General features: G+C 67.3%; 208 protein-coding genes, 3 tRNA genes and 2 pseudogenes (2 of these 213 cut by a window edge). 95 read left to right on the top strand and 118 right to left on the bottom strand.

Annotation, left to right across the window (positions count from 1 at the left end; all coding sequences use genetic code 11):
• The 7 genes from panC to folK all read right to left on the bottom strand — a co-directional run.
• Positions 1–105, bottom strand: the 5' portion of a protein-coding gene (gene panC, locus IEW85_RS01305) for a pantoate--beta-alanine ligase (RefSeq protein WP_229658692.1). Its footprint begins 861 nt before the window's first position; the window shows 105 of its 966 coding nt (coding positions 1–105); it begins with the start codon at positions 103–105; its stop codon lies beyond the left edge, outside the window.
• 29 nt (positions 106–134) lie between these two features.
• Positions 135–881 (bottom strand): hypothetical protein, encoded by a 747-nt coding sequence (locus IEW85_RS01300; protein WP_188682165.1) that lies wholly within the window; start codon positions 879–881, stop codon positions 135–137.
• A gap of 154 nt (positions 882–1,035) precedes the next feature.
• Complete coding sequence (locus IEW85_RS01295) at positions 1,036–1,977, bottom strand: Rossmann-like and DUF2520 domain-containing protein (RefSeq protein WP_229658691.1); 942 nt, start codon at positions 1,975–1,977, stop codon at positions 1,036–1,038.
• A 123-nt stretch (positions 1,978–2,100) separates the two neighbouring features.
• Complete coding sequence (locus IEW85_RS01290) at positions 2,101–3,927, bottom strand: PH domain-containing protein (protein WP_188682164.1); 1,827 nt, start codon at positions 3,925–3,927, stop codon at positions 2,101–2,103.
• A gap of 8 nt (positions 3,928–3,935) precedes the next feature.
• Positions 3,936–4,469 carry a PH domain-containing protein gene (locus IEW85_RS01285; protein ID WP_188682163.1) on the bottom strand — a complete coding sequence of 178 codons (534 nt, stop codon included), beginning with the start codon at positions 4,467–4,469 and terminating at the stop codon, positions 3,936–3,938.
• The gene (locus tag IEW85_RS01280) at positions 4,450–5,040 is read right to left on the bottom strand and encodes a DUF3180 domain-containing protein (protein WP_188682162.1); all 591 of its coding nucleotides are present in this window, start codon (positions 5,038–5,040) and stop codon (positions 4,450–4,452) included. Before IEW85_RS01280 ends, IEW85_RS01285 begins: the two co-directional genes overlap by 20 nt.
• Before the next feature lie 26 nt (positions 5,041–5,066).
• Positions 5,067–6,143 carry a 2-amino-4-hydroxy-6-hydroxymethyldihydropteridine diphosphokinase gene (gene folK / locus IEW85_RS01275; RefSeq protein ID WP_188682161.1) on the bottom strand — a complete coding sequence of 359 codons (1,077 nt, stop codon included), beginning with the start codon at positions 6,141–6,143 and terminating at the stop codon, positions 5,067–5,069.
• 157 nt (positions 6,144–6,300) lie between these two features.
• Between folK and IEW85_RS01270 the strand changes: the two genes are divergently transcribed.
• Positions 6,301–7,224, top strand: coding sequence for a cation diffusion facilitator family transporter (locus tag IEW85_RS01270; protein WP_188682160.1), 924 nt, complete (start codon positions 6,301–6,303; stop codon positions 7,222–7,224).
• A gap of 56 nt (positions 7,225–7,280) precedes the next feature.
• On the opposite strand, the gene folP is transcribed toward IEW85_RS01270, so the two are convergent.
• The 7 genes from folP to IEW85_RS01235 all read right to left on the bottom strand — a co-directional run bounded on the left by folP (position 7,281) and on the right by IEW85_RS01235 (position 14,791).
• Positions 7,281–8,153 (bottom strand): dihydropteroate synthase, encoded by an 873-nt coding sequence (folP, locus tag IEW85_RS01265; protein WP_188682159.1) that lies wholly within the window; start codon positions 8,151–8,153, stop codon positions 7,281–7,283.
• A gap of 24 nt (positions 8,154–8,177) precedes the next feature.
• Entirely contained in the window at positions 8,178–8,783 is a 606-nt protein-coding gene (gene folE, locus IEW85_RS01260; RefSeq protein ID WP_188682158.1) for a GTP cyclohydrolase I FolE, read from the bottom strand.
• Positions 8,776–10,773, bottom strand: coding sequence for an ATP-dependent zinc metalloprotease FtsH (ftsH, locus tag IEW85_RS01255; protein ID WP_188682157.1), 1,998 nt, complete (start codon positions 10,771–10,773; stop codon positions 8,776–8,778). Before ftsH ends, folE begins: the two co-directional genes overlap by 8 nt.
• Positions 10,774–11,018: 245 nt before the next feature.
• Positions 11,019–11,570 carry a hypoxanthine phosphoribosyltransferase gene (gene hpt / locus IEW85_RS01250; protein WP_188682156.1) on the bottom strand — a complete coding sequence of 184 codons (552 nt, stop codon included), beginning with the start codon at positions 11,568–11,570 and terminating at the stop codon, positions 11,019–11,021.
• Positions 11,571–11,620: 50 nt separating this feature from the next.
• Positions 11,621–12,622, bottom strand: coding sequence for a tRNA lysidine(34) synthetase TilS (gene tilS, locus IEW85_RS01245; RefSeq protein ID WP_188682155.1), 1,002 nt, complete (start codon positions 12,620–12,622; stop codon positions 11,621–11,623).
• Positions 12,615–13,796: an Rv3626c family coenzyme F420 biosynthesis-associated protein gene (locus tag IEW85_RS01240; RefSeq protein WP_188682154.1), complete on the bottom strand. Its 1,182-nt coding sequence runs from the start codon at positions 13,794–13,796 to the stop codon at positions 12,615–12,617. The genes tilS and IEW85_RS01240 overlap by 8 nt, the downstream gene beginning before the upstream one ends.
• 113 nt (positions 13,797–13,909) lie before the next feature.
• Entirely contained in the window at positions 13,910–14,791 is an 882-nt protein-coding gene (locus tag IEW85_RS01235; RefSeq protein ID WP_229658690.1) for a DUF308 domain-containing protein, read from the bottom strand.
• A 211-nt stretch (positions 14,792–15,002) separates the two neighbouring features.
• Here IEW85_RS01235 and IEW85_RS01230 point away from each other — a divergent pair, with 211 nt between their 5' ends.
• Together IEW85_RS01230 and IEW85_RS01225 are read left to right on the top strand one after the other, a co-directional pair.
• On the top strand, positions 15,003–16,235 hold the full coding sequence (locus IEW85_RS01230; protein ID WP_188682153.1) for a sensor histidine kinase: 1,233 nt from the start codon (positions 15,003–15,005) through the stop codon (positions 16,233–16,235).
• 28 nt (positions 16,236–16,263) lie between these two features.
• On the top strand, positions 16,264–16,932 hold the full coding sequence (locus tag IEW85_RS01225; RefSeq protein WP_188682152.1) for a response regulator transcription factor: 669 nt from the start codon (positions 16,264–16,266) through the stop codon (positions 16,930–16,932).
• 26 nt (positions 16,933–16,958) lie between these two features.
• Here IEW85_RS01225 and IEW85_RS01220 read toward each other — a convergent pair whose 3' ends face one another.
• Positions 16,959–17,507, bottom strand: coding sequence for a MarR family winged helix-turn-helix transcriptional regulator (locus IEW85_RS01220; protein ID WP_229658689.1), 549 nt, complete (start codon positions 17,505–17,507; stop codon positions 16,959–16,961).
• A gap of 72 nt (positions 17,508–17,579) precedes the next feature.
• Between IEW85_RS01220 and IEW85_RS01215 the strand changes: the two genes are divergently transcribed.
• Positions 17,580–18,761, top strand: coding sequence for a ferrochelatase (locus IEW85_RS01215; protein WP_188682151.1), 1,182 nt, complete (start codon positions 17,580–17,582; stop codon positions 18,759–18,761).
• A gap of 111 nt (positions 18,762–18,872) precedes the next feature.
• On the opposite strand, the gene IEW85_RS01210 is transcribed toward IEW85_RS01215, so the two are convergent.
• Positions 18,873–19,352 (bottom strand): inorganic diphosphatase, encoded by a 480-nt coding sequence (locus IEW85_RS01210; protein WP_188682478.1) that lies wholly within the window; start codon positions 19,350–19,352, stop codon positions 18,873–18,875.
• 174 nt (positions 19,353–19,526) lie between these two features.
• Between IEW85_RS01210 and IEW85_RS01205 the strand changes: the two genes are divergently transcribed.
• The 3 genes from IEW85_RS01205 to IEW85_RS01195 all read left to right on the top strand — a co-directional run bounded on the left by IEW85_RS01205 (position 19,527) and on the right by IEW85_RS01195 (position 21,546).
• On the top strand, positions 19,527–20,081 hold the full coding sequence (locus IEW85_RS01205) for a GNAT family N-acetyltransferase (RefSeq protein WP_188682150.1): 555 nt from the start codon (positions 19,527–19,529) through the stop codon (positions 20,079–20,081).
• 170 nt (positions 20,082–20,251) lie between these two features.
• Positions 20,252–20,779 carry an ArsR/SmtB family transcription factor gene (locus tag IEW85_RS01200; protein WP_188682149.1) on the top strand — a complete coding sequence of 176 codons (528 nt, stop codon included), beginning with the start codon at positions 20,252–20,254 and terminating at the stop codon, positions 20,777–20,779.
• A complete protein-coding gene (locus tag IEW85_RS01195; RefSeq protein WP_188682148.1) occupies positions 20,776–21,546 on the top strand; it encodes a serine hydrolase domain-containing protein in 771 nt (256 codons plus the stop codon). The genes IEW85_RS01200 and IEW85_RS01195 overlap by 4 nt, the downstream gene beginning before the upstream one ends.
• Positions 21,547–21,579: 33 nt before the next feature.
• On the opposite strand, the gene IEW85_RS01190 is transcribed toward IEW85_RS01195, so the two are convergent.
• Positions 21,580–22,551: a helix-turn-helix transcriptional regulator gene (locus tag IEW85_RS01190; protein WP_183358715.1), complete on the bottom strand. Its 972-nt coding sequence runs from the start codon at positions 22,549–22,551 to the stop codon at positions 21,580–21,582.
• A 94-nt stretch (positions 22,552–22,645) separates the two neighbouring features.
• Between IEW85_RS01190 and IEW85_RS01185 the strand changes: the two genes are divergently transcribed.
• The 3 genes and pseudogenes from IEW85_RS01185 to IEW85_RS01175 all read left to right on the top strand — a co-directional run bounded on the left by IEW85_RS01185 (position 22,646) and on the right by IEW85_RS01175 (position 24,762).
• Positions 22,646–23,011 carry a VOC family protein gene (locus tag IEW85_RS01185; RefSeq protein ID WP_183358714.1) on the top strand — a complete coding sequence of 122 codons (366 nt, stop codon included), beginning with the start codon at positions 22,646–22,648 and terminating at the stop codon, positions 23,009–23,011.
• A gap of 87 nt (positions 23,012–23,098) precedes the next feature.
• A pseudogene (locus IEW85_RS01180) lies at positions 23,099–24,079 on the top strand (IS481 family transposase); the annotation flags it as partial.
• A gap of 332 nt (positions 24,080–24,411) precedes the next feature.
• Positions 24,412–24,762: a hypothetical protein gene (locus IEW85_RS01175; protein WP_188682147.1), complete on the top strand. Its 351-nt coding sequence runs from the start codon at positions 24,412–24,414 to the stop codon at positions 24,760–24,762.
• Positions 24,763–24,893: 131 nt separating this feature from the next.
• Here the strand turns inward: IEW85_RS01175 and IEW85_RS01170 are convergent, their stop codons facing one another.
• Entirely contained in the window at positions 24,894–26,069 is a 1,176-nt protein-coding gene (locus IEW85_RS01170; RefSeq protein WP_188682146.1) for a DNA glycosylase AlkZ-like family protein, read from the bottom strand.
• Positions 26,070–26,121: 52 nt separating this feature from the next.
• On the opposite strand from IEW85_RS01170, the gene IEW85_RS01165 reads away from it, so the two are divergent.
• Positions 26,122–26,685 carry a hypothetical protein gene (locus IEW85_RS01165; RefSeq protein ID WP_188682145.1) on the top strand — a complete coding sequence of 188 codons (564 nt, stop codon included), beginning with the start codon at positions 26,122–26,124 and terminating at the stop codon, positions 26,683–26,685.
• Positions 26,686–26,775: 90 nt separating this feature from the next.
• Here IEW85_RS01165 and IEW85_RS01160 read toward each other — a convergent pair whose 3' ends face one another.
• The 3 genes from IEW85_RS01160 to IEW85_RS01150 all read right to left on the bottom strand — a co-directional run bounded on the left by IEW85_RS01160 (position 26,776) and on the right by IEW85_RS01150 (position 30,323).
• Positions 26,776–27,849 carry a phosphatase PAP2 family protein gene (locus tag IEW85_RS01160; protein ID WP_188682144.1) on the bottom strand — a complete coding sequence of 358 codons (1,074 nt, stop codon included), beginning with the start codon at positions 27,847–27,849 and terminating at the stop codon, positions 26,776–26,778.
• Positions 27,850–27,924: 75 nt separating this feature from the next.
• Positions 27,925–28,656 (bottom strand): response regulator, encoded by a 732-nt coding sequence (locus IEW85_RS01155; RefSeq protein WP_188682143.1) that lies wholly within the window; start codon positions 28,654–28,656, stop codon positions 27,925–27,927.
• On the bottom strand, positions 28,653–30,323 hold the full coding sequence (locus IEW85_RS01150; RefSeq protein ID WP_188682142.1) for an ATP-binding protein: 1,671 nt from the start codon (positions 30,321–30,323) through the stop codon (positions 28,653–28,655). Before IEW85_RS01150 ends, IEW85_RS01155 begins: the two co-directional genes overlap by 4 nt.
• 139 nt (positions 30,324–30,462) lie before the next feature.
• Here IEW85_RS01150 and IEW85_RS01145 point away from each other — a divergent pair, with 139 nt between their 5' ends.
• Complete coding sequence (locus IEW85_RS01145) at positions 30,463–31,809, top strand: CitMHS family transporter (RefSeq protein WP_188682141.1); 1,347 nt, start codon at positions 30,463–30,465, stop codon at positions 31,807–31,809.
• A 46-nt stretch (positions 31,810–31,855) separates the two neighbouring features.
• On the opposite strand, the gene IEW85_RS01140 is transcribed toward IEW85_RS01145, so the two are convergent.
• Positions 31,856–32,596: a GNAT family N-acetyltransferase gene (locus IEW85_RS01140; protein ID WP_188682140.1), complete on the bottom strand. Its 741-nt coding sequence runs from the start codon at positions 32,594–32,596 to the stop codon at positions 31,856–31,858.
• Between the two features lie 94 nt (positions 32,597–32,690).
• Positions 32,691–34,154 (bottom strand): cytochrome P450, encoded by a 1,464-nt coding sequence (locus IEW85_RS01135; RefSeq protein WP_188682139.1) that lies wholly within the window; start codon positions 34,152–34,154, stop codon positions 32,691–32,693.
• A 328-nt stretch (positions 34,155–34,482) separates the two neighbouring features.
• On the opposite strand from IEW85_RS01135, the gene IEW85_RS01130 reads away from it, so the two are divergent.
• The 8 genes from IEW85_RS01130 (at position 34,483) to mnhG (ending at position 42,592) form a co-directional block, all read left to right on the top strand.
• A complete protein-coding gene (locus tag IEW85_RS01130; RefSeq protein ID WP_188682138.1) occupies positions 34,483–36,189 on the top strand; it encodes a carbon starvation CstA family protein in 1,707 nt (568 codons plus the stop codon).
• A gap of 66 nt (positions 36,190–36,255) precedes the next feature.
• The gene (locus IEW85_RS01125) at positions 36,256–36,510 is read left to right on the top strand and encodes a cory-CC-star protein (protein WP_188682137.1); all 255 of its coding nucleotides are present in this window, start codon (positions 36,256–36,258) and stop codon (positions 36,508–36,510) included.
• Between the two features lie 165 nt (positions 36,511–36,675).
• The gene (gene mbhE / locus IEW85_RS01120; RefSeq protein WP_188682136.1) at positions 36,676–39,510 is read left to right on the top strand and encodes a hydrogen gas-evolving membrane-bound hydrogenase subunit E; all 2,835 of its coding nucleotides are present in this window, start codon (positions 36,676–36,678) and stop codon (positions 39,508–39,510) included.
• Complete coding sequence (locus IEW85_RS01115; protein WP_188682135.1) at positions 39,507–39,956, top strand: sodium:proton antiporter; 450 nt, start codon at positions 39,507–39,509, stop codon at positions 39,954–39,956. Before mbhE ends, IEW85_RS01115 begins: the two co-directional genes overlap by 4 nt.
• Positions 39,953–41,518: a monovalent cation/H+ antiporter subunit D family protein gene (locus IEW85_RS01110; RefSeq protein WP_188682134.1), complete on the top strand. Its 1,566-nt coding sequence runs from the start codon at positions 39,953–39,955 to the stop codon at positions 41,516–41,518. The genes IEW85_RS01115 and IEW85_RS01110 overlap by 4 nt, the downstream gene beginning before the upstream one ends.
• Complete coding sequence (locus IEW85_RS01105) at positions 41,518–41,898, top strand: Na+/H+ antiporter subunit E (protein WP_188682133.1); 381 nt, start codon at positions 41,518–41,520, stop codon at positions 41,896–41,898. The genes IEW85_RS01110 and IEW85_RS01105 overlap by 1 nt, the downstream gene beginning before the upstream one ends.
• Positions 41,898–42,224, top strand: coding sequence for an MrpF/PhaF family protein (locus tag IEW85_RS01100; RefSeq protein WP_188682132.1), 327 nt, complete (start codon positions 41,898–41,900; stop codon positions 42,222–42,224). The genes IEW85_RS01105 and IEW85_RS01100 overlap by 1 nt, the downstream gene beginning before the upstream one ends.
• On the top strand, positions 42,224–42,592 hold the full coding sequence (mnhG, locus tag IEW85_RS01095) for a monovalent cation/H(+) antiporter subunit G (protein ID WP_188682131.1): 369 nt from the start codon (positions 42,224–42,226) through the stop codon (positions 42,590–42,592). Before IEW85_RS01100 ends, mnhG begins: the two co-directional genes overlap by 1 nt.
• A 60-nt stretch (positions 42,593–42,652) precedes the next feature.
• Here the strand turns inward: mnhG and IEW85_RS01090 are convergent, their stop codons facing one another.
• Positions 42,653–43,579 carry an aldose epimerase family protein gene (locus tag IEW85_RS01090; protein WP_188682130.1) on the bottom strand — a complete coding sequence of 309 codons (927 nt, stop codon included), beginning with the start codon at positions 43,577–43,579 and terminating at the stop codon, positions 42,653–42,655.
• 217 nt (positions 43,580–43,796) lie between these two features.
• Here IEW85_RS01090 and IEW85_RS01085 point away from each other — a divergent pair, with 217 nt between their 5' ends.
• Positions 43,797–44,606 (top strand): HAD family hydrolase, encoded by an 810-nt coding sequence (locus tag IEW85_RS01085; RefSeq protein ID WP_229658729.1) that lies wholly within the window; start codon positions 43,797–43,799, stop codon positions 44,604–44,606.
• A gap of 76 nt (positions 44,607–44,682) precedes the next feature.
• On the opposite strand, the gene IEW85_RS01080 is transcribed toward IEW85_RS01085, so the two are convergent.
• On the bottom strand, positions 44,683–46,098 hold the full coding sequence (locus IEW85_RS01080; protein WP_188682128.1) for an ROK family transcriptional regulator: 1,416 nt from the start codon (positions 46,096–46,098) through the stop codon (positions 44,683–44,685).
• A 115-nt stretch (positions 46,099–46,213) separates the two neighbouring features.
• Here IEW85_RS01080 and xylA point away from each other — a divergent pair, with 115 nt between their 5' ends.
• Both xylA and xylB read left to right on the top strand, forming a co-directional pair.
• Complete coding sequence (xylA, locus tag IEW85_RS01075; RefSeq protein WP_188682127.1) at positions 46,214–47,392, top strand: xylose isomerase; 1,179 nt, start codon at positions 46,214–46,216, stop codon at positions 47,390–47,392.
• A 9-nt stretch (positions 47,393–47,401) separates the two neighbouring features.
• Positions 47,402–48,853 (top strand): xylulokinase, encoded by a 1,452-nt coding sequence (xylB, locus tag IEW85_RS01070; protein WP_188682126.1) that lies wholly within the window; start codon positions 47,402–47,404, stop codon positions 48,851–48,853.
• Positions 48,854–48,908: 55 nt separating this feature from the next.
• Here xylB and IEW85_RS01065 read toward each other — a convergent pair whose 3' ends face one another.
• The gene (locus IEW85_RS01065; protein ID WP_188682125.1) at positions 48,909–50,003 is read right to left on the bottom strand and encodes a hypothetical protein; all 1,095 of its coding nucleotides are present in this window, start codon (positions 50,001–50,003) and stop codon (positions 48,909–48,911) included.
• Between the two features lie 207 nt (positions 50,004–50,210).
• On the opposite strand from IEW85_RS01065, the gene IEW85_RS01060 reads away from it, so the two are divergent.
• Positions 50,211–50,882 carry a D-lyxose/D-mannose family sugar isomerase gene (locus IEW85_RS01060; RefSeq protein ID WP_188682124.1) on the top strand — a complete coding sequence of 224 codons (672 nt, stop codon included), beginning with the start codon at positions 50,211–50,213 and terminating at the stop codon, positions 50,880–50,882.
• 146 nt (positions 50,883–51,028) lie between these two features.
• Here the strand turns inward: IEW85_RS01060 and arfA are convergent, their stop codons facing one another.
• The 21 genes from arfA to IEW85_RS00955 all read right to left on the bottom strand — a co-directional run bounded on the left by arfA (position 51,029) and on the right by IEW85_RS00955 (position 77,589).
• Positions 51,029–52,582, bottom strand: a complete 1,554-nt coding sequence (gene arfA / locus IEW85_RS01055) for an arabinosylfuranosidase ArfA (protein ID WP_188682123.1) — start codon at positions 52,580–52,582, stop codon at positions 51,029–51,031.
• 50 nt (positions 52,583–52,632) lie between these two features.
• Entirely contained in the window at positions 52,633–53,526 is an 894-nt protein-coding gene (locus IEW85_RS01050) for a carbohydrate ABC transporter permease (protein ID WP_188682122.1), read from the bottom strand.
• Complete coding sequence (locus IEW85_RS01045; RefSeq protein ID WP_188682121.1) at positions 53,523–54,422, bottom strand: carbohydrate ABC transporter permease; 900 nt, start codon at positions 54,420–54,422, stop codon at positions 53,523–53,525. The genes IEW85_RS01050 and IEW85_RS01045 overlap by 4 nt, the downstream gene beginning before the upstream one ends.
• A complete protein-coding gene (locus tag IEW85_RS01040) occupies positions 54,422–55,738 on the bottom strand; it encodes an extracellular solute-binding protein (protein WP_229658688.1) in 1,317 nt (438 codons plus the stop codon). Before IEW85_RS01040 ends, IEW85_RS01045 begins: the two co-directional genes overlap by 1 nt.
• Before the next feature lie 380 nt (positions 55,739–56,118).
• Positions 56,119–57,174 carry a LacI family DNA-binding transcriptional regulator gene (locus tag IEW85_RS01035; protein WP_188682120.1) on the bottom strand — a complete coding sequence of 352 codons (1,056 nt, stop codon included), beginning with the start codon at positions 57,172–57,174 and terminating at the stop codon, positions 56,119–56,121.
• Between the two features lie 47 nt (positions 57,175–57,221).
• A complete protein-coding gene (locus IEW85_RS01030) occupies positions 57,222–58,475 on the bottom strand; it encodes an FAD-binding protein (RefSeq protein ID WP_188682119.1) in 1,254 nt (417 codons plus the stop codon).
• Positions 58,476–58,544: 69 nt separating this feature from the next.
• Entirely contained in the window at positions 58,545–59,549 is a 1,005-nt protein-coding gene (locus tag IEW85_RS01025; RefSeq protein ID WP_188682118.1) for a LacI family DNA-binding transcriptional regulator, read from the bottom strand.
• 93 nt (positions 59,550–59,642) lie between these two features.
• Positions 59,643–60,734, bottom strand: a complete 1,092-nt coding sequence (locus tag IEW85_RS01020) for a Gfo/Idh/MocA family protein (protein WP_188682117.1) — start codon at positions 60,732–60,734, stop codon at positions 59,643–59,645.
• Positions 60,719–61,411, bottom strand: coding sequence for a ThuA domain-containing protein (locus IEW85_RS01015; RefSeq protein WP_188682116.1), 693 nt, complete (start codon positions 61,409–61,411; stop codon positions 60,719–60,721). Before IEW85_RS01015 ends, IEW85_RS01020 begins: the two co-directional genes overlap by 16 nt.
• Positions 61,404–62,591 (bottom strand): Gfo/Idh/MocA family protein, encoded by a 1,188-nt coding sequence (locus IEW85_RS01010; protein WP_188682115.1) that lies wholly within the window; start codon positions 62,589–62,591, stop codon positions 61,404–61,406. Before IEW85_RS01010 ends, IEW85_RS01015 begins: the two co-directional genes overlap by 8 nt.
• Before the next feature lie 72 nt (positions 62,592–62,663).
• Positions 62,664–65,042: a glycoside hydrolase family 3 N-terminal domain-containing protein gene (locus tag IEW85_RS01005; protein WP_188682114.1), complete on the bottom strand. Its 2,379-nt coding sequence runs from the start codon at positions 65,040–65,042 to the stop codon at positions 62,664–62,666.
• Positions 65,043–65,077: 35 nt separating this feature from the next.
• On the bottom strand, positions 65,078–65,914 hold the full coding sequence (locus IEW85_RS01000) for a carbohydrate ABC transporter permease (protein ID WP_188682113.1): 837 nt from the start codon (positions 65,912–65,914) through the stop codon (positions 65,078–65,080).
• Positions 65,914–66,864, bottom strand: coding sequence for a carbohydrate ABC transporter permease (locus IEW85_RS00995; protein ID WP_308420849.1), 951 nt, complete (start codon positions 66,862–66,864; stop codon positions 65,914–65,916). The genes IEW85_RS01000 and IEW85_RS00995 overlap by 1 nt, the downstream gene beginning before the upstream one ends.
• 22 nt (positions 66,865–66,886) lie before the next feature.
• Positions 66,887–68,176 (bottom strand): extracellular solute-binding protein, encoded by a 1,290-nt coding sequence (locus tag IEW85_RS00990; protein ID WP_188682112.1) that lies wholly within the window; start codon positions 68,174–68,176, stop codon positions 66,887–66,889.
• Between the two features lie 195 nt (positions 68,177–68,371).
• Positions 68,372–69,721, bottom strand: a complete 1,350-nt coding sequence (locus IEW85_RS00985; protein ID WP_188682111.1) for an ABC transporter substrate-binding protein — start codon at positions 69,719–69,721, stop codon at positions 68,372–68,374.
• A gap of 223 nt (positions 69,722–69,944) precedes the next feature.
• The gene (locus IEW85_RS00980) at positions 69,945–71,384 is read right to left on the bottom strand and encodes a GntP family permease (RefSeq protein WP_188682110.1); all 1,440 of its coding nucleotides are present in this window, start codon (positions 71,382–71,384) and stop codon (positions 69,945–69,947) included.
• 14 nt (positions 71,385–71,398) lie between these two features.
• Positions 71,399–72,367 (bottom strand): 3-hydroxyacyl-CoA dehydrogenase family protein, encoded by a 969-nt coding sequence (locus IEW85_RS00975; protein WP_188682109.1) that lies wholly within the window; start codon positions 72,365–72,367, stop codon positions 71,399–71,401.
• Positions 72,368–72,409: 42 nt separating this feature from the next.
• Complete coding sequence (locus IEW85_RS00970) at positions 72,410–73,372, bottom strand: sugar phosphate isomerase/epimerase family protein (RefSeq protein WP_188682108.1); 963 nt, start codon at positions 73,370–73,372, stop codon at positions 72,410–72,412.
• Positions 73,373–73,474: 102 nt separating this feature from the next.
• Complete coding sequence (madM, locus tag IEW85_RS00965) at positions 73,475–74,236, bottom strand: malonate transporter subunit MadM (protein WP_188682107.1); 762 nt, start codon at positions 74,234–74,236, stop codon at positions 73,475–73,477.
• 3 nt (positions 74,237–74,239) lie between these two features.
• A complete protein-coding gene (gene madL, locus IEW85_RS00960) occupies positions 74,240–74,641 on the bottom strand; it encodes a malonate transporter subunit MadL (protein ID WP_188682106.1) in 402 nt (133 codons plus the stop codon).
• 35 nt (positions 74,642–74,676) lie between these two features.
• Complete coding sequence (locus IEW85_RS00955) at positions 74,677–77,589, bottom strand: AMP-binding protein (RefSeq protein ID WP_188682105.1); 2,913 nt, start codon at positions 77,587–77,589, stop codon at positions 74,677–74,679.
• Positions 77,590–77,773: 184 nt separating this feature from the next.
• Here IEW85_RS00955 and IEW85_RS00950 point away from each other — a divergent pair, with 184 nt between their 5' ends.
• Positions 77,774–78,475, top strand: a complete 702-nt coding sequence (locus IEW85_RS00950; protein ID WP_188682104.1) for a GntR family transcriptional regulator — start codon at positions 77,774–77,776, stop codon at positions 78,473–78,475.
• 75 nt (positions 78,476–78,550) lie between these two features.
• Here IEW85_RS00950 and IEW85_RS00945 read toward each other — a convergent pair whose 3' ends face one another.
• The 6 genes from IEW85_RS00945 to IEW85_RS00920 all read right to left on the bottom strand — a co-directional run bounded on the left by IEW85_RS00945 (position 78,551) and on the right by IEW85_RS00920 (position 85,673).
• Positions 78,551–79,519 (bottom strand): D-ribose ABC transporter substrate-binding protein, encoded by a 969-nt coding sequence (locus tag IEW85_RS00945; RefSeq protein WP_188682103.1) that lies wholly within the window; start codon positions 79,517–79,519, stop codon positions 78,551–78,553.
• Positions 79,516–80,637, bottom strand: coding sequence for an ABC transporter permease (locus tag IEW85_RS00940; protein ID WP_188682102.1), 1,122 nt, complete (start codon positions 80,635–80,637; stop codon positions 79,516–79,518). The genes IEW85_RS00945 and IEW85_RS00940 overlap by 4 nt, the downstream gene beginning before the upstream one ends.
• Complete coding sequence (locus IEW85_RS00935; protein ID WP_188682101.1) at positions 80,634–82,256, bottom strand: sugar ABC transporter ATP-binding protein; 1,623 nt, start codon at positions 82,254–82,256, stop codon at positions 80,634–80,636. Before IEW85_RS00935 ends, IEW85_RS00940 begins: the two co-directional genes overlap by 4 nt.
• Positions 82,253–82,906 (bottom strand): DUF2291 family protein, encoded by a 654-nt coding sequence (locus tag IEW85_RS00930; protein ID WP_188682100.1) that lies wholly within the window; start codon positions 82,904–82,906, stop codon positions 82,253–82,255. Before IEW85_RS00930 ends, IEW85_RS00935 begins: the two co-directional genes overlap by 4 nt.
• 188 nt (positions 82,907–83,094) lie before the next feature.
• Positions 83,095–83,910: a triose-phosphate isomerase gene (locus tag IEW85_RS00925; RefSeq protein ID WP_188682099.1), complete on the bottom strand. Its 816-nt coding sequence runs from the start codon at positions 83,908–83,910 to the stop codon at positions 83,095–83,097.
• A gap of 29 nt (positions 83,911–83,939) precedes the next feature.
• Entirely contained in the window at positions 83,940–85,673 is a 1,734-nt protein-coding gene (locus IEW85_RS00920) for a dihydroxyacetone kinase family protein (RefSeq protein ID WP_188682098.1), read from the bottom strand.
• A 178-nt stretch (positions 85,674–85,851) separates the two neighbouring features.
• On the opposite strand from IEW85_RS00920, the gene IEW85_RS00915 reads away from it, so the two are divergent.
• From IEW85_RS00915 to IEW85_RS00890, 6 genes are all read left to right on the top strand, one after another.
• The gene (locus IEW85_RS00915) at positions 85,852–86,829 is read left to right on the top strand and encodes a sugar-binding transcriptional regulator (RefSeq protein WP_229658687.1); all 978 of its coding nucleotides are present in this window, start codon (positions 85,852–85,854) and stop codon (positions 86,827–86,829) included.
• A 96-nt stretch (positions 86,830–86,925) separates the two neighbouring features.
• A complete protein-coding gene (locus IEW85_RS00910; RefSeq protein WP_188682097.1) occupies positions 86,926–87,414 on the top strand; it encodes a Dps family protein in 489 nt (162 codons plus the stop codon).
• Between the two features lie 253 nt (positions 87,415–87,667).
• Complete coding sequence (locus tag IEW85_RS00905) at positions 87,668–88,816, top strand: zinc-binding dehydrogenase (RefSeq protein ID WP_188682096.1); 1,149 nt, start codon at positions 87,668–87,670, stop codon at positions 88,814–88,816.
• A 36-nt stretch (positions 88,817–88,852) separates the two neighbouring features.
• On the top strand, positions 88,853–89,323 hold the full coding sequence (locus IEW85_RS00900; protein WP_188682095.1) for a ribose-5-phosphate isomerase: 471 nt from the start codon (positions 88,853–88,855) through the stop codon (positions 89,321–89,323).
• Positions 89,324–89,340: 17 nt separating this feature from the next.
• Complete coding sequence (locus IEW85_RS00895; protein ID WP_188682094.1) at positions 89,341–90,090, top strand: GolD/DthD family dehydrogenase; 750 nt, start codon at positions 89,341–89,343, stop codon at positions 90,088–90,090.
• Positions 90,091–90,227: 137 nt separating this feature from the next.
• Entirely contained in the window at positions 90,228–91,256 is a 1,029-nt protein-coding gene (locus IEW85_RS00890; protein ID WP_188682093.1) for a putative endonuclease domain-containing protein, read from the top strand.
• A 107-nt stretch (positions 91,257–91,363) separates the two neighbouring features.
• Here IEW85_RS00890 and serS read toward each other — a convergent pair whose 3' ends face one another.
• On the bottom strand, positions 91,364–92,653 hold the full coding sequence (serS, locus tag IEW85_RS00885; RefSeq protein ID WP_188682092.1) for a serine--tRNA ligase: 1,290 nt from the start codon (positions 92,651–92,653) through the stop codon (positions 91,364–91,366).
• Positions 92,654–92,786: 133 nt separating this feature from the next.
• Positions 92,787–94,103, bottom strand: a complete 1,317-nt coding sequence (locus tag IEW85_RS00880) for an endo-1,4-beta-xylanase (protein ID WP_229658686.1) — start codon at positions 94,101–94,103, stop codon at positions 92,787–92,789.
• A 192-nt stretch (positions 94,104–94,295) separates the two neighbouring features.
• Here IEW85_RS00880 and IEW85_RS00875 point away from each other — a divergent pair, with 192 nt between their 5' ends.
• Positions 94,296–95,426, top strand: a complete 1,131-nt coding sequence (locus IEW85_RS00875; RefSeq protein ID WP_188682090.1) for a diacylglycerol/lipid kinase family protein — start codon at positions 94,296–94,298, stop codon at positions 95,424–95,426.
• Positions 95,427–95,458: 32 nt separating this feature from the next.
• Here IEW85_RS00875 and pheA read toward each other — a convergent pair whose 3' ends face one another.
• Both pheA and IEW85_RS00865 read right to left on the bottom strand, forming a co-directional pair.
• Positions 95,459–96,376 carry a prephenate dehydratase gene (pheA, locus tag IEW85_RS00870; RefSeq protein WP_188682089.1) on the bottom strand — a complete coding sequence of 306 codons (918 nt, stop codon included), beginning with the start codon at positions 96,374–96,376 and terminating at the stop codon, positions 95,459–95,461.
• On the bottom strand, positions 96,373–96,702 hold the full coding sequence (locus tag IEW85_RS00865) for a rhodanese-like domain-containing protein (RefSeq protein WP_188682088.1): 330 nt from the start codon (positions 96,700–96,702) through the stop codon (positions 96,373–96,375). Before IEW85_RS00865 ends, pheA begins: the two co-directional genes overlap by 4 nt.
• Positions 96,703–96,787: 85 nt before the next feature.
• Here IEW85_RS00865 and IEW85_RS00860 point away from each other — a divergent pair, with 85 nt between their 5' ends.
• Positions 96,788–98,347: an amidase gene (locus IEW85_RS00860; protein WP_188682087.1), complete on the top strand. Its 1,560-nt coding sequence runs from the start codon at positions 96,788–96,790 to the stop codon at positions 98,345–98,347.
• Between the two features lie 29 nt (positions 98,348–98,376).
• Here the strand turns inward: IEW85_RS00860 and IEW85_RS00855 are convergent, their stop codons facing one another.
• The 6 genes from IEW85_RS00855 to IEW85_RS00830 form a co-directional block, all read right to left on the bottom strand.
• On the bottom strand, positions 98,377–98,970 hold the full coding sequence (locus tag IEW85_RS00855) for a CueP family metal-binding protein (RefSeq protein ID WP_188682086.1): 594 nt from the start codon (positions 98,968–98,970) through the stop codon (positions 98,377–98,379).
• Between the two features lie 90 nt (positions 98,971–99,060).
• The gene (locus IEW85_RS00850; RefSeq protein ID WP_229658685.1) at positions 99,061–99,669 is read right to left on the bottom strand and encodes a DUF305 domain-containing protein; all 609 of its coding nucleotides are present in this window, start codon (positions 99,667–99,669) and stop codon (positions 99,061–99,063) included.
• Positions 99,670–99,832: 163 nt separating this feature from the next.
• Positions 99,833–100,969 carry a sensor histidine kinase gene (locus IEW85_RS00845; RefSeq protein ID WP_188682084.1) on the bottom strand — a complete coding sequence of 379 codons (1,137 nt, stop codon included), beginning with the start codon at positions 100,967–100,969 and terminating at the stop codon, positions 99,833–99,835.
• A complete protein-coding gene (locus tag IEW85_RS00840) occupies positions 100,966–101,676 on the bottom strand; it encodes a response regulator transcription factor (protein ID WP_188682083.1) in 711 nt (236 codons plus the stop codon). The genes IEW85_RS00845 and IEW85_RS00840 overlap by 4 nt, the downstream gene beginning before the upstream one ends.
• Before the next feature lie 243 nt (positions 101,677–101,919).
• On the bottom strand, positions 101,920–102,120 hold the full coding sequence (locus tag IEW85_RS00835; RefSeq protein WP_188682082.1) for a CsbD family protein: 201 nt from the start codon (positions 102,118–102,120) through the stop codon (positions 101,920–101,922).
• Positions 102,121–102,318: 198 nt separating this feature from the next.
• Entirely contained in the window at positions 102,319–103,719 is a 1,401-nt protein-coding gene (locus IEW85_RS00830; RefSeq protein ID WP_229658684.1) for a uracil-xanthine permease family protein, read from the bottom strand.
• 301 nt (positions 103,720–104,020) lie between these two features.
• Between IEW85_RS00830 and ectA the strand changes: the two genes are divergently transcribed.
• From ectA to IEW85_RS00815, 3 genes are all read left to right on the top strand, one after another.
• Positions 104,021–104,548 carry a diaminobutyrate acetyltransferase gene (ectA, locus tag IEW85_RS00825; RefSeq protein WP_188682081.1) on the top strand — a complete coding sequence of 176 codons (528 nt, stop codon included), beginning with the start codon at positions 104,021–104,023 and terminating at the stop codon, positions 104,546–104,548.
• 53 nt (positions 104,549–104,601) lie between these two features.
• Positions 104,602–105,888, top strand: a complete 1,287-nt coding sequence (gene ectB / locus IEW85_RS00820; protein ID WP_188682080.1) for a diaminobutyrate--2-oxoglutarate transaminase — start codon at positions 104,602–104,604, stop codon at positions 105,886–105,888.
• A gap of 66 nt (positions 105,889–105,954) precedes the next feature.
• Positions 105,955–106,347 (top strand): ectoine synthase, encoded by a 393-nt coding sequence (locus tag IEW85_RS00815; RefSeq protein ID WP_188682079.1) that lies wholly within the window; start codon positions 105,955–105,957, stop codon positions 106,345–106,347.
• 193 nt (positions 106,348–106,540) lie between these two features.
• Here IEW85_RS00815 and nagB read toward each other — a convergent pair whose 3' ends face one another.
• The 7 genes from nagB to IEW85_RS00780 are packed head-to-tail and all read right to left on the bottom strand — an operon-like array spanning position 106,541 to position 113,984.
• Positions 106,541–107,320, bottom strand: a complete 780-nt coding sequence (nagB, locus tag IEW85_RS00810) for a glucosamine-6-phosphate deaminase (RefSeq protein ID WP_188682078.1) — start codon at positions 107,318–107,320, stop codon at positions 106,541–106,543.
• Entirely contained in the window at positions 107,308–108,366 is a 1,059-nt protein-coding gene (locus IEW85_RS00805; protein WP_188682077.1) for an N-acetylglucosamine kinase, read from the bottom strand. The genes nagB and IEW85_RS00805 overlap by 13 nt, the downstream gene beginning before the upstream one ends.
• 8 nt (positions 108,367–108,374) lie before the next feature.
• Positions 108,375–109,313: an N-acetylmuramic acid 6-phosphate etherase gene (locus IEW85_RS00800; RefSeq protein ID WP_188682076.1), complete on the bottom strand. Its 939-nt coding sequence runs from the start codon at positions 109,311–109,313 to the stop codon at positions 108,375–108,377.
• Positions 109,303–110,817 carry a sodium:solute symporter gene (locus IEW85_RS00795; protein ID WP_188682075.1) on the bottom strand — a complete coding sequence of 505 codons (1,515 nt, stop codon included), beginning with the start codon at positions 110,815–110,817 and terminating at the stop codon, positions 109,303–109,305. Before IEW85_RS00795 ends, IEW85_RS00800 begins: the two co-directional genes overlap by 11 nt.
• A 1-nt stretch (position 110,818) precedes the next feature.
• Positions 110,819–112,000 carry an anhydro-N-acetylmuramic acid kinase gene (locus IEW85_RS00790; RefSeq protein WP_188682074.1) on the bottom strand — a complete coding sequence of 394 codons (1,182 nt, stop codon included), beginning with the start codon at positions 111,998–112,000 and terminating at the stop codon, positions 110,819–110,821.
• Positions 111,997–112,962, bottom strand: coding sequence for an ROK family protein (locus tag IEW85_RS00785; protein WP_229658683.1), 966 nt, complete (start codon positions 112,960–112,962; stop codon positions 111,997–111,999). Before IEW85_RS00785 ends, IEW85_RS00790 begins: the two co-directional genes overlap by 4 nt.
• Positions 112,959–113,984: an ROK family transcriptional regulator gene (locus IEW85_RS00780; RefSeq protein WP_229658682.1), complete on the bottom strand. Its 1,026-nt coding sequence runs from the start codon at positions 113,982–113,984 to the stop codon at positions 112,959–112,961. Before IEW85_RS00780 ends, IEW85_RS00785 begins: the two co-directional genes overlap by 4 nt.
• Positions 113,985–114,315: 331 nt before the next feature.
• On the opposite strand from IEW85_RS00780, the gene IEW85_RS00775 reads away from it, so the two are divergent.
• From IEW85_RS00775 to IEW85_RS00760, 4 genes are read left to right on the top strand one after another with little or no spacing between them, the layout of a single operon-like run.
• Positions 114,316–115,572 carry an extracellular solute-binding protein gene (locus IEW85_RS00775; RefSeq protein WP_188682072.1) on the top strand — a complete coding sequence of 419 codons (1,257 nt, stop codon included), beginning with the start codon at positions 114,316–114,318 and terminating at the stop codon, positions 115,570–115,572.
• On the top strand, positions 115,572–116,507 hold the full coding sequence (locus IEW85_RS00770; RefSeq protein WP_188682071.1) for a carbohydrate ABC transporter permease: 936 nt from the start codon (positions 115,572–115,574) through the stop codon (positions 116,505–116,507). Before IEW85_RS00775 ends, IEW85_RS00770 begins: the two co-directional genes overlap by 1 nt.
• On the top strand, positions 116,504–117,346 hold the full coding sequence (locus tag IEW85_RS00765) for a carbohydrate ABC transporter permease (RefSeq protein WP_188682070.1): 843 nt from the start codon (positions 116,504–116,506) through the stop codon (positions 117,344–117,346). The genes IEW85_RS00770 and IEW85_RS00765 overlap by 4 nt, the downstream gene beginning before the upstream one ends.
• 26 nt (positions 117,347–117,372) lie before the next feature.
• Entirely contained in the window at positions 117,373–119,166 is a 1,794-nt protein-coding gene (locus IEW85_RS00760) for a family 20 glycosylhydrolase (RefSeq protein ID WP_188682069.1), read from the top strand.
• A gap of 41 nt (positions 119,167–119,207) precedes the next feature.
• Here IEW85_RS00760 and nagA read toward each other — a convergent pair whose 3' ends face one another.
• On the bottom strand, positions 119,208–120,383 hold the full coding sequence (gene nagA / locus IEW85_RS00755) for an N-acetylglucosamine-6-phosphate deacetylase (protein ID WP_188682068.1): 1,176 nt from the start codon (positions 120,381–120,383) through the stop codon (positions 119,208–119,210).
• A gap of 170 nt (positions 120,384–120,553) precedes the next feature.
• Here nagA and IEW85_RS00750 point away from each other — a divergent pair, with 170 nt between their 5' ends.
• Positions 120,554–121,705, top strand: a complete 1,152-nt coding sequence (locus IEW85_RS00750) for an ABC transporter ATP-binding protein (protein ID WP_188682067.1) — start codon at positions 120,554–120,556, stop codon at positions 121,703–121,705.
• A gap of 395 nt (positions 121,706–122,100) precedes the next feature.
• Here the strand turns inward: IEW85_RS00750 and IEW85_RS00745 are convergent, their stop codons facing one another.
• Positions 122,101–122,886: a nitrilase-related carbon-nitrogen hydrolase gene (locus tag IEW85_RS00745; RefSeq protein ID WP_188682066.1), complete on the bottom strand. Its 786-nt coding sequence runs from the start codon at positions 122,884–122,886 to the stop codon at positions 122,101–122,103.
• 342 nt (positions 122,887–123,228) lie between these two features.
• Here IEW85_RS00745 and IEW85_RS00740 point away from each other — a divergent pair, with 342 nt between their 5' ends.
• Positions 123,229–124,959 (top strand): flavin monoamine oxidase family protein, encoded by a 1,731-nt coding sequence (locus tag IEW85_RS00740; RefSeq protein WP_188682065.1) that lies wholly within the window; start codon positions 123,229–123,231, stop codon positions 124,957–124,959.
• A gap of 2 nt (positions 124,960–124,961) precedes the next feature.
• Positions 124,962–126,332 carry a YjiH family protein gene (locus tag IEW85_RS00735; protein WP_188682064.1) on the top strand — a complete coding sequence of 457 codons (1,371 nt, stop codon included), beginning with the start codon at positions 124,962–124,964 and terminating at the stop codon, positions 126,330–126,332.
• A 33-nt stretch (positions 126,333–126,365) separates the two neighbouring features.
• Here IEW85_RS00735 and IEW85_RS00730 read toward each other — a convergent pair whose 3' ends face one another.
• Both IEW85_RS00730 and IEW85_RS00725 read right to left on the bottom strand, forming a co-directional pair.
• Positions 126,366–127,904 (bottom strand): mannitol dehydrogenase family protein, encoded by a 1,539-nt coding sequence (locus IEW85_RS00730; RefSeq protein ID WP_188682063.1) that lies wholly within the window; start codon positions 127,902–127,904, stop codon positions 126,366–126,368.
• A 51-nt stretch (positions 127,905–127,955) separates the two neighbouring features.
• Positions 127,956–128,891, bottom strand: coding sequence for a sugar-binding transcriptional regulator (locus tag IEW85_RS00725; RefSeq protein ID WP_188682062.1), 936 nt, complete (start codon positions 128,889–128,891; stop codon positions 127,956–127,958).
• A gap of 153 nt (positions 128,892–129,044) precedes the next feature.
• Between IEW85_RS00725 and IEW85_RS00720 the strand changes: the two genes are divergently transcribed.
• Genes IEW85_RS00720 through IEW85_RS00710 form a run of 3 tightly spaced genes read left to right on the top strand, consistent with a single transcriptional unit; the run spans position 129,045 to position 132,206 of the window.
• Entirely contained in the window at positions 129,045–130,445 is a 1,401-nt protein-coding gene (locus IEW85_RS00720; protein WP_229658681.1) for an ABC transporter substrate-binding protein, read from the top strand.
• Position 130,446: 1 nt separating this feature from the next.
• Entirely contained in the window at positions 130,447–131,409 is a 963-nt protein-coding gene (locus tag IEW85_RS00715; protein WP_188682061.1) for a carbohydrate ABC transporter permease, read from the top strand.
• Positions 131,406–132,206, top strand: a complete 801-nt coding sequence (locus IEW85_RS00710) for a carbohydrate ABC transporter permease (protein WP_188682060.1) — start codon at positions 131,406–131,408, stop codon at positions 132,204–132,206. Before IEW85_RS00715 ends, IEW85_RS00710 begins: the two co-directional genes overlap by 4 nt.
• Before the next feature lie 2 nt (positions 132,207–132,208).
• Here IEW85_RS00710 and IEW85_RS00705 read toward each other — a convergent pair whose 3' ends face one another.
• The 9 genes from IEW85_RS00705 to IEW85_RS00665 all read right to left on the bottom strand — a co-directional run bounded on the left by IEW85_RS00705 (position 132,209) and on the right by IEW85_RS00665 (position 140,094).
• Entirely contained in the window at positions 132,209–132,526 is a 318-nt protein-coding gene (locus IEW85_RS00705) for a PLD nuclease N-terminal domain-containing protein (protein WP_188682059.1), read from the bottom strand.
• Positions 132,527–132,647: 121 nt separating this feature from the next.
• Positions 132,648–133,487, bottom strand: a complete 840-nt coding sequence (locus IEW85_RS00700) for a glycerophosphodiester phosphodiesterase family protein (protein WP_188682058.1) — start codon at positions 133,485–133,487, stop codon at positions 132,648–132,650.
• Positions 133,474–134,400 (bottom strand): HAD family hydrolase, encoded by a 927-nt coding sequence (locus IEW85_RS00695; RefSeq protein WP_188682057.1) that lies wholly within the window; start codon positions 134,398–134,400, stop codon positions 133,474–133,476. The genes IEW85_RS00700 and IEW85_RS00695 overlap by 14 nt, the downstream gene beginning before the upstream one ends.
• A gap of 11 nt (positions 134,401–134,411) precedes the next feature.
• On the bottom strand, positions 134,412–135,410 hold the full coding sequence (locus IEW85_RS00690; protein ID WP_188682056.1) for a carbohydrate kinase family protein: 999 nt from the start codon (positions 135,408–135,410) through the stop codon (positions 134,412–134,414).
• A 20-nt stretch (positions 135,411–135,430) separates the two neighbouring features.
• Positions 135,431–136,717 carry a molybdopterin-synthase adenylyltransferase MoeB gene (gene moeB, locus IEW85_RS00685; protein ID WP_188682055.1) on the bottom strand — a complete coding sequence of 429 codons (1,287 nt, stop codon included), beginning with the start codon at positions 136,715–136,717 and terminating at the stop codon, positions 135,431–135,433.
• Positions 136,717–137,526, bottom strand: a complete 810-nt coding sequence (locus tag IEW85_RS00680; RefSeq protein ID WP_188682054.1) for a thiazole synthase — start codon at positions 137,524–137,526, stop codon at positions 136,717–136,719. Before IEW85_RS00680 ends, moeB begins: the two co-directional genes overlap by 1 nt.
• Before the next feature lie 3 nt (positions 137,527–137,529).
• Positions 137,530–137,769 carry a sulfur carrier protein ThiS gene (gene thiS / locus IEW85_RS00675; protein WP_188682053.1) on the bottom strand — a complete coding sequence of 80 codons (240 nt, stop codon included), beginning with the start codon at positions 137,767–137,769 and terminating at the stop codon, positions 137,530–137,532.
• Between the two features lie 28 nt (positions 137,770–137,797).
• Positions 137,798–139,129, bottom strand: coding sequence for an FAD-dependent oxidoreductase (locus tag IEW85_RS00670; RefSeq protein WP_188682052.1), 1,332 nt, complete (start codon positions 139,127–139,129; stop codon positions 137,798–137,800).
• A complete protein-coding gene (locus tag IEW85_RS00665; protein WP_188682051.1) occupies positions 139,126–140,094 on the bottom strand; it encodes a macrolide 2'-phosphotransferase in 969 nt (322 codons plus the stop codon). Before IEW85_RS00665 ends, IEW85_RS00670 begins: the two co-directional genes overlap by 4 nt.
• 131 nt (positions 140,095–140,225) lie before the next feature.
• Here IEW85_RS00665 and IEW85_RS00660 point away from each other — a divergent pair, with 131 nt between their 5' ends.
• Positions 140,226–140,834, top strand: coding sequence for a class I SAM-dependent methyltransferase (locus tag IEW85_RS00660; RefSeq protein WP_188682050.1), 609 nt, complete (start codon positions 140,226–140,228; stop codon positions 140,832–140,834).
• Between the two features lie 194 nt (positions 140,835–141,028).
• Here IEW85_RS00660 and IEW85_RS00655 read toward each other — a convergent pair.
• Both IEW85_RS00655 and IEW85_RS00650 read right to left on the bottom strand, forming a co-directional pair.
• Positions 141,029–141,099: transfer RNA gene (locus tag IEW85_RS00655), tRNA-Gly, on the bottom strand.
• 100 nt (positions 141,100–141,199) lie between these two features.
• Positions 141,200–141,865 carry a hypothetical protein gene (locus IEW85_RS00650; RefSeq protein WP_188682049.1) on the bottom strand — a complete coding sequence of 222 codons (666 nt, stop codon included), beginning with the start codon at positions 141,863–141,865 and terminating at the stop codon, positions 141,200–141,202.
• A gap of 264 nt (positions 141,866–142,129) precedes the next feature.
• Between IEW85_RS00650 and IEW85_RS00645 the strand changes: the two genes are divergently transcribed.
• Positions 142,130–142,747, top strand: a complete 618-nt coding sequence (locus IEW85_RS00645) for a malonic semialdehyde reductase (RefSeq protein ID WP_188682048.1) — start codon at positions 142,130–142,132, stop codon at positions 142,745–142,747.
• Positions 142,748–142,810: 63 nt separating this feature from the next.
• Here the strand turns inward: IEW85_RS00645 and thiE are convergent, their stop codons facing one another.
• Positions 142,811–143,533, bottom strand: coding sequence for a thiamine phosphate synthase (gene thiE / locus IEW85_RS00640; protein ID WP_188682047.1), 723 nt, complete (start codon positions 143,531–143,533; stop codon positions 142,811–142,813).
• Positions 143,534–143,625: 92 nt separating this feature from the next.
• Between thiE and IEW85_RS00635 the strand changes: the two genes are divergently transcribed.
• Complete coding sequence (locus IEW85_RS00635) at positions 143,626–144,609, top strand: bile acid:sodium symporter family protein (protein WP_188682046.1); 984 nt, start codon at positions 143,626–143,628, stop codon at positions 144,607–144,609.
• Between the two features lie 17 nt (positions 144,610–144,626).
• On the opposite strand, the gene IEW85_RS00630 is transcribed toward IEW85_RS00635, so the two are convergent.
• Together IEW85_RS00630 and IEW85_RS00625 are read right to left on the bottom strand one after the other, a co-directional pair.
• On the bottom strand, positions 144,627–145,937 hold the full coding sequence (locus IEW85_RS00630) for an FtsX-like permease family protein (RefSeq protein WP_188682045.1): 1,311 nt from the start codon (positions 145,935–145,937) through the stop codon (positions 144,627–144,629).
• A complete protein-coding gene (locus tag IEW85_RS00625; protein WP_188682044.1) occupies positions 145,934–146,650 on the bottom strand; it encodes an ABC transporter ATP-binding protein in 717 nt (238 codons plus the stop codon). The genes IEW85_RS00630 and IEW85_RS00625 overlap by 4 nt, the downstream gene beginning before the upstream one ends.
• A gap of 145 nt (positions 146,651–146,795) precedes the next feature.
• Here IEW85_RS00625 and IEW85_RS00620 point away from each other — a divergent pair, with 145 nt between their 5' ends.
• From IEW85_RS00620 to IEW85_RS00605, 4 genes are all read left to right on the top strand, one after another.
• Positions 146,796–148,142: a sensor histidine kinase gene (locus IEW85_RS00620; RefSeq protein ID WP_188682043.1), complete on the top strand. Its 1,347-nt coding sequence runs from the start codon at positions 146,796–146,798 to the stop codon at positions 148,140–148,142.
• On the top strand, positions 148,139–148,810 hold the full coding sequence (locus IEW85_RS00615; protein ID WP_188682042.1) for a response regulator: 672 nt from the start codon (positions 148,139–148,141) through the stop codon (positions 148,808–148,810). The genes IEW85_RS00620 and IEW85_RS00615 overlap by 4 nt, the downstream gene beginning before the upstream one ends.
• A 112-nt stretch (positions 148,811–148,922) precedes the next feature.
• On the top strand, positions 148,923–149,684 hold the full coding sequence (locus tag IEW85_RS00610) for an ABC transporter ATP-binding protein (RefSeq protein WP_188682041.1): 762 nt from the start codon (positions 148,923–148,925) through the stop codon (positions 149,682–149,684).
• Positions 149,684–151,375, top strand: a complete 1,692-nt coding sequence (locus tag IEW85_RS00605; RefSeq protein WP_188682040.1) for an ABC transporter permease — start codon at positions 149,684–149,686, stop codon at positions 151,373–151,375. The genes IEW85_RS00610 and IEW85_RS00605 overlap by 1 nt, the downstream gene beginning before the upstream one ends.
• Before the next feature lie 104 nt (positions 151,376–151,479).
• Here the strand turns inward: IEW85_RS00605 and IEW85_RS00600 are convergent, their stop codons facing one another.
• Positions 151,480–152,028 (bottom strand): type 1 glutamine amidotransferase domain-containing protein, encoded by a 549-nt coding sequence (locus IEW85_RS00600; protein WP_188682039.1) that lies wholly within the window; start codon positions 152,026–152,028, stop codon positions 151,480–151,482.
• Positions 152,029–152,144: 116 nt separating this feature from the next.
• Between IEW85_RS00600 and IEW85_RS00595 the strand changes: the two genes are divergently transcribed.
• Positions 152,145–152,693, top strand: a complete 549-nt coding sequence (locus tag IEW85_RS00595) for an RDD family protein (RefSeq protein WP_188682038.1) — start codon at positions 152,145–152,147, stop codon at positions 152,691–152,693.
• A gap of 8 nt (positions 152,694–152,701) precedes the next feature.
• Here the strand turns inward: IEW85_RS00595 and IEW85_RS00590 are convergent, their stop codons facing one another.
• The 5 genes from IEW85_RS00590 to IEW85_RS00570 form a co-directional block, all read right to left on the bottom strand.
• Positions 152,702–152,935: a hypothetical protein gene (locus IEW85_RS00590; RefSeq protein ID WP_188682037.1), complete on the bottom strand. Its 234-nt coding sequence runs from the start codon at positions 152,933–152,935 to the stop codon at positions 152,702–152,704.
• A gap of 120 nt (positions 152,936–153,055) precedes the next feature.
• Positions 153,056–154,702, bottom strand: coding sequence for an amidase family protein (locus IEW85_RS00585; RefSeq protein ID WP_188682036.1), 1,647 nt, complete (start codon positions 154,700–154,702; stop codon positions 153,056–153,058).
• 48 nt (positions 154,703–154,750) lie between these two features.
• On the bottom strand, positions 154,751–155,587 hold the full coding sequence (locus tag IEW85_RS00580) for a LysR family transcriptional regulator substrate-binding protein (protein WP_188682035.1): 837 nt from the start codon (positions 155,585–155,587) through the stop codon (positions 154,751–154,753).
• Between the two features lie 32 nt (positions 155,588–155,619).
• A complete protein-coding gene (locus IEW85_RS00575) occupies positions 155,620–156,309 on the bottom strand; it encodes an MPN domain-containing protein (protein WP_188682034.1) in 690 nt (229 codons plus the stop codon).
• 250 nt (positions 156,310–156,559) lie between these two features.
• Entirely contained in the window at positions 156,560–157,258 is a 699-nt protein-coding gene (locus IEW85_RS00570; RefSeq protein ID WP_188682033.1) for a dienelactone hydrolase family protein, read from the bottom strand.
• An 84-nt stretch (positions 157,259–157,342) separates the two neighbouring features.
• Here IEW85_RS00570 and IEW85_RS00565 point away from each other — a divergent pair, with 84 nt between their 5' ends.
• The 8 genes from IEW85_RS00565 to IEW85_RS00530 are packed head-to-tail and all read left to right on the top strand — an operon-like array spanning position 157,343 to position 165,029.
• Positions 157,343–157,684 (top strand): hypothetical protein, encoded by a 342-nt coding sequence (locus IEW85_RS00565; RefSeq protein ID WP_188682032.1) that lies wholly within the window; start codon positions 157,343–157,345, stop codon positions 157,682–157,684.
• Positions 157,681–158,061: a monovalent cation/H(+) antiporter subunit G gene (locus IEW85_RS00560; RefSeq protein WP_188682031.1), complete on the top strand. Its 381-nt coding sequence runs from the start codon at positions 157,681–157,683 to the stop codon at positions 158,059–158,061. Before IEW85_RS00565 ends, IEW85_RS00560 begins: the two co-directional genes overlap by 4 nt.
• Positions 158,058–159,083, top strand: a complete 1,026-nt coding sequence (locus IEW85_RS00555; RefSeq protein ID WP_188682030.1) for an MnhB domain-containing protein — start codon at positions 158,058–158,060, stop codon at positions 159,081–159,083. Before IEW85_RS00560 ends, IEW85_RS00555 begins: the two co-directional genes overlap by 4 nt.
• Positions 159,083–159,481 (top strand): NADH-quinone oxidoreductase subunit K, encoded by a 399-nt coding sequence (locus IEW85_RS00550; RefSeq protein ID WP_188682029.1) that lies wholly within the window; start codon positions 159,083–159,085, stop codon positions 159,479–159,481. Before IEW85_RS00555 ends, IEW85_RS00550 begins: the two co-directional genes overlap by 1 nt.
• Positions 159,478–161,067 (top strand): complex I subunit 5 family protein, encoded by a 1,590-nt coding sequence (locus IEW85_RS00545; RefSeq protein ID WP_188682028.1) that lies wholly within the window; start codon positions 159,478–159,480, stop codon positions 161,065–161,067. Before IEW85_RS00550 ends, IEW85_RS00545 begins: the two co-directional genes overlap by 4 nt.
• Positions 161,064–162,641, top strand: coding sequence for a complex I subunit 5 family protein (locus IEW85_RS00540; protein ID WP_229658680.1), 1,578 nt, complete (start codon positions 161,064–161,066; stop codon positions 162,639–162,641). Before IEW85_RS00545 ends, IEW85_RS00540 begins: the two co-directional genes overlap by 4 nt.
• Positions 162,638–164,521 (top strand): proton-conducting transporter transmembrane domain-containing protein, encoded by a 1,884-nt coding sequence (locus IEW85_RS00535; protein ID WP_188682027.1) that lies wholly within the window; start codon positions 162,638–162,640, stop codon positions 164,519–164,521. Before IEW85_RS00540 ends, IEW85_RS00535 begins: the two co-directional genes overlap by 4 nt.
• Before the next feature lie 13 nt (positions 164,522–164,534).
• Positions 164,535–165,029 carry a Na+/H+ antiporter subunit E gene (locus IEW85_RS00530; RefSeq protein WP_188682026.1) on the top strand — a complete coding sequence of 165 codons (495 nt, stop codon included), beginning with the start codon at positions 164,535–164,537 and terminating at the stop codon, positions 165,027–165,029.
• Here IEW85_RS00530 and IEW85_RS00525 read toward each other — a convergent pair.
• The 3 genes from IEW85_RS00525 to IEW85_RS00515 all read right to left on the bottom strand — a co-directional run bounded on the left by IEW85_RS00525 (position 165,014) and on the right by IEW85_RS00515 (position 167,617).
• Positions 165,014–165,880: a hypothetical protein gene (locus IEW85_RS00525; RefSeq protein WP_188682025.1), complete on the bottom strand. Its 867-nt coding sequence runs from the start codon at positions 165,878–165,880 to the stop codon at positions 165,014–165,016. The genes IEW85_RS00530 and IEW85_RS00525 overlap by 16 nt on opposite strands.
• 212 nt (positions 165,881–166,092) lie before the next feature.
• Positions 166,093–166,857, bottom strand: coding sequence for a TSUP family transporter (locus tag IEW85_RS00520; protein WP_229658679.1), 765 nt, complete (start codon positions 166,855–166,857; stop codon positions 166,093–166,095).
• A gap of 223 nt (positions 166,858–167,080) precedes the next feature.
• Positions 167,081–167,617: a YceI family protein gene (locus tag IEW85_RS00515; protein ID WP_188682024.1), complete on the bottom strand. Its 537-nt coding sequence runs from the start codon at positions 167,615–167,617 to the stop codon at positions 167,081–167,083.
• A 361-nt stretch (positions 167,618–167,978) separates the two neighbouring features.
• On the opposite strand from IEW85_RS00515, the gene IEW85_RS00510 reads away from it, so the two are divergent.
• Genes IEW85_RS00510 through IEW85_RS14610 form a run of 7 tightly spaced genes read left to right on the top strand, consistent with a single transcriptional unit; the run spans position 167,979 to position 178,061 of the window.
• A complete protein-coding gene (locus IEW85_RS00510; protein ID WP_188682023.1) occupies positions 167,979–168,767 on the top strand; it encodes an FHA domain-containing protein in 789 nt (262 codons plus the stop codon).
• 5 nt (positions 168,768–168,772) lie between these two features.
• The gene (locus tag IEW85_RS00505; RefSeq protein WP_188682022.1) at positions 168,773–169,276 is read left to right on the top strand and encodes an FHA domain-containing protein FhaB/FipA; all 504 of its coding nucleotides are present in this window, start codon (positions 168,773–168,775) and stop codon (positions 169,274–169,276) included.
• A 3-nt stretch (positions 169,277–169,279) separates the two neighbouring features.
• Positions 169,280–171,088, top strand: a complete 1,809-nt coding sequence (locus IEW85_RS00500; RefSeq protein ID WP_188682021.1) for a PP2C family protein-serine/threonine phosphatase — start codon at positions 169,280–169,282, stop codon at positions 171,086–171,088.
• Positions 171,081–172,553: an FtsW/RodA/SpoVE family cell cycle protein gene (locus tag IEW85_RS00495; protein WP_229658678.1), complete on the top strand. Its 1,473-nt coding sequence runs from the start codon at positions 171,081–171,083 to the stop codon at positions 172,551–172,553. Before IEW85_RS00500 ends, IEW85_RS00495 begins: the two co-directional genes overlap by 8 nt.
• Positions 172,550–173,998 carry a penicillin-binding transpeptidase domain-containing protein gene (locus IEW85_RS00490; RefSeq protein WP_188682020.1) on the top strand — a complete coding sequence of 483 codons (1,449 nt, stop codon included), beginning with the start codon at positions 172,550–172,552 and terminating at the stop codon, positions 173,996–173,998. The genes IEW85_RS00495 and IEW85_RS00490 overlap by 4 nt, the downstream gene beginning before the upstream one ends.
• Positions 173,995–175,782 carry a protein kinase domain-containing protein gene (locus IEW85_RS00485; protein WP_188682019.1) on the top strand — a complete coding sequence of 596 codons (1,788 nt, stop codon included), beginning with the start codon at positions 173,995–173,997 and terminating at the stop codon, positions 175,780–175,782. The genes IEW85_RS00490 and IEW85_RS00485 overlap by 4 nt, the downstream gene beginning before the upstream one ends.
• On the top strand, positions 175,779–178,061 hold the full coding sequence (locus tag IEW85_RS14610) for a protein kinase domain-containing protein (RefSeq protein WP_188682018.1): 2,283 nt from the start codon (positions 175,779–175,781) through the stop codon (positions 178,059–178,061). The genes IEW85_RS00485 and IEW85_RS14610 overlap by 4 nt, the downstream gene beginning before the upstream one ends.
• Positions 178,062–178,176: 115 nt before the next feature.
• Here IEW85_RS14610 and IEW85_RS00475 read toward each other — a convergent pair whose 3' ends face one another.
• Entirely contained in the window at positions 178,177–178,503 is a 327-nt protein-coding gene (locus IEW85_RS00475; RefSeq protein WP_229658676.1) for a cell division protein CrgA, read from the bottom strand.
• Positions 178,504–178,537: 34 nt separating this feature from the next.
• Here IEW85_RS00475 and IEW85_RS00470 point away from each other — a divergent pair, with 34 nt between their 5' ends.
• From IEW85_RS00470 to IEW85_RS00450, 5 genes are all read left to right on the top strand, one after another.
• Positions 178,538–179,362, top strand: a complete 825-nt coding sequence (locus IEW85_RS00470) for a class E sortase (RefSeq protein WP_229658675.1) — start codon at positions 178,538–178,540, stop codon at positions 179,360–179,362.
• Positions 179,362–179,526 (top strand): hypothetical protein, encoded by a 165-nt coding sequence (locus IEW85_RS00465; protein ID WP_188682015.1) that lies wholly within the window; start codon positions 179,362–179,364, stop codon positions 179,524–179,526. The genes IEW85_RS00470 and IEW85_RS00465 overlap by 1 nt, the downstream gene beginning before the upstream one ends.
• A gap of 8 nt (positions 179,527–179,534) precedes the next feature.
• Positions 179,535–180,167 carry an anthranilate synthase component II gene (locus tag IEW85_RS00460; protein WP_188682014.1) on the top strand — a complete coding sequence of 211 codons (633 nt, stop codon included), beginning with the start codon at positions 179,535–179,537 and terminating at the stop codon, positions 180,165–180,167.
• A gap of 34 nt (positions 180,168–180,201) precedes the next feature.
• Positions 180,202–180,366, top strand: a complete 165-nt coding sequence (locus IEW85_RS00455) for a hypothetical protein (RefSeq protein ID WP_188682013.1) — start codon at positions 180,202–180,204, stop codon at positions 180,364–180,366.
• A gap of 120 nt (positions 180,367–180,486) precedes the next feature.
• Positions 180,487–180,834, top strand: coding sequence for a GNAT family N-acetyltransferase (locus IEW85_RS00450; protein ID WP_188682012.1), 348 nt, complete (start codon positions 180,487–180,489; stop codon positions 180,832–180,834).
• 116 nt (positions 180,835–180,950) lie between these two features.
• Here the strand turns inward: IEW85_RS00450 and IEW85_RS00445 are convergent, their stop codons facing one another.
• From IEW85_RS00445 to IEW85_RS00435, 3 genes are all read right to left on the bottom strand, one after another.
• Complete coding sequence (locus IEW85_RS00445) at positions 180,951–181,736, bottom strand: type 1 glutamine amidotransferase (protein WP_188682011.1); 786 nt, start codon at positions 181,734–181,736, stop codon at positions 180,951–180,953.
• Positions 181,733–183,001, bottom strand: a complete 1,269-nt coding sequence (locus IEW85_RS00440; protein WP_188682010.1) for a Mur ligase family protein — start codon at positions 182,999–183,001, stop codon at positions 181,733–181,735. Before IEW85_RS00440 ends, IEW85_RS00445 begins: the two co-directional genes overlap by 4 nt.
• Positions 183,002–183,087: 86 nt before the next feature.
• On the bottom strand, positions 183,088–183,897 hold the full coding sequence (locus tag IEW85_RS00435) for a hypothetical protein (RefSeq protein ID WP_188682009.1): 810 nt from the start codon (positions 183,895–183,897) through the stop codon (positions 183,088–183,090).
• 239 nt (positions 183,898–184,136) lie between these two features.
• Between IEW85_RS00435 and IEW85_RS00430 the strand changes: the two genes are divergently transcribed.
• The 4 genes and pseudogenes from IEW85_RS00430 to IEW85_RS14675 form a co-directional block, all read left to right on the top strand.
• Positions 184,137–184,670, top strand: coding sequence for a peptidylprolyl isomerase (locus tag IEW85_RS00430; protein ID WP_188682008.1), 534 nt, complete (start codon positions 184,137–184,139; stop codon positions 184,668–184,670).
• 107 nt (positions 184,671–184,777) lie between these two features.
• Complete coding sequence (locus IEW85_RS00425) at positions 184,778–185,551, top strand: rhomboid family intramembrane serine protease (protein WP_229658674.1); 774 nt, start codon at positions 184,778–184,780, stop codon at positions 185,549–185,551.
• A gap of 404 nt (positions 185,552–185,955) precedes the next feature.
• A complete protein-coding gene (locus IEW85_RS14245; protein ID WP_229658673.1) occupies positions 185,956–186,144 on the top strand; it encodes a hypothetical protein in 189 nt (62 codons plus the stop codon).
• An 81-nt stretch (positions 186,145–186,225) separates the two neighbouring features.
• A pseudogene (locus tag IEW85_RS14675) lies at positions 186,226–186,384 on the top strand (amidohydrolase family protein); the annotation flags it as partial.
• A gap of 286 nt (positions 186,385–186,670) precedes the next feature.
• Here the strand turns inward: IEW85_RS14675 and IEW85_RS00415 are convergent.
• From IEW85_RS00415 to dnaA, 10 genes are all read right to left on the bottom strand, one after another.
• A tRNA-Ala gene (locus IEW85_RS00415) sits at positions 186,671–186,743 on the bottom strand.
• Between the two features lie 14 nt (positions 186,744–186,757).
• Positions 186,758–186,871 carry a DLW-39 family protein gene (locus tag IEW85_RS14240; protein ID WP_229658672.1) on the bottom strand — a complete coding sequence of 38 codons (114 nt, stop codon included), beginning with the start codon at positions 186,869–186,871 and terminating at the stop codon, positions 186,758–186,760.
• 31 nt (positions 186,872–186,902) lie between these two features.
• A tRNA-Ile gene (locus IEW85_RS00410) sits at positions 186,903–186,976 on the bottom strand.
• 91 nt (positions 186,977–187,067) lie between these two features.
• Positions 187,068–187,742 carry a DUF3566 domain-containing protein gene (locus IEW85_RS00405; RefSeq protein ID WP_188682007.1) on the bottom strand — a complete coding sequence of 225 codons (675 nt, stop codon included), beginning with the start codon at positions 187,740–187,742 and terminating at the stop codon, positions 187,068–187,070.
• Positions 187,739–190,417: a DNA gyrase subunit A gene (gyrA, locus tag IEW85_RS00400; protein WP_188682006.1), complete on the bottom strand. Its 2,679-nt coding sequence runs from the start codon at positions 190,415–190,417 to the stop codon at positions 187,739–187,741. The genes IEW85_RS00405 and gyrA overlap by 4 nt, the downstream gene beginning before the upstream one ends.
• Positions 190,418–190,435: 18 nt before the next feature.
• Positions 190,436–192,472 carry a DNA topoisomerase (ATP-hydrolyzing) subunit B gene (gene gyrB, locus IEW85_RS00395; protein ID WP_188682005.1) on the bottom strand — a complete coding sequence of 679 codons (2,037 nt, stop codon included), beginning with the start codon at positions 192,470–192,472 and terminating at the stop codon, positions 190,436–190,438.
• A gap of 207 nt (positions 192,473–192,679) precedes the next feature.
• On the bottom strand, positions 192,680–193,258 hold the full coding sequence (locus IEW85_RS00390) for a DciA family protein (protein ID WP_188682004.1): 579 nt from the start codon (positions 193,256–193,258) through the stop codon (positions 192,680–192,682).
• Entirely contained in the window at positions 193,248–194,468 is a 1,221-nt protein-coding gene (gene recF, locus IEW85_RS00385) for a DNA replication/repair protein RecF (protein WP_188682003.1), read from the bottom strand. Before recF ends, IEW85_RS00390 begins: the two co-directional genes overlap by 11 nt.
• Positions 194,469–194,484: 16 nt before the next feature.
• Positions 194,485–195,612, bottom strand: coding sequence for a DNA polymerase III subunit beta (gene dnaN, locus IEW85_RS00380; RefSeq protein ID WP_188682002.1), 1,128 nt, complete (start codon positions 195,610–195,612; stop codon positions 194,485–194,487).
• An 858-nt stretch (positions 195,613–196,470) separates the two neighbouring features.
• Positions 196,471–198,045: a chromosomal replication initiator protein DnaA gene (dnaA, locus tag IEW85_RS00375; RefSeq protein WP_373286532.1), complete on the bottom strand. Its 1,575-nt coding sequence runs from the start codon at positions 198,043–198,045 to the stop codon at positions 196,471–196,473.
• Between the two features lie 293 nt (positions 198,046–198,338).
• On the opposite strand from dnaA, the gene rpmH reads away from it, so the two are divergent.
• The 7 genes from rpmH (at position 198,339) to IEW85_RS00340 (ending at position 202,989) form a co-directional block, all read left to right on the top strand.
• Positions 198,339–198,476, top strand: a complete 138-nt coding sequence (rpmH, locus tag IEW85_RS00370; RefSeq protein WP_084709957.1) for a 50S ribosomal protein L34 — start codon at positions 198,339–198,341, stop codon at positions 198,474–198,476.
• A 116-nt stretch (positions 198,477–198,592) separates the two neighbouring features.
• Positions 198,593–199,003, top strand: a complete 411-nt coding sequence (gene rnpA, locus IEW85_RS00365; RefSeq protein WP_188682001.1) for a ribonuclease P protein component — start codon at positions 198,593–198,595, stop codon at positions 199,001–199,003.
• Positions 198,996–199,427, top strand: a complete 432-nt coding sequence (gene yidD, locus IEW85_RS00360; protein ID WP_188682000.1) for a membrane protein insertion efficiency factor YidD — start codon at positions 198,996–198,998, stop codon at positions 199,425–199,427. Before rnpA ends, yidD begins: the two co-directional genes overlap by 8 nt.
• Before the next feature lie 72 nt (positions 199,428–199,499).
• Positions 199,500–200,468 (top strand): membrane protein insertase YidC, encoded by a 969-nt coding sequence (gene yidC, locus IEW85_RS00355; protein WP_188681999.1) that lies wholly within the window; start codon positions 199,500–199,502, stop codon positions 200,466–200,468.
• Positions 200,469–200,470: 2 nt separating this feature from the next.
• A complete protein-coding gene (locus IEW85_RS00350; protein WP_188681998.1) occupies positions 200,471–201,070 on the top strand; it encodes a Jag family protein in 600 nt (199 codons plus the stop codon).
• A 205-nt stretch (positions 201,071–201,275) separates the two neighbouring features.
• Positions 201,276–201,935, top strand: coding sequence for a 16S rRNA (guanine(527)-N(7))-methyltransferase RsmG (gene rsmG / locus IEW85_RS00345; RefSeq protein ID WP_229658720.1), 660 nt, complete (start codon positions 201,276–201,278; stop codon positions 201,933–201,935).
• A 178-nt stretch (positions 201,936–202,113) separates the two neighbouring features.
• Entirely contained in the window at positions 202,114–202,989 is an 876-nt protein-coding gene (locus IEW85_RS00340) for a ParA family protein (RefSeq protein WP_188682453.1), read from the top strand.
• A 286-nt stretch (positions 202,990–203,275) separates the two neighbouring features.
• Here the strand turns inward: IEW85_RS00340 and IEW85_RS00335 are convergent, their stop codons facing one another.
• Positions 203,276–203,590 carry a hypothetical protein gene (locus IEW85_RS00335; protein ID WP_188681997.1) on the bottom strand — a complete coding sequence of 105 codons (315 nt, stop codon included), beginning with the start codon at positions 203,588–203,590 and terminating at the stop codon, positions 203,276–203,278.
• Between the two features lie 213 nt (positions 203,591–203,803).
• Between IEW85_RS00335 and IEW85_RS14670 the strand changes: the two genes are divergently transcribed.
• From IEW85_RS14670 to IEW85_RS00325, 3 genes are all read left to right on the top strand, one after another.
• Entirely contained in the window at positions 203,804–204,040 is a 237-nt protein-coding gene (locus IEW85_RS14670; RefSeq protein ID WP_373286531.1) for a DUF5701 family protein, read from the top strand.
• 1,261 nt (positions 204,041–205,301) lie between these two features.
• Positions 205,302–206,199, top strand: a protein-coding gene (locus IEW85_RS00330) for an IS5 family transposase (protein ID WP_188681996.1) whose coding sequence is annotated in 2 segments (ribosomal slippage) — positions 205,302–205,652 and positions 205,654–206,199 — 897 coding nt in all. Because the reading frame shifts where the segments join, the coding sequence is not laid out codon by codon here.
• Between the two features lie 291 nt (positions 206,200–206,490).
• A complete protein-coding gene (locus IEW85_RS00325; protein ID WP_229658670.1) occupies positions 206,491–207,936 on the top strand; it encodes a ParB/RepB/Spo0J family partition protein in 1,446 nt (481 codons plus the stop codon).
• A 185-nt stretch (positions 207,937–208,121) separates the two neighbouring features.
• On the opposite strand, the gene trxA is transcribed toward IEW85_RS00325, so the two are convergent.
• From trxA to IEW85_RS00300, 5 genes are all read right to left on the bottom strand, one after another.
• Positions 208,122–208,448, bottom strand: coding sequence for a thioredoxin (gene trxA, locus IEW85_RS00320; protein WP_188681995.1), 327 nt, complete (start codon positions 208,446–208,448; stop codon positions 208,122–208,124).
• A 17-nt stretch (positions 208,449–208,465) separates the two neighbouring features.
• A complete protein-coding gene (gene trxB / locus IEW85_RS00315) occupies positions 208,466–209,449 on the bottom strand; it encodes a thioredoxin-disulfide reductase (RefSeq protein WP_188681994.1) in 984 nt (327 codons plus the stop codon).
• A gap of 141 nt (positions 209,450–209,590) precedes the next feature.
• Complete coding sequence (locus IEW85_RS00310) at positions 209,591–211,564, bottom strand: hypothetical protein (RefSeq protein ID WP_188681993.1); 1,974 nt, start codon at positions 211,562–211,564, stop codon at positions 209,591–209,593.
• Between the two features lie 38 nt (positions 211,565–211,602).
• The gene (murJ, locus tag IEW85_RS00305; protein ID WP_188681992.1) at positions 211,603–213,387 is read right to left on the bottom strand and encodes a murein biosynthesis integral membrane protein MurJ; all 1,785 of its coding nucleotides are present in this window, start codon (positions 213,385–213,387) and stop codon (positions 211,603–211,605) included.
• A 23-nt stretch (positions 213,388–213,410) separates the two neighbouring features.
• Entirely contained in the window at positions 213,411–213,980 is a 570-nt protein-coding gene (locus IEW85_RS00300; protein WP_188681991.1) for an NUDIX hydrolase, read from the bottom strand.
• 137 nt (positions 213,981–214,117) lie between these two features.
• Here IEW85_RS00300 and IEW85_RS00295 point away from each other — a divergent pair, with 137 nt between their 5' ends.
• Positions 214,118–215,542, top strand: coding sequence for a CCA tRNA nucleotidyltransferase (locus IEW85_RS00295; protein ID WP_188681990.1), 1,425 nt, complete (start codon positions 214,118–214,120; stop codon positions 215,540–215,542).
• A 19-nt stretch (positions 215,543–215,561) separates the two neighbouring features.
• Here the strand turns inward: IEW85_RS00295 and IEW85_RS00290 are convergent, their stop codons facing one another.
• Positions 215,562–216,647, bottom strand: a complete 1,086-nt coding sequence (locus IEW85_RS00290; protein ID WP_188682449.1) for an inositol-3-phosphate synthase — start codon at positions 216,645–216,647, stop codon at positions 215,562–215,564.
• A 238-nt stretch (positions 216,648–216,885) separates the two neighbouring features.
• On the opposite strand from IEW85_RS00290, the gene IEW85_RS00285 reads away from it, so the two are divergent.
• From IEW85_RS00285 to IEW85_RS00260, 6 genes are all read left to right on the top strand, one after another.
• Entirely contained in the window at positions 216,886–218,184 is a 1,299-nt protein-coding gene (locus tag IEW85_RS00285) for a glycosyltransferase family 87 protein (RefSeq protein ID WP_229658669.1), read from the top strand.
• A 93-nt stretch (positions 218,185–218,277) separates the two neighbouring features.
• A complete protein-coding gene (locus tag IEW85_RS00280; RefSeq protein WP_188681988.1) occupies positions 218,278–219,258 on the top strand; it encodes a TAXI family TRAP transporter solute-binding subunit in 981 nt (326 codons plus the stop codon).
• Positions 219,255–221,396 (top strand): TRAP transporter permease, encoded by a 2,142-nt coding sequence (locus tag IEW85_RS00275; RefSeq protein WP_229658668.1) that lies wholly within the window; start codon positions 219,255–219,257, stop codon positions 221,394–221,396. Before IEW85_RS00280 ends, IEW85_RS00275 begins: the two co-directional genes overlap by 4 nt.
• 21 nt (positions 221,397–221,417) lie before the next feature.
• The gene (locus IEW85_RS00270) at positions 221,418–222,599 is read left to right on the top strand and encodes a DUF418 domain-containing protein (RefSeq protein ID WP_188681987.1); all 1,182 of its coding nucleotides are present in this window, start codon (positions 221,418–221,420) and stop codon (positions 222,597–222,599) included.
• A gap of 99 nt (positions 222,600–222,698) precedes the next feature.
• Positions 222,699–223,610 (top strand): ABC transporter ATP-binding protein, encoded by a 912-nt coding sequence (locus IEW85_RS00265; protein ID WP_188681986.1) that lies wholly within the window; start codon positions 222,699–222,701, stop codon positions 223,608–223,610.
• On the top strand, positions 223,607–224,399 hold the 5' portion of the coding sequence (locus IEW85_RS00260) for an ABC transporter permease subunit (RefSeq protein ID WP_188681985.1). Its footprint extends 83 nt past the window's final position; 793 of the gene's 876 nt are visible here — the first part of the coding sequence; the start codon lies at positions 223,607–223,609; its stop codon lies beyond the right edge, outside the window. The genes IEW85_RS00265 and IEW85_RS00260 overlap by 4 nt, the downstream gene beginning before the upstream one ends.

Genomic DNA, 224,399 nt, shown 5'->3' with positions numbered 1-224,399 from the left:
CGTAGGGACAGTTCCTGCGGGAAGCTCCCGGGCGGTCTGGCGCAGGGACTCGACGACGGCGGCGCGCAGCTCAGCGGCCGTGCGCATCACGCGGATCTCAGTCACGGACCCAGTGTAAGCGGCGGGTGTGGGTCTCAGGCCTCACGTGCGCTGTGGACGGCGAAGCCCTCCCCTTCGAGGCTCTCCTCCACGTCATCCGGATCCTGGCCCTCCTCCACGGAGACGATGATCCGGCTGTACTGGCCGTCGGGGACCTGCCCGGCGTCCTCCATGAGGCTCCACAGCGTCTCAGAGTCCATATAGGCCGGCTGCGGGCCGTCGGATCCGGGATCCTCGTTGTCGATGGTGGCGACCACCTCGAGCTCGAGCTCCTCAGGCTCGCCCTCCTGCGGTCCGGTGACCTCGGTATAGGTGAAGGCCACCGTCTCCCCGACGAGACCCTCCAGGCTGCCGCCTTCGACCTCATGAGGCACCACGGCCTGGTCAGGCTCCAGCCCGCCGTCCGGGATGCTGCCGCTGACCACCTCCGGTGTGCGGCCGGGGATCAGCGGAGTCGCGGCGATGCCGCCCGGGTTGGTCTCGGCGTCGGGCCACTGATCCTGCGGCACCTCAAGGAAGGCCTGGAACCAGGGATCGGCCCGGTCCACACCCTCAGTGCCGCGGATGGCCTCCAGCGCCTGTGAGTCCAGAGGATCTGGACTCTCCGCCTGCGGGTCGGGCGAGACGTCAAGAAGATCTGTGGAGGAATCCTCGGCAGAGCACCCGACGACGCCGGCCACGGCCAGCAGCGCTGCGAACAGTGCCACAGCGCGGCGGGCAGAGCCGGGCCGCGAGAAGCGGAGTGCTGAAGCACGAGCCTCGACTCGGGGCGCGGCAGTCATGTCCTGCATCGTCTTCCCTTCTGCGCTGTGGCTGACCCGACCACCCTATGGTCCAGGCCAGCACCCGGAAAACTCCCTGCGGAGGCGGCGCGCCCGCAAACCGGACCGCCACCAGCTCTCAGCCCGCCACCAGCCAGCCCGCCACCCAGCCAGCTCAGCCCAGCAGGTCCAGCAGTTCGGCGGCCTGGGCCTCGGTGATGATGCCGCGGTCCACGGCGCGCTGGGCGGTGGCCCGGGCCATGGCCAGGTAGGCGGTGCGGATATCGGCAGGAAGCTCAGCAGCGGAGGCGCTCTCCGTCCCCTCCGAGAGCAGCTCCACATGGTGCCGCACCGTGTTGATGTCCCCGCGGGCGATGGGCCCGGTCAACGCGCCCTCCCCGGAGGCCAGCGCATTGTCCAGGGAGGCATGCATGAGCGGGCGCAGCACGTGGTCGGGCTGCTCCACGCCGATCCGGCTGAGCATCTCCGCGGCCTGCCCGGTGATGGTGTTCAGGTGGTTGGAGGCATGAGCCAGGGCCGCGTGATAGGTGCCGCGATCCTGCTCGGCCACCACCACCGGCTCGGCGCCCATCTCCACCACCAGCGCCTGAGCGATGGGCAGCACCGGCGCCGGCGCGGTGACTGCGAAGGCGCAGGCGTTGAGTCGCTGCAGATCCATGGACATGCCGGTGAAGGTCATCGCCGGGTGGATGGCCAGCCCGATGGCCCCAGCCTGCTGAGCCGGACCCAGCACTCCGGTGCCATAGCGCCCGGAGGTGTGGACGATCAGCTGCCCGGCTTGGATATGTCCGGCCTCGGCGATCCCGGAGACCACCTCGGGCAGGACGTCGTCGGGCACGGCCAGCAGCACCAGTTCGGCCCGGCGCAGGATCTCGGGGATCTCCAGGACGGGGACGTCCGGCAGCAGGGACTCGGCCCGGCTGCGCGAATCCTCAGAGACGGCGTGGGCGCCCACCACAGAGTGTCCGGCGGCGCGCAGCGCGGCACCGAGCACCGCGCCCACCTTCCCGGTGGAGATCACCCCGACGCCGAGCCGCCCGTCCCGCTGGGAGGGATCCTGCTCGGCCGCATAGGGGTCGATGGGCTGCTGGGTCACCGCCGCCTCCTTCAGATCAGTTGCGTGGGCAGTGTGAGGCGCTCTGGGCCGGCGTCAGGCGCTTCAGAACGCCGCACAGTGCCACACAAGTGTAGAGGTGCGGACCCCGACGCCGGCAGCGGCTCAGGCGTGGCCGGCGTCGACGGCCTCCTCCACCTTCTTCTCGAACTCGCGCAGCTCCTCCGGCAGCATCCACTGGTTGCGGTCGCTGTAGCGCCGCGCCACGGCGGCGTAGGCCGACTCCTGCTCGAAGAGCTCCTTGACGGCGTCCACCTCCTGATTGGCGGTGATCGCGAGGATCGGGCCGCCAGGCAGGTGCACCCGCAGATTCGCCAGCCCGAACTTCCGCTTGATCGGCCCCTGGGTGATCCCCAGCGACTGGATCCGCTCATGCGGGACCATGCTGAGGATCCGCAGGGCCACGCCGTCACGGATCATCAGGGCGGTGGGCGTGGCACAGAACCCACGACGACGCCGCACCAGGGGGTCGAAGATCCAGGCCCGACGCGGCACCTCGGTGAAGCCGCCGCGGGTCCCCCAGCCTCTCACGCCCTCGCGGAAGAGGGCCTCCGGGTTCTCCACCTGCAGGTCCGGGAACATCTCGGCCGCCACGGCCATGACATCCTCGAACCGCCCCACCGGCAGCAGCGTGTTCCGCTGCCCGGCAGTGCCGTAGCCGGCCACGCTCACGACCATCCGGTACCAGCCGAAGGGCTTCCACAGCACAGTCTGTTGGATCTGGATGGCCTGCACACGCCCCGGCGGGACAGTCTGCGTAGTGGTCTCCAGCAGGCCGTACTTCAGCCGCAGGCCGGCCTCAGTCATCGTGGCGGTGAAGCCGTAGCCCTTGCTGAAGCCCTGGTAGTAGACCGCCAGCAGACCGATCAGCGCCGGCAGCAGCGTAGGCGCCACGCTGATCAGCTCCCCCACACTGAAGTCCTCCCGCAGCTCGGCCAGGGCGGCCCCGATGCCGCCGTCTGTGGTCACCACGAGCGCGATCGCCCCTCCGGTGAAGGAGAGCGCGACCACCAGCAGCAGCAACAGTGTCCCCACCCCCATCAGCACCGAGCCGATCAGGCGCCCGGTGGGGACCCGGGTGATCTGCCGGTCAGGGGTGTGGTGGGCGGCGGGGGCAGGCCCTGCGGGAGGGTGCTCGGTGGGCTGCTGCCCGGCAGCACCTTCGACCGCGCCCTGCGGCTCGGCCTCGGGGCGGTCGCTGCCGGGCGCGTCACCGGGGGCGGGCTCGGCCCCCTCAGCAGGAGGCGCGGCGTCGGCGTCGGGACGCCGTGTGCGCTGGGCCAGCTCCTCCCTGCCGGAGGCGCGGTCCATGATCTCGGCGCGCAGCTCCTCGGCCTCGGACTTCCTCAGGAAGGCCAGTGTGGCCGCGGTGCCGTCGCCCTCGGCCACCTCGAACTTCAGCTCGGCCAGTCGGGTGAGCCGTGCGGCCAGGGGCTGCCGCAGGTCAACGGCCTGGACCCTGTCGATCCGGGCCTGGCGGTGCTGGCGCACGAAGATCCCGGACTTCACCATCACGTGGTCGGCGGTGACCTTATAGCGGGTGAACCACCAGGAGAGCACGAAGCCCACAAAGATGCAGAGGATGAGCAGCAGGGCGCCGCCGGAGCCGAAGACGTAGGGCAGCGGATTCCGCTCCACACTGGCCACCAGCTCGCCGGAGCGCCACAGGTCCCAAAGGTCCCGCCACATCTGCCAGTTGTAGCCGAAGACGATCACCGGCACGGCGGCCACCGTCACCCAGCCGCGCACGAAGGGGCTCAGCGGGTGGACACGGGTCCAGGTCTCGTCGAACCAGGGCTCACCAGCGCCGGCGCCGTCCTCGATCGGCTCCTCCGGCGCACTCTCCTCCGGCCGGGCCTCCTCAGCCTCGACCGGCTCCTCAGCGCGGCCCTCAGCCTCGGTCTGCTCCCACTCGTTCTGCGGATCGGTCATACCGGGCCTCACAGACCGGCCAGGCGGGCCTGGCCTCGGACGGAGAGCTCTTCACGCAGACGGGCGCCCTCCTTGCGGACCACTCCGGGGATGGAGGCGTCGGTGGCTGAGGATGCCGTCTTCAGCTGCACCGTGCACAGCCCGAACTTCCGCATCAGCGGACCCGCCTGGATGTCCACGTACTGCAGGCGGCCGTAGGGCACGGCCTCCAGCTTCTGGAAGAGGATGCCGCGGCGGATCAGCAGGTCATCCTCACGCTCGTGATAGCCGATGGCGCGGGCCTGCCGGGGGATCAGCGCGATGTCCACGGCCGCCCAGATCACCAGGACCACGCCCACCGGGATGCTCAGCCAGAGCGGGATCCCTCCGATGATGTCCAGCGCGTCGAGCACCAGCGGGGTGCCCACTGCGGCGAAGACCGCCAGCCATCCGAGCACGCCGCTGATGAACCCGACTGGGATGTACTTCTCGTCCACCCGGGTCCACTCGACCCCTGCCGGGTCGATGGGCTCATTGGCTGCCTCAGGTCGCTCCGCGGGCATACCCCTCCTCTGGTCTCTGCGCGGGCGGTCCGCCCTCGCCGTAGCTGTATCCGTCTCCGGGGCCGGCAGATCCGCCCTCATCCGGTGGGATGCGGCAGAGCTGCTCGACCACAAACCCAATGATGACCCAGATCAGTCCGCCGATGATCATCATCAGGGATGAACCTGCATTGGGGGCGCTCAGCCCTGCGGCGGGTCCCAGGTCCACCAGGACTCCGGCGTGCCAGCCGGCGATCAGCGCCCCGGCGTATCCGCAGGCCTGCGCGGCGGCCACCACACGCACGGCCTGCAGCGGGTGCAGTCGGCGCGGCTTGGCAGGTCCCGACGCCGGCTGCTCACCTGATCCGCGCAGACCCTGCTCCCGCAGGCGCCGCTGCTCGTCCCGACGACGCCGGGCCTGGGTGATGTGCCGCTGGTCCCGCCACACCAGCAGGCCCAGGAGCAGCACCACTGCCCCGATCCCCGCCAGCGTGACGGCCGAGGACATGGGCAGCACCGGGGAGCCGTAGCCCTGGGAGAGCATGAACACTGTGGCGCAGAGGCCCAGCAGCGCGGCTGAGGCGCTGATCATCAGGAGCCATCCCGGCCGCAGTCGGTTCATAGCTGGGTGACGTCTCCGGCGTCATCGGCCTGCTCGGCAAGCTCACGCACCGGGGTGCCCTCCAGCAGCGCCACCGGGTCCATCCAGGACCAGGGCAGCAGCACGAAGCCCCGTTGGGCGGCGCGCGGATGCGGGACGGTCAGTCGGGGGGAGGTGATCTCGGCCACGGCGTAGGTGATGATGTCCAGGTCGAGCGTGCGGGGACCCCAGCGCTGCTCGCCGGCCTCCTCGCCGCGGGCGCGGTGGTGGTCGGCCTCGATCTGCTGAAGCAGGTCCAGCAGGGCGTGCGGGGAACGCGTGGTCTCCACCTCGAGGACCTGGTTCAGGTAGTCGGGCTGACCCTCTGGCCCACCCACCGGCTTGGTCTGGGCCACCGGGGAGGAGTTGACCACCTCGACGCCGTCGGCCTCGCCCAGGGAGCGCACGGCGGAGGCGAGCAGCTCGGCGGGGGCGCCGAGGGCGGCGTCGGGAAGGTTGGATCCCAGCGCGATGACCGCGCGGACCGGGAAGTCCGCGGGCAGCTCAGGGTCACGGGTGCCCTGGGGCAGCTCCAGCTGGGTGCCGGCCGGGACCCAGACGGTCTCGTGGCCGGCGCGGTCGCCCCCCTCCTCGTCGTAGACGGTGGCCAGATCAGCCAGGGAGACGCGGCGGTAGGGGCCCACCTGGTCGGCCTCGGCCTCAGCGGCGGGCGCTGCGGCCTCGCCCTCAGCGCTGCGGGTGCGTTCCACGGTGACCGAGACGTCGGTGAAACTCTGCTCCAACGGAGCCTGGGGCTTGTGCACGGTGATCTCCACGCCCTCGATCCGGGCGTCGAGGAGCAGGATGCGCTGAGCGATGCTCTCGGCCAGGCCTTCGATGAGTTCGAAGGGACGGCCGGTGACGGAGTCTTCGATGAGCTCGGCGACGCCGGCGTAGGAGACCGTGTCCTCCAGGTTGTCGCTGCGTCCGGCCGCCTGCAGATCCAAGGAGAGGACTGCGTCCACGCGGAAGGGCTGCCCCTGTGACTTCTCGAAGTCGAGGACGCCGTGGAAGCCCTCTGCTGTGATGCCTGTCAGCCGGACGGTATCGCTCATAGTCCAACTCTCTCAGACTCTTCGGCCCCTTGTTCAGGGATTCTGATGCTTCTCCCCCCGAAATCTCCAGTCTCGCCGGAACCACCGGGTGATGCGAACGATTCTGACTCCAGAATGCACCATTGGAGCTGAGCGTGCCGAGCCGTACAGTGCCGGTATGGGCCACGGACACTCACATGCACACCACGACGCCGGCTCCGGCCACCGCGGACGGCTGGCGATCGCGTGCGCGATCACCGTGGGGATCGTGGCAGCCCAGGCCCTCGGAGCCTGGATGACCGGGTCCTTGGCCCTGCTGACCGATGCGGTGCATTCGCTGACCGACAGCATCGGGCTGATCGTAGCGCTGATCGCGGCCAGCCTGATGTTCCGGGCTGCGACGCCGCAGCGCACCTGGGGCTTCCGTCGGGTGGAGATCCTGGCCGGGTTCGGTCAGGCCGCACTGCTGCTGGGCATCGGCGTCTATGCGGCGGTGGAGGGCATCGGTCGGTTGGGCGCTCCCCCGCAGATCCCGCATGTGGAGCTGCTGATCTTCGGCGCCATCGGCCTGGCCGGCAACATCGCCTCGCTGACGGTGCTGGCCTCGGGCCGGCGGGCGAACTTCAATATGCGCGCTGCCTTCCTGGAGGTCCTGGCTGACGCACTGGGCTCGCTGGGCGTGATGGCCGCTGCCGTGGTGATCTGGCTGACCGGCTGGCAGCAGGCCGATGCCGTGGCGGGTCTGCTGATCGCCGCGCTGATCATCCCGCGGGCGCTGGTGCTGCTGCGCGAGACCGCCCGGATCCTGCTGGAGTTCGCCCCGCGTGGGCTGGACCTGGAGGAGGTCCGCCAGCACATGCTGGAGCTGGAGCATGTCCAGGAGGTTCATGATCTGCATGCCTCCACAGTGGCCACGGGGCTGCCGGTGCTCTCGGCTCATGTGGTGGTGGACGACTCCTGCTTCCGCGAGGGCTGCGTCCCGGAGATCCTGACCCAGCTGAAGGACTGTGTGGCGGAGCATTTCGAGGTGGCCGTGGAACATTCGACCTTTCAGCTGGAGACCGGCTCCATCGCTGAGAAGGAGACCCACGCTCACTTCTGAGGAGCTCCGCTTCAGGCGGTTCGAGCTGGAGGGGGCGGGTCAGACCCCAGTCCGCGCTAATGGCCGGTGCAGATCCGGTGGGTGACGGCGACGGCGTCGGCGCTGGGCCGCACGGCATGGACCCGAACCGCCCAGGCGCCGTGCTGGGCGGCCTGCCCGGAGAGCACCGCGGTGGCGGTGTCGCGCTCCTCGGCGGGGCGCGGTCTGCCCTCCGCGTCAGTGAGCAGTGTCTTCAAGAAGCCCTTCCGGGAGGCTCCGAAGAGCATCCGGTGCCGGACCCCGTCATGCTCCAGCTCGGTGAAGCGGCCCAGGTTTCGGATGAGCTCCCAGTTCTGCTCATGGGTCTTGGCGAAGCCGATCCCCGGATCCAGGATGATCTGTTCAGGCTCGACGCCGGCATCGACGTACCAGCCGCGGATCTGGAGCAGCTCGTCGATCACCTCGTCGACGACGTCGTCGTAGTCAGTCTTGGACTGCATGGTCTGGGCGTCGCCGCGATTGTGCGTGATGATGATCGGGCAGCCGGCCTGGACGATGACCTGGGGCATCTGCTCGTCGGTGAGCAGTCCGGAGACATCGTTGATGATCAGCTCGGAGGCCCGGTCCCCGGCCAGCTGCAGGGCGGCCCAGGCCGTGGCGGCGTGACGGGTGTCCAGGGAGACCGGGAGGCCGCGGGCCAGAAACAGCTCCTCCAGCACCGGCAGGATCCGGCGCTGTTCCTCCTCAGGGCTGACCGGGTCCGCGCCCGGGCGGGTGGACTCCCCACCGATGTCGAGCAGGTCAGCGCCCTCAGTGAGCATGCGATCGGCCTGGGCCAGGGCGGTCTCGGTGCTGCTGTGGCGCCCGCCGTCGGAGAAGGAGTCCGGGGTGAGGTTGAGGATCCCCATGATGAGGGTCCGCTGCGGAGGGGGCATCGGGGTTGTGGTCATCTCTGCTCGAGGTTCTCCAGGGCCTCACTTGTGGAGGATGAGGCTCATCGCCTCGGAGCGGGTGGCGGAGTCGCGGAGCTGGCCGCGCACGGCGGAGGTGATGGTCTTGGCACCGGGTTTGGAGACCCCACGCATGGACATGCACAGGTGCTCGCCCTCGATGACCACGATGGCGCCCTGGGGCTCCAGGTGCTCCACCAGGGCGTCGACCACCTGGGTGGTCAGCTGCTCTTGGATCTGCGGGCGTTTGGCGAAGATGTCCACCAGCCGGGCGAGCTTGGACAGGCCGGTGACCTTGCCCTCCGGGGAGGGGATGTAGCCGATGTGGGCGTGGCCGTAGAAGGGAACCAGGTGGTGCTCACACATGGAGTAGAAGGGAACGTCCCGGACCAGGACGAGCTCCTCATGTCCGATGTCGAAGGTGGTGCCCAGCAGTTCGGCGGGGTCCTGGGTCAGGCCTTTGAAGGATTCCTCGTAGGCGCGGGCCACCCGGGCGGGGGTGTCCTTCAGGCCCTCGCGGTCCGGGTCCTCGCCCACGGCGAGCAGGATCTCGCGGACGGCGGCCTCGATGCGTGGGAGGTCCACTCCGCCGTGGCGGGGCGTCTCATCCTCCAGCGTGAACTCAGACATCTGAGTCCTCCTCCTGCTGATCCTGCGGCTCGTCCCGCTGTGCGAGCACCTGCGGCTGCTCGGGCTCGTCCCGCTCGTCCTCCGGGACGACCTCAGAGGTGACGGTAATGGGGCGGTCCGGGGACGATTCCCAGACCTGGCGGACCGGGCGCTTCGTCACGTCCTCGAAGATCTCGGCCACCTCATGGGCGTTGAGAGTCTCCACACGCAGCAGCTCCTCGGCCAGGCGGTCCAGGATGTGGCGGTTCTCGTAGAGAGCCCAATAGGCCTCATCGTGGGCCTCCTCGATGATGGCGCGCACCTCGGCGTCCACCACAGCGGCCAGGTCCTCGGAGTATTCTCTGCCGGAGGCCATCTCCTTGCCCAGGAAGGGGCTGGTGTCCCCGGAGCCCAGCTTCACGGAGCCGACCTTGGCGGACATGCCGTATTCGGTCACCATCTTCCGGGCGGTGTCAGTTGCCTTCTGGATGTCGTTGGCGGCACCTGTGGAGGGGTCGTGGAAGATCAGCTCCTCGGCCACGCGCCCGCCCATGGCGTAGGCGATCTGGTCCAGCAGCTCATTGCGGGTGGTGGAGTATTTGTCGTCCTCGGGGATGACCATCGTGTAGCCCAGGGCACCACCGCGGGGGAGAATGGTGATCTTGGTGACCGGGGCAGAGTAGTTCAGCGCCGCAGCCACCAGGGCGTGGCCGCCCTCGTGGTAGGCGGTCACCCTCCGCTCATGCTCCTTCATCAGGCGGGTGCGTTTCTGCGGGCCGGCCATGACGCGGTCGATGGCCTCATCGATGGCGCGGTCATCGACCAAGTCCGCATTGGAGCGAGCGGTCAGCAGCGCGGCCTCGTTGAGGACGTTTGCCAGGTCAGCACCGGTGTAGCCCGGGGTCTTGCGGGCCACAGCTGCCAGGTCCACTTCCTCCACGAGCGGCTTGCCCTTGGAATGGACCTCCAGGATGGCCCTGCGGCCGGCGAAATCGGGCGCCTCCACGGGGATCTGCCGGTCGAAACGGCCCGGGCGCAGCAGTGCGGGGTCCAGGACGTCGGGCCGGTTGGTGGCGGCGATGACGATGATGTTGGCGTTCGCCTCAAAGCCGTCCATCTCCACCAGCAGCTGGTTCAGCGTCTGCTCGCGCTCATCGTTGCCACCGCCCACGCCGGCGCCGCGCTGGCGGCCTACGGCGTCGATCTCATCGACGAAGATGATGGCCGGGGAGTTCTCCTTGGCCTGTTTGAACAGGTCGCGGACGCGGGAGGCGCCGACGCCGACGAACATCTCTACGAAGTCAGAGCCGGAGATGGAGTAGAAGGCGCCGCCGGCCTCACCGGCCACAGCCTTGGCCAGCAGGGTCTTACCGGTGCCGGGCGGGCCATAGAGCAGCACACCCTTGGGGATCTTGGCTCCCAGGCGCTGGAACTTCTCGGCCTCGGCCAGGAACTCCTTGATCTCGTGGAGCTCCTCCACCGCCTCCTCAGCGCCGGCGACGTCGGAGAAGTTCACCTCCGGCATGTCCTTGTCGAACTGTTTGGCCTTGGACTTGCCGAACTGCATCATCCGGCCGCCGCCGCCCGACATGCGGGTGAGCAGCCAGATGAACAGCAGCGCGATGATCAGGAAGGGGATCATGAACCCGAGCATGGAGAGCAGCCAGTTCGACTGCTCCGGCTCATCGGTGTATCCCTCAAGATCGGCCTCAGCGATGGCGTCCGCCACCGTCTCAGCGCGCGCCTGGGAGAAGTAGAAGTGGACGAGATCGCCCAGATCGTCGCCATCCTGCTCGTAGGCCTCCTCGAGCTGCAGCTCGACGCGGTGGTCGCCGTCGTCGATCTGCGCCTCAGTGACCTGGCCGTCCTGGATCAGCTCCATGCCGACGTTGGTGTCCACACGCTCGCCGCCGCTGCCGGTGTTGAACAGCAGAGGCACCACGAGCATGAGCCCGGCCACCGCCAGGATGATCCAGAAGAACGGACCGGTGAAGATCTTCTTGAAGTTCATGCAGCTCCGTCATACGCGCTGAGGAAAAGTCTGACTCATACGGTACTGGACGCCGCTGACATGGGTGGGTGCCAGGGCGTAAAGTTCGCGCCTGGCAGAGCGGCGGTGCAGGTGGGGGCGAGGCCCAGACGCAGAAATGCCGCGAGCTTTCGGCATTGCCGCGAGATATAACTCGCGGCGTTGCAGAAAGCTCACGGCAATTGCGCTCCAGCAGGGCTCACACGATCAGCTCGTCCCGCCGGGGATCACTCGTAGATATGCGGAGCCAGAATCCCGATGACGTCCAGGTTCCGGTACTGCTCCGCGAAGTCCAGGCCGTAGCCGACCACGAACTTGTTGGGGATGTCCATGCCGACGTACTTCACGTCGATGTCCACCTTCACGGCGTCAGGCTTGCGCAGCAGAGTGCAGATCTCCACCGAGGCCGGGCCGCGCGACTCCAGGTTGGACTTCAGCCAGGACAGGGTCAGGCCGGAATCGATGATGTCCTCCACGATGAGCACGTGGCGGTTCATCAGGTCGGCGTCGAGGTCCTTCAGGATGCGGACCACGCCGGAGGACTTGGTGCCGGAGCCGTAGGAGGAGACCGCCATCCAGTCCATGGTCACGTGGGACTTCAGCGCTCGGGACAGATCGGCCATGACCATGACCGCGCCCTTGAGCACTCCTACCAGCAGGACGTCCTTGCCTTCGTAGTCCCGGTCGATCTGAGCTGCGAGCTCTCTGATCTTCTCGTCGATCTCTTCCTTGGTGTAGAGGACTTCGGTGAGATCGTCTTTGACGTCCTGGGCATCCATGAGTGCTGAGCTGCTCCTCGATATGGCGGTAGTTCTGCAGGATTCCGCCCCTAGCGGCGGGGTCCGAGGACAAGTTTTCCATAATCCGACGTATCTCGCGTGCCTCGTTCGGCCCTGACATGACCCTCCAGCTCCACCGGACCGGCCGAACCCTGCCGAACCAGCAGCTGTTCCACCGCCGCGATCCGCTCGCTGGACGGGTTGGACCCCCCGACGGCGACCACAGCCAAGGCGATCACCCGACGCCGGATGGCAGGCGACTCCGCAACGAGTCGTTCCAGGTCAAGCCGCAGGTCGCCCTGCTCATCAGGGTCCTCCAGCAGCCGTGCGAAGGCCTCCTTGGCCTGGGCCTCCAGATAGGCCGCATCCTCTGCAGCGATCTGCGCGGTCCGCGCCAGCGACTCTCGGATGGACCCGCTGAGCCGCTGCTCCAGAGTGGGGAGGATCTCGGTGCGGATCCGCGATCTCAGGTACTTGGGATCGGCATTGGCCGGGTCCTCCCACCAGCTCAGACCCTCATGGGTGCAGACGGCCTCCGTCTCCTTGCGGCTGAGCCCCAGCAGCGGACGCAGGAAGGGGCCGCGCCGGGCCGGGATCCCCGCCAACGAGCGAGTCCCGGATCCCCGGGCCAGCCCCAGCAGCACCTGTTCGGCTTGGTCATCCCGGGTGTGGGCCAGCAGGATGTGGGCCGCCCCGGTCTCGGCGAGCGCCTGCCCGAACGCCCGGTAGCGTGCGCTGCGCGCCGCCGCCTCCGGCCCGTCGGGGCTGGAGGGATCGACGTCGGCGGCCAGGGTGAGCACTGGGTCCAGCCCCAGATCGCGCAGCTGAGCGGCCGCCTTCGCAGTGATCTCCGCACTGTCAGGGTGCAGCTGATGATCCACCACGACGCCGCCCACACGCGCCTGACCGCGCCGGACGTGATGTGCAGCCGCTGCGACCAGCGCCAGCGAGTCTGCACCTCCGGAGCAGGCGATGAGGGCCAGCTTCTCGGCCTCGAGCACCCCGCCCACAGCGGCGCGTGCACGGTTCACGGCCTCGGGAAGCTTAGGCATGCTCGGGCAGGACCCGCTGGATCCAGGCGTCGGGGTCATGCAGCTCATCCTCCGTGGGGAGGTGCTCGGGCTTCTCCCAGATGCGGTTGAACTGCTCCATGCCCACGGCCTCGACGATGTGGCCCACGAACTTCTGGCCGTCACGGTACTGGGCGGCCTTCACATCGAGCTGAAGCAGCTTGCGGATGAAGTTCTCCAACGGGCCGCGGTTGCGTCCGCGCTCTTCGAACCGGCGGCGAATGGTCTTCACTGTGGGCACGATGGTGTGGTCCACCGCGTCCATGACCACATTGGCATGACCTTCCAGCAGGGACATCACCGCAGTCAGATGCGACATCGTGGCCCGGTCCTCCGGGCTCTGGATGGCCGCGAGCAGGCGGTTCCGCGGGGATCCTGAGGGAGCCGGTCCGGAGGAGGCGGGGAGATCACCGTCGGGCTCAGTGCCCTGCCCTGTGTCCTGCTCCGCCCCCTTGCGCAGTCCTTTGAGCGCCTCAACCAGCTTCTCCGGGACGCTGTCGGCCTGGCTCATGGTGTTGACGGAGAGTTCGGTGATCTTGGTCTTCAGGTGATCGGCCAGCCAGGGTGCGGCCGCGAACTGCACCCGGTGGGTCTGCTCGTGCAGGCAGACCCAGAGCCGGAAGTCCTCGGGCACCACGTTGAGCTCGCGCTGGACCTCCACGATGTTCGGCGCCACCAGCATCAGCCGGTTCTGCTGGAAGGGCTCGAACTGGCCGAGCACCTTGGCGGAGAGGAAGGAGAGGATCCCGCCGAGCTCGGCACCGGTGACCGCCGAGCCGAAGACCTGCGCGCTGGACCTCTGCCCGCCTCCGGCTCCCTGGGCCACCTCGGGCTTGCGCTCCACGGCGGCAGCAAGAGCCGGGGCGAGCAGCTCGCGGAAGCTCTCCGCATTGGCCTTCGCCCAGCCCCGTCGGTCCACCACCAGGGTCTCGCCGGTCTCAGCACCCAGCTCACGGGCGGCCTCCAGCTGGGTGATCCGGTGGACATGCCCGACGGCGGCCTCGGCGGCCTCGCGCAGCGCGGCGACCTCCGCGGCGGCCTCCTGCGGCTTCATCCGAGGGCCGGGGGCGGCGAGCTTGGCCGCCGTCGTGGTCGCCAGCTCCCAGCTGATCAGCAGATCGGCTGCCTGTTCCTCGGTGAGTGTCTCCTCGCTCATGCACCCATCACACCACAGAGGGATAGGGCACAGATATGCCGAGTGGCACGCCTGAGTGGACAGAAGCGTGCTCCGACCACCCAGACGCGCCACTCAAGGAATGTGCAGACTGCTCAGCTCACCTCGACGTAGACCGTATCGGCGAACATGTCCGGATCCACGGAGATCACACCGTCCTCGATGTCCTCCGAGGGGACGTGCAGGGCGAAGTTCCCGGTCTCGGAGGCCCCCTCGTACAGGGTGGCCATGCGGTCGAAGCCCTCGGGCTCCACCACAGCTCGGTCCGTGGTTCCGAAGGTGTTCCCCTCCGGGGAGACGTAGGAGACGCTGACCCAGGGGGTGGCGCCGTCGGGGTCCTCACCGGTGTAGGTGGCGGTGACGTTGACCAGGATGTAGGTGTGGCCCTCATCGGCGGCCTCGTTGTAGGGGTTCTCCTCCGCGATGGCCGCATCCGCGTCCAGGTCCACACTGTTGATGGTGACCGTCCAGTCGGAGGAGGATAGCTCAGAGCCCAGCGTGTAGGGGTTGCTCCGGGCGCCCAAGTCTTCATCCTCGTCGGAGGACGCCTCTGCGCCTTCACCGTCCTCTTCAGCGGCGGCCGGCTGCTCCTCTGCGCCGTTCTGGTCCTCGGTCTCCTCAGCGCCCTCATCCTCCTGGGGCTCGCTGGCGGTGGTCTCATCGGTGAAGGCCTCATCGAAGGCGTCGGTCACCACAGCAAAGAACACGATGACCCCGATGATGGTGCCGACCACCGAGACGATCAGCCCCGCGATGCCGGCCCCGCGCCGCTTGCCCTGCAGGAACAGCGAGACAAGGGAGAGCACGAAAGCGATGGGCAGCAGGATCCAGCCGAGGATCAGCGCACCGGGCACACAGGCGAAGATCGCGCCCAGGATGGCCGTGATCAGCGCGATGAGGCCCAGTACGTTGCGGCCGGGTCTCTGAGACCCGGAGCCGTTGGTCTCGGGGAGGTGTTCGGGGGCTGGAGCGGACATGGGGGTACCTGCGCTTTCTTCGGTGTCGAATGTGATTCGGTGATCAGGTGACCAGGTGGTCGAGTGATGCACGTCGGTGTGCTCTTCCGAGCCTTCCGAAGTCTGGGTCTTTCCGGGACGTCGGATCAGGCGGACCGGGGTGCCCGATCGGGCATCTGTCTCTGACCGATCCGCGCTCAGAGATGTCGGTGGACCTCCATAGACTGACTGAATGCTCCCCCGAAAGCGGCTCCACCCGGCTCTCCGCCTGCTGATCTCTGCGCAGATCGTCACCCTCATGATCTTCATCGGGCTGCTGGTGCTGGTCTCAGCGGCCATGACCTCCCCGGCCACCATGGATCCGGAGACCGACGAGATCACCGACGCCGGCGCGATCACTGCCTTCTTCGGCATGCTGATCCTGCTGACCCTGCCCTGGTACCGCCGGGCGCCGCTGGTGCCGATGATCTGCGGAGCCGCCGGAGTGTTCGTCCTGCAGACCGACCCCTTCGTGCTCGCGGTGGGGCTGACAGTGTGGATGGTGCGGTGCCGCCGCCGGTGGCAGTGGGCCGTGGCCGGCGTCGGGCTGGCGCTGATCCCGCTCAGCGCGGTGATCCATCTGCTGCGGCTGGGCGACTGGCCGGATGAGGACTACCAACAGACCGGACGCATGCTGGTGACCTGCCTGACCGTGATCTGCCTGGGCCTGGTGCTGGGCATCTCCCTGTGGGCGCGGCAGCGGCGCTCCACCCAGCGGGCCCAGGCGGATGCGCAGTCGGCACAGCACAGCAGCGAGCAGCTCTCCGATGAGCTGACCCGCCGGCGTGAGCGCGAGGACCTGGCCAGGGAGGTCCATGACACCTTGGCCGGGCGGCTCTCCGGGCTGTCGCTGCAGGTCGGGAGCCTGGAGCAGACCGCCCAGCGCGGGGATGAGGAGCAGCTCGACGATGCTCTGCGGACCACCCGCCGCTACGCCGATCAGGCGCTGACGGACCTACGGATCCTGCTGGCCTCGCTGCGGGAATCCGGCGCCTCCTCCGCAGCTCCGGCCCAGACCCCGGCCGGCATCCCGGACCTGCAGGACATCCTCGACGACGCCGCCGCCTCCGGACTGGACATCCGCCCCTACATCCTGCTGGACGGCTACTCCGGAGCACCGGCCGCGCTGCAGCGGGCGATCCTGCGGATCACTCAGGAGGCGCTGACCAATGCCCTGCGGCACAGCGCGGACCAGGTGGTCCGGATGAGCCTCACCGGGAACCCGCAGCAGGGGGTGCGCCTGGGGTTCGGCAACCGGGCCGGGGCGGCGTCGGGCTTCTCCGGAGGCTCACAGACCGGGCTGATCGGCATCCGTGAGCGGGCCGAGCTGCTGGGCGGATCCGTAGAGGTCCGGCACGAGGGCGAGGAGTTCAGCCTCGCAGTGATGCTGCCCTGGGTGGCGGAGGGAGCGGTGTCCGCCGAGTGAGGGGGTGCCGGCCGGTAGACTCCTGGACGTGCAGATCACGGCAGTCATGGTGGACGACGAGACGCTCGTCCTCGATTCTCTGGAACGCATCCTCGGCCGCGAGGAGGACATCGCCGTCGTCGGCCGTGCGACCACCGGGCCTGAGGCGATCCGGGCCGTGCGCACCCACCGTCCGGATGTGGTGCTGATGGACCTGCTGCTCAAGGGCGATATGGACGGAGTGGAGGCCACCCGGCGGATCCGGAACGGGCTGAACCCGCCGGCAGTGTTGGCGGTGACCAGCTTCGACACCGACGCCTATATGCGTGGCGCCCTGGACGCCGGTGCCACCGGTTTCCTGCTGAAGAACGATGCCACCACATCCCTTGCGGAGGGGATCCGAATGGCCCACGCCGGGGACCCGATGATCTCCCCGGCGCTGACCTCGCGGCTGATCGCCACCTATGTGACGCCCCCGGCAGATCCGGTATGCGATGCCGCACGGCGGCAGGTGTCCGGGCTCTCCGAGCGGGAGATCGAAGTCGCCCACCTGGTGGGCGCGGGCAGGACCTATGAGGAGATCGCCCGGCGGCTGTTCATCTCCCCCAGCACGGTCAAGAGCACCATCGGACGCGGCATGAGCAAGGCCGGCGCGGATTCCGGCGCCCAGCTGGCGGTGCTGGTGGCCCAGGCCCGGTTAGACCTGCTGGAGCGCTGAGCCTGCTGGAGCGCTGAGTCCGGCGCTCATCCCTGTCTTGGCTCAGTCGCGGCCAAAGCGTTGAGGAAGCGGATGACTGTCTGGCGCTCGTCCCCGCTCAGCTCGGCGGCCACCCGGAGCCGCTCGGCATGGTTGCGGCCCACCGATTCACGCGCTGCGCGCTGGGTCTCCTCGGTGACCTCAACAGTGGTGCTCCTGCGATCCAGAGGGTGCGGAGCCCTGCGGATGTGTCCGCCCTGGGCCAAGCGGTCCAGCAGCTTGGTGACCGAGGGCATGGAGATTCCCAGATGCTCGGCGAGGCGCCGCGGAGTCGTCAGTTCGCCGGAACGCTGGGAAGCCACGGCAAGCCGAATGGCTCGCATATCGGTCTCGCCGAGGTTCATGTAAAGGCGTGAGGCCTCGCTCATGCGCCGCTCAGCCCGGCGCCAACGTCCCAGCGCCTCCAGGACGGCCACAGCACCGTCGAGGTCTTCCTCCGACAACTCTCCATGGGCTATAAGCTCACCTGCAGGGTCCATGACCCGCGGATCCACCATGGAAGGATCCGGATGCTCGGGTCTCGATGCATCGCCCAACTGGACAGAACCTCCAACTACTGCGCTAAGCTAATTATTAGCTAGGCTAACTGATTTTCGAGGAGCCCCGTCATGAGCGCACAGCACGAACCGGTCCCGCACGCCGCAGAGGCCTCCGCGGCAGGCGACGCCCACGTCACCCGCCCTCAGGAGTATGACGCCATTCTGCTCGCCGGATTCGGAGGGCCGGAAGGCCAAGAGGACGTCATACCCTTCCTGCGCAACGTTACCCGCGGCCGAGGAATCCCGGACGAGCGCCTCGAAGAAGTCGCCCACCACTACCGGCACTTCGGAGGCGTCAGCCCCATCAACGAGCAGAACCGCCGGCTGCGCGAGGCGCTGGAACAGGAGCTGCGCCGCCGCGGCGTCAGACAGCCTGTCCTCTGGGGGAACCGTAACTGGGCGCCCTATCTGGAGGACACAGTACGGGAGGCCGCCGACGCCGGACACACCCGCCTGCTGGGCCTGGCCACCAGCGCCTACAGCTCCTACTCCAGCTGCCGGCAGTACCGCGAGGACTTCGCTCGAGCCCTGATCAGCACGGGCCTGGCGGGCCGAGTGCAGATCGACAAAGTCCGGCAGTTCTTCGATGCTCCCGGCTTCGTCGAGCCCTTCGTGGAGTCTGTGGGCACGGCCGTCTCCGAACTCCGCAGCCAGGGCCTGGCGGATGACGAGATCCGAGTTCTGTTCTGCACTCACAGCATCCCGGTCGACGATGCTGAGCGCTCAGGCCCCCGCGACCAGGACTTCGGCCCGGGCGGGGCCTACGCGGCGCAGCACCAGAACGTAGCCGCACGAGTCATGGAGCGCATCCATCAGGAACACGACGAACAGAACGTTCCTGACTGGGAGGTCGTCTACCAATCTCGCTCCGGGCCGGCCTCCCAGCCCTGGCTGGAGCCGGACGTCTGCGACCGCATCGCCGAGCTTCCGGCAGAGGGTGTGCGCGCCGTCGTGGTGTCTCCGCTGGGCTTCCTCAGCGACCACATGGAAGTCATGTGGGACTTGGACGAGGAGGCCATGGAAGCCGCGCAGGAGGCTGGCCTTCAGGCAGTCCGCACTGCCACCCCTGGGGTCCACCCTGCCTTCGTCTCCGGCTTGGCAGACCTGATCGAGGAGCGGATGGCCGGAACCGAGCCGAACCGCCGGACCGCAGAGACCCCCCTGGGCCCCTGGTTCGACGTCTGCCGGCCGGGCTGCTGCGAGAACGTCCGAGCCGGCTTCAAACCGGCAGCGGCCGGCGTCGCCCCATGATCTGGTGCCGCGAGAAGCCTTGAAACACATCGAGTGGCCTGCCTGAGTCGCCGCGCAGCTGTTCTGCGCACTCAGACAGGCCACTCGACATAAGAGACGGTGGGGCGTGAGTCAGCCCGCGAAACGCTCCAGTGAGCGGTTCAGCTCAGCCTCGGCCTCTTCGCGGCCCAGCCAGCCCTCGATCTTGACCCACTTGCCGGGCTCGAGGTCCTTGTAGCGGGTGAAGAAGTGCTCGATCTCCTGCTGCATGTGCTCACCCAGGTCGGCGAGCTCCTGAATGTGGTCGAAACGCTTATCGTCCGGGACGCAGACGAGCTTGGCGTCGCCGCCGCCGTCGTCGGTCATGTTCAGCACGCCGATCGGGCGTGCCTCCACGATCACGCCGGGGATCAGGTCCACACCGGGGATGTAGACCAGGGCGTCCAGCGGGTCACCGTCCTCGCCCAGGGTGTCGTCGAAGTAGCCGTAGTGAGTGGGGTACTGCATGGGAGTGAAGAGCACGCGGTCGAGACGGAGACGGTGGGTCTCGTGGTCGATCTCGTACTTCACACGGGATCCCTCAGGGATCTCGATGGTCACGTCGCGGACAATTGCCACGGTTCCTCCTTGGATACAGGTGTCAGGCTCACTGCTCAGTGTATGACGACGACGCCGCCCCGCGCTTGTCACACGTGTCACCGCCACAATCTGCGTAGGCATTCCACGCACCCCCTCGGTATGGCCGAATCACACTCCCGCCGGTGTCCGCGGAGTAGAGTCCCAGCCATGGGCACAGCGTCAGGAGACGGAATCGAGCTGATGAGCGAGCGGCTGCGGCTGCGACTGCCCACGGAGCACGATGCGGAGTTCGTGCAGGACATGTATTCGCGGGTGGAGGTCACCCAGTTCATCGGCGCCCACGACTGGGTGGAGACCACCGCCGAGGAGGCCCTGAACCGGATCCAGCGGTACCGCGAGCGCTTGGGGCGCGGCACCGGAGTCTGGCTGATCGAAACCGTGGATACGGCCTCACCAGTGGGCTTCATCCTGATGAAGCCGATCCCCTTCTCCGCCCATGTGAAGGGCCAGCCGGAGGAGGACATCGAGATCGGGTGGCACCTGCACCCCGAAGCCTGGGGCTCCGGCTACGCCGCGGAGGCCGCAGAGCTCCTGGTCGCACATGCCCGACGGGCCGGGCACCCACGGCTGGTAGCCGTCACGAACTCTGAGAACATCGCTTCCCAGAAGGTGGCCACGCGGCTCGGCATGAGCCACCAGGGCCTCAGCGAGCGCTACTACGGAACCACCTGCGAGCTGTTCATCTTGGACCTGCGCAGCTGAGCTCAGCTGAGGCGGAGGCTGATGTCACCCAGCTCCTGCGAGCGGACTTCCACCGCGTTCTCCTTCTTCCACAGCCCTATCGGGAGTGGAACTCTGCACGAGCTGCGGAAGTGCGACATGGAATCCACTCAACTATTTCAAGAATTACGTAACTCTTGTACTCTCAACGTATGAGCACTGAGGATCGAGTCTCCGCACTGGAGGAGCGGGTCGCCGGCCTCGAGGACGCCCTGCAGCAGAGCGAGGGCGCCACATCCGGCACACAGTCCGCGGCCCCAGCACAGTCCCCCGACGCCGACGCCTTCTGGGCACTGGAAGGCCTGCGCGCTCGCACCGCCGATCCCGGTGCAGTTATGATGGTGGGCTCCGTGGAGATCCCCGCCGGCGGCGAGGTGCGCTGGCAGATGGGCGCCGGAGCCGATGAGCTCTTCTCCTCCGACTTCGCCGATCGGGCCGAGTCGCTCTCAGCCCTGGCTCATCCGGCCCGGCTGCGGATCCTGCAGCGGCTCATGACCGACGCCCAGACCGTCCAGGACTTGGCCGGCACCGGCGAGTTCGGCACCAGCGGCCAGATCTATCACCACCTGCGCCAGCTGACCTCCGCCGGCTGGCTGCGCGCCGCGGGCGGGGGCCGCTATGAGGTGCCTGCGGCCAGGGTGGTGCCGCTGCTGACCATCCTGCTGGGGGTGGACCGATGAACCGACGCAGGCTGGCCACGGTGATGACGGCCTTCGCCGTCGTCGGGGCGCTGGTGGGCGCGCTGCTGCGGCCGGGCACGGGTTCCATCGACGAGAACAGCCCGGTCCACGGCGACGCGGACCTGGCCGCCCAAGCGCTGGGGCACCTCTCCACCAACGGCATCTATGCGCTGAGCATCGCCGAGGTCAGCCCGGAGGGGACGCGCACCGCGACGATCGGCACCCCTCTGGACGGCGCCTTCGAGATCGGCTCGGTCTCCAGGCCGATCACCGGGCTGCTCTATGCCGAGGCGGTGGAGCGCGGCGAGGTCCGGCCGGAGACCACACTGAGCGAGATCTTCGAGCTCGGAGAGGCAGAAGCCGGCGAGGTGACCCTGGAGGAGCTCAGCCAGCACCGCTCAGGACTGCCGCGGCTGCCGGTCTCGCTGACCCTGCTGCTGGACTCCTACCGTTGGCTGCTGCTGGGGCATAACCCCTACCGAGAGGAGCCCGCCGACGTGGTCGAGGACCTGCGCGGCGCCTCTGTGGGCGAGAAGGACCCGGCATACTCAAATCTGGGCTTCGCCGCACTGGGCCTGGCCCTGGCAGAGACTGCGGGGATGCCCTATCCGGAGCTGGTGGAGAGCCGCCTGGCCCAGCCGCTCGGCCTGGATACCTTCTATGTCCCGGAGCATGGCGAGGGTGCTGAGCACCCTCAGGCAGTGAGCGGGCGCGCAGCGTCCGGACGCGTCCAGGCGCCCTGGGACTCCTCCGGCTACGTGTACTGACCGGGGACGTTGATCGACGGTGGAGTATTCCGCTTACCGGTCATCAGACTGGGGCGAGTGCCGCTCGGCCATGTCCGTGGCAAGCTGACGGATGCGTTCGCGGGCCGCTTCCGGGGTGAGTATCTCGATGTGGTCGCCGAACTGGAGGAGCTGACGCACTGACTCGACGTCGGGGTAGCGGACAACGACGGTGCACCACCCTTTCTCCGCGCAGGAGACCTCGTGGATGCGGGTGCCGAGAATGCGTCGTGCGAGGTCGAGTCGGCTTTCACGGAGGCGGACGGTCACGCTCACCCGACCTGGCGACTCGGTGCGTTCTTTCAGCGCCGCCCACACGGTGCGGAGGGTTTGACCTGAGCGGAGGGCGGCCGGTGCGTCGAGCAGCTTGTAGTCCGAGAGCCGTTCCAGGGCGAACAACTGGCCGGTGCCCAGGTCGTCGGCGATGAGGTACCAGCGGCCCGACTTCGCTACGAGCCCGTACGGGTCGACGATGCGGGGCGAGGCCCGCCCCTCGGTGCTGCGCCGGTACTGGATTTCCATCCGACGTCGGTGACGCAGCGCCCACGCAAGTTCGGCGACGTCCACCTCCGCCCTCGGATCTGCCAGCCACGCGCTGCTGTCCACCACAACCAGGTCAGCCAATCGCGTCAAGTTCGGGGCCCCGGACTCCCCGGCCTGACGGGCAGCGATCTTGCGCGCGGCCGTCTCATGCACCGCAGTCAGTCCGAGGCGCTCGAGATGCTCGCCGTCCAAACCAGCGACGGACAGTGCCTCCAGCTCCCCAGGTTCCAGGTGCGAGGCATTGAGCCGTGCACCGGGGAGCAAGACGATCCCGCCGTTGCGCCCCCGTTCGGCATAAACCGGCACACCTGCCATCGAGAGCGCCTCGACATCCCGCAGCACCGTCCGCCGGGACACCTCCAAACGCTCGGCGAGCTCGGTCGTGGTCATGCGCTGGCGCGTCTGCAAGAGCAGCAGGAGATGCAGCAACCTCGAAGCCTTCATGCCGACCAATCCTCGCAGAAAAGATGACAGGTCTTGTCGTGATTCGGTGGTTTGCTGATCCTGTATCGAGACCCATCAACCGGAGGAGCGCTCCATGCCCGCACCCAACCTGTTCCTGATCTACGTCAGTGACGCCGAGGCCGCCACCGCCTTCTACAGCAACCTGTTCGAGATCGAACCGACCTTCACCAGTCCCCGCTACGTGGCTTTCGAAGTTGCCCCCGGAGTCCTGTTCGCGCTGTGGACCGGCCGCAACGAGCACGCGGTCCCGAGCACCCCGCGCACGAGCGAGCTCGGGCTGATGGTGCCCGGCCCGGCGTCCGCAGTCGACGAGACCTTCACGAGTTGGGTCTCAAAGGGCGTCCACGTCGTGGAGGAGCCGCACGACGACGTCTTCGGCCGCACGTTCGTGGTTACGGACCCGGACGGCAATCTCATCCGGGTCTCCCCGGTGGACTGACCCGCACGAACCCCGCCCACTTCTTTCGCCCTCGAAGGGCCGGCCACGCCCGCTGGTCGGCCCTTCGACCTGTCCAGGAGCCCAACCATGTCACATCCGAACGCCGCCCTCACCCCACGTCACCGCCTGAAAGTCGCGCGACTCGTCGTTGACGACGGGTGGTCAATCAGCGAAGTCGCCGCCCGCTTCCAGGTGTCCTGGCCCACCGTGAAGCGCTGGGTGGGCCGCTACCTCGCCGCCGAGTCCATGCATGACCGCTCGTCGCGACCGAAGACCTCGCCGAACAAGACGCCCAAGGCCGTAACTATGCGCTGCATCAGCTTGCGGATGCGATTGAGGGAGGGCCCGGTCCAGCTAGCATCCCGGCTGGGCGTCGCACCCTCCACGGTCCACCGCATCCTCACCGCGGCGCGGCTGAGCCGGCTGTCCTACGTCGACCGTGCCACCGGGGAGCCTATTCGCGCTTACGAGCACCCCCACCCCGGCTCGCTGGTGCACGTGGACGTGAAGAAGCTAGGGAACATCCCGGACGGCGGCGGGTGGCGCTACGTCGGTCGCCGCCAAGGCGAAAAGAACCGCTCGGCCACCCCCGACAAGCCGAAGAGCAAGTGGGGCAACCCGAAGCTCGGGTACGCCTTCGTGCACACGATCATCGACGACCACTCACGCGTTGCGTACACCGAGGTACATGACGACGAGACCGCCGTCACGGCCGTCGGGGTGCTGCATCGCGCTGTGGAATGGTTCGCCGAACTCGGCGTCACGATCGAGCGGATTCTGTCCGACAACGGTGGCGCCTACCGGTCCTTCCTGTGGCGCGACACCTGTGAGGCCCTCGCCATCACACCGAAGCGCACGCGCCCATACCGGCCGCAGACAAACGGAAAGGTCGAGAGATTCCATCGGACGATGGCCGACGGCTGGGCCTATGCCCACTGCTACCAGTCAGAGCAAGAGCGCCGGGACGCGCTCAAGGCGTGGCTGCACCACTACAACCACCATCGGCCCCACACTGCCTGCGCCAATCAGCCGCCCTTCGCACGATTGATCAACGTGTCCGGTCAATACAGCTACGCACCGGCCGGGGGCGTGCGCGCCGATGCGGAATCCATGGCCACCCTGGCCCAGGCGCTGCTGGCGGAGGAGGCACCGGGGCCCTCCGCCCTGGAGCCGGCCGCTGAGTACGACGAAGCCAACCAGATCGGCGCCGGCTGGCTCAGCCGCGAGGAGCACGGGCGCGAGATCACCTGGCACAACGGGCAGACCGGCGGGTTCTCCACCTCACGGGGAAGTACACCTAGACCGCGAGAGCGGCACTGCCGTGTTCATCTCCGCCGCCTCGGACCGACCCGTGGACGACGCGGGCCGAGCCCTCCTGCTGGAGGCAGGACGGAGCAGCGATGCCTGAGGCCCCGACGATCGTTGCCGCCATCCTCTGGGCGGCCACCATGCTGGATCTGCTCTCCGCGGCGTGGAAAGGCACGGACCGGTCGGGGCTGATCACCGCCGCTCTCTTCGCGCTCTTCGGACTTCTCGCCGCCCGCGCGCTGCTGCCCGCCGAGCCATGGGCGGCCTGGGGCTGGGCAGCCGCGACTGCTTCCTACTCTGCAGTGCTGGGACGGGCGGTTCTGCAGGGATGGGATCTGCCCTGGTTCCGGGCTGAGGCCGGACGCTGGGCCAAGGCCAGCAGTGTGACCTGGGGCGCCGTCGTCGTCGCACTGATCGCAGGAGTGCTCTGGTCGCTCCGCTGAGCCGCGGGTTGCGTGACCAGACCACCGGCTCAGGGCCACACCGGCGGACTTCCACCACGTCTGCCCTCTTCCACAGTCCTATCGGCCATGGAACTCTGCACGAGCGGTGGAGGTCCGCAGCGGTCACATCCTCACTCGGGCAGGCGGAGCCCGACGCCGAGCTGGCGGGCCAGGGTGGCCGCGGCCGCCTTGGTGCGTGCCTCCACGCTGCGCCGCGGCACCCCGGACTCGGGGAAGATCCGGTTGATCACGAGCTCGCCGTCCTTGCGCCACAGGTCCACACGGCCGATCAGCCGCTCCCCGGAGAGCACACCCATCACGTAGTGCCCATAGACGCGCTTGGCCTTCGGCACATAGGCCTCGAAGGTGTAGTCGAAGCCGAAGATGCGCAGGGCGCGGCGGCGGTCGCGCAGCAGCGGGTCGAAGGGCCCGATCAGCCGCGCCTGCTGCACGGGTCCCAACCCTCGGGAATCTGTCTCTGCCAGCCCATCAGCCGCTGAATCGAGCAGCTCCGGCAGGCAGTAGGCCGTCTCCCGCCATCCCTGAACCTGGACCGGGACCAGCCCGGCCAGCTCGATGCCGCAGGCGGCGTCGGCCCTGCTCAGGTGATAATGATGGGCAAAGTCGCCCACAGTCATCACCGTCAGCGCTCGGGAGGCACGGCGGGCCAGCCCGGCCCGCAGCTCATCGGCCGGCAGGTGCTCCGCCTCGCGCAGACTGGATGGCAAGGCGCGCTCGGGCAGATCGAACAGACGCACGACGCCGTCGCGTGCAGTGATCACCAAGTCCCCGGTGCGGACCATCAGCTCGGCGGCCTGCTTGATCTCCGACCAGTTCCAGCCGGTGGTCCGGGCGCTGCCCAAGGCAGCCTCGATGGTGCCGACCTGGACACCCCGAGAGCCCTGTGCGACCACCTCGCGGATCTGCTCGGCGATACCGGGGTCAAGCTTCGACCCTGTCGTCTCCCACACCGTCCGGCGGCGCAGCTGCAGCAGCGGCCAGTCCTCCAGCGGGAAGACGCAGGCGACTTTGGTGAAGGCCTCGAAGGAGACCGGCTCGGCCGGTGAGTCGGGGCCGGCGGGCCAGATGGCGGCGTCGACGTCCTCCGCCCGCGCCGAGCGCGGCAGCCGAGTCAGCGAGGTGAGCCGCTGCGCAGTGGAGACCCGGGTGAGCGGGTCCAGCTGGATGAGGCCCAGGCCGCGGAGCACGGCGCCGGCGTCGTCGTAGTGCCCGGGCCCTGCCGGAGCCGGGATCTGCTGGTTCTGCGCCACCGCCGCACGCACCCAGTCCTGAGTCACCTCAACCATGCGCCCAGCCTATCCCCGCCCCCTGCAGCAACGGTTGCCTAAGATCTGAAGGATGGAGCAGCATCGGGAGCCGCAGCGGAGACGCCACACCCTCGCGGAGGAGGCGGTCGGCGTCGGGACGCTCCTGCTGCTCTGCGCCGTTGCAGCCTATGGGTGGAACGTCATTGGGCCGGATGACCCCCTCTATGCGGTCATGATCGCCTGCGGAACCTTCGGACTGGGGCCATGGATCGGGAAACCCTTGGAGCACCGGGCACCCGGAGGCTGGTTCCGGGCGCACCCGGTGGAGAGGCGGCCGCTGCGTCTGCTGGGCGTCCCCGCGTTCGGCCGTCTGCTCGAAGCTTCCGGGTGGAACCGCATGGTGGTCGATCCGATGCGGGACTTCGGCGGGTCACTCAGCGACCTGCCCAATCTGGAGCGGCATCTGCGCGGAACGATGAGCGCCCACGGCGTCGGCTTCCTCGTCCACCTGCTCCTGAGCCTGGCTGCCGCCGCAGCCGGCCACTCGGTCGGCGCGCTGTGGCTCCTGCTGCCAGGCGTGGTCCTGCACCTCTACCCCACGCTGCTCCAACGGTGGATCTCCCTGCGCATCCGCCCCCTCCGGTGCCGTGGGTGACCCGAGAGTCCCAGGGCACGAAAAAGGGGCCGCCGGCAGTGCCGACGGCCCCTCTCTCAAACTCACCGCTCGTGGTGAGGCTACTGCGGATCAGACCTGCATGGAGGGCTTCTCCGGTTTCACGCCTTCAGGAGTCTGGGTCATATCCGACTCCAGCGTCCGGCGCCTGAAGTATTGATTGCCGGTGGCCCATGCACCGAGGGCCACGCAGAGCCAACCGATGAGCACGCCGGCCACGCTGTCCACCAGGTAGTGCCAGCCGAAGTACAGGGTGGCGACGAAGGTCAGGCCGAAGAAGATCCAGCCCGCCCAGCGGATGACCGCACTGCGCACGGTCTTGTGGGCGAACAGCGCCATGGTGAAGGTCACCGAGCAGTGCAGGGAGGCGAAGGCCGCCACACCATGGATGACATCTGCCGCGGCCGGATCCGCCAGGAACTCCATACGGTTGTTCCAGAGCGCATCCTGCAGAGCAGCCGTGCTGGTCTCCGGCAGGGCCCCATAGGCGTAGTTGGTGCCCTCGTAGTAGATGGGCCCGACGGCGGGCAGCATGTAGTAGCTGAGAGTGCCGATGACCCAGTTCAGGCTCATCGCGGTGACGTACCAGGCCCCCACCCGCAGATCGCGGCTGAAGACCAGGACCACACCGAGGCTGATCGGGATCAGCGGCAGGTAGACCAGGTAGACCCAGGAGAGCACCGCGGCGCTCACCCCGACGCCAAACATGTCCTGCAGGACGAAGGCGGGGTTCACTCCGCCGAAGAGGAACTGATCCAGAGCGGCCAGCTCAGTGTCCCAGATGACCTCATTGGTGTAGATCGGCAGGACGCTCTTGAGGTTCCGGTAGCCCACGTAGCAGACGTAGAACGCGAGCATGCCGGTGGCGATGTAGAGGACGCGCTTGAGCGTCCACTCGTACTTCACGACTTCGATCATCCCGCGTGGGATCTCCCGCCAGCCACGACGGCGGATGGCAGCGGGGATGAGCCCGGCGAGGAACATCAGGATGCCGAGCATGGGCAGACGGACGTAGGCAGGGCCGAGGAAACCTTCGGGATCGCGCAGTCCGACGCCGGTATGGATCGACGCCGCGATGGCGAGCACACCCGTCACGATCGAGATGATGACGATGAAGGTGTAGGGCCACGAGCGGAGAAACTTCATCCGAAAATTGTATGGCCATTTCATGATATTTGGGTAAACATTCCCATCAGAGCTCCATCACATGAAGGTTACGATTCAGCCCCTCCAGCGGTACCGATGCTCTGGGCGGCCCGCCTGACCATAGCGAAGCTCCAGGTCAGCGCGCCCTTCTGCGCAGTGATGTTCCAGATATCGCCGCGCTGTGACTCTTGCCACACCGGTGCGCTCAGAAACCTCCGACGCCGACAGGTCAGCCCCTGCCACGCGCAGCGCCTCGGCCACGAGATCCGCTGTGGCTGCGGTCAGGCCCTTGGGCAGCACAGCACCTCCGGACTGAGGGCGCAGCAGCCCGAGCAGGCTGTCCACGTCGTTCTGGGTGGCATCCCCGCCCATCCGATCCAGCTTCTTCTGCGCAGCGGCATAGCGCTCCAGCTGCTCACGCAGCGAGGCGAGCGGGAAGGGCTTGAGCAGATAGTAGACCGCCCCGTTGTGCAGTGCGGCGCGGACGTGTTCGACATTGCGCAGCGCAGTGATCACCAGAACATCCACCAACCCCTCCTTCGCCTCAGCGCGCGGGCCCCGCAGCTCCTTGAGCACCTCCATGCCGGAGGCATCGGGCAGGAAGAGGTCCAGCAGCACCAGGTCAGGACGATGCCGGCGGACTGCGGCGAGCGCTTCGCCGGCGGTATGGGCACGGGCCACCGCTTCGAAACCACGCATGGAATCAACCAGCTCACAGTGATTCTGCGCCACGCGGACGTCGTCATCGACGATCAGCACCCTGATCGGATCTGCGCCGCTCCCGACGCCGGCCGCAGTCGCAGTCATCGCCGCACCTCCTCAGGCGCCGCGGAACCTTCAGCCCCAGCAGAACCGCCGAAACGCGCAGAGCCCGGCTCATCGACCACCGGGATATGCGCGGTGAACACGGTGCGCTCCTCAGTCTCCACCTCGACCGCTCCTCCCCATCGACGGCATGCCTGACGGACCAGCGCCAACCCGAGCCCGCGCCGGTCGCTGCCCGGCAGGCCTTTGGTGCTGTACCCGGCGGCGAAGATCTGCTCGATCTCCTCCGGCGCCACTCCGGGGCCGGAGTCGGTGACCCGAACTTCGATCAGCTCGCCGCCGTCGTCGTCACCGGCATCCTGCATGATCACCCCGTGACGGCGCACCATCAGCTCCACCCAGTGGCCGTCGCCGGTGGCCTCCAGGGCGTTGTCCATCAGGTTGCCGACGATCAGCAGCAGGTCATCGCGCAGCCTCCCCTCCACTTCGCCCAGCTGACTCATCGGTGAGACCTCGAAGGAGGTGCCCTGCTCGGAGGCCTGGACCGATTTGGCCAGGATCAGCGCCCCCAGGGTCACATCGCCGATCCGTTCTGAGACCTCGGCATTGGCCCGGATGGTCGCCGCAGAGAGCTCGTTCAGATACTCGCGGGCACGCTCCACAGCGCCGAGCTCCAGCATCCCGGCCACTGTGTGGATGCGGTTGGCGAACTCATGCCGCTGGGCGCGCAGCCCGCGGGTGACCGTGCGGGCGCCGTCGAGCTCGCCGGTGAGCTGGGTGAGCACCGTCTGATCCCGCAGCGTGATGACCGCGCCGCCCTCGGCGTCCCGCAGCCGCACAGGCCTGCGGCTACACACCAGCACCCGGTCCCCGACGGCGATCAGCTCATCGCTGGCCGGGCCCGCACCGGCCAGCAGCCGGTGGGCCTCCGCCGGCAGCTCAGTCTGCTCGGGCCGCCTGCCGATATCCGCCTCGCCCAGCCCGAGCAGCTCGCGGGCCGCGGCGTTGGCCAGCACGATCCGCCCGGCATGGTCCACCGCGACCACGCCCTCGCTGATGGCATAGAGCAGGGCCTCTCGGCTGTCGAGCAGCTCGGTGATCTCTTGGGGCTCCAGCCCGTGGGTGCGGGAGCGGATCCGCCGGGAGATGACATAGGCGCCCACACCGCCCAGCAGCAGAGCTGTGGCCAGAGTCCCGAGAATCACCGGCAGAGCCTCGGCGATGACTCCGTCGATGTCTGAGGTGAGGATGCCGACGGAGACATAGCCGATGATCTCGCCGTCCTCGCCGGACACCGGGGCTCGGGCGCGCAGCGTCAGTCCGGCCGGTCCGCGCTCCTCCCCGGTCCAGAGCTCACCGGCGAGCACGGGAGAGGGGTCGGTCTGCGTGGGTTCGCCGATGGCGCTCTCCACCGGGTGGGAGTGCCGGATGCCCTGGTCATCGGCGACCACGATGTATTCGAAGTCGGAAGCCTCCCGCATCGCCTCGGCCATCGGGGCCAGCGGCTCCGCCGGATCCTCGGCTGCCAGCCCCTCCTGGACGGCGGGCATGGCGGCCACCGACTGCGCCATCGTCATGGCCCGCTCGGCTCCGTCCTCCTGGACCACCCGCTGGTGGTGGATGAACCACAGCACGCCCACCACTGCCACGGCGGCGGCCAGCAGCACCGTGTTGAGCAGGAAGAGGTAGCGGGTCAGCGAAAGTCGCATCCTGCCATTGTGCCCCAACGTGACGTGACCAATATGACCATTATCACTGCAGTGCACTTAATGAGGTGACTCGCGTCACGGGAGCCCCAGAGTGGATGTGGCCCGGACCACGGGCAGCCCTGTCACCTCTGGAGGAAGAATGCTCAGCCTCATCGGACTGGCGGTCATCGCCTGTATGACCACACTGCTGATCCTGGGACGGATCTCCCCGGTCGTCGGCCTCACCCTCATCCCGATCGTGGGTGCGCTGATCGCCGGATTCACCCCGGGCGAGATCAGCGACTTCTTCGAGACCGGACTGAGTTCGGTGATGGACGTGGCGGTGATGCTGATCTTCGCCATCATCTTCTTCGGGATCATGAACGACGTCGGCCTGTTCAACCCGCTGATCACGCTGACAGTGCGGCTGACCAGGGGAAACATCGTGGCCGTGGCAGTAGGCACCGTCCTGTTGGCGGCCGTGTGCCACCTCGACGGCGCCGGTGCCTCCACCTTCCTGATCACCATCCCCGCGCTGCTTCCGCTGTATCAGCGCCTGGGCATGAGCCCCTATCTGCTCCTGCTGCTGGTCTGCACCAGCATGGGCATCCTGAACATGCTGCCCTGGGGCGGCCCCGTCGGCCGCTCAGCCGCCGCACTGGACCTGGACCCTGTGGGCATCTGGCGGGACCTGATTCCGGTGCAGGCCATCAGCATGGTGATGTTGGTGGGCATGGCGGTGCTGCTGGGCATCCGGGAGAAGCACCGCGTGGAGCGCCGCCAGGCCGCCCTGGTCGCCGCCGGGGAAGCCGGAGATCACCACGCCGGAGCCTCCTCCGAGAACGGAGCCGGCTGGGCCTCGGGAACCGAGGAGCCGGCCACCGCCTCTCGGGCGAAGATGTGGGTCAACGCCGCACTGGTGTTCGTGGTGATGGGCCTGCTGGTGGCCGAGGTGGTGCCCCCGGCGCTGTGCTTCCTGATCGCACTGTGCGCAGCGCTGATGATCAACTACCCCAAGGTCTCCGACCAGATGGAGCGGATCCGCGCCCACGGCGGCGCAGCCCTGGGCACCGGTGCCATCATCTTCGCCGCAGCCTGCTTCCTGGGCATCATGCAGGAGTCCGGCATGCTGGAGTCCCTGGCCTCGGATTCGGTGGGCCTGCTGCCGGAGTCCGCAGTCCCCTACCTGCACCTGATCGTGGGCATCCTGGGACTGCCGCTGGAGCTGGTGCTGAGCACCGATGCCCACTACTTCGCCCTGCTGCCGCTGGTGGAGAGCATCGCCACCGAGGCCGGCGTCGGGACGCTGGCGGTGACCTATACGGTGATCGTGGGCAATGTGATCGGCACCTACATCAGCCCGTTCAACGCCTCGCTGTGGCTGGGCCTGGGGCTGGCCGGTGCCGATATCGGCAAGCACATCCGGTACTCCTTCTTCCCGATGTGGATCTTCAGCGTGGCCGTGCTGCTGGTCTCACTGGCGGTGGGCGCCATCCCCTGGAGCTGACCCCAGACCGCCGGGGTGAGCTCCGACCTGCCGCACCTCGGTATGATCAGTCCGCCCCTGCCGCGAAGAACCCAGCCAAAGCTTCGCTTCCGGAGACCGACACTGGCCACTCCGGCCGGATCAGATCGGCTGCGGCCAAGCAGTAGGTCTCTTCGATGGCCGGCGCCTCTTCGTGGGCGTCTGTGACCCGGCGAACGCCGGTGACCTCATAGCCCAACCCGAGCGAGACCGCCCTGGAACGCCCATTCCACCGGTATGCAGCCGACTCAGCATATTCGGCGCCGAAATGGTCGAAGGCCCACAACAGCATTGCCGCCCGCATCTCGCGGCCGTATCCCTGGCCCTGCTCGTCCGCACGCAACCAGCTGCCGGAGGTGACCGTGCGCAGGACCTGCCAGTCGGCCGCAGAACAGTCCTGCATTCCGATCAGCCGCTCCGCCCCAGACCCGCCGTCAGCGTTGTCCTTGAGGAAGACTCCGAGCATCAGATACCAATCGTCCGGACCGATCCGGCTTCGGGTGGACCACAGCCACGGCAGAGAGCTGCGCACCAGCTCGCCCGGCGGCTTCTCATTCCAGGCGACGGCGAAAGGGTTGCTCTCAGTCCGGGTCACTCCGGACGTCGCAGCGGCCACGTACTGCGGATAATCGGTTTCGCGAATCACACGCAGCACCAGCCGCGGGCTCTCGATCCGCAGCCCGAAGGGCGGCCAGACCTCCTCCAGAGTCTGGGCGGGGTCATCGGGCCGGATGGTGAAGTCGACGGAACAGGGGGCTCGCTCTGCCATACCCAGACCATAGCCACATCCTGAGAACCCTGCATTCCCATCAGGCTCAGAGGCATGCCTTCGTCATCGTCTTCCGTGGAGCCATCGGCTGATCTCAGGACACTCGGAACTCCAGCCCGTAGTTGTTCAGCAGGGTCGGGAGGCTGCCCGGGGTGAGCTCATGGGAGGCCAGCTCCACCGTGTGATCACCCACCAGATGAGACAGGAAGCTGCTGGTCAGCATCAGGACCAGGTGCCGGCCGGGGCAGATGCCGGTGCCCATGGAGAAGGGCATGAGCGGCCACTCGTCCCGGCCGCGCGGCCGATCCCAGATCTCCGGGGCGAAGTGATGCGCGAACTCCAGGTGCCGCTCGTCGCGGTGGAAGTATGGGGCGAAGATCAGCGTGGAGGTGCCTGCCGGCAGCACCCCACATTCGAACTCCACCTCCATCGTGGTCTGGCGCAGGATCATCGGCGTGGTCGCCCACAGCCGCAGCGATTCCAGCACCGAGGCCCGCAGCAGCCGCAGCTCCGGCACTGCAGCGCCGGCCTCCTGACTGACCTGCAGCCGGGCGGCGTCGAGACGGTCCGGATGCGCGGCCAGCAGGGCCAGCGCACGGAAAGTGGCCATACCGGCCGGATCGAAGGCGAAGAGCCACTGCGGCACCTGATTCTCCGGCTCGGCGGCATCGGACCAGGCTCCTGAACCCGCATCGCCGGCGTCGTGGCCTCCATGGATCTCTGCCATATGGGCGGCCAGGCTGCCGGGCTCGGCCTGCTCCAGGGCCTGGCGGATTCCCGACATCAGCTCCTCGCGCTGCCCCTTGGGAACCGGCTTCAGGAAGGCCCAGTTGCCGAAGGAGCGCAGGCTCTCCATCAGCTCGGTGAACTCGGCCTCATCAGCCCAGGAATCCCCGAGCACCACGCGCCGGACCACCCGCTGCCAGGCGGTATGGAACTCATCCCAGGCCAGCCGGCCGCCCTCGCCGCGCACCTGCTCCAGCAGCCGCTCGGCCTCCTGCTGCACCACCGGCATGAACTGGGCGGCCGCGTGATGGATGGGGTGGCCGTGGCCCAGGACCTCCTCATTGAGGCGACGCCGCTCAGCCCGCTCCGCCCCATGGGAGATCAGCGAGACCTTGGGCTCGAAATGCTTCAGCGCACTCTTCTTCAGCGCCTCCCCGGGCGCGAAGGGCTCCGGCGTCTCATCCAGCACCCGGTGGCAGTGCTCGGGGTCCAGCACCATCGCCATCCTCTTCCCCGGCAGATTCAGCAGCATCGGCCCGCGCCCGTACTTCTCCGAGAGCTTCTGCATCCGCTTCACCGCCCGGGCCTCCAGCCCGAAGCGCTCGACGCCGGCCACCACCTGCGGCCTGCGGATGATCGGCCCCTTGGCCATCATGGGCAGCTCCACATCCCGCAGCACCTGAGCCGTCTCCAGCGCCGTCAGCCGCGGCAGGGGGTTCTGAACGCTCGTGGGCCCGTCGTCCAAGGCCGGGCCGGTCACCGCATGCTGGCCCTCGGGGATCTCGCGACTGCCGTCGGGGATGTGCTGCTGGGGCTGGGAACGCTGCGTCATCGCACTGCACCTTCTTCGTCCGGTTCTGCACTCATCTCACTGCTGATCCCAGGCTATGCGCGCGAGAGGACAGAGGAACAGGCCCTGAGGTTCAGATGAGATGAGCAGATGCAGGTCAGGACGGCAGAGCAGCAGATCGTGCAGCGCACCGACCACGCTGAGCCGAGATCGCGGCCCACAGAGCATTCGCGGCGATCCCGACGACGGCGGCGACCACCAGGGACAGAGGTTCACATAGTGTGACCGTCGCGTCGCGGATGCCGGAACACTGTGTTGCACGTAACATGATGGACATCACTTCAGCAGCCCGCGCACCCGAGGAGACCGCATGAACTCCCTGATCCTGGCCATCATCGGCATCGCCATGATGGCCGCAGGCTATATCTTGTATTCGAAGTTCCTGGCCAAGCGGGTCTACAAGCTCAACGCCGAGTTCAAGACCCCCGCCCACGAGTTCAACGACGGTGTGGACTACGTCCCCACCAATCGCTATATCCTCTGGGGCCACCACTTCACCTCAGTGGCAGGTGCCGCCCCCATCGTGGGCCCCGCCGTGGCCGTGATCTGGGGCTGGCTTCCGGCGTTCCTCTGGGTCACCATCGGCACCATCTTCATCGCCGGCATGCATGACCTGGGCGCGCTCTGGGCCTCCCAGCGCAATAAGGGCCAGTCCATCGGCACCCTCTCCGGGCGCTATATCGGCCCGCGCGGACGCAATCTCTTCCTGGTGGTCGTCTTCCTGCTGCTGCTCATGGTGGTCTGCGCCTTCGGCGTGGTCATCTCCGACCTGCTGGTCTCCCAGCCGGGTGCGGTGATCCCTGTCTGGGGCGCCCTGGTGGTCGCCCTTCTGGTAGGCCAGGCGATCTACCGCCTGCGGATGAACCTGCTGCTGGTGACCGCGCTCGGCGTCGGCGCCCTCTACGGGCTGATCATCCTGGGCAACGCCTACCCGATCACCCTGCCGGATGAGTTCCTCGGGCTGAACCCCAACGGTCAGTGGATCGTGCTGCTGTTCATCTACGCCGGAATCGCTTCACTGTTGCCGGTATGGGTTCTGCTGCAGCCGCGCGACTACATCAACGGCATCCAGCTCTTCGTGGGCCTGGGCATCCTCTACGGCGCCGTGCTGATCGCGACGCCGACCATCGTGGCCCCGGCCTTCAACGAGAACGTCCCCGAGGGCACCCCCTCGATCGTCCCACTGCTGTTCGTGACCATCGCCTGCGGTGCGATCTCCGGGTTCCACGGCACGGTGGCCACCGGCACCACCTCCAAGCAGCTGGACCGGGAGACCGACGCGAAGTTCGTCGGCTACTTCGGCGCCGTGGGCGAGGGTCTGCTGGCCTTGGGCGCGATCATCGCCACCACCGCCGGCTTCCAGACCCTCGCCGACTGGGAAGAGATCTACCACGAGTTCCAGGCCGGCGGCGTGCCCGCCTTCGTCGAGGGCGGCGGCGCCATCGTCAACACCGGCCTGGGCATCCCCACCGGCCTCTCCGCGACCATCCTGGCCACCATGGCGGTGCTCTTCGCCGCCACCACGATGGACACCGGCGTGCGCCTGATGCGCTTTGTGGTCCAGGAGATCGGCGAGATGGCCAAGGTCCGGATCAACATCTGGGCCGCCACTGTGGTGGCCGTGGTCATCGCCGCGGGCCTGACCTTCTCCCAGGGCGCCGACGGCTCCGGCGGCATGCTCATCTGGCCGCTGTTCGGCACCACCAACCAACTGCTGGCCGCTCTGACCATGGGCATCATCACCGTGATGCTCATCCGGAAGTCCCGCCCGATCCTGCCGGTGCTCATCCCCATGGCCTTCGTGCTGGTGATGAGCCTCTACGCCGCGCTGGTCCAGGTCTTCGGCTTCTACGAGGACGGCGAATGGCTGCTCTTCACCCTCAACGTCATCATCCTGGTGGCCGGCTCCTGGGTGCTGGTGGAGTCCATCATCGCCATGCTCGCCGCCCGGAAGGCAGAGAAGGAGCCCGACGACGCCGAGCTGCTCACGGCGGATCAGAAGCTTCCGCTGGACTGAGCTGACTCAGCGCTGGGGTGAGCTCACCCACCACTGAGCTGCACCCGACGACGGAGCGAGCACCTGATGGAGCTGCTGAAGCGCGTGAATGCGGGGCTGCGTGAGTTCTACGCGGCCCCGCATCGGCGCGCCTTCGCCCGGGCCCAACGCGATGAGGAGGACCTGTTCATGATGCTGGTCCTCTCCGAGGCCCTGGGCGTACCGAACCCCGCCTCAGGGGCCACTCTGGAGCTGCTGCCGGAGATGCTGGACCGCATGCACGACTGGCATATCCGCCAGGGCTTGGAGCAGTCCCCTCTCGACGGGCTGAGCTGCTGCTGAGAAGAAGGTCCACCATCCCCGACGTTGACCCATGTCACAGCAGGAATAATATGCGGGCATGCAACGCTACCCCTCATAGACTCTTCACAAGTTCCTTGACGCGTTGCGGCTGAATGGCAGCGCCACCAGGACGACACCCCGCCGATTCGACGGAAGGACGTGCTGATGACGCTGCTCATCTCCCTGGGCATCATGATCGTGGCCGTGGCCGTGGCCCGCCCCCTCTCCTCGCGACTGGGCCGCAACGCGGGCTATCCGATGGCATTCCTGTTCCTCACAGCACTGAGCCTGGTGCTCACCGGTGCTCCTGAAGTCCTCGAGGGCGGCACCCTCACCGGCGAATGGATGTGGATCCAGAGCCTGGACATCGCACTGCGGCTGCACCTGGACGGCCTCAGCCTCGTCTTCGCCATCCTTGCCCTAGGTGTGGGCGCACTCATCATGTCCTACTGCGCCCGCTACCTCAGCGAGGAGTACGACCACGGTCGGCTCTACATGCTGCTGAGTCTCTTCGCCACCGCGATGCTGGGCATGGTCCTCTCCGCGGACATCATCACGCTGTTCGTCTTCTTCGAGATCACCACGCTGTGTTCCTTCTTCCTCATCGGGGCTCAGGGGCTGCACCAGGCGCGTCCCGCCACCCGCGCCTTCGTAGTGACGTTCTCCGGGGGGCTCGCGCTGCTGACGGCTGTTCTGCTGCTGTGGCACGTCACAGGAACCACCAATCTCACCGCGATCCTCGACGAGGCCGGAACAGTCACCTCGTCCCCCTACGCGCCGTGGATCGGCGGGCTGATCATCTACGCGGCGATGACGAAGTCCGCCCAGTTCCCGTTCCACTTCTGGCTTCCCGATGCGATGGTCGCCCTGACCCCGGTCAGCGCCTACCTCCACGCGGCCACTCTGGTCAAGGCCGGGATCTACGTTCTGATGCGTTTCTCAGAGCCCTTCACCGACTTCTGGTGGTGGACGACGGTGCTGGTCGCCGTCGGGCTGACGACCACCATCATCGGTGCCGTCTTCGCCCTGCAGCAGCACGACCTGAAGTCCCTGCTGGCCTACTCCACAGTCAGCCAGCTCGGCTGGATCGTCGCGCTGATCGGTGTCGGCACCAATGAGGCGCTCGGCGTGGCCGGTCTGCACGCCTTCTCCCACGCGCTGTTCAAAGCGACTCTGTTCATGCTGGTCGGGGTGATCGACAAGGAGGCCGGGAGCAGGGACATCCGCGAACTCTCCGGGCTCTACCGAGTGATGCCCTGCACTGCGGTGCTCACCGCCCTGGCGGCGATGTCCATGGCCGGACTCCCGCCATTTCTGGGGTTCGTCTCCAAGGAGGAGGGATATTATGCGTTCCTCGAGCTGCCCGGACACTGGGGGTGGATCGTGGGGCTGCTTGCAGTGGCCTCCGCCGGCGTGACGTTCGCCTACAGCTTCCGACTGCTCTGGGGCGCTTTCGCCGGGCCCACCCAACAGCGCGGCCTGTATGACGCGCACTGGACATTCCTGGCGCCTGCGGCAGTGACAGCAGGTGCAGGACTGCTGCTGGGGCTCTTCGTCAGCTCCCTGAACCCGCTGTTCGACCGCTCCGTGCAGGCAACCGTGCTCGACGCAGACGCCTACGCGGGACTGAGTCTGCTGCCCGATTCGATCGCTTCCCCCGCGCTGTGGATGTCGGTGGCCACTATGGTGTTCGGCCTCATACTCTTCCTGGCGAGCGAACCCGTGGACCGCTCCCTGCAGCGCCTGGTCATGCCGGTGACCGGGGTGAAGGTATACGACGCCGCCTACGCCGGTCTGCTGCGGTTCTGCGACCTGGTGGCCCGTCCCGCCCGCTCCGGAGCGTTGGCTCCACATGTGCTCTGGCCGTTGGGAGCGGTCGCCGCACTGGCTGCTGCTGCCCCCTTCCTGGACGATCTCGATGCGGTCGGTCCGCCGAGCTCACGTCCCCAGGACTGGTTTGTGGTCGGCCTGACCACCCTGGCAGTTCTCGGACTGTGCCTGACCCGTTCCCGGATCGGTGCCGTCGCGATGATGGGCGTGATCGGGTTCCTGGTCGCGGGCTGGTTCCTGCTGATCGGTGGTGTCGACCTCGCGCTGACCCAGATGCTGGTGGAGATCCTCACCGTCGCTGTGGCCGTACTCATCCTGCGCCGTCTCCCCGAGAAGTTCTCGCCGGTGGGCGTGCTGCGACGCAGCACCGCCGCCGTCGTCGCAGCCGTCATCGGCCTGGCGGCCGGGGCCGCCGTACTGGTCCTCACCGGCCGACCGGAGTCCACCGCTGCTGCCCAGTGGTACATCGATGAGACCGAAGAGGCCGCAGGAGGGACCAACCTGGTCAACTCGATCCTCGTAGACTTCCGCGGCCTGGACACCTTCGGAGAGATGACGGTGCTGGCCGTGGCAGCCATCGGACTGTTGGCGCTGCTGCGCGGAGAGGCACCTGCGGATCAGAAGGCCCGCACCATGGACCTGCCCGGCGATGAGACGGTGCTGAACACAGCACGCATCATTCTGGTCCCACTGATCTCCGCCGTAGCCCTGTGGCTGCTGTGGCGCGGACACTATGAGCCGGGCGGAGGGTTCGTGTCCGCACTGGTCGCCGCCCTTGCTGTGGTGATCGCCCGCCTGCCGCGCTCAGCCGAGAGCCGCCCTTCCCGACTGCGCCCTGCCGCACTGCTCGCCGCGGGACTCATCGTGGCGATCGCAGCCGGAGCTCTCGGGCTCCTCCAGGGATCCTTCCTGAGTCCCATCACCGGAAGCATCGAGATCGGAGCCTTCTACCAGGCAATGACCACCTCACTGATCTTCGACCTGGGTGTCTTCTTCGCGGTCCTCGGCCTGGTGGTCGCAGCCCTGGACCGTTTCACCCGTGGAGCGGTCTCCGGCGCCTCCGCAGAGGACCCAGACGCGGCACCCCCACCTGGTGCACGAGAACCCCGCACGAGCCAGACACAGGACCCTGAGATCCAGACGACCGCCGTGGAAGGAGGCCATCGATGAGTGCCGCCGTCCTCGTCGCCGTCCTCGCAGCAGGCGGAGTCTACCTGCTGCTCCAGAAAGGTCTGGTCCGCGCCGCCCTGGGCTTCATCCTGATCGGGCATGCCGCCAACGTGATCATCCTGGCCGCCGGAGGTCAGGAACAGCGCGAACCCGCCTATGTGGGTGAGAACCTGCCGGCAGGCGGCCTCGCAGACCCGCTGCTCCAGGCCTTCGCCCTCACCGCGATCGTCATCACCTTTGCCCTGACCGTCTATCTCTTCGCCATGGCAGGCCACGGAGGCGATGAGGACGGACAGCCCTCCGACGCAGAGCCGTCAGACGCCGACGAAGACCACGGCACAGTCATAGACGAACCTCCGGCCGACAGCGGAGACACAGATCCGATAGGAACCACCAGCACTGGAAGCCGCCCCACCGGCCGGACCGAAGGGAGGGAGCACGCATGAACCAGGATGTCCTCTCCGGTCTGCTGCCGGCCTTCCTCTGGCTGCCGATCCTGGCGGCCGCCGCCGCACTGCTGGTCCGACGAGCCCCAGGCACACAGCGCTTCCTCGCCCTGGCGGTCCATGCCCTGGCGCTGGCGGGGGCTCTGATGAGCATCACCTCGGTCAGCGACGGCTCCGTCGTGGCCGAACAGGTCTCTGACTGGGCTCCGGGGATCTCGATCCCCTTCGTCCTGGACACCTTCGCCGGGCTTATGGTGAGTGTCGCGGCGCTGATGGTCCTGGTCTGCACACTCTTCGCCGTGTTCACCGGCGACGACGCCGATCCCTACTTCCATCCGCTGGTGCTGGTCCTCTCAGCCGGCGTCTACGGAGCATTCCTGACCGGCGACCTGTTCAACCTGTTCGTGATGATCGAGGTCGCTCTGATCCCGTCCTACGTGCTGCTGACCCGCAGCGGCAGAGCCGCGGCGATGACGGCAGGAAGGATCTACTTCAGTGTGAACCTGCTGGTCTCCGCGGTGCTGTTGGCCGGCGTCGGGCTGGTCTACGGGACTGCCGGCACTGTTAACCTCGCCGAACTGGCGGGGGAGGCCACAGAGTCGACCGCGGTCGCGCTCGCCGCCGGCGTGGTGCTGCTGGCACTGGGGGCCAAGGCCGCGCTGGTTCCGGTCCACACCTGGCTGCCACGCTCCTATCCCTTCGCCTCCGTGGCGGTCACCGCTCTGCTCTCCGGTCTGCTCACCAAGATCGGGGTCTACGGAGTCTTCCGGGTCTATGGGCTGGTCTATGACGGCACAGGACTGGATACCGTGTGGCTGGTGGTCCTGGTGGCCACCATGCTCATCGGTGTGTTCGGCGCGCTGGGCGAGTCCGGTATGCGTTCCATCCTCAGCTTCCACATGACCAGCCAGGTCGGCTACATCATGCTCCCGCTCGCCTTCTTCGGACCGCTGGGCATGGCAGCCGGAATCTTCTACATGATCCACCACATCATTGTGAAGGCCGCACTCTTCCTGGCCTGCGGCGCCGTGGAGCACCACGCCGGGACCGGCAGGCTCGCCCAGCTGGGCGGCTACGCCCGCCGAGAGCCTTGGCTGGGCCTGGTGTTCATCCTGGCGGCGCTCTCCCTGGTCGGCGTCCCTCCGCTGTCCGGGTTCGTGGCAAAGATGTCGCTGATCCACGCCTCCATGGAGACGGGTCTCTATATCGCCGCCGCCGCGGCAGTCGTGGTGAGCCTGTTCACCCTGCTCTCCATGCTGAAGATCTGGAACGGGGCCTTCTGGGGAGCCGACCCCGAGCCGAGGGACACCCGGGTCCTGCACGCGGCATCAGCACCGGTGCCGGACGCGACTGACCCAGGCGCTGGACGGCTGCGGCATAAGTTCCGTCCGGCTCCCAGCACTCTGGACCGCGTGCCGCCGCGACTCATCCTCCCAGGGGCCCTGCTGGTGGCGTGCACCGTGAGCATCGGCCTCGGGGCCGAGGTCCTCATGGATCTGGCCGTCACCGCGGCGGAGGGTCTCAACGACACGACCACCTACACCGAGGCGGTGATGCAGTGATGATACGTCCATCCCTCATCCGACTGGTGCGCCTGCCTGCTTTCCTGACATGGTTCGCCCTCCAGATGATCCGAGCCAATTGGCAGGTCGCCACCGACATCCTGACCCCGGGCAGCTCGTTGAGCCCCGCCATCGTGGCTCACCGCACCCACTCACTCTCCTCTGGCGAGATCACTGTGCTGAACAATCTGATCACGCTCACCCCCGGCACGCTGACACTCGACATCGACGACGCTGCTGACGGAGGCCGGATCCTCTACGTCCTGGGGCTCTACGCACCTTCCGAGCCGGAGGAGTTCCATGCCGAGCTGCGTGAACTCGAAGACCGGATGCTGAGCCTGACCCGGCCCTCCACGCCGGCCCAGGAGGTGACCCGCTGATGGCCCCTCAAGAGCTGCTGTCCTACGAGATCCTCGGCATCCCAGCTGGTTGGGCGGCCCTGGGGCTCCTCGTGGCCACTGTGCTGCCGGCGATCCTCCGCACCGCCCGAGGGCCGCAGGAGGCTGACCGGGCGATCGGCGCCGACCACGTCTTCTTCGTCCTGGTCGCCTCTCTGGCGATGCTGGGGCTGCTCTGGGAGCGTCACCTGCTGCTGGACCTGGTCGTGGTGGTGACGCTGATCGGCTTCATCTCCGCACTCATCCTCGGCCGTTATCTCGGCCGTAGCCGCACCTCCGTTGCCGTGACTGAAGGAGAAGAGGCATGATGAGCCCGCTGACCGAGACTCTCCAGGCAGCCGGTGGGGGACTGCTCCTGGCCTCGGGGATCGCGCTGTTCGTGGTGGCCGCAGTCGGCCTGATCCGGTTCCCCGATCCTTATACGCGGCTGACGGCCGTCACCAAATCAGGGACCCTCGGACTGGTCCTGGTGCTGTTGGGTGTACTGGTGATGGATCCCGGCATCGCCGCGGCGATCAAGCTCATCCTGGCGATCATGCTGCAGCTGCTGACGGCGCCCATCGGCGGGCTGTCCCTGAGCCGGGGAACCTTCCGCTCGGGCGCCGCCCTGCCGGTCGGACTGCAGTACGACCAGATGAGCGAGCAGCGGGGCGGACAGCACGGGGCCCACCGTTGAGGAGTTCCGCACCTGTGCGGCTCCGCCGCTCAGCGGAGCCTGCTCACCTGGTGAGAGAGCTCAGTCGTGGCGGATGGCCTCGATGGTGAAGCCGGTCCGGAACCACTCGCCCGGAGCCAGGTGGACCACGTCCTCGCCGCTGTTGAAGGCGTTCGGCGGGGAGGTCATCGGCTCCACGGCCACGCCGGCGCGGTCCAGCCGCTCACCGGTGTAGACCTGCACCCAGGGAGTGTCACCGATCATCCGGACGAGGAAGCCCGAGGGACCATGGATCAGCTCAGCACTCCACTGCTGGGGCAGCGAGGTGAAGGCGTGGTCGATGGTGCGGCCGGTCAGCAGCGGACCGGCGGTGAGGTCGAAATCGCCCTTGACCTTCTGCCGGCCGATGAGCTGGCCGTCAGCCTTGGTCAGCGCCATGACCTGGGCCGGAAGGCGCAGACGGCACTCCTCCAGCTTTGCGGCCCCGGCCGTGAGGTAGGGATGGAAACCCGCGGCGAAGGGAGCCGGCGCCTGACTGGCCTTGTCGAAGTCGTCGACGTCGGGGTCGGCGTCGTCGGGGATGTAGCGCACGCTCAGCGTGGTGGAGAGGCCGAAGGCAGCAGCCACACGGTAGATCAGCGAGATCTCCAAACGGAACGGGTAGCCCTCGGTGGGCTCCAGGAAGCCGGTGAGGTGGACGCTGTCCTCCGTACTGCTCAGCACGGAGAGCTGCGTGTCATGCAGGAGACCATGGATGGCCGCGCCGGTCTCCTCCTCGGTCACCGGCAGCTCATAGGTGGTCTCGTCATGGACGTAGGACGCACCGCAGATCCGGTTGGGCCATGGCACCAGAACAGCACCTGGGTAGGCCTCTGACGGGGCATTCGCGGCAGGAACGATCAGATCGTCCTGTCCATTGGCCAGGCTGAGCAGCTGGCCGCCGCGCGGATGGACCTCCGCGATGTATCCTCCGCCGGTGATGACGACCGGCGCCTGCGTCGCGTTCATGGTTCTCCTTCAGGGGCAACGCGGGCTGAACCCTATGACGTGTCACTCCACACTAGCTGAGCCGCTGATCAGATGCCCACTATGACGCGGACAACTGCGGATCTCTGCGGGTCTGTGGGGCATAATGAAGACAATTATGGACTCTGCAGACACCTCCCCCGCATCCCCCGACACCAGCGACTTCTCCGTCCCGGCCGCAGGCCGCGGCGGCTCCTTCATGCATCAGTCCGGCAAGAAGCTGGTCTGCCTGGACGTGGACGGCACCCTGGTGGACCACGACGGGCACATGTCCGAGGCTGTGAAGCAGACCGGCCGCGCCGTCGTCGCCGACGGGCACACCGTGGTGGTGGCCACCGGCCGCTCTCTGCCGGCCACGCTGCCGGTGGTGGAGACCCTCGGCATCGAGCACGGCTATGTGGTCTGCAGCAACGGCGGCGTGACCGTGCGGGTGGACACCTCCCTGCCGGAGAACTACGAGGTGATCGACCAACAGGTCTTCGACCCGTCGCCGGCCCTGGAACAGCTCAGCGAACGCCTGCCCCACGCCAAGTTCGCCGTGGAGACCTCGGCCGGCGAGTTCCTCTCCACCGAGCGGTTCGAGGACATGTCCTTCGGCCTGGCCGCCCAGGGCGTGAGCTTCAAGGAGCTCAAGCAGTCCCGCGCGGTGCGTATGGTGGTCAACTCCTTCGATTCCACCGCCGAGGAGTTCCAGGAGGCAGTGGAGGGCATCGGCCTGCAGGGCGTGAGCTACGCCGTGGGCTGGTCCGCCTGGCTGGACATCGCCGCCGCCGGAACCACCAAGGCCTCCTCTCTGGAGATGCTGCGCCAGAAGATCGGCGCGGACCACCAGGACACGGTGGCCGCCGGAGACGGGCGCAACGACATCGAGATGCTGCAGTGGGCCGCCCGCGGAGTGGCCATGGGCCAGGCGGTCGAAGAGGTCATCGCCGCCGCCGATGAGACCACCGGAACCGTCTACGAAGACGGCCTGGTGGACGTGCTGAAGTCGGTGCTCGAGGGCCACTGAGCCGAACCCTCCCGGCGCCCGGCCGACCCAGGCTGAGCACCGCGCCGACTGAACCGGCACAGACTGAAGCTGCGCCTCATTCGGCGGGTTCCTCCTCCGGGACCCAGAACTGCGGGGCGTCGACGACGGCGCGCAGCGCACGCAGCGCCCCACCCGTGGTGGCCGGAGCCGCGTTGTGCTCCCATTCGCCGGGTTCGCGGACCCGAAAGCCGCTCCACTGGGCGGCCAGGACTCGGTCGCCCAGTTCGGTCTCGATCCTCGGCCGCAGATGATCGGCCAGCGGGCCGAACTCGCCGCCGAGGACCACATCGCGGATGTCCAGGACGTTCAGCGCTCCGGAGAGCGCGATGCCCAGCGCCCAGCCGGCCTTGTCCAGGGCCGCGCGGACCTGGGCGCCGGCGTCGTCGTCCTGCTCCGCCATCTCAGAGAGGGTGCGGGCGGAGACCGGCGGCTGAAGACCGGCATTGGCCAGCAGTGCGCGCTTGCCCGCATAGACCTCCAGGCAGCCATGGGCGCCGCAGCCGCACTGCGGACCCTCGGGCTGGACGGTGATGTGGCCGATCTCCCCGGCCCAGCCGCGCGGTCCGGCATCGACCACGCCGTCCACCACCGCGGCCGCACCCACGCCCAGCCGGGCGGAGACATAGAGGAAGGTCTGTTCCTCGCGGTCCACGGCGGTGAGCTCCTGGGCGATGGACAGGGCGGCGAGCTTGGCCTCATTGGCCACAGCGACGAAACCGCCGAAGTCCTGACGGATCTCGCTGTCTTCACCCACGCCAGCGCCGGTCATCAGGGCGATCGCATCCAGATCCCGCCAACCCAGGTTGGGGGCCAGCAGCAGATGGTCCCCGCCGGTGGAGACCAGGCCGGGCAGGGCCAGCACAGTGCCCACCACCGTGGAGCCGGCCTCGCGGGCGGTGCGGGAGACCCTGCGGGCCATCTCGCCCACCTGCGGGAGCACCTCGGTGGGGTCTGAGCTGCGGAAGTCGCCGTCGATGATCTCCTCGGCCAGCACGGCCCCTGTCAGATCCAGCACGCGGGCGGCCATGAACTCGACGTTGATCTCCACGCCCAATCCGCTGAGGGTGCGCCGGGCCGGCAGCAGCGGCACGGCGGGGCGGCCGCGGGTCCCACCTACGATGGGCGATCCCTCGCGCACGATCCCGGCGGCCAGCAGGTCGTCCACCAGGCGGGAGACGGTGGAGCGGGTCATCCCGGTGCGGATGCTCAGATCGGCGCGGGAGAGCGGCTCGGCCGCGGAGAAGATCTCATCGGTGATGAGCAGGAGGTTGGATTCGCGCAGCGTCTCCTGCCGGGCGCCGGGCCGCAGCGCCTGGTGGTGCGGCGGACGCTCGCGGCGCTGCGGTGGAAAGTGGTCGGCATCGGGAGCCTGCTGATGACCATTGACGCCCCGCTGCGCGCGGCGTCCCAATCGGGCCAGCGGCCCGGAGATGACGCCGGGGAAGCCTGAAGTAGGAGCGATGTCGGTCACAGACTTGATCTTATCCTCATGACGATTTAGGTTTCATCTAGAAACAAAATGAGCCCCGGATCACACTCTGCCCTCCGGCGCTCCCCGACCACTCTCTTTCCAGCAGGAGGAACCCATGGCATCCACCCCAGCCGACTACAAGCTGTCCTACGGCCTCTGGACCGTGGGATGGACCGCCCAGGACCAGTTCGGCCAGGCCTCGCGCCCTGCCTTCGAACCCTGGGAGTACCTGCCCAAGCTCAAGGAGGCCGGCGCCTCCGGCGTCACCTTCCACGACGACGACGTCGCCCCCTTCGGCGCAGATGAGGCCGAGCGCGAGAAGTACTTCACCACGTTCAAGGAGGTCGCCGAGCAGGTGGGCCTGAAGGTGGAGATGCTCACCACCAACACCTTCGCCCACCCCGTCTTCAAGGACGGCGGCCTGACCTCCAACGACCGCTCCGTGCGCCGCTTCGGCCTGCGCAAACTGCTGCGCAACGTGGACCGCGCCGCCGAGTTCGGCGCCGAGACCTTCGTGATGTGGGGCGGCCGCGAGGGCTCCGAATATGACAACGCCAAGGACCTCAACGCCGCCCACGAGCGCTACGCAGAGGGCATCGACACCATCGCCGCCTACATCAAGGAGAAGGGCTACGACCTGCGCATCGCGCTGGAGCCCAAGCCCAACGAGCCCCGCGGAGACATCTTCCTGCCGACCATCGGTCACGCCCTGGGCCTGATCGCTCAGCTGGAGAACGAGGACATCGTCGGCCTGAACCCGGAGACCGGCCATGAGCAGATGGCCGGCCTGAACTTCACCCACGGCATCGCCCAGGCACTGTGGGCCGGCAAGCTGTTCCACATCGACCTCAACGGCCAGCGCTCCATCAAGTACGACCAGGACCTCGTCTTCGGCCACGGCGACCTGATCAGCGCGTTCTTCACCATCGACCTGCTGGTCAACGGCTTCCCCAACGGCGGACCGACCTACGACGGCTGGCTGCACTTCGACTACAAGCCCTCCCGCACCGACTATGTGGACGGCATCTGGGACTCCGCGGCGGCCAACGCCCAGATGGTCACCCAGCTGGCCGATAAGGCCAAGGCCTACCGCCAGGACCCGGAGGTTCAGGCGGCCTTCGAGCAGGCCGGCATCTTCGACCTGGCCAAGCCAACCCTGGCCACCGGCGAGTCCATCAGCGACTTCCTGGCCGACACCTCCGCCTACGAGGAGTTCGACGCCGAGAAGGCGGCGGAGCGCAACTACGGCTTCGTGAAGCTCAACCAGCTGGCGCTGAACCACCTGATCGGCTAATTTTCGAATATGAGCACACTCGTCGCCGGCATCGACTCCTCCACCCAGTCCTGCAAGGTCGTCATCCGTGACGCTGAGACCGGACAGCTTCTCCGGCAGGGCTCGGCCAAGCACCCCGAGGGCACCGAAGTGGCCCCGGGCCACTGGTGGGACGCCCTGTTGGAGGCCATCGAGCAGGCAGGCGGCCTGGCGGATGTCTCCGCCGCCTCCATCGGCGGCCAGCAGCACGGGATGGTGGTGCTCGATGCCGACGGCGAGGTCATCCGAGACGCGCTGCTGTGGAACGACACCCGCTCGGCCGACGCTGCCGTGGCGCTGATCGCTGAGCACGCCGATGCCGGGGATCCGGCGTCGGGGAACGCCGCCTGGGTGCGGATGAGCGGGACCCTTCCGGTGGCCTCGCTGACGGTCACCAAGCTGCGCTGGCTGGCCGATGCCGAGCCGGAGAACGCAGGCCGCGTGGCCGCAGTCGCGCTCCCCCATGACTGGCTGACCTGGAAGCTCTCCGGGGCTGCGCGGCTGGAGGATCTGGCCACCGACCGTTCGGACGCCTCCGGCACCGGCTACTTCGATCCGAACAGCAACACCTACCGCTATGACCTGCTGGCCCAGGCGCTGCGCATCTCCGAGGAGGAGGCGCAGAAGATCGTGCTGCCGAAGGTGGCGGGGCCGGGCGAGCAGGTGGGCACCGGAGACGCCTCCCGCCGCTGGGGCGGGCTGGTGCTGGGCCCCGGTGCGGGCGACAACGCCGCCGCAGCGCTGGGACTGGGCATGTCCACCGGCGATGTGGCGATCTCCATCGGCACCTCAGGAGTGGTCTCGGCCGTCTCGCCGAAGGGCATCCAGGATCCCTCCGGCATGGTGACCGGATTCGCCGATGCCACCGGTGAGTTCCTGCCGCTGGCGGTGACGCTCAACGGCTCGCGCGTGCTCGACGGTGCCGCGCGGATGCTGGGCGTGGACCACGAGGGACTGGCCCAGCTGGCCCTGGCCGCCGAGCCGGGGGCCGACGGCCTGACCCTGATCCCCTATCTGGAGGGCGAGCGCACGCCGAACCTCCCGCATGCCACCGGCTCCTTCGTGGGGCTGTCCCTGGCCTCGATGAACCCGCAGGATGTGGCCCGCGCCGCTGTGGAGGGGCTGCTCTGCGGACTGGCCGACGGACTGGAGGCGATGACCTCACTGGGCGTTCCGGTGGAGTCCATCAGCCTGATCGGCGGTGCCGCACGCTCGGCCGCCGTGCAGCAGATCGCTCCGGCCGTGCTGGGCCGCGAGGTGCAGGTGCCCGAGCCGGGCGAATACGTGGCCGACGGCGCCGCACGCCAGGCCGCCTGGGTGCTCTCCGGCGAGGCGCAGCCGCCGCAGTGGCGGACGGGTTCCGTACAGACCTTCACCGCGGAGCCCACGCCGGCCGTGCACGAGGCCTACGCGGCGCGCCGCGGACTCCACGCGGAGCGCTGAGGCTGGGCGCTGACTTTCTGCCGGATCGCCCCGGGCTCCTCCTGGAGATCGCCTCTCAGAGGCTGTTCTCGGGAGAAACCCGGTGCGATCTGCGTGGGACGCCTCTGTTCAGCAGCTTCTTCTCCAACATCCACGGGTTCCGCAGGTCCTCCCATCCCCATCGGACCGACCGCTTCCCCGTGACCATCTCGATCTGCTCCTCCCGGCGCTTCTCATTCCAGTAGACCTGCTGGTCGCTGAGCCCGGAGAGAGCACCGGCGTCGTCGTATTTCACGCGTCCGTCGAACTCGCCGAAGACGCCCTTCCAGTCGAAGTCCACCCGCGCGATCTCCTGCGGCAGCTGGAACTCCACCTGCAGGTGCGGCTCCTCAAAGCCGAGTTCGTGGATCTGCAGACGCGACCAGGATTCGCCCGGTGATTCGCTGCGCCCATCGGCGAAGTCCGCCGCCCAGCGCCAGGCCTGCTGCGCCGGAAGCGACCACAGCCACTCCTCCTGAGCCAGCTCATCCTGCGGGCTGAGCCGGTGGGTCTGCCGCTGAGCCAGCGCCGCATCCAGCACGACGACGGCGCCGGCGCGGCTCAGCCGCGGCACAGTGTCGGTCAGCACGAAGGACAGGGGCTCGACGCCGACCACGGCGGGGCGGCCGCCGACGGTGATGCCGGGGACCGGGAGGTGCTGCCGCGTCCGCCTGATGCTGCGGTACTCCTGGCGGGCCTCCGCGGCTGTGAGGGGACGGGGCACCGGAGGCAGCAGGCGGCGTGTGGGACGGGTGAGCGTCGGCGTCGGGAGCTGATGTGGGGCGTTCGCTGTGCTGAGCTGCGAGGGGTGGGCCGGGCCGAGCGGTCTTCCGCGGCTGAGTCCGGCGCGGCTGGGCGAGGTGGCGCGCAGCTGCACCTCACGTGGGACCTCGAGCAGCGGAAGTCCGTGGACCGCCAGGGCGGATTCGCGGCAGAGCAGGGCGTGGGGAACGGCGAGCCCTGCCGCGGCGACCTCCGCGCGGTGCCTGATCCACGGAGGGGCCGCCTGCCATGCGGCGGCGTCCACGAAGATGCCCCGTCTGAGGCGCAGCAGCTCGCCGCGTGCCACCGCAGCGCTCAGCCAGGTGGTCGAGCGACGCCGCATAGACGGGTCATGCCTGATCAGGTCCATCCGCTAAGACTGTCAGGCTCGGGCCTTCCCCGTGGGCGCAGGCCGCCGATCTGTGGATAACCCCGCCGTGCCCAGCCCTGATCGCCCCGCGTTCTGCCTGGAGATCGCCTCTGAGAGGCAGTTTTCGGGAGGAACCCGGTGCGATCTGCCTGGGACGCCCCCGCCACTCATGTGCTGCGCGCCACAGATATGGCACGCTGAAGGATTATGAAGAGATCGACGGTCGAAGATGCCATCGCCCAGCTGAAGTCCCTGGCCCATGCTCAGGGCTACGTCCTGCCTCCGATGGCCGACTGGTCGCGCCAGGACTGGATCGACCGCCGGGATGCCGCGCAGGAGCTGATCGACCGGCGCATCGGCTGGGATGTCACCGACTACGGCGGAGGTGACTTCGCCTCCCGCGGGCTCTGCCTGCTGACCATCCGCAACGGCACCATCGCTGAACGCGACGCCGGCCGCGGCCAGACCTACGCGGAGAAGCTGATGCTCTCCGGCGTCGGGCAGGAGACGCCGCTGCACGCCCACCGGCATAAGACCGAGGACATCATCAACCGCGGCGGAGGCGAGCTGGTGGTGGAGATCCACACCCTCGACGACGCCGCCCCGCACACCACAGTGCAGGTGGACGGCATCTCCGGGATCGTCACCTCCGGCGAGCGCATCCGGCTGCATCCGGGTCAGAGCATCCAGCTGCCCACAGGCGTCTTCCACCGCTTCTGGGCCGAGGAGGCGCCTGTGCTGGCCGGCGAGGTCTCCGGGGTCAACGACGACGGCGAGGACAACGTCTTCGCCGAGGACCTCCCCCGCTTCTCCGAGATCGAAGAGGACGCTGAGGCCCGGCACCTGCTGGTCAGCGAGTACGACGACGTCCTGCGCTGACTGCGCGCCCGGCCGTTCGCGCGCCCACACCCAGATCACCCCGGGCTCCTCCTGAAAACAGCACCTCAAGAGCAGTTTTCAGTCAGAACCCGGGGTGATCAGCCACAACGCCCGACGCCGGCAGCAGCGGCAGCCGCCTCAGGACATCAGGCGCGCTCCACGTCCAGCTCCAGCACGGACCAGGAGAGGGCCGGCAGCTTCACGTGCAGCACGCCGTCCTCGATCCCGACCTCCTGCAGAGTCTTCAGTCCCACAGTGTCCTGAGCGTCCAGCACATTGGCGCTGTTCCGGTCGCCGCCCTCGGGGATGGTCAGCACCTCGGCGCTGCGCACGCCGGAGGCGCTGAGTCCGCGCAGGTCCACGCTCACCTCAGCGCCCTCCTCCATGCTGCGGTTGGCCAGGAAGAGCGCCAGCCGACCCGTCTGCTCGTCCCAGGTGGCGGTGGCGTCCACGGCATCCACATCGCCGAACTTGGCGGTGGGGGTCTTGCCGGAGTCCACGGCCAGCTGCATGATCTGGCCCTTGGCCAGTGCGGACATCCGTGCAAACGGCCAGAAGGAGGCCTGACGCCATGCCGGGCCGCCGGCCTCCGAGCGGATGGGGGCGATGACGTTGACCAGCTGGGCCTGGTTGGCGATGGTCACGCGGTCTCCGTGGCGCAGCAGCGAGTGCAGCAGGCTGCCCACCACCACGGCATCGGTCACCGAGTAGGTGTCCTCGATGACGCGCGGAGCCTCCCGCCAGCCGGCCTTGGCCACATTGTGCGGCTGGTCCTCGCCGTCCAGGCCGCGCTGGTACCAGACGTTCCACTCGTCGAAGGAGATGTTGACCTGGTTGCTGTGCTTGCCGGCCGCCTTGACGGCGTCGATGGTGGCGATCACACCGTCGATGAAGGCGTCCATGTCCACGCCCTCGGCCAGGAAGGAGGCGGCGTCGCCGTCGTGCTCCTGGTAGTAGGCGTGCATAGAGATGTAGTCCACCTCTTCGTAGGTATGGCTGAGCACGGTGTGCTCCCAGGTGCCGAAGGTGGGCATCTGACGGCTGGAGGACCCGACGGCGACCAGCTCGATGCTGTCGTCCACCAGCTTCATGGCCTTGGCCGACTCCTGGGCCAGACGGCCATACTCATCCGCCGTCTTATGACCGATCTGCCACGGGCCGTCCAGCTCGTTGCCCAGGCACCACAGCTTGATGCCGAAAGGATCCTGCTGGGTGCCGGTGGCCGCGCCGTTCTTCCGGCGCAGATCTGACCAGTAGGTGCCGCCGGGATGATTGGCGTACTCCACCAGGGCACGGGCCTCATCGACGCCGCGGGTGCCCAGGTTGATGGCCTCCATCACCTCGACCTCAGCCTCCTTGGACCACTCCACGAACTCGTGGAGACCGAAGGCGTTGGTCTCTATGGTGTGCCAGGCACCGTCGATCCGGACCGGGCGATCCTCCACGGGACCGACGCCGTCCTCCCAGTTATAGCCGGAGACGAAGTTGCCGCCGGGGTAGCGGACCACAGTGGGGCCCATCTCACGCACCAGCTTCAGCACGTCCTGACGGAGCCCACGGGCGTCGGCCTCCGGGTGACCCGGCTCGTAGATCCCGGAATATACACAGCGGCCCATATGCTCCACGAAAGAGCCGAAGAGCCTGCGGGGGACCTCCGCCACGGTGAAGTCCCGGTCGATGGTGATGCGTGCCTGCGTCATGAATCTCCTCGTCACTGCAGAAAGTTCGTGTGGTCTTGAATTCGCGGGGGTCACTGTCCTCCGAAGCCTGTCGTCGCCACCCCCTTGACGATCTGGCGCTGGTAGAACAGGAAGACGACGATGAGCGGCAGGGCCGCGAGGATCGCCTGGGCCATGACCTGGGCGTACTGGACCCCGTAGGCACTGATCACCGTCTGCAGACCCACCGGCAGCGTCATCAGCAGGGTGTCGTTGATGACGATGAAGGGCCACAGGAAGTTGTTCCACGCCTGGATGAAGACGAAGATCGAGACCGCCCCGAGGATCGGCTTGGACAGCGGCAGCACCACGGTCAGGAAGACCCTGAACCGTCCGGCGCCGTCCACGCGGGCCGCCTCCTCCAGCTCGATGGGCACGGCGTCGAAGAACTTCTTCAGGATGAAGATGATCGGCGCCATGACCACCTGCGGCAGGATCAGACCCCAGTAGGTGTCCACCATGTTGAACGTGAGCATCTGGTAGTACAGGGGGATGATCAGCACCTGCGGCGGCACGATGATCGAGGCGATCACCATGAAGAACAGGGCGCTGCGGCCGCGGAACTTCAACCGGGAGAAGGCGTAGGCGGCCATCGCCGAGATCGCCACCGTGATCAGCGTGATCACCGCGGAGGTCCAGAGGCTGTTCCAGGCCCAGATATAGACGTTGCCCTCGGCCAAGACCGCCGCGAAGGCGTCGAAGCTGATTCCGGACTCGCCGATGAGCGAGAGGTCGCCGGCGGCGGCGTCGGTCTCTGTCTTCAGTGCGGTGGCCAGGGCCCACACGATGGGGAAGAGCCAGATCACGGCCATGATCGCCAGGGCGGCGAAGGCCAACAGCCGGGCAATGCCGAAGGGCTTCTCGCCGGGCTTGAGATTCCGTCTGGCGGTGACATCTGTCAGGGGCGACTGCTGCGCGACACTCATCGCTGCACCTTCCTCCGGCTGATGGTGATCTGAACGATGCCGACCACGAGGATCAGCGCAAAGAACACGTACGAGATGGCTGAGGCGTAGCCGAACCGGTATCCGACGAAGCCGGCCTCGAAGATGTACTGCACGATGGGCCGCGAGGTGTCCGTGGAGCCCGGCAGCATCTGATACGCCTGGTCGAAGAGCTTCAGCGAGGCGAGGATCTGGAGCACGAACACCACGCCGGTCACCGGCATCAGCTGCGGGATGGTGATCGACCAGAGCTGCCTCCATCGTCCGGCTCCATCCACCGAGGCGGCCTCGTACTGCAGGTCAGGGATGTTCTGCAGGGCTGCCAGATAGAGCAGGAAGTTGAAGCCCACCGTCCACCAGACCGTGGCGATGGTGATGGAGATCAGGTCGAGATGCGGCGTCTGCAACCAGGACAGCGGCTCCAGACCCACGCCGGTCAGCACCGAGTTCGCAGCACCGATCTCCGGGTTGAAGATCCACACCCAGATCTGCGAGATGACCGTGGAGGCCAGCAGGAAGGGCATGAAGAAGGAGAGGCGCCACAGCCATTGTCCCGGAAGCCCGGTGTTGACCAGCAGGGCCATGGTCATCGCGATGATCACCAGCGGGACGGTGGAGATGATGGTGAACCAGACGGTGTTCCGCATGGCCCCCCACAGCGTGGGATCGGTGAAGGCCTCCACGTAGTTCTCGAAGCCCACGAAGTTTCCGCCGGCCCCGGTCAGGGCCTGGTCCGTGAAGCTCAGGTAGATCCCGTGGGCCATCGGCCAGATCACGAACATGAAGAATGCGAGCATGAAGGGGGCCAGGAACCCTGCGGCCACCCACCATTCTCGGTTCCGGCGAGGTTCTGTGCTCAGCGTCTTGAGATCTCTCATCAGCCGTGACTCCCCTCTGGGTCCACCGGGTTGGTGCCTTCGAGCAGCCCGTCGACGTAGCTGCGAAACCGCTCGAGCGTGTCTTCGAAGCCCTCGCCGCTGACCATGGATCCCTGGATCATCTGGCCGACTTCGTTGATGAAGTTGGAGCCGGATCCCGTGAACCAGGCCGTGGGGTCGTAGACCACGTGGTCGATAGCGTCTGCGTAGCTGGACTGCGGGGTCAGCTCGGCGTACTCGGAGCTCTCCGTGACCGGCAGGTAGGCGGGGATGTGACCGGCGTCGGCCCAGTCCAGGGATCCCTCCAGCAGGCGAGCGACGAACTCGTAGGCGTGGTCGCGGGCCTCCTCATCCGGGTCCTGCTGGTGGGGCAGCACAAAGCAGTGCGAGTCCGAGTAGGTGACCGGAGTGCCGAAGACGGTGGGGATCATGCCCATGTTCACCGGCAGCTCGGCGTCGTTCATGGTGGCCAGCTCCCAGACGCCGTCGAAGAAGATCCCGGTCTGGCCGGTGGAGAACTCCGCGATGGAAGAATCCCGGTCCCCGCGGCTGGAGGCGACCTCACCGTCGGTCAGCCGGGCCATGTACTCCAGGGCCCCGATGAAGGCGTCGTCGTCGATCTCCGCAGGGCCGCCCTCCGGGAAGCTCATCTCCACGCCATGCTGGGCGTAGAAGGTGTAGAAGAGGCGCCAGATCTGCGGCGGCTCACCCAGGAAGCCGAAGGAGAGGCCGTTGCCGCCGGTGTAGTCGGCGATCTGCCGGCAGATGTCGAGGAAGCCTTCGGGGCCGTCCGGCTCGAGGAGCTGACCGTCGGAGTCGAGGACCCCGGCCGCCTCGCAGATCTCGGTGTTGTAGAACATCACGAACGGGTGGGCATCCAGCGGCACGCTCCAGAGCTCGCCGTCGATGACGCTGTTCTCCCAGACCGGGCCGGAGAACTGCTCCTCGCTGACGCCCAACTCCGCCAGACGGGACATGTCCCACGGGTCCAGCAGACCACCGGGGTAGTAGGCCGGCACACGGGCGGAGTGCATGATGGCCAGCTCCGGGGCACGGCCGCCGGCTCCTGCCATGGCGAGCTTGGTGTAGTACGGCTCGCCCCACTCCAGCACAGTAGGCCGGACGTAGTAGTCGCTCTGAGCCTCGTTGATCTCATCGAGCAGCCCGGCCATGATGATGCCGTCGCCGCCGCTGAGAGGATGCCAGAACTGCAGCGTGGTGCGGTCGTCAGGTCCGCCCCGTCCGCAGCCGGTCAGCGCGAGCGCCCCGGCTCCAGCGAGGCCGGCGCCGAAGAGCTGCCGTCTGCTGAGTCGCATTCGATCCATAGGTCCCCACTTCGTCAGTACCTGCGTCTCTTACATCGATGTAAATCTCAAGCACACTGATTACATCGATGTAAAGCTGGAGACAGCATACACAAGACGTGATCCACATCATAGGGATTCCGGAGATTTATGCGTCTGCGCTGGTCAGATGCTGCTGTTCCGCCCGTCGTTTGGCGCCCCCGAGTCGCCAGAACGACGCCGACCCGACCCATCAGCGCCGATGAACGCGGTGGGCGGCCCCGTCAGTGCCCGCGCACCGGAGCGAGGGCTGGGTTCCGCACTCTCCGGCGTCGGGACGGCCGCTTTGGCGCGATGAGGCGACGGAAAGTGCTGAAGCCACGGCTGGCCGAAGCGCCGGCGTCGGGAATCTCTCAGGTGCGCGGCGTGGGGAGGTATCCGGCGGGACGGGCGTCGGTGCTCTGCCGCACAGTGAGGGTGTGGGGAATCTCCACGGCACGGGGCTCGATGGAACGATCGGCGATCCGCTCGGCCAGCAGGTCCAGCGCCTGGTCGACGTAGACCCGGTGGTCGAAGCTGATGGTGGTCAGCGCCGGCCAGGTGTAAGCGGCGTGTTGGACGTCGTCGAAGCCGGAGATCAGCACATCCTCGGGAACCCGGATCCCGGCGCTGTGCAGGACATGGAGTGCTCCCATGGCGATGGAGTCCGTGAAGGCGATGACGGCGTCGAAGGCGACCTCGCGGTCCAGCAGTTCCTGCATGCCGCGGGCGCCGCCCTCCACGGTCCACTCGATGACCTCCACCTGGAGCTCCTCGGGAGTGGGCAGCCCGTGCTCGCGCAGGCCGTCGACATAGCCCTGCAGGCGCTGGCCCATCGTGGCCTTGCTGTCGGTGGCGGCGGCCTGCGAACCGCCCAGCACAGCGACCCGACAGGCGCCCTGCTGGATCATGTGCTGCGCAGAGAGCCGGGCGGCCACAGGGCTGTTGATGAACACGCGGTCGGTGCGGTGCTGCTCCACCTCGCCGATGAGCACCACCGGGGGCAGATGACCCACATGCTCGACCACACTGTCCTCCAGACGCACCGGGTTGAGGATCAGCCCGTCCACCTGGTGGGTCCGCGCGCGGGAGACCAGATCATACTCACGCTCAGGCTCGGCGGCGGTCTCCTCCACCTGGATCATGAGCCCCCGCTCGTGGGCGGCCTCGAGCATCTCGTGGGTGATGCTGGCGGAGAAGGCACTGCCGACGTCGGGCAGCGCCAGTCCGATGACGCCGCTGCGGCCGTTGCGCAGACCACGAGCACTGAGGTTCGGCACGAAGTCCAGCTCGGCCATGGCGGACTCGACCTTGGTGCGCGTCTCCTCCCGGACTCCTGCCGCGCCGGTTAGCACATTGGAGACGGTCTTGGGGGAGACACCGGCCAGTTCGGCCACGTCCTTCATCGTCGAGCGGGTGTGCGGGGACATGGCACAACTCTACGAGCATGAGCACCCACACGGCGCATGCTCCCCGCTCAGCCCTCGAACACGTGCTGGTCCAGAAACGTGTTCCGGAACACTCCGTCCGGGTCCAAACGATGGGCGACCTCGCGGAAGTCCGGCAGCTTGGGATATGCAGCCCCGGCGACCTCCACCGCTGCCAGCTTGCCCCAGTGGGCCCGGGCGCCCAGCGGCATCAGCGCCTCCTCCAGCCGCGGCAGCAGCTGGGCGACCTCTTCGACGCGCTGGCGCCAGGTGAAGTGGAAGCCCACGGTGCCTCGGCCCCAGGCAGGGCTCATCCATTGGTCGTCGGCGGCCATGGTGCGGACCTCGCTGATCAGCAGATGCGGTTCCATCGCATCGCCCAGCGTCCGGAGCCGGCGCACGGCCTCCCCGGCGTGCTCGCGCGGCAGCAGGTACTCACTCTGCAGCTCGGAACCGTTGCTGGGCGTGAAGTCCAGCAGGAAATGCGGCAGCCGCTGATCCCAGCTCCCCCACTGTCCCGACTGCGCCGTGGTCCGCTCCACCGCACCTTCGACCAGCCCGATGTCGTGCCGCAGAGCCGTGACGCCGGCCAGCTCCCGGGGCGGCTCCCCCACTGACTTCAGCCAGGCGTGGCCGAACCGCTCCCCGGACCAGCGGGTGAAGAGGCTGACGCTGTAGGCAGAGCCCATCAGCTCCTCTACACCGTCCTGCACGGCCTCCCAGCTCAGCCCGTCGTAGACGTCCTGGCGCACCTCGAAGGTGGGCACCGTGTCCAGGCTCAGCCGGACCACGACGCCGAGCGCGCCCAGGTTGACCACAGCGGCACCGAAATCGGCGTCGCCTCGGCGCAGCGTGTGATGGCTCCCGTCGGCGAGGACCAGCTCCACGGCGCTGACTGCGGAGGACAGCGGCGGCAGCGCGTCACCGGATCCGTGGGTTCCGGTGGCCACGGATCCGGCCACGGTGATGTGCGGCAGCGAGGCCATATTCGGCAGGGCCCGCCCCTGCTCCTGGAGCCTGCGCGCGAGCTCGCCATAGCGCATGCCGGCGTCCACGGTGACGGTGGCGCCGCCCTCGGAGAGCTCAAAGCTGCGCGGCAGCGCGCTCAGCTCCATCAGGTCTCCGGTGGTGTCCGCGATGGTGTTGAAGCTGTGCCGACTGCCCACAACTTTGAGCCGCTGAGCCTGCTTCACCTCGCCCTGCAGCTCCTCCACGCTCTCAGGGCGCAGCAGTCGCGCGGCTGAGTAGCGCTGATTGCCCGCCCAATTGATCTCTGCTGCGCTGCTCTCTGATGCGGGCTCCATACCCACCGCCCTCTCCTCGACGTGATACACATCTCGTTGCTGTTAACGTTAACGCCGTCGCAGGGGTGCTCAGGATCCACGCACCACCAGGTGCGGCTCCAGGAAGACCCGGTCACGGCCCGAAGCAGATTCCGCCTGGTCCAACAACAGCGTCAGCGCAGCCCTCCCCGCCTCACGGAAGGGCTGGGCCACAGTGGTCAGCGGCGGTCGGAAGAAGGCGGCGCCGTCGACATCGTCATAGCCCACCACTGAGACATCCCGCGGCACGTCCACGCCCCGCTGCTCCAGGGCACGGATGGCGCCCAGAGCGATGAAATCGTTGGAGGCGAAGACCGCATCCGGCAGCTCCTCGACCGCGCAGAGCTCCTCCATGGTGGCGAATCCGGCCTCGGCCGTCCAGTCCTCCGCCTCCGCCATCCGGGAGTCGTCCATCCCGGCCTCCCGCAGCGCACGGCGCCACCCCTCCACGCGGCCCTGGGCGTCGAACCAGGTCATCGGCCCGGCGATATGGGCGATCCGACGCCGCCCCTGCTCCACCAGATGCCGGGTGGCCAGCTCCGCACCATGGGCGTGATCGATGCCGGCCACGCGCAGCTCACCCCCAGGCTCCAGCCCGGAGGTCAGCACCACCACCGGCGTCCTGGCGGCCAGCTGCTCGGCCGCCTCGATCAGCACGGGCACCGGGGTCAGCACGATGATTCCCTCCACCCCGTGGCTGAGGAAGAAGTCAAGCGTGGCCTCCACGGTCTGCGGGCGGGCATCGCGCACCACGCTCAGCGCCGTGGCATAGCCGCGGTCCCGCGCGGCACCTTCGATGGACAGCGTCAGCTGGGTGGGGCCGAAGTCGGCATAGCCCTGGGAGACGACGCCGATCAGCCCGGTCCGGCGCGTCTTCAGCGCCCGGGCCTGGGAGTTCCGGCGGTAGCTCAGCTCGCGCATGGAGCGCTCCACCCGCTCACGGGTGTCGGCGCGGACGGCGTCGGGGGAGTTCAGCACACGGGAGACGGTCTGGTGGGAGACACCTGCATGCTTGGCCACATCCACCATGGAAGGTGGCCGCCCAGTCATCGCCATGTGCTGTCCTCTCCCCTCGTGCAGTGCATCCTTTCATACCTCAGCCTGCACTCCGGAGCCGATTCTCACCCAGCGGCGCGCAGGATCAGCGCTTCAGCGTTCATCCAGAGGGACCGACGCCGGCCGCTCGGCTCGGGTGCTCAGCGTGACGGTCCGCTCCTGCTCGGCCGCAGTGAGGATGCCCTCCATGATCTCCAGGACGTGGAGACCCAGCGCACCCTGGGCGCGTCCGGCCTGCGGATCCCCGGAGAAGGATCCGGTCCAGAACATATCGGCCAACCCGTAGCCGCGGGCTGCCTGACGATAGCCGGCCGCCACCGGGAGCCCCTCCCATCGGTCCATCTGGGAGGAGAGCCGAACAGGCCCTTCGAACCGATTGGGATCCGGCGCCTCCAGAGTCCCCTCGGTGCCCTGCACCTCGATATGCGCAGCGCGGGTGGAGACGCCGTCGAAGCTCATGACCAGAGTGGAGATCACACCTGACTCGTGCACCAAGGCTCCGGTGACGTGGCTGGGCGTGGAGACCGGGATCTTCTCCCCTGCGCGCGGCCCGGATCCGATGACCCGCTCCTGGCGCAGCGCAGTTCCGGCACCGATCACCTTGGTCACGGGTCCCAGCAAGGTGATCAATGAAGTGAGGTAGTAGGGGCCCATATCGAAGAGCGGCCCACCGCCCGGCTGATAGTAGAAGTCGGGGTTGGGGTGCCAGGACTCGTGACCGGGCCGGATCATCGTGACCGTCGCACTGGTGGGCACGCCGATCCGTCCGGCATCGATGACCGCCCGCGCAGTCTGCACACCGGTGCCCAGCACGGTGTCCGGGGCCGAGCCCAGGACCACACCATGCTGCTCTGCGCTGCGCACCATCCGCCGGCCGTCCTCGAAGGAGGCTGCCAGAGGCTTCTCCACGAAGACGCCCTTGCCCGCCTCCAGGGCGGCCAGAGAGACCTCAGCGTGGGCCTTGGGGATGGTGAGGTTGATGACTGCGTCCACATCCTCGCGGGACAGCAGCTCCTCCACGCTCATCCCCGGCGCCCCGTGCTGCTGCCCCACCTTCTGGGCGCGCTCACGGTCGATGTCAGCGATGCCGGCGAGGCGCAGATCAGGGAGTCGGCCGATGGTCTCCAGGTACTGGGCGCTGATGACTCCTGCGCCGACGATGCCGACGTTCAGCGAGTCGCCCACAGGATGCCCCGTTCGATGATGGTCTTCACATGGGGGTTCTCCAGGACCTCCACGCGGTGGCCCGGTGTGGCCACGAAGATCCTGCCCTTGCCCCAGCGGCGGGTCCACACCGCAGGGCTGACATGTTCGCTGTGCCAGGGGTCGAAGTCGCGTTTGGGCAGCGTGGTGGTGGCCAGGACGTCCAGCAGGCCGTCATGGAGCACCCAGTACTGCTCGGTCTCCAGCTCGAAGCTCTCGATCCCCGCGGTGATGGGGTGATCGGCCGCCTCCGGCAGGATGTCGATCCGGTGCGGGATGTAGTTGTCCGACTGCTCCCCGATCCGCTCATCGGGGTGCTTTCCCGGGTGATGGGCGAACTGGGCGCCCATCAGGTGCAGGTACTCCTCGCTGTCGCGGTAGGAGTCGGCGATCCCGCCGTGCCATCCCGCGAAGCCCGTGCCCGCCTCGATCGCGGCGCGCAGCCCCATAGTCTGGTCGCGCTCGATGCTGGACTTGGTCATGCACTGGATGATCAGGTCCGTGGCGGCCATCCGCTCCTCATCGCGGTATACCTCTGGGGACTCGAAGATCTCATAGTCGTAGCCGTTCTCGGAGAGGAACGGAAGGAAGAACTCCGTGGCCTCCACCGGCTGATGGCCGTCCCATCCTCCGCGGACGATGACTGCTCGCTTAGTCATGCTCCTCTCCTCTCTGCACGGGCGTATATCGGCTGTCCTGGGCGGCGCTGAGCTCCACGGCGTCGAGGACACGCTGGACCTCAAGGGCATCGGCGAAGTCTGGGCGCAGCGGCTCGGCCTCCAGTGAGGCGACGAAATCGGCCATCTGGTGGACGAAGAGGTCCCCGTAGCCCAGCCCGTGGCCCACCGGCCACCAGTGGTCGGCGTAGGGGTGGACGACGTCGGTCACCTGGATGGTCCGGAAGCCCTGGGCCTCCTGATCGTCGCGGCCGTCGAAGTGTTGGAGCTCGTTCATCCGCTCGAAGTCGAAAGCGATGGAACCCAGACTGCCGTTGATCTCCAGGCGGTTGGCGTTGCGCCGGCCCAGCGCATAGCGGGTGGCCTCAAAGACCCCCACGGCGCCGCCGGAGAACCGTGCGGTGAAGGCCGCCGCATCATCTACGGTCACCGGGCCGCGCTCGGCCGAGGACGACGCCGTACCGCCGAGTCCCGCCCGGTCACCGGAGATCGGCCGGGTGGGGACGAAAGTGTGGAGCAGGGAGGAGACCCCCTCGATCCGCTGCCCGGAGATCCACTGCGCAGCGTCCACCGAATGCGCGCCGATGTCTCCCAGCGAACCGCTTCCGGCCTTCTCCTTCTCCAGCCGCCAGGTCAGCGGGGCGTCGGCGTCGCTCAGCCAGTCCTGCAGATACTGGGCTCGGACATGGCGGATCTCGCCGAGCCGACCCTCCTCCACGAACCGCCGGGCCAATGCGAGCGCAGGCGTGCGCCGGTAGCTGAAGCCGCAGAAGGTGCGGCTTCCGGCGGCCTCGGCCGTGCGGGCGGCCTGGACCATCCGCTCGGCCTCGGCCACGGTGTTGGCCAAGGGCTTCTCGCAGAGCACATGCTTGCCGGCCTCCAGGGCGGCGCAGGCGATCTCCGCATGGCGGTCGCCGGGGGTGCAGATGTCGATCACGTCGATGTCCTCGCGCTGCACCACGGCCAGCCAATCGGTACTGGTCTCCGGGATCTCGAGCCGGGAACCGGCCTCACGGACCCGCGCCTCATCGCGCCCCACCAGGAGCGCGACCTCGGGCCGACGCGGCAGATCGAAGAACTGCGGCGCCGTCCGCCAGGCGTGGATGTGGGCCGCGCCCATGAACGCATGCCCGATGACGGCCACTCTGAGATGTTCGCTCATCGTTCCCTCCTCCTCGTCCTACCCCTCAGCAACAGGGCTCTCAGCCCGACGGCGGCCTCAGCGGCCGGCGCCTCAGCCGATGATGCGCACCGGGGTGGTGAGCACGCGTTCACCGGGGACCTCGCGCAGCGCACCGGTCAGGGTGATCTCGCCGGCCAGCGGCAGGTCTTCTGCGCTGGGGCCCACCCACAGGTCGATCTCCCCGGGCTCCACGATCCGCCGGTAGTCCACTCCGGTGAAGGAGAGGCGATCAGCGTGGACTTCGAAGCTCACCTGTGCGCTCTCCCCCGGTGCCAGGTCGGCGCGGGCGTAGCCCAGCAGCTGCTTCACCGGGCGGGCCACCTGAGCCACGCGGTCGCCGAAGTAGAGCTGGACCAGCTCGTCTACGGGACGCTGGCCGGTGTTGGTGACCTTGGCAGAGACCTCGAAGCTGCCATCCACCGGCACCTCGGCCACGGAGACGGCCAGCTGCGAATACTCCACGCTGGAGTAGCTGAGCCCGTGTCCGAAGGGGTAGAGCGGCGTCGGGTCCAGGTTGGAGACACCCTGGCTGTTCTGACCCAGCGGGGCGGCGATGTAGCCGGCGGGCTGGCCGCCGGGCAGCGCGGGTATGCCGATGGGCAGGCGGCCGGAGGGCTCGATGGCACCGGTCAGAAGATCAGCGATGGCCGGGCCGCCCTCCTCTCCGGGGAAGAAGCCCTGGACGATGGCGGCGCACCGGTCGGCCACCTCGCCCAGGGCGTAGGGGCGGCCGGAGACGACCACCAGGACGGTGGGGGTTCCGGTCTCCAGCACTGCCTCGAGCAGCTCGTGCTGACCTCCGGGCAGCCGCAGGTCCTCAACGTCGCAGCCCTCACCGGAGGTGCCGGCGCCGAACATGCCGGCGATGTCGCCCACGGTCACCACGGCCACATCGGAGGCGGCAGCGGCCTGGGCGGCCTGAGCGATTCCGGACTGATCGGCCTCCCCCATGATCGGGGTGCCGGCGTGGTAGCTGACCTCGGAGTCGGCATAGGCCTCGCGCAGCGCGTCCAGCACAGTCGGCATGGGCAGGCCCATCCCGCGGTGCGGGAAGGTCTCGGCCGGGTACTTGGCCAGCACGTGGTTGGCGAAGGAGTAGCAGCCCATCATGGTCCGCGGCTCGTCGGCCGAGGGCCCGACGACGGCCACCCTCTTACCGTCCAGCTGCTCGGCCGGGGCCGGGAGGACGCCGTCGTTCTTCAGCAGCACCAGGGACTTCTGGGCGGCCTTGCGGGCCAGCGCTCGGTTGGAGGCGGAGTCCAGCTCCACCGACTCGTCGATCCGGGGCTGCCAGTCCTCGCCGGCGTCGCCGTCGGGTTCGAAGCCGGGCCGGTCCAGCAGGCCGAGCTCCGCCTTCTGGCGCAGCACCCGGCGCACCGAGCGGTCGATGATGTCCTCATCCAGCAGGCCGTCGCGGACCTGCTGGGGCAGGGTGCGGTAGCCGCCGGTGTGGGGCAGCTCGACGTCGAGTCCGGCGCTGACGGCCAGACGGGCGGCCTCAGCCTGATCGGCGGCCACGTGATGCATCTTCTCCAGGAAGGCCACCGACCAGTAGTCGGCCACCACAGTGCCCTCGAAGCCCCACTGGTCGCGCAGCACCTCGGTGAGCAGCCAGCTGGAGGCGGCGGGGGCCTCGCCGTCGATGTCGGCGTAGGAGTTCATCACCGAGCCGACCTTCCCGTCGCGCACGGCCAGCTCGAAGGGGTAGAGGATCTGGTCGATCAGCTCGCGGCGGCCCATATGCACCGGGGCGTGGTTGCGTCCAGCCTTGGAGGCCGAGTAGCCGGCGAAGTGCTTCAGCGTGGCGATCACACCCGCACTCTGCAGCCCCTTCACATAGCCGGTGGCGATGGTCCCGATGAGGTAGGGGTCCTCGCCGATGGTCTCCTCCACGCGGCCCCAGCGGGCATCGCGGACCACGTCCAGAACCGGGGAGAGCCCCTGCTGGACGCCGGTGGCGGCCATATCGCGCCCGATGGCGGCGGCGACCTCTTCGATCAGCTCGGGGTCGAAGGTCGCCCCCCAGGCCAGGGAGGTGGGGTAGACCGTGGCCTGATAGGCGGTGTAGCCGGTCAGGCACTCCTCATGGGCGACGGCCGGGATGCCGAAGCGATTGTTCTCCACCACGGCGGCCTGACGCTTGCGCAGATCATCGGCACCCTCTGCCACGGAGAGGGCCACCGTCCCGTAGGTGCGGGTCAGGTGGCCTTCTCCGTCGCGGATCTCCTGGGCGAAGGGAAGCTTGCCCGAGGACATGGCGTCCTCCATGGGAGCCACCTCGCCCTGGGCCTCCTCGTCCTGGCGCATCTCCCAGTGGGAGCCCAGTTGGGAGACCTTCTCCTCAAGGGTCATCCGGCTCAGCAGGGCCTCGGCGCGCTCGTCAGGGCTCAGCGAGGGATCGTTCCACGGGCCGGTGATCCGTTCAGTCATTCCACTCCTGTCTCAGAGGTCTCGTTGCTTCAGGGTCACTTGCCGAAGCCTGCGGTCAGGCCGGCGACGATGTAGCGGCGGCCCAGGATGTAGGCCACCAGCAGCGGCACCGCCGAGAGCACGACGGCGGCCAGGGTGGCCGGAATGTCCGCGGCAAACTCGCCCTGGTACTCCCACAGTGAGAGCGGGAGCACGCGGACCTCACGGCTCTGGGTCAGGATCAGCGGGAAGAGGAAGCCGTTCCAGACCTGCAGCGCCTGGTAGATGCCCACTGTCATCAGGGCCGGCTTGGCCATGGGTAGCACCAGGGAGGTCAGGATCCGCCACTCTCCGGCGCCGTCCACCCGCATGGACTCGAAGAGCTCATTGGGGATGTCGCGGACGAAGTTGACGATGATCAGCACGCTCAGCGGGATCGCGAAGGCGATCTGCGGCAGGATCAGCGCCCACAGGGTGTCATAGAGCCCCAGCGAACGGATCAGGTAGTAGACGGGGATGATCGTGGCCTGCACCGGGATGGCGATGCCCAGCAAGATCAGGCTGAACAGCCGCTGCCCGCCCCCGCTCATCGAACGGGCGATGTAGTAGGAGGCCATGAGGCTGACGATCAGCACCACTGCGACGGTGGCCGCGGTGACCACCACGGAGTTGAAGAAGAAGTGGAAGAAGTCGTTCTCGATGACCCGGACGAAGTTCGCCAGCGTCGGCTCCGCCGGCGGGACCAGCGGGTTGGACTGGTTGAGGTCCACCCGGTCCCGGAAGGCGGTGATGACGATGAAGTAGATCGGCAGGATGATCGCGGCCAGCCAGAGCCAGCCGCCCAGGCCGCCCAGGATGTTGGGGCGCTCAGTGGGCTTCTTGGTCTGCAGCATCACATACCTGCCTTATCGCTCTCCATCTTGCTGGATCCGGAGATCTTGTTCAGCAGGAGGGAGAGGGTGAGTCCGACGGCCACCAGGATCACGGCGAGCACGGAGGCTCCGCCCATGTCGTAGTTGCGGAAGCCGCTGATGTACATGTCCAGCGGGAGGATGCGGGTCGCGCTGCCCGGTCCGCCCTGGGTCAGCACGAAGACCAGGTCGAAGTAGGTCAGCGAGCCCACCAGCATCAGCGTGGAGGAGGTGATGGCGGTGTAGCGCAGCTGGGGCAGCGTGATGGAGAAGAACTGCCGGACCCGGCCGGCGCCGTCGATGGTCGCCGCCTCATAGAGCGAGACCGGGATCTGGCGCACGCCGGCCTGGTAGAGCAGCGAGTGGAAGGGCACGAAGCACCAGCCCACCACGAAGACCACCACGTAGAGCGCGATGTCCGGGTTGCCGAGCCACTGGCTGGGCAGCCAGTCGAAGGGCAGTGCGGAGCTGATCCCGTAGTTCGGGGAGAACAGCTGCTGGAAGGTGATGCCCACGGCCACCGAGGAGAACAGCAGCGGCAGGAAGAACAGCACGGAGAGCAGTGCGCGGTAGCGCTGGGCTCCTGCCATGAAGACGCCGAGCAGCAGCGCCACCGGGGCCTGGAAGACGAAGCAGATGACCACGAAGACGAAGGTGAGCCACAGCGAGCTCATCGTCTGGTCGCGTTCGAACATCCGCACCCAGTTGTCCAGGCCGATGAACTCCGGGCTTCCGAGTCCGTCCCAGCTCATGAAGGACAGGACGAGGACCCCCAGCAGGGGGATCAGGGCGAAGATGCCGAAGAACAGCACGGCCGGCAGAGCCATCAGGAAGCTGGGTCCCTGACGGCTCTGCCGCATGGCGCCGTCCCTCTGCACCTGTGGGGCGCCGTCGGAGATCTCCTCCGCGGACTGTGCAACGGTCTGTGTCATCAGTGGTGTGGTCCTCGCCGGGTCAGTTCTGCAGCGCGTTCATGTTCTCGGCGAACTCCTCCGGGGTGATGGACCCCAGCAGGATGTTCTCGAGGTTCTCCATCAGCGGCTGCTCCTGGTCCGGCGCCACGGCCTGATCCCAGGAGAGCTGGAAGTGATTGGCATCGGAGACCAGCTGGTTGGAGAACTCGAGGAAGTCAGCGTCCTCGGTCTCTGCGATCTGGTCCTCGATGCCCTCCAGCGGCGGCAGGGAACCCTGCTCGAGCATGGTCTCCACCGTCTCCTCGTTGAAGAGATGCTCGGTGAGGTAGTTCATGGCGGCGTCCTGGTCCTCCTCCGAAGCGTCGGCGGAGATGGACCAGAAGTTGGCCGGGTTGCCCACGATGTTGCTCGGGTCGCCCTGTCCGTCCTCCAACGCCGGGAACTCGGTGAAGCCGAAGTCGCCGGACTCTGCGAAGTCTGGGAAGTCCTCATGGACGGTGGCGTACACCCAGGAGCCCTGCAGCAGCATCGCGGCCTCGCCCTCGGCCAGCAGCCGGGCGTCCTCGTTCTGATCTGCGGTCACCGAGGTGAAGGTCTCGTCGAAGCCGCCGTTGTCCGCCAGCCACTGAATCTGTTCCAGGGCGAAGAGGATGGACTCGTTCGACCAGGCGTCCTCCTCACCCTCGACGACCGAGGCGAAGGCGCCCTCGCCGCCGTGGCGATCGGTGAGGTACTGCAGCCACATCAGGGCCGGCCAGACGGAGCCGCCGGCCAGGGAGAAGGGCGTGACGCCCTCGGCCTCGAAGGCCTCGATGGCGTCCTCCACATCGGACCAGGTCTGCGGCACCTCGACGCCGACCTCGTCGAAGACCTCCTGGTTGAAGTAGAGGACCACGGGCTGCACATCGTTCATCGGCACGGCGTAGACAGAGCCGTCCACCTCGCCGTTCTGCCAGACCGACTCGTGCATGCTGTCGCGGAGCTCCTCAGTCTCCTCCGTCATGTCGACGACGCGATCGCCCTCGACGTAGTCCAGCAGCGCACCGCCGGTCCAGCTCATGACCAGCGTGGGTGCCTCACCGGAGCCGACCACCGTGCGGATGCGTTCCTTATAGGCATCGTTCTCGAAGGACTCCACCGAGATCTGCTGGTCTTCGTTCTGCTCGTTCCAGCTCTCGAAGTCGGCCTCCACAGCAGGCCAACCTCCACCGGTGAGCACCCATGCGTTGGCTCCGCCTCCGCCGTTGCCGCCGCCGCAGGCCGTCAGGGACAGCAGTGCTGCGGCGGCCACTCCTGCGGCGGCCTTGTTGGTGATGGTTCGATGCGACATCGCGCATTCCTTTCTCATCGGTGCGAGTCTGAGCGACACGCTTGAATCCCAGGGTGTGATCTGGATTTCGTATTATCGAAAGACTAAATAGTCCCTGCGGGTGTGTCAAGGACCACAATCGGCGAAGGGGGCGGGTGCGACTCACTCCAGCTCAGCCCTCGGTGGGGTGCTCAGGGCTCAGCGGGGGCCGCGCGCTCACCCGCCCTGGGTGGCGTTCATGTTCTCCGCGAACTCCTCAGGGGTGATCTGCCCCAGGAAGACCAGTTCGAGGTTCTCCAGGAGAGCCTGCTCCTGGCTCGGATCGATGGCCTGATCCCAGGAGAGCTGGAAGTTCGGCGCCTCGCGGACCACGTCATAGGCGAAGCCCAGGAACTCCTCATCCTCGGTCTCCGCAATCTGCTCATCCAGGCCCTCCAGGGGCGGCAGGTTGCCGGTGGCGAGCATCTGATCCACGTACTCATCATTGAAGAGCCGCTCGGAGAGATAGTCGGTGGCTGTCTCCTGGGACTCCTCCGATGCGCTCTCAGAGACGGACCAGAAATTCGCAGGATTGCCCACCAGATTGGCCGGATCGCCCTGACCGCCCTCGACGGCCGGGAAGGTGGTGAAGCCGAAATCTCCGGACTCCGCGAAGTCGGGGTGGTCCTCCAGCATGCGCGAGTAGGTCCAGGAGCCCTGCAGCACCATGGCCGCCTGGCCATCGGCGAGCATCCGGGCATCCTCATTCTGATCCGCATCCACAGAAGCGAAGTTGGGGTCGAAGGCCCCGGCGTCCACCAGCTCCTGGCAGCGCTCGAGCGCCTCGAGGATCGCAGGATCGCTCCAGCCGTCGGGGTCGCCCTCGACCACACCCTGGAAGGCCTCCGGGCCCCCGATGCGGTCGGTCAGATAGGAGGCCCACATCAGCATGGGCCAGCGGGACCCCCCGGCCAGCGCCAAGGGATAGATGTCCTGCTCGTCGAACTGCTCCACCACATCCAGCAGCTCCTCCCAGGTGGTGGGCACCTCCGCTCCGGCCTGGTCGAAGAGCTCCTGGTTGAAGTAGAGGAACACGGGCTGGACGTTGTTCATCGGCACGGCGTAGACATCGCCGTCCACGATTCCGTTGTCGGCCACCGAGCTGATCAGCTGATCCTGCAGCTCGGCCGTCTCTTCGGTGATGTCGACGACGTAGTCATGCTCGATGTACTCCAGCAAGGTTCCACCGGTCCATCCGACGATCAGCGTGGGCGCCTCACCGGAGCCCACTGCTGTGCGGATGCGCTCCTTGTAGACATCGTTGGCGAAGCTGTCCACAGTGAAGCTCTGCTCGGGGTTCTCCTCGTTCCAGGACTCGAAGTCCTGCTCCACCACGGGCCAGACACCCCCGTTGAGAACCCAGGCGTTGGCCTGATCACTGGTACCGCCCCCTCCGCCGCAGGCGGAGAGGCCCAGCAGGGAGGCCGCCGCCAGGCCCGCGATCGGAGCGGTGAGCGCCGAGCGGCGTCGGCCGAGGCGCCGGCGTCGGGATGCGGCACGGGAGCAGGAAGGCGAGGTTCGCGCCATCGCGAAGTCCTTTCTCATCGATGCGGGCCACCGTGACACGCATAAGCCCCAGACTGTGATCTGGATTTCGTCTCCCCGAAATACTAAATAGCCCCCATCACTGTGTCAAACGCCACACACGGCGTTCAACCGGCCATGCATCTCCCCAGATCAGGGCGACTCTCACCCGGTCCCAGGAGAGCTGAAAGGTCGGCGCATCCACTGAGTCCGAGCATGGCGGCAGTCAGACTGCGATCGCGTAGACGCCCCAGGAGAGGATGAAGGACATGAACCCGATGGCGGTTCCGATCACGGTCCAGGTCTTGAAAGTGGTGACGGTGTCGAACCCGCAGAAGCGGCCCACCAGCCAGAACCCGGAGTCGTTCACGTGGGAGAAGGTGATCGCACCGGCCACGATGGCCACCACGATCGCTGCCAGAGCGAGGCCGCCCAAGTCCAGCTCGGCCACAGCGGGGGCCATGATGCCGCCGGCCACAGTAGCCGCCACGGTCGCGGAGCCCTGGGCCACACGGATGGCGATGGCCACGAGGAAGCCTGCCAGGATGACGGGCAGCCCCATGCCGTCCAGGCCCTCGGCGATCTCCTGGCCGATGCCGGTCTCGGTGAGCACGGCACCGAAGGCGCCGCCGGCGCCGGTGATCAGGATGATCGAGCAGACCGGCGCCAGGGCGTTGTCCACCAGATCAGCGATGGCATCACCCAGGCCGCGGGTGCCGCGGCGAGGTTTCAGGTACAGCAGGTACATGGCCACCAAGGTCGCCAGCAGCAGCGCGATCGGCGTCGGGCCGATCAGGCGGGAGAGGATGAACGCCGCATTGTCGGCGCCGACCGTCCCGTTGGCCTCCAGGGTGGAGAACAGGGTGTTGTAGAAGATGAGCAGCAGCGGGAAGAGCAGACAGAACAGCACGGTGCCCAAGCCCGGGCGCTCGCTCTCATCCCGGATGTCCGGCTCGCCCAGCAGGCTCGGGACCGGCATGTTCGGGTACTGCTTGGCGATCAGCAGGCCGAGGCGGTAGCCACAGAGGTACCACGTGGGGATGCCGACCAGCAGTGCCACGACCAGCACGAGGCCGACGTCGGCGCCCATCACTGTGGCGGCCGCCGTCGGACCGGGGTGGGGCGGGGTGAGCGCGTGCATCATCAGGAACGCACCGATGGAAGGCAGCACATAGATCATGAAGCCTCCCTGGAGCCGCCGTGCCACCGTGTAGATGATCGGCAGCATCACGATGAACCCGGCATCCAGGAAGATCGGGAAGGCGTAGAAGATCGATGCGATGCCCAGAGCCAGCGGAGCCTTCTTCTCACCGAAGGTGTTCAGCATCTTGTCCGCCAGCACCTGCGCACCGCCGGAGACCTCCACCAGGCGTCCGAGCACCGCGCCGAAGCCGACGAGCAGCGCCACATTGCCGACGGTGTTCCCGAAGCCTGCGACGACGACGTCGACCACCTCTTCCACCGCGATGCCGGCGGCAAGAGCGGTCAGGACGGAGATGATCACCAGCGCGAAGAACGCGTGGAGCTTGAACTTGATGATCAGGATCAGCAGGACCACGATCGAGCTCACGGCCACGGCCATCAGCGGCCCGGTGGAGAGCTCGAAGGCTCGGCTGACCTCAGTGTTCAGCAGGGGGATATGGGGGGAGAGCGCCGTTGCATCCATGAGTGATCCCACCTTCATCTGGTCCCGCGCGGTGCGGGGCCGAGCTCCTTGAGCAGCTCACCCATCCGTGCGTAGGCCTTGTTCCGGTAGGCGATGAGATCGGCCTTGGTGTCTTCGTCGAAGTCACCGGTCCAGCCCTTGGAGTTCTTCACGCCGTGGCGCCCGGCCTCGACGTTCTCGGTGAGCACCTGGGGCGGGGCCAGGCGGTCGCCGTAGGCGTCCTGGAGGGTCTCGAAGCCCAGGGCGTAGACGTCCAGGCCGGCCTGGTCCGCGATGGCGAAAGGACCGAAGAAGCCCAGGCGGAAGCCGAAGGTGGTGCGCACGATGGTGTCCACGTCCTCAGGAGTGGCCACGCCCTCCTCCACCACGGAGGTGGCCTCCTTCAGCAGTGCGTACTGCAGGCGGTTGAGGACCATTCCGGGGGTGTCGGCGACTTCGGCGCCCTCGCGACCGGCGCGTGCCAGCAGGTCCTTGACGGCGTCGACGACGTCGGGCGTGGTGGCCTCGCCGGAGACCAGCTCCACGCCCGGGATGAAGGGCGCCGGATTGGAGAAGTGGACGGTCAGGAAGCGCTCCGGGTTCTCCACCGCGGAGACCAGCGTGTGCACCGGGATGGTGGAGGTGTTGGTGCCGATTATGGCGTCGGCACGGGCGTGCTCGGAGATCCTGCCGAGGACTTCGCGCTTGACCTCCGGTGACTCGAAGACGGCTTCCTCGATGAAGTCGACGTCGGCCACCGCCTCCTCCAAAGTGCGGCCGGCCGTCAGATTGCCCTTGATGGTCTGGGTGGAGCCTGCGGCGTAGAGGCCCTGGTCTTCGAACTGCTGAGCCTCGGCGAGCAGGCGCTCCAGGCCCTTGAGGGAGGCGTCGACGTCGACGTCGACGATCTCCACGGTGAAGCCCGCCAGCGCCAGGGACTGAGCGATGCCGCCGCCCATGTAGCCTGCGCCGACGACGGTGACGGTGTTGATGGTGCGTGCCATGTTTCGAGGTCCTTCGGTTGTTGAGGTCGGGATCTGAGGCGGTCAGGAGCCGAAGCGCTCACCCAGCAGCGGGCTGTTCTGGGCAGAGCGGAGCACCTGGCGGACGTAGTCGCGGTTCTCTGCGCAGACGCCGATGGAGTCGGAGCCGTAGTGCTCGCAGCAGAAGGGTCCGGTGAAGCCGAGCTCCACGGCGCGACGGATGATCCGGCGGTAGTTCACATAGCCGTACTTCAGCGGCATCGGATCCGAGGAGAAGCTGCCCGTCTGCGGGTCCTCGTCGCGGCTGTAGTTCTTGATGTGCCAGAAGTTCGTGTAGGGCAGGACCTTCTCGTACATCTCATCCGGAGTGCCGCCCAGCGTGGACAGCGGGCGGTGCAGGCGCACGAAGTTGCCCAGGTCTGGGTTGAGCCCGACGGCGTCGTGGTCCACCTCCTCGATGAACTCCACGGCGGCGTCGGCGGTGCCGATGAAGGTGTCCTCGTACATCTCCAGGCTCAGCTGGATGCCGTTGGCGCGGGCGTGGTCGCCCAGCTCGCGGATGCGCTCGACGGCCAGCGGGCGCAGGGCCGGGTCATCGTGGTGGCCCTCCTCCAGCCAGAACCAGGTGGCCTTCTGCTGGGCCGGGGTCAGCGCCTGCATGAAGCCGGTGTTGACGATGGTGACGCCGAACTCGGGGGCGATGTCGATCAGCCGGTGGGCGTCTGCCAGGTTGCGCTCACCGTTCTGTGCATCAACCACGGAGTTCCGGGTCATCGAGATCGAGGAGATGCCCAGGCCCTCGGCGGCGAGGACCTCCTTGAACTCCTCCAGGCGCTCCGGACTCAGGCGCTGCAGGGGCAGCCAGGCGTCGGTGGGGTCGATGTGGTCGAAGCCCAGATCGCGCATCTGGCGCAGGCAGTCGGCCCAGTAGTCGGCAGACGCCTCCCAGGTGGGAGTCCCGTCAGGGGTGGTGGCCCCGAAGGCGAGCATATTGCCGGCGATCGGCCAGGTCTCTGCAGTGAACATCCTGTCCTTCCGTTCTCATGTGAGGCAACCCACGTGGGCTGAAACACATTAGAGCTGACGGATGCACACGTGTCAAGCACATATGTTCACAGGTGTGGTGGGTCAGCCGAGCATCATGCGCAGCATGAAGTAGAAGATCGAAGGACCCAGCAGACAGGCCAGCCCGGTGTAGAAGGTGGCCGTCATCGCCCCGTAGGGGACCAGGCGCTTATCGGTGGCGGCCAGACCGCCCGCCACGCCGGAGGTGGTGCCCATCAGACCGCCGAAGGCCATGGCCGACTTCGGGTTGTTCAGCCCGATCAGCGGAGCGATCATCGGGGTGCCGACCATGACCACGACGGCTTTGACCAGCCCGGCCGCCACGGACAGCGCGATCACATCGGAGCCGGCACCCACTGCCGTGCCGGTCACCGGCCCCACGATGTAGGTGGCCGCACCGGAGCCGATGGTGGCCAGGGAGGCGGGGTCGGTGTAGCCGAAGGCCGCGGCCACCAGCGCACCGACGATGAAGGAGACGATCACGCCCAGCAGCAGGGACAGACCGCCGGCCGCTCCGGACTTCTTGATCTCCTGGAGGTCCACGCCATAGGCGGTGGCCACGATGGCCAGGTCGCGCAGCATGGCGCCGCCCATCAGTCCCAGCCCGCTGAAGATCGCGATGTCGGCGAGCCCGGACTCTCCGCCGGTGTTCACTCCGCCCACATAGGCCAGGACCAGCCCGAGCATGATGGCGATGGCGGAGCCCTGCAGGCGTCCGCGGGTGAGCTTCCGGGAGAGGAAGCCGGAGATCATCATCATCGCTCCGACCACGACGAAGGCGAAGACCAGACCGTTGCGCTCAAGGATGTCAGCGACGAGTTCCATGGCTCAGGCCTCCTGCTTCTCTTCTTCGGTCATCGCAGGCAGCGGCTCAGACTGCCCTCCGATGCGCGAGAGGACAGGGACCAGGGCGGCGCCGGCCAGCAGTGCGGCGAGTCCGGCGGCGATCGCCATCGGACCGCCGTCCACGGCCTCGGCCACGTTCTGGGTGCTGGCCATGGCGATCACGATGGGGATGTACATCGCGCCCCAGAAGAGCATGCCCTGCTCCGTGGGCTTGGGCAGCAGCTCCTTCCTCCGGAGCCAGTCGGCCACCAGCACGAGCATGATCATCGCGAAGCCGACGCCGCCCACATTGGCGTCCACCCCCAGCAGGACGCCGAGCACCTCGCCGATGAGCATGCCGACCAGCATGCACAGCGCCAGTGCGGCTGTTCCGTAGAGCACCATTGTCTTCTCCTGACTGTGATCTCAGCCCGGCCCGATCAGACCTGGGCTGCGGCGAAGGTCTCGGCGTACTGCTTGCGCAGCTGCGCCTTCTGGACCTTGCCCATGACGTTGCGTGGCAGCGCCTCGATGATCCGGTAGGCCCGCGGCTGCTTGAATCGGGCCAGCCGCTCCCCCACCAGGGTCCCCAACTCCTCGGCGAGACCCTCTGAATCAGAGGCGTCCCGCGGCACGACGGCGGCCAGGACGGTCTCACCGAAGTCCGGGTGGGGCACTCCGACCACCGCACTCTCCAGGACCGCGGGGTGGTCGTCGATGACCTCTTCGACCTCCTTGGGGTAGACGTTGTAACCACCGGAGATGATCAGGTCCTTATCGCGTCCGACGATGCACAGGTAGCCGTCCTCGTCGATGCGCCCGAGGTCTCCGGTGATGAAGAAGCCGTCCTCGCGGAACTCCTCGGCGGTCTTCTCAGGCATCTGCCAGTAGCCGCTGAAGACGTTGGGGCCGCGCACCTCCACGATGCCGACCTCGCCCTGGGGGACCTCTTCGCCGCCCTCCCGGGAGACCACTCGGACCTCCACGCCTGGGAAGGGCCTACCCACCGTTCCGGGCTTACGCAGTCCTCCGCCGGCGTCGGGGTCCTCCACATAGGGGTTAGTGGTGTTCATCCCTGTCTCGGTCATGCCATAGCGTTCGAGGATGGAGTGGCCGGTGCGCTCGGCGAAGGTCTCGTGGTCGGCGGCCAGCAGCGGGGCCGAGCCGGAGACGAACAGGCGCACCCCGGAGCAGACCTCACGGGTGAGCCGGTCGCTCTTCAGCAGCCGCGTATAGAAGGTGGGAACACCCATCAGCACGGTGGACTGCGGCAGCAGATCGAGGATGGCGTCGGCGTCGAACGTGGACAGCCAGTACATGGAGGCTCCGGCGGTCAGGGTCATATTCACGGCCACGAAGAGTCCGTGGATGTGGAAGATCGGCAGGGCGTGGATGAGCCGATCCTCCGAGGTGTACTGCCAGGTCTCCAGCAGCGCCCGGCAGTTGGAGGCCAGATTCCGGTGGGTGAGCACTGCACCCTTGGAGCGCCCGGTGGTGCCGGAGGTGTAGAGGATCGACGCCGGCTCATCCGGCTGTGCCGGGTGGACCTCGGCGTGCGGGGCGTCAGCCTGCAGCAGCGTTCCGTCCTGCTCGGTGCCGAGGGTCTCGACCATCAGCCCGGTGGAGCTGCGATGGGTGTGCTGAGCAGCCGCAGAGGGGTCGCAGACCAGCACCTTGGGTGCGGCGTCGTCGACGAAGTAGTCCATCTCAGCGCCGGTGTAGGCGGTGTTCAGCGGCAGGAAGATGCCGCCGATCTGCAGCGTGGCCAGATAGAGGGCCACGGCCTCCGGAGACTTCTCCACCTGCATAGCCACGCGGTCGCCGGGCCGGACGCCGTCGCCGACCAGCTTGGCCGCTATCCGCTGGGAGGTCTGCAGCGTCTGGTCATAGGTGACCTTCCGGCCTCCGGGCAGGTCGAACAGGATCTTGTCCGGCCGCCGCTGCGCCTGGTCGAGGAAGGCCTGGTGGATGGTGCGCTCGGTCATGGAGATCCTCTCCTTCTGGGATGTGCCGGATTCGGCTGAGCTGTGGTTCTGAGAGTTCTGGTGGTCGGAGCCGGCGGAGGCTTCGGGCGCAGCGCGCTCCAGGAGCCGCTCCAGCTGAGGCCCGACCGCGACGGCCCGCTGACGCACGAAGGCTTCGTGACGCTGTTCGACCTTCTCCGGCTCGTAGCGGTAGGTGATCATCGCCCCGTAGGCGCTGCCCCAGGAGGCCGGAGAGGTGTCGGCGGGCCAGTGCAGCTGCCAGGCGGAGGCCCCGTTGCCCAGGTGGAAGCGGGCGACGGAATCCAGCGGCCTGCCGTCGGCGCGCTTCTCCTCAGCGATGTAGCGTGCCAGGGCCGGGAGGATCACCTGGGGCTCGATGGCGGCATGGTCGGCGTCGGGACCGGGGTCCTGCGGGGCCTCGCCGCGCTGCTCCCACCAGCGGCGGAAGCCAGGGATGGGTGAGAGGGTCACGAAGTTCTCCAGGTGGGGCAGCTCGGCGCGGACCTGCTCGATGACCTGCTTGATCAGGAAATTCCCGAAGGAGATCCCGGCCAGGCCCACCAAGGCGTTGTTGATGGAGTAGAGGGCCGCCGTGTCTGCCTTGGAAGGGCTGATGGCCCCCTCGGCGCGGAGGATGGGGCCGATCTCGGAGGGGATGCCCTGGACCAGCGCCACCTCGACGAAGATGAGCGGGACGTCTCCGGTGGCCGGATGGAAGAAGGCGTAGCAGCGGCGGTCCTTGGGGGCGAGACGGCGCTTGAGCTCATGACGGTCGGCCATGGGGTGGACCTTCTCGAAGCGCAGCATATGCCGGTGGATCTGCCGCGGCGAGTCCCACGTGATCTCTTCCAGCCGCAGGAAACCGCGATTGAACCAGGAGGAGAGCAGGTGGTGGAAATCCTGATCCAGCGGGCGCAGCTCCGGGTCCTCCCGCATCAGGCGGCGCAGGTCGGCGCGCATCTCCACCAGAGAGGGCGTGGCTCCCGGAGCGTGGTTGATCCGGCGCAGCAGCTCCTGGCGGGAGGGCTCCGCCGCTGTGAAGAGCTCGGCCTCCTGGCTGTGGCCGGGGGCAGTGCGCCATGCCTGGAAGGCGGCGGTCAGGACCTCGGCATCCACTCCGTACTCCTGGAGCAGGTGCCGGAAGAACTCAGTGCGGCCGGCGTCGTCGAGCTGTTCATAGGCGCTGAGCACGCGGACCGCCACGGCCCGGCGGGAAGCCTCACCGATGCCGCCCATCAATACGGAACAGGCCGCCCGCAGCTCCTGCAGCGGGGGCACCTGGGGCGGCTCCTGGGGCGTCTGCGTGCTGCGGCGGATGCCGAGCATCCGGAAGAGATCGCCCAGAAGCCAGATTTCGCCGTGACCCATCGACCCTCCTGTGTGTACATGAAAGCGTGTGATGTATATAACAGCTAGAATAGAGGATAGATGTGAGCTGGGCCACACTTTTCTGGGGAATTTTTCGCAGACCGTGAGAGTCGGGCGCTGACCTGGGGTTCAGACCGCCGGACGACAGGCAGGGACTATGCTTCTGAACAGGACAGGAGGGCACATGGCACGCATCCCCGAATCTCAGCGCATCCGGGACGCGCTGGAGGACACCATCGTGGACGGGCGCTATAGGCCCGGGGAGAAGCTCGATCCGGTGCAGCTCCAGGAGGAGTTCGGCTGCTCCCGGACCCCCATCCGCGAGGCGCTGCAGGCCCTGGAACGCTCAGGGCTGGTGCAGATCAGATCCAAGCAGGGCACCTACGTGACTGCGCTGAGCCTCTCTGAGCTGGCGGAACGGTTCGAGGTCATGGCCGAGCTGGAGGGCATGGCGGCGCGCCTGGCCTCGCGACGGATCGAGCGAGAGGCGCTGCATCAGCTGCAGCAGGCGGTGGAGGACTGCGAGCGCCGAGAGGCCGCCGGCGACGCTGACGGCTACTACTACGCCAACGCCTGGTTCCACGGCACCATCTACGACTCCTGCGGCAATGAGTATCTGCGCGAGCAGGCCCACCACCTGCGCCGCGTCCTGCAGCCCTACCGGCGGCTGCAGCTGCGCGTTCCGGACCGGATGCGGCGCTCCCTCTCCGAGCATCGCACCATCCTGGAAGCGGTCTCCGGCGGAGACGCCGAGACGGCGGAGAACGCCGCACGCGACCACGTGCTGGTCCAGGTCCAAGAGTTCAGCCAGCTGGTGCGGACCTGGAGCGCCCTGCGGGCCGAGCAGCCCGGAGACGGAGAATCGGCGTCCCCCCTCCAGGGATAGTCAGGCCCTCCGGAGGCGATGTCCGGGGGCGGATATCCCTGAAGCGGGGACGCCGATGAGAAGAGAGTCAGGCTCCTACTCGCTGAGTTCGAAGTCAGCGAGCTGGTCAGCGTTCTCCTCAGTGACCAGGATGCAGTCCAAGGCGATCTTCTCATCCTCCACCGAACTGTCTCCGGTGCGGATGACTTCGTCCAGGATTTCGATCGCCTGGGTGGTTCCATCGGTGATCGGCTGCAGCACTGTGGCGACCATGCTGCCGTCGGCCACTGCCTCGGCGGCGTCGTTGCTACCGTCGAAGCCCAGCACCTGGACCTCATCCAGGCGTCCGGCCTCCTCCAACGCATTGATGGCACCCAGGGCCATCTCGTCATTTCCGGAGATCACACCGTCGATGTCCGGGTAGCGGGAGAGCAGCTGCTCCATCGAGGTCTGGCCCTCCTGCCGGTCCCAGTTGGCGACCTCCTCACCCACCTTCTCCAGGTCCGGATACTGACTGAGCACCTGCTCGTAGCCGTCCGAGCGCACAGGAGCGTTGTTGTCGCTGGGTTCGCCATAGAGCTCCACATAGGTTCCCTCATAGTCCATGGCCTCCGCCCACGTCTCAGCTCCCAACGCCGCGCCCTGGGCGTTGTTGGAGACGATCTGCGCCTCAGCCAGACCGGTCTCCGAAATCTCTGCGTTGACCAGGGAGACCGGGATTCCGGCGTCCACAGCCTGTTCGACGACGGCCACCGACTCATCCGCTCCCGCCGGGTCCAGCAGGATGCCGTCGACATCATTGTTGATCGCGGTCTCCATGAGCCGGGTCTGCTCATCGGGGTCGTTGCCGTGGGCTCCGGTGGTGTAGCTGTAGCCCAGCTCCTCGGCGAGGGCCTCAGCAGTGGCGACCTCGGCCGCCCAATAGGGGTTGGAGGCGTCCACCGTGATGATCGCGATCTCGCCTCCACCCTCTCCCCCGCCGTCGCCGGCCTCCGAGTCGCCGCCGCAGGCCGCGGCTCCCAGCAGACCCACCATCATCCCTGTGGCCAGAATCTTCCTTCTCATGATGTCTCCTTACTCTCGAGTGATCCTCGGCGTGCCGAGTCCTTCTGTGCCTGAGCCACCGCACGAGCGTGGGCGCGGCGGCGCTGGACGATCTGCTGAATCTGGTCAGTGGCCACCGCCAGGATGATGACCGCACCGGTGATGACGGTCTGCCAGAACGGTGAGACCCCCACGATCACAAGCCCGTTGGTCAGGAAGCCGATGACGAAGGCGCCGATGATGGTGCCCCGCACCGTGCCGCGACCGCCGGAGAGCGCCGCACCGCCGATGACCACTGCCGCGATCGCATTGAGCTCATAGAGGTTGCCCAGGTCGGCCGTGGCCGAGCGGATGTTGGCGATCTGCAGGATGCCGACGATGCCGGCGCACATGCCGGTGAAGACGTAGACCCGGGTCTTGACCCGTCGGACCGGAACTCCGGAGAGTTCGGCGGCGCGCTCGTTGCTGCCGGTTGCGTAGAGCCAGCGGCCGAAGGGCGTGCGGGTCAGCAGCAGAGAGAAGATGACCGCCAGGGCGATCATGACCCAGGCCGAGATCGGGACGCCCAGCGGGTAGCTGGCGAAGATGCTGAAGAGGCCTTCGTTGTTCAGCCCCGGCTCGCCGCGCAGCTCATTGGTGATGTTGGTTCCGCCGAGCAGCACCTGGGTGAGCCCACGGCCCACATAGAGCATGCCCAGAGTGACGATGAACGGAGCCAGATTCAGCCGCGAGATCAGCAGACCGTTGATCCAGCCCACCAGCATCCCGACGGCGACGGCGATCACCACGATCACCCACAGCGAGGGGTACATGACCGCATCGGTCAGCGGCAGCGAGACCCCGGCGAAGAGGTTGCCCGCCACGGCGCCGGTGAGTCCCACGGTGGAGCCCACGGAGAGGTCGATGCCTCCCTTGAGGATCACCAGGAGCATTCCCAGCGCGATGATCGCGTTGAAGGCTACGTCCTTGGCGATCGTGGCCAGATTGCCGGCCGCCAGGTAGTTGTCGTTCATCGAGGCGAAGATGACGATGATCAGCAGCAGCGCCACCAGGGCGCGGCCCTCCATCAGGATCGCTCCGATATTGATCCGGAACCGAGGGCTCTTCTCCTCGGACGCAGCGGTCGCCGTCGTGCTCATCCTTGTGCTCCGTTCGTACTGCCGGTGGTGCTCAATGCTTCAGGGGCGCCGGGCGAGGCGCCTGTGCTGTCCTCTGCCGCGGCCATCACTTCTTCACGGGTGGCGGTGCGGGGGTCGAAGGATCGGACGGTGCGCCCGCGGCTCATCACCACGATCCGGTGGGAGGCGGTGAGCGCCTCTCCGACGTCGGAGGTGGCGAACAGCACCGCCAACCCCTTCTGGGCCTGCTGAAACAGCAGGGAGAAGATCTCTCCCTTGGCCCCGACGTCCACGCCGCGGGTGGGTTCATCGAGGAGCAGAACCGTCGGGTCGGTCAGCAGCATCTTTCCGATGACCACCTTCTGGGCGTTGCCGCCGGAGAGGGAGCTGATCGGCGCTTCCGGACCAGCCGTCTTGACCCCGATGCCGCTGATCTGGCCGGAGACCGCGCGAGTCTCCGCTCCCCGACGCAGCAGGCCGCCGCCCACCCAGGAGCTGAGACTGGCCAGAGAGAGGTTCTTGCCCACACTCTGCATCTGGATCAGACCATCGCGCTGACGGTCCTCCGGGACCAGTCCTACGCCCAGCTCGATCCGCCGGGCCACGCCCGTCCCCCGCAGGTCCTTCTCACCCAGCAGCACCTGCCCACCGGCGAGCTGGTCACGGCCGGCCAACGCCTCCATGAGCTCGGTGCGACCGGCACCCATCAGCCCGTAGAGGCAGACGATCTCACCCTGGTGCACATCCAGCGAGACGTGATCCACCGGGAACTTTCCGCTGATCGGGTCCGCCACACTGACATCGCGGATGCTCAGAGCCACGCCGCCGTGTTCGCGCGGCTCCTCGCGGAAGTCGTAGTCGGCGTCGCGCCCGACCATGGTGCGCACCACCCAGAGCAGATCGATGTCTGCAGCATCCTCGGCAGCCACCAGCTCACCGTCCCGGAAGACCACGGCGCGGTCAGCGATCTCGATGGCCTCCTCCAGGTGATGAGAGATATAGACGATGGCCACACCTTGACGCTTGAGTTCGCGGATGATCTTGAAGAGCACCGTGACCTCAGCTGTGCTGAGCGCAGAGGTGGGCTCATCCATGATCAGGATCCGAGCATCGGTGGACAGCGCCCGGGCGATCTCGATGATCTGCTGCTGACCCACCCGCAGATCCTGCACGTAGGTGTCAGGCGAGATCGGTTCCTCGAGCCGCTCCATGACCTCAGCGGTGATGCGGGACTGCTCGGCGTAGTCGATGCCCCGCCAAGAATTCTTCTCCCGTCCTAGGAAGATGTTGTCCCGCACCTTGAGATTGGGGTTCAGGTTCAGCTCCTGATGAATGATGGAGATGCCGCGATCGACCGCCGCAGAGGTGGAGGCCAAGGTGACCTGCTCGCCGTCGAGCTCCAGGTGCCCGGCTGTGGGAGTCTCCACACCCGAGAGGATCTTCATCAGGGTGGACTTGCCCGCACCGTTCTCTCCGAAGAGGACGGTGACCTCTCCGGCGCGCACTTCGAAGTTGACGCCCTTCAGCGCTCGGGTGACCCCGTAGGTCTTGCTGATGCCGACGGCCCGCAGGACGACGTCGGCGCCGTCGTGGTTCTGCGTCGGGGAAAGCTCCTGGTGATCAGTGCGCTCCTCGCTCATCCTGCGACCTCCAGCTCGAGGGGCTGCACGGAGAGCGGAGCATCGGCAGAAGGAGAGCCGCCGGTGTCGGTCTGGCTCAGCACGCCCCGGACGGTGACCTGCTCACCCTCCAGAGCGGCGGGGTCTCCCCCGAGTCCCTCAACGGCGCCCTCACGCAGCAGTGTGCTGAGATCTGTGCCGACCTGCTGGTATCCAGTCTGTCCGGGTGCGTCTCCGAACTGGAAGCCCGTGAGATCGCGGATCAGGTTGCCGTCCAGGGCCGCCCCCAGTGGGATGACGACGTCGCGCCCTTCCAAGCCATCGACATCGAGGATGAGAGTGTCCTCGCCAGCCTCGCGGACCTCGCCGGAGGCCTCCACGGAATACGCAGCGACGTCCTCGCTGGGCGAGGCGGCGTCGAACTCCTCTGCCGCGGCCTCGGGGTCCTCGAGGATCGCCTCGGCCACTTCCGGAAGTTCCTGTGCGTCAGCGATGAGTTCAGTCCGAGCCTGAGAGTGGAGCTCCTCAGCCGTCTTTTGGGGGTCGAACTGATCGGGTCGCATGGCTTCCACCTCCTCCGGCGTGAGGAATTTGGTGCTCAGCACCATGGCGATGCCGAGCACCGCCAGTCCCGCCGCCACAACGAGTCGCCTGATGACCGTGGGTCCCATGTCCCCTCCGAGCTGTGAGTGATGTCTGGTGATTCACCTCACATTAGAGCGGAGTCGTGCACACGTGTCAAGCACATATGTTCAGGGCCTGGCGAGGGTGCCTCTTCAGGCATGACTGGGCATCCGGAGATGAGCTCCGGAGCCGGATGCCACGCAAGAGGAGCGCCGTCCGAACGGCAGAGACGAGGTCAGGCCGTCGCGATCTCCAGGAGGGTGAGGAAGCCCGCCAGATCCCAGGCCGTGCGGCCCACAAAGAGCCCGTCCACATCCTGCATGGCCAACAGATCGGCCGCGTTGTCCACGTTCACCGAGCCGCCGTAGAGCAGACCCGCGACGCTGCCCGCACCACCACTGCCGGCACCTCGAGCGGTCGATCCGCCGAACTCAGCCCGCAGCGCCGCAAAGGGCTCTTCGAGCTCGTGGATCTCGGCCGGCCGCCCGGAGGCGCCGATGGCCCAGATGGGCTCATAGGCCACCAGCACGCGGGCTCGCTGACTGTCGGCGAGCCCCTCCAGGGCCGCACGGGCCTGAGCCAGGATGTGCTCAGCCGATCCGCCGGCGTCGCGCACTTCAGCAGGCTCCCCCACGCACAGCAGGGGCATAGCGCCGTGGCGCAGCGCGGCCTCCACCTTCAGCCGCACCGTGCGGTCACTCTCAGCGAAGTGCTCACGCCGCTCGGAGTGGCCGATCTCGATCATGGTGGCTCCAGCATCCATGGCCTGGGGCACCGAGATCTCTCCGGTCCAGGCGCCCGCGTCCTCCCAGTGGGCGTTCTGAGCGCCCAGCTGCACGCCGCCCTCGCTGTTGGCGTTCTTGCCGAGCTCCTGAGCCACGGCGGCCAACGCGGTATACGGGGGGATCACGAAGGGCTGGACCCCGCCCTCACCGGCGCCGGCGGTGCTCAGCCGCGTGTTCTTCTCCAGCGCAGCGGCCAGCCCGGAGGCGTACTCCCGGGCCTCGGCCAGGGTCTTGTTCATCTTCCAGCTGGTGCCGATCCACCGCATGACGGGCTCTTCCTTGCCTGCTCGGACGGTCAGCTCTTCTGCCCGAGGCGCTGACCGAGCGCCTCCATGAGCAGGGAGAAGGAGATCGCGCCGGGGTCCGGGGTGCCCAGGGACTTCTCGCCCAACACGCGGGAACGGCCCAGGCGTGCGGTCAGATCCGCCGTCTTCTCCGCGGCCTGCTGAGCCTCGACGGCGGCGGAGGTGACGGCGGCAGCCAGGTCCTGGGACTCGCCGAAGCGTGCCTCCAGCGCCTGCGAGAAGGGCACGGCGGCATCGATCATGGTCTTATCTCCCGGCTCGGCGCCGCCCAGACGGCGGACCGCATCCACAGCGTTGAGCAGGGCCTGCATCTTGGCCGGATCGTCTGCGGCAGAGTCGTCGGAGAGCGCTCGGCCTGCCGCAGTGAGTGCCGCACCCCAGAGGGCGCCGGAGGTTCCGCCGGCGGATTCGGCCCAGGCGGTTCCAGCGTGGACCAGCAGGGTCCGAGCCCCAGCACCGCGCTCCAGCGCCCTGCGCCCGGCCTCCACAGCACCGCGACTGCCCAGGGCCATACCCTGACCGTGGTCCCCGTCGCCTGCGATGGCATCGATTCGACCCAGCTCAGCCTCATGCTCAGCGATGACTCCCTCGAAGAGCTCCAGCACGCCCTGCAGATCTGCGGCCAGCTTCTCAGACTCCTGTTGGGCGGCCGGAACGGACTCCTCCCCGGGAGTGAAGAGCTCGGCGCGGGCGGGGATCTCCTTCAGCGGAGTCAGCCCGGAGAAGTCGCCCCGGCGGTAGGCCGGAGTGTCTACCGGAGCGGTCCAGTGGCTCTCCAGCTCCTCATCCAGGAAGACCAAGGTCAGAGAGAGACCAGCCATGTCCAGGCTGGTGACGAACTCGCCCACCTCCGGCTGCACCGGGGTCAGGCCAGAGCCCTCCAGGCGCTCGGCCAGGCGGCCGTAGACCACGAAGAGCTCCTCGTACTTCACCGTCCCGAGACCGTTGAGCAGCACGGCCACACGGCCGCCGCTGCGGTGGGACTCGGGGATCTCCTCGGCGATGCCGTCGAAGAGCAGATCGGCCACCTGGGAGGCGGTGCCCATCGGCAGGTCCTTCACTCCGGGCTCGCCGTGGATTCCCAGGCCCACCCCCATGGTGCCCTCCTCCACGTGGAAGAGCGGCTCCTCTGCGCCGGGCAGGGTGCAGCCGTCGAAGGCGAGGCCGAAGGAGCGGGTGGCGTCGTTGGCCTTCCAGGCCACGCGTTCGGCGTCTTCGATGTCCGCGCCGGCCTCGATGGCCGCACCGGCGATCTTGAACACCGGGAGGTCACCGGCGATGCCGCGGCGGTCACGGTGGTCCTCCAGGGAGTTGGAAGCGATATCGTCGCTGACCTTGATGATGCGGACGTCGATGCCTTCGGCGCGCAGCTTCTCGGCGGCCGCCCCGAAGTGCAGGACGTCGCCGGCGTAGTTGCCGAAGCCCATGACCACGCCACCACCGTTCTCAGCGCTCTTAGCCACCGAATAGACCTGGGAGGCCGAGGGCGAGGAGAAGATGTTGCCGCAGGGGGCGCCGTGGCCCATGCCCGGCCCCACCCATCCGGCGAAGGCCGGGTAGTGCCCGGAGCCGCCGCCGATGACCAGCGCAGGCTGACCCTTCGGCGTCTCAGTGGAGCGTACGACGCCGCCGTGGACAGCAGTCACATACTGGGGGTTGGCGGCCGCGAAACCCTGGACGGCCTCATGAGCGAAGTCGGATGCGGAATTGATCAGGTAGGTCATTGCTGTCCTCGTCGACGTTGTGACTACGGGCGGCGACTCACCGCACGTATGTGCTGTGACATTTGTGCTGAGCTTAGCCTAAGGCAGAATGAGTGATCAGCACCACTCAACGGCGAGCATAGGCCACGCCAGGGGCACAGGCCCCGGATACGATGGCCCGATGGAGGCAGGCGACACGATGGACAGAACCGACGAGGCCACAGAGGCCACCGGCTCCACCGAACTCGAGCGGCTCTACCGCGCCGCGCAGCTCTACTACGAGCAGGGAGCCACCCAGGCTGAGGTCGCCGAACAGCTGCAGGTCTCGCGCCCCTCCATCAGTCGCATGCTCTCCGAGGCCCGGGCCCAAGGGATTGTGGAGATCCGTGTGCACCGCCCGGCCTCGAGCGGCATGGACGAACTGCGCGACCGCATCCAGGACAAGCTCCAGCTCAGCGCCGTGCACCTGGCCCCGGGCGATCAGTCCCAGCGGGCCGGCATGGGGCTGGCCGCACTGACTCGCCAAGCACTGGCCGCAGCTGAGCTCAATGCCGGCGACGTCCTGCTGCTCGCCTCCGGGGAGACCACCTACGCACTGGCCCAGCAGCGTCTGGGTGACTTCTCAGGAGTCGTCGTCGCCCCCACGGTGGGCGGGCAGGCCGAACCGGACGCCTGGCACCAGACCAATGAGGTGGTCCGCGCCTTCGCCGCCACCTCCGGCGGCTATCCGCACTACCTCTTCGCCCCCTCCATGCCCTCGGACGCGCTGCTGTCCGCGCTGCAGGACGATCCGGGCTATCGACAGATCGTCGATGACTGGAACGCCGCGAAGGTGGCGCTGGTCGGCGTCGGGGCTCCGCCGCTGTCCCGCCAGTCCATCGCGCGGTCGGTGCCGCGCGATCACCCCAATCTGGCCAAGGCGGTGGGTGATGTCTGCCTGGCCTTCTACGACGACGCCGGCGATGAGGTGACCTTCCCCGGCAACGACCGCATGGTGCGCATCCCCGGGGGGACACTGCGCGCTGTGCCGCTGCGGATCGCCGCCGCCGTGGGACCGCATAAGGCGCCGAGCATCATCGCCGCCGCGCGGACCCGCTGGTTCAACACGCTGGTGACCGATGAGGCCACGGCCCGTGCCATCGACCGGAGCCTGAGCACCGCCATCACAGCGACCTGAGGTCAGCCTCATCTTCCTGGCGCGACTTGTTCTGAGTTACTAAGATCTGGACTGTTGGCATACGCCAGCATCCGTTCACATGAAGGAGTGTTCGTCATGGCTCAGAAGTACTCCGAATACACCGTCCCCGGCATCGGCCAGGAGAACGGCCACGAGATCGCCGGCCTGCTCCAAGGCCGCCTCCACGCACTCAACGACCTCCAGCTGGTGCTCAAGCACGTGCACTGGAACGTGGTGGGCCCCAACTTCATCGCGGTCCACGAGATGCTCGACCCCCAGACTGAGACCGTCCGCGGCCTCGTCGACGAACTGGCCGAGCGGATCGCCACTCTGGGCGGCAGCCCCAGCGGACTGACCGGCGAGCTGGTCTCCGCGCGCAGCTGGGAGGACTACCCGTTGCACAAGGCCGGAGTGCAGGAGCACCTGGCCGAGCTGGAGAAGGTCTACACCGGCGTCGTGGAGGATCACCGCGACGTGCTCAGCAAGGTCGGCCAGATCGACCCGATCACTGAGGACCTGCTGATCGGACAGGTCAAGGAGCTCGAGCTCTTCCAGTGGTTCATCCGTTCCCACCTGGAGCGCTGAGCATCCGCTGATCCACTTCGCCTGATCCACCGCACCTGGGGCCCGACGCCGACACTGACGGCGTCGGGCCCCAGGTGCATCTCCACCGGATCAGCCGGTGCACATCTGTGCATTGACACACGTTCTGCTCGAGCTAGCATGGAAACGCGTGACGTACCCCATATGAGCCCACTGCACCTGCTCAGATGCCTACCACAGGGACGTCTCGGCCGAGCCGATGAGGGCGCGGCCGGTCCGATCAGAGGAGAGCCCCATGACCACCACCGACGCACAGACATCGGCAGAGCTGCCGAGCACTATGCGGGCCGTCGTCGTCCACGGCCCCGAGGACTACCGACTCGAAGAGCGGCCAGTTCCCACCCCGGGCCCCGGCGAGCTGCTGCTGCGCACCGACGCCGTCGGCGTCTGCGCCTCAGACCTGAAGTGCTACCACGGTGCCGAGAAGTTCTGGGGCGGCGAGTATAATGAGGCCTGGGCGGAGAAGAACCGCATCCCTGGCCATGAGTTCGTCGGCACCATCGTCGCCGCCGGCGAGGGCGCTCTGCAGGCCCGCGGCGCGGAGCTGGGCCAGCGCCTGGCATGCGAGCAGATCGTTCCCTGCTGGGACTGCCTGTACTGCAGCCGCGGCGGCTACTGGATGTGCGAGCCTCACGACATGTTCGGCTTCAAAGGCTTCGACGGCGCCATGGCCGAGTACGTGCTGGTGCCCGAGCGCGCCCTGACCCACCTGGTCTCCCCCGAGCTGCCCGGCCAGCACGCCGCATTCTCCGAGCCGCTCTCCTGCGCCCTGCACGCCGTGGAGCGCGGGAACATCCAGTTCGAGGACACGGTGGTCATCGCCGGCGCCGGACCGATCGGTCTGTCCGCCATCGCAGGCGTGCGCCAGAAGAACCCCCTGCGCGTGATCGCCCTGGACATGGTGGACGAGAAGCTGGAGCTGGCCAAGGCCTGCGGCGCGGACATCACCATCAACATCGCCGAGGAGAACGCCGAGGCCAAGATCAAGGAGCTGACCGGCGGCTACGGCGCCGATGTCTACATCGAGGCCACCGGCCACCCCTCGGCCGTCCAGCAGGGCCTGAACCTGCTGCGCAAGCTCGGCCGGTTCGTAGAGTACTCCGTGTTCAAGGACAAGGCCTCGGTGGACTGGTCGATCATCTCCGATGACAAGGAGCTCGACGTCCTGGGCGCCCACCTGGGTCCGCACTGCTGGCCCGCGGCGATCAAGCTGATCGAGGACGGCAAACTGCCGATGGACGAAGTCTGCACCCACCAGTTCCCGCTGGAGCGCTTCCAAGAGGCCCTCGACCTGGTGGGCGACTCCTCCGGAGGCTCCGTGAAGGTCTCCATCCTGCCCAACGGCCCCATCCCCGATGGCACGGCGAACAACCTGGCCGCATAGGCCCCAGCACCCATCCCTGAATTCGAAGGAGAGCATATGAGCAAGCTCCGCATCGTGGTCGGCGGCGACGAGGCCGGCTACGGGTACAAGGAAGCGCTGAAGGAAGACCTGCAGGCCGATGACCGCGTGGAGTCGGTGACCGACGTCGGCGTCGGCGATGCTGCGGATGACACCGCCTACCCCAATGTGGCCGTGGCCGCCGCGGAGAAGGTGGCGGCCGGCGAGGCCGACCGCGCACTGCTGATCTGCGGCACCGGCCTGGGTGTGGCGATCTCCGCCAACAAGGTCGAGGGCGTGCGGGCGGTCACCGCTCACGACGCCTACTCGGTGGAGCGCTCCATCCTGTCCAACGACGCCCAGGTGCTGTGCATGGGCCAGCGCGTGATCGGCCTCGAGCTGGCGCGCAAACTGGTGGGCGAGTGGCTCAGCCACGAGTTCGACACCTCCAGCGCCTCAGCTGAGAAGGTCGCCGCGATCACCAAGTACGAGCAGACCGGCAGCTGCTGATGAACGGCGGGGCCGGCATGTTCGACCTGAGCGGCCGCGTCGCGATGATCACCGGCGGGGCCTCCGGGCTGGGCGAGGCCATCGCGCATGGCCTGGCCCAGCAGGGGGCCGCCGTGGTGCTGGCAGACCGCGACGCCGACCGGCTGCAGAAGGTCTCCGCGGACCTTCAGCAGGCCGGTGCTCAGGTCAGCACTGTGGAGCTGGATGTCACTGACCGGGGCGGCGTGGACCGCGCCGTGACCGGCGTTGCGGAGGACCAGGGCTGCCTGGACATCCTGGTGAACTCGGCCGGCGTCGTGGCGCTGGATCCGGTGGAGCAGCTGCCCGATGAGGCATGGGACCGGACGCTGGAGATCAACCTCAGCGGGACCTTCGCGGTGTGCCGCGCCGCCGGTGCGCAGATGAAGGCGCAGCAGCACGGGCGGATCATCAACATCGCCTCGCAGGCCGCGCATGTGGCCCTGGAGCACCATGCGGCCTACAGCGCCTCCAAGTCAGGGCTGTTCGGCCTGACCACCTCGCTGGCCCGGGAGCTGGGGCCCTACGGGGTCACGGCCAACACGATCTCACCCACTGTGGTGATGACTGAGCTGGGCAAGAAGGCCTGGGCCGACCCGCACGGCGATGCTCATAAGGCTGAGATCCCTGCGCGGCGCTTCGCCGAACCGGAGGAGATCGCCGCGACGGCGGTGTTCCTCGCCTCGAAGGAGGCCGCAATGGTCAACGGCGCCGACCTCCGTGTGGACGGCGGCTTCACCATCGTGTGATCCCTTGAAAGGCGATTCGAGCGGGGTTTTGGCCTTTATGAGCGGAATTTCCCCGTCAAAAGGGCCAAAACCCCGCTCGAATCCCGGAGCTGTGGATAACCTCTGCAGGTCTTCCGAGGAACCGGCAGGGTGGTCTCATGAAGACTCCCGCTCCCCTGCCGCCTCAGCTGCACGGCCGCGTCTTCAGCTCGGCCCAGGCCCGGGAGTTCGGCATCCCACCTAAGCGGCTTCGCGCTCGGGACATCCGGAGCATCGGCTGGGGACTTCATCAGCACGTCCCCCTCACCGCAGGAAGCCACAGCCCCGACGCCGGCGCGCTGCTGACGCCCTTCTACTCCGGACCGAACCTGGAGACTCACTACTCACCGCCTCCGGGACTCACCCACGATCGGCTCGCACTGCTCACAGCCCTGAGATCACAGCTCGACGACGGCGCCCGCTTCAGCCACGGCACGGCGGCACAGCGGCTCGGCCTCCCCCTTCCCCCGCGGCTGCAGCGCAGGGTCAAGGCCGGAGAGATCGAGATCAGCCGACCTCGTATGACCTCCGCTGAACGGCTGCGGGGCCTGAGGTGTCACCGCGCGACGCCGGGGATAGAGGAGACGGGGAGTGTGCTCGGGCTTCCGATCAGCCGACCCGGCAGGGTACTGATCGATCTGATGCCTCAGCTGAGACGCAATGAGCTGGTCGCTCTCGGTGATCAGCTCATCCGCACGCCTCAGCAGGGCTTGAGTCTGAGAACTCAGCCGTGGGAGAGCATCGAATCCCTGACCGCAGTGGTGAGACGGCACCCCTCGACCGACGGGATCGTGGCCGCCCGCGAGGCTCTCGACCTGATCCGAGACGGAGCCGACTCCCCTCCGGAGACTGCGCTGCGCCTAGCCCTGCTGGATGAAGGACTTCCGGAACCCCAGCTCCAACTGGCCCCGTCGCCGGGAAGCCCCTGGAGCGGTGACATGGGGTGGGAGCAGATCAAGCTGGTGATCCAATACGAAGGGGCGCACCATTTCGACGCCACGCAGCAGGCGTCCGACGGCCAGCGGGACCACGCCTTCCGCCGGGACGAATGGACAGTGCTGCACACCAATGCCGTGGATCAGCGTCAAGGATTCCCGCTCATCCGCCGTCGTGCGCGGTTCGAGCTCGGCCAGGCGGGCCTCCTCTGATGCTCTGAACCCTCCCCCACAGGTGATTCGAGCGGGGTTTTAGCCTTTATGACGGTGAAAATCCGCCCATAAGGGCCAAAACCCCGCTCGAATCGCATCAGAAAACTTCAGGCGAGAGGCTCGAGGACCTCCAGGCCGCCCATGTAGGGGCGCAGCGCCTCGGGCACGCGCACCGAGCCGTCGGCCTGCTGGTGGTTCTCCAGGATCGCCACCAGCCAGCGGGTGGTCGCCAAGGTTCCGTTGAGCGTGGCCACCGGGCGGGTCGGCCCCTTGGAGCCGTCCTCCTTCACGGTGCGCTCACGGATGTTCAGGCGCCGGGCCTGGAACGTGGTGCAGTCTGAGGTGGAGGTCAGCTCGCGGTAGGTGTCCTGCGAGGGCACCCAACCTTCGCAGTCGAACTTTCGGGCCGCGCTCATGCCGAGGTCGCCGGCCGCGATGTCCACCACCCGGTAGGGCAGCTCCATCTTCCTGAGCATCTCCTCCTCCCAGGCCAGGAGCTTCTCGTGCTCAGCGGCCGAGTCCTCCTGGGAGCAGTAGACGAACATCTCGAGCTTGTTGAACTGGTGGACGCGCAGGATTCCGCGGGTGTCCTTGCCGTGGGAGCCGGCCTCACGGCGGTAGCAGGTGGACCAGCCCGCTATGCGCTCTGCGCGCTCACCGAGGTCCACGATCTCATCAGAGTGGTACCCGGCGATGGCCACCTCAGAGGTACCCACCAGGTACAGGTCGTCGCGCTCGAGGCGGTAGATCTCGTCGTCGTGCTCGACGTCGAAGCCGGTGCCCTGCATCGTCTCCGGACGGACCAGCGTCGGGGTGATCATCGGGGTGAATCCGGCCTGCAGCGCCTGGTCCATGCCCATCTGCATCATCGCCAGCTCCAGGCGAGCGCCCACACCCTTGAGGAAGTAGAACCGGGCGCCGGAGACCTTGGCCCCGCGCTCCATGTCCACAGCACCGAGCGACTCAGCCAGCTCCAGATGATCCTTGGGCTCGAAACCCTCAGCGGAGAAGTCCCGCGGGGATCCCTCCTCCCGCAGCACGACGAAGTCGTCTTCGCCGCCGGAGGGAACGCCCTCATGGATGGGGTTGGGGATGCGCCGCTGCAGGGAGCGGAGCTGCTCCTCGGCCTCGTTGGAGGCGGCCTCGGCCTCCTTGACCTGGTTGGCCAGGTCCTTCACCTCGTCGAGGAGCTTCTGCTTCTCGTCACCCTGGGCCTGGGCCACCTTCTTCCCGAAGGCCTTCTGCTCGGCGCGCAGCGTCTCGAAGCGGGTGATCGCCGCACTGCGAGACTCCTGAGCGGAGATCACCTGATCCACCAGCGATTCATCCGCCTGCCGGGCGCGCTGGCTGGCCTTGTACTTCTCGGGGTTCTCGATGAGGTCCTTGATGTCGATCACGGGCACCAGCCTATCCCGCTTCTGGCCCGAACGCCCGTGCACCAACTCAGCACGACGGCGGCGGCGCCGCCTGATCTCCAGGCCGGCACCACCGCCGTGGTCACCTCAGCATCCGAGGTTCAGCGTCAGCTCCTCAGACTCCGACGCCGTACTCCTCCAGGATGCCGCGGCACTCCTCGAAGGCCTCGTCGTCGGCCCAGACGTCCTCGCCTTCGGTGTGCTCCACGAGGACCTGCTGGTTGATGCAGTAGTGGGGCTTGCGCTCATAGTCGCCCTCGTAGAGCGCGGCATCGCCCTCGCCCTCGAAGGTGCCGGGGATCCAGCTGTGCTCATCGAGGCTGCCCCAGATGGTGTAGGAGTTGCAGGAGGCCAGTTCCAGGCAGGACTCCAGCACTGCGCCGTAGCGCTCGGCGGCGCCGGCACGGTCCTCATCTGACATCCGGCCTTCCTCGGTGAGCTCGCCGCGGACGTCGATCTCGGTCACTGCGGTCTCCAGGCCTAGGTCCTCGAAGCGCTGCAGGTTCGCCTGATAGTCCTCCGGGTCGAAGTCGTACTGCATGGACAGGTGGGTCTGGCTGCCGAAGCCGTGGACCGGAACGCCGCGGTCCGACTGCTCCTGGATCAGCTCGTAGTAGGCGTCGGACTTCGCGTTGGTGCCGTCCACGGCGTAGTCGTTGTAGAACAGCAGCGCGTCCGGGTCCTCCTCATGGGCCCATTCGAAGACGTCGTCGAGGATCTCTGGCCCGAGTTCGCGGATCCACAGGTTTCCGCTCTCCTCATAGGAGCCGTCGCGAAGCTGCGGCTCCTCCTCATCGTCGAAGACCTCGTTGACCACGTCCCACTGCTGGATGCAGCCGGCGTAGCGGGAGACCACGGTGCGCACGTGCTCCTCGAGCATGTCGCGCAGCTCCTCCTGGGTGTACTCGCCGGCTTCCACGGACTCCTCGAGCCATTCCGGGTTCTGCGAGTGCCAGAACAGCGCGTGGCCACGCATGTTCATACCGTGCTCCTGGGCGAACTCGACGACGGCGTCGGTCTCCTCGAAGTGGAAGTCTCCCCACTCATCGGGGTGGATGAACTCCCACTTCATATAGTTCTCGTGGGTGAGCGAGGTGAACTCCTCGGCCAGATGCTCGCGGTACTCTTCGTCATCCGGGAACGGGTCCGGGTACTCCTCATCCTCATGGTGACCGCCGCCGGCCGCGACGTTGCCGACCTTCAGATCAGCCTCCTGGGCGAAGTGGCCCAGCGAGTCGCGAGCGTACTCGTGGTCGACCTGCTCATCCGGGGCGAACTGGCAGGTCGGCTCCGAAGCTTCGACCTCCTCGCCCGCCTGGTCTTCAGGCTGCTCATCGGCCTCTGCGTCGGCCTCTTCTCCGGCGCAGCTGACCAGCAGCAGGGCTCCGACACCCAAGGCAGCGGCAGCGCGAGAACGGCGGGGGAATGACATGACTCTCCTCAGGGTGCGACTCGATGTGATCTGCGTCATACATTTTGTCTTCCCGCAAGACTAAAAAGTTCAGCGAAGAGTGTCAAGGATCACGCCCAGAAGAAGGTTCAGGTCAGCGCGGCGAACGCGCACTCTCTCGCTCACCCACTGCATACAGGTGCGCCCCAGGCAGAGCTGGATAGACTGACCGGGATGGATACGACCACGCTGACCTGGGTACTGGGGCTCTCCGCAGCAGTGAATGTGCTGCTGATCGTCCTCGTTCTGCGCAGCTCGACCGTCTCCCGGCGCCTCCGCGCCGAAGCCGCAGAGCTCAACCACGCCCTGGAGGTCGAGACCTCCGTGGCCGGTCACGCCAAGCCTCCCCATCAGCGGCTGATCGCTGTGGTCATCAATGTGACCAAGGACGACGCCGATGAGGCGGTCCGACTGATCCACTCCGCCTGCTCCCGCGCAGGCATGCCCGCCCCGGTGGTCATGGCCAGCTCCGCCGAGGATCCCGGCTATGTGATGACCCGGCGCGCACTGGAACAGGGCGCCGACGTCGTCATCGCCGCCGGCGGAGACGGGACCGTGCGTGCCGTGGCCGCCGAGCTGGCCGGCACCGACACCGCCCTGGGCGTGCTGCCGCTGGGCACCGGCAACCTCTTCGCACGGAACATCGGACTGCCCTACTCGCAGCTGGAGACCTGCGTGGATGAGGCCATCCACGGCATGGGCCACCGCGTGGACACGCTGGACCTCATCCTGGACCGCGCCGACGGCACCAGCGATGAGGAGACCTCCCTGGTCATCGCCGGCGGAGGCCTCGACGCCGAGGTCATGGGCGACACCCGCGAGGCCCTGAAGCAGCGCGCCGGCTGGCTGGCCTACGGGGAGGCCGGACTGCGCCACGTCACCGGCAAACCGCGCAGCATCACCGTGACCCTGGACGACGGCAGCCCGGAGACCTACCGGGTCCGCTCGGTGCTGATGGCCAACTGCGGATCACTGCAGGCTGGGATGGTGCTGGTGCCCTCAGCCCGGTTCGACGACGGCAAGCTCGACGCCGTCCTCTTCAGCCCCCGCCACGTGGTGGACTGGGCAAAGATCATCACCAAGACCATCGCCCGGTTCAAGGCCGAGATCCCGGTCATGAAGGTTCGTCAGGCGGAGCAGACCGTGGTCAGCATGGCGGAGCCCATGCCCTTCCAGATCGACGGCGACGCCGTCGGGAAGGTGGTGCGCGTGAGCACCACCGTGCGGCCGGCGTCCTTGGTGGTCAACGGGGTCAGCACCACCCACGCCAGCCAGGGCGCCGTCCTCACCGTCACCGAGGACTGAACCCGCCCGACGCCGGCTGCCGGCCACAGGCCTCAGCGCCGCAGCGACTCAATCCACGCGCGGGCCGCCGAGAAGGCGGCGTCGCTGACGTCCTGGGTGACCTGCTGGGGCTTGCGGTCGGCGCGCGGGTAGGAGCCGAGGAAGCGGATCTTCGGGGAGACCCGGTGAATGCCGGTCAAGGCATCGGCTACGCGGGACTCCTTGATGTGGCCCTCCAGGTCCATGGAGAAGAAGTAGTCGCCCATCCCGTTGCCCGTGGGCCGGGACTCGATGCGGCAGATGTTCACCCCGCGGGTGGAGAAGTGCTCCAGGATCTCCATGAGCGCACCCGGGCGGTCCTCCGGCAGAGGGACCATCACCGTGGTCTTATCCGCCTCGGTCATCTCCGGTGTGGGCCCGGGCTTGGTGACCAGCACGAAACGCGTCACCGCCCCGGAGACATCCTCGATCCCGGAGGCGATCACGTGCAGGCCCAGCTGCTCAGCCACCAGCGGCGAAGAGATCGCGGCGTCCGCCACCGGGTTCTCGGCCAGCAACCCCTGCGCCCCGGCCGCCGTGGAGGAGGCGGGGATGTACTCGGCATGTGGGACCGTCACCTCAGCCCAACGGCGCACCTGCGCCCAGGCGTGAGAATGGGTGGCCAGCGAGCTGATCGCGCTCAGCGGCATCGGCTCCCGGGAGGCCACCACAAAGGTGATCGGCACCAGAGATTCGCCCACGATGTGCAGGTTGTGGGCCACGGAGACGGCGTCGAGGGTGGCGGTGACCCCGCCCTCCACCGAGTTCTCGATGGGCACCATGGCACCGTCCACCGAACCCTCCTCCACCATGGTCAGCGCGGAGAGCACCGAGGACGCGGGCACCCGCTCGGCCTCTTCGGCCCCAGGGAGCTGCAGCAGGGCAGCCTCAGTGAAGGTGCCCGAGGGGCCCAGGAAGGAATAGCGGGTCATATGACTTTGGGCTCCTGGCCGGTGGAGGACTCCAGCGGGCGGCCGGCCTCAAGCCAGCCGTCCATACCGTCTCCCACGAAGACCGCGGAATAGCCCTGACCGGTCAGCCACTGAGTGATCTGGACGGCGCGGCCGCCGGTGCGGCAGATGACGTAGTAGTCCTCGTCCGGGTCCAGCTCGTCCTCAAAACGTGTGGGGATCTCCTCCACCGGGATGTGCAGCGCACCGGGGGCATGGCCCTCGGTGAACTCGTAGTCCTCACGGACGTCCAGCAGCTGGGCGCTCTCAGGCACCGCCGCCGCGCGGACCGTCTCGAAGTCCGACATCCAGCACCTCCTGCATCTCACGGAGAATCCGACTCTGCGGATCAAGACTATCGCTTGTCCGCGCGCGCCTGCATAGGGTTGGCATATGGAGCCGTTCGCCGATGCACCCGCCCCGGACCCGGATCACACCACCGACACCACGCTCACCGATTTCCGCGCCGCCACCGCCGCCCATTGGCGCACGGCCTTCCTCGAGGGAGACGTCACCGCTGTGGAGCTGGCCACCACGGCGCTGACCGCGGCCTCCGCCCACTCCTCCTTGGGTGCCTTCCTCCACCTCGACGCCGACTACGCGCTGGCCCGCGCCGCAGAGACCGACGCCGTGCGCACCACGATGGTCGGCGCCTCCTCCGGCGAGGACCGGGACGCCGCACTGAGCCGGCTCTCCACCCGCTCCCCGCTGCTGGGTCTGCCCACTGCGTTCAAGGACCTGGTGGATGTGGCCGGGATGCCCACGACCCGGGGCACCGCCGCGCTGCCTCCAGCCGTAGCGGCCAAGGACCACGGGCTGGCCCGCCGGCTGCACGGCGCCGGGGCGATCAGCGTGGGCAAGACCCAGGTGCCCGAGTTCGGCCTGCCCTGCTATTCGGAGAACCAGATCGCCGAGCCCTCCCGGAACCCGCTGGACCCGGACCGGACCTCCGGCGGCTCCACCGGAGGCGGGGCTGCGGCCGTAGCCTCCGGCATGCTGCCCCTGGCTCCAGGGACCGACGGCGGCGGGTCGGTGCGGATCCCCGCGGCCGCCTGCGGCCTGGTGGGGCTGAAGCCCGGGCGCACCCGACTTCCCGACGATGACCGCTCCCCCGCCGCAACCAATCTCCCGGTCTCCGGGCCCATCGCCGACACCGTGGAGGACGCCGCACTGCTCTTCGACGTCATGGCCGGGCACTCCTTCCGCGTTCCGGAGGTCACGGGTTCTGGCAGCCGGAACGGGCCGGGAGGAGCCGGCGTCGTGCTGGCCGAAGGCCCCGCCATGCGGGGGGTGCGCCAGGCTCTGGAGACCGGACTGGCGCCGCTGAACATCGGGGTTACCACGGAGTCGCCGTTCTCTCCGGAGCTGGAGGTCACCCTTCAGGAGGGCGCGGTGACGGCCCTGGAGAAGGGGATCGGCGGACTCGAGCAGGCCGGGCACATCGTCCAAGGCACCTCCCACTGCACCGGCTCGGACCGCTTCTGGCCGGAGGACTATCACCGGCTGTTCCGCGCCCTGTGGACCGCCCGGATGGGCTCCATGGAGTTCCCGCCGGAGCAGGAGGAGAAGCTCGAACCGCTGACCCGGTACTTCCTGGAGCTGGCCAGGAACCGTCCCGGGGCTGAGACGGCCGAGGCCGTCACCCGGATGCAGGACTTCGCAGATTCCGCCGACGAGATCTTCGGGCCCTGGGACGTGCTGCTGACCCCCATGCTCGCCTGGGCTCCGCCGAAGGTCGGCTGGTTCGCCGGGCTGAGCCCCGAGGAGAACTACATCCAACAGTGCCGGTTCACCCCGTACAGCTCCGTGGTCAACGTGCTGGGGCTGCCGGCGATCAACGTGCCCACCCACACCGACGCAGCCGGGCTGAGCTGGTCGGTCCAGATCATCGGGCCCACCGGTTCTGAGGAGATGCTGCTCGCCCTGGCGGCGGTGCTGCGCCGGGAGATGTGAGGGCGGCGTCGGCGGCGCCCGGACCTGATTCAGCTCAGCTGTGAGGTGGTCAGGCAGGTGGGATCACCCTCCCCTGTGGAGAGGGAGGTGGTGGAGGAGAGGCCCTCGTGCTCGATGGTCATCTCGGCGTCGATGTCGCGCGGGAGCCACAGTCCGAAGAACCCGTTGTCATAGGTCTCAAGCGTCTCATCGACGAGGACCTCGCCCGTGCCCTCCTCGGTGACGGTGACGTCGACCTCCTGGTTGTCCAGCTCACCGAGGCAGGTGGTCAGGCTGTGGTAGAAGCAGTCATGGGTCTGATCGATGTACGGGGCGACGGAGACGTAGAACTCGTCCTCGGGCAGCGGCACCGATTCCTCCTGACCCTGCTCATCGGTCACCACGACGGCGTCGGGCTCCACCGAGGCGATGAGGTCTGTGGGCCGCTCCTCCACCGGGGCGGCGTCGAGCTCCTCGGCGAGCTCGCGGCCGGTGAGCCCATCCAGCCCATGGGACTCCAGCACGCCGGGATCGTCGCCGGAGGGGTCGGGCGGGCCATCGGCGGCGCATGCCGTCAGGAGCATCCCCGCTCCCATCAGCCCGGCCACGGCCGCGCGGCGTCGCGCGGTGAGGTTCTGCGTCATGGTTCTCCTGTTCGGTGGGGCGTCGGCGAGGCTCAGGACCCGCACCCGTGCCCTGCCGGACGGGCGGGGCACGAGCCGGGAGACCGGGCGCTAGAGATCGGTGAGCATCTGCTCCATCTCCTCGATCTCTGCGCTCTGATCGTCGATGACGTCCTCCGAGAGCGCCAGGGCCTCCGGATTCTCTCCGGCCTCCAGGTGCTCCTGCGCCGAGGTGACGGCACCCTCGTGGTGGACGATCATCTGCTCCAGGAACAGTCGGGAAGCCTCCGGCCCCTCGGCATCCGCCAGGTCCTCCAGGTCCTGCTCACTCATCATCCCGGCGTGGTCGCCGTGGTCCTCGCCGTGCTCGGCGTGCTCATCATGATCGGCGTGCCCCCACGCCTCCAGCCAGGACTCCATCTCCTGGACCTCCGACTGCTGGGCGGTCCGGATCTCCTGAGCCAGCGCATCGACGTCGGCGTCCACGCGGTCCTTCTCCGCCAGGATCTCCGACATCTCCACTGCCTGCTCATGATGGAGGATCATGCCCGACACATACTCGACGTCGGCCTCGTTGAACTGCTCCTGCGGAGCGGTCGCCGCATCATCCTGCTGAGCGCCGGGATCATCGTCGGCAGGGTCGGATGCTCCGCAGGCGGTCAGCGCCAGGGCGGAGACGAACAGTCCGACCAACGTGACAGCGGGGGCGTTCCTTCTCACAGTGGATCTCCTTCGCATCGGGGAGATCCCAGTCAACTGGACGAACAGGGGCAGTGTCACGCCACAGGCGGCGTCTTGAGAACTCCTTGATCGAATCCTGACCTTCTTCGGCCTGGTGCGGACAGCTGCCCGACATCCGCGCCGGGCCCTGCCCGGTTCGATCTCAGCGGGGCCGGCTCAGCGGAAGTTCGATGACGAAGGAAGCGCCCTGCCCCGGTCCGGGACTCGTGACCCTGACACTGCCCTGATGAGCCTCGACGATGGAGCGGACAATCGCCAGGCCGATGCCCGAGCCCCCATGAGCCCTGTCCCGGGCAGCGTCGACGCGGTAGAAGCGTTCGAACAGATGCGGGATGTGCTGCTGATCGACCCCGTCCCCGGTGTCCTCGACCTCGAGCACGGCGACCTCCTGCGCCCCGGCCGCACGCAGGATCACCCTGTCCCCCTCAGCCGTGTGGCGCAGCGCGTTGTCCAGCAGATTGGTCAGAGCCTGGGAGAGGCGGTCCCGGTCACCGGTGACCTGCGCTCCTGCGGAGGAGTCCTCCGTCTCCAGTGCCACGCCTGCGGCCGCGAAGGATGCTCGGGCCTGCGCGGCCGCTCCGTCCATCAGCTCAGTCAGCGACACCTGCTCGGGCTGGATGCTCAGGCGGTGCTCTTCGGCCGAGCTGACCAAGGATATGTCCTCAGCCAGGCGGCGCAGACGCTCGGTCTGTTCGCGCAGCATCGTCACCGTCGCCGCGTCGGCCTCGACGACGCCGTCGGCCATTCCCTCCAAGTACGCGTCCACAGTAGCCACCGGGGTGCGCATCTCGTGGGACAGGTCGGAGAGCAGGCGCCGTCGCGTCAGCTCGGTCTCCGCCAGCTCATCGGACATCCGGTTGAACGCCGAGGCCATATCCTCCAGCTCCGCGCCCATGCCGGCCTCGGGGACCTGCACCCCATAGTCGCCGTCAGCCACACGGGAAGCCGCATGGCGAACCCTGGTCAGAGTGCTGGTGATGCTGCGTGCCAGGAAGGCGCTCACCAGGATCGACGTCATACCGGCGACGAACAGCGCCAGGCTGAGGGAGAGCTGCCACGTATGGTCGAACGCGTCCTCCGCGTGGGCCACCACCTCAGGATCCGGATGGTGCGTCTCCACCATCAGCATATGCTCATGGAAGATGGCAGGGCCCACCAGAAGGGCGATGAGCCACGCGGCCACCGCACCGGCCCCGAGGGCCAGTGCGACGCCGAGCAGCAGTCGGGTCCCGAGTCGGGTCCCCAGCCGGGTGCGCCGGGTCGGCCGCCTCGCCGTCATCTTCCCGGCCCCGTCTTATACCCGACGCCGCGGACGGTGCGGATATAGCCGGAGTCGCCGCCGCTGTCACCGAGCTTCCGGCGCAGATTCCCGACGTGGACATCGACCAGGTGCTCATCGCCCACCCAGTCTTCGCCCCAGACCCGGTCGATCAGCTCGCGGCGGGACAGGGCCGCCCCGGGATCAGTCATCATGGCGGCGAGCAGGTCGAACTCCGTGCGGGTCAGCTCCACCGGCTCATCGGCCAGCCGCACCTCTCGTGCGGTCCGGTCCAGGGTCAGCTCCCCCACCGCGTGCTGCCTGCGGGCCTGGTCCAACGGAAGCCGCGGACGGCGCAGCATCGCCTTGACGCGCAGCACCAGCTCCCTGGGACTGAACGGTTTGGTCACATAGTCATCAGCCCCCACCGAGAGCCCGATCAGCCGGTCGACCTCGTCGGCTCGGGCGGTGAGCATGATGATGTAACAATCGCTGAAGGTCCTCAGACGACGGCAGACCTCCACCCCGTCCATCCCGGGAAGGCCCAGATCGAGGATCACCACCGTAGGGTCATGCGCACCGGCGAGGTCCACCGCCTCCGCGCCGTCCCCCGAAGCCTGGACCGCGAATCCGTCCCGGCGGAGGTAGTCCCCGATCAGCCGGACCAGCGGCTCCTCGTCCTCGACGATCAGTACGCACGGGGCATCATGGGCCTGGGTTCGACTCATGCCTCGATCGTAGAACACGCCGGCTGCGGCATGGCCCGCCGGCGTCAGCTTCCACGGAGGCGGGCAGAGGCTGATCATCACTCCGCCTTCTTCATGAGATTCCGCGATCTGAGCCGATTCTCAGAACAGCACCAGGGCGATCCGGTCTGCGAGCGCAGGACCTGACGACGCCGGAGCCCCTGCACACACGAGAGGGGCGGAGCCCGAAGACTCCGCCCCTCGCCGTGATGGCCGTTCAGGCGATCAGTTGTCCTTCTTCAGACCGTCGGCGAATCCCTTCACCGAGTCCTTCGCGTCGTTGGCTGCGTCCTTGGCCTTGGCCTGCAGCTTCTCGCCGGTGCCTTCAGCCTGTGCTTCCTTGTCTCCGGTCGCCTTGCCGAGACCTTCCTTGGCTGCGCCGGACGCTTCCTCTGCCTTGTTGTTGAGCTTATCTCCGAGTCCCATGCTGAACTCCTCTCACTCGTGCAACGGGGTTGCCAGCGAAGGACGACGGCGACTTCTCGGTGAAGCCGAGCGGTCCGCCTCCTCCCTGTCCCGCCAAGATACCGAGCCGGCCCGCCGACGTCACCAGTTCCACCGAAATTCACAGTGAATATTCAGCGCACGACGCCGAACTGTGGAGTCCGCGCCCGGCCGGCGGCCTCAGCCGCGGTCCTCGAGGTCCTCCAGATTCACCGGAGTGGCCAGCGCGGCGTCGTCCTCGTCCTCATGCCCGACGTCGGTGCCGCGCCACCGGGCCACCGCACTCATGCCGTGGTGGATGGCCAGCGCGGCGAAGCTGCCCAGCGCGATGCCCTCGAAGACCACCTCGCCGAAGACCATGGTGAAGTTGGCGATGGCGATGATCAGCGGCACGCCGGCCACCGCCAGGTTGATCGGGTTGGAGAAGTCCACCCGGTTCTGCACCCAGATGCGCACGCCCAGGATGCCGATCATGCCGTAGAGGACGGTGCCGGCACCGCCGAGCACTCCCTCAGGCACGGTGGCGATCAGCTGGCCCACCGGGGAGATCAGCGCCAGCAGGATGGCCCCTGTGCCGGCCACCCAGTAGGCGGCGGTGGAGTAGACCCTGGAGGAGGCCATCACACCGATGTTCTCGGCATAGGTGGTGGTGCCCGAGCCGCCGCCGGAGCCGGCGAACATCGTGGCCACGCCGTCGGCCATCAGCGCCCGTCCGGTCACCGGGTCCAGATCGCGCTTGGTCATCAGCGCCACAGACTTCACATGCCCCACGTTCTCGGCCACCAGGACCAGCACCACCGGCAGGAACAGTCCCAGCACACCGATGTGGAACTCCGGGGAGGAGAACTCGGGCCAGGCGAACCACTGGACCTGCAGCAGCGAGCTCAGGTCACCGCCGGCCGCGGCACGCAGCGCAGGATCCACCGAAGAGAAGTCCACCTCACCGCGCAGCAGCGCCACCGCATAGCCCACCACGACGCCGAGCAGGATGGAGAGCCTGCCCAGCATGCCGCGGAAGAACACACCGGCCAGCAGCATCGCGACGATGGTGATCGTGGCGGTGAGCGGGGCGGCGTCGACGTTGTCCCAGGCGGCCGGAGCCAGGTTCAGGCCGATCAGCGCCACGATGGAGCCGGTCACCACCGGCGGCATCAGCAGCTGGATCCAGCGGGCGCCCGCACAATGGACCACGACGCCGACCAGGAACAGCAGCGCACCGGTGGCCAGGATGCCGCCCAGGGCGCCGCCCATGCCGTAGCTGCCCATGGCTGCGGTGACCGGGGCGATGAAGGCGAAGGAGGAGCCCAGATAGGAGGGCACCCGCCCGGCGGTGATGATCAGGAAGAGGAGCGTACCGATTCCGGAGAACAGCAGTGTGGTCGAGGGCGGGAAGCCGGTGATCAGCGGAACCAGGAAGGTGGCACCGAACATGGCCACCACATGCTGCATCCCGATGCCGATGCTGCGGCCCCAGCTGAGCCGCTCATCGGGGGCGACGACATCGCCGGGGCGGATGGTCCGTCCGTCGCCGTGGAGGCTCCATCCGAGCCCGGGGATCAGGGTCTTGTTGCGCGTGGTCACGAAAGCTCAGCCTATCGCCCCGGCCTGCCGGTGCGGGACCGGCGCCGACATGGGTGTGGACCGGCGTCGGGACCCCGTGTCAGGGGCATGACCGAGGAATCTTTGATCACATCATGATAACGCTCTGCAGTTTCTTCGGCGGAAAACTCTCCAGCGTGAGCGCAGCCCTATGCGCAGAAGGGATTCAGCGGCGTCGGTATTTCTGAGGAGAAACTCAGCGGAAGCCCCAGAGAGGCGATTTCACCCAGTTTTCACGGGAACTGCAGTTGATTCCATGCTGAGCCTTACTAGTGTGGAAGCGATGTCGAACTCCGCAGATAGCCCTGCCCATAATTCGGAAACGATCGAGATCCGCACCCCGTCTCTGACCGACGGAGCGGACCTCTGGCGCATCGCTGAAGGGACGGGGGTGTTGGATGTGAACACCCCGTACGCCTACCTGCTCTGGGCCCGCGACTTCGCGGAGACCTCAGTCATCGCCACGGTGGACGGCGAGGCTGCAGGGTTCATCTCCGGGTACCTCAAGCCCACCGATCCCAGCACTCTGTTCATCTGGCAGGTGGCGGTGGACTCCCGATTCCGCGGCCGCCGGCTGGCCTCCCGCGTGCTGGCTCAGGTGGTGGCCAACTCCGGCGCCGGACGCCTGGAGACCACCATCACCTCGGACAATGCGGCCTCCATCGCCCTGTTCACCGGTCTGGCCCGCGACCACGGCACCGAGATCACCAAGCAGGACCTCTTCACCGAGGACCTCTTCCCTCCCCAGGAGGAGTCCGGTGAACACCATGCCGCCGAGGACCTCTACACCGTCGAGCCGCTCAAGCGCTGACGCGTCCTGCACACAGACTTTTCATTTTTCGTACGCCACTGAAGGAAGTAGATATGCCCACTGACATCTTTGAGACTCGCGAGTCGCAGGTCCGCAGCTACTGCATGAACTGGCCGGCCACCTTCGAGAAGGCCTCCGGCTCCTACCAGTACACCGAGAGCGGCTCCAAGTACCTGGACTTCTTCTCCGGCGCAGGCGCCCTGAACTACGGCCACAACCACCCCGAGCTGCGAGACGCCGTGGTGGACTACGTGGCCAACGACGGCGTCACCCACTCCATGGACATGAAGACCCCGGCCAAGCGCCGCTTCCTGGAGACCTTCGAGCGGGTCATCCTGGAGCCGCGGAACCTGGACTACAAGGTCATGTTCCCCGGCCCGACGGGCACCAACACCGTGGAGGCCGCGCTGAAGCTGGCGCGCAAGGTCACCGGCCGTCAGCACATCCTCAGCTTCACCAACGCCTTCCACGGCATGACCCTGGGCTCGCTCTCGGTCACCGGCAACTCGATGAAGCGGCGCGGCGCAGGCATCCCGCTGACCAACTCCTCGAAGATCCCCTACGACGACTACTTCGACGGCGACATCCCGGACTTCCTGTGGCTGGAGAAGGTCCTGGAGGACTCCGGCTCCGGTGTGGACAAGCCGGCGGCCGTCATCGTGGAGACCGTCCAGGGCGAGGGCGGCCTCAACGCCGCCCGCATGGAGTGGCTGAAGGCGCTGAGCGACCTGCTGCGCCGCCACAAGATCCTGCTGATCGTCGACGATGTGCAGGCCGGCTGCGGCCGCACCGGCTCCTTCTTCTCCTTCGAAGAGGCCGGCATCCACCCGGACATCGTCTGCGTCTCCAAGTCCATCTCCGGCTACGGCCTGGCCATGGCGCTGACCCTGTTCAAGCCTGAGCTGGACGTCTGGGAGCCCGGCGAGCACAACGGCACCTTCCGCGGCAACAACCTCGCCTTCGTCACCGCGGCCAAGGCGCTGGAGATCTTCTGGTCCGACGAATCCTTCCAGAAGGAGCTCAGCGGCAAGATCGAGGAGCTGCACGTGGGCATGGAGAAGATCGTCGAGCACGTCAACGGCGCCTACGTGAAGGGCCGCGGCTTCCTCACCGGCATGTCCTTCCCGGACCCGGACACCGCCGGCAAGGTGGCCGCCGAGGCCTATAAGCGCAACCTGCTGGTGGAGACCTCCGGCCCCGAGGACGAAGTCGTGAAGCTGATGCCGGCACTGACCGTGGAGCCTGAGGACCTGCAGAAGGGCCTGAAGATCCTGGAGGAGGCCGTGCTGGCCGCCACCGGTCAGATGGGCGAGCCGAGCCGCCTGCGTCCCCCGCACTGAGCGGAGAGACCCTGCCGCTGACCGCGGCCCAGCCCCCTCATCGAAGAATCTTCTTAGGAGCCTGATATGTACACCCTGCACATCGACGACCTCAACGGCACCGACCGCGACATCGACGAGCCCAACTGGCGCTCCCGCCGGATGATCCTGGCCCAGGAGAAGGTGGGCTTCTCCCTGCACGAGACCACCCTGCGCGCCGGCACCGAGAACGACTTCTGGTACGCCAACCATGTGGAGGCGGTCTACTGCGTGGGCGGCAAGGGCACGCTGACCGATAAGGAGACCGGCAAGGAGTACCCGATCACCGACGGGTTCCTCTATCTGCTCGACGGCCACGAGAAGCACCACGTGTCCGTGGAGGAGGAGATGCGCATGGTCTGCGTCTTCAACCCGCCGGTCACCGGCCGCGAGGTCCACGACGCAGATGGCGTCTATCCCCTGATCATCGAGGAAGACTGATAGACACCATCGTGTAAGCGACGGCCAGGGGCCCCGCGCAGCTTGCTGGGTGGGGCAAGGCCGGAGTGGGCGTCTATCCCCTGATCATCGAGGAAGACTGATAGACACTCACACATGAAGAAGGCCCGTCCGGGATTCCCGGGCGGGCCTTCTTCATGTGTGGACCGGTGTTGGAGAGGGAAGCCGAATACGCTCAGATCCCCTGCCACTCCGGCTTCGAGGCATAGGCCTGTCTGTAGTAGTCGGCGAGCTCCAGTCCCGACGCCGCCGCCTCATCCACCAGCACGGTGACGTGAGGGTGCAGCTGCAGGACAGTGGCGGGCCAGCGCGCTGAGATCGCCCCTTCCACCAGCTGACGCACAGCAGGAGCCTTATGCTCCCCGGTGGCCAGCAGCACCAGATGGCGCGCCTCGGAGATGGTGCCCAAGCCCTGGGTCAGACAGTGGACCGGAACCTCCTCCGGGCTGTCGAAGAACCTGGCGTTGTCCTCACGCGTCTGAGCAGTGAGGGACTTGACCCGCGTACGTGAGGCCAGGGAGGACCCCGGCTCGTTGAAGGCGACATGCCCATCGGCACCGATCCCCAACAGCTGTAGGTCGATCCCTCCGGCCTCCGCGATCGACTGCTCGTAGCAGGCACAGGCCTCCGGCAGGTCTTCGGCCAGCCCGTCGGGCCCCAGCACCTGCTCCTCAGGCCAGTCCACGCGCTCCACAATCTCCTGACTGATCACCCGCCGGTACCTCTGCGGGTGGTCGCGGCTGAGACCGACATACTCATCGAGCAGAAAGCCTCGGGCGCCTGCGAAGGAGAGCCCTTCCTCCCGATGCCGGCGCACCAGCTCGTCGTAGACGGGCATCGGAGTGGACCCGGTGGCCAGGCCGAGCACCGCTGAGGGCTCCTCCCTCACCAGCCGCTCCACCGCGTCGGCCGCCAGGCCGGTCAGCTCCCGCTGCTCTGCGATCACGACTTCCATAGGAATCCTTTCTGGGACTCAGCCCTACCTTCGGCAGCTGCACGAGCGAGGAACAGGGCCCCCTTCAGAGGTTCGCCCCGCGCCTCGACCACTGTCGCATCCGGGCGCAGGGAGACGACCTCCTGAGCGAAGGCCTCCACCAGCCGCGAGGAGGCCGCCGCCAGACCACCGGTGATCACGGCCGACGCCGGCCCCGTGGACTGCACAGCATCAGCGTCCTGGTCACCGTCAGCCCCAGCCCGGCCGAGAGCCGCTGCGGCACTCGAGGCAGCCTCTCGGCCGGCCCGGTCAACAAGCTCCTGGGCAGCCGGATCACCGGCGTCGGCCACCTGCACGACGTCCCGGGCGAACTCAGCCAGAACGCCGGCACGATCTGGCCTCGTATAGAGCTGGCCCGGCCAGGTGGACGGCTCACCGAATCGCGTCCGCCCTGCCTGCAGCAGAGCCTCGCCTGCGGCGTCCAAGCCGTCATCGGTCCGCAGAGCCAGCTCCAGCCCACAGCGTCCGAGCCATGCGCCCCCGCCCCGATCACCGAGCAGGTGCCCCCAACCGTCCACGCGCCGCCACTGCGGGGGGAGATTCCCATTCCGCGCTGCTCCCGGGTGCCCGACGGCGATGGCGCCTGTCCCCAGGGCGACCACGGCCCCGCCTGCTCCGTCCAGGGCTCCCAGGTGTGCCGTCACAGCATCGATGGCCAGCACCGCCGGCGCCCCGGCCTGCCGCGCCACCTCCGAGACGACGACGTCGGGATCCGACACCAGGGAGGCCAGGCCGGTCGCCCCCACGCCGACGCCGCCCGGGGCATGCACCCCCTCACTCAGCGTCTCAGGCCAGGTGCGTCCGGCCAGCTCCAGCAGCTCCCCCACCAGCTGCGGAACACTGCTGCCCTGGGAACCGATGCTGACCCTCGGCCCACGGGCCTGTCGGCATGGTCCGCCGTCGGCTCCGATCAGCGCGATCCGGCTCCCTGAACCTCCGATGTCGACGCCCAGCAGCGCAGGCTGACGGCGAGGGTCCGCCTGCCCCTCCGGTGCGGAGCTGCTCATGCTCCGGCTCACGCGAGGTCCCCGCGGCTCGCTCCGTGCACGGCTGCGATCGCATCCCGCACTGACCCGTCCTGAGCCTCCAACAGCTCAGCCGCGCGGGCCGGGGACACCTCACCGAGCGAGGAGACGATCGCGGCTTTGAGGTCCCCACCGGTCTGTTCCAAAAGCTCACGGGCAGCCGGGTCCTCCAGCTCCACGGCCTCTCGCAGGATGCGGACCGTCCGCTCACGCAGCTTCGCGTTGGTGGCCACCACAGAGACCATCAGGTTCTGCCAGGTCCTTCCGATGGCGATCATCAGCGCAGTCGAGAAGCTGTTGAGCACCAGCTTCTGAGAGGTTCCGGCCTTCATCCGCGTGGACCCGGTGACGACCTCCGGACCGGTGTCCAAGATCAGATGCTCCGCAGCATGCTGTGCCAGCGGAGCCTTCGGATTGTTCGAGATCAGCACAGTGTGGACACCCGCCCGGCCTGCGGCCTGCAGGGCTCCACCCACGAACGGTGTGGAACCGCTGGCGGCCACACCGATGGCGATATCAGCCGGCCCCAGATCTGCTGCGGCCTCGCGACCCTCCTGCTCGGAATCCTCAGCGTTCTCCACCGCCTCGACCAGAGCCCTCTGGCCCCCGGCGATATGGCCGACGACCCTGCCCGGCTCCAGGTTGAAGGTGGGCCGCAGCTCGCTGGCGTCCAGCACGCCCAATCGCCCGGAGGTTCCGGCGCCGAAGTAATGCACTGTGCCGCCCTCACGCAGACGGTCCGCCGCCCTCTCCACCAGAGGAGCCAGCTCCTCGAGGACTTCGGAGACGGCGTCGACCGCCGCCCGGTCCTCCTGGTTGAGCAGTCGGAGGACCTCCACAGTGCTCAGCTCATCCAGCTCGGTGCTGCGCGGGTTCCTCCGCTCAGTAGGGGGAAGGTAGGGGCTGGACTGCTGAGGATCAGCGGTCATCGGAGGAACCTCCTGGGATGGTCTCGGAACTGGGCTGAGGAGCTGGCTGACTGTGCCGCAGGGAGAGGAGACCGCCGATCACGAAGGTGACGATCACACCCAGCAGCGGGTACCACTGCCACGCCACCCAGACCTCCCCGGTCACGTAGTTCTCCATGCCGAAGAAGAACGCGTTGACCACCACGGCCGCCACGAAGGCGATGTTGGCGTCGGCGGCCCGGGCCCGCCGGTTGACGATCCCGAAGATGAAGGCGCCGAGCAGCCCACCATAGGTGATCCCGGCGACGCCCAGCGCCAGCACCACGATGTTTCCCTCGTCGCTTTGGAAGAACGTGGCCGGGGCGATGAAGGCGATCCCCCATCCGATCGTGGCCCACCGTCCGGCGCGCAGTCCCTGCTCATCGGTCAGGGGCGTCTTCTTCAGCTTGGCGTAGACGTCGGTGACGGTGGAGGAGGAGAGTGCCGAGAGAGAGGAGGAGAGGGTGGACATCGCAGCGGCGAGGATCCCTGCCAGGAGAAGCCCAGAGATGCCCTGGGGCAGTCCTTCGATGATGAACAGCGGGAAGATCTCGTCGTCTCGGCCCAGCCCCAGAGCCTCCGGGGAGGCGTGCTCGTAGTAGCTCCACAGCGCCATGCCCACCAGCAGGAAGATGCCGAACTGGAAGAAGACCACGATGCCGGACCAGATGAGGGCCTTCTGAGCCTCCCCCTTGGTCCTGCAGGCCAGGAGGCGCTGGACGACCAGCTGGTCGGAGCCGTGGGATGCCATGGCGAAAACGGCGCCGCCGATCAGCGAGGCCACGAAGGAGCTGTCAGCGGAGATGGGGTTCCCCTCGAAGACGAACATGCTGAACTTGCCGGCCTCTGCCGCCTCGGTGAGCCAGCCTCCACCGGTGGCCGCGGAGATGACGATGATCGCCAGGATGCCGCCGCCCACATAGAGGCCCATCTGGATGACGTCCACCCACACCACAGCCCGGATTCCGCCGATGAAGGTGTAGAGGATGGTCACCAGTGCCAACACCACGATGATGGTGAAGTAGTTCGTCTCAATGCCCAGACCGCTGAGGATCACGCTGAGCGGGATGGCAGCGGCGAGGACGCGGATGCCGTCGGCCAGCAGCCGGGTGAACAGAAAGGTCACTCCGGCAGTGGTCTGGGTGCTCTGCCCGAACCTCTTGCCCAGGTAGGCATAGGCGGTCACCATCTCCCCGTCGTAGTACCGAGGCAGCATGAAGAAGGCCACGAACACACGGCCGATGATGTAACCCAGGGCCAGCTGCAGGTAACTGATGTCGCCCAGGTAGCTCATGACCGGGATGCCGATCACGGTCAGGGCGCTGGTCTCAGTGGCGACCACGGAGAGGCAGACCGCCCACCATGGCAGCCTCCTCCCGCCGAGGAAGTAGTCTCTGAGCCCGGCTTGGCGTCCGCTCAGCTTCAGCCCCAGCCACGCCATCGCGGCCAGGTAGACCACGATCACCAGAAGATCGAGAGTCTGCATATCAGTCCTCCTTCATCAGATGGAGTCCCTTGGGCAGGTGCTCCAGCGGTTCGGGAAGCCTCAGCGGCTCCTTCCCAGGGGTCAGCCGGCCGGCGATGGTCGGCGTCGACGCTCCAGTGATCCCGGGCTGCGTTCCCGGCAGTCCGTGCCAGCTGAGCCAACCCAGCAACGCCATCAGGCAGGCCTCCTTGGCCTCGGCGGGAAGGCCGAGTGCGGCGTCGCTGCTCCTGAGCCTGATGCCGCCCAGACGACGTTCCGACGCGGCCATCAGGGTCGGATTCCGCACCCCGCCGCCGGAAGCGATCACCTGGGTGACCTGGTGGGCACGGCATGCCTCGGCGACGGTCTGCGCGGTCAGCTCCGTGAGCGTGGCCATGACATCCAGCGCAGTCACCTCCGGATGGGCGCCCAGGTGCCGATCGAGGTACTCCGCGTGGAACAGCTCCTTCCCCGTGGACTTCGGAGCGGGAAGCGCATAGTAGGGCTCCGCCAGGAGATCCTGCAGAAGGGCCGAATCCACTGTTCCCTGGGCGGCCAGCGCTCCGTCTCTGTCATAGGTCAGAGCGCCGTCGCTGATGCGTTCTGCCATGAGGTCGATCAGGGCGTTGGCCGGCCCGGTGTCGAAAGCGAGCGTCTCCTCCGCCACCACTGTGATGTTGGCGATCCCTCCCAGGTTCAGCGCCGCAGTCGGCTCCCCTGCCCCACTGAGCAGCAGATGATCCAGGATGCCGGCCAGGGGTGCGCCCTGCCCTCCGGCGGCCACATCGCGGGCCCGCACGTCGGAGAGCACTGGGCTTCCCACTCCCTGGGCGATCCAGGCCGGCTGGCCGATCTGCAGAGTGGAGGTGACATGGCCCCGACTGACGTCATGGCGGACAGTCTGGCCGTGGGAGACCACCAGATCGGGGATCCTGCCCTCCGCCAGGTGCTCTGCGCACAGGGCGCTCACCGCCTCGGCAGAAGCTTGCCCCAGCCGTGCGTCCACACTGCTGACCAGATCCAGCGGCACCGGCTCAGGACACAGCAGCCGTCTGATGTCCCGTTCCAGGTCCTCCGCGAAGGCCACCTCCCGGAACCCGAGCAGACCCATCTCCAGCTCTGCGCCCGGCTCATGCTGAAACTCCACCAGCACGACGTCCAGAGCATCGGCAGATGTTCCGGTCATCAGACCTGCGATGATCATCGATCGTCCTCTCTCAGCGGCCCGGCGGCGACGCCGACCACGGCCTCTTCGTCGCGCCCCTCCGGCATGCCTACCAATGCCGCCCCCAGAGATGCCGCCGGGGATCCGGCCCCCAGCAGCTCCACCCGGTCCTGCAGCTCCAGCGACCGAAGGAACTGCGAGGATTCAGCCGCGGCCCGGAGCGCGCTCCGAACATCGTGGACCAGGGATTCGCCGATATGCGATACCCCGCCTCCCAGCACCACGGTGGGGACATCGGCGGCGAGCACCAGCAGACGCACGGCTGCCGCCGTTCCGAAGGCCAGATCCGAGCGCAGCCGCTGTGCCAGCTCATCCCCATCCTCTGCGGCTGTGATGATCCCTCGGACGGCGGATGGAGCCGCTGCTCCCCACCTGCGCGCCAGAGAACCTCCGCCGGCGAAGGCTTCGATGCACCCGCGCTGCCCGCACCGGCACTCGGGCCCGCTCGGGTCGATGGAGAGGTGCCCGATCTCGCCGGCCACCCCTCCGGCTCCGCGCCAGAGCGTCCCCTCGACCACGATCCCGGCGGCCACTCCGGTGCCCAGATTCAGGTAGGCCAGCGTCTCCGTGCTGCCGCCGCGCAGGGCGGCGACGCCGCGGGCAGCAGCTTTGACATCGTTCTCCACGCGCACCGGAACTGAGAACTCCCGGGCCAACCGGCCACCCAGATCCAAGGAGCTCAGTCCGAGGTTCACCGCGTAACGGACCTCTGAGCCGTCCGCGCTGATCTGCCCGGGGATGCCCACACCGATGGAGGCGAGGTCATCCCCAGTGCTCTCCTGCAGCTGTGACATCGCCTGACGGATGGTGGCCAACACCCCATCGGTGCCGGGCCGAGTGCTCAGCCGCAGGTGGCCTCGGACCTGACCCGAGGCGTCGAGTGCCACCGCATCAGTCTTTGTGCCGCCGAGGTCCAGACCGACCGAGATTCCGCCGCTCATGAGATTCCCAGCTCTGAGGAGAGGACCATGACCAGCGCTCCGCGCAGCACGATCTCCTCACTCTCGGCAGGAACCCTCATCCGAACCTCTGCATGAGAGCGTCCCAGCGTGTGGCTGCGCAGGTTTTCCCCGGCAGCATCCAGGAAGATGTCGCCGAAGAGGGTGGGCGATGCCGCCACGACGACGTCGGAGAGGTTGAGCATGCTCACCACCGGTGCCAGAACGGTGCCCAGCCGAGCTCCGGCCCCTCTGAGGATCGCCTCCCGGTCAGCCCCTTCACGATGGAGCGCGGCCGTGAGCCGCGGTACTGAGATCCAGGCCTCCAGACAGCCGATGTTTCCGCAGGCGCAGGACGGTGCGTCCGGAGCGTCCTCCCCCACCGGAACATGCCCGATCTCCCCCGCGGCATGATGGGTTCCGGTCACGAGCATGCCGCGGATGAGGAGTCCTGCACCCACGCCGCGACCGACTCGGATCAGCAGCAGGTCAGGCTCGGTCTCCCCCAAGGTGTACTCAGCCTGGGCCGCAGCATTGGCGTCATTGCCCACGACCACCGGCACCCCCAGCTCATCCTGGAGGAGCTGTCGAAGGGGCACGCCCTCCCAGCCGATATTGGGCGCTTCCAGCACCACTCCGTCCTCAGAGATCACACCGGGTGATCCCACTCCGACCCCGAGGAGCCTGCTGTCTGCGGCCTGCACCAGATCCCGGGCCAACCCGACCACAGCCGCCTGAGCCTGGCTGCTGCTCTCCTCCGACTCCCGGCGCACTCTGCGACGGGCGATCACAGCACCCCTGAGGTCCATCAGCGCACCGTGGTACTCATCGGCGCCGGAGAGGTCCAGCGCCACCACCTGCAGCCCGACGCGATCCAAGTCCACGAGCACCGCCGGCTTTCCCGGCCCGGCCGAGGCTCGGGTGCCCTTCTCCACGACGATCCCCTCGCCGATCAGCTCAGCGATCAGTCCAGACGTCGTCACACGGGTCAGGCCCGTGGCACGCGCCAGGTCTGCTCTGCTCATCGCACCACCGTGGAAGAGCGAACGCAGGACCAGCACGAGATTGTGGAGTCGCGCATGCTCCGGCAGTACGCGCTCCCGCGTCCGAGCACTGCTCGGAGAAGCTATTCGAGGCATGTTTGTAAGTATGCCTTACAAAGCAGGATAAGAACCAGCGTCTCCACATTTCCCTCACTATCGAGGGGATCTTGCAACATCCAGGAAACTTGTCGAGCACCTCTTCACTTTTGTTAGTTAAGCCCCCATACTTTTTCCATAGGTTCAGCATGACGTGAGCGTGAGAGCCATCACAGTCTTACTGAACTCTCCGCCTGAGAAGAGATGAGGACAAGCCATGAGACGCCTCCCACAGCTCACCATCACCTCCGCCCTGGTCCTGTCGCTGAGCGCCTGCGGCAGCGACGCCGAGGATTCCGAATCAGCGGACCTGACCGTCTGGTTCATGGAGAACTCAGTCCCCGGCGAAGCCATGGACTGGCTGGTCGAGGAATTCGAATCCCAGCACGACGGCGCGAGCCTGAACATCCAGGTCCAGCCGTGGCCCGGCATCGTCGAGCTGCTCCAGACATCGCTCCCCGACGCCGGGCAGACGCCCGACCTCGTCGAAGTGGGCAATACCCAGGCTGCGACGTTCACCTCAGTGGGCGCCTTCAGCCCCGTAGACGACATCCTGGAGGATCTCGGAGGAGACTCCCTGGTGGAATCCGGCCTCGAAGCCGGCAGCTGGGAGGGGGAGGTCTTCGCTCCGCCGCTCTATTCCGGTTCCCGCATCCTCTTCTATCGGCAGGACCTGCTGGAGGAGGCCGGGATCGAGGTACCGACCACGATCGGAGAGCTCGAGGAGGCGGCCATCGAGCTCAACGAGGCCAACCCGGAGGACTCAGACGGATTCACCGGCATCTACCTCCCGGCCGCCGACCCCAAGACCCTCGAGGGATGGCTGTTCACCTACGGAGGGGACTACGCCACACAGAATGAGGACGGGACCTGGAAGGGGAACCTGTCGAGCCCCGAATCCATCGAAGCCCTCGAGGCGGCCCAGCGGCTGATGGAGGAGGGCTCGGAATACGTCCAAGACTCCAATGAAGCGGTTCAGGCCGCCAGCGAACTCTTCAACGCAGGGAACATCGGCTTCTACTCCCACCTGGCCTTCGCCGAACACGATATCGACGAAGAGCTCTGGGAGGACGATCAGGTCGGTGTCATGCCGCTGCCGGGCCTGGAAGAGGGAGAACCAGGGGTCACCTTCGCCGGCGGCTCCTCCATGGCGATCTCCGCAGCCTCGGAGCATCAGGAGATGTCCCAGGAGGTCATGCGCCTGATCTACAGCGAAGAGTTCCAGACCATGTTGGCCGAAGAGGGCTGGGCTCCCGGCAACCTCGACTATGCCGGAGGGCTGGAGGGCCCCACCTCAGAGGCGCATGAGATCGCTGTGGAAGCCTCCCAGCTCACTCCCAACACTCCCGATTGGGGCGTGGCCGACAGCGCCATGCTTCCCGCAGAGATCTGGACCCGGATCGGCAACGGCGAGGACGTCGAAGAGGTCGCAGCAGAGATCGACGCCGAGCTCGAAGAGATCCTCAACGACTGATGTACGCTCCCGCCCCTCCCACTCCGGCCCGGGCCTCCCGGATCCGCCAGCGGGTCACGCCCTATGCGCTGCTTCTTCTGCCCTGCGCGCTGGTGATCCTGGCGCTCGGGTACCCCATGGCGCGCCAGCTGGTGATGTCCTTCCAGGAATTCGGAATGGCCCAGCAGTTCGGCCAGCCGCCGGAATGGGTGGGGCTGGACAACTACCTCAGCATCCTCTCCGACTCCTACTTCTGGGTGGTGACCGGGCGGACCCTGATCTTCACCGCAGGAGCCGCGGGGGCCACCATGATCATCGGCGTCGGGCTCGCTGTGCTGATGCAGAGGGTCAGCAGTGCGGTTCGGGTGACCCTGCAGCTGACGCTGATCTTCGCCTGGGCCACTCCGGTGATCGCCGCCGTAGCCATCTGGCGACTGATGGTGGACCACAGACATGGTGTGGTCAACGACGTCCTCGCCGGGATCGGGCTCAGTGGATTCCAAGGGTTCCACTGGCTCCAGGCCAACACCTTCACCTTCCTGCTGGTGGGCGCAGTCGTCGTGATCTGGGCTTCGACCCCACTGGTGGCCCTGGCCACCTACGCCGCCCTCACACAGGTGGACGATGAGGTGCTGGAGGCGGCACAGCTCGACGGCGCGGATCTGGCCCGAACGCTGTGGCATGTGGTGCTGCCGATCATCAAGCCGGTGCTGATCCTGTTGGCCATCCTGCAGGTCATCTGGGACCTGCGCGTCTTCCCGCAGATCTACTCCCTGCAGCAGGGCGCGGGGAGCACCTCGGAGACCAACCTGCTGGGCACCTACATCTACCACACCGGCGTCGGCGGCGGATCCTATGGGATGGCCTCCGCGCTGGCCATGATCATGCTGCTCCTGCTGATCATCCTGACCTGGCGATATGTCCGCATCCTCTCCCGGCAGGGGGATCTGACATGAGCATCGCTGCCGGAGCCCGCCGACGCCGACTCCTCCCCAACCTGCTCGCGCTGGGCATCGCAGGGATATGGCTGTTCCCCATCTTCTGGATGATCAACGTCTCGCTGCAGCCCAGCGGAGCCATCCACATCTCCGGCATCACGGCACTGCCCTTCGACTTCACCCCGGACGCCTACCTCGGCGTCCTGCAGGACAGCTCGTTCTGGAACTCGCTGCAGATGAGTCTGCGCGTGAGCCTGCTCGCCGTAGGCGTCGCCCTGTTCTCCGCCACGCTGGCGGCGGTGGCACTGAGCCGCTTCCGGTTCAGAGGGCGCGCGGCAATGGTGGTGACAGTGCTGATCGTGCAGATGATCCCCGCCGAGGCGCTGTTCATCTCCCAGTACCGGATGCTCTCAGGCTGGGATCTGGTCAATACAGTCCTCGGCCTCTCCCTGCTCTACGTGGGTACCGTCATGCCCTTCATCGTCTGGATGCTCAAGGGCTTCGTCGACAGCATCCCAGCCGACCTCGAGGAGTCCGCCATGGTGGAGGGCTGCTCACGGACCGGAGCCTTCTTCCGCGTGACCTTCCCCCTGCTGGGTCCAGGACTGGTGGCCACCGGCGTCTTCGGCTTCCTGGTCTCGTGGAACGAGTTCACTCTGGCACTGGTCATCCTCTCCTCCGGCGGGAACGTCACGCTGCCGGTGTGGCTGCAGAGCTTCCAGGAAGGTCAGACCGGCACCGATTGGGCCGGAGTCATGGCCGGCTCCGCCCTGATCGCCGTACCGGTGCTCATCCTCTTCACCATCGTCCAGAAACGCATGGCCTCCGGCATGGTGGCCGGAGCAGTGAAAGGTTGATCTCCATGTCACTCCCCCTCTTTCCGATGCCTCGTCGACTGGCGGAGCTCAGCGGAGTCCCGCCGAAGACCCAGGCGGAGGTGATCGTCTCGCACAACCCGGAGCTTCCACAGCAGGGGTACCTGCTGACCTATGCGGAGACCATCCGGATGGAGTACGCCGACGCCGCAGGCCTGCGCTACGGACAGCAGACCCTGGACCAGCTGCGAGCCCTGCCGCTGGCCCAGCAGCGAGCGGTGACCATCGAAGACTGGCCCGACTTCCCCCGGAGGGCCTTCATGCTGGACATCAGCCGCGACCGCGTCCCCACGCGAGCCGGACTCCGGCGGCTGGTGGACCTCCTGGCCCTGGCCCGGTACAACCAGCTGGAGCTCTACATCGAGCACACCTTCGCCTATGCCGATCACCAGGAACTCTGGCAGGACGCCTCCCCGATCACCGCTGAGGACCTCCGATGGCTCGACGACCTCTGCGCCGGCCACGGGATCGAACTGGTCCCCAACCAGAACACCTTCGGTCACTGGGAGCGCTGGCTGGCGCTGGACACCTATCTGCCCCGGGCTGAGAACGCCGAGCCCCAGGAGTTCGCCGGCGTCCTGCGACCGCCCTCCACTCTGGCACCCACCCCGGAGAACGCCGAGTTCGTCACCGGACTGATCGAAGAGCTGACCGCGCACGTCCGCTCCCACAGGATCAACATCGGCGCCGATGAGACCTGGGAGCTGGGCACCGGAGTGAGCCGCCGCCGTGCCGAGCAGGAAGGGCTGGGCGCAGTCTTCATGGACTACGTGGAGCAGGTGGCGGAGCCGTGGATCGCACAGGGATACGCCGTGGAGTTCTGGGCAGACATCCTCGGCAGCCACCCCGAACTGATGGACCGCGTCCCTGAGGGGAGCGTTCCAGTGGTATGGCTCTACGACGCTCCGGAACACATGGCCACCGCCCTCGAGAGGATGTCTCCGCGTGAGCGCGCGTTCAACGAGGCCCACGGCGTGGAGACTGAGCAGCTGCGCGACTTCTCCTCACGCGCCCAGTCATTGATCGAGGCCGGTGTCCCCTTCTGGGTGGCTCCCGGCGCCGGGTCCTGGCTCTCCTTCACGGGTCGGCTCGACAACGCGATCAGCAATATCCTCGACGCCGCCCGCACCGGAATCAGCCACGGCTCCGAAGGCTTTCTGCTGACCTGCTGGGGCGACTTCGGCCACTATGACCCCCTGGTGATCTCCTATGCACCGATCATCTTCGGAGGGGGCATCAGCTGGTCGGCTGACAGCAGTGCGGCACTGGAGGACTCTCTGGCGGACATCCTGAATCGGCACGTCTTCGACGATGAGAGCGAGATCATCGGGCGGGTCCTGGTGGACGTCGGGCGCGTCACCGATGTCTTGGACGCGAAGATCCCCAACTCCAGTCCGCTGTTCCGCATCATCCAACAGGTCGGCGAGCTGGAAGCCCACCACATCCCCTCCCCAGACAGTGTGGAAGAAGCCCGCCGGATCCTGATCTCAGCGGCGGAGCGGCTTGCTGAGGCTCGGCCGGCGAGCGCCGAGGGAAGCATCGCAGTCGAGGAGATCGCTCAGGCGATGCGCTGGTCACTCTTCGCCGCAGATCTCTTCATCTCGGGACTTCTCACCGGAGGGCCGTCCGAGGGACAGGATGCTCAGCGAGAGGCGCAGCGGCTGGTGGACCGGATGGATGCTCTCCTGGCCGACCAACAGCGCGTCTGGCTGCTCTCCTCACGCCCGGGCGGCCTGGAGACGAGCATCGGCCGCTTCGCTCCCGCGCGCCGCGCGCTGGCACGACTGGCCGACGGTCGTTGAACGACGTTCTCAGCTCAGAATGAGCTCGCCCCAGACCTTATTCACCCCACCCAGGCGCTGGCCTGCATGACCCGTTCGACGCGGAACTCCTCGTCCAGCACCACCAAGTCTGCCCGGCCGCCTTCTGCCAGGGAGCCCACCTCGTCCAGGCCCAGCATGGCGGCGGGGTTGGCGGTGGCCGCGGTCAGCGCCTGCTCGGCGGGGATCCCCGCCTCCTGCACTGCGAACCGCACGGCAGCACCCACGGTGAGCGTGGACCCTGCGATGGCCCCAGCCGTGCCGTCCGCCGCCACCACGCGCGCCTCACCGCCGCTGACCCGCACGAGAAGACTGCCCAGCCTGTAGTCCCCGTCCTCAGCCGCAGCGGCGGCCATGGCATCGGAGACCAGCACCGCGCGCTCGGCATGCTGAGCGAAGATCAGCCGCAGCATGGCCGGGTGAAGGTGGATGCCGTCGGCGATCAGCTCCAGGAAGGCCGAGCCGTGCTCCAGCAGAGCCCCGGCAGGACCGGGCTCGCGGTGGTGCAGTCCGCGCATCGCGTTGAACAGGTGAGTGCCCGCGGAGGCGCCGGCGTCGAGCGCCTGGCTGACCTGCTGATAGGTGGCATCGGTATGCCCGACGGCGGCCACGGCACCATGGGAGACCATCTGGCGGACGGCGTCGAGACCTCCGGGGAGCTCCGGAGCAAGCGTCACCATGGCCACTGTGCCGGTGGAGAGCAGATCGGCGACATCCTCGGGCCGCGGCGGCTGCAGGAACACTTCGCTGTGCGCACCCTTGTGCTGCGGACTCAGCCACGGCCCCTCCAGGTGGATGCCCGCCAGCTCCCCGGCCTCCACCAGGGGCGCGAGGCTCTGGAGGCTCTCACGCAGGGCCGGGAGCGGATCGGTGACCAGTGAGGCCAGCAGCGTTGTGGTGCCCTGAGCTCGGTGCGCAGCGGCGGCCTGGCGAGCCTGCTGCGGGCCCTCGGCGAATGAATGTCCTCCGCCGCCGTGGCAGTGGACGTCGACGAAGCCGGGAGACAGGATGCCGCGGACCTCAAGGTCCGGGGTGCGCGGCGGCGGACCCTCGCCGGCGGCGAGGATGCGCCCGACGCCGGCGTCGGGAGTCTCAGCAGCGGCAGTGCCGCTCTGACCTGCGGCGATCTCCACCCAGTACGGGGCCAGGCGCCCGTCCGGGGTCAGGGCGCGGCGGGCCGCGATCAGCTGAGTCTGCACCCCGCCCTCCTTCCGCTGTCCGGGACACCTGTGATCTGACCTCAATCTACCCAATGAGGCCGAACGTGATACTGTTCACATTGATCTGCATCTCGGATGGGGATCACCATAACCACTTTTCACTACGGATCGTCGGGCACGTACCTGCCCGTGAAAGGGACATATTCATCATGGCCTCAGTGACCTATGATTCGGCCAGCCGGATCTACACCCCGGGCGCTCGCCCCGCCATCAACAACCTGCACCTGGAGATCGCCGACGGCGAATTCCTGGTCCTCGTGGGACCCTCCGGCTGCGGCAAGTCCACCGCACTGCGCATGCTGGCCGGCCTCGAAGAGGTCAACGACGGCCGCATCCTCATCGGCGGCGACGACGTCTCCAACGTCTCCCCCAAGGATCGCGACATCGCGATGGTCTTCCAGAACTACGCGCTGTACCCGCATATGAGCGTCGCTGAGAACATGGGCTTCGCTCTGAAGATCGCCGGCGTCTCCAAGGAGGAGCGCGCCCAGCGCGTCCAGGAGGCCGCCAAGATCCTGGACCTGGAGCAGTACCTGGACCGCAAGCCGAAGGCCCTCTCCGGCGGTCAGCGTCAGCGTGTGGCCATGGGCCGCGCCATCGTCCGCTCCCCCAAGGTCTTCCTGATGGATGAGCCGCTCTCCAACCTGGACGCCAAGCTGCGTGTCCAGACCCGTACGCAGATCGCCGCGCTGACCCGTGACCTGAAGACCACCACCGTCTACGTCACCCACGACCAGGTCGAGGCGATGACCATGGGCGACCGCGTGGCCGTGCTCAAGGACGGCATCCTGCAGCAGGTCGACTCCCCGCGGAACCTCTACGACGCCCCCGCCAACGTCTTCGTGGCCGGTTTCATCGGCTCCCCCGCCATGAATCTCTTCCAGGTGCCGATCGACGGCGAGAACATCCTGCTGGGCACCGAGACCTTCGCGATCCCGGGCGGCCACCTGGCCAAAGCCCACGGTGACAAGGTCACCCTGGGCGTGCGACCGGAGGACATGGAGCTGGTCAGCGACGCCAGCAGCGGCCTGGAGATGACCGTGGACCTGGTGGAGGAGCTCGGCGCCGACGCCTACATCTTCGGCACCCCGAAGGGCATCTCCACCTTCCAGCCGGTGATCGTGCGCGTGGACGGCCGCCGTCCTCCCATGAAGGGCGAGACCGTGCGCATCCGCCCGAACATCGACCACGTCCACCTCTTCGACTCCGAGACCGGCCTGCGCCTCAACGGCGATATCCCGGACACCACCCCGGAGGCGCAGCTCGCCGATGTGGAGGCCCTGCAGGACGAGGAGGAGTGACCTCCCGCCCACCCCGCCTTCACCGAATCCTCGGCCAGCATCAAGTGATCATTCAGGTCAGCGCGTTTAGGGTGGTGGACCACCGAGAGACGGTCTCAACGGAAGAGAAGGTGAAAGAACAATGGGTGGACGCGTTGTCATCCCGATCAGCCTCACCACGATCCTGCTGATCGTCATCCTGATCATCATCCTCTGAGGGAGACCTCGCAGGAGTCAGACCGGAGAAGCCGGGCCGGCCCGAGAGAGCATCAGCTCATCGGGCCGGCCCGGCTTTCTGCTGCCTGCGCTCCAGTCCCCAAAGCGCGTTTTACCAAGCACTTCTCAAAATACCCCTGCGAATCCGCAGGGGTATTTTGAGATCGCCTTGGTAAAACGAGGGTGGGGCAGCAGCGGGCTCAGATCCACTGACGGTGGAGCTCGGTGCGGCGGTCCTCCAGGTACCAGGGGCCTGCCTCCCCCGACGCCGGCCGCGGCCCCACCTCGGCCAGCAGCAGTCCCGGCTCGGCCCCCAGCTCACCGAGGATCTCGCCGCGCGGGCCGGCCACCACGCTGAGCCCGTCGAAGCTCAGCCCGTCCTCCAGCCCGCAGTGGTTGGCATAGGCCACGGTCATCTGATTCTCCAGGGCCCGGGCCGGCACCAGCAGCTGGGGCACCCGCGGCTCCTCGGCGAGCGCAGTGGGCACCAGCAGCACCTCCACTCCGGCGGCCGCGGCGGCACGGGCCATCTCCGGGAACTCGATGTCGTAGCAGATCACCATCCCAAGGTTCAGGCCGCCCAGGCGGATCACTGCCGGGGCCTCGCTGCCCGGACGGAAGGACTCCTTCTCCTCCGGCCCGAAGAGCTGCACCTTCTGGTGTTCCCCCAGAACCTCGCCGTCGGGGCTGAAGAGCACGGCCGTGATGCCCCGCTCCTCAGGCCCCCCAACACCGGGCAGACTCACCACCATCGCAATCCCGCTGCGCTGCGCGATCGCCGCCGTCTCCGCCCTGGTCTGGGCCACCTGCTCGGCGCTGAGCTCAGCGCGGATCTGCGCGGGGGCATAGCCCACCGGGAAGAGCTCCGGGGTGAGCAGCAGCTCCGCCCCCTGCTCCCGAGATCGGCCCGCGGCCGCCTCGATCATCGCCAGATTCCCGGCCACGTCCAGCGGCTGAGCGGTGTCCTGCATCAATGCGATCTTCATCCCACCAGTATGTCCCCACCCGCGCGCACCCGTCCGCACCACAGCGCCCGCCCAGCCCCACACCCGCACGACACCGCACCCGCCGATTCCGCGCATATGGGGCGCTCCACACCCATAACCGCACCCAAGACACTCCTTCTGCCACAGCCTGTCGCTCACCCCCTGCCGCCGAGCAACAGATCCGCAGTGCAGACCTTCAGCGCAAAACATGCCAACATTGCCAGGGGCACCTGCTGACAGTAGGTTCACACCAATGCCGGGTGAGCCGCAGATCACATCCACACCTCACCCGCCCCCAGCAGAACCGCCAGCTGAGCTGAGACGCCCCGACGAAAGGCCCCGATGACGCTCGCCTCCTCGCACCACCACGATGAGCACGACGCCGGCTCATCCGCTGAGCCGCCGCTGACCATGTTCAGCCCGGACTTCCCGTTCAGCTACGAACACCACCTCCAGCACCCTGCCGGACTGGGCTCTGTCCCGCAGGCCGCCCGGGGCACCGAGGTGGCGGTCATCGGTGCGGGACTGGCCGGCGTCGTCGCCGCCTATGAACTGATGAAGATGGGGCTGAAGCCGGTCATCTATGAGGCAGGCGCCATCGGTGGACGGCTGAAGACCCAGTCCTTCGAGCCCGCCCCGGATGTGGTGGCCGATCTGGGCGGTATGCGCTTCCCCATCTCCGGCCGGGCCTTCTACCACTACGTGGATCTGCTGGGCCTTCAGACCCGCGAGTTCCCCAACCCGCTGGCCCCGGCCACGCCGTCCACCGTCATCGAGCTGAAGGATCAGCGCATCCAGGCCGATACGGCCGAGGACCTGCCGGAGTTCTACCGCGAAGTGGCCGAGGCCTGGAAGCAGGCGCTCACCGAAGAGGCCGAGCTGGAGGCCATCCAGCAGGCCATCCGCGCCCGCGACGTCACCACACTGAAGCGGCTGTGGAACGAGCTGGTGGAGCGCTATGACGATGAGTCCTTCTACGGCTTCCTGACCTCCTCCCGAGCCTTCCGCGAGCTCAGCTATGAGCACCTGGAGACCTTCGGGCAGGTCGGCTTCGGCTCCGGCGGCTGGGACACCGACTTCACCAACTCCATCCTGGAGGTGCTGCGCGTGGTGTTCACCGACGCCGATGACCAGCACCGCAGCATCGTCGGCGGCGCCCAGCGTCTGCCCGTGGAGCTCTGGCGCCACGTCCCGGAGGACATCCTGCACTGGCCCGCGGGCAACAGCCTGGAGTCGCTGCACGGCGGGGCGCCCCGCGGCGCAGTCTCGGCCATCCGCCGCGGCGGCAACCCGGATCTGCCCGCCGGCGGGATCGCGATCACCGAGAAGTGGGGGCGCACCCAGGAGTTCGCCGCCGCCGTGGTGACCTGCCAGTCCTGGCTGCTCTCCTCCCGGATCGATACCCAGGAGGAGCTGTTCACCCCAAATATGTGGACCGCCATCGAGAAGAGCCACTACATGCTCTCCTCCAAGACCTTCGTGATGGTGGACCGCCCGTTCTGGCGGGACATCGACCCGCAGACGGGCAAGCCGGTGATGTCGATGACGCTGACCGATCGCCTGCCGCGGGCCACCTACCTGCTGGACGAGGGCCCGGATAAGCCGGCCTCGATCCTGCTGAGCTACACCTGGAACGACGACGCCCTGAAATGGCTGGCCCTGGACGCCTCCGAGCGGACCCGACTGATGCTGCACTCGCTGCACAAGATCTACCCGGGCCTGGACATCGGATCGCATATCGTGGGCGAGCCGATCACCGTCTCCTGGGAGGCCGACCCCAACTTCATGGGCGCCTTTAAGAACAACCTCCCCGGCCACTACCGCTACCAGGAGCGGCTCTTCGGCCACTTCATCCAGAAGGATCTGCCCGAGCACCAGCGCGGCATCTTCCTGGCCGGCGATGACATCTCCTTCACCGCCGGGTGGGCCGAGGGTGCGGTCACCACCGCGCTCAACGCCGTCTGGGGCGTGATGGACCACCTGGGCGGAGGCACCGACGCCGCCAACCAGGGCCCAGGCGACCTGTGGCAAGATCTGGCACCAGTGAAACTCGACGCACCGAAGGACCGATGACCATGACCACGGCACAGCCCCAGCACCGCAGCACCAGCACGCTGTGGTTCCTCCTGCCCTCCCTGCTGGGCATCTTCATCTTCATGGTGCCGGTGCCCGACGGCGAGGGATCGGTCACCATCCCCATCGCCTGGATGGCCGGTGAGCTGGAGGTCCTGCTCGAGGATCAGATCCCCTGGTTCCTGCTGACCCTGGTGGCGATCTCCGCACTGGGCACCCTGACCTACTCCCTGGCCAAACCGGCCTTCCTTCAGAACGAGCTGGGCAGGACCCTGTTCAAGACCTCCCTGTTCTGGCTGATCATCCGCGTGCTGGGGCTCGCCTTCGGCGTCGCGATCCTCTTCGAGCTGGGCCCGGAGTGGATCTGGGGTGAGGACACCGGCGGGCTGATCGTGGACCTGGCTTCGATGCTGATCGTGGTCTTCGCCCTGGCCGGACTGCTGCTGCCGCTGCTGCTGAACTTCGGGCTGCTGGACCTGGCGGGCACGCTGATGACCAAGGTCATGCGCCCGCTGTTCAAGGTCCCGGGCCGCTCCTCGGTGGTGGGCCTGACCTCCTGGCTGGGCGACGGCACCATCGGCGTGCTGATGACCAACCAGCAGTACACCCAAGGCCATTACACCAAGCGTGAGGCGGCCGTGCTGGGAACTACGTTCAACATCGTCTCAGTGACGTTCATCGTGGTGATCCTGGGCTACCTGGACCTGGAGCACATGTTCGGGCCCTTCTACCTGACCATCATCCTGGCCGGCCTGGCCGCGGCGATCATCATGCCGCGCATCCCTCCGCTGTCCCGGTTCCCGGATGAGTTCGCCGAAGGCGTCACCGAGGATCCGCGCACCGCCGCCGTCGAGGTGGTGGAGCCCCAGCAGAGCCAGCAGTCCCTGCTGGCCTCGGCCTGGGACAGCGCCCGACGCCGGGGCGGCTCGGTCAGGCTGAGCGATGTGGCCCGCAGCGGCGGATCCAACGCCCTGGAGATGTGGCTGGCGGTCATCCCGATCATCCTGGCGGTGGGCACCGTGGCGGTGATGATCGCCGAGGGCACCGACCTGTTCACCTGGCTGGGCTATCCGTTCGTGCCCGTGCTGGAGCTCATGCAGGTCCCCGAGGCCCAGGCCGCCTCCGAGACACTGCTGATCGGGTTTGCCGACATGCTGCTGCCGGCGATCATCGGCAGCGGGATCGAGCCTGAGATGACCCGATTCATCATCGGTGCGCTCTCGGTCAGCCAGCTGATCTTCATGTCCGAGACCGGCGGCATGCTGCTGGCCTCCCGCATCCCGGTGAAGTTCCACCACCTGGTGGCGATCTTCCTGCTGCGGACCCTGATCAGCCTGCCGATCATCATCGGGCTGGCGCACCTGTTCTACTGAGCCCCCGGCTCATTGCGGGACTGAGCCCCCGGCTCAGCCCCGGCCGTTGAGCCGCTGCGCGGTGAGCCTCTGCAGCAGGGCGCGGGCGCCGTCGGTGCGCAGGGCCTCCAGCGCCTCCAGGTAGGGGCGGGTGAAGGCCTCGTGCTGGACCAGGTCGCCGAAGAGCTCCTCATCGCGGAGGAAGGCCAGCGGGTCCTGATCGTGCTGGGCGGCGGCCGCCATGACGCGGTCGCGCAGCCGGTCCACCACCGGCCACTGCTCGCCGTTCTCCCCGGTGCCCTCGGCGTACCGCGCCCAGGAGGCGACGATGGCCGCACAGATGGTGACGTCGCGGCCGGCGTCGAGGTTCTCTCGGATGACCGGCATCATCCAGGTGGGGATGCGGTCGGAGGACTCGGCGGCCAGTCGGGCCAGCGTGTCCTTCACATGCTCGTTGGCGAACCGCGCGATCAGCTGGTCCTTATAGGCGTCCAGGTCGATGCCCGGCACTTCCGGCACAGTGGGGGTACCCTCGTCGTCCATGTAGAGGACGCGGGTGAAGGAGGTCAGCTCCGGATCGGTGCAGGCCTCGTGGGCGTAGGTGTGGCCCAGCAGCAGTCCGAAGTAGGCGATGGCCTGATGGCTGCAGTTGAGCAGGCGCAGCTTCATCAGCTCATAGGGCTCCACATTCTGAACCATCTGCACGCCGACCTCCTCGAAGGCCGGGCGGCCGGTGGGGAAATCGTCCTCCAGCACCCACTGGATGAAGTCCTCGGAGACCACGGGCCAGGCGTCCTCGATGCCGTAGTCCTCGGCGATCATCGCGCGGTCCTCATCCGCGGTGACCGGGGTGATGCGGTCCACCATGCAGTTGGGGAAGGCCACGTTCTGCTCGATCCAGTCCGCCAGCGGCTCGGCATGGGTCTGCTCGTCCCGGCGCCGCGTATAGGCCAGGACCATCTCCTTGGCCAGGTGCCCGTTGCCGCGCACGTTGTCGCAGGAGAGCACGGTGAAGGGCTGCACACCGGCTTCCCGACGGCGGCGAAGCGCCTCCACCACAAAGCCGAACATCGTCTGGGGAGACGTCTCGCCGTCGCCGAAGACCGCGTCCAGGTCCGCGGCGATGGCCGGGGTCTCGTACTGGAACTCGCCGGTGGAGGGGTTGTAGTTGTAGCCGCCCTCGGTGACCGTCAGCGAGACGATCCGCACGGCCGGATCGGTCATCCGCGCCAGGACCTGCTCCGGGGCATCGGGGGCGAAGAGGTATTCCGCGATGGAACCGATGACGCTGGCCTCTCGGTTGCCGTCGGGGAACTTCGCCGCGAAGGTGTAGAGCCCATCCTGCGAGGTCAGCGCATCGCGCATGACCACATCACCGGGCATGAGCCCGACGCCGCACACCGCCCACTCGGTGGAGTGGCCGGCGTTGAACAGCCGGTTCAGATAGTAGGCCTGGTGGGCGCGGTGGAAGCCGCCCACACCGAAGTGGACAATGCCGATCTCCCGGTCCTCGAGCGGGTAGCCGGGCACGGAGAGGGCCTCACCGTTGGCCGCTGCGATCTCCGGCAGAGTGGAAGCTGAGAGCGAAGTCATGCAGATCACATTATCAAATGAGCGCATGACTGCACTCATATGATCACCTGATCAGCCGTCAAGCTCCTGGGAGAGCCGGTCGGCCAGCTCCGCGGAGAGCACCAGATCATCCACGACGCCGGCACGGACGGCGGCCAGCACGGCCTCCGGATGCTCCACGGCGGCGGCCACCGCGATCACATGAGCGCGCTTGAGCTGCTCGGGGCGCACACCGATCACCCGGTCCTCCATGCCGGATTCGGCCACATTGCCCTCGATGTCCATCAGGATGCCCGAGCACTCGGAGACCACTCCGGCGGCGCGGGCGCGCTCCTGCTCCTGCTCGCCCATGCGGCCCCACAGCGTGGAGGCACCCGGACCCCAGCCGCCGATGGCCACCACGGCCACGTCCAGGGAGGCCGCAGCCTCCAGCGCGGCACTGACCTCCTCCAGCGGGCGCAGCGCTGCGGCCACCTCCGGGGAGTCGACGATCAGCGGGGTGGGCAGCGGCCAGACCTGGCCGCCCGAGTAGGAACCGAGGGTGTGGATCAGAGTCGAAGAGGCCGCCGTCGAGGATCCCGGGGCGCTCAGCGGGCCGACCAGCTGGACGATGTCCACCCGCGGCAGAGCGTCGAGATGTTCGGGGAGATGCATCAGAGTGCGCGACCAGGCCACACCGAGCCGTCCGCCGTCGTGGACCCGCTGCGGCAGGATCTGGGCGACCTGCCGGGCCAGCGCCGAGCGCATGGTCTCATCTGAGCGCTGCGGAACCACGGTCACCGAGTTGATGCCGAGCCGGGCTGCGAGATCGCCCCGGCCCTGGCCCGCCTGCGTGGGATCCACGATGGTGATCCGCACGATGCCCTCATCGCGAGCCTGGTCCAGCAGGCGCGCCACCTGGAACCGGGAGAGGCCATGCGTCCGCGCGAGCTCCACCTTGGAGCGGCCGTCCAGATAATGCTCACCGGCCAGCGCGGCCATGAGCGAGAGGTCGCTGTCCTCCGGCATGTATCCCTCCTCAGGGAAGCTCCGGCGCTTCCCGACGTCTTGCCCAATCGAGAATATATGATTAGGGTCACTTATCAGATGAGATCTACATCACTCACAGATGAGCGGACTCCAGGTCCGACATCACACCGTGATCACAGAACGGATGCCTCTATGACCGGATTCGAACACCGGCTGGACAGTCTGACCGGCAGGCCGCTCAGACGCCGCACCCTGCTGGGCGCAGGAGCAGGACTGGGTATGGGCGCCGCCGCGCTCAGCCTCACCGGCTGCGGAGGCAACGCAGGCTCCGGCGGAAGGGAGACGATCGTCGTCGCCATCGTGTCCAACCCGCAGATGCAGGACGCCATCGGGCTGATCGACCACTTCCGGGCCGACCACCCGGACATCGACGTCCGCTTCGTCTCTCTCCCGGAGAACGAGGCGCGCGCCAAGATCACCGCCTCCGTCGCCTCGGGCGGCGGAGAGTTCGACGTCGTGATGATCTCCAACTATGAGACTCCGATGTGGGCAGAGAACGGCTGGCTGGCCGACCTCGAACCCTACATCTCCGAGACCGAGGGCTATGACCCCGACGACTTCATCCCCACTATCCGAGACGCGCTCTCCTACGAGGGCCGCCAGCACGCAGTCCCGTTCTACGGGGAGAGCTCCTTCCTGGTCTACCGCGAGGACCTCTTCGAAGAAGCCGGCCTGGAGATGCCCGAGCAGCCCACCTGGGACCAGATCCGCGAGTTCGCCGAGACCCTGCACGACCCGGACACCGGGATGGCAGGGATCGCGCTGCGCGGGCTGGCCGGCTGGGGAGAGAACCTCGCCCCCATGAACACCGTGATCAACACCTTCGGCGGCCGCTGGTTCACTCCCGACTGGGAACCGATGCTGAACTCCCCCGGAGTGGTCGACGCGGTCAACACCTACGTGGACACCGTGCGCACCTGGGGACAGCCCGGCGCGGCCACCTCCGGCTACGGCGAATGCATGACCCAGTTCAACCAGGGCAACGCCGCCATGTGGTACGACGCCTCCGCCATGGTGTCCGGGATCGAGGATCCGCGCTCCTCCACTGTGGTCGGCAGCACCAACTACGCGCTCGCCCCGGTCATGGAGACCGACTACGCCGGCTGGCTCTACGCCTGGTCCCTGGCCATCCCGGAGACCTCCGAGCACAAGCAGGCCGCCTGGGACTTCATCACCTGGATGACCCACCCGGACTACTTCCGACTGGTGGGCGAGGAGGTCTCCTGGGAAGCCCTGCCCCCAGGCTCCCGGCAGTCCACCTACGAGATTCCCGAATACGCCGAGATCGCGGCCAACTACGCCGAGCCCACGCTGAACTCCATGGAGAACGCCACCCAGGAGAACAGCATGGTCCACGAGGTCCCCTACCCGGGGCTGCAGTTCGTGGGCATCCCCGAGTTCCAGGACCTGGGCACCCGAGTGGGACAGCAGCTCTCCGCGGCGATCGCCGGATCGCAGACGGTCGAAGAGGCACTGGACCAGGCGCAGACCTTCGCCGAGGCCGTCGCCCGCACCTACGGATGGGAGGCCTGAGATGACGACGCCGACCGTTCAGGACCGTGCCGAGACCTCGCGCAGAGAGTCCCGGACCGCTGCCGCCGCGGCGGCCAAGCGGCGGGAGCGCGCCGAGGGGTGGAGCCGCCGGGCGCCGCTGCTGCCCGCACTGCTCTTCGTGATCGTCTGCACGCAGATCCCCTTCCTGCTGACCATCTGGTACTCGCTGCGATCCCGCAACCTGCTCCGGCCCGAGGGTGAGGAGTTCGTGGGTCTGCAGAACTTCGCGGACATCTTCGTCGACTCCACCTTCCGCACCGCCGCGCTGAACTCGATCATCATCACCCTCGGCTGCGTGTTCGCCGCCCTCATCCTCGGGCTGATCCTCGCGCTGCTGCTGGACCGGAAGTTCCCCGGACGCGGCGTGGCCCGCACCCTGCTGATCACCCCGTTTCTGATCATGCCGGTCGCCGGGGCGATGCTGTGGTCCATCTCCATGTTCAACCCCACCTACGGTCTGGTGAACTGGCTGATCGGGCTCGTCGGATTCGATCCCGTCGACTGGACCTCCCAGTACCCGGTGCTCTCGATCATCGTTGCCCTGGTGTGGCAGTGGACGCCTTTCATGATGCTGCTGCTCCTGGCGGGCCTGCAGTCCCAGCAGAAGGACGTGCTGGAGGCCGCGCAGATGGACGGCGCCGGCTGGTGGAAGACCTTCCGCTACGTGACTCTGCCGCATATGCGCTTCTACATGGAGCTGGCAGTGCTGCTGGGCGCGATCTACGTGGTCAACACCTTCGATCACATCTACCTGATGACCGCCGGCGGACCCGGCACCGAGTCGGCGAACCTGCCCTACTACATCTACCAGCGGGCCTTCCTCGGCTTCGACATCGGGCAGTCCGCCGCGATGGGCGTGGTCACCGTGGTCGCCACCATCGCCATCTCCCTGCTGGCCCTGCGGCTGATCTTCCGCAGCATCAACGAAAAGGTGCAGTCATGAGCAAGATTCTGACCACCCTGGCGTGGTTCGCCGCGTTCATCTTCTTCGCCCCGGTGCTGTGGATGGTGATGACCAGCTTCAAGCAGGAGGCCGAGGCGGCGTCCTCGCCCCCGACCTTCTTCTTCGAGCCGACGCTGGACCAGTACCGGGCCATCTTCAGCTCGGAGGCCGGCAGCCACTTCCTGAACTCGTTCATCGCGACCACGGTCTCCACGCTGCTGGTGCTGGTGCTCGCGATCCCGGCAGCCTACGCGCTGAGCATCCGGCCGGTGAAGCGGACCCAGGACGCGCTGTTCTTCTTCATCTCCACCAAGATGCTGCCGATCGTCGCGGTGATCATGCCGATCTACGTCATCGCCGGCAACATCCGGATGCTGGACAATCTGGCGCTGCTGATCATCCTCTATACGGCGATGAACCTGCCGATCGCGATCTGGATGATGCGCTCCTTCTTCCTGGAGGTTCCCGGGGAGGTGCTTGAGGCGGCCTCGGTGGACGGAGCCCCCCTGCTGATGACCATGCGCAGGGTCCTCATCCCGATGGTCGCTCCCGGGATCGCCGCCACGGCGCTGATCTGCGTGATCTTCGCCTGGAACGAGTTCTTCTTCGCTCTGAACCTCACCGCGGCCGAGGCAGCCACTGTACCGATCTACCTGATGAGCACCATGACCTCCGAGGGGCTCTTCCTGGCCCAGCTCTCTGCGGCCTCGGTACTGGCCTCGCTGCCGGTGGTCATCGCCGGCTGGATCGCCCAGAAGCAGCTGGTCCGCGGACTGTCCATGGGTGCGGTGAAGTAGACCTATCGGTACTCCTCCGGAGGCATCCTCTCGGCCCGGCCCTTGGTGGGCCGGGGGTTGTTGCGGCGGTGCCGGATGGTCTCACTGATCAGATAGATCAGTGGGCCGATGATCGGCAGGAACAGCACGACGGCGGCCCAGGCCATCTTCTGACCGCCCGTGTGAGAAGTCTGGATGAGCACCATGAAGGCGGCCACGATCAGCCCGAAGGCGGCGATGCCGCCCACCCGCAGCCACCACGGGATCGGCTCGCCTGACTCCAGGCCGAGGACGCTCAGCTGCGCCGTACCCAACGCGAGGGTTGCCGACAGGATCTCCATAGGCCCAGCGTAGGAGCCGGCGTCGGGCTCACGGAAGGTTCGGTTGGCGCGCAGGTGTCGCTCTCAGCGCGAAATCGCTGCCATTCCGACACCTGCGCGCCAAGAGAACGGAAGGAAACAGTCAGCGCTGGGGCCAGACGGCGCCGTCGCGCTCAGTCATGACCTTCGCCAGGGCTGCGGCATCGTCGGTCATCAGCCCGTCCACGCCCATGTCCAGCAGACGGTGCATCTCCGCGGGCTCGTCCACCACCCAGACGTGGACCTGCAGCCCGGCCTGGTGGCAACGGCGGATGAACCCGCGGGTGACCACGCGGATGCGGCCCTGGCTGATGGGGACCTGTAGGCAGTCGATCTCGGCGGCGCGGCGGCCCGACCGCCTCATCAGACCCAGCGGCCCCAGCAGCACGATCAGCGCTGTGACCACCCAGCCGCCCGAAGCGGCGGTCCGGCGGCTCAGTGCCCTCCGCACCCGATGCCGGCGAGCGTCGTTGAAACTCGCCGCCAGCACCCGGTCATGAGCTCCGTGGGCCTCCACCAGGCGGGCGAACTCCTCCACGGAGGCCTCGTCCTTCAGATCCACGTTGAGGTGGACGTCCTCCCAGCGGGTCAGCAGCTCCTCGAAGCGCAGCAGAGGCTCGCCGCTGGCACGCAGCCGCAGGGCGGAGAGCTCCTCCCAGGTCTTCTCGCTCAGCCGTCCGGCGCCGTCGGTGATGCGGTCCAGGGATTCGTCGTGGAAGACCACCAGCACCCCGTCGGAGGAGGTGCGCACGTCGATCTCCATGTAGCGGTAGCCCATGGCCACGGCATCCTCGAAGGCGGCCATCGTGTTCTCCCGCGCCGGGTCTCCCCCGCGGTGGACGAAGGCCAGGGGCGAGTGGTGCAGATCCACCGTTCCGGGGGCACCGGGCCGTGAGTTCAGCAGGTAGGGAACGTCCCTATAGGGATGCTCACGGTAGGACACGCGCGCCCTCCAGCAGCCGCTCGATCACCTGGGCGACGCCGTCGTCGTCGCAGTCTGCGGTCACGTAGTGGGCGGCGGACTGGGCCATGGGATGAGCCGATCCCACGGCCCATGAGGTGCCGGCCCACTGCAGCATCTCGATGTCGTTGGGCATATCCCCGAAGGCCACGACGCCGCCAGCATCCACACCGAACTCAGCACTGACACGCTTCAGGGCTGAGGCCTTGTTGACCCCTTGCGCGGAGAGCTCCAGCAGGCTCACACCCGGGGCCGAATGGGTCACGCTGAGCAGGTGACCCACCCGCTCATGGACCTTCTCCAGAAACAGGTCGGCATCCATGACTGTGGTCTTGACCAGCAGCTTCACCACGCGGTCAGCGGCATGCCCGACGCCGACCTCCCCGCCCGGTGTGCGCGCAGCACCCAGGGCGTCACGCTCCAGGGTCTCGTCCAGCGGGCCCAACCGCAGGGTCTCCTCGGTGATCCCTGCGGCCCGGCGCCGGTCCTCCTCGAAGAACAGCGAATCCTTCAGGAACTCCGGCTCGGAGTGCAGATGCTCCAGGGTCTCGGCCGCAAAGGAGGCCTGCGGGTCGATGTCCAGGATCAGGTCCTTGGCCTCGAAGAGCATCTCGGCCTCCAGCGGGTCCTCCCGCAGCAGCCGGTCCTCGGCCAGGTCATAGGTCACGGCGCCGTTGGAGCAGATCACCGGGCCGATGGCGCCCAGGGCGTCACTGACCGGCTTGAGCCAGCGCACCGGGCGTCCGGTGACCAGCACGATCTTCACTCCGGCCTCGCGAGCCGCGTGGAAGGCCGCCACCGTCCGACTGCTGACCGATCCGGAGACCGCCGAGCGGTAGCTCAGAATGGTGCCGTCGATGTCACTGGCGATGAGCCGCAGGTTCCGCCCGTCCATACCAGCCATGATCAGCTCTGCGGGGCGGTGCCGGCTGCACGGTCGGCCTCCACAGCGGCGCTCAGCTCGGCCGCCGTCGGGGGCTGTGCGCCGAAGCGCGAGGAGGTGATCGCCGCGGCACGGGCAGCCGTGCGCAGCACCGTCCTGACCTGGTCCAGGCTCAGATCGTGCAGGGCCCGGCGCTGTTCAGCACCCAGCAGACCCATATCCCGCAGCGTGGAGAGTGTGGCGGCCATGAAGGAGTCCCCGGCGCCCACCGTGTCCGCCACCTCGATGGGGAAGGCAGGCTGCTCGGCGAAGCCGGAGCGGGCCAGGGCCATGGCCCCGGAGGCGCCGCGGGTCACAGTGATCAGCGCGGGACCCAGCTCCAGCCAGGCGTGCATGGTGTCCTGGTGGCTGCGCTCGGGGTAGAGGAGGTCGATGTCATCGGTGGAGGCCTGGACCACGTCGGTCAGCGCCAACATCTCCTCCACCTGGGCACGGGCCTCCTCCCGGTTGGGGATGATGGAGGGCCGGTAGTTGGGGTCATAGGAGATCGTGGCGGTCTCCCGGGCGCGGTGCAGCACGCCTTTGACCGTCTCTGCGCCCGGCTGCATCATCGCCCCGATGGAACCGGTGTGGAGCAGCTCGAGTGCGTCGGTGTCGGCGTCGCGCTCCCGCACCAGCTGGCAGTATTTGGCCTCCACCTCTTCGGCCGAGGGCAGGGTCCAGTCCAGGCTGAACTCGTAGGTGGCCTGGCCGGTGGGATCCAGCGTGGCCTTGGCCACCGAGGTGGGAGCGGAGTCTGCCTCCAGCAGCGGGGTGATGCCCTGGGCGCGCAGGCTGCGCGCGATCATCCGGCCGTATTCGTCATCCCCGCGCCGACCGGCGAAGACCACCTCATGGTCCAGGCGCGAAAGGCCCACAGCCACGTTGAACGGGCTACCGCCGACGTGCGCCTTGGGGGCAGACGTCTCCGAGTGGACGACATCCACCAAGCATTCGCCGATGACTGCCAGGTATGAACTCACGCCTCTAAACTACCTCACATTCAGCGGCTGACCCGGCCATGGTTCTGGAACTCGCTGAACCCGCCCACCAGGTTACGCAGGGGCAGCTCCGGGTGCCGGCTGCGCAGCAGGTCCAGGCCCTGCCGCGAGCGCGCCCCGATCTTGCAGTAGAGCACCAGCGGCCGCTCCTCAGTGGCCTCCTCGGCACCCGGTATCTCCACCCCGGGGTGGACCAGCTGGTCCAGCGGGATGTTCACCGCACCCTCGACGTGCCCCATGGCGTACTCCCAGGGCTCGCGGACGTCGACCACCAGGGCCTGATCCTCCTGGACGCGGCGCAGCAGCTCCCCGGGGCTGATGTCGTGCTGGTCATAGGGGACGCCCACGAAGGGATCGATATCACCCGGGGTCACCGGGATGTCGGGCGGGTCTGCCACGTGCTCTTCTCTCTGCTCTGTCTGGGCTGCTGGGGACTGCTCCGCAGCGGGATGCTCCGGGGCGGGGCTGAACCCGCCGAGCCCACTCACATCGGCACCGATCTCGGTGACCGGCTCACGCTCCGGATCCGGCTTCAGCGTGATCTCTCGGAAGCTCGCGGCCAAGGCATCGTAGCTGAGCACCCGGCCCAGCAGAGGCTTCCCGACGCCGGCCAGGAACTTGATGGTCTCGGTCGCCATGAGCGTGCCGATCACCCCTGGGAGCACCCCGAGGACTCCGGCCTCGGCGCAGGTGGGGACCTCGCCGGCGTCGGGGGCCTCCGGGTAGAGGTCCCGGTAGGTGGGGCCGCGGCCGCCCTCGGGCCAGTGCTCCTGGGTGGGAGCCGACCAGAACAGGCTGACCTGCCCGTCGAAGCGCAGGATGGAGCCGCTGACCAGAGGCTTCCCGGAGATCTCGCAGGCATCGGAGACCACGTAGCGGGTGGCGAAGTTATCGCTGCCGTCCACCACGATGTCGGCGGGCTCCACCAGCTCCAGGGCGTTCTGCGGGGTGATGGGCTCGCGGATCTCGCGGATCTGCACCTCCGGATGGAGTCCGCGCATGACCTCGGCCGCGGATTCGGTCTTGGGCCGGCCGATGGCCTCCTCGGAGTGGATGACCTGACGGTGCAGGTTGGAGCGGTCCACCACGTCGTGGTCGATCACGTCGATGCTGCCCACTCCGGCCGCGGCCAGGTAGGTCAGGATGGGCGAGCCGAGCCCGCCGGCCCCGACCACCAGCACGCGGGCCTGCAGCAGCCTGACCTGAGCCTGCGGGCCGAAGCCGATCAACGAGAGGTGCCGCTGGAAGCGCTCCAGCTGGCTCTGCGAATACTGGGAGATATCGGTCATCAGGTGAGCTCTTCGACGGGGTTGATCAGCCCTTCGAAGGCGGAGGAGGCCTGGGCGTGCTCGCGGCGTGGGATCCGGCCTGCGCTGCGGGAGAGGTAGCCGGCCTCCACGGCGCGGCGGGTGGCCTGGGCCATGGCAGTGGGCTTCTGGGCGCGGGTGACCGCGGAGGCGACCAGCACGGCGTCGCAGCCCAGCTCCATGGCCTGGGCGGCCTCGGAGGCCGCGCCGATGCCGGCGTCGAGCACCACCGGCACATTCGCGCGGGAGGCGATGAGCTCGATGTTGTGCGGGTTCAGGATGCCCAGGCCGGTGCCGATGGGGGCGCCCAGCGGCATGACCGCGGCCGCCCCGGCGTTCTCCAGGCGCAGCGCAGTGGCAGGGTCGTCGATGGTGTAGACCATGGGGATGAAGCCGCGGTCGGCCAGCTGCTCGGTGGCCTCGAGGGTCTCGATCACATCCGGCAGCAGGGTGTGCTCATCGGCGATGACCTCCACTTTGATGAGGTCGGTCTCCAGCGCCTCGCGGGCCAGCTCGGCGGTCAGGACCGTGTCCTTGACCGTATAGCATCCGGCGGTGTTGGGCAGGATGTCGATGCCCAGGCGCTCCAGCATGGAGAACACGCTGGTCTTGGTGTCCGGGCTGTAGCGGCGCATGGCCACAGTGGTCAGCGTGGTGCCGGAGGCGACGAGCGCCTTCTCCAGGGCCTCCAGATCAGTGATGCCGCCGGTGCCCATGATCAGGCGGTTCTGAAGGGTGTATCCGCCCACTTGGAGGGCAGGGATGTCCTGCGTGATGGTCTCAGTGGTCATGACTCAGCCTCCCTGGACTGCTGTGACGATCTCCAGCTCCTCGCCGCCGGTGAGCTCCGTGGCGGCCCAGCGGCTGCGCGGGACCACGGCAGAGCCGACCGCGACGGCCACGCCGAGCCGGCCGCCGTCCACCGGGGTCCCGTCGGCGTTGAGCTCGCGTCCGGTCAGATGCGCGACGGCGTCGACGAGCGTGGCGCCCTCGGGCAGCTTCACGTCTTCCTCATTGATACTGACAGTGAGCATTCTTCTCCGCTCGGATCTGAAGGGGGCTCTAGGGGGAACGTCTGCTGGGCCGTGTATGTTCCAGGCGGTCCAGGGCCATCGACTTCAGCATGGCGCTGTCCCGCTCCCCCAGTTTCTCACTGTTGAGCAGCGCGGCCGAGAGCCGGGCGGCCAGCGGGGCCAGCAGGATGCCGTGGCGGGAGTAGCCGGTGGAGACCACGACGTCGGGATGCTCCGCCAGCGCTCCCAGATAGGGCCGCTCATCGGGGGTGCCGGGACGGGCGCGGGTGGTGATCTCGGCCAGCTCCATGTCTTTGACCCCCGGCAGCACGGCGACGGCATCGTCGAGCAGCTCCTGGACCGAGCCGGCGTGGGTCCCGGTGAGCCCGTCCTCGCGGGAGGAGGCGCCGACCACCAGGCCGCCCTCGCCGTCAGTGCTCTCCGGGCCGCGCGGGACCAGGTAGACCGAGCGACCGCGGACCGTGGCCCGGACGGTAGCACGGACCGTGTCCGGGGCGCCGCGCAGACGCAGGACATCGCCGTGGACCGGGCGCAGCTGCAGAGGAGCGGCCTCGGGCAGACCGGCGATCTCCGGACAGCCCAGGCCAGGGACGATCAGGACCTTCTGGGTGGAGAGGGTGGCGCCGTCCTCGAGGGTGACGGTGTAGGGCTGGCTGGAGTTGGGGTCACTGGTGCTGGCGGGCGTGGTGCTTCCGGACGCTGTGGGGGTGCTGCCGGAGGCGGCGTCCACGCGGGCGGCGCGGGCCTGCACCCAGGTGGCGGGCGGGCCGGCGTCGGGAAACTCTGCGGCGAACTCCGGGGTGTCCAACGGCGCGTTCAACGCATCCACGGCGCAGCGGACCAGCTGACGGGGATCCACCTGGTGGTCCGAGGGCACATCCCAGGCCTTGGCCAGACCGGGGGCCAATGAGGGTTCGCGGCTGCGCAGCTCACGCGAGGTCAGCGGCTCAACCTCCATGCCGTGGGCCTGCTGGACGCTGACCAGATCGGCGACGGCGTCGCGATCGGAGCGGTCGGCGGCCAGCAGGATGGTGCCGTTCTCGCGGTAGCCGGTGGGGGTGTCCCCAGCGCGGGCCAGTGCGGCCAGGAAGGCAGGGTACTCGGCTCGGGAGGCGGTCATCAGCGGCCACAGCTCATCCTGGCCGTATTGGACCTCGCTGACCGGGGCGAGCATGCCGGCGGCCGCATAGGAGGCGTCCTGGCCGGCGTCGGGAGCGATGATGGTCACCGCATGCCCGCTCAGCCGCAGCTGCCAGGCCGAGAGCAGCCCGACGACGCCGGCCCCGATCACCGCGGTCCGGGGGTGGGGTGAGGTGCTGGCGGTGGGTGCGGTGCCCTGCTCAGGCGCGGTTCCTGTCATACGGGGTCACCGCCGTCGGGGTCGGAGGCGAGTTGGGCCGCGGCGGCGTCGTGGTGGGCCTGCTCCCCGGTCTCCAGCGCGTAGAGCCCGTAGCCCACGGCTCCGGCGGACCAGAAGATGCGGCAGTGCTCCAGCAGATGCTCGCGGGGCTGACCACCGGCCTCGGCATAAGCCTCCAGAGTGACGGTGAAGGCCTCCTCGCCGCCGATGGCATAGGAGAATAGGAGGTCGCGGGCGGGGTCGTCCACCCGGGCGGTGGTCCAGTCGATGACGCCGGTGATGCCGTCGTTCTCGTCCACCAGGACGTGGCCGGGGTAGATCTCGCCGTGGGTCATGACGGTGCGCTGGGGCCAGTAGGCGTCCTCGGCCAGCCAGTACTGCCAGCTGGCGGTGCGCTGAGGGTGGACGTCGAAGTGGGCGGTGACCTTCTCGATGTCCTCGCGCCACTGCTGGCGGACCTGCTCGGGCTCGCGGACCTCGACGCCGGCGTCGCGGGCCTTCTCGGCGTCGATGCTGTGCAGCTGGGCGAGCAGCGTGCCGAAGCGCCGCGCGTAGTCCTCGGAAGCCGGATCCAGGGTCCAGTGCTGCTCGCCGTCCTTCAGCGTCATACCGGGGGTCCCGGGCACGGCGGGGTAGGCGATGAGGTCCTCGGAGCGGATCCGCCAGTCCGGGACAGCCGCCTCCAGGTGGGCGCCGACCAGGTCCAGGATGGCGACTTCGGCGGCCATGGTCTCCACCACGGAGGGGCGGCGTGGGATCCGCAGAACCCAGCGCTGGCCGGCGTCGTCGTCGGCGAGGGCCACCTGATAGTCCAGCCCAAAATCGACGAACTCCACGGACTCCTCGGTCAGGCCCAGCCCGTGGCGCGCGGCCAGGGCCAGCAGGTCAGCGGGGGTCTCGGGGACGGAGCGGGGCGCAGGGGCCTCGGCGGGAGTGTCAGCAGGAGTGTCAGCGGCGGAATCCACCCCTGCAGGATACCGAAGGGTTGAACGGCCGCGGATGCATAGTGCTTCTGCGGATGTATGGACACATCAGGGCATGCATCGGCAGAAGGCCTATACACAGACGTCGGCTGCGGGCCCATAGGATCGAAGGTATGGCTTCCACGGCAGATGCAGATTGGGCCGCGTACTACCGCTCCATGGAGGGCCGCGCACCACGAGAGCTCGCCGTCCGCGCCGCGGCACTCTTCCAGCAGCCGGGCGAGGCCCTGGACCTGGGCTGCGGGGACGGCACTGAGACCCTGCATCTGCTCGATCAGGGCTGGCAGGTCACCGCCGTGGACCGCGAGCCGGCCTCCATCGACTGGGTCAGCCAACGCCCCGGGGACCATCCGCGGCTGAGCACGCAGACCGTTGACCTTGCAGAGTTCGCGCCGCCGGCGTCGGACCTCATCCTCTCCTGCATGACGCTCCCCTTTCTGCCGCCTCAGGAGCTCGACGCCGTCTGGGACCGGCTCCGCGCGGCGTTGCGGCCAGGTGCCGTGCTGGCCGTGAACCTGCTCGGGGATCGGGACTCCTGGGCCTCGGGCAACCAGACTGTAGAGGGCATGACCTTCCACACCCGCGCGCAGACGGACCAGCTGCTGGACGGCCTGGATGTCGTGGAACGCCAGGAAGAGGAATACGACGGCAGAAGCGGACGCGGGCCCAAGCATTGGCACCGGTGGGACATCATCGCCCGGCGGACGCAGACGCCGGCCTGACCCGTAGCGCAGCGGCCATCCCTCTGCCGGGAGCGTCTATGCCCAGGGGTCGTGGCCATGTCACGCCTACGTTGGGTGGGCATCGCCATGATCGGTGAGCATATTCGGCAGGGGCGCGGGACGCTGCGCCGACCAGAGCTCAGAGACGCCGAAGGCCGGACACCTTCCTGAGGTGCCCGGCCTTCGTGCTGCGGAGCGGGCGACGGGAATCGAACCCGCGTCGTCTGCTTGGGAAGCAGAAGCTTTGCCATTAAGCTACGCCCGCTTGGCCGCCGTCCGTGTGCGAGCGATGACACCACAGACGGCGTGCTGACCATTCTAGCCTTTCAGCCGAGGCGGCCGGCGTCCACCCTTCAACCCAGAATTCAACCTTGGGTCCGGTGCTGGGCCAGCTGGCCCTGAACCTGACTCCGAGCCTCCTGATCCTGGCGAGCCTCACGATAGGTCAGTGCCGCTGCAGCCGCGGCCATGACCACCCGCGGCGCAGGGACGCGCATACGCTGCAGCGCCCGCTCCGCAGCGTCATCAGCCCACCAGGCGAAACGCCATGTCCCGTAGGCGAATCCACCGACGACGAGCGCCGCCGCAGTGCGACTCATCCAGCTGACCTGCGGACACTCCGCGTCCTCGCGCGCTCCTGCGGAGGAACCCGACGACGCCGATTCCCCTTGTTCAGACTGTTGCTGCCGCTGAGAAGCTTCTTCCTGCCGCTCAGCGCCTTTCCGCTGCTCGGCGTCTCCGTACTTGGCGCCCAGGGCCTTGAGCAACCCGCTCGTTGCGCCTGGACTCAGCGCAACGGCCATGACCAGCCCAGTGCTGCCCCAGGTCAGGCCCTGCCTGATCCACCCCGGATACTTCCGGGCGGGGATGAGGCTGAGGCCCCCGACCACAGCCGCCTGGGAAGCTGCGCTCCAGCCTGAGGCACCGGCAGCACCCTCGCGCGCAACACGCCGACTGGCCCTCGTCTCGGCACGGGAGGGGGCGACGGCCGGAGCTTCAGGGCGGGCAGGCTCATCACTGGAAGAACTCATGCCTCCACCTTAGGCACCCAGTACTCCCCCAAGCACCTGCCACCCTCGTTTTACCAAGCACTTCTAGGATTACCCAACCGTATACGGCCAGGTAACACGGATTCCGCTTGGTAAAACGAGGGTGTGGGTGGGTGTGGGGCAGGCCGGGGCGCGGGCCGCCGATGAGCCACAGCGCAATGTGGGATACCTCACCCAACGGAAGTGCTGAGCGGCCAGCGGCGTTCGACATGGTCAGATGCCGTCTACCGAAGGAGCCTGCCACCCATGAGCGCCACTACCGTCCCCACCCTCGACAACAAGGCGCTGGACGCACTGTTCTCCGAACGTCACACCACCAACTTCTTCACCGACACCCCGGTGGATCCGGCGCTGGTGCGCGAGTCCTACGAGGATGCGCGGTGGGCCCCCACCTCCATGAACATCCAGCCACTGCGGATCAGCGTGCTGCAGCAGGGCCCGGCGCGCGAGGCCGTGGTGGAACACATGCTGGAGAACAACCAGGCCAAGACTCAGGCCGCCCCGCTGACCATCGTGGCTGCGATGGACCCCAACTGGCACGAGCATATGGAGACGCTCTTCCCGCATGTGCCCGGGCTGCGCGAGAACTTCGACGGCAAGGAGGAGGCACGCCTGGCGATGGGCCGGGACAACGCCTTCCTGCAGCTGGGCTACCTGCTGCTCTCACTGCGCGCCCACGGCCTGGAGGTCGGGCCGATGACCGGCATCAAGGCTGAAGGTATCGACTCCGTGCTGCACACCGAGAACAGCTGGAAGACCCTGGCGGTGGTGAACGTGGGCCACGGCGCAGACGCCTCTCAGCAGAACGCTCAGCGGCCGCGCGGGGCACGGCTCCAGTTCGACGAGGTCAGCCAAATCCTCTGAGACTGGCTGTTGAGGTCGGCTCCCTGAGGTGGTCCGGCACCGCGGGCCGGCTCAGCCGACCGCTCAGGCCGGGAGCCGCCCGCGCAGCGCCGCGGCGGCCGCGCGGGCATCCTCGGCCTGGGTCACGGCGCGCACCACGACCACACGGTCGGTGCCCACTGCGGTGACCTCGCCGATGTTCTGAGCGTCGATCCCGCCGATGGCGAAGAAGGGCTTGGAGGACTCCAGCCCTGCGGCCTGCCGGGGCAGCTCCACCCCGACGGCGGCGCGGCCGGGTTTGGTAGGGGTCTCCCAGACCGGGCCGGTGCAGAAGTAGTCCAGGCCGATGTCACCGTCGGCCTCCCTGACCTGCTCGAAGGTCCGGCAGGAGCGCCCGATGACCACATCGTCGCCCAGAATGAAGCGAGTCTGCTCCGTGGAGAGGTCGTCCTGACCCACGTGGAAGACGTCGACGCCGGCCAGCAGCGCGAGATCGGCACGGTCGTTGGCGGCGGAGAGCCCCCCGTGCTCATCGGCGACCTGCTTGAGCAGGGAGAGGGCGGCGAGCTCGGTCTGCGCGGAGACCTGCTTATCGCGGATCTGGATGATATCCACTCCCCCGGCGTAGGCCTCGGAGAGGAAGCCGCGCAGGGCCTCGAAGTCCAGTTCCTCCACGGGGCCGGCCTCGGGGCGGGCGATGAACCGCTGGAGGTCGGTGCAGATGTAGAGCCGTGAGGCGAGCAGACGCTCGCGGCGCAGCTGTCCGAGGTGGCTGGGATCCGGGGTGGTGGCCGTCGTATCCGTCATGCCCCCAGCCTACTCCCGGGAGCAATCCCACACTCTGGGATGCGGCTGAGCCACCGTTGACGGCGTCGCTCTGTGAGCCGACGATGTGAAGCATGTCTCACTCGTCACCCACCGGGCCGGCGCCCACGCGCGCGCCCGCGGATCAGAGCCCACGCAGCGCCAAGCTGGCCGTCACCGTCTTTCCGCTGCTGATCATCGGCGGCGCCGCGCTGGCCCTGCTGCTGCCGAGCACCTTCGCCCCGCTGGGCGCCGGCGTCACCTATGCACTGATGATCATCATGTTCGGCATGGGCCTGACGCTGACCCTGCCTGACTTCGCACTGGTGCTGAAGCGCCCGACGCCGGTGATCGCCGGCGTCGCGTTCCAATACGGCCTGATGCCGCTGATCGCCTTCGGCATCGCCTGGGTGCTGCAGCTGCCGCCGGCGCTGGCGGCAGGTCTGATCCTGGTGGGCTGTGTGCCGGGCGGCACCTCCTCGAATGTGGTCACCTATCTGGCCCGCGGCGACGTCGCGCTCTCAGTGACGATGACCTCCATCTCTACGCTGCTCTCACCGCTGCTGACTCCGGCGCTGTGCCTGTGGCTGGCCGGGCACTTCCTGCCGGTTCCAGCGGGGGAGATGGCCTGGAGCATCGTGCAGATCGTGCTGATCCCCGTGGTGGGCGGCATCCTGCTGCGCCTGCTGCTGCCGCGGATCATCCAGGCGGTGCAGCCGGCCCTGCCCTGGGTCTCGGTGCTGGGAATCACCTATGTGGTCCTGGCCGTGGTGGCCGGCTCTCACGATGAGCTGATCTCCGCCGGAGTGCTGCTGATCCTGGGCGTGGTCATCCACAACCTGTGCGGCTATGGGCTGGGCTATCTGGCGGCGGCGCTGACCCGCGCGCCGGTGCCCACCCGCCGGGCGATCTCGGTGGAGGTGGGCATGCAGAATTCGGGGCTGGCCGCCGGGCTGGGCGGCACCCACTTCTCACCGGAGGCCGCCCTGCCCGGGGCGATCTTCTCGGTCTGGCACAACATCTCCGGAGGCCTGCTGGCCTCAGTGTGGGGCCGCCGCCCCTCCACGCCGAAGCGCTGAACTGCGCCGCTGCGCCTTCACCGCAGCTGGGCGACGCTGCGCAAGGCGGGGCGCGTGCTCAGCATGCCCAGCCGGATGAGCCCGGCGCCGCCGATCAGCGCCAGAACCACAGTCGCCACGGCGAGCGGACTGACGACGATGGCGTAGCCCAGCACGGGCAGCACAAAGATGCAGGCGGCTCCTACCGAGATGATCAGCACCGCCGTCAGGCTCCGCATCACCGAGAGTCGACGCACCCGCTGCAGCTGGTCCAGGGTGAAGCCCATGCGGACCATCCCCGCGCAGAGGTCTCGACGATCCACGATCTGCGCAGACTGGTTCAGGGCCACGGAGCAGGCAGTCATCAGGAAGGTGACAGCCAGGGTGACCATCACGCCGCGCTGGATGTCACCGATCATCACCTGCTCCGCCGCGGTGATGTTCCCCTGCTCGAGACCCTGCATCAGGGCGGCTCCGGACCCTGCGATGACCCCGGTGAAGGCTGCGATGGCCGCGCCTCCCACCTGCCGCCACATCTGCTGCGGGGACTCGAGCACACCGCGGGCCGCGATGAGCTTCTCCGCAGTCTTCGCCCGCTTCACCTGCACCACTGCGACCAGCCGCAGCACCCACGGTCCGATCAGCTGCACAGCCAGCAGCGGCACAGCCAGGAAAGCCAGGAGCACTCCGAAGATCAGCGCCTGGTTCTGCAGCGGCACGCTGTAGTAGATGACCACCACAGCGACGACGGCGATCCCCGCCACCACCGCACGTCCGCCCCACACCTGCTGAGCGCTGCGGCTGGTCCTGATGCCCAGCGGAGTCACGCGGATCCGCTGCAGACCCAGGAAGGATGCGACGACGGCGAAGAACAGCACCCCGGCACAGACACCGGCCAGCACTGTGGACCCCACCCACAGACCTTCGGCCCCCATCCGCCGGCCGGCGAAAGGGATCAGCCCGACGGCGGGCATCAGCGCGAGGTAGAGGACGACGCCGGCCAGGGTGCCCACCGCGGCGAGGACGGCCGCCTCTGCGACCACCAGTCCCCGGAGCTGACCGGAACCCGCGCCGAGCAGACGAAGCGTGGAGAGCCGTTCGTCCCGCCGCCGAGCCAGCAGGCGCGCAGCGGAGCTCATCAGGGCGAACATGGGGATCAGCAGCAGGACCAGGGCGATGGAGGCGAACAGCCCGTAGAGCATCCCGAACTCTGGGTGGTCGAGGGAATAGAGCCGCAGCGCTCCGCCCAGGACCATCAGTCCGATCCCGCTGGTCAGGGCGAAACCTGCTGTGGGGAGCAGCCAGACGGAGCGTTCGGCGAACAGACGGGTGAGCATCAGGCGGATCATCGAGACTCCTCCACACGGGTCTCCTCCACGCGGGAGTCGTGCACGACGCGACCATCCTCCAAGCGGATGATCCGGGAGCAGCGAGCGGCGACGTCGGCGTCGTGGGTGACCATGACCAGCGGAGCACCGCGGCTGGTGGTGGAGTTCAGCAGGGCGTCGAGCACCTGGGTCGACGTCGCCGAGTCCAGTGCGCCGGTCGGTTCATCGGCGAAGACTATTCCGGGGGTCACGGCCTGGGCCCGGGCGATGGCCACCCGCTGCTGCTGACCTCCGGACAGTTCGCCCGGGCGGCGGGACTCCATACCCGCAAGGCCCAGTGCGGCGAGCCACTGATCCGCGTGCTCCTCAGCCCTCCGGCGGCCGGAACCTGCGAGCATGAGCGGCACGGCCACGTTCTCTCGGGCTGTGAGTTCCCGCAGCAGCAGTCCTTCCTGAAAGACGAACCCGACGCGCTCACGCCGCAGCCGCGCCCGCCTCTCCGCGCTGAGGGCAGAGACGACGACGCCGTCCTCGCTCCCGTCCCGCAGCCGCACCTCGCCCTGGTCCGGGGAGAGGATCCCGGAGAGCAGGTGCATCAGAGTAGTCTTGCCGGAGCCTGAGGGGCCCATGATCGCCACGGATTCGCCCTGACTGACCTCCAAGCTGATGCCGTCGACGGCTGACTGATCTCCATACTGCTTGGTCAGGCCTACGGCCCAGATGACTGATCCCATCACTCTTCCTTTCGACAGCTTCCACGATCCCGTCTTCGCCGCGCCGGCACATCGGAGCAGAGGAGGAAGTGTCGGAGCCCAGGGCCGTCGGATCTCATCCCCAGGTCTGAAGCCCGCAGAAGGAGGGGGCTCCTAGACTTGATGCATGACCGCCGCCCCTGCCTCGTCTGTCCCGCGCACGCCTGTGCATGTGCGAGCGGTCCGATTCTTCGAGGCTCGCCCATGGCTGGGGTCGTCCTTCCTGGCGCTGCCCCTGGCCGTGGCGGCCTTCTCGGCGTGGGGGCTCAACCGACCCAGCATGGGGATGCTGGGCGGCCACGTGCTGTGGCCCCTCATGCTGCTGCTGGACCTGGCGGCGATCGTCCCGGTGGCGATCAGCCGGATCCGGCCGGGTTGGGCCGTGGCCGTGTCCGGCACCGCCTGCACCCTCCAGATCCTCACCCTGCAGGGCCCGGGATGGTCCTCTCTCGCAGTGCCTCTTCTGGTCTATGCTGCGGCGAAGTACGGATCCCGGCGGATCTCCCTGACGGCTCTGGGGTGGGGCCTGCTGGGCGGTCTCCTCGCCGGGGGGACCATCCTGGTCGGCTACCTGATCCGGTGGTATCAGCATGACCCGGACGAAACCACCCTCTACGGCCCGGATCCCCTGACGGAACTGCCGATCCTGATCGTCGTCATGCTGCTGGTCGCCGGGTTCTGCGCCGCCGTCGTCGTGGGGGCGTGGACCATCGGGGACCTGGGCGGGCGCCGTCGTCGCGAGCAGGCGGCCGTCAGCGAGAAGAACCGTCTGCTCGAAGTCGAGCGTGACCAGGAGGCCCGCCTCGCCGCGGATGCCGAGCGGATGCGGATCGCACGGGAGATGCACGACGTCGTCTCCCATTCGATGAGTGTGATGATCGCCCAGTCCGACGGCGGCCGGTACGTGGTCCACCAGAACCCCCACCAGGCTGAGGAGGCGTTTCAGGCCATCGGCACCACCGGCAGGGAAACCCTGAGCGAGCTGCGCCGTATGCTCGGTGTGCTCCGCGAAGACTCAGAGGAGCTCGCCCGGCGCCCGGCCCCGAATCTCGACGGGCTTCCTCAGCTGCTCGAGGACGTCCGCGCCTCCGGACTCGATGTCTGCCTCGAGGCCCTCCCCGAGGATCTCCCGCCCCTGACCGAGGGCGCCGGGCTGACCGTCTACCGGATCATCCAGGAGGCGCTCACCAACACACTCAAGCATGGAGGCGAGCGAGCCTCCGCCACCGTAGGTCTCAGCGTGGCCCCCGGCGCCGAGAGTTCCGCTGCGCAGGAGCTGAGGCTCGAGGTCCGCGACACCGGACAGGGAGCGGCCGCTCTCTCTGACGGCGCAGGCTCCGGGATCCGCGGCATGACCGAACGTGCCCGCCTCTATGGGGGCGACGTCGAGGCCCGAGCCCACAGCGACGGTTTCGTGCTGGGTGCACGGTTCCCGCTGCACCGCGTCGTCAGCGCGGAAGGAACACCTCGATGACCACCACCGTCCACCTCGCCGACGATCAGGCCCTGCTGCGCGCCGGCTTCGCCATGGTCATCAACTCCCAGCCGGATATGACCGTCACCGGTCAGGCCGGAACGGGCGCCGAGGCCCTCAGAGCCGCCCGCGACCACCAGCCCGACGTCCTCCTCATGGACATCCGCATGCCGGAGATGGACGGCCTGGAGGCCACGGAGAAGATCGCCGCGGATCCCACACTCGCCGATACCCGGGTCATCGTGCTGACCACCTTCGACACCGATGAGTACGCTCTGCATGCGCTGCGTGCCGGAGCTGCGGGCTTTCTTCTGAAAGATGTTCAGCCGGAGGTGCTGCTGGACTCGATCCGCACCGTCATGCAGGGCGGAGCCGTCATCGCCCCCACGACCACCCGTCGGCTGCTGAACTCCGCGCTGCTGGGGGACGGGGCCGCGCCCTCCCCCAGTCCGGATCAGCAGAGGAGGCTCGCCCTCCTCACCGGCCGGGAGCGCCAGATGCTGGAGGAGATGGCCACCGGGGCCTCCAACGCGGAGATCGCCGCGAAGCTCTACGTCTCGGAGGCCACGGTGAAGACCCACGTGGGTCACGTGCTCGCGAAGCTGGGTGCCCGTGATCGCGTCCAAGCCGTCGTCTTCGCCTACGAAGCCGGCGTCGTCGTCCCATGATCTTCCGCTGGACCAGAGCTTTCGCCGGATCCCGAACTCAGACCACAGGATGAGATGAGATTCCGACCCCAGCCCGATGTGCCCCAGAATCAGTGCTCGTACGGTGGAAACTATGACGACGCATACTCCCGTCGCCGCCCTCGACGCGGTGACCGCTGAACACCTCTCCAAGACCTACGGGACCGGGGACGCCGCCGTGAGACCCCTCCGAGACCTCTCCCTACGGATCCCGAACGCCTCCTTCACCGCGATCATGGGACCATCCGGATCAGGGAAGTCCACACTGATGCATGTGCTCGCCGGGCTCGACGCACCAGACTCCGGGGAGGTCATCCTCCATACCGCCGAGGGGCCCGTGGCGCTCACCGGACTCAGCGACAAGACGCTGACTGCGGCACGCCGCGACCACATCGGCTTCATCTTCCAGGCCTATAACTTGGTGCCTGCCATGACGGCCGAGGAGAACATCCTGCTGCCCGCGAGCCTGGGTGGCCGCAGCGTGGACCGGAATCTCCTGCACACGGTGACCCGACGGCTCGGACTCACCGATCGCCTCCACCACCGACCTGCGGAACTCTCCGGCGGCCAGCAGCAGCGGGTCGCCGTGGCCCGGGCGCTGGTCTCCCGGCCCACCGTCATCTTCGCCGATGAGCCCACCGGCAATCTCGACTCCCGCACCGGAGCCGAGGTGATGGCCCTGCTGCGCACTGCGGTCGATGAGTTCTCCCAGACCGTCGTCATGGTGACCCATGACGCCGCCGCGGCGGCGCAGGCGGACCGAACCGTGATGCTCGCCGACGGCCACGTCACCGAGACCCTGGAGAAGCCCAGCGCCGAGCACCTCGCAGCACGAATGATCGAGGCGGCGCACTGATGCGCGCGGCCGTATTGCGCACGAACATCCGTTCCTCCGGCGGGCGCCTCTGGGCCGCCGCGTCCGCGATCACCATCTCAGTCACCTTCATCGTGGCGGGCATGCTGTTGGCCGACTCACTCCAACGCGGCATCGAGGCTCAGGCGGCCGAAGAGATCGGCGGCGCCGATATCGTGCTGGAGCCCTACGCCCTCTATGAGGAAGGGGAAGAGGCAGTCGATCAACTGGTCAGCGACCTCACGGCCCTCGACTCTGTGGCAGAGGTGGACATCCGGGGAGAAGGCTTCCCCAGCCTGCAGCTCATCCTCGAAGAGGAGCACCGCGAAGACCCGGACGCGGCGCAGGAGGCCCGGGATGAGGTCCAGGGACTCATCGACGACGACACCGCCCTGTTCACCCAGCAGGAGTACATCGACCAGTGGATCGAGCTGCGGACCGGAGGGGCGACTGCTCTGCAGTTCGTGCTCGGTGGATTCGGGGCGATCGCCGCGTTCGTCTCAGCGATCGTGATCGCCAATACGTTCCAGGTGGTGGTGGCCTCACGGCGCAAGACCCTCGGCCTGCTCCGTGCGGTGGGAGCGGGCTCCGCCCAGCTGCGCAGTGCGGCATTGGGCGAAGGAGCTCTTCTGGGGGCTGCCGCCTCGGTGGCCGGAATCCTGCTGGGATGGGTGGCGGCCTGGGGCCTCACCGTCTCTCGAGCGGACCTCTTCGGCGGCGGAGCCGATCTCCTGCCTGCCCAGCTCACCCCAGCACCGGCTCTCATCGGTGTGCTGATCGGGGTGGGTGTGACGGTCTTCGCCTCTGCCTGGCCCGCTGTTCGGTCCGGACGCACCTCTCCGATGGAGGCGCTGCGACCGGCGGACCTCAGCTCGGGTGGAGCCGCTGTGCCCATGGTGCGGACCCTGGCCGGACTGCTGTTCGCAGTCCCAGGCTTCGGACTGACCGTCTACGCAGCGGCCTCCGAGCACTACAGCGACCCGGTCACGGGCTTGGCGATGCCGCTGCTGGGCATCGCTGGGGGCATGCTGACCTTCTTCGGAACGCTTCTGCTGGGCCGCCTGATGATCCCCGTCCTGGTGGACCGGCTCGGGCGTCTGGTGGGCGCTGTCACCGGCCTGCGTCCCTCAGCACCCCTCGCCGGCCGAACCGCCCGGCAGTCCCCGGGCCGCACCACTGCCACCGCCTCCGCGCTGCTGGTGGGGGTGACCCTGGTGGTGACCTTCACCGTCGGTGCAGCCACCACACAGGCCTTCCTGGAGGAAGAGTTCTCCGACCAGGGAATGATCGACCAGGTGCTCGCCGTCGTGCTTCTGCTGGTCGCAGTGAGCGTCGTGGTGGCCATCATCGGAGTCTCCAACACGATGGCTCTGTCGGTGATGGAGCGTCGCAGGGAGGCGGCCCTGCTGCGAGCGCTCGGCTCCACACGCGGCACGATGGGGCGGATGGTCAGCATCGAAGCCCTGCTTCTCGCCCTCGTGGCCCTGCTGATCGGCACCGCACTGGGCACCTTCTTCGGCTGGGCCGGGGTCAGCTCCCTGATCGCGCTCGAGGAGGTGAGCATCGGCGTCGCAATGCCCTGGGGCAGACTGGCTCTCATCTGGTGCGCAGCCGCAGGTGCAGCTCTCCTCGCCGCCTGGCTTCCGGCACGCAGCTTCGCCCAGACTCCGCCCGCTCAGGGTCTGGCAGGCTGACCCTCCCCCGCGGGGAGGCCGCGCGCAGACGTGTGCCCGCCCCGGAGAGCATCCGGAGCGGGCACACGTGTCAGCTGAAGTGATCGGCGGCTGCCCGCCGCTGATCAGGCCTGAGCGACCACCTGGAGGAAGGAACGGTTGAAGTCCTCCAGGTCGTCCGGGGTGCGCGAGGTGATCAGGCCGTTGCTGACCACGGCGGACTCGTCCACCCACTGGGCGCCGGCGTTGACCAGGTCGGTCTTCAGGGAGGGGTAGCTGGTGACGCGGCGGCCCTCGATGCCGCCCACCTCGGTGAGGATCCAGGGGCCGTGGCAGATGGCGGCGATGGGCTTGCCGGTGTCCACGAAGCCCTTCACGAACTCGCGCGCCTTCTCGTCCACGCGCAGCGCATCTGCGTTGAGGGTGCCGCCGGGCAGCACCAGGGCGTCGAAGTCCTCGGAGCTCACGCTGCCCAGCTGGTGGTCGACGTCGAAGTGGTCGGCGTGGACCCAGTCGCCGGTCATCGCCTGCAGCGAGGACTCCTTGGGGGAGACCACTTCGGCGGCCCCGCCGGCGGCCTGGATGGCGGCCAGCGGCTCGGTCAGCTCAGGCTGCTCCACGCCGTCGGTCACCAGCAGTGCGATGGTCTTTCCTGCGATGTTCTGATCAGCCATGATGTGCTCCTTCTCGATGGGAGTGTGACCTTTCACCCGTGGCCAACACGTGAGCCCCGCGTCTTCTTCCAGGAACAGCGCATGGTAAGCAAGGGGCAGAGAGAAGGAGCACCACGATGCCGAAACCCTCCCGTGACTCGGACCCTCAGGGTCCGCCCAGCCGCCCCTTCATCAGGCTTCCCGACGCCGGTGAGCAGCTGCTCGCCGGTGCCGGCGAGCGCTTCTTCGCGCGCCTTCTGGACGGTGTGCTGCTCGTCGCCCTGCTGATGCCGCTGGTGATCGCCGCGCAGGTCTCGGCGGAGGATCCGGAGGCGGCGTCGCTGAATCTGCCCATATGGCTGCTGCTGGTGCCGGTGCTGCTCTATGATCCGTTGCTGCTGCGCTGGCGGGGCGCCACTGTGGGCAAGATGATCGTAGGGCTGAAGGTGCTGCGCGTAGACACCGGTCAGGTCCCGACGATGGACAAGGCCATTATGCGCACAGTGCTGCTGGTGCTCTTCGGGCTGCCGCTGTGGGCACTGCCGGATCCGTTCCACCTGCTGGGCCTGGCGGTGGTGGGCGCGCTGGTCGTGGCCATCACGCAGCAGCCGCGCCGGCAGGGCTGGCATGACCGGGCGGCGTCGACTGTGGTGGTCAACGCGCGGGAGTCGCGCCGGGACAACTGAGCGCAGGGTCAGTGCTGGGGCTCGGCCGGGATGTCCTGGGGCATCTTGGCCCGGCTGCTGATGATGGTGAGCAGGCCGGCGATGTTCAGCGCCGTGGCGAAGACCGAGCTCCCGGGCGAAATGTCGCCGACGGCGGGCCAGGAACCCACGATCACCACGACCACTCCTGCCAGCATCAGTGCCACACCTGCCCAGAGGCGCAGGGGGCTGGTGGTCACCATCGCACGTCTGGCATCTGCCACTGGCGATCTCTCCTCAGCTGACTTTCTGGCCTGGGTCACTGGTCCGGCCGATGATACTGGTCTCGGGAGTCCTGGGACAAGGGCGTCTGCGCGGGGACTGCCGGGACTGCCGGGGCTGCCTCAGGGGCAGTCGCCCGGCAGGCTGTCCACGGCAGCCATCGTGCAGCGGAACAGGCTGGGGTTGACCTCCGCCGGGGACTGCCAGACATCGGCCGCCTGCTCGAAGGCGTGGGCGTAGCCCAGCAGCTCGGCGTCGGACCATTCGGTGCCCAGGAACATCAGGGCGGTGGGATGCTCGCCGGGGTCCATGTACCCGCTGGGCACACTCACCGTGGGGTAGGTCGCCCGCGCTCCGATGCCCACAGTGGAGCCGTCGGAGACGATGGCGTCCAGGTCATCCTCCTCAAGGGTGTCATCGATGGCCGAGCGGCTCTGCTCCAAGCCGCTCTCCAGGTCCTCCTCATAGGCGGCACTGTCGGCAGGATCGTCCAGATCGATCCCGGCGGCCTCCTCCAGCAGACCCTGACCGAACTTCAGGGCGGCGTCGGAGTTCTCCTCGTTATAGGCGATGATCTCCTCCAGCGAACCCATCGGCGCGTCATCAGGCAGCTGCGCGAGGTACTCATCCAGGTCTCGGCCGAACTCGTCCAGCAGGATGTCATCAGCCTCCGTGGCGCCCAACGGATCCACCTCCACCAGCTCAGCGCCCTGCTCCTCGAGCACCTCCAGGGACTCCTCATAGGCCGCGACGCCGGACGGCTCGCCGTTCTGCTCCTCCTCGTCAGGCTCATGCTGGGAGGGCAGGTATCCCAGCCGCACGCCCTCCAGGGAGGCCCCGTCCACGGCCTCGGCCAGCTCCTCAGGATCCACCTCGGCGCCGGGATCCGTCATGGCGGCCGAGAGCACGGCGGCATCCTCCACACTGCGGGCCATCGGCCCGGCCGTGTCCTGGGTGGTGGAGACCGGCAGCATGCCCTCCTGACTGATCAGGCCCACCGTGGGCTTATGGCCCACCACGGAGTTCGATTCGGCCGGCAACAGGATGGAGCCGGAGGTCTCGGTACCCACAGTGGCGGCCGCCAGCCCTGCGGAGGCGGCCACACCGGAGCCGGAGCTGGAGCCGCTGGGCGACTCGGTCACGTCATAGGGGTTGAGCGTCTGCCCGCCCAACGAGCTGTAGCCGGCCGGGGCATCCGAGGTCATGAAGTAGGCGAACTCGCTCAGATTGGTCTTGCCCAGCACGATCGCCCCGGACTCCCGCAGGGCCTCCACCAGGGCGGCGTCCTCCTCCGGCACGGAGTCAGCCAGGGCGGTGGATCCGGCGGTGGTGGGCAGACCTCCGACGTCGATGTTGTCCTTGATCAGCACCGGCACCCCGTGCAGCGGGCCGCGCAGCTCGCCGTCCTCGCGCTCGGCGTCGAGGGCCTCGGCCTCCTCCTCGGCGTCGGAGTTGAGCATACGCACCGAGTTCAGCGCCGGCCCGCTCTGATCCAGCCCCTCGATCCGCTCGGTATAGGCCTCGACCAGCGCCTCAGAGCTGACCTCCCCCTCCTCAAGAGCCTGGGCGACCTCGGTGAGCCCGGCGCCGGCCAGGTCCATCTCCACGTCCTCGTCCACCGGGTGCTGGGCGTAGGTCTGCTGGTGCTCAGTGGTCCCGGAGTCGGAGTCCCCGGCGCAGGCGGTCAGGGCCAGGGCGGCCAGGGCAGCTGCTGCCGTGGCGCCGGCGGGACGGGAAGAGGTCGGGCGCGGGTGCGGGTAAGCAGACATCGCCGACGGACTCTACCGGGCTTTCCTGACCCGTTCCTGACCGTCGACTCAGCGCCGCCTCCGTGCTTTCGGTGAGGAGGGGCGGCGCCCCGAGCGCGCGGGACCGGAAGACTTTCCGCGCGACTTCTTCTGGGCCGAGCCGCTCTCAGCGCCGCCCTTGACACCCTTGGACGACCCTTTGCCGGAGCCTTCGGCGGCACCCTTGGCCGCGGGGGTGATGGCGCTGCGTCCACTCCCTGGCTTGCGGCCGCGGGCCACGCCGATGAACTCCTGGATGAGGTCGCTGTCCTTCTCCTTCAGCCAACCCAGGCCCACCTCATAGCCGGGGATGTCCTCCACCCGGCGGATGACCACGTCCTTGCGCGAGAGCATCCGGGCCACGGAGTTCGGCAGGATCAGCAGACCCGCTCCGGAGGCGACCACCTCCAGCGCGATGCGCTCTGCACGGGCCAGCTCGGCCCCGGCCAGCGGCTCATGGGGGTCAGGCTCCTGGCCAGGGGCCATCTCCGCGACATCCAGGAAGGACTCCTCGGCGATCTCCTCCCAGGTCACCGACTCTTCAGCGGCGGCCACCCAATGGTCCTGGGCGGCGCAGACCACCGGCTCCTCGCGGTAGAGCAGCACTCGGGAGAACTGGTCCTTGTCCAGGTCGGGCTCGCCCTCGCGCAGGCGGATGTAGCCGACGTCGGCGGTGCCCTCCTGCAGCCGGGCGAGCTGGCCGGCGTCGTCGTAGTGGTCCACGCTCAGACGGAAGCGCGGGTAGCGATCCCTCCACCGCGAGGCCCATTTGTCCGGAGTGGCGCCTGGGATCGCCCCCAGCTTCAGTCCGTCCTGCGCGGCTCTCTGCGGGCTCTCGCCGCCGCCCTGCTGGCCCTCATCCTCCATCCCCTCAGTCTATGAGGAGGCAAGCCGAAGGATCAGTCGGCGTCGGGGCCCTCTTCGAAGACCTCGTGAGTGGCATCGGCGATCTGGGAGAAGTCGGCATCCGGATCATCGGAGAAGCCCATGACCAGCAGGTGGTTCTGGCCGTAGCTGTAGCCGCCGATCAACAGGATGCCCTCCTCATCGGCGTCCCGCACGGTGACCAGAACGCTGTCCAGCGTGGTGTCCAACTCACCGAGCTCAGCACCCTCCATGTCCTCGTCCTCCTCGGCGGCGCTTTCGTAGCAGACGCGCATCAGCTCGAGAGCCTCATCGGTGACGTCGGACTCGTCATCGGTGGAGAAGGGAATGGCGACGAAGTAATCCTCCTCATCGTCATCGGAATAGGGCGCCTCGCCCTGAGCGACGAGCTCCACCTCCTCGAGGTTGTCCTCAAACTCCTCGAGCTGGTCCTCACACTCATCGCCGGTGTCGATGTCGCTGAACATCATGCCCATGCGGAAGAGCAGGCTCTCTGCCCCGGCATCAGTCTCACCAGCCGAAGGCGCCTCCACGTCCTGCCAGCCCTCCGGGATGCGATCGCCGGTGGGGACCACAGTCTCCAGCTCCTCGGCGCTCATCGGCTCGCCGGGCACCGAGTTGCAGGCGGTGAGCAGCAGGGCGGATCCGGCGGCCAGTCCGGTGATCGCGGCGGTGCGCGCGGTGCGGGAGCGGTGGTTCGGCATCGGGCAGTCCTTCCATCAGGGCTTCTCTGGTGCGTCCTTCACCCCTGAGCCTACGTGCTTTTCGGCTCGTGTTGTGCCCACACGGAGCTTCTGTCCAGGGGAGCCCGTCACCCCAATCTTTCCCACCCGACATGCGCCGTGGAGGTCAGAGTCCCGCCGAATCGCGTACCCCGTTGTCGACAATGAGGCACGCAATCAGCTCATTCGCACAGTTCCGGTACGCGATTCCGCAGGGAAGGAATGAAGACCCTCAGGCCACCTTCTCCTGGAGGAAGCTGACGGAGCGGTCCCAGGCCAGCTTGGCCCGCTCGGCGTCGTAGGAGAAGAACTCCACCTGCGCACCGGATTCCTCGCGGATCTGCTGCTTCTGCTGCTGAGCCTTCTCCGGCGGGTACATCTGGTCCTGGTCGGCGTAGTGGCTCTGCACTGCGACCTTGACCCCGGTGTAGACCTCCGGGACGGCCTGGCCCACGCCGCAGAAGGGCACGGCGGCGGAGATCTTCTCGCCCTGCTGGGCGGCCAGGGACAGCACGAATCCGCCGCCCATGCAGAAGCCGATCGCACCCACCGTGGAGGAGGTGACCTTCTCGTGTCCCAGCAGGAAGTCGGTGGCTCCGGCCAGTTGGCGGGCGCCCTCCTGGGCCGGCAGTTTGGACATCATGCCCCCGGCCTCCTCGCCGTCGTGGGTGATCCATCCGCCGTAGAGGTCGGGTGCCAGGGCCACGAAGCCCTGCTCGGCCAGGCGGTCGGCGACGTCCTTGATGTGGTCGGTCAGACCCCACCACTCCTGGATCACGACGACCCCGGGGCCGGAGCCCGACGCCGGCAGCGCCACGTAGCCGTGGCCGGAGCCCGACGCCGGCAGCGCCACGTAGCCGTGGCCGGTATCGGTCACATCGGAGTCGGGAAGCGGGAAGGTGATGTTCTGATGCGGAGTCTTCTCAGCCATGACACCGACTCCAGCAGCGAGCCGGCCTGATAGAAATGGACCAGATCCAGGAGTGCAGAACGCGAAGAGTCAGGGGGTGTCGCCGTGCCGTCGCACATCATCACGGCTGTGCTCTCTGCTGTGGTCATCCTCCTGCTGCTGAACCTGGTGGCGGCGCTGATCTTCTTCTCCCGCCGTTCCCTGGCCCACCACTGGCTGCTGGTGATCCTGCTGGCCGGCACCAGCGGCGCCGCCCTGGCCGGGATCTTCGGCGTGCTGACCTCCGACGGTGAGCGCTACGCCGATATCGCAGCAGTGCTCACCGGGACGGCCGCGGTCACCGCGGCAGTGCGCGCAGGTGCCCGACGCCGGCGCCTCCCCACCCGGCCCGCAGATCCCGACGCCGCCCGGCCGGCTGAACAGGACCGGACAGGTGAGGGCGCATGATCGAGCTGCTCCGCGACGCCCTGGGCCTGCTGCTGGTCATCGTCGGGGCCCTGTTCTTCGCCGCCGGCACCCTGGCGCTGATCCGCTTCCCTGGGGTTCGCAACCGTCTTCACGCGCTCACCAAGGCCGACAATCTGGGCCTGGGCCTGATCATGCTGGGCTCGGGGCTGCTGCTGGGCTCCTGGACCGCCGCAGGTGTGCTGCTGCTGGCCTGGCTGCTGGGGCTGGGCGCCGCCTCCGTCTCCGCCCATGTGCTGGCGGAGAACGAGGTGCGCCAGCTCGAGACTGACACCGATGACCTCGACGCCGGCCCGGCCTCCGATGCCGGCACCGATGCCGACCCCGGCGCCCGCGGCACCACAGGGCGGCAGTCATGAGCGGCCTCCTCCCCGAGGACGTCAGCCTGGCCGTCCCCGACATCGCACTGGGCCTTGCTCTTCTGACTGCGGCCGGCTGCGCCCTGATCCCACGGTCCCGGCTGGCCCTGGCCGCGGGATTCCTGAGCCTGGGAGCCCTGACCGCTCTGGTCTGGCTGCGGCTGGACAGCGTGGATGTGGGCCTGGCCGAGGCCGGTCTGGGCGGCGGCATCCTGGGCGCGCTGCTGGTCTGGCTGGCAATCCGCAGCCCCCACTCCCCCGCCCCGGATTCGGCAGAGACGATCTCAACCACCCAACCGACCTCAGGCACCCGGCGGACCTCGCGCCCCATCCTGAACCCTCGCACCCTGCTGGGCTGCGCAGCGGGGGCGGTGCTCGGCGGCGGGCTGTGCCTGGTGTGGTTCCAGGTGTTGCATGCCCTGCCCGCCTGGTCGGAGCCGCTGGAGGAGCAGATGGAGACCACCGGCGTCACCCATGAGATCACCGGGGTGCTGCTGGCCTTCCGCGCCTATGACACTCTGCTGGAGTCTGCAGTGCTGATGCTCGCCGGAGTGGCGGTCATGGCGCTGGGCCGCGACGGCGGCCTCCACCAGCTGAGCCTGCCCCAGCCCGAGGTGCCTTCGGCGCTGCGCTGGCTGGTGCGGCTCTGCGCCCCGGTGCTGCTGCTGGCCGGACTGTGGCTGCTCTTCGCCGGCAGCTCCGACTCCGGCGGCGCCTTCCAATCCGGCGCCGTGCTCTGCTCCCTGCTGATCCTGCTGCGCACTGCCCACGCCCTGCCCTCCCGCGAGCGCACCGAACCCTGGATCCGCCCGCTGCTGATCGGCGGCGTGGTGGTCTTCATCCTGGCCGGGCTGGTGGGCCCGCTGCTGGCCGATCCGCTGCTCTCCGAGGCCTGGCTGAGCTGGCAGCCACAGTGGGCCACCGCCGCCGTGCTGAGCGTGGAGATCCTGCTGACCATCGGCATCGCCGTCGGGCTGTTCCTGATGTACCTGACCCTCGAGAATCCCGAGGGGGTGCAGTGATGGAGGTCTTCGCCGGTGAGGGCGCAGCGCTCTGGTACCTGCTGCTGGGCAGCCTGGTGGCTGTGGCCGGAACGGTCCGGCTGCTGCTGGCCCGGGACCTGCTGGCCCGGCTGGTAGCGATGAACGTGGTGGGGATCGGCTCCCTGCTGGTCCTGCTCTCCCTGGGGGCCCGCGCCGAGAGCGCTGCCCCGGATCCGGTGCTCTCGGCGCTGGTCATCACCGGACTGGTGATCACCGTGGCCTTCACCGGCCTGGGCGCGGTGCTGATCCGTCGGATCGAGGGTATCCACGACGCCGAACACGCGCCTGATCAGGCAGCTGACGGTGATCAGATCAGCAGTGGCCAGAACAGCTCTGAGCAGGACAGCAGCAGCACGGAAGGGGGCCGGGACTCATGACCACCGCCGAGTTCTCCCTGGCCGGGATCGTGCTGCTGCCGCTGCTGGCCTCGGCCGTGGCCGTGCTGCTGGGCAGCCGCGTCCGTGCCGTCCTCGGAATCCTGACCGCCCTGCTGATCTGCGGTCTCTGCACGGCAGTGCTGATCCAGACGGCCGCCGGCGGCATCACCGAGCTGGCCCTGGGCGGCTATGAGGCCCCGCTGGGGATCCGGCTGCGCGCCGATGGGCTCTCCGCGCTCTTCCTCTGCCTCTCCGCCGTGGTGGGCACAGTGGTCTCCGCCCATGCCGCCATCCTGCCTGCGAGCGCAGGGCACCCCGGGTTCTGGCCGCTGTGGCTGGGCTGCTGGTCCGGTCTGAACGCGGTCTTCGTCTCCGGCGACCTGTTCAACACCTATGTGGGCCTGGAGCTGGTGGGACTGACCGCCGTGGCACTGGTGGCCTTAGGCGGCCGCGACTCCTGGATGCCGGCGCTGCGCTATCTCTTCGTGGCAGTGCTGGGCTCGCTGCTGTTCCTGGTCGGCGTCGGGCTGATCCTCGCGGCCGCCGGGACCCTGGATATGGAGCAGGCGGCCCAGCAGCTGGCCGAGACCCCGGAGGCCCATGCCGCCGCGGTCTTCGCGCTGTGCCTGATGAGCGTGGGCCTGGTGCTGAAGCTCGCGCTGATGCCCATGCACCGCTGGCTGATCCCAGCCCATGCGGGGGCTCCGGGGGCGGTCTCCCCGCTGCTCTCGGCGCTGGTGATCAAGGCCGCGCTCTTCGTGATCCTGCGGCTGTGGCTGTGGGTCATGCCGTTGGATGCCACCACTGAGGCTGAGACCGGCCTGGCCGAGGGGCTGAGCACGGCGCTGACCGCCCTGGCCTGGACGTTGGGCGGCTTCGGTGCGCTGGCGGTGATCCTGGGGTCAGTGATGGCACTGCGCCAGGACCGGCTCAAGCCGCTGGTGGCCTATTCCACGGTGGCCCAGGTGGGCTATTGGTTCCTCTTCCTGCCGCTGCTGCTGGACCCCGAGGCCGGCGCTCTGGAGGGCCAGCCCGGCACCACGCTGGCCGAGGATGCGGTGCTCTCCGGAGCGCTGAGCGGATCGGTGGCACTGGCGCTGGGCCACGGCGTGGCCAAGGCGGGGCTGTTCCTGGCGGCCGGGCTGCTCAAGGAGCTGTGGGGCACCGATGAGATCGAGAGCCTGCGCGGAGCCGGGCGCCGACATCCGCTGCTGATCCTTTCCATGGGGCTGTGCGCTGTGGGGCTGATCGGGCTGCCGATCTCCCTGGGGTTCACCGGCAAATGGCATCTGGCCACCTCGGCCGTGGCCGCCGAGCACTGGTGGATCATCGCCGTGCTGGTCCTGGGCACCCTGCTCAGCGCCGGGTACCTGCTGCGCGGCATCGCCCCGCTGCTGCTCCAGGACGCGAAGGATCCGCAGGACCAGGAGCACGACGCCGCACAGGACGCCGATGCTTCCGCTGAGTCACCGCGGCGGCAGCGGCTCGCCGAGGTGCCCGCCTTCGTCCTGGGGCTTCTGACGGTGCTGACCGGCTTCCTGGCCGTGGGGATCGATGCCCTGATGGGGGTGGGCGCCCCGTGGTGACCGACCTGATCCCCTCAGCCGTGCTGCCCTGGATCCCGCTGGTGATGGTGGTGCTCTCCCTGGCGGCCGCCGTCGCGATCTTCCCCATGGGTGAGCGCCGAGTCCGACTGCGCTCCTGGGTGAACCTCTCCGCCGCCGTCGCGAAGGTGCTGCTGGTGGTCCTGCTGGTCCCGGCCGTGGTGGCGGAGGGGACCAGGCCGGAGTTCTCCGTGCCCTTCCTGCCGCTGGGCGAGGGGGAGAGCATCGATCTGGTGCTGCGGGTGGATCCGCTGGCGCTGTTCTTCGCGGGACTCTCTGCGCTGCTGTGGCTGCTGACCACCATCTATGCGATCGGCTACCTGGAGCGAGGCTCGGACCGCAGTCGGTTCTTCGGGTTCTTCAGCCTGTGCGTGACCGCCACTGTGGGCATCTCCTTCTCCGGGAACCTGATCACCTTCCTGGTCTTCTACGAGATCCTCACTCTGGTGACCTATCCGCTGGTGGCTCACTGGGGCGATGAGAAGTCCCTGCGGGCCGCCCGGATGTATATGCGCTATGCGCTCAGCGGCGGGGTGGCCGTGCTGATCGGCGTCATCTGGCTGACCATGTACGCCGGGCCGGTGGACTTCGCCGAGGAGGGCGGCGCCGAAGGGGTGGCCGCGCTGGCCGCCGAATCTCCCGGCGTCGCCGTCACGATCTTCGTGCTCCTGGTGGGCGGTATGGGGGTCAAGGCCGCGCTCGTGCCGCTGCACAGCTGGCTGCCGTCAGCCATGGTGGCTCCGGCCCCGGTCTCCGCGCTGCTGCATGCGGTGGCCGTGGTGAAGGCCGGCGTCTTCGGGATCGTGCGGGTGATCGACGATGTCTTCGGCATCGAGGTGGCTGAGGAGCTGGGCGTGCTGGGGCCGCTGCTGGCGGTGGCCTGCTTCACCGTGCTCTACGGCTCCTACCAGGCGATGCGCCAGACGGAGCTGAAGAAGCGACTCGCCTTCTCTACGGTCTCCCAGGTCAGCTATGTGGTGGTCGGGGTCTCCATGGTCAGCGCGCTGGCCACGGCCGGCGGCGTGGTGCACCTGGTGCATCAGGGGATCATGAAGATCACCCTGTTCTTCTGCGCGGGGCTCTTCGCCGAGGTCATCAGGGCCCATACGATCGGCGAGCTGCGCGGGGCCGGGCGGCGCATGCCCTGGACCTCGGCGGCCTTCACCGTGGGCGCCCTGGGGATGATCGGACTGCCGCCCACGGCGGGCTTCGTCACCAAATGGCAGCTGGGCCTGGGAGCCCTCGACGCCGGACAGGGCTGGGTCGTGCTGGTGCTGCTGGGCTCCTCGGTGCTCAACGCCGCCTACTTCCTGCCGGTGGTGTGGATGCTCTGGTTCGCGGAGCCCGAGGGTGAGTCTGGTGAGGCGCCTGATGCGGGTGCCTCTGATGAGGCGCCGCAGCCGGAGGGCGAGCCCCAGCGTGAGAAGGAGCCCGGCGCTCTGGTGGTTCCGGCGGTGATCACCGCGGTGGCCACGCTGGCCGTGGGGCTGGGTGCCGCACTGTCCTTCGCGCCGCTGCAGGTCGCCGAAGCCATCGCTGAGGCGGTGTTCCGATGACCGAGCTGCTGTTCGCCCTGTCCTTCCTGCTGCCGGCCGGCGCCGCAGCAGCGATCGCCTGCGCCGGCCTGCTCTCCCCCAGCACGGCTCACCGAGTACGACGCCGCGCCGGACTCTTCGCCCCGTCGGCGGTGCTGCCGGCCGGCCTGCTGGCCCTCTCCGGCGAGGCCGAGCTGGAGCTGCCCTGGCTGATGCTGGGCTCCACCGCGGCGGTGGACGCCCTCGGGCGCCCTCTGCTGATGATCGCCGTGCTGCTCTACGGGGCGGCCCTGTCCTCGATCACCTGGCTGAAGCTGCGCGACGCCGAACGCGGCTCCGGAGCGCTCTCGGCCTGGCTGCTGGTGTGCTTCTGCGGCAATATCGGCACCTATCTGGCCGCGGATCTGGTGAGCTTCTATCTGGCCTTCGCGGTGATGAGCTTCGCCGCCGTGGGCCTGGTCATCCACTACCGGGATGCGGCCGCGCGGCGGGCCTCGCGGATCTACCTGTTCCTCTCGGTGTTCTCCGAGACACTGATCCTGGCGGCTGTGGTGCTGCTGGGTTCGGCGCTGCTGGCCCCCTCGGAGGCGGTGGATCCGGAGTTCGACGACGGCGGCGCCCCGGACGCCCAGGAGTCTCTGCTGCTGGAGCATGTTCCGGCCGCGGTGATGGATTCTCCGCACACCGGACTCATCCTGGGGCTGCTGCTGGTGGGCTTCGGGGTGAAGGCCGGGACTGTGCCGCTGCATGTGTGGCTTCCACTGGCCCATCCGGCCGCCCCGCCGGCGGCCTCGGCAGTGCTGTCCGGGGCGATGGTCAAGGCCGGCCTGGTGGGCTGGCTGCGGTTCCTGCCGCTGGGCGAGGACGGCGACGCCGGCGCCCGAGATGCCGTGGAGATCGCCGCCTGGGCACTGGTGGCCGCAGCACTGACCGGTGCCTTCCTGGCGGTGCTGGTGGGCGTGCTGCAGAAGGACCCCAAAGTGGTGCTGGCGTATTCGACGATCTCCCAGATGGGCTTCATCGCCGCCCTGGTGGGTGTGGGGCTGCTGGTGCCCGAGCTCGCCGCCCTGACCGCGGGGGCGGCGGTGGCCTATGCGGTCCACCACGGGCTGGCCAAGGGGGCGCTGTTCCTGGGCGTTCCGGTGGTCAAACACTATGGGCATGGCCGAACCGGGGTGCTGGTGCTGCTGGGCATGGCCGGTGCCGGGGCGGCGGTGGCCGGTGCCCCGTTCACCTCGGGGGCCTTCGGCAAATACGTCTCCAAGGAGGCGGTGGAGGGCGTGACCGTGCTCGGCGTCGGGCTGGAGGACATCCTGCCGTGGGTGGCCACGGGCTCCACGCTCCTGCTGCTGCGCTTCGGCTGGGTGATGTGGCAGGCCGAGCGGGCTCCGCGGCGCCGGGCCGACGGCGAGCTGCTTTCCTGGCTGGCGGTCTGCGCGGCCGGCATCGCAGTGCCCTGGCTGATCGGGGCCCAGTGGATGCCGGAGGAGGAGCTGCCGGCCGAGCCGCCCACCTGGGAGGCCTCTGTGCTCTGGGATGCGGCCTGGCCCATTCTGGCCGGGCTGGCCCTCGGCGGGGCGGTGTGGGCCCTGGCGGCCCGCGGGCTGCTGCCGGACTGGGCCTCCCGGGCAGATGGCACGGTGATCGCCCCGGGAGATCTGATCGTGGCCGAGGAGTCCCTGGCGGTGCGGGCCGCCTCAGGCACTGTACGCGGAGTGGAGGCGGCGCACCGCGGGCTGGAGGATCGGTCCAGGTCCGCCGCCGAAGCGCTGCTGAGCGCGGGCAGGCGGGTCCGTTCCTGGGCCACCCGTGCGGAGACCCGGCTTTCGGCCTGGGAGACCTCCGGACTGGTGCTGCTGATGGTGCTGGCCGCCACGGCCCTGATGTGGTGGTGGGGATGAGGAGGTTCGACTCATGAGGCGGACAGCTGCTGCGGCCCTGCGCGGCCTGCTGCTGAGCCTGCTCTGGCTGGCGTTCTCCGGCGCAGATTCCGACTACTGGGTCTATGGGGCAGTCTCCGTGGTCTGCGCGGTGGCGCTGAGCCTGGGGCTGCTCCCGCCGCAGGGCCCACCCCGCCCCGCACGGTGGCCGCATCGCCTGTGGTTCAGCCTGGTGCTGATCCTCTGGTTCCTCGGCCAGTCCGTGGTGGGCGGAGTGGATGTGGCCCGGCGCGCGCTGACGCGTCAGCCCGATATCCAACCCGCGGTGATCCCGGCACCGGTGCAGCTGCCTGAGGGCCACGCCCGGCAGCTGGCCATGGTGCTCATGAACCTCATGCCAGGATCGATGATCCAGCGCAGCCTGCCGGGAGAGGAGCTCACCGTGGAGCTGCACACCCTCTCAGCTTCCCTGGATCCGGCAGGTCAGTGGGAGAGGCTCCAGCATCGGGTGTCTCAGGCCGCCCGCTGAGCCGAGCTCTCTGTGGCCGCATCGGGGTCCTCGCCGAAGGTGTAGGCGTCGGCCACCACCAGGCCTCCGAACTCCTTCTGGTATCTGGCCTCAGCCTCCTGGGTCGCCTCCGGGCAGTCCACGGCCAACGACCCCAGACCGTCCGAGGAGTGGAGCCCGCCGAACACAGACCCGCCCTGCCCGGCCTTGCCGCCCCGGGCAGCCGTTCCCTCCTGCCCAGCCTCGGTATCCTCCAGAAGCCGCGCAAAGAGCCGCAGCTGCCGCGGGTGACCGAAGTAATGGTGGCCGCAGGCGGCGTCGAAGGCTGTCCGGTGCAGCACCCGCAGCTCGGGGAAGGCGCTGAGCCCGCCGGTGCGCCGGAAGCGCAGGCCCTGGCTGTCGCAGCTGCCCAGATAGGTGTGGACCACCACTCCGCCCAGCCGCAGCCTCCGGCCCAGCACGGCCACCTCCTCCGGGCTGATCGGCTCGGAGAAGCGGATCTCGCGGTATCTGGTGATGGGCACACCGGTGTCCACGGTGACATCGGCATAGGAGTCCACCACCAGGCTGTAGCCCCACTGGGCCAGCAGCTGCACTGCGCGGGTGCCCGCATTGCTCATCGCACGCAGGTGCAGCGTCCCCTCCGGGAAGAGCACCAGCACCGCAGAATTGCGCAGCACCGGGGCCTCCGCAGGGAACCATTCGGGGAGGCCGTCCTGGCGCAGCGGCCAGATCTGGTCGCCGTCGTGGGTGGCCTCATGCTCCCAGTCCAGGGATTCCTGATGCCGCATCTCGATCGTGGCCTGCCTCTCCGGCACCCCCTCCGGGTCTGGTCCCGAGCCGGCGCTGCGCCACCGGTCCATGAAGACCACAGCAGGTTGAGCCTCCCTGCCCCGGCCAGCCCGATCCTGGCCCGTTGCTCCGCACTGTCCTGCTCCGCTGCCGCTCATGCTGCACCTCTTCCGTCACCGTCTTCGCACCCAACTCTCCGCCGCCGCTTCAGCGGCGTGCTGACAGCCTAGGGAGGGGGTCTGACATGACTCGGTGACAGTCTGGCGTCGGGTGCTGGCGTCCGGCGTCGGGCTCAGACGGTGAGGTCGAGGACTCCGCGGATGATGGCGCCCACCGCGCCCAGCCCGGCCAGAGTCATCGCCAGGGTGCGGGCGGCCTGGGAGGAGACCACCCGCGCGGTCAGGCCGCCCAGGACGATGCCCAGCAGCACCACGGCCACGATCCCGGCGAAGAGCCAAGTCAGGTCCAGGCCGGCACCGTCCACCTCACCCACGGAGTCCATGATCAGCTTGGCGGCCACGGAGGCGGCACCCATGGTCATGAAGATAGGCTGCATAGTTGCGGCGAACCCCTGCTGATTCCAGTTGGAGACCCGCGAGTAGATCACCATGACGGGAGCGGCCACCCCGGAGGTCGTGTTGAAGAAGCCGCCGATCACACCGGCGGTCCAGCCGGGCACCCGCCCCTCCCAGCTGGGCAGCTTGGGCAGCGAGACGGTCAGCAGCAGGGCCAGCACCACGATGGAGCCAAGGATGATGGAGAGCCAGCCCGCGGAGAGCTGAGAGACCAGCCAGGCGCCGGGGATGGCGCCGATGACCGCCAGCGGGCCCACCAGCCAGTAGCGGCGCCATTCGATGCGCGACCACACGGCCAGCATGATCAGGAAGCCGGAGACGGTGGTGGTCATATTGGTGACCAACACGCCGAGGGCGGGGCCGATGACCAGGGAGAGCACGGGGGCGACCACCAGGCCCACTCCGCTGCCGGAGACGCGCTGCAGGATGGTGCCCACCAGGACTGCGACGCCGATGATCACCATCGTTGCGAGGGTCTCCACAGCAACCCACATTACAGCGGCAGACGATCCCGACGCCGCACCTCACCCGAGCACCCTCGTTTTACCAAGGTGATCTCACATCACCCCTGCAGATCCGCAGGGGTAATGTGACAAATGCTTGGTAAAACGAGGGTGTCACCCCGCACCTCACCCGGACGCACAGCGGCCCCGGGCCGAGCGCGGAGCTCAGGCACGGGGCCGCTGCGGGAGAGGGGACGAGGGATCAGCCCTGGTCGAGGACGAAGGCCACCTCGAGGTCGATGGAGACCTTGTCGCCCACCAGGACGCCGCCTGCCTCCAGTGCGGCGTTCCAGGTCAGGCCGAACTCCTTGCGGGAGATGGCCGTGGAGGCGGAGAAGCCGGCGCGGGTCAGACCGAAGGGATCCACAGCCTGGCCGCCGAACTCGGTCTCGAAGGTGATCTCCTTGGTCACGCCGCGGATGGTCAGCTCGCCGGTGAGCTCGAACTCGGAGCCTGCGGGCTTGAAGCCGGTGGCCACGAAGGTCAGCTCGGGGTGGGTCTCGGAGTCGAGGAAGTCCTCGCCGCGGACGTGGGCGTCGCGGTCGGCGTTCTTGGAGTCGAAGGACGCGGCCTTGACCTTGGCCTCGACGTCAGCGGTCCCGTCTTCGGCGACCTTCAGGGCGGACTCGGCCTCCTGGAAGGTGGCGCGCACCTTGGAGATGCCGGCGTGACGCACGGTCAGGCCGATCTCAGAGTGGGCTGCATCCAGGTTCCAGGTGCCGGGGGTCAGAGTTGCCATGGGAGCGATTCTCCTTCGTAGTGTTCGTGCCGCTCGGTGCGTGACGCGGGGTACAACACTCATTGTGCACCCATTTATTTCAAAACTGAAGCAGTTTGCGAAGAATTGACCGAAACGTACCTCAGGCGGCGCCTCATCTCGCCGCAGCAGCTCCTCCAGTATGGCACTCACCACTCCACCCGGCACCCCTCACCACCGGCTCCGAGGGAAGGTGCCGGGGAGTATGCCTCCAGGCAGGCAGGCCCTTCCTCGAGGTGTCATGGCGATAAGCGAGTTAGACTCTCTGAGAGACTGCCCAAACTGCACCTGCATTCCTCAAGGGATGCGCCGGTCAGCAGTGTGAACTTTGAAGGAGGTGCCGGTGGGCCTGCTCGACAATTTGGAGCGCGGGATCGAAAAAGCCGTCCGCGGCGCCTTCGCCGGACGCGGAGGGAGCCTCGGCCCCGTGGAAATCGCCACTGCAGTACGCCGACATATGGACCGCGAGTCCTCCACCATGTCAGAGGGCCGCATAGTCGTGCCCAACCTCTATAAGATCCGCCTCTCCGAGGACGACTTCGCCCAGGCCAAGAGCTACGGCTCCACCCTCGCCGAGGAGCTCTGCGATGAGATCATCCGCCACTCCGAATCCCAGGGCTACACCCTGCTGGGCCCGGTCAAGGCGACCTTCGTGAAGAACACCGAGCTCAAGCGCGGCCAGCTCAGCGTGGAGTCCCAGTCGGACCGCGACGCCGACGCCGGCCACTCCGCGGCACCGCGCCCGTCCTCCTCCCCCGCCGCAGGTCCGTCGGCCACCGCCGCCGCACCTCCGCGTCCCACCTCGGCACCTCCGCGCCCTGCCGCAGCGGCCGGCGTCGGGATCCTGGAGGTGGACGGCACCCGCCACAGCCTGGCTGAGGGCAGCACCGTCATCGGGCGCTCCGCCTCCGCGGACATCACCCTGCCGGACACCGGCATCTCCCGGAAGCATGTGGAGGTGGTGCGCAGCGGCAGTCGCCACATCGCCCGCGATCTCGGCTCCACCAACGGCACCTCAGTGGACGGCGAGCAGCTCTCCGGCGCGCATGACGAGGCCCAGCTGCGGCACGGCTCGATCATCGCGCTGGGCAGCGCCAGGCTGCGCTTCCTGCTCGAGGGCGGAGATCGCTGAACCCCATGAGTGAACTTGCCGTCACCGTCCTGCAGTTCGGGCTGCTTCTGCTGCTGTGGATCCTGATCCTCTCCATCATCGGCGCGCAGAGCCGCGATCTGATGGTCTCCAAGAAGTCCCGCACCCGCGCCGGGGCCTCGGGCTCCCCCAAGTCCAACGGGGGCCGCAGCGGCGGTCACCAGGACTCGCAGAACCAGGCCGGCCAGATGCCGCGCCCCCGGGCCCGCCGCCTGGTCATCAGTGAGGGCCCGCTGGCCGGAACCGAGCTGGAGCTGGGATCGGCCCCGATCATGCTCGGCCGCGCCCAGGAGTGCACTCTGGTCCTGGAGGACGACTACGCCTCCGGCAAACACGCACGGCTCTTCCCGCAGGGGTCCCGCTGGTTCATCGAGGACCTGGGATCCACCAACGGCACCTGGCTGGGCGAGGAGCAGCTGACCCGCGCTTCCACGGTGGAGCCGGGCGAGAAGATCCGCATCGGCAAGACCGCCCTGGAGCTGAGGACCTAGCCCATGGCCCTGGTATTCCGCTTCGCCGCGCGGTCCGATGCCGGAGTCGTCCGTTCCAAGAACGACGACTCCGGGTACGCAGGCCGCTTCTTCGCCTGCGTGGCCGACGGCATGGGCGGGCACGCCGGCGGCGACGTCGCCAGCGCCTCCACCGTGCTGGACCTGGCCCATCTGGACACCCGCGGCTTCGCCGAGCCGGACACCGTCCTGCCGGATGAGATCCAGACCGCCAACGCCTTCCTCTCCAAGCTGGTGGAGGCCAACCCCAAGCTGGCCGGCATGGGCACCACCATCACCGCGATCCTCATCACCGAGGACCGTATGCAGTTCGCCCACATCGGCGACTCGCGGGCCTACCGGCTGAAGAAGAGCCGCTTCCGTCAGGTCTCCAAGGACCACACCTTCGTCCAGCGCCTGGTGGACGAGGGCCGCCTGGACCCGGACCAGGCCGAATACCACCCGCATAAGAACGTGCTGATGCGCGTGCTCGGAGATGTGGACGCCTCACCCGAGCTGGACATCACCTCCTTCCCCGTGGAGGCCGGAGAGCGCTGGCTGCTCTGCTCCGACGGGCTCAACGCCGTGGTCTCGGACCGGCTCATCGAGCAGAAGCTGCGCTCCACCCAGTCCCTGGAGTCCATCGTGGACGACCTGGTGGACCTCACCATCGAGGGCGGGGCACCGGACAACGTGACGGTGACCTGCATGGAGGTGGTGGAGGCCGATGAGCAGGACCTGACCCCCGACGACGGCGGCCTGCCGCTCTCCCGCAAGGCTGTGGCCGCGGCCTCGGGCGGCTACGGCGCCATGCCGGAGACCCCCGACGACGACGCCGAGAGCTCCGCTGAGCACGCCGGCTCGCCGGAGGACACCATGCGCCTGGTCCCGGTGGTCAACCCGGAGGCGCTCTCCGGCCTGACCCCGGATGAGGATGAGCTCTCCCCGCTCTCGGCCGCCATGCTGGGCCAGGACCAGGAGGTGCTGCCGCACAGCCTGGTGGGCGCCGCCGCCTCCGCCTCGGAGACCGGCATGATCCCGATGGTCCCGCGCAATGTGGATGAGCATCCGATGGCCGCACTGCTGACCGGCCAGCCGCTGCGCCCGGTGCGCCACACCTACTCCGAGCTGCTGGGCGAGTCCCCCAATGAGACCGGCGAGCAGGAGACGGTGGAGTCTGCCGCCCGCCCTGAGGCCGAGTCCGCTCCGGAGGATCCCGGCACCGATGAGGAGAAGGCCGCTGAGGCCCCCGCCCCCGCCGAGGATCCCGAGGCGGAGGAGCTGGATCCTGAGGACCTGGAGGACTGGGACGACGAGGAGATGGCCGAGCTGAGCGCGGCGATCGAGGCGCGCCGTCGGCGTCGGGCGTGGTTCCTGCCGACCTTCGTGACCCTGCTGGCGATCCTGATCGCCGTGGTGGCCTCCATCGGCTACATCTGGACCCAGACCCAGTACTACGTGGGTGAGGACGACGGCGAGGTCGCCATCTTCAACGGCGTCTCCCAGGAGCTGGGCCCGCTGCACCTCTCCGAGGTGGACCAGCATATGGAGCTGGCCACCGATGATCTGACCCCGTACCACCACAGCCGCGTGGCCAACGGCATCCCTGCCGATGACCGGGCCCATGCTGAGACGATCGTGGAGCAGCTGCGCGAGACCGTCGAGGAGGAGGCCGCCGAGGAGGCCGAGGAGAACGGCGAGGGCTCCGCGGACGAGAACGGCGGTCAGGACGAGGACAACGGCGGCGGAGACGACGACGGCGAGCAGCAGAACCAGGACCAGAACGACGAGCAGGCGGGTGAGAACAGTGAATGAGACCGCACAGGCGGCCCCGAAGCCGCGCCGCAACGTCGAGCTGGTGCTTCTGCTCGTCGCCCTGATCATCGGCATCGGCGCCCAGTTCCTGGTGGCCGTGTCCATGGACGAGCCGATCACCCAGGACTACTACATCGAGGGTGCGGTCTTCGCGACCATCTCCCTGGCCTTCCACCTGGCGCTGCGCTTCCGCGCACGCTACGCGGATCCCTTCATCCTGCCCATCGTGGTCACGCTCAACGGCCTGGGCATCGCGATGATCCACCGGCTGGACTTCACCGCGAGCTTCGACGGCGCCGCGGACCGCCAGCTGGTCTGGACGGTGGTCTCCATCGGCGCGGCCATCGCCCTGCTGTGGTTCCTGAAGGACCACCGCCGACTGCGCCAGCTCACCTATGTCTCACTGATCGTCAGCGTGCTGCTGCTCTTCCTGCCCATGGTGCCCGGCATCGGTCAGGAGATCTTCGGCGCCCGCGTGTGGGTCACCATCTTCGGCATGTCCTTCCAGCCCTCGGAGATCGCCAAGATCACCCTGGCGGTGTTCTTCGCGGGCTACCTGGCCAACAACCGCGATCTGATCCTGTTGGCCGGCAAGAAGGTGGGCCCCTTCACCTTCCCGCGCCTGCAGGACCTGGCTCCCATGGCCGTGGCCTGGGTGGTGGCCCTGGGCGTGCTGATCGTGCAGAACGACCTGGGCAACGCGCTCATGCTCTTCGGCCTGTTCGTCACGGTGATCTATGTGGCCACCTCGCGGTTCTCCTGGATCGCGATCGGCGGCGTGTTCATCGCCATCGGAGCGGCTCTGGCGTACCAGTTCGTGAACCACTTCCGGGAGCGTGTGGAGATCTGGCTCAACGCCTTCGACCAGGAGATCTATGAGCGTGCCTACGGCGGCTCCCACCAGGTTGTCCAGGGCATGTTCGGCCTGGCCAACGGCGGACTGACCGGCACCGGATTCGGCAACGGCATGCCCACGCAGGCGGCCCTGGCGAACTCGGATATGATCATCGCAGCCTTCGGCGAGGAACTCGGCTTCATCGGCCTCTCGGCGATCCTGGTCCTCTACCTCCTGCTGTTCAGCCGCTATATGCGAGCTGGCATCGGCACCCGCGACCACTTCGGCAAGCTGCTGGCCACCGGCCTGGCAGTGATCCTGGTGCTGCAGGTGTTCGTGGTGGTCGGCGGCATCACCCGGGTCATCCCGATGTCCGGTCTGGTCAGCCCGTTCCTGGCGGCCGGCGGTTCGGCGATCCTGGCGAACTGGCTGATCGTGGCGATCGTGCTGCTGATCTCCCATTCCGCGCGCCGTCCGGTGGTGGTGGGCCCGATGGTCAACACCTCCGGAGCCGAGACCTCCGGCATCGAGGATCGCGGCGGCTCGGCTGAGGACCGGGGCGCCAGGCAGGACAGCAGCACAGGCCGCAGCGGCGGCGAGGAGACCCAGATTCAGGAGGCGGCCCGGTGAACAACGCAATCCGTCATACCTGGGTGGTCTCCGTGACGATGTTCGTGACGCTCTTCGCCGCGCTGAGCATCATTCAGGTCGCCCTGACCGAGGACCTCAACAGCGATCCCAACAACGCCCGGCAGATCTACAACGACCGCGGCGCACCCCGTGGCGCCATCACCGTGGACGGTTCCCCGATCGCTGAGTCGGTGCCTGCTGAGAACTCGAACTTCGACTACCAGCGCGTCTACCACGACCCTGAGCTGTACTTCGGCATCACCGGCTTCTTCCCGATCGCCGCCCACCCCACGGGCCTGGAGAGCGAGCTGAACGAGTATCTGAGCGGACACTCGGACAGCCAGTTCTTCGACCGGATGACCTCCATGTTCACCGGCGAGACCATGGAAGGCGCCCAAGTGGAGCTCACCCTGGACCCGGAGCTGCAGCGTCAGGCCTATGACCTGATCCCGGAGGGCCAGCGCGGCTCCATCGTGGTCCAGGAGGTGGACACCGGAGACATCGTGTCCTTGGCCTCCCGCCCCAGCTACGACACCAATGATCTGGCCACGCACTCCACCGAGGAGTACAACGCCAACATCGCCGAGCTGGAGGACTCCGAGCACGTCAGCCCCTACTACTTCCGGCCGATCAACAGCACCATCGCGCCGGGCTCAGTGTTCAAGCTGGTGGACCTGGCGGCCATGCTGGAGTCCGGGGACTATGACCCTGACACTGTGCTGGAGAACCCCAGCGAGCTGGACCTGCCCGACAGCGATCGGACCCTGCCCAACTTCACCACCGGCATCTGCCACCAGCAGACCGAGTCGAATCTGACCTGGATCGTCGCCCAGTCCTGCAACACGCCCTTCGGCGAGGCCGCCATGGATATGGGTGAGGAGCCCCTGCGGGACACCGCTGAGGACTTCGGTTGGAACCAGGAGCTGAACATCCCGCTGTCCACCTCCGCCTCCGCCTTCCCGGAGACCACCTCTCAGGCGGATCTGGCCTACTCCTCCATCGGTCAGGGCAGCGTCACCGCCACCCCGCTGCAGATCAACATGGTCTCCCAGGGCGTCGCCAACGGCGGCACCGTCATGCACCCCAACCTGGTGGACTCCATACGCGGTTCGGACCTGCAGCTGCTGGAACAGCCGGAGCCGCAGGTCCTCGGCGAAGCCACCTCTGAGGAGGTCGCCGGGGAGATGACCGAGATGATGGAGGCCGTGGTCGACGAGGGCACCGGCCAGTCGGCGCAGAGCCAGTCCTTCGACGTGGCCGCCAAGACCGGCACCGCGGAGACCGGAAACGAGGGGCAGGTCCACACCTGGATCACCGGATTCGCCCCCGCAGATGACCCGCAGTACGCAGTGACAGTGGTCTACGAGAACATCGACTACGAAACCGGCCACTCCATGACCGGTCCCCAGATGCGGCAGATGTTGGAGGCGGTGATCGAGCCATGAGGCCAGTTGTGGGCATCACGATGGGCGATCGGTACAAGCTGACCGAGCGGATCGCCATCGGCGGCATGGGTGAGGTCTGGAAGGCCAACGACGAGGTCCTGGGCCGCACTGTGGCCATCAAGATCCTCAAGGAGGAGTACACCGGCGATGAGGCGTTCCTGCGCCGCTTCCGCGCCGAGGCGCGCCACACGGCGCTGCTGAACCACCCCGGAATCGCCGACATCTACGACTACGGCGAGCAGGCGGGATCCGGCTACCTGGTCATGGAGCTGGTGCCCGGGCGTCCGCTCAGCGTGATCCTGGAGAAGGACAAGACCCTCTCCTGGGAGAAGACGCTGAGCATCATCGCCCAGACCGGCCGTGCGCTGCAGGTCGCCCACGATCAGGGCCTGGTCCACCGGGATGTGAAGCCGGGCAACCTGCTGATCACCCCCACTCGCCGGGTGAAGATCACCGACTTCGGCATCGCGCGTCTGGCCGATCAGGTGCCGCTGACCGCCACCGGTCAGGTCATGGGCACCGTCCAGTACCTCTCCCCGGAACAGGCCACCGGCCAACACGCCACCGGCTCCAGCGACATCTACGCGCTGGGGATCATCGGCTATGAGGCGATGGTGGGGCACCGCCCCTTCACCGGGGAGTCGCAGATCGCGATCGCCCTGAAGCAGGTCAACGATCCGCCGCCGGATCTGCCGGACTCCGTCCCAGAGCCGGTGCGCGCACTGATCATGTCCATGCTGGCCAAGGACCCCAGCCAGCGGCCGGTCAACGCCACCAAGCTGGCCGAGGCCGCCGATGCGCTGCTGCGCCATGACACCGACACCGCCATCGAGGCTGTGCCGGCACTGCTGAACCACCTGGACCGTCCGGATGCGGAGCAGGACGAGGACGCCACCCAGGCGATCCCCTCCGCCGGGACCGCACCGACCGCCGTCGTCAGCTCTGCGGCTGCCGCCGCGCCCTCGGCGCGCACGCCGGAGCAGCCCAAGGAGGAGCGCGCCGCCCACTCCTCCTCCGATGAGGAGAGCAAGGGCGGTGGTACGGGAAAATCCGAGGCCTCTGGCGCCGACGAGGACGCCGGAAACGATGAGCAGAAGCGTGCCGGCGCCGCCTGGCGCTGGCCGCTGCTGACCCTGGTCATCCTGGTGGCGCTGGCCCTGCTGGGCTCTTGGGTGCTGCCGATGCTCACCTCCGGGGATGACGAGTCCCCGGAGCCCACGCCCACGGTCACCGAGACCTTCACCGCGGAGCCGGATATGGTCAACGTGGTGGCCGCTGAGCTGGTGGGACGTCCTGTGGAGGAGGTCCAGGAGGAGCTGGAGGATCAGGATCTGGTGGTGGAGACCGAAGAGGCCGAGTCCACCCAGCCCACCGGCATCGTGCTCTCTGTGGCGCCCACCGGGGAGATCCCGGAGGGCAGCCGGGTGACGCTCTCCTACTCCACCGGGACCACCGCTCTGGATCCGGATCCTGCGCCCACCCAGGGGCAGGACGAGGAGGAGGATCAGGGCCCGCCTCCGGCCGAAACCCCTGATCAGCAGGAGGGTACGCCGCAGCAGGGGAACGGTGACACGCCGACGCCGACCCCCGCGCCCACGCCCACGCCCGACACGCCGTCGCCCACGCCCGATGAGGAACAGGACGGCGGCCAGAACGGGAACAATGGGCAGGGAGAGGACGACGACGGAGAGGATCCGACCGCCGGCTCCCCGACACCGACCACGACGCCGACTGACGATCCCACCGCCGGCGCATTAGGCTGGCAGGGGAGAATGACACGATGACCGACACCGAAGAACGCATCCTCAACAGCCGCTACCGGATCGAATCGCTGATCGGCCGCGGCGGGATGGCTGACGTCTACCTCGGTCATGACCTCTCCCTGGACCGCCAGGTGGCGGTGAAGATGCTGCGGCCCGATCTGGCCCGCGATCCCCAGTTCCAGGGGCGCTTCCGCCGTGAGGCGCAGTCCTCGGCCTCGCTGAATCACCGCAACATCGTGGGCGTCTATGACACCGGCCGGGCGGATGTGGAGGACTCCCACCACTCCCAGGTGAAGACTCCCTACATCGTCATGGAGTATGTGGACGGCGTGACGCTGCGCCACATCCTCCACGGCACCCCGCGCTCCGAGGACACCGGTGACATCGACGACGCCGGCGACGGCGACGGCGAGGAGACTGTGGTCTCCTCCCCGCAGCAGGACGCCGAGCTGCGCAGCGCCGAGACCCCGCCCCCTCCGCCTCCGCCCTCGCGGCGTGAGCGCCGGGAGCAGGAGCAGAACGGCGAGGACCCGGATGACTCCGATGTGCTGGCGCTGGGCGACACCGGCCAGATGGAGGCCGAGCACGGTGCGGCCTCCGATGTGGGCGAGCCGCTGCAGAAGAAGATCGATCAGGCCCTGGGCCGTCCGGTCTCCGAGCAGGATGCCGCCCAGTACATGTCCGGGATCCTCGGTGCGCTGCAGTACAGCCATGCCAAGGGCATCGTGCACCGGGACATCAAACCCTCCAACGTCATGGTCAGCCAGGACGGCGAGGTCAAGGTCATGGACTTCGGGATCGCCCGGGCCCTGGCCGACTCCGCCTCCACCATGACCCAGACCTCTGCCGTGGTGGGCACCGCCCAGTACCTCTCCCCCGAGCAGGCCCGCGGCGAAGTGGTGGATCACCGCTCGGACCTGTACTCCGCGGGCTGCGTGCTCTTCGAGCTGCTGACCAACCGTCCGCCCTTCCGCGGCGAGTCCCCGGTGTCGGTGGCGTATCAGCATGTCCGTGAGGAGCCGCCGCAGGTCTCGGACCTGAACCCGATGGTCTCCCCGGCCATGGAGTCAGTGGTCCACAAGGCTCTGACCAAGGACCCGGTGCGGCGCTTCCAGTCCGCCGAGGAGTTCGACAGCGCCCTGCAGAACGCTCTGCACGGGATCGCGGTGGATGCGGCCGAGGCTCCCACCGGGACCATCACCGCCGTGGGCGCAGGTGCCGCCTCGGGCCGGGAGTTCGACGATGTGGTGGGGGCCGGTGCGGCCGGCGTCGGGACCCCGCTGTCGGCCCGCACGCCGGAGGATCCGGATGTCTATGATCAGTTCGAGGAGTATGAGGAGCAGCCGCGGCGACGTCGCGGCTTCGGGTGGGTCTTCTGGCTGCTTCTTCTCCTGGTGCTGCTGGGCGGAGGCGCCTGGGCGCTGATGCAGATGCTCAGCACCGAGGAGGTGGAGGTTCCGGATGTGGAGGGCATGGAGCGCAGCGACGCTGTCTCCGAGCTCGCCGATGCGAACCTCGAGGCCGACATCGCTGAGGTCACCCATGACGAGATCGAGGCGAACTACGCTGTGGGCACGGATCCGGAGGCCGGCACCTCCGTGGAGGTGGACTCCGAGGTGACCCTGCAGATCTCTGCGGGCCCCGATGAGGTCGCTGTGCCGGACGGGCTGCAGGGCGAGACCGAGGAGTCGGTGCGCCAGGCCCTGGAGGATGTGGGCCTGGAGGTCGGTGACATCTCCGAGGAGAACCACACCGAGGTGGCCGAGGGCTCGCTGATCAATACGGAGCCGGAGGCCGGCAGCCCTGTGCCGATGGGCTCCGAGGTAGACCTGGTGCTCTCCACCGGCCTGGTGACCTTCCCCGGAGTCCACGGCGAGCAGCACACCGACGCCACCGGCACTCTGGAGGAACTGGGCTTCACCGTCCAGATCGACTGGCAGGAGACCACCCAGCACACTGCGGGCTCTGTGATCGGTCAGTCCGTGGACGGCTCCTCCGTCCAGGCCGGCGTGGATGTGCCTCAGGGCTCCGTCGTGGTCCTCACTGCGGCCTATGAGCCGGAGGAGGAAGAGGACGACGAGGACGAGGATGAGGACGAAGACGGCAACGACGAGGACGAGGACGCCGATCAGGACGAAGACGGCAACGGCGGTGACGACGAAGATGCCGACCAGGATGACGAGGACGGCGGCAACGGCGGTGACGACGAAGATGCCGACCAGGATGACGAGGACGGCGGCAACGGCAATGGAAATGGGAACGGAAACGGCAACGGGAATGGCAACAACGACGACGAGTGATCGTCGCCCGCTCCCGGCAGGCTGACCCGCCCGGATACAGCTGAGGGCCCGGAGGAATCATCCTCCGGGCCCTCAGCTGTATGGGAGGCGCTGCGGCCTCGAGGTCAGGGTGCGACTATTTCCATCTCATCGTCATGAAGAAGCCGACCATGGCCACGCCGAAGCCGATGGCCACGTTCCAGTTGCCGACGGCGCGGATCGGGAAGAGGCCGCTGCTGATGTAGAAGACGCAGATCCACAGCAGGCCCAGCAGCAGAAGCCCGAACATGGTGAAGCGGTACCACGTGGGCAGACCGTCATCTTCGAGCTCGAGGTCGTCGAGGCTGACCGGGTCGGCGTCGCTCAGCGGGGACGTGATCTTCTCCTCCTGCTGGGAGGAGGCACGGTCCTTCCGGCTGCGCTTATTGCTTCCGCGGTTCCTACGATTCTTGGACTCTGGCACAGTGCTGACTCGTTCCGTTCGGTATCCTGGATTCGTGCGCCATTCTAACGGTTCCACCCGCAACAGTCCTCCGCGGGGGAAGAGCGTCACCTCCCGAATCCTCGGCGGTATCGGCGAAATGTTCATCACTCTGGGCGTCCTCGGACTTCTGTTCGTCGCCTGGGAGCTCTGGTGGACAGGCCTGGGTGCCGATCGTGAGCGCCAACAGGCGCAGGAGGACTTCTACTCCGGACTCGACATCCAAGCCGCCCCGCAGGAGGGCGGAGGCGGGTCCGCCCCTGATTTCGAGGTCTGTTACACCTTGGAGGACGGCACCGAGATCGGCTGTGCTCCGCAGATGGAGGCGGCCGCAGAGGCCGGCGAGGTCATGGGGATGCTCTATGCCCCGCGGCTGGGTGACGAATGGGCTGCGCCGATCCGGCACGGCGTCGGGCCTCAACAGCTCGACACCGGCGGTGTGGGGCACTATCCGGACACCCAGATGGTGGATGAGGTGGGCAACTTCGCGCTGGCCGGGCACCGTCAGACCTACGGCAACATGCTGGGTGATCAGCATCTGCTCGAAGACGGCGATCCGCTCTATGTGGTCTCCGGGGACGGGATCTATGTCTATGAGATCTATGAGTCCCATGTAGTGGATCCGCATCAGACCGAGGTGATCTCTCCGGTGCCCAATGAGCCGGAGGCCGAGCCGGAGACCGGGCAGCTGACCCTGACCACCTGCCACCCGATGTACTCCAACGCCGAGCGGCTGATCACCCACGCGGAGATCGTGGACTTCCAGCCCTGGGGCGGAGAGGTCCCTGAGGACATCTCGCATCACTTGGACGATTCCGACGCACTGGCAGGAGCCCGCTGATGTACGCCTGGTTCTTCAACACTGTGCTGCCGGGGCCGCTGTGGTTCCGGATCATTCTGGCGCTGCTCCTGGCGGCCGGTATCGTATTTCTGCTGATGGAGTTCGCCTTCCCGTGGCTGAGCCAATTCAGCCCGTTCAACGACTCCACCCTCGAAGGGACCTGAGAGAGACCATGACCGCACGCATCCTGGTGATCGACAACTACGACAGCTTCGTCTACACGCTGGTCGGGTATCTGCGGGAGCTGGGCGCTGAGACCACGGTCATCCGCAATGACGACCACACGGTCGACGAGGCGGTGCAGCTCGCACAGCAGCACGACGGCGTCCTCATCTCCCCCGGTCCCGGCGCGCCTCATGAGGCCGGCGTCTCCGTGGCGCTGACCACGTGGTGCGCGGAGGCCAGGGAGCCGATGCTGGGCGTCTGCCTGGGCCACCAGGGGCTCGGAGAGGCCTTCGGAGCCACGGTCACCCATGCGGAGCAGCTCATGCACGGCAAGACCTCTGAGGTGACCCACACCGGTCACGAGTCCTTCGCCGGACTGCCTGAGACCTTCGTGGCCACCCGCTACCACTCGCTGACCGTGGACCCGGAGACCGTCCCGGAGGTCCTGGAGGTCACCGCGAAGACCGCCGACGGCGTCATCATGGGCCTGGCGCACCGGACCGCGCCGCTGTGGGGCATGCAGTACCACCCGGAGTCGGTGCTCACCGAAGGCGGCTACCGGATGCTGGGCAACTGGCTGGAGTCGCTGGGCCAGAAGGGCGCAGCGGAGAAGGCCGCCGATCTGAACCCCATCCGCTGAGCCGCGGCCCCGAGAAGTCAGGAGAAGCTGCCCGATGTCCTCTGTGAAACCGACCGCCGAGGACATCACCGCAGCCCAGGTGCAGTGGGTCTCCCCTGCCCTGACCCGTTGGTACGGGGAGGAGGGGACGCGGCAGAACATCGGTCCCGACGGCGGAGTCGCTGCACCGGCTGGCCGAGTGCGTCATGCCTGTCTATGAGGCCTTCAGCCCGCTCTGCTTCCGCGTGCTGGCACCCGGGGGCCTTCAGGGCCCTTTGACCCGGCATCCTCGACGCCGGATCTGGGCCTGGCCATCGACCAACGCTTCCTCGCCGGCCGGGTGGAGGAGCTCCACCAGCCGGAGGAGGAAGGGCTGCTCTTCACCGTGCGGACAGCTGAGCCCATCGGCGTCGTCGCTGCCAAGCGTGATGACTCCTATGGGATGACCGGCTTCTGCGTCCAAGAGATCACAGTCGATGAGGAGTTCTGCGGGCGCGGCCTGGGCACGGCGTCGCTGCACCATCTGTGCCGGAAGCTCGGTGAGGTCGCCGCAGCGGGAGACATCCTCTGGGGAACTGTCCACGCGGACAATCTGCCCTCGCTGAACAACGCCCGCTCCGTGGGCCGAGAGGAGGTCGCCACCTCTATGTGGGTCACTCCCACCGGCTTCTCCGGCATGCCCGCCTGAGTCCCACCACTTTGTCCGTCTTCCACAGACGATAGGACCGTGGAACTCTGCACGAGCTGTGGAACTTCGGCCGGGCCGTACTCACCACACCGTGACCAGACCCGAGCCCCAGCGGACTACCGGGGGCGCTTGACCGCCGTCGTGCGTGCTTGGTCGGTGAGGGTGTCATCGATCCGCTCCGCCACGGTCTCGGCCGAGAGCTCCTCACCGAAGCGGCGCTGCAGGGCGTTGCTGATCAGGAAGTCAGCCACGGCCGGGTTCTTCGGCAGCATGGAGCCGTGGAGGTAGCTGCCCACCACGTTCTTGTACCGGGCGCCCTCGTGATCGTCCTGCTCGTTGTTGCCCTCACCCTTGATGACGGTGCCCAGCGGGAGCACGCCCGATCCCAGGTAGGTCTGGCCGGAGTGGTTCTCGTAGCCGATGATCTCCCCGAACTCCTCGGAGCGGGCCACCACATTGCCGATCAGCCGGCTGTCGGTGCCGCGGGTGGTCACATCGATCGCGCCGATGCCCTCGATACGTTGCCCCTCGCGAGTCTCAAAGCAGTGTCCGAACAGCTGGTACAGCCCGCAGATCATCAGCATGGGGACTTCGTCCTCCACCATGGAGCGCAGCCGCTCCCCCTGCTGCAGCAGGTCGGCATGGATCTTGTCCTGACCGCTGTCCTGCCCGCCGCCGCCGATGACGATGTCCACCTGCTTAGGGAACTCATCGCCCGGATCGTACGTGTGCATGACCGGCTCATAGCCCAGCCACTCCAAGCGCCGCTGGACCACCAGGGCGTTGCCGAAGTCGCCGTAGATGTTCATGTCCCGCGGGTAGAGCTGCAGGATGTGGACCTGGCGATCCCCGCTCTGGCCGCCGGCGTCGGGATTCTGCGCAGCTGAGTTCTGGGCGCTCATGCGAAGGCCTCCACTTCAGTGTATTCGCTCAGGTGCTTCCGCAGGGCGAGCATGGCGGTGTACGTGCAGAAGACGCGCTTGGGCCTTTCAGGCTCCGCCGCGATGAACTCATCCAGCGCCTTCTTCAGGTCGGGTTCCACGGCGTCGAAGGGGACGGCGTCGTACTTCAGCCGAAGCGCCATGTCATAGGCGCGTACGCCGGTCACCCGCTTCACCCCCTGAGCCCGCAGGCTCTCGAAGGAGACGTCCCACAGCCAGGACATGTCGCGCCCATCGGCGTAGTTGTCATTGATGGCGATCATCGTGGAGACGCCTTCAGCGCTGAAGGAGCTGAGCCCCAGACGGAAGCCGCTGGGGTTCTTCACCAACACCAGGTCCAGAGGCTGGCCGTTGACCTCCAGGCTCTCACCTCGGCCGAAAGCCGGCGAGACCCGGCTCAGCGCATCGATCAACGCCACCTGGTCCACGCTCTCCCCCAGCGCCTGGCGCACCACGGCCAGCGCGGCCGCCGAGTTGAAGGTGTTGTAGGCGCCGTTGACGGTCAGCTGGGTGCTGACCTGCTCCCCACCGATCCGGTAGGTTCCCCCACCCTCGGTGAGCTCCTCCAGCACGACGCCGGCCTCCGGCAGATCCGTGGCCTGGTTGGCCGCGCCCCGGTGGAGATCATCGTCGCTGGGGAAATGGCTGCGCAGCTGCTCGCTCAGGCCGAAGAAGCTGACCTCCTGACCCTCCAGGGAGTCGGCGATGGCCCGGACGCGGGCGTCCTCACGGTTCAGCGTCACCCCGTCAGCGGTGTGCTGGGCGATGGTGCGCAGCAGAGCGGCGGTGGTGTCGATCTCGCCGAAGCGGTCCAGCTGGTCGCGCATGACGTTGAGCAGCAACGAGTAGTTGGGCCGCACCGCCTTCACAAAGTGCACGGCGTGGGCCTCGTCCAGCTCGAGGACCGCGATGTCGGCGTCGAGCCTCCCGGTCAGATTCACCTCACCCAGGATGGAGGCGACCACACCGCGGGTGAAGTTGCTGCCCGAGCGGTTGGTGAAGACCTTCAACCCCTGGCCCTCCAACAGCTCCACCACCATCTTGGTGGTCGTGGTCTTGCCGTTGGTCCCGCTGACCACGATGACCCCGCGCGGCAGCCGCTTGAGCGTGCGCGCCAGGAAGTTCTTGTCGAGCTTCTCCACCACCAGGCCCGGGAAGGCGGAGCCTCCTCCGCCGCGGATCCTGCTGACTCCGCGCGCGACCTTGCCGATCAGTACCGAAAGCATGGGATCAACGGTATCGCAGGCCTCTGAGGGCAGAAGAAAAGGACCCGCATTTCGCGGGTCCTTTCCTCTCAAGCAAGAGCGACCTCTCAGGTGGCCGGCTTGGGCTCCGGGACGTTCTTGCTCTTGGCCTCGTCGGCCGGCTGAGCGTTGACGTTCTCAGTGCCGTTCGTGGGCTCTGCGGAGGTCTTCTCAGCGGGCTTGGCCTCGGTGGACTTCGCCGGAGTCGGTGCGGAGACCGGCTCGGGCTTCTTCCACGGGTCCTCCACCGGCTGCGAAGCGCGCCATGCGGCGACACCGGCAGTCACGCCTGCGGCGACCAGACCGAAGATCAGCAGACCCTTCTTGCGGGCCCTGGACTTCTGCTGCTTCTTCAGGGCCTTGGATGCGTCCTTGGCGTACTGCTCGGACTGCTTGCGCAGCTTCTTGACGATCTTCTTATCGCCGGTGGCCTTGATCAGGGCCTTCTCCACACGAGGGTCGACCTCAGCCTTGTGGATCAGCTTGGCGGTCTTGTCCGCGTAGCCGCTGAGCTTGGCACCGGCAGCCGGGACGACCTCGTTCTTGACCCGCTTCTGAGTCTTCTCGTACTTCTTGCGAGCCTTCTCCACCTCAGCTTTGGCACCCTTGGGCAGCTTGTCGTACTGAGCTGCCACGCCGTCGCCGGCCAGGGAGGAGAGCTGCTTGATCTTCTGACCAGCCACAGATGCGCCGTCGCTCACCGCACCGAAGGCACGGGAAGAGGCATCCTGAACCTTCGGAGCATTCGTGCGGTAGGCGCCTTCCGCGCAGTCGGCGGCCGCGCCCAGCTTGGGGGCAGTCCAGTCGCGGACGGTGTCGACGCCGGCAAGCACTTTGTGCTCCCAACTGTGGCTCGGTTTCTTCTTCTTACCGAACATGCGTGTCCTCCGAATCAGGATCGTTTGCTCTCCTTAGCCTACGTCTTATGCCCCCTCACCTGCTATGGCACGCCGAGCCATATTGCATCGGACCTCTGGACCGGCCGTGATGGAGCCCCTGATGAGACCGTCCCTGACCGGCGTCGGGCGGGCCTGTGAGCGCACTGTGGCACCGGAGTCGGGCCGTCATGATCCTGCCGCGATCGATGGGATCTCAGGAAAGTGGAAGAATGGCGGCTATGACTGCTATCGCAACGCATCAGGCAAACATCAGGACCAACCAGGGCGACATCGTCGTGGAGCTCTACGGCAACCACACTCCCAAGACTGTGGAGAACTTCGTGGGCCTGGCCACCGGCTCCATCACCTGGAAGCACCCGGAGACCGGCGAGGAGAAGGTCGACACTCCCCTCTACGACGGCACCGTCTTCCACCGCATCATCAAGGACTTCATGATCCAGGGCGGCGATCCGCTGGGCTTGGGCGTGGGCGGTCCCGGCTACGAGTTCGGCGACGAGATCCACCCCGAGCTGGGCTTCACCGAGCCGCATAAGCTGGCCATGGCCAACGCCGGCCCGGGCACCAACGGCTCCCAGTTCTTCATCACCTCTGTACCCACCACCTGGCTGCAGGGTAAGCACACCATCTTCGGCGCGGTGAAGGATGAGGAGTCCGCGAAGGTCGTGGACGCACTGAACTCGGTCAAGACCGATATGCGCGACCGTCCCGCCGAGGACGTGGTCATCTCGACCATCGAGATCACCGAGCTCTGACACAGCCTCCGTTGTACCCCTGCGTCAACCACCCGGACAGACCGGCCTACATCCAGTGCCAACGCTGTGATCGGCCGGTCTGTCCGCAGTGTCAGCGGCAGGCCGCAGTGGGCTTCCACTGCCCCCAGTGCGTGGAGGAGGCCCGACGACGCCGGCCCACCCAGCGCACACAGTTCGGCGCACCGGTCCGCGCCGATGAGCGACCGGTGGTCACATGGACCGTGATCGGGATCTGCGTGGTGCTCTATGGCCTGCAGGTCCTCCCCCAGTATCTGGGCGCCGCCGGTGCGTGGGTGCCCGATCTGACCCAGTACTTCGCCTACGCGCCGCTCTACACTTCGGAGTCCCCACTCTATCCGCTGGAGCCCTGGAGGATGCTGACCTCCGCGCTGGTGCATTCGCCGTTCAACGCCGTGCACCTGCTCTTCAACATGGTGGCGCTGTGGTTCATCGGCCGAGTGCTCGAACCGGCCATCGGCAGGCTGCGCCATCTCGCCCTGCTGGTGCTCTCCGCCCTGGGCGGCTCCGTGGCGGTGCTCTACCTGAGCGACCCCACCGTCCCCACTCTGGGCGCCTCCGGTGCAGTCTTCGGCCTCTTCGGCGCCCTGTTCATCCTGTTGCGCGCCTCCGGAGGTCAGAGCGGCGGCGTGATCGTCCTGGTGGGCATCAACATGCTGGTCAGCTTCACCGTGCCCAACATCTCCTGGCAGGGACATCTGGGCGGCCTGGTGGTCGGCCTGCTCTGCGCACTGGCCATCTCCAAGGTCCCGCGCGGCAAGAACCGCGCCCGGGTGCAGTGGGCGGGGCTGGGCGCGATCTTCCTGCTCCTGCTGGTGCTGACCGCCGTCGGGATCCCCATGGTGAACGTCTACGGCTCCTGAGCCGGGCTGATCCCGGCCGGCCTGGGCTGAAGACTGACCCCGGGACGCCTCTTCCCCGCCGTCCTGGGTCTCTGGCGCCACAGGTGTGATCAGATACGCGCGTTATTCCGCTCGGATCCGCGTGAATAACGCGCGTATCTGATCACACCCCACTGGATTCCCCTCACCCGCCAACACCTCATGCACAGCCGCGGCCCCACAGGGCCACCCTCACTGTGGTTCCACAGGAGAGCTCCACCGTTTTCCCCAGGGTTTATCCACAGTGTGGATAAACAACACATGTGTGTTTCCCCAGGTCAGCACGATATCCACAAGTAGCTGTGGAGTTGTGGGGGTTCTGGGGATAACAGGGTGTGCACAACTGTGGGGCTTGTGCACAGAGGCCCAGTCCTATACTCATCTGTGTGTACCCACCGCCTACCCAGCTGCGCGATGAGGACATCCCTGCCCTCTGGTGCGGCCTGAGTTTGCCCGAACTGGCGGATATCCACCACATCCACTTCCTGCCGCAGAACGTCCTGGAGACGGTGTGGGCCTATTTCGGCCGCGCCCACGAGACCTACGGGACCTCCTGGCCCATCCGGTACCACTGAGCGGAGGAGGACAGACTGGAGTTCCTGCGCGGCGTCAGGCTGCGGGGGAACCCGGCGCTGACGTATCCGCATAAGCCGGGTATGGGGGTCGTCCACACAAGGTCAGCGCCGCTGAGAGGCTCATACACCGGCGCAGAGCTGATCGAGCGACGGCTGGCCCGGCACCCGGACCTGGTGCTGGTCATCACCCATATGGGGATGCCGGAGTATCACCAGTTCGCGGAACTGGCTGAGCGGTATCCCGGAGTCCATCTGGAGACCACACTGGCCTTCACCCGCTTTGCCGAGCAGTTCTTTCCGGTGCCGGAAAGCTATGTGGAGAAGCTGGGCAAGCGGCGCCCATCTCCCAGCACACTGGGGAGAAGTGGCTGCGCGCCGTCCTCTGGCACAACGGCGCCCGCCTGCTGGGCCTCTGGTCCGGCCGAGACGGCAACTCTTCGCCCAATCGACAGCCAGGGTCGAGAAAAAGAGGGGCCAGACACAAAGAAGGACCTGCTCCGTGGGGAGCAGGCCCTTCTCTTCTCTGTGGAGCCTAGGAGACTCGAACTCCTGACATCCTGCTTGCAAAGCAGGCGCTCTACCAACTGAGCTAAGGCCCCTTGGGGTATCCAGTTTAGACCGTGTCAGTCGCCTGAGCCCAAATGCCTCGGGTCTCTTCCGCCTTCCGCCATTCGCGGTAGGCCAGAACTCCGGCGACTGTCAGAGCAGCCACGGCGAGTCGCTTCATGCGTCTCCCTCCATGATCTCTCTGTCGGTCGTGGGCGTACGAGGACTTGAACCTCGGACCTCATCGTTATCAGCGATGCGCTCTAACCGCCTGAGCTATACGCCCCAAACCTCTTCAAGGAGTGCCGCGCCTCAACGCGACCCCTAAACATTACACCAGCTGTTCTTCGCTCAGCAAATTGAGCGATATGAACGGCTCAGTCATCGGTCAGGGTTACTCCGATGCCGCCCACCAGGGAAGCCGAGAGGTTGTACAGCACTGCCCCAAGTATGGAGAGCACGGTCAGCAGCACCACGTTGATCACCGCGATGATGGTGGCGAAGGAGGCGATCTGTCCCAGCGTCACCATCTCTTCGACCTGGAAGCCCCCATCACCCTCATCGCCGAGGATCTGGCTGAGCAGATCGTTGATCTGGTTGAAGATGCCGGTCAGATCCATGATGGACCAGACCATCACGGCGCAGACCACCGTCATGATGCCCAGCGCCACCGAGAGCAGGAAGCTCATCTTCAGGACGGACCAGGGGTCCACCTTGGAGACCAGCAGGCGGGCCTTGCGGACCTTCGCCTTCGGCGTCGGGCGCACCAGTCCCTGCTGGGGACGGCCGCCGGGGCGTGCACCGCCGCCCTGCGGACGCGGGGCGCCGGCGGGACGGCTGGCTTTGGGACGCGGACGCGGAGGCTGTCCACCCTGGTCAGACGTATCCGCACCTGCGGAAGACCTGCTCGCGGAGATCGTGTCCTCCCTGCCCTTGGCCGGAGCGGGAGCCTGACCTCCCTGCGCGCGCGGCCGAGGTGCCGGAAAACGGTTCTTCTGACCGGTTCCGGAGGACTTACCCTCGGTGTTCTCTGCGCCGTTCTTCGCGCTCACTGATGACCTCCATCAGACTCTTCCGACTCAGGAGCCTGCTCCGTGCTGGCTTGATCAGAGTCCAACGCTACTGCATCAGTCTGATCAGCGCCCTCAGATTCACTGGGCGCGGCATCAGCCGTCACCGCATCGTTACCCTCTTCGGAACCGTCCTCATCCTGGTTCTCGCCGGTCGCAGCAAGGGCGGCGCCCGAGCTGCGGGCCACCTTGATGATGCGGTCCTTCTTCCGCGGCTTGGCGAAGATCACGCCCATCGTGTCGCGGCCCTTCGAGGGTACGCCCTCCACAGCGGAACGGACCACATTGCCCGACTGCATGACCACCAGGACCTCGTCGTCGTCCTCGACCACCATGGCGCCGATCAGATCGCCGCGGTCCTCGACGAGCTTACCGACCTTGATGCCCAGGCCGCCGCGGCCCTGCACGCGGTACTCATCCACATGGGAGCGCTTGGCGTAGCCGCCCTCGGTCACCACGAAGACATAGGAGTTCTCGGTGACCACATCGGCGGTCAGCAGCTCATCGTCCTCGCGGAACTTCATGCCGGTGACACCTGAGGTGGCGCGCCCCATCGGGCGCAGCGCCTCATCGCTGGCGGTGAAGCGCAGGGACTGGCCCTTGCGTGAGACCAGCATGAGGTCGTCCTCGGCGGAGACCAGCTTGGCCGAGACCAGCTCGTCCTCCTCGCGCAGGTTGATAGCGATGACGCCGGCCTGACGGGGAGTGTCGTAGTCGGTGAGCTTGGTCTTCTTCACCAGACCGGACTTGGTGGCCAGCACCAGGTACGGCGCAGACTCATAGGTCCGCAGCGGCAGCACGCCGGCGATGTGCTCATCGGGCTGGAAGGCCACGATGTTGGCCACATGCTGACCCTTGGAGTCGCGCCCGGACTCCATCAGGTCGTAGCACTTGGTCCGGTAGACCCGTCCCAGGTTGGTGAAGAACAGGATCCAGTGGTGCGTGGTGGTCACGAAGAAGTGCTCGACGACGTCGTCGGCGCGCAGCTGCGCGCCGCGCACTCCCTTGCCACCGCGTCCCTGGGCCCGGTAGTTATCGATCTTGGTGCGCTTGACGTAGCCGTCGCGGGTGATGGAGACGACCACGTCCTCCTCGGGGATGAGGTCCTCCATGGACATGTCCCCGTCGTAACCGCGCACGATATGGGTGCGGCGCTCATCGCCGTGCTTCTCGACGATGCCGTCAAGCTCCTCGCCGATGATCTCGCGCTGACGATCCTCAGAGGCGAGGATCTCCTTGAATCCGGCGATCATGCGCATCAGCTCGTCGTACTCCTCCTGGAGCTTCTGGCGCTCCAGGGCGGCGAGCTTGCGCAGCTGCATGTCGAGGATGGCCTGAGCCTGGTCATCATCGATGTCCAGCAGCTCCTTCAGGTTCTGCCGGGCCACCTCCACAGTGGAGGATTCTCGGATCGTGGAGATCACGCGGTCCAGGTCATCCAGAGCCTTGAGCAGACCCACCTTGATGTGCGCCTCGCGCTCGGCCTTCTCCAGGCGGAACTGGGTGCGCCGGACGATCACATCGATCTGGTGCATCACCCAGTGGTGGATGAAGGCGTCCAGGGACAGCGTGCGGGGCACCCCGTCCACCAGGGCCAGCATGTTCGCGGAGAAGTTCTCCTGCAGCTGGGTGTGCTTATAGAGGTTGTTCAGCACCACCTTCGCGACGGCGTCGCGCTTGAGGATGATCACCAGGCGCTGACCGGTGCGGCCGGAGGACTCATCGCGCAGATCTGCGATCCCGCTGACCTTGCCGTCCTTGACCAGCTCGGCGATCTTGACCGCCAGACGGTCCGGGTTGGCGTGGTACGGCAGCTCGGTGACCACCAGGCAGGTGCGGCCCTGGATCTCCTCCACGTTGACCACGGCGCGCATGGTGATGGAGCCGCGGCCGGTGCGGTAGGCCTCCTCGATGCCCTTGGTGCCCAGGATCTGCGCACCGGTGGGGAAGTCGGGCCCCTTGATCCGCTCGAGCAGCGCCTCCAGCAGCTCCTCGCGGCTGGCCTGCGGGTTCTTCAGGTACCACTGGACGCCGTCGGCGACCTCGCGCAGGTTGTGCGGTGGGATGTTGGTGGCCATGCCGACGGCGATGCCGGAGCTTCCGTTGACCAGCAGGTTGGGGAAGCGGGCCGGAAGCACGACGGGCTCCTGCTGCTTGCCGTCGTAGTTGTCCTGGAAGTCGACGGTGTTCTCGTTGATGTCCCGGACCATCTCCATGGCCAGCGGGGCCATCTTGGTCTCGGTGTATCGCGGGGCTGCGGGGCCGTCGTCGCCGGGGTTGCCGAAGTTGCCCTGACCGGCGGCCAGCGGATAGCGCATGACCCAGTCCTGGATGAGGCGGGCCAGGGCATCATAGATCGCCGAGTCGCCGTGCGGGTGATAGTTGCCCATCACGTCGCCGACCACACGAGCACACTTGTTGAAGGAGCGCTCCGGGCGGTAGCCGCCGTCGTACATCGCGTAGAGCACACGACGGTGCACCGGCTTCAGGCCGTCGCGGACATCCGGCAGCGCACGGCCCACGATCACGGCCATCGCGTAGTCCAGGTAGGACCGCTTCATCTCGGTCTGCAGATCGACCTGGCTGATCCGGTCGCGCAGGGGGGCCTCGACGGTCCCTTTGACAGGCAGGTCCTGGTTCTCGTTGTTCTCAGTCACGTAGGGATCTCCTGAAGATCAGATGTCGAGGAAGCGGACGTCTTTGGCGTTCTGCTGGATGAAGCCGCGGCGGGACTCGACGTCCTCGCCCATCAGGATGGAGAAGATCTCGTCGGCGGCCGCCGCATCCTCCATGGTCACCTGCATGAGTGTGCGGTTGTCCGGGTCCATCGTGGTCTCCCACAGCTCCGAATAGTCCATCTCGCCCAGACCCTTGTACCGCTGGATGCCCAGCTCTTTGGGGAGCTTGCGCCCGGCCTCACGACCGCGAGTCAGGGCCACGTCGCGCTCGGCGTCGGTGAAGACGTAGTCAGGCTCTCCGCCGGACCACTTGATCTTGTACAGCGGCGGCTGCGCCAGGTAGACGTGGCCGTGTTCGATGAGCGGGCGCATGTAGCGGAAGAGCAGGGTCAGCAGCAGGGTGGAGATGTGCTGGCCGTCGACGTCGGCGTCGGCCATCAGCACGATCTTGTGATACCGCAGCTTGGAGGCGTCGAACTCCTCACCGATGCCGGTGCCGAAGGCGGTGATCATCGCCTGGACCTCACTGTTGGACAGCGCCTTGTCCAGGCGGGCCCGCTCCACGTTGAGGATCTTGCCGCGCAGCGGCAGGATCGCCTGGGTCTCCGGGTCGCGGCCGCGCTTGGCCGAACCTCCTGCGGAGTCGCCCTCCACGATGTAGACCTCGCAGCGTGAGGGATCCTTCGACGAGCAGTCCGAGAGCTTGCCGGGCATGCCCATCGTCTCCAGCGGGGACTTCCGGCGAGCATTCTCGCGGGCCTTGCGCGCAGCCATCCGGGCCTGGGCGGCCGACTGCGCCTTCCGGACGATGTCGCGGGCGGCAGCGGGATTGCGCTCGAGCCAGTCCCCTAGGTTCTCGTTGACGACCTTGTGCACGAAGGCCCGCGCCTCGGTGTTGCCCAGCTTGGTCTTGGTCTGACCCTCGAACTGCGGCTCGGAGAGCTTCACCGAGATCACCGCGGTCAGCCCCTCGCGGATGTCCTCACCGGTGAGGTTGTCATCCTTCTCCCGCAGCAGGCTCTTCTCCCGGGCGTAGCGGTTGACCAGGGCGGTCATCGCCGCGCGGAAGCCCTCCTCGTGGGTCCCGCCTTCGTGGGTGTTGATCGTGTTGGCGTAGGTGTGGACCGACTCGGAGTAGGTCATGGTCCACTGCAGCGCCAGCTCCGCGGTGATGCCGCGCTCATCGTCCTCGGACTCGAAGGCGATGACGTCCTCGTGGACGTGCTCAGCGCGCTTGGCGGAGTTCAGGTGGTTCACATAGTCCAGCAGACCGTGGTCGTACTGGTAGACGACCTCGCGACCCTTCTTCTCCTCGGGCTCGCCGCCCTCGGACTCGGACTCCTCGGCGACCTCGTCGCTGATGACCACGTTCTCCTCGATCTCGCGGTCATCGCGCAGCGTGATGCGTAGGCCCTTGTTGAGGAAGGCCATCTGTTGGAAACGGGCACGCAGGGTCTCGAAGTCGAAGACGGTGGACTCGAAGATCTCCGGGTCCGGGTAGAAGACCTGGGTGGTGCCGGTGGCTGCGGTGGCGGCACCCTGGGACAGCTCCTGGGTGACCTTGCCGCCCTGGGCGAAGGAGATGTTCCACTCGTAGCCCTGACGGTGCACAGTGGTGTCCACCGTGCTGGAGAGGGCGTTGACCACGGAGATGCCCACACCGTGCAGACCGCCGGAGACCGCGTAGCCGCCGCCGCCGAACTTGCCGCCGGCGTGCAGCACGGTCATGACGACCTCAACAGTGGGTTTGCCCTCGGTGGGGTGCATATCCACCGGGATGCCGCGGCCGTCGTCCTCCACGCGCACGCCGCCGTCGTTCTGCAGCGTGATCTGGATGTGCGAGCAGTAGCCGGCAAGCGCCTCATCCACGGAGTTGTCCACGACCTCGTAGACCAAGTGGTGCAGGCCGCGCTCACCGGTGGAGCCGATATACATGCCCGGACGTTTCCGGACGGCTTCCAGACCTTCCAGAACGGTGATGTCCGAGGCGCCGTAGCCGCCCTGATTCTGCTGGTTCTCGCTGTCCGAGGTCATTGGTTCATCCTACCGCGAAATCCCCGGAATCCTGCATTTTCGAGCGGTGTGAGACCCCGGAAATGCCTCTGGGAGGGCTGAGAAGCCACCTGGGAGCCGCTCAGGCCACATCGGATGAGGCTGGGTTCCACCCAAGGGGGCCTATCGCGGCAGATGAGCGGACAGCGGCGCAGGGATCTCGGCGTCGGGCTCCGCGTCGCCCTCCACTCACCCGTAGGTGTCCCGGGGACCCCGTCCGCGCACGTGGTACCGGCCCTTCTTCCAGCTGGGCTGCTGCGGTCCACGGATAGTGAGCCCGGTGACGATGCCCTTGCCCAGCTCGCGGGTGAACATCTCCATGAGCTGGCTCTGCATGAGCTTCAGGTTGGTGGCCCAGGCGGTGGAGTCGCAGGCGACGTCGACCACGCCGTTCTCGAAGCGCTCCGGCCGGCAGTGCTCAGCCACCTGGGCGCCTACCAGCTGGTCCCAGCGCGCCATGACCGAGCCTACTGCCACCGGGGAGGTCCACCCGCGGGTGGTGATCAGCCCACCGACCACATTGCCCAGCAGGCTCGGGTCGCGGCGGTTCTGCTGGGAGCGCTGGCCGGCGGCGCTCTGCCGCTTCTGAGCATCGCTCTGCTGGGCGCGCGGATTCCCGGCCAGCGAGGAACCCTTGGGCATGTTGCGCAGGCGGTGCTCACCGCGGCCCTCGGCAGCCTTGCGCATCCGGGCGAGCAGGATCGCGGCGGCATCCTCGCTCTCTCGTACGGAGACGCCGTCGGGACTGGGCTCGACCTCAGGACGCATCGTCATCCTGCGAGGTGGGGGAAGGCGTACTGAGGGAGTCTGCGCTGGGGGCCGGGGAATCGACGTCGGACTCCAGCGGGCTGACCCGGCTGATCTGCTCCACCGACTCCACCCGCCAGGCGTTGGCCAGCAGGGATTCGGGGACATCGTCATCCACCGCAGCGGTGACGATGAGCTGCTCCGCCTCACCGGCGAGCTCCGCCAGACGACGCCGACGCCGGGCGTCCAGCTCCGCGAACACATCGTCCAGGATCAGGATGGGCTGGGCGCCCTCGTTGGGATCGTCGTCCACCATGACCCGGTAGGCGCCCAGGCGCAGGGAGAGCGCATAGGACCAGGTCTCCCCGTGGGAGGCGTAGCCCTTCACCGGCACATCATCCAGGCTGAAGAGGATGTCGTCGCGGTGGGGTCCCACCAGCGTGATGGCCCGCTCCCGCTCCTGCTTCCGCGCAGCCTGCAGCTGGGTGAGCATCAGCTCGGCCAGCTCCTTCTGGCCGGTGGGCGGCTGCTGCTCGAAGGAGCTCTCGTACACCATCCGAGCAGTGCGCACGCTGCCGGAGAGCTGCTGATAGGCCTTCTCCACATGCGGCCGCAGTGCTGCGACCATCTCCAGTCGAGCCCGCAGCAGCCGGGAGCCGGCCTCGGAGAGCTGGTGGTCCCAGACGGTCAGCGTGGACTCGTGGGTCTCGGTGAAACCCTCATGCCGGATGGACTTCAGCAAGGCGTTTCGCTGCTTGAGGACCTTCTCGTAGTCCTGCCGCACCCGCGCCAACGCCGGACGCAGCTGCACGGCCAGATCATCGAAGAGACGACGCCGCACGCCGGGGGAGCCCTTGATCAGCTCCAGATCCTCGGGGGCGAAGAGCACTGTGCGCAGGATTCCCAGGATGTCGGTGGCGCGGACGGGATTGCCGCGGTTGATGCGGGCCCGGTTGCTGCGCCCTGGGTTGATCTCCACCTCCAGGAAGGCCTCCTGGGTGCCACGGTGCGCATGGGCTCGGATGATCGCCTGGGATTCTCCGTGGCGGACCAGGGGCTGGTCATAGGTGACCCGATGGGAGCCCAGCGTGGAGAGGTACCCGACGGCCTCAGCGATGTTGGTCTTGCCGACACCGTTGAGACCCAGCAGGACGTTGGGGCCCGGATGCAGCTCAAACTGGGACTCCGCATAGCTGCGGTAGTTGTTCAGGGTGAGCTGGGACAGCCGCATAGGCGCAGGTCTGGGACTACTGGTTGATGAGCCGGACCGGCATCAGCAGGTACCGGAAATCGGTGCTGTTCTCGCCGTCGGGGGTCTGCTGGCCAGTGATCATGGCCGGTTTGGGAGCGGAGACGAACGAGAAGCGCAGGTACTCGCTGTCGATCACGCTGAGGCCCTCGTTGAGGTAGGCCGGGTTGAAGCCTACGGTGATCGGTTCGCCGGTGAGGTCTGCGGAGATGACCTCGGAGGCTGCTGCTGCGTCGTCGGCGCCGGCGTCGAGGATGACCTGGCCCTCCTCGGTGAACTGCAGGCGTACGTGGCCGTTGCGCTCGGAGACCAGGGAGACGCGGCGGGCGGCCTCGATCAGCTCAGCGGTGTTGACCACGGCGTGGATGGGGGTCTCCTCGGGGAAGAGTTGGCGGATCTTGGGGTAGTCCCCGTCCACCAGCACCGAGGTGGTGCGGCGGCCGCCGGAGGAGAAGCCGACCAGCTCAGCGGACTCGGTGAGCGCGATGTTGAGCTCACCGCCGCCGCCCAGCTGCTTGGCGACATCGTTGAGGGTCTTGGCCTTGATGAGCGCGGAGGTGGAGATGTTCGGGTCTGCCGGAGACCAGGTGATCTCACGCATGGCAAGCCGGTAGCGGTCAGTGGCCAGGAAGGTGATGGTGTCACCCTCGAACTCGACCTTCACGCCGGTGAGGATCGGGAGGGTGTCGTCTTTGGACGCCGCAGTGATGACCTGGCTGACGGCCTTGGCGAAGGCGGAGCCGTCCACGGTGCCGGCCAGCTCAGGCATGGAGGGCAGCTCCGGGTACTCATCCACCGGCATGGTGGAGAGCGTGAAGCGGGATGACTTACAGGTGACCACTGCCTTGGAGTCATCGACCTCCACCGTGACAGGAGCTGCGGGCAGAGCCTTGACGATGTCGTTCAGCAGCCGGCCGGAGACCAGAACGGTTCCTTCGAGCTCGATATCGGCCTCGATGTGCAGCTGAGCAGAGATCTCGTGATCGAAGCTGGAGATGGTGACGGTCTGCTGCTCAGCCTTGATCAGCAGACCGGAGAGCACCGGGGCCGGGGGACGGGGGGAGAGAGATCGTGCTGTCCAGGAGACGGCCTCGGACAGAATATCGCGATCCACAGTGAACTTCACTGATCTCCCTTTCTCCGGCGTAGCCCATAGTGCCTGCTAGGTGATCCCTGTTGAAAGTCAAGCTTCTGAGGCGTCGTGTCGAGACCCGAGCCTACCGGTGGAGCACACACGATGCGAGCTGATCGTTCAAGGAGCGCTCGAGGTTGGGCACCAGATGTGCCTCCGGATGCCGATCCGGGCGGAATATCTGGGGGTAGGCCGGTGGAGCTCGGTCGGGGCGCGTGGATTCTTGTTATCTGTCGAATGTGTGAAGGAGAAGTAGGCAGAAGTGTTAACAAGTGCTGTGGATTCTGTGGATAACCGGCTCCCGGGCGCGGATCCCGGGATTCTGGCTGTGCAGTCTTAAGTGAAGTGTTCCGGTGTGGGCTGTGGGCCATCCGTGGAGAGAGAACCCCGTCATTTCGCGGATTCCTCAGATTCCGCTCAGTTCTCCCCAAGCTGCGCCGCTCTGTCCACCGCTTTCTCCACCGAGTTGTCCACAGGTGTTAACAGGGACGTGGAAAAACTTCACCGCCACTTGTGGAAATGTGGGAAAAACTGTGGAATACGATGTTCAGCGCAGTTCCACATCCTGCTGATGCCGGGGAACTACACCTGTGTGAGTTGTGGGGGAATGAGTTTTCCACAGCTGTCAGCGACGAGCTTGCACGGCGCTGACCCCAGCCTGTATTCCTAATCCCTCAGTCAGCGCTGTGGGTGTGCTGGCGGTCACGCAGGTCGTATCTCGGGGCCAGTGGGTTTCGCCTGGTGCCCTCAGCGCTCTCAGCGCCGTCAGAGATGAAGAGGCCCCGCATCGCCTTCCGGCGGTGCGGGGCCCAGAAGAGTTGGGTGAGCGCTGCTGACCAGGGCTTCTGCTGACTATCGCTGCTGCTTGATCTTGTTCGTCAGCTCCGTGACCTGGTTGAACACGGCTCGGCGCTCCGCCATGAGCTCGCGGATCTTGCGCTCGGCGTAGATGACGGTGGTGTGGTCGCGGCCGCCCAGTGCCTGCCCGATCTTCGGCAGGGACATCTCCGTGAGCTCGCGCAGCAGGTACATGGCGATCTGACGTGCGGTGACAAGCGTACGGTTGCGGGACTTGGACATCAGGTCGTCCACGGTGAAGTTGTAGTACTCCGCAGTGGCGTCGATGATCTGGTCCGCCGTGATCTCCTGGGCGTTGTCATCGGAGATCAGATCGCGCATGACCTGCTCGGCCAGCTGCAGATCCACATCCTGCTTATTCAGCGAGGCATAGGCGGTCACGCGGATCAGCGCGCCCTCCAGCTCGCGGATGTTGGTGGAGATCTTGGAGGCGATGTACTCCAGCACATCGTCTGGGCAGGAGAAGTTCTCCGCTGTGGCCTTCTTCCGGAGGATCGCGATACGCGTCTCGAGGTCCGGCGGTTGGATGTCGGTGATCAGGCCCCATTCGAAGCGGGAGCGCAGTCGTTCCTCGAAGCCGGAGAGCTGCTTGGGCGGCAGATCCGAGGTGATCACGACCTGCTTATTGTTGTTGTAGAGCGTGTTGAACGTGTGGAAGAACTCCTCCACGGTCCGCTCCTTATCCGCCAGGAACTGGATGTCATCCAGCAGCAGCACATCCACATTCCGGTACAGGGACTTGAAGCTGGCGCCCTCGTCGTCGCGGATGGAGTTGATGAAGTCGTTGGTGAACTCCTCAGAGTTCACGTACCGCACGCGGATCCCGCTGTAGAGGCGCTGCGCATAGTGCCCGATGGCGTGGAGCAGGTGAGTCTTGCCCAGCCCGGAGTCCCCATAGATGAACAGGGGGTTATAGGCTTTGGCCGGAGCCTCGGCCACAGCGTTGGCCGCAGCGTGGGCGAAGCGGTTGGAGGAACCGATCACGAAGGTCTCGAAGGTATAGCGCGGATTCAGCCGCGAAGTCTCCGAGAGCCCGGGACCCTCACCCTCGATGGCATCCGGAGCAGTGGGACGCGGCCGTATCTCCTCGCGGTTGAACCGGGCGCTGTAGTCCTCCTGCACAGGCTTCTGCCGGACCGGCTCGGGACGGGCCGGTGCCGGAGCGGGTGCCTCATGCGGCGTCGGGCCCGGATACACATCATCCACTGCAGTGGATGAGGCGGAGGTGGCCGAGGGTGCGGTGGCCGCGGGGGAGGAGACCGGCTGCTCGGTGTTGGCCTGCTGCTTCTCCGCCAGATCGGGGTCGATCACATACGCGCAGAGGATGTCTCGGCCGAAGACCGAACGCAGCGCCTCGCTGAGCTGGTGCTGAAGTGTGGACTGCATCGTCTGGCGGACCCGCTCGCTGGGGACGGCCAGCAGAAGGGTGTCGCCGATGAGCTGATCGCCCTGCGGAACGGTCCGTCCTACGTCGGTGAGCTTGAGTCCGTTCACACCGTGACGGTCACGCAGTTCGGTCTGCACCTGCTGCCAATTCTGCAGCACGTTGAGCTCTGACTCAGCAGGCACGCTGCTCCCCTCGTCGATGGTCACGTCCAATGTGCCGACAAGTATTCCACAGCTGGGGAAATCGCCCGAGTGCTGATCCGTGGGCAGTTATGCACAGAGTTCTGCACAGGTGTTAACTGGTGGATGCACAGCATGCGCTCCGGCTCCGTGACAGGGCCCTCAGGGCGCCCCGAGTTGACGACTCGCCGTGTTACCCCCTAGTGTTGACAGGTCGCCCTGCGGTATAAGCGTGCCCGCGCACGCTCGTTCAGTACCGCCTATTGACTTCGAACCATCCATTTTGGGAGTACACAGTGAGCAAGCGGACTTTCCAGCCGAGCAACCGCCGTCGCAGCCGCAAGCACGGCTTCCGTTCCCGTATGCGCACTCGCGCCGGCCGTTCCATCATCTCGGCCCGCCGCAGCAGCGGACGCAAGAAGCTCTCGGCCTGATACCGGCCACCGGCTGACCTTTCACGACGGCCCGCGCCCTTTTGGGGAGGCGGGCCGTCTCTGTATCGGCTGACGGACCACGGCTTCCGTCAGGAACCAGCTGAGACAGGAGCATCGTGCTGCCCCGTGACCACCGTCTGACCGCCTCGCGCGACTTCGGCGCCGTGATGCGCCGCGGTGCCCGCGCCGGCGGTTCCGCTGTGGTGGTCACCGTGCTGTTCCGCCAGACGGAGCCGGACACTGAACGCGACGCCGAACCCGCACCGTGGCGCGGCGGCCTCATCGTCTCCAAAGCGGTGGGCAACGCCGTGGTCCGGCACCGGACCCAGCGCCGGCTGCGGCATATCCTTGCTGAGCTGATGGCCGAACCGGGGCTGATCCCGGAAGGGGTCGGCGTCGACGTGGTGGTCCGTGCCCTGCAACAGGTACCTGAGACCAGCCACGAGGAGCTGCTGGGGGAGGTCCGCTCCGGGATCCGGCGCGCGGTGAAGAAGGCCCGGCGCCATCTGGAGCGCACCGATGCGTGACCAGGTGTGGATTCGGCATCGGGATTTCTATGTGGGCCCCGAGCAGACCCCCGGAGCTCCCGGATCCCCGCCTGATGAGCAGGAACTGCGCCGTCAGCACTGGGGGAGGTTCCGTGGGGCGCCCGCCGCACTGCTGGCCCTGTTCCTCAAGGGGTACCGGAAAGTGATCTCCCCGCTCTATGGTCAGGTGTGCAGCTTCTACCCGAGCTGCTCGGCCTATGGTCTGGAGGCTGTGACGGTCCACGGGGTCTTCAAGGGGTCGGCGCTGACCGGCTGGAGGATCCTCCGATGCAACCCGTTCAGCGGCGGCGGTGTGGACCCTGTTCCGCAGGCTGAGCGGATTTGGCCGCAGGGTGCAGTACCCACGATCATAGAGACAAACCATCCACCAATCCCCGGAGACACAGGGCAGATTGCTCCCTAGGAGCGGCTGTGTCCTTGGGCCGGACATGCATTGACGCAGTGGCCGTCCGGTCGACACTCACTAGAGAGATACATGGGCTTTTTCGACACGATCATGGCGCCCTTCACCTGGGCGGTCTCGTTCATCCTGAGCATGTTCCACAGCCTGCTCAGCGCGCTGGGCATGGACTCGGAATCGGGATGGAACTGGACCATCTCCATCATCCTGCTGGTGATCCTGATCCGCGTGATCCTGATCCCGCTGTTCGTGCGGCAGATCAAGTCGCAGCGTGGCATGCAGATCATCCAGCCGGAGATCCAGAAGCTTCAGGCCAAGTACAAGGGCAAGAAGGACCCGGTCTCCCGCCAGGCGATGGCCCAGGAGCAGCAGGCGCTCTTCAAGAAGCACAAGGTCAACCCCTTCATGACCTGCCTGCCCATCCTGGCGCAGATGCCGATCTTCTTCGCGCTGTTCTGGATGCTCAACCGCATGCGGCAGGAGCAGTACCAGCAGGATGGTTATGGCGCACTGTCCCCGCAGGAGGTCCAGAGCTTCGACGGCTCCTCGATCTTCGGCGTGCAGATGTCGGACATCTTCCTGCCCTCCTTCCAGGCAGACCCCACTCAGTGGAACGTCGTCTTCCTGGCCATCATCCTGATCATCTGCATGGTGGGCAGCCAGTTCTTCACCCAGAAGCAGCTGATGTCGAAGAACATGTCCGAGGCTGCGATGCAGGGACAGTTCGCCCAGACGCAGAAGATCATGCTCTACATGCTGCCGCTGGTCTTCGTCATCGGTGGCGTGAACTTCCCGGTGGGTGTGCTCATCTACTGGACCGCGACCAACTTCTGGACCCTGGGTCAGCAGTGGTGGGTCATCCGCAACAACCCGACGCCGGGCTCGCTGGCTGAGAAGGAGCTGAACCTTCGGCGCGCCGCCAAGGGTCTGCCTCCGATCAACGAGGACAAGACCGCCAAGGCCAAGGATGACAAGCCCAAGCCCACAGGCAAGCACCTCGGCCAGCAGGCGCAGCCCTCCAAGAAGAAGAGGAAGAAGAAGTAGTCATGAGCGAGAACCAGACGCAGGAGATCCTCGAGTCCGAGGAGACCGAGGCCCCGGAGGCCGCTGAGGACCAAGCGGCTGAGCAGGCCGAGGAGCAGCAGGAGGACACCGCCGAGGAGAACACTGAGGATGAGGGCGGCGACGCAGCCGACGAGGGTGACATCGCTGCCGACTATCTCGAGGAGCTCCTGGACATCGCGGACCTCGACGGCGACCTCGACATCGAGGTCCGCGGGGAACGCACCTTCATCTCCATCGTGGCCGATGAGGGCGGCGATGAGCTGGACAACCTGGTCGGCCGCAAGGGAGAGGTCCTGGACGCGCTCCAGGAGCTGACCCGACTGGCCGTGCTGACCGCCACTGGGAGCCGCACCCGCCTGGTGCTGGACGTTGCCGGGCACCGCGAGCAGCGTCAGTCCCAGCTGAAGCGGCAGGCCGACGACGCCGTCGCTGAGGTCAAGGAGCACGGCAATGTGGTCCACCTGGAGCCGATGAGCGCCTATGAGCGCAAGATCGTCCATGACTTCGTGGCCGAGGCCGGTCTGGTCAGCGAATCCGAAGGTGAGGGCAAGCGCCGTCACGTTGTGGTCAGCGCGGACTGAGCAGAGAATAGATCTCATGACTGATCAGCCGGAGCAGAACTCGCCCTTCCCGCATGCCGGGGGTACTCTCGACGCCGCCAAGGCCGCCGAGCAGAACCCTGACGTGGAGGATAAGGAGGGCCGCACTGACGCGGAGTCGCTCCGGGAGGACCGTGCCGAGGAGCAGGCTCTCCAAGCCGAGGAGGCTCATGCGGATGAGCCGGGCCTGGGTGGCGACGGTCCCCAGCAGCAGCGCCCCGAGTTGACGCCCGCTGAGCGCGCGGCGGCCGAGAAGCTCTTCGGCGACCGCCTGGAGATGGCTGAGAAGTTCGTGGATCACCTGTGCAGCACCGGCATCGAGCACGGGCTGCTGGGCCCGCGGGAGGTCCCGCGCATGTGGTCCCGCCATGTGCTCAACTGCGCTGTGCTGGGTCCCGAGCTGCCCGCTGACGCAGAGGTGGCCGACGTCGGCTCCGGCGCAGGACTGCCGGGCATCGCACTGGCGATCGCCCGTCCCGATGTGGACGTCATGCTCATCGAGCCCATGGAGCGCCGTGTGCAGTGGATGGACACGGTGACCAAAGACCTGGGCCTGGACAACGTCCGGCTGATCCGCGCCCGCGCTGAGGAAGCTGTGGATGAGGTCATGGCGGATGTGGTCACCGCCCGGGCTGTGTCAGCACTGAAGAAGCTTATTCCCCTGACAGTTCCGCTGCTCGCTGATGAGGGTGAGCTCATGCTGCTGAAGGGCCGCAGTGCGGAGGCTGAGATCGACGCCGCCTCCAAGGCGATCAGCAAGCATAAGTTGCAGCGCCCGGAGGTTCTGCAGCTGGGAGAGGGTCTTCTCGAGGAGCCGACCACGGTGGTTCGCTGCCGGCGTCGGTGACCTGTCACCTGCGGGTACTAGACTGCACAGTGCCTGGTAGCTTCCAGGTGCGCCATCAGACTCCACGGAGGGAAGTTCAGTGTCAGCGGACGACGTTTCACGCGAAACCAGCGGTGCTGCTGAAGCGGCCAAGCAGGCGGCGGAGACCGCTGAGAACACCTCGGTGATCGACACTGTCATGGCCTCATCGCCTCTGGGAGCGCAGCTGGCTGACGAATCCCGGCGCCGTAAGGCTCTGGAAGCCGCTGACCTGGAGCGACCTGAACATGCCCGCGTGCTGACCGTCTCCAACCAGAAGGGCGGAGTCGGCAAGACTACGTCCACGGTGAACATCGCCGCCGCTCTGGCAGACCAGGGATTCAACGTTCTGGTGGTGGACATCGATCCTCAGGGCAATGCCTCTACCGGCCTGGGAGTGCCTCACTCCGCAGAGACCGATTCCATCTACGATGTGCTCATCGACGATCTGAGCTTTGCTGATGTCGTGGCCGACTGCCCGGATTTGGATCGCCTGCAGGTCATCCCTGCCACGATCCATCTGGCCGGCGCAGAGATCGAGCTGGTCTCCCTGGTGGCCCGTGAGCAGCGCCTGCAGCGCGCACTGGACCAGTACCACCAGTACCGCGAGGAGAACGGCCAGGAGCGCCTGGACTTCGTCTTCATCGACTGCCCGCCCAGCCTGGGCCTGCTGACGGTGAATGCCTTAGTGGCGGCCAAGGAAGTGCTCATCCCCATCCAGTGTGAGTACTACGCCCTGGAAGGCCTGAGCCAGCTGCTCAACAACATCAACATGATTCAGAAGCACCTGAATCCGCCGTTGCAGGTGTCCACTATCCTGCTCACCATGTACGACGGCCGCACCAACCTGGCATCCCAGGTGGCAGAGGAAGTCCGCGAGCACTTCCCCGAGGCTGTGCTCAACGCGATGATCCCGCGGAACGTGCGTATCTCTGAGGCGCCCTCCTATCAGCAGAGCGTCATCACCTATGATCGGGGATCCACCGGTGCCCTGGCGTATCTCGAAGCAGCGGCGGAGATCGTTCAGCGCGGTTGAATTCTTCTCGGATGGGGTCCTTTGCGGGGATTACCTGCTGTTGGTGGTCGGGCCTGAACCGACCTTCCTTCTCGTCCGCGCGAAGCACGTCACGCCGAGGAAGCCCACCGTGCCGGCGAAGGGCGTCGCCGAGACGGAGCCCCTTCGTCGGTTCAGCTCCCTTTCTCTGAGTTCATGCGTCCCATTGAAGTGGCTGCGCTGAAGTTCTCCTGAGCAGAACGTCTGGTGCTGGTTGTCCTCCGTGGAGTGGTTTCACGTGGAACTGTGGCTGTTGTGTCGGGAGGCTTCAGGGCCAGGCGTCTGCTGAGGTGATGTCATCGGGATACTGAGGATCGACGCTGATCCAGACTGGGGTGGAGACCTCGAGCAAGGGGACAAGTTTCTCAAAGGCTCCCCGGAGGAGTGCGGCGCGCTCGTTGTTGACGTACTGATTCTCTCCAGCGAGGAAGTTGTTGATCCAGCTGTTCTCCCACCAGCGGAGGAAATCGAGGAGGGGCGGGTTGACGTATATCGCCGCTATCTCCTCATCGATAGATCCTGGGTGAAGTTCGTAGAGAGATCTGCTCGGCTGTAGCGGAACGCTCGCTTGCCTCGGCCGCATGATGAATCTGTTACTGCAAGGAATGCTTCCGGACTGTCTGTCTGGTGATGGATCCTCACCGTCTCACGTCCAGCGGTGGCACAGAATGATCGTTGGGCCTGGAGCTTGGCTCTGAGAGGGAGCTTATGCATGGAGAGGCAGGGAAGCTGAGTGGCTGGGTCTGTTTCTGTTCCACGTGAAACAGGCGGCGGCGAATTCGGTTGGTTGTAGAGGATGCTCGCCTGGGCGTTAGGGAATGGGTGCGCAGGGCAGGGCACTGTTCACGGTGACAGAAGGGTGCAGTGGGGACTGCAGCTTTCCGTGTTGTTGGACCGGAACCTCTTCTCGATGAGATTTGGGGTGCCTACGGGGAAGGCGAGGGGGTTCTACTCACAGACCCAGGCGCTATGGATCTCGAATGCCACCGGTCGCGGGGGCTCTGAACATAGGCGTGCGCCCGAACGTGGGTGATGCTGGTGGAACGGTCGGTATACCTGGCTCGGCTTCGCCTCCAGCTCCCGCCGGATGAGCAGAAAGAGACTATCGCTATAGATGGGCGCGGTGTTCGCGTGTTCTGCAGGGACTGGTGAGCCTTTCCACGTGAAACGGAGGCTGTGTCCAGAGCGTGCTGTACCGGGTTCGCAGCGTCCACCCAGTGCGGCAAAGTGGGGCAAAAGACGGATTTGGCAGCTCGTTTTACGTGGAACGCTGTGCTCGTGGGGACCGGGAAAGCTTCTCTAGGGAGCGGTTCGGCGAAGTCCTTCGCCGGGCCATCCTTGGCGTGGGAGAGTTCCGGCTGAGGATGAAGGCGGTCAAGAGTCGCCCAAGGCACAGTGGGCCTGAGGCACCGTCCGCGGTCTGGTGTGGAACCCACTAGGGGGCAGTGCCCGCGACCTCATTGATCGTCCGGGGGGCGTCTGGAAGCCGCGCGTTCCACGTGTGACTGAGCTGATTGGTCGGGCAGACTACGTGGGTAGCCCCGGACATCTGTTGCTTTGGTATCGAAGGAGGGACTTGGCGGCGTGTGAGCGAGCAGGAGTTTCACGTGGAACGTAGATGAGTGAGGCCCCGAAGCAGTTCGGTGCTGGCCTGATGACCGTGGACAGACTCGGAGACACCTCTGCACAGGTCGCTCGGCCGACTGGCAGTCGCCGGTGGCCCGGTAGAATCCCGGCGTGAGGAGGTGTCGGACCCTGGGCCGGTGGATGGCCCATAGACCGTCACCGCCAGGCTTCCAGAGGGGCTTGACCCCGCCCGATCCGGTTCTGTGTCATTCGCGGGAGGTGTGCTCGTGGGGCCAGCTGCGTCCGTAGCCAACTCTTCGTGTTTCACGTGGAACAGCGGCTACGGATGGGCCGCCGGATGACGCAGCCCGTGGATGGTGCGAACCGACAGGTGGAGCGTCCTGAAGGCGTGGGTGCCGTTCCACGTGAAACAGGGACTGTTGTTGCGAGAGTGGTGGCGGGCTGACGGTTTTATCCTGGAGGGGCCGCCCTGGACTGTGCCCCGAGGCCGCGGCGATCCCGTGAACAGTTGCGCTCCTCTGGTTTCACGTGCAGCGCGATAGTGGTGTGAGGGGAAGGAGCGGGATTGCCTGGTTGTGTCTTGCCTGAGTTCCCTCGGCACATGAAGAGACCTCGTTTCACGTGGAACAGGGCGCGCGGGTTCTGCAGTGATTCGGACTAGAGCGTGTCTGAGAATTATGTGAGGGGTGGCCTGGAAGCCTGGAGACATGTCTCGTCTCCAGGTTCTTTCTGATGCTCAGTGGGAGCTGATCGCTGATCAGCTGCCCAAGCCCACCGGGCGCAAAGGGCGTCCCTTCGCTGATGCTCGCCTGATGGTTGAAGGGATCATCTACCGGTATCGGTGCGGGATTGCCTGGCGGGACCTGCCCGAGGTCTTCGGGCCCTGGCAGACAGTGTGGACTTGGCACCGCCGACTGGCAGCCGAGGAGACCTGGGAGAAGATCCTGGCCCAGCTGAGAGCCCAAGCTGATGCCGAGGGGCTGATCGACTGGACGGCCTCGGTGGACTCCACCGCAGCGCGTGCTCATCAGCACGCCACCAACATCACCGGCCACACAGGGGGCTTCATCGAATTGCACGAATCCCAGCGCAGAGCCGCCTGATCACGCTGTCGGCCGCTCTCGGGGCGGGCTGACCTCGAAGGTCCATCAGCTTGTTGAAGGCCACGGGCTGCCACTGGCAACGATCATCTCACCCGGACAGGCCAACGACGCCCCGGTGCTGACCCCGCTGGTCGAACAGATCAGAGTCCCGCGCCTGGGACCCGGCAGGGCCCGTACCCGACCTGATGAGCTGCTAGGCGATAAGGCCTACTCCTCCCGCGCGATCCGCACCTACCTGCAGGAACGCGGGATCACCGCCACCATCGCAGAGCCTGACGATCAGAAACGACACCGCAGAAACCGCGGCACCAAGGGCGGCAGGCCCCCGAAGTTCAACGCCCAGCGATACAAGGGCCGCAACATCATCGAACGCGGGTTCTGCCACCTGAAGCAATGGCGCGGCATCGCCACCCGCTACGACAAGCTGGCCACCACATACCGAGCAGCAGCGCTACTGCACGGAGTCACTGCCTGGACCAAACATTTATCAGACACGCTCTAGGGAGGAGCGGCCGCGGAGAAAGTGGCATTTATGGTGTCATCAGATGCTCAATACCGGTCGGCCTATGTGCCGCATGGGTAGAAAGTGGAGTATCACTGGCGCTGAAAGAACGGATGCGCGGGAGCGCCGGACTGCTCAGCGTCTTCATAGCGTCTCCCTGTGCTGTGATGAAGTGACCGGGAGTCTCACGTACAGGATGAATCAGGGGGCTTCTACTTCCAGAGAGACTACGTAGAATCGGATCTGTTCGTCCTGCAGTCGATGTTGCGTGTGTGGAAGTGGGGAGATGTCATGGCAGAGCGGAAGCGGCGTGGTCTTGGTCGGGGCCTCGGTGCACTGATCAATACCGATGCCGAAGAGGGTGAGATCGCCGGCGCGGCCGCCCAGGTTGCTGCAGAGTCTGAGCAGACCGCCACCGATCAGATGGTGGAGTCAGCAGCGGCTCTTGAGGAGCGCGCCAAGGGTGGGTCCAACCGCCAGAAGAACGCTTCCGTTCCACGTGAAACCAAGCAGTCGGCCCGCCAGAAGGAGGTCGTTGCAGAAGGAGCCGAGGCCCCTGCAGCTGACACCGTCACCAGCACAGGAGCAGCAGGCGGGCGTCCCATCGACGTCTTCTTCTCCGCCAAGTCGAATATCGGCACTCAGAGGATCTCCCGGGAGACCCGTGCCGCAGCATCGAAGAGCTCCACGGTGCCCCGGACCCGCGCAGTCGCCAAAGGAAAGCGTGCCGAGATGCCCGATGTCCTCGGCCAGCGCCGCACCAACGCCCCCTCAGCAGGCTCTGCGGAGCAGGCCATGCCTGCCCGCACTGCTGACGACGCCGTCGTCTCCGGAGCCCCTCAGGAGCTCGCTGAGGAGGCAGATCGGCCCCAGCCGGAGGACAACTCCTGGACCGACGCAGTTTCACGTGAAACCGGGGGCGCAGTGGACGGCGCCGAGTTTCGCTCCATCCCCGTGGCCAGCATCCAGCCCAATCCCCGTCAGCCTCGTACTGAGTTCGACGAGGAACACATGGAGGAGCTGGTTCACTCCGTCCGGGAGATCGGCGTCCTTCAGCCCATCGTGGTCCGTCCACTGGGCGCTGACCAGTACGAGCTGGTCATGGGTGAGCGCCGCTGGCGAGCCTCCAAGGCCGCTGAGCGGGAGAGCATCCCGGCTATCGTGCGCAGCACCAAGGACGATGACCTGCTGCGCGACGCTCTCCTGGAGAACATCCACCGTTCCCAGCTGAACCCGTTGGAAGAGGCCGCTGCCTACCGCCAGCTGCTGGACGACTTCAGCTGCACCCAGGATGAGCTGTCTGCACGGATCGGCCGCTCCCGCCCGCAGATCTCCAACACTCTGCGCCTCATGAAGCTTCCCCCTGCTGTCCAGCGCCGTGTTGCCGCAGGAGTGCTCTCCTCGGGCCACGCACGTGCCCTGTTGGGCCTGCAGGACGACGAGCGGATCGAGGAGATGGCAGCCCGTATCGTGGCCGAGGGACTCTCCGTGCGCGCCACAGAAGAGGCGGTCACCCTCATCAACCAGGGGGAGAAGAAGCAGAAGGCCTCCCGGGGGTCTCAGGACACCCCGCAGAGTGCCCGTCAGCAGCAGCTCTCCGAGCTCTCCGACGCCCTCATCGATCGCCTGGACACCCAGGTGAAGATCAGCCTGGGTGCCAAGAAGGGTCGGATCTCCATCGACTTCGCTTCCATGGACGACCTCCACCGCCTCATGGACCTCATCGGCAGCAGATAAGAGCCAGGAGCCCACCAGACCCCCGGACTTGGGCCTCTGTCCCTCTCTCCGGACACAGAAAAGGCGCTGAGCAAACCCCCTAGGGACCCTTCTGAGCGAAGGGTTTCGCGACGCCCGCCAGCGGGGCGCGCTTTGCGAAGAGGGAGGGGGTCTGCTCAGCGCCTTTTCACGACCCGAGGAAGATCTCAGGCCAGGAAGTCTGCGAACTCCTGCTCCAGCGCCTGCTTGGGCTTGGCACCGATGGAGGACTTCACGTGCTCCCCGTCCTGGAAGCCGTAGACGGCGGGAATGGAGGTGATGCCGAACTTCGCCGCAATGGCGGGGTTCTCATCCACGTTGACCTTCACGACCTCGATCTTGTCGGGGTTCTCAGTGGCCAGCTCCTCCAGGATGGGGGTGAGCATGCGGCAGGGACCGCACCACTCTGCCCAGAAGTCCACGATCACGGGCTTATCGGCCTTGAGGACATCTTCTTCGAAGCTTGCGTCAGTGACACTCTTGATCTCTGCCATGGTGACTTTCCTTTCGTTCAGGAGGTGAGTACTGAAGTCTCTGCTGCGTCAGTCGCGGTGTTCGCAGCCAAGTAGTGTTCGACGTCGAGAGCTGCCACACAGCCGGATCCGGCGGCGGTGACGGCCTGACGGTAGGTGGGGTCCAGTACATCGCCGGAGGCGAAGACGCCGGGCAGGGAAGTCTTGGAGGTTCGGCCCTCCACCCAGAGGGTGCCGTCCTGGGTCAGCTGCAGCTGATCCTCGAACAGAGAGACGCGCGGGTCATGACCGATGGCAACGAACAGTCCTGTCACATCCAGGCTCGACTCTGTGCCGTCCACCAGGTTCTGCAGCTTGAGCTGGCTGAGCTTGCCATCGCCCTCCACTGCGGTGACCGCAGTGTTCCACACGAATTCGATCTTCTCGTTGGCCTTGGCACGGTCAGCCATGATCTGGGAGGCGCGCAGCTCGTCGCGGCGGTGGATCACCGTGACCTTGGAGGCGAACTTGGTCAGGAAGAGGGCCTCCTCCATGGCGGAGTCGCCGCCGCCGACCACAGCGATGTTCTGCTCACGGAAGAAGAATCCGTCGCAGGTGGCGCACCAGCTGACACCGTGGCCGGAGAGCTCCTTCTCGCCGGGCACCCCCAGCTCGCGGTAGGCGGAGCCGGTGGCAAGGATGACCGTGCGGGCGTGGAGGACCTCCCCGGAGGCGATGGTGATCTCCTTGACCGGCAGGTCCAACTTGACCTCAGTGGCATCCTCATGACGGATGTCAGCGCCGAAGCGGCGGGCCTGCTGCTCCATGTTCACCATCAGCTCCGGGCCCATGATGCCCTCGGGGAAGCCGGGGAAGTTCTCGACGTCGGTGGTGTTCATCAGCTCGCCGCCGGCGGTCACGGAGCCGGCCAGCACCACGGGTTTGAGGTTGGCGCGGGCGGTGTACACGGCGGCGGTGTATCCGGCGGGGCCGGATCCTACGATGACCACGTCATGGACCTGATCGGGCAGCTGGTCGGTCACGTCTGAGTCCTTTGGGGTGTCGTCGGGGGAGGGGGCTGCAGCCTCGTCTCCGTGTGAGTTCTGCACACTGAAACTACCAAGAGGATGCAGCTATTCCGCAGGAGGTCTGCCTCTCCGCGGAAAGGTATGGGACCGGGAGACTCACTCCACGGTGATCTGTGCCAGGTTCAACGTGTAGGGCAGCCCTGCGACCGGCGGCGGAGTGTGTTGAGGCAGCTCGTCGATGGCGATGAGCACGTACTGGCCCTCAGCGCCCTCCTCCAGCTCCACAGTGGTCTCCGACCACTCGAAGCTGCCGTCGCCCACGGTCTCAGCGCCCTCGGTGCTGGGCTGATCGTTGACCAGCACGTCGAAGGTGCCGCCGGAGGTCTCACCGTCCTGGTTGACCGTCACAGCGGAGACCGGTGCGGACTCCTCCAGCTCCACCACCAGGTACATGGTGGATGCGAATCCGCCGAAGGCGGCCGAACCATAGGAGCCGGGGCTCCAGGTGGTGCCGGTGTCGCCGTCGTGGATATTGCCCAAGTTCACGTCATTGTCGGAGCCCAGGTCGGTGGAGTCCGGCACTGAGCGGGTGATCTCGGTGACCGAGGGAGCGGGAGTGTCCTGCTCAGCCTGCTCCTCGCCCTGCTGGGCGCCTTCCTCGCCTTCGGCTTGGCCTTCGCCCTCATCGGCACCCTCAGCGGCGTCCTCGTCCTCTGCAGGGGCCTCCTGAGCCGTCTCGTCGGGCTCTCCGCCGGTCAGGGCGAAGAAGGCGGACACGGCGATGACTGCGATGATCGCGGCCAGGCTGATCACGCCCAGCCAGCGGCGCGGGGTGGGCTTCTCGTCCTGGAAGCCGGTGTCCCCGTCAGCACCTGCTCCGGCGCCTGAGCCGGCAGCGGAGCTCAGCTGCTCGTCCTCCGGGGCGTCCTCCGCGCCGGAGGACGAGGGAAAGGAAGAACGGGCCTGCGGCGGGACAGCACTGATCACCCCGGTGAAGCTGCTCGCACCCTCCTTGGTGCCCAGCGATCCCTGACCGCCCTCGCGGCCGGCGTCCTCGTTGCTGTTCTCCGGGTCCATGGCCTTCAGCCCGGCCAGGGCCTCCGACTCACGCTCGCCGGAGAGCCCGGCGGCATCGGCCGGTGCTGGGGCGGGCGCGGGGCGCTGATCGTATTCGGCCACCGGTTCCTGCGGCGGATCGTCGACGACTTCCTCGCCCTCGGCCAGGAAGTCCTCCGCGCTGGCCGGCTCGGAAGCTGGGGCGGCGGCCTGTGCGGCCACAGTGTCCATGGGGACCGAGGGCATCACCTCGACCACTTCGCCGTCCTGCTCCTCGGCGCTCGGCGCCTCAGTCTCAGCGGCACCAGCAGCCGCGCCAGCACCATCCCGCGCCGAGAAGGGCGCCGAGGGATCCGTGCTGGCCTCGAAGGTCTCCTGGCTGTCAGCCTCCGGGCCGATCTCCACGAGCTCCATATCCGACTGCAGGGTCAGGGCGCCGGGTGCGCCGGCGGCCACAGCGGCCGTCTGAGAGGCGTCCACCTGCTGTGCGGCGGCACCGGCCGGCGGGATGCGGTCGGCGTCGCGGTCTGTGCCCAGACGCTTGTTCAGCGAGTCCGAGACCTTGTCCAGGAAGGCGGGGCGACGGCGTCGGGGCTTGCCGTCCTCGTCCTCCAGGGGCTGGGTGCCGGTGTCCTCGCCCAGGCCGTCGTGCAGGCGGGCGTAGTACTCGACGTCGTCCTCGTAGGTCTCCGGCTCCATCACGCGGGACTGGCCGAAGATCTCCTGACCGAGGGAGTCGGTGAAGAAGGGCTCCACATAGGGGGCGGCGTCGGGCACCACCAGGTCCAGCAGGAGGTTGGGATCCGTCTGGTCGGAGATCAGGTAGGTGCGCTCATCGGCCAGGCCCAGGTCCAGGACCTGCACGGCAGAATCGCGCTCACCGGTGGCGAGCTCCTTGGCGGAGGTCGCGACCTGCTTGGCATTGGATCTGGAGGCGAGCAGGATGCTGACCTCGCGGTCCAGGACCTCGTCTGTGGCCTGGAAGACGATGTCCTGATCCGCCGAGGTCACCACATGGTGGGTGATGCGGTATCGCCCACCCACTACATCGCCGACGCCGAACGGCTGCGCCACTTGTCCTCCTGGAGATCTGTGGGATATCAGGTCACAGCCTACCGGCTGAGCCTGCCCAGAGCTGGGATACGCCGGGCGAGCGGCTGGATGAAATCGTCAAACTCGCGGACCTTCAGGCTGCGCAGCACCACCACGAAGACCACGGCCATCACGACGCCGACCACAGCGCAGGTCACCAGCGCGCTGCCGATCGAACCCCAGGCGAAGCCCCAGGTGTAGCCGCCCAGCAGCCACAGCACACCGGCACCGGCGACGCCGGCCACCACGGCTGCGGCACCCGAGCGCGAGTAGGCGGCCAGCACCGAGCCGAAGCTGAATCCGCCCCAGCGGCGGACCACCAGCACGTGACAGATCACATATTGGAGCATGTGCAGCACGCTGAACATGCCCACCACCACGAAGGGAACCTGATAGTTCGGCAGGAACTGTGCCGAGACGTGGGTGACCGTCAGGCCCACCGCCGCGATGGCGGCGTAGATGAACATGGGGGTCTTGGCGTCCTCGGCCGCGTAGAAGACGCGCAGCAGGTAGAAGTTCGCCGAGCGGAACGGCATGCCTAGGGCGTGCAGGACCAGCAGCTGTCCGACGGCGGCGCCGGCCAGATGGGCATCGGCGGCCGAGCCGCCGAAGATGCGGCCCAGCGGGCCCGCCAGCACCAGGATGGCGATCATGAAGAACATCACCGGGATGGCGAAGATCCGTAGGCCTTCGTTGACGAGTTCACGGGCCCGGTCCATATGGCCCAGGTCCATGGAGCGGGAGAGCTGGTTGAACAGCACGGTGGCGATGGAGAGCACGAACACCGAATGCGGCAGGATCACCATCAGCTCGGCGATGTTCGCCGAGGTCTCGCCCGGGATGGAGGCCGGCGAGATGCCCTGGGCCTCGACCTCCTCACGGCCGGCGGTGGCCCCTGAGATCAGCCGGAAGTAGAGCAGATTGGCGACATTGCCGATGATCATGGCCACCAGCGTCCAGGCGGCGATCTTTCCGGTGGTCTTCAGTCCCATGCCGCGTATGCCGAACTTGGGCCGGATCTTCATGCCCAGCTTGGACAGCGGCCAGAGCAGCAGCAGCGCCTGGGCGATGATGCCGGCGGTGTGCCCGGCGGCCAGCCAGACGGTCTGTTGGGTGGTCCATTCGACCATCTGGTCATCGGCGGCGGAGTAGCTGCCGAAGGTGACGATGAAACTGATGATCACGGTGATCGCGATCATGTTGTTCAGCACCGGGGCCCACATGTACCAGCCGAATTTGGCGTTGGCGTTGAGGATCTGGCCCACCACGGCGTAGAACCCGTAGAAGAAGATCTGGGGGAGGGTCCAGGCGGCGAAGGCGGCACCGAGGACCAGCATGGGCTCGGACCATCCTCGGGTCAGCGCCATGACGATCGGATAGGCCATGGCCGTCAGCAGCAGGGTGAAGGCCGCCAGGATGACCGTGGTCAGAGTCAGCAGCCGGGAGGTGTAGTCGGCCCCGCGGTCCGGGCGTTTGGCGGCCTTGATGAGCTGGGGGACCAGCACCACGTTGAACATGCCGCCTGCCAGCAGCAGGTAGATCACGTTCGGGATGGTGTTGGCCTTCTCGAAGACATCCGCGATCAGCGTGGTCTGACCGATGGCCACGGCCAGCAGAGCCGTCCGGACGAATCCCAGCACGCGGGAGAGCAGCGTACCTGCTGCCATGACGGCGCTGGCCTTGGCCATGCCGTCCTTGGGCAGGTGGGAGTTCGGGTTGGCTGTGGCCTCGGCGTGGGGGGACCGGCCGGCGTCGGAATCCTGCTGATCCGCGGCCGTCCGGTCTGCGGGGGAAGTCTGTGTCATCGGGGAGGACTATAGCGGAGCCGTCAGAGCGAGTCCTGGATGACCTGTTGGGCGAGGCTCACGATCCGGCGCTCATTCGGGAAGGAGAGGATGCGCTCCAGCTCGTCCAGATTCACCCAGGCCACGTCCACGGCCTCATGGTCGGGATCGTTCTCCGTGGTGAGCTCTCCGCCCACAGCCTCCAGCAGGAAGTGATGGACCGTCTTATGCACCCGGTGGGTGGGGACGGTGAACCAGTATTCGATGCTGCCCAGGCTGGTCAGGATGGAGCCCTCGATGCCGGTCTCCTCGGCCACCTCGCGGACGGCGGCCTCCTCATGGTTCTCCTCGCCCTCGGGGTGACCCTTGGGCAGGCACCATTCCAGACGGCCGCCGCGGTTGTACCGGGCGATGATGGCGGCGTCGAAGCCCTGAGGGGCCGGACGGATGACCACACCGCCGGCGCTGACCTCCTCCACAGTGGGGAGCACACCGCGGCTGCGCGGAGGGTGAGGCACCGGAGGACGGCGGGAGGAGCGCGACGGCGTACGGGCAGCACCGATCGACGCCGTCAGGGGCGTCTGCCGTTCACCCTCGGTTCCCGAACTGGTCATACCCACTACTCTAATCGGCGTGGGCAACGCTGTTGTTCCATGATCCGTTCTGACCAGTGCCGACTCCTTCTGCTCGAAGGCGGCCTCGGCTCCCTGAGGGCTGCCATGGTGCCGGTGTGTGGGAAACTGAGAGGGCTATGCCTTACCTTCCCTCTGGTTTCCCCGACGGCGCGTGGCTGCCGGATGTCGTCGTCGAGCTCGGCGAGGTCTTCGCCGCCGCAGGATTCGAGCTGTCGCTGGTCGGCGGACCGGTGCGTGACCTCTTCCTGCGCCGCACCTCTCCGGACTTGGACTTCACCACGGACGCGACGCCGGACGAGATCATCTCCGCAGTCTCCGGCTGGGCCGATACCCACTGGGACATCGGCCGGGACTTCGGCACCATCGGCATCCGCAAGGGCGATGACACCATCGAGGTGACCACCTACCGGGCCGAGGCCTATGATCCTGAGTCCCGCAAGCCCGAGGTGCGCTTCGGCCGCGACCTGGGAGATGACCTGGTCCGTCGAGACTTCACCGTCAACGCCATGGCCCTGAGGCTCCCCAGCTTCGAGCTGGTGGACCCGCATGGTGGCGTCCGCGACCTCTCCGCCGGCCAGCTGCGCACCCCCGCCACTCCGGAGGAGTCCTTCTCCGATGACCCGCTGCGCATGATGCGGGCAGCTCGCTTCGCCTCCCAGCTGGGACTGGACGTGGCTGAGAGAGTGCGTGCGGCGATGACCGCGATGGCCGATCGGATCTCCATCGTCTCCGCCGAGCGGGTGCGCGAGGAGCTGGTGAAGCTGATCATCGGTGATCATCCGCGCGCCGGCGTCGACCTGCTGGTGGAGACCGGCCTGGCTGAGATCGTGCTGCCGGAGGTCCCTGCGCTGAAGCGTCTGGATGACGAGCACAACCGGCATAAGGACGTCTATCAGCATTCGCTGAAGGTGCTGGAGCAGGCCGCTGACCTGGAGACCGACGCCGACGGCCCGGTCCCTGGCCCGGACTTCATCCTGCGCTTCGCCGCTCTGATGCACGATGTGGGCAAGCCCAAGACCCGTCGCTTCGAGGCCCGCGGCGGGGTGAGCTTCCGCCATCATGACGTGGTCGGCGCCAAGCTCACGCGCAAGCGCATGCAGGCCCTGCGCTTCGACAAGGACACCATCAGGGCGGTCACCACGTTGGTGGAGCTGCATATGCGCTTCTACGGCTACGGAGATCAGGGCTGGACCGACTCCGCCGTGCGCCGCTATGTCACCGATGCCGGTGACCAGCTGGAGCGCCTGCACCGGCTGACCCGTTCCGATGTCACCACCCGGAACCGGAAGAAGGCCGCCCGTCTGGACCACGCCTATGACGATCTGGAGGACCGGATCGCCGCCCTGCGCGAGCAGGAGGAGCTGGACAGGATCCGGCCTCATCTGGACGGTCAGCAGATCATGTCCATCCTGGAGATCTCGCCCGGCCCCACAGTGGGCAAGGCCTACCAGTACCTGCTCGAGCACCGTATGGAGAACGGTCCGGTTCAGGAGGAGGAAGCAGTGGCCCTGCTCAAGCAGTGGTGGGCGGAACAGGACTGAGCCGGAGTGGGCTCGGGTCCTACCGTTTGAGCTCGCCGCGGATGAAGGCCTCCACCGCCTCGTGGGCCTCGGCGTCGTGGAGCTGCTCCGGCGGGGACTTCATGAAGCAGCTCGAGGCGGAGGTCAGCGGGCCGCCGATGCCGCGGTCCAGTCCGATCTTCGCCGCCCGGACGGCGTCGATGATGACCCCGGCGGAGTTCGGGGAGTCCCAGACCTCCAGCTTGTATTCGATGGATACCGGGGCGTCGCCGAAGTTGCGGCCTTCCAGGCGTACGTAGGCCCATTTGCGGTCATCGAGCCACTGAACATAGTCGGAGGGGCCGATGTGCACGTCCCTGTCCTGAAGGTCAGCCGAGGTGTTGGAGGTGACGGCCTGGGTCTTGGAGACCTTCTTGGACTCCAGCCGGTCGCGTTCCAACATGTTCTTGAAGTCCATGTTGCCGCCGACGTTGAGCTGATACGTGCGGTCCAGGATGACGCCGCGCCGCTCGAACAGGTGCGCCAACTCCCGGTGGGTGATCGTCGCCCCGATCTGGGACTTGATGTCATCTCCGACGATCGGGACTCCTGCCTGCTCGAACTTCTCGGCCCATTCGGGCACCCCTGCGATGAACACAGGAAGCGCATTGACGAAGGCGACGCCGGCGTCCAGGGCGGCCTGCGCATAGAACTTGGCCGCCTCCTCGGAGCCCACCGGCAGGTAGCAGACCAGGACGTCGACGGCGGCGTCCCGCAGGACGGCGGCGACGTCCACAGCCTCTGCTGGGGACTCGTCGATCATCTCCCGGTAGTAGCGGCCCAGTCCGTCCAGGGTGGGGCCGCGCAGCACCTCCACGCCGGTGGGCGGGACATCGGCGATCCGGACGGTGTTGTTCTCCGAGACCTCGATGGCCTTCGAGAGATCCAGGCCGACTTTGGCGGCGTCGACGTCGAAGGCGGTCACGAACTCGATGTCGGCGATGTGGTGATCCCCAAAGCGGACATGCATCAGTCCGGGGACCTGCTGATCGTCAGGGGCGTCCTTGTAGTACTCCACTCCCTGGATGAGGGAGGAGGCGCAGTTTCCCACACCTACGATCGCGACACGGATAGGGTTTGAGGCCAAGCTCATCTCTCCTCAGAGTCTAGGTAGGAGGCGTTCGGATGAGGCTCACTCTAATCGAGGAGACCCCAGGATGGTGACGAGGACCATATCGCGAGATGAGTACGTCGCGCCCACCCAGGACGATCCACTCCTCGCGCACCTCAGTGAGCGCGCCGGTGGTCCGGCCGGGCGCCGGCTGAGACGTCCCGGCGCCGGCACGTCCGCACGCTTCTGGAGCGTCCCCCGGGTCCTGGTCGCCATGACCGTGGGCATGATCCTGCTCTCCGCTCTGTCCATGCAGTGGTGCCGGGTCAACGGCTGGGCCGGCGACGGCATGAACCTCTACGGCTGCTACTCCGACATCGCCGCCCTCTACTCCGCCCGCGAACTGGACCAGAACCCCTGGGCGCCCTTCTCCGGGGAGCACTGGTTCGAATACCCGGTGCTCACCGGCCTGGTGGCCGCCATCTCTGCAGTGTTCACCCACGTGCTGGACGCCCTCTCAGTGGGTTACTGGGGCGCACGCACCGAGCTGCTCCACTGGGACATCAGCTTCCTGCTCATGGCCGGGGTCTGGATCCTGCTGGTCCTCACCGTGATGCGTACCGCCGGACGCGACGCCGGGCCCTCCTCCCGGCCCAGGCCCTGGGATGCGGCCATCGTGGCCCTGTCTCCCGCCATCCTCTTCGGCGCCGGCATCAACTGGGACCTCTGGGCCACTGGCGCTCTGGCCCTGGCCATCCTCTTCCACGTGCGCGGCCGCCACCTGGGCGCGGGGGTGATGGTCGGCGTCGGGGTCTCCTTCAAGATCTTTCCGCTGTTCCTGCTGGGGGCCGTCCTGGTCCTCGCGCTGCGGCATGAGCTTGTCCGGCGCGGACTGCTGGGCGGGCGCAGCTCCAGCGGGCGGGTGGGACTGCGTGAGCTCGGCCTGACCGCCGCTGGTGCCGCCGGCAGCTGGCTGATCATCAACCTGCCGGCCATGCTCGCCAGTTGGGACTCCTGGCAGCAGTTCTACGCCTACTCGGCCCAGCGTGGTGCCGGGAACTCGTCGGTCTGGCATGTCTGGCTGCTGGCCGACGGACAGGGTCTCACCGCAGATCAGGTCTCCTTCTGGAGCTTCACCCTGTTCCTGCTCTGCTGCCTGGCCGTGCTCGCCCTGGGCCTGTGTGCCCCGGAGGAGCCCCGCATGGTTCAGCTGCTGCTGCTGATCGTGGCGGCGTTCATGATCTTCAACAAGGTCTATTCGCCACAGTTCATGATCTGGCTGGTCCCGCTGATCGCCCTGGCATGCCCGCGCTGGCGGGACGCACTCATCTGGCAGGTGTTCCAGGTTCTGCACTTCTGGGCGATCTGGATGTACTTCCTGGGTCAGCAGCCCGAGGCCGTCCCGCAGCACACGCTGGGGGAGGGGATCTTCATGGCGGCGGTGATCGCCCAGTTCGCCGCCACCGGATACATCATGCTCCAGGTGATCCTGGACATCCGGCGGCCTGAACGCGATGTGGTGCGCGCCGACGTCCCTGAGTCGCGCCCTGAGGAGAGGAGGGGAGGATTGTAACCTCTGTGTTATGAGGCAGTTGTGTAGGATTTCAGTCACACTCGCCGGCTGGACACCACCGGCCGGGGAACTCCACCTGAAGAGGAGACGACCATGAGGATCCGACAGACTGCGACTGCCGCAGCGGCCACCGCCGCGCTGCTGGCACTGGCCGCATGCGGCAATGGTGATGGAGAGGGTGGCAACGGCGACGCCGAATACACCGATGACCTGACCTTCGCCACCGGCGGCACCGGGGGCGCTTACTATCCGCTGGGCGGCGAGCTCTCCACCATCTTCGAGAGCGAGACCGAGGCGTCCGTGAACTACGTCGAGACCGGCGGTTCCGCCGAGAACCTCGGCCAGATCCACCAGGGCCAGGCACAGTTGGGCCTGAGCCAGAACGACACCGCTGCTGATGCGATGAACGGCGACGTCGACGATCTCGACGGCGAGGCTATCGACAACTTCGGCTGGATCGCCAACCTCTACCCCGAGGCCATGCACATCGTGGTCCGCGACGATGCAGGCATCGAGTCCATCGAGGATCTCGACGGGGCCACCATCGCCGTGGGCGACGTGGGATCCGGCACCCGTGCCATCTCCGATGCCATCCTCGACTACTACGACGTCGACTACACCGCGGAGGAGACCGAGTTCGGCGACTCCACCGAGATGCTGGCCGACGGACAGATCGACGCCTCTCTGTTCGTGGTGGGTGTGCCGGTGGCGTCCCTGACCGAGCTGGCCCAGTCCACCGACGTCTCCCTGCTGTCCGTGGACGAGGGCGACGCTGAGGAGATGGCTGAGGAGGGCTTCTACGAGGCCTACACCATCGAGTCCGATGCCTATGACTTCCTTGAGGAGGACGTCACCACCCTGTCGGTCTTCGCCGCTCTGATCGCCTCCACCGATGAGGTCTCTGAGGATCTCGCCTACGAGATCACTTCTGCGCTGTTCGACAACGTCGACCAGATCACCGTGGACCAGGGTGCCTCCATCGACATCGAAGAGGCTCTGTACGGCATCGGCGACATCCCGCTGCACCCCGGTGCTGAGCGCTACTTCGAAGAGCAGGACATCGAAATTCCGTGAGCACGTCTCCTATAGAGCAGTCCCGGGCCAACGCCTTCCCGGAAGACGTGAAGCCCGGGGCAGCCTCTGAGGAGAAGGCCGACGAGATCCTCCGCGAGCACGACATCTCCAGCCGGTTCCGCACGGAACTGGGCTGGTGGGGGTGGCTCGTGGGGGGACTCGCGGTCGCCTTCACCGCCTACCACCTGTTCTCGGCGTTCTACCGCCCGTACAACACGTGGATGCACGGCTCCCTGCACGTGGCAGGAGCCGCCTCCCTGATCTTCCTGCTCTACCCCGCCTCCCGGGGCCTTCTGCGCTCGGCGGGCCCGGAGAGCAGCACCCTGCGGAACCTGCTCTCCGGCCGCCATCGCGGGGTGGCCTGGTACGACGTGTTGCTCGCAGCCGCCGCGATCTACTGCAGCACCTACATCTTCTTCAACTACGAGCATCTTGTCTCAAACCGGGTCCAGATGCTCGGCTATGACGACTGGGACATCATCGTCGCGCTGGTCGGCGTCGCCCTGATCCTCGAGGCCACCCGCCGCTGTGTGGGCCTGCCCATCGTGATCATCGCGGGCCTTGCCATCCTCTACGCCGTCTACGGCGACAACTCCCCGATCTTCTCCCACCGCGGGCAGGACTGGGGCGAGTTCGCCACCAATACCTTCTTGTCCTCCGGCTCCGGCATCTTCGGCACGCCGATCCAGGTCTCCGCGAACTTCATCTTTCTGTTCCTCTTCTTCGCGGTGGTGCTCATCCGCACCAACATCGGCCAGTTCTTCAACGATCTCGCCTTCCGTGCTGCGGGCCGCTTCACAGGAGGACCGGCCAAGGCGGCCATCGCCGCATCCGGTCTGCAGGGCATGATCTCCGGCTCCTCGGTGGCCAACACCGTGGCCTCCGGCTCCTTCACCATCCCGATCATGAAGAGGGCCGGCTTCAAGCCGCACATCGCAGCGGCCACCGAGGCCACCGCCTCCACCGGAGGGCAGATGATGCCACCCATCATGGGTGCGGCGGCCTTCATCATGGCCCAGAACATTCCTGAGCTGGAGTACAACGAGCTGATCGTCATCGCGATCGTCCCTGCCGGGCTCTACTTCCTGGGAGCCATGCTCAGCGTCCATTTCGAGGCCAAGCGCAACGGCCTCAAGGGCATGTCCCCGGAGGCTCTGCCCGCCTGGCGCTCCCTGCTGACACGCATCGACATGCTGCTGCCGCTGGTGGTCATCATGTCCACTCTGCTCTCCGGGATGAGCGCCATGCGCGCAGCCCTGTTCGGCATCGGCACCGCGCTCGCGATCAGCCTCATCCGCGCGATCTTCGAGCACTTTCTCCCGGTGATCCGCCAAGGCGTGGCCGAGGGAAAGAGTCCTTGGGTGGAGACCGGCAAGCTGCTGCTGGCTCTGATCCACGCGGTGATCGAGATGTTCATCGCCGGTGCGCGCACCGCTCTGCCGGTGATCGCGGCCTGTGCCAGTGCAGGCATCGTGGCCGGCACGGTCACCTCCACCGGTCTCGGCGGACAGCTGGGAAGCGGTCTGATGAATCTGGCCGGAGGCAACTTCCTGCTGCTGCTGTTCTTCGTGATGATCGCCTGCATCGTGCTGGGCATGGGTCTGCCCACCACGGCCAACTACGTGGTCACCGCGACTGTCGCAGCGCCGATCCTCTACACGAACTTCGATGTGCCGCTGATCGCGGCTCATATGTTCGTGTTCTTCTTCGGCATCCTGGCAGACATCACACCGCCGGTCTGTCTGGCCGCCTATGCGGGCGCTGGTATCGCAAACGCGAATCCGATGGCTGCCGGTGTGGCGGCTCTGAAGATCGCCTTCGCGGGGTTCCTGATCCCCTACGCCTTCATCCTGGAGCCGGCCCTGCTGCTGCAGGGCACGGTGACTGAGCTGCTGCTGGCCCTGGGCACGTTGATAGTGGGACTGGTCTCCATGGCCTCCGGCCTGGCCGGATATCTGCTGACCCGGGCGAACTGGTGGGAGCGTGCGCTGCTGATGATCGCCGGCGTCCTGCTGATCTACCCGGAGCCGATGATCTCTGGGGGCGGGTTGGCCCTGATGGCGGTTGCCGTCATCCTGCAGACCATCTCCCGCGGACGCCGCGGCACCCCGGCGGCGCCGACACCGGCGGCCGCCTGATCCATGCGGCGTCTGTGTGAGGTGGACGCCCTTCGGGCGTTGGCCCTGCTGGGCATCCTGGCGGCCAATGTCTGGTACTTCGCCGAACCGGAGTTCCTGGAGCACGGATGGCGCAGCGCCTCACGGGACACCCCGGCGGATCAGTTGGTCTCCTTCGCCACCACGCTGCTCATCGAGGGCAAGGCCTATGTGGTCTTCTCCTTCCTGTTCGGGCTCTCCTTCGTCTGGCAGTGGACCTCGGCCCAGCGGGCAGGAGCAGGGGAGGTGGCCAGGTCCCTGCGGCGCTTCGCCGCGCTGGCCGTGCTGGGAGTCCTCCACGGGGTCTTCCTGTTCAGCGGAGACATCCTGCTGGCCTACGCGATCCTGGGCTGCCTGCTGCTGGCCCTGCGCCGCGTGCAGCCGCGCTGGGCCGTACTGTTCGGCGTCGTGCTGCTGGCGGGCCTGCCGCTGCTGCTGCTGGTCGATACCTACCTGGCCCTGAGTGGGAATGGGTTCTCAGCCGCGGCCGCGGGGGACCCGGAGGCGGCCCGAGCCGCCTATGCCGGCGGACTGCCCTCGTATCTGGACTTCCAGCTGGAGGCATATGCCTGGGTGCTGCCCAATGTGCTGCTCGGCCAGGGTCCGATGGCCTTCGGCGCCTTCCTGATCGGACTGGCCGTGGGCCGGACCCAACTGATCGAACGGACCCTGCGCCGAGAGGTCCCCACAGCCCGGCTGACCCTGTGGATGGTTCCGGCGCTGATGCTGGGTCTGATGATCAGTTGGGCGGCTGCGCAGATGCTCTGGGGTCCGCCGGGCTCCACCGAGCCTGCCGGAGCCAGCTCCGCACAGGACCCCGCCGGAGAGCTGGTGGGTCAGACGCTGATCTTCCTGGCCGGTCCCGTCCAGGCATTCGGGTACGTGATCGCCGCACTGCTGATCCTGCGCAGCGAATTCTTCCGAATGCTGACCGACTGGCTCGCCCCGGCCGGACAGATGTCGCTGAGCAACTATCTGGGTCAGTCGCTGGTGCTGGCCCTGATCTTCTCCGGACTGGGCCTGGGACTGGCCGGGCAGCTGAGTGCTGCTGCCGTGGGCGGCGTCGTGGTCACCCTGTGGCTGACCCAGCTGGTGCTCTCCGGACTGTGGATGAAGCATCTGCGCCGCGGCCCGATGGAGGGGCTGGTGCGTGCGGTGACCTATGGGAGCAGTCGGCAGGGCTGAGGCGCTCTCACCCCAAAGACGGAGTGTGAGTTCATCCTCAGGGGTGGTGCTGTGAGCCCTGGGCCTGCGTAATTTGGGAAGCGTGGGAAGGAGCTCACTATGATCACCGCGGAGAACCTGCGGAAGACCTACGGGTCCAAGACCGCTGTGGACGGCATCAGTTTCACCGCACAGCCCGGCCGGGTCACCGGTTTCCTCGGGCCCAACGGTGCGGGCAAGTCCACCACGATGCGTATGGCCATGGGCCTGGACCGGCCCAGCGCGGGCAGCGTCACCGTGAACGGGCGGCCCTTCGAGAAGCATCGCGCCCCGCTGCGCGAGGTCGGGGCAGTCCTCGACGCCGGCGCCACCCACCCGGGGCGCACGGCCCGCCAGCACCTGAAGGTCCTGGCCGCCACCCATGGCATCGGCGCCAAGCGGGTGGAGGAGGTCATCGAACTGACCGGGCTGGAGGCCGTGGCGAAGAAGCGGATCAAGGGCTTCTCACTGGGCATGAACCAGCGGCTGGGCATCGCCGCCGCACTGCTGGGGGATCCGGCCACGCTGATCTTCGATGAGCCGGTCAACGGCCTGGACCCCGAGGGTGTGCGCTGGGTGCGGCAGATGTGCCGACAGCTGGCCGCCGAGGGGCGGACCGTGTTCCTCTCCTCCCATCTGATGAGCGAGATGTCTCAGACTGCCGACCACCTGGTGGTCCTGGGCCGCGGCCGGATCATCGCCGATGCGCCCATCCAGGACATCATCGACTCCGGCGGACCCGGCCGGGTGCTGGTGCGCAGCGAGCAGGCCACCGCCCTGATGAACGCTCTCTCGGCCCCGGAGGTCACCCTGACCAGCCGCGACGCCGAGACCTTCGAGGTCGCAGGGCTGGATCCCCGGACTGTGGGCCAGAGGGCCCTGGAGGTCGGAGCCGCGCTGCACGAACTCACTCCGCTGCAGTCCTCCCTGGAGGAGACCTATATGCAGCTCACCAATGACGAGGTGGAATACCGGTCAGGAGGCCTGTCATGAACGTGAACATCGCCCAAGGAACCTCCCCTGAGCAGGCGCAGCCCCGCTTCGACACCGATCCCTCGCTGAGCGGGCTGAGCTTCTTCGGAGTTCTGCGCTCCGAGTTCGCCAAGCTGCTGGCGCTGCGGACCACGTTCTGGCTCTCGCTGATCTCGGTGGGACTCTTCGTCCTCATCGGTGGTGCTGCGGCCGCCAGCCTGCAGGCGCTGAGCGCTGACGACGGCTTCGGCGTCGATGAGGCCTTCGGAGGGATGTCGGCCTCCACCGTCGCCTCCGGCGTGGCCTCCGGCGGCCTCTTCGCCATGCTGCTGCTCGGTGCGCTCGGCGTGATCGCTATGACCACCGAGTTCACCTCCGGAGCGGTGCGCTCCTCCTTGGCGGCAGTGCCGCGGCGCGGCATGCTCTACCTGGCTAAGGCCGTGGCCGTGTTCGTGGTGGTGGCCGCGGTGGCAGTGATCGCCATGCTGTTCGCCCACGTGGTGGCAGTGATGTTTGCCGATGCGCTGTCTCTGGGCAGCCCCTTCACCGACTCCGACGTCGCCCAGATCTACGGCGGCACGGTGGCCGGCATCCTCTCCTGCGCCCTCTTCGGACTGGGCCTGGGTGCGCTGCTGCGCAGCTCCGCCGGCGGCATCGTGCTGCTGACCGTGATGCTCTTCGTGGTGCAGATGGTGCTGGCGATCCTGTGGCAGACGGCCGGTCAGGACTGGCTGGAGGTGCTGTTGGAGTATGAGTACAACAGCGTCCTGATGAGCCTGTCACTGCCTGGGGACTCCAACCCGTCCTCCT

The organism is Nesterenkonia cremea (assembly GCF_014642675.1).
Classification (GTDB): domain Bacteria; phylum Actinomycetota; class Actinomycetes; order Actinomycetales; family Micrococcaceae; genus Nesterenkonia; species Nesterenkonia cremea.
This window is presented reverse-complemented; position numbering and strand designations above follow the sequence as displayed.

Excerpts from the sequence above, each read along its gene's own strand:
- IEW85_RS01135 (WP_188682139.1), bottom strand. The coding sequence starts at position 34,154 with ATGACGCAGCGTTCCCAGCCCCAGCAGCACATCCCCGACGGCAGTCGC.
- IEW85_RS01090 (WP_188682130.1), bottom strand. The coding sequence starts at position 43,579 with ATGAACGCGACGCAGGCGCCGGTCGTCATCACCGGCGGAGGATACATC.
- IEW85_RS00730 (WP_188682063.1), bottom strand. The coding sequence starts at position 127,904 with ATGACTTCGCTCTCAGCTTCCACTCTGCCGGAGATCGCAGCGGCCAAC.
- IEW85_RS01050 (WP_188682122.1), bottom strand. The coding sequence starts at position 53,526 with ATGAGTGTCGCGCAGCAGTCGCCCCTGACAGATGTCACCGCCAGACGG.
- IEW85_RS01015 (WP_188682116.1), bottom strand. The coding sequence starts at position 61,411 with ATGACTAAGCGAGCAGTCATCGTCCGCGGAGGATGGGACGGCCATCAG.
- thiE (WP_188682047.1), bottom strand. The coding sequence starts at position 143,533 with ATGACGGATACGACGGCCACCACCCCGGATCCCAGCCACCTCGGACAG.
- IEW85_RS00900 (WP_188682095.1), top strand. The coding sequence starts at position 88,853 with ATGAGCAAGCTCCGCATCGTGGTCGGCGGCGACGAGGCCGGCTACGGG.
- IEW85_RS00725 (WP_188682062.1), bottom strand. The coding sequence starts at position 128,891 with ATGCCGGAGGACAGCGACCTCTCGCTCATGGCCGCGCTGGCCGGTGAG.
- IEW85_RS00600 (WP_188682039.1), bottom strand. The coding sequence starts at position 152,028 with ATGGCTGATCAGAACATCGCAGGAAAGACCATCGCACTGCTGGTGACC.
- tilS (WP_188682155.1), bottom strand. The coding sequence starts at position 12,622 with ATGCCTAAGCTTCCCGAGGCCGTGAACCGTGCACGCGCCGCTGTGGGC.
- IEW85_RS00570 (WP_188682033.1), bottom strand. The coding sequence starts at position 157,258 with ATGGCTGAGAAGACTCCGCATCAGAACATCACCTTCCCGCTTCCCGAC.
- IEW85_RS00265 (WP_188681986.1), top strand. The coding sequence starts at position 222,699 with ATGATCACCGCGGAGAACCTGCGGAAGACCTACGGGTCCAAGACCGCT.
- IEW85_RS00920 (WP_188682098.1), bottom strand. The coding sequence starts at position 85,673 with ATGACCTACCTGATCAATTCCGCATCCGACTTCGCTCATGAGGCCGTC.
- IEW85_RS00745 (WP_188682066.1), bottom strand. The coding sequence starts at position 122,886 with ATGAAGATCGCATTGATGCAGGACACCGCTCAGCCGCTGGACGTGGCC.
- IEW85_RS00790 (WP_188682074.1), bottom strand. The coding sequence starts at position 112,000 with ATGATCATCGCAGGTCTGATGACCGGAACATCTGCCGATGCTCTGGAC.
- IEW85_RS01105 (WP_188682133.1), top strand. The coding sequence starts at position 41,518 with ATGATACGTCCATCCCTCATCCGACTGGTGCGCCTGCCTGCTTTCCTG.
- IEW85_RS00840 (WP_188682083.1), bottom strand. The coding sequence starts at position 101,676 with ATGAGTCGAACCCAGGCCCATGATGCCCCGTGCGTACTGATCGTCGAG.
- ectB (WP_188682080.1), top strand. The coding sequence starts at position 104,602 with ATGCCCACTGACATCTTTGAGACTCGCGAGTCGCAGGTCCGCAGCTAC.
- IEW85_RS00465 (WP_188682015.1), top strand. The coding sequence starts at position 179,362 with ATGTACGCCTGGTTCTTCAACACTGTGCTGCCGGGGCCGCTGTGGTTC.
- IEW85_RS01175 (WP_188682147.1), top strand. The coding sequence starts at position 24,412 with ATGCCTGAGGCCCCGACGATCGTTGCCGCCATCCTCTGGGCGGCCACC.
- folP (WP_188682159.1), bottom strand. The coding sequence starts at position 8,153 with ATGACCACAACCCCGATGCCCCCTCCGCAGCGGACCCTCATCATGGGG.
- IEW85_RS01030 (WP_188682119.1), bottom strand. The coding sequence starts at position 58,475 with ATGGAGCCCGCATCAGAGAGCAGCGCAGCAGAGATCAATTGGGCGGGC.
- IEW85_RS00615 (WP_188682042.1), top strand. The coding sequence starts at position 148,139 with ATGACCACCACCGTCCACCTCGCCGACGATCAGGCCCTGCTGCGCGCC.
- IEW85_RS00500 (WP_188682021.1), top strand. The coding sequence starts at position 169,280 with ATGGCCCTGGTATTCCGCTTCGCCGCGCGGTCCGATGCCGGAGTCGTC.
- recF (WP_188682003.1), bottom strand. The coding sequence starts at position 194,468 with ATGCGGCTGTCCCAGCTCACCCTGAACAACTACCGCAGCTATGCGGAG.
- IEW85_RS00990 (WP_188682112.1), bottom strand. The coding sequence starts at position 68,176 with ATGTCGCATCGAACCATCACCAACAAGGCCGCCGCAGGAGTGGCCGCC.
- IEW85_RS01205 (WP_188682150.1), top strand. The coding sequence starts at position 19,527 with ATGGGCACAGCGTCAGGAGACGGAATCGAGCTGATGAGCGAGCGGCTG.
- IEW85_RS00635 (WP_188682046.1), top strand. The coding sequence starts at position 143,626 with ATGTCTCACTCGTCACCCACCGGGCCGGCGCCCACGCGCGCGCCCGCG.
- murJ (WP_188681992.1), bottom strand. The coding sequence starts at position 213,387 with ATGACACAGACTTCCCCCGCAGACCGGACGGCCGCGGATCAGCAGGAT.
- IEW85_RS00390 (WP_188682004.1), bottom strand. The coding sequence starts at position 193,258 with ATGCGTCCTGAGGTCGAGCCCAGTCCCGACGGCGTCTCCGTACGAGAG.
- xylB (WP_188682126.1), top strand. The coding sequence starts at position 47,402 with ATGAGCACACTCGTCGCCGGCATCGACTCCTCCACCCAGTCCTGCAAG.
- IEW85_RS00875 (WP_188682090.1), top strand. The coding sequence starts at position 94,296 with ATGGATACGACCACGCTGACCTGGGTACTGGGGCTCTCCGCAGCAGTG.
- IEW85_RS01165 (WP_188682145.1), top strand. The coding sequence starts at position 26,122 with ATGGAGCAGCATCGGGAGCCGCAGCGGAGACGCCACACCCTCGCGGAG.
- IEW85_RS00585 (WP_188682036.1), bottom strand. The coding sequence starts at position 154,702 with ATGTCTGCTTACCCGCACCCGCGCCCGACCTCTTCCCGTCCCGCCGGC.
- hpt (WP_188682156.1), bottom strand. The coding sequence starts at position 11,570 with ATGGATGCCCAGGACGTCAAAGACGATCTCACCGAAGTCCTCTACACC.
- IEW85_RS00890 (WP_188682093.1), top strand. The coding sequence starts at position 90,228 with ATGAAGACTCCCGCTCCCCTGCCGCCTCAGCTGCACGGCCGCGTCTTC.
- IEW85_RS01230 (WP_188682153.1), top strand. The coding sequence starts at position 15,003 with ATGCTCCCCCGAAAGCGGCTCCACCCGGCTCTCCGCCTGCTGATCTCT.
- IEW85_RS01150 (WP_188682142.1), bottom strand. The coding sequence starts at position 30,323 with ATGCGACTTTCGCTGACCCGCTACCTCTTCCTGCTCAACACGGTGCTG.
- IEW85_RS01145 (WP_188682141.1), top strand. The coding sequence starts at position 30,463 with ATGCTCAGCCTCATCGGACTGGCGGTCATCGCCTGTATGACCACACTG.
- IEW85_RS00430 (WP_188682008.1), top strand. The coding sequence starts at position 184,137 with ATGACTGCTATCGCAACGCATCAGGCAAACATCAGGACCAACCAGGGC.
- IEW85_RS00815 (WP_188682079.1), top strand. The coding sequence starts at position 105,955 with ATGTACACCCTGCACATCGACGACCTCAACGGCACCGACCGCGACATC.
- IEW85_RS01160 (WP_188682144.1), bottom strand. The coding sequence starts at position 27,849 with ATGAAGTTTCTCCGCTCGTGGCCCTACACCTTCATCGTCATCATCTCG.
- yidD (WP_188682000.1), top strand. The coding sequence starts at position 198,996 with ATGCGTGACCAGGTGTGGATTCGGCATCGGGATTTCTATGTGGGCCCC.
- IEW85_RS00535 (WP_188682027.1), top strand. The coding sequence starts at position 162,638 with ATGACCGAGCTGCTGTTCGCCCTGTCCTTCCTGCTGCCGGCCGGCGCC.
- IEW85_RS00860 (WP_188682087.1), top strand. The coding sequence starts at position 96,788 with ATGGAGCCGTTCGCCGATGCACCCGCCCCGGACCCGGATCACACCACC.
- IEW85_RS01215 (WP_188682151.1), top strand. The coding sequence starts at position 17,580 with ATGAGCGCACAGCACGAACCGGTCCCGCACGCCGCAGAGGCCTCCGCG.
- IEW85_RS01115 (WP_188682135.1), top strand. The coding sequence starts at position 39,507 with ATGAGTGCCGCCGTCCTCGTCGCCGTCCTCGCAGCAGGCGGAGTCTAC.
- IEW85_RS00340 (WP_188682453.1), top strand. The coding sequence starts at position 202,114 with ATGGCCTCATCGCCTCTGGGAGCGCAGCTGGCTGACGAATCCCGGCGC.
- IEW85_RS00625 (WP_188682044.1), bottom strand. The coding sequence starts at position 146,650 with ATGGGATCAGTCATCTGGGCCGTAGGCCTGACCAAGCAGTATGGAGAT.
- IEW85_RS00705 (WP_188682059.1), bottom strand. The coding sequence starts at position 132,526 with ATGGAGATCCTGTCGGCAACCCTCGCGTTGGGTACGGCGCAGCTGAGC.
- IEW85_RS00800 (WP_188682076.1), bottom strand. The coding sequence starts at position 109,313 with ATGACCGCTGATCCTCAGCAGTCCAGCCCCTACCTTCCCCCTACTGAG.
- IEW85_RS00620 (WP_188682043.1), top strand. The coding sequence starts at position 146,796 with ATGACCGCCGCCCCTGCCTCGTCTGTCCCGCGCACGCCTGTGCATGTG.
- IEW85_RS00645 (WP_188682048.1), top strand. The coding sequence starts at position 142,130 with ATGAGCGCCACTACCGTCCCCACCCTCGACAACAAGGCGCTGGACGCA.
- IEW85_RS01025 (WP_188682118.1), bottom strand. The coding sequence starts at position 59,549 with ATGGCGATGACTGGGCGGCCACCTTCCATGGTGGATGTGGCCAAGCAT.
- IEW85_RS01155 (WP_188682143.1), bottom strand. The coding sequence starts at position 28,656 with ATGACTGCGACTGCGGCCGGCGTCGGGAGCGGCGCAGATCCGATCAGG.
- IEW85_RS00445 (WP_188682011.1), bottom strand. The coding sequence starts at position 181,736 with ATGAGCGCCCAGAACTCAGCTGCGCAGAATCCCGACGCCGGCGGCCAG.
- IEW85_RS00930 (WP_188682100.1), bottom strand. The coding sequence starts at position 82,906 with ATGGGACCCACGGTCATCAGGCGACTCGTTGTGGCGGCGGGACTGGCG.
- madM (WP_188682107.1), bottom strand. The coding sequence starts at position 74,236 with ATGGAACTCGTCGCTGACATCCTTGAGCGCAACGGTCTGGTCTTCGCC.
- madL (WP_188682106.1), bottom strand. The coding sequence starts at position 74,641 with ATGGTGCTCTACGGAACAGCCGCACTGGCGCTGTGCATGCTGGTCGGC.
- IEW85_RS00300 (WP_188681991.1), bottom strand. The coding sequence starts at position 213,980 with ATGACCAGTTCGGGAACCGAGGGTGAACGGCAGACGCCCCTGACGGCG.
- IEW85_RS00735 (WP_188682064.1), top strand. The coding sequence starts at position 124,962 with ATGACCACGGCACAGCCCCAGCACCGCAGCACCAGCACGCTGTGGTTC.
- IEW85_RS01065 (WP_188682125.1), bottom strand. The coding sequence starts at position 50,003 with ATGGACCTGATCAGGCATGACCCGTCTATGCGGCGTCGCTCGACCACC.
- IEW85_RS01040 (WP_229658688.1), bottom strand. The coding sequence starts at position 55,738 with ATGCGACTCAGCAGACGGCAGCTCTTCGGCGCCGGCCTCGCTGGAGCC.
- IEW85_RS00660 (WP_188682050.1), top strand. The coding sequence starts at position 140,226 with ATGGCTTCCACGGCAGATGCAGATTGGGCCGCGTACTACCGCTCCATG.
- IEW85_RS00855 (WP_188682086.1), bottom strand. The coding sequence starts at position 98,970 with ATGACGCAGAACCTCACCGCGCGACGCCGCGCGGCCGTGGCCGGGCTG.
- IEW85_RS00780 (WP_229658682.1), bottom strand. The coding sequence starts at position 113,984 with ATGAGCAGAGCAGACCTGGCGCGTGCCACGGGCCTGACCCGTGTGACG.
- IEW85_RS00905 (WP_188682096.1), top strand. The coding sequence starts at position 87,668 with ATGACCACCACCGACGCACAGACATCGGCAGAGCTGCCGAGCACTATG.
- IEW85_RS01285 (WP_188682163.1), bottom strand. The coding sequence starts at position 4,469 with ATGCCCGCGGAGCGACCTGAGGCAGCCAATGAGCCCATCGACCCGGCA.
- IEW85_RS00715 (WP_188682061.1), top strand. The coding sequence starts at position 130,447 with ATGACGACGCCGACCGTTCAGGACCGTGCCGAGACCTCGCGCAGAGAG.
- IEW85_RS00740 (WP_188682065.1), top strand. The coding sequence starts at position 123,229 with ATGACGCTCGCCTCCTCGCACCACCACGATGAGCACGACGCCGGCTCA.
- IEW85_RS00695 (WP_188682057.1), bottom strand. The coding sequence starts at position 134,400 with ATGGACGGGCGGAACCTGCGGCTCATCGCCAGTGACATCGACGGCACC.
- folE (WP_188682158.1), bottom strand. The coding sequence starts at position 8,783 with ATGTCTGAGTTCACGCTGGAGGATGAGACGCCCCGCCACGGCGGAGTG.
- IEW85_RS01140 (WP_188682140.1), bottom strand. The coding sequence starts at position 32,596 with ATGGCAGAGCGAGCCCCCTGTTCCGTCGACTTCACCATCCGGCCCGAT.
- IEW85_RS00575 (WP_188682034.1), bottom strand. The coding sequence starts at position 156,309 with ATGCCGAACCACCGCTCCCGCACCGCGCGCACCGCCGCGATCACCGGA.
- IEW85_RS00945 (WP_188682103.1), bottom strand. The coding sequence starts at position 79,519 with ATGAGAAGGAAGATTCTGGCCACAGGGATGATGGTGGGTCTGCTGGGA.
- IEW85_RS00940 (WP_188682102.1), bottom strand. The coding sequence starts at position 80,637 with ATGAGCACGACGGCGACCGCTGCGTCCGAGGAGAAGAGCCCTCGGTTC.
- yidC (WP_188681999.1), top strand. The coding sequence starts at position 199,500 with ATGGGCTTTTTCGACACGATCATGGCGCCCTTCACCTGGGCGGTCTCG.
- IEW85_RS00765 (WP_188682070.1), top strand. The coding sequence starts at position 116,504 with ATGAGCATCGCTGCCGGAGCCCGCCGACGCCGACTCCTCCCCAACCTG.
- IEW85_RS01200 (WP_188682149.1), top strand. The coding sequence starts at position 20,252 with ATGAGCACTGAGGATCGAGTCTCCGCACTGGAGGAGCGGGTCGCCGGC.
- IEW85_RS00350 (WP_188681998.1), top strand. The coding sequence starts at position 200,471 with ATGAGCGAGAACCAGACGCAGGAGATCCTCGAGTCCGAGGAGACCGAG.
- IEW85_RS00975 (WP_188682109.1), bottom strand. The coding sequence starts at position 72,367 with ATGGCACGCACCATCAACACCGTCACCGTCGTCGGCGCAGGCTACATG.
- ftsH (WP_188682157.1), bottom strand. The coding sequence starts at position 10,773 with ATGAACTTCAAGAAGATCTTCACCGGTCCGTTCTTCTGGATCATCCTG.
- IEW85_RS00910 (WP_188682097.1), top strand. The coding sequence starts at position 86,926 with ATGGCTCAGAAGTACTCCGAATACACCGTCCCCGGCATCGGCCAGGAG.
- IEW85_RS01235 (WP_229658690.1), bottom strand. The coding sequence starts at position 14,791 with ATGTCCGCTCCAGCCCCCGAACACCTCCCCGAGACCAACGGCTCCGGG.
- IEW85_RS00680 (WP_188682054.1), bottom strand. The coding sequence starts at position 137,526 with ATGACCACTGAGACCATCACGCAGGACATCCCTGCCCTCCAAGTGGGC.
- IEW85_RS00610 (WP_188682041.1), top strand. The coding sequence starts at position 148,923 with ATGACGACGCATACTCCCGTCGCCGCCCTCGACGCGGTGACCGCTGAA.
- IEW85_RS00335 (WP_188681997.1), bottom strand. The coding sequence starts at position 203,590 with ATGCGGCCGAGGCAAGCGAGCGTTCCGCTACAGCCGAGCAGATCTCTC.
- IEW85_RS00435 (WP_188682009.1), bottom strand. The coding sequence starts at position 183,897 with ATGTTCGGTAAGAAGAAGAAACCGAGCCACAGTTGGGAGCACAAAGTG.
- arfA (WP_188682123.1), bottom strand. The coding sequence starts at position 52,582 with ATGACGCAGGCACGCATCACCATCGACCGGGACTTCACCGTGGCGGAG.
- ectA (WP_188682081.1), top strand. The coding sequence starts at position 104,021 with ATGTCGAACTCCGCAGATAGCCCTGCCCATAATTCGGAAACGATCGAG.
- nagB (WP_188682078.1), bottom strand. The coding sequence starts at position 107,320 with ATGGAAGTCGTGATCGCAGAGCAGCGGGAGCTGACCGGCCTGGCGGCC.
- IEW85_RS00770 (WP_188682071.1), top strand. The coding sequence starts at position 115,572 with ATGTACGCTCCCGCCCCTCCCACTCCGGCCCGGGCCTCCCGGATCCGC.
- IEW85_RS00550 (WP_188682029.1), top strand. The coding sequence starts at position 159,083 with ATGGAGGTCTTCGCCGGTGAGGGCGCAGCGCTCTGGTACCTGCTGCTG.
- IEW85_RS00650 (WP_188682049.1), bottom strand. The coding sequence starts at position 141,865 with ATGAGTTCTTCCAGTGATGAGCCTGCCCGCCCTGAAGCTCCGGCCGTC.
- gyrB (WP_188682005.1), bottom strand. The coding sequence starts at position 192,472 with ATGACCTCGGACAGCGAGAACCAGCAGAATCAGGGCGGCTACGGCGCC.
- IEW85_RS00720 (WP_229658681.1), top strand. The coding sequence starts at position 129,045 with ATGACCGGATTCGAACACCGGCTGGACAGTCTGACCGGCAGGCCGCTC.
- IEW85_RS14670 (WP_373286531.1), top strand. The coding sequence starts at position 203,804 with ATGCTCGCCTGGGCGTTAGGGAATGGGTGCGCAGGGCAGGGCACTGTT.
- IEW85_RS00605 (WP_188682040.1), top strand. The coding sequence starts at position 149,684 with ATGCGCGCGGCCGTATTGCGCACGAACATCCGTTCCTCCGGCGGGCGC.
- xylA (WP_188682127.1), top strand. The coding sequence starts at position 46,214 with ATGGCATCCACCCCAGCCGACTACAAGCTGTCCTACGGCCTCTGGACC.
- IEW85_RS00515 (WP_188682024.1), bottom strand. The coding sequence starts at position 167,617 with ATGGCAACTCTGACCCCCGGCACCTGGAACCTGGATGCAGCCCACTCT.
- folK (WP_188682161.1), bottom strand. The coding sequence starts at position 6,143 with ATGAGCGATACCGTCCGGCTGACAGGCATCACAGCAGAGGGCTTCCAC.
- IEW85_RS01195 (WP_188682148.1), top strand. The coding sequence starts at position 20,776 with ATGAACCGACGCAGGCTGGCCACGGTGATGACGGCCTTCGCCGTCGTC.
- IEW85_RS01290 (WP_188682164.1), bottom strand. The coding sequence starts at position 3,927 with ATGACCGATCCGCAGAACGAGTGGGAGCAGACCGAGGCTGAGGGCCGC.
- IEW85_RS00750 (WP_188682067.1), top strand. The coding sequence starts at position 120,554 with ATGGCCTCAGTGACCTATGATTCGGCCAGCCGGATCTACACCCCGGGC.
- IEW85_RS00935 (WP_188682101.1), bottom strand. The coding sequence starts at position 82,256 with ATGAGCGAGGAGCGCACTGATCACCAGGAGCTTTCCCCGACGCAGAAC.
- IEW85_RS01170 (WP_188682146.1), bottom strand. The coding sequence starts at position 26,069 with ATGGTTGAGGTGACTCAGGACTGGGTGCGTGCGGCGGTGGCGCAGAAC.
- IEW85_RS00710 (WP_188682060.1), top strand. The coding sequence starts at position 131,406 with ATGAGCAAGATTCTGACCACCCTGGCGTGGTTCGCCGCGTTCATCTTC.
- IEW85_RS00440 (WP_188682010.1), bottom strand. The coding sequence starts at position 183,001 with ATGCTTTCGGTACTGATCGGCAAGGTCGCGCGCGGAGTCAGCAGGATC.
- IEW85_RS00995 (WP_308420849.1), bottom strand. The coding sequence starts at position 66,864 with ATGACACAGACCGTTGCACAGTCCGCGGAGGAGATCTCCGACGGCGCC.
- IEW85_RS00925 (WP_188682099.1), bottom strand. The coding sequence starts at position 83,910 with ATGCGGTGGATCGGCACCAGCTGGAAGATGAACAAGACCCTGGCCGAG.
- IEW85_RS00285 (WP_229658669.1), top strand. The coding sequence starts at position 216,886 with ATGACCGTGGGCATGATCCTGCTCTCCGCTCTGTCCATGCAGTGGTGC.
- IEW85_RS00455 (WP_188682013.1), top strand. The coding sequence starts at position 180,202 with ATGTCCTCTGTGAAACCGACCGCCGAGGACATCACCGCAGCCCAGGTG.
- IEW85_RS00670 (WP_188682052.1), bottom strand. The coding sequence starts at position 139,129 with ATGACAGGAACCGCGCCTGAGCAGGGCACCGCACCCACCGCCAGCACC.
- IEW85_RS01035 (WP_188682120.1), bottom strand. The coding sequence starts at position 57,174 with ATGTCCCCGCACACCCGCTCGACGATGAAGGACGTGGCCGAACTGGCC.
- IEW85_RS01045 (WP_188682121.1), bottom strand. The coding sequence starts at position 54,422 with ATGAGAGATCTCAAGACGCTGAGCACAGAACCTCGCCGGAACCGAGAA.
- IEW85_RS00895 (WP_188682094.1), top strand. The coding sequence starts at position 89,341 with ATGTTCGACCTGAGCGGCCGCGTCGCGATGATCACCGGCGGGGCCTCC.
- IEW85_RS00985 (WP_188682111.1), bottom strand. The coding sequence starts at position 69,721 with ATGGCGCGAACCTCGCCTTCCTGCTCCCGTGCCGCATCCCGACGCCGG.
- IEW85_RS01100 (WP_188682132.1), top strand. The coding sequence starts at position 41,898 with ATGGCCCCTCAAGAGCTGCTGTCCTACGAGATCCTCGGCATCCCAGCT.
- IEW85_RS00485 (WP_188682019.1), top strand. The coding sequence starts at position 173,995 with ATGAGGCCAGTTGTGGGCATCACGATGGGCGATCGGTACAAGCTGACC.
- IEW85_RS00555 (WP_188682030.1), top strand. The coding sequence starts at position 158,058 with ATGAGCGGCCTCCTCCCCGAGGACGTCAGCCTGGCCGTCCCCGACATC.
- IEW85_RS00795 (WP_188682075.1), bottom strand. The coding sequence starts at position 110,817 with ATGCAGACTCTCGATCTTCTGGTGATCGTGGTCTACCTGGCCGCGATG.
- IEW85_RS00295 (WP_188681990.1), top strand. The coding sequence starts at position 214,118 with ATGCCTTACCTTCCCTCTGGTTTCCCCGACGGCGCGTGGCTGCCGGAT.
- IEW85_RS00530 (WP_188682026.1), top strand. The coding sequence starts at position 164,535 with ATGAGGCGGACAGCTGCTGCGGCCCTGCGCGGCCTGCTGCTGAGCCTG.
- thiS (WP_188682053.1), bottom strand. The coding sequence starts at position 137,769 with ATGCTCACTGTCAGTATCAATGAGGAAGACGTGAAGCTGCCCGAGGGC.
- IEW85_RS01240 (WP_188682154.1), bottom strand. The coding sequence starts at position 13,796 with ATGAGCGAGGAGACACTCACCGAGGAACAGGCAGCCGATCTGCTGATC.
- IEW85_RS00505 (WP_188682022.1), top strand. The coding sequence starts at position 168,773 with ATGAGTGAACTTGCCGTCACCGTCCTGCAGTTCGGGCTGCTTCTGCTG.
- IEW85_RS00880 (WP_229658686.1), bottom strand. The coding sequence starts at position 94,103 with ATGTCATTCCCCCGCCGTTCTCGCGCTGCCGCTGCCTTGGGTGTCGGA.
- moeB (WP_188682055.1), bottom strand. The coding sequence starts at position 136,717 with ATGACCGATATCTCCCAGTATTCGCAGAGCCAGCTGGAGCGCTTCCAG.
- IEW85_RS01300 (WP_188682165.1), bottom strand. The coding sequence starts at position 881 with ATGACTGCCGCGCCCCGAGTCGAGGCTCGTGCTTCAGCACTCCGCTTC.
- IEW85_RS01270 (WP_188682160.1), top strand. The coding sequence starts at position 6,301 with ATGGGCCACGGACACTCACATGCACACCACGACGCCGGCTCCGGCCAC.
- IEW85_RS00835 (WP_188682082.1), bottom strand. The coding sequence starts at position 102,120 with ATGGGACTCGGAGATAAGCTCAACAACAAGGCAGAGGAAGCGTCCGGC.
- IEW85_RS00580 (WP_188682035.1), bottom strand. The coding sequence starts at position 155,587 with ATGGAGGATGAGGGCCAGCAGGGCGGCGGCGAGAGCCCGCAGAGAGCC.
- IEW85_RS01000 (WP_188682113.1), bottom strand. The coding sequence starts at position 65,914 with ATGCTGCAGACCAAGAAGCCCACTGAGCGCCCCAACATCCTGGGCGGC.
- pheA (WP_188682089.1), bottom strand. The coding sequence starts at position 96,376 with ATGACCCGCTATTCCTTCCTGGGCCCCTCGGGCACCTTCACTGAGGCT.
- mnhG (WP_188682131.1), top strand. The coding sequence starts at position 42,224 with ATGAGCCCGCTGACCGAGACTCTCCAGGCAGCCGGTGGGGGACTGCTC.
- IEW85_RS01280 (WP_188682162.1), bottom strand. The coding sequence starts at position 5,040 with ATGATCAGCGCCTCAGCCGCGCTGCTGGGCCTCTGCGCCACAGTGTTC.
- IEW85_RS00560 (WP_188682031.1), top strand. The coding sequence starts at position 157,681 with ATGATCGAGCTGCTCCGCGACGCCCTGGGCCTGCTGCTGGTCATCGTC.
- IEW85_RS00970 (WP_188682108.1), bottom strand. The coding sequence starts at position 73,372 with ATGTTCACTGCAGAGACCTGGCCGATCGCCGGCAATATGCTCGCCTTC.
- IEW85_RS00325 (WP_229658670.1), top strand. The coding sequence starts at position 206,491 with ATGGCAGAGCGGAAGCGGCGTGGTCTTGGTCGGGGCCTCGGTGCACTG.
- IEW85_RS00630 (WP_188682045.1), bottom strand. The coding sequence starts at position 145,937 with ATGATCCGCCTGATGCTCACCCGTCTGTTCGCCGAACGCTCCGTCTGG.
- IEW85_RS01005 (WP_188682114.1), bottom strand. The coding sequence starts at position 65,042 with ATGACTGAACGGATCACCGGCCCGTGGAACGATCCCTCGCTGAGCCCT.
- IEW85_RS01125 (WP_188682137.1), top strand. The coding sequence starts at position 36,256 with ATGGAGCTGCTGAAGCGCGTGAATGCGGGGCTGCGTGAGTTCTACGCG.
- IEW85_RS00760 (WP_188682069.1), top strand. The coding sequence starts at position 117,373 with ATGCCTCGTCGACTGGCGGAGCTCAGCGGAGTCCCGCCGAAGACCCAG.
- IEW85_RS01130 (WP_188682138.1), top strand. The coding sequence starts at position 34,483 with ATGAACTCCCTGATCCTGGCCATCATCGGCATCGCCATGATGGCCGCA.
- IEW85_RS00845 (WP_188682084.1), bottom strand. The coding sequence starts at position 100,969 with ATGACGGCGAGGCGGCCGACCCGGCGCACCCGGCTGGGGACCCGACTC.
- IEW85_RS00775 (WP_188682072.1), top strand. The coding sequence starts at position 114,316 with ATGAGACGCCTCCCACAGCTCACCATCACCTCCGCCCTGGTCCTGTCG.
- IEW85_RS14610 (WP_188682018.1), top strand. The coding sequence starts at position 175,779 with ATGACCGACACCGAAGAACGCATCCTCAACAGCCGCTACCGGATCGAA.
- IEW85_RS00545 (WP_188682028.1), top strand. The coding sequence starts at position 159,478 with ATGACCACCGCCGAGTTCTCCCTGGCCGGGATCGTGCTGCTGCCGCTG.
- IEW85_RS01010 (WP_188682115.1), bottom strand. The coding sequence starts at position 62,591 with ATGAGCGAACATCTCAGAGTGGCCGTCATCGGGCATGCGTTCATGGGC.
- IEW85_RS01185 (WP_183358714.1), top strand. The coding sequence starts at position 22,646 with ATGCCCGCACCCAACCTGTTCCTGATCTACGTCAGTGACGCCGAGGCC.
- IEW85_RS00785 (WP_229658683.1), bottom strand. The coding sequence starts at position 112,962 with ATGAGCGGCGGAATCTCGGTCGGTCTGGACCTCGGCGGCACAAAGACT.
- IEW85_RS00980 (WP_188682110.1), bottom strand. The coding sequence starts at position 71,384 with ATGGATGCAACGGCGCTCTCCCCCCATATCCCCCTGCTGAACACTGAG.
- IEW85_RS01060 (WP_188682124.1), top strand. The coding sequence starts at position 50,211 with ATGAAGAGATCGACGGTCGAAGATGCCATCGCCCAGCTGAAGTCCCTG.
- IEW85_RS00280 (WP_188681988.1), top strand. The coding sequence starts at position 218,278 with ATGAGGATCCGACAGACTGCGACTGCCGCAGCGGCCACCGCCGCGCTG.
- IEW85_RS00805 (WP_188682077.1), bottom strand. The coding sequence starts at position 108,366 with ATGAGCAGCTCCGCACCGGAGGGGCAGGCGGACCCTCGCCGTCAGCCT.
- IEW85_RS01110 (WP_188682134.1), top strand. The coding sequence starts at position 39,953 with ATGAACCAGGATGTCCTCTCCGGTCTGCTGCCGGCCTTCCTCTGGCTG.
- IEW85_RS01085 (WP_229658729.1), top strand. The coding sequence starts at position 43,797 with ATGCATCAGTCCGGCAAGAAGCTGGTCTGCCTGGACGTGGACGGCACC.
- IEW85_RS00460 (WP_188682014.1), top strand. The coding sequence starts at position 179,535 with ATGACCGCACGCATCCTGGTGATCGACAACTACGACAGCTTCGTCTAC.
- IEW85_RS00865 (WP_188682088.1), bottom strand. The coding sequence starts at position 96,702 with ATGTCGGACTTCGAGACGGTCCGCGCGGCGGCGGTGCCTGAGAGCGCC.
- IEW85_RS00950 (WP_188682104.1), top strand. The coding sequence starts at position 77,774 with ATGGCACGCATCCCCGAATCTCAGCGCATCCGGGACGCGCTGGAGGAC.
- mbhE (WP_188682136.1), top strand. The coding sequence starts at position 36,676 with ATGACGCTGCTCATCTCCCTGGGCATCATGATCGTGGCCGTGGCCGTG.
- IEW85_RS00915 (WP_229658687.1), top strand. The coding sequence starts at position 85,852 with ATGGACAGAACCGACGAGGCCACAGAGGCCACCGGCTCCACCGAACTC.
- IEW85_RS01190 (WP_183358715.1), bottom strand. The coding sequence starts at position 22,551 with ATGAAGGCTTCGAGGTTGCTGCATCTCCTGCTGCTCTTGCAGACGCGC.
- trxA (WP_188681995.1), bottom strand. The coding sequence starts at position 208,448 with ATGGCAGAGATCAAGAGTGTCACTGACGCAAGCTTCGAAGAAGATGTC.
- IEW85_RS00955 (WP_188682105.1), bottom strand. The coding sequence starts at position 77,589 with ATGGGTCACGGCGAAATCTGGCTTCTGGGCGATCTCTTCCGGATGCTC.
- IEW85_RS00595 (WP_188682038.1), top strand. The coding sequence starts at position 152,145 with ATGCCGAAACCCTCCCGTGACTCGGACCCTCAGGGTCCGCCCAGCCGC.
- IEW85_RS14240 (WP_229658672.1), bottom strand. The coding sequence starts at position 186,871 with ATGAAGCGACTCGCCGTGGCTGCTCTGACAGTCGCCGGAGTTCTGGCC.